Annotated in this window: 218 protein-coding genes, 4 tRNA genes, 4 pseudogenes and 1 riboswitch (1 of these 227 running past the window's edge); of the genes and pseudogenes, 109 read left to right on the forward strand and 117 right to left on the reverse strand. The window is 63.0% G+C overall.

The window, feature by feature from the left end; genetic code table 11:
* Nucleotides 1–367: 367 nt before the first annotated feature.
* Together tmaR and AB5Y64_RS18800 are read left to right on the forward strand one after the other, a co-directional pair.
* Entirely contained in the window at nt 368–685 is a 318-nt protein-coding gene (gene tmaR, locus AB5Y64_RS18795) for a PTS system regulator TmaR (RefSeq protein ID WP_010672687.1), read from the forward strand.
* A 213-nt stretch (nt 686–898) separates the two neighbouring features.
* Entirely contained in the window at nt 899–3,982 is a 3,084-nt protein-coding gene (locus tag AB5Y64_RS18800) for a transglycosylase domain-containing protein (RefSeq protein ID WP_039039814.1), read from the forward strand.
* 86 nt (nt 3,983–4,068) lie between these two features.
* On the opposite strand, the gene yjgA is transcribed toward AB5Y64_RS18800, so the two are convergent.
* Nucleotides 4,069–4,593: a ribosome biogenesis factor YjgA gene (gene yjgA, locus AB5Y64_RS18805; protein WP_010672689.1), complete on the reverse strand. Its 525-nt coding sequence runs from the start codon at nt 4,591–4,593 to the stop codon at nt 4,069–4,071.
* A gap of 114 nt (nt 4,594–4,707) precedes the next feature.
* On the opposite strand from yjgA, the gene pmbA reads away from it, so the two are divergent.
* Nucleotides 4,708–6,051, forward strand: coding sequence for a metalloprotease PmbA (gene pmbA / locus AB5Y64_RS18810; RefSeq protein WP_039039813.1), 1,344 nt, complete (start codon nt 4,708–4,710; stop codon nt 6,049–6,051).
* A gap of 74 nt (nt 6,052–6,125) precedes the next feature.
* Here the strand turns inward: pmbA and AB5Y64_RS18815 are convergent.
* The 6 genes and pseudogenes from AB5Y64_RS18815 to hemC all read right to left on the reverse strand — a co-directional run.
* Nucleotides 6,126–6,520, reverse strand: a pseudogene (locus AB5Y64_RS18815) (DDE-type integrase/transposase/recombinase); the annotation flags it as partial.
* Nucleotides 6,502–6,636, reverse strand: a complete 135-nt coding sequence (locus AB5Y64_RS18820) for a hypothetical protein (protein ID WP_010672691.1) — start codon at nt 6,634–6,636, stop codon at nt 6,502–6,504. The pseudogene AB5Y64_RS18815 and the gene AB5Y64_RS18820, both read right to left, overlap by 19 nt.
* Nucleotides 6,637–6,694: 58 nt before the next feature.
* Nucleotides 6,695–7,858 (reverse strand): heme biosynthesis HemY N-terminal domain-containing protein, encoded by a 1,164-nt coding sequence (locus tag AB5Y64_RS18825; protein WP_039039812.1) that lies wholly within the window; start codon nt 7,856–7,858, stop codon nt 6,695–6,697.
* 10 nt (nt 7,859–7,868) lie between these two features.
* Complete coding sequence (locus AB5Y64_RS18830; protein WP_039039811.1) at nt 7,869–8,945, reverse strand: uroporphyrinogen-III C-methyltransferase; 1,077 nt, start codon at nt 8,943–8,945, stop codon at nt 7,869–7,871.
* Entirely contained in the window at nt 8,942–9,676 is a 735-nt protein-coding gene (locus AB5Y64_RS18835) for a uroporphyrinogen-III synthase (protein ID WP_039039810.1), read from the reverse strand. Before AB5Y64_RS18835 ends, AB5Y64_RS18830 begins: the two co-directional genes overlap by 4 nt.
* A 46-nt stretch (nt 9,677–9,722) precedes the next feature.
* The gene (gene hemC, locus AB5Y64_RS18840; RefSeq protein ID WP_039039809.1) at nt 9,723–10,652 is read right to left on the reverse strand and encodes a hydroxymethylbilane synthase; all 930 of its coding nucleotides are present in this window, start codon (nt 10,650–10,652) and stop codon (nt 9,723–9,725) included.
* Nucleotides 10,653–10,974: 322 nt separating this feature from the next.
* Here hemC and AB5Y64_RS18845 point away from each other — a divergent pair, with 322 nt between their 5' ends.
* Nucleotides 10,975–13,494: a class I adenylate cyclase gene (locus tag AB5Y64_RS18845; protein ID WP_039039808.1), complete on the forward strand. Its 2,520-nt coding sequence runs from the start codon at nt 10,975–10,977 to the stop codon at nt 13,492–13,494.
* 187 nt (nt 13,495–13,681) lie between these two features.
* Here the strand turns inward: AB5Y64_RS18845 and AB5Y64_RS18850 are convergent, their stop codons facing one another.
* Together AB5Y64_RS18850 and cyaY are read right to left on the reverse strand one after the other, a co-directional pair.
* On the reverse strand, nt 13,682–14,335 hold the full coding sequence (locus AB5Y64_RS18850; protein ID WP_039039807.1) for an alpha/beta hydrolase: 654 nt from the start codon (nt 14,333–14,335) through the stop codon (nt 13,682–13,684).
* Nucleotides 14,332–14,646 carry an iron donor protein CyaY gene (gene cyaY / locus AB5Y64_RS18855; RefSeq protein WP_010672698.1) on the reverse strand — a complete coding sequence of 105 codons (315 nt, stop codon included), beginning with the start codon at nt 14,644–14,646 and terminating at the stop codon, nt 14,332–14,334. The genes AB5Y64_RS18850 and cyaY overlap by 4 nt, the downstream gene beginning before the upstream one ends.
* A gap of 73 nt (nt 14,647–14,719) precedes the next feature.
* Here cyaY and AB5Y64_RS18860 point away from each other — a divergent pair, with 73 nt between their 5' ends.
* From AB5Y64_RS18860 to AB5Y64_RS18890, 7 genes are all read left to right on the forward strand, one after another.
* Nucleotides 14,720–14,920, forward strand: coding sequence for a lipoprotein (locus AB5Y64_RS18860; protein ID WP_010672699.1), 201 nt, complete (start codon nt 14,720–14,722; stop codon nt 14,918–14,920).
* A 20-nt stretch (nt 14,921–14,940) separates the two neighbouring features.
* Complete coding sequence (lysA, locus tag AB5Y64_RS18865; protein WP_039039806.1) at nt 14,941–16,191, forward strand: diaminopimelate decarboxylase; 1,251 nt, start codon at nt 14,941–14,943, stop codon at nt 16,189–16,191.
* Nucleotides 16,192–16,253: 62 nt separating this feature from the next.
* A complete protein-coding gene (gene dapF, locus AB5Y64_RS18870; RefSeq protein WP_029313578.1) occupies nt 16,254–17,084 on the forward strand; it encodes a diaminopimelate epimerase in 831 nt (276 codons plus the stop codon).
* A gap of 79 nt (nt 17,085–17,163) precedes the next feature.
* Nucleotides 17,164–17,844 carry a DUF484 family protein gene (locus AB5Y64_RS18875; RefSeq protein ID WP_010672702.1) on the forward strand — a complete coding sequence of 227 codons (681 nt, stop codon included), beginning with the start codon at nt 17,164–17,166 and terminating at the stop codon, nt 17,842–17,844.
* Nucleotides 17,837–18,814, forward strand: a complete 978-nt coding sequence (gene xerC / locus AB5Y64_RS18880; protein WP_039039805.1) for a tyrosine recombinase XerC — start codon at nt 17,837–17,839, stop codon at nt 18,812–18,814. Before AB5Y64_RS18875 ends, xerC begins: the two co-directional genes overlap by 8 nt.
* Before the next feature lie 93 nt (nt 18,815–18,907).
* Nucleotides 18,908–19,618, forward strand: coding sequence for an HAD-IA family hydrolase (locus tag AB5Y64_RS18885; RefSeq protein WP_039039804.1), 711 nt, complete (start codon nt 18,908–18,910; stop codon nt 19,616–19,618).
* A gap of 143 nt (nt 19,619–19,761) precedes the next feature.
* Nucleotides 19,762–20,094: a hypothetical protein gene (locus tag AB5Y64_RS18890; protein ID WP_234704016.1), complete on the forward strand. Its 333-nt coding sequence runs from the start codon at nt 19,762–19,764 to the stop codon at nt 20,092–20,094.
* A gap of 151 nt (nt 20,095–20,245) precedes the next feature.
* Here the strand turns inward: AB5Y64_RS18890 and AB5Y64_RS18895 are convergent, their stop codons facing one another.
* The 4 genes from AB5Y64_RS18895 to AB5Y64_RS18910 all read right to left on the reverse strand — a co-directional run bounded on the left by AB5Y64_RS18895 (nt 20,246) and on the right by AB5Y64_RS18910 (nt 24,324).
* On the reverse strand, nt 20,246–21,016 hold the full coding sequence (locus AB5Y64_RS18895) for a gamma-glutamyl-gamma-aminobutyrate hydrolase family protein (protein WP_039039802.1): 771 nt from the start codon (nt 21,014–21,016) through the stop codon (nt 20,246–20,248).
* A gap of 363 nt (nt 21,017–21,379) precedes the next feature.
* Nucleotides 21,380–22,189, reverse strand: a complete 810-nt coding sequence (yidA, locus tag AB5Y64_RS18900; RefSeq protein ID WP_039039801.1) for a sugar-phosphatase — start codon at nt 22,187–22,189, stop codon at nt 21,380–21,382.
* Nucleotides 22,190–22,302: 113 nt separating this feature from the next.
* Nucleotides 22,303–23,967 carry a DUF342 domain-containing protein gene (locus AB5Y64_RS18905; protein WP_039039800.1) on the reverse strand — a complete coding sequence of 555 codons (1,665 nt, stop codon included), beginning with the start codon at nt 23,965–23,967 and terminating at the stop codon, nt 22,303–22,305.
* 117 nt (nt 23,968–24,084) lie between these two features.
* Nucleotides 24,085–24,324 (reverse strand): hypothetical protein, encoded by a 240-nt coding sequence (locus AB5Y64_RS18910; protein ID WP_039039799.1) that lies wholly within the window; start codon nt 24,322–24,324, stop codon nt 24,085–24,087.
* Nucleotides 24,325–24,361: 37 nt separating this feature from the next.
* Between AB5Y64_RS18910 and AB5Y64_RS18915 the strand changes: the two genes are divergently transcribed.
* On the forward strand, nt 24,362–24,877 hold the full coding sequence (locus AB5Y64_RS18915; RefSeq protein WP_010672710.1) for a metal-dependent hydrolase: 516 nt from the start codon (nt 24,362–24,364) through the stop codon (nt 24,875–24,877).
* Here AB5Y64_RS18915 and AB5Y64_RS18920 read toward each other — a convergent pair.
* Entirely contained in the window at nt 24,874–26,049 is a 1,176-nt protein-coding gene (locus tag AB5Y64_RS18920; RefSeq protein WP_039039798.1) for a CinA family nicotinamide mononucleotide deamidase-related protein, read from the reverse strand. The two genes, AB5Y64_RS18915 and AB5Y64_RS18920, sit on opposite strands and share 4 nt — an antisense overlap.
* A 28-nt stretch (nt 26,050–26,077) precedes the next feature.
* Nucleotides 26,078–27,322: an HD-GYP domain-containing protein gene (locus AB5Y64_RS18925; protein ID WP_029313584.1), complete on the reverse strand. Its 1,245-nt coding sequence runs from the start codon at nt 27,320–27,322 to the stop codon at nt 26,078–26,080.
* A gap of 144 nt (nt 27,323–27,466) precedes the next feature.
* On the opposite strand from AB5Y64_RS18925, the gene metA reads away from it, so the two are divergent.
* Nucleotides 27,467–28,414 (forward strand): homoserine O-succinyltransferase, encoded by a 948-nt coding sequence (gene metA, locus AB5Y64_RS18930; RefSeq protein ID WP_010672713.1) that lies wholly within the window; start codon nt 27,467–27,469, stop codon nt 28,412–28,414.
* 5 nt (nt 28,415–28,419) lie between these two features.
* On the opposite strand, the gene AB5Y64_RS18935 is transcribed toward metA, so the two are convergent.
* Nucleotides 28,420–28,938, reverse strand: coding sequence for a tyrosine-protein phosphatase (locus AB5Y64_RS18935; RefSeq protein WP_039039797.1), 519 nt, complete (start codon nt 28,936–28,938; stop codon nt 28,420–28,422).
* Nucleotides 28,939–29,087: 149 nt separating this feature from the next.
* Between AB5Y64_RS18935 and AB5Y64_RS18940 the strand changes: the two genes are divergently transcribed.
* Nucleotides 29,088–29,558 carry an Lrp/AsnC family transcriptional regulator gene (locus AB5Y64_RS18940; RefSeq protein WP_010672715.1) on the forward strand — a complete coding sequence of 157 codons (471 nt, stop codon included), beginning with the start codon at nt 29,088–29,090 and terminating at the stop codon, nt 29,556–29,558.
* Nucleotides 29,559–29,613: 55 nt separating this feature from the next.
* Here AB5Y64_RS18940 and AB5Y64_RS18945 read toward each other — a convergent pair whose 3' ends face one another.
* On the reverse strand, nt 29,614–31,578 hold the full coding sequence (locus tag AB5Y64_RS18945) for an LTA synthase family protein (RefSeq protein ID WP_039039796.1): 1,965 nt from the start codon (nt 31,576–31,578) through the stop codon (nt 29,614–29,616).
* Nucleotides 31,579–31,836: 258 nt separating this feature from the next.
* On the opposite strand from AB5Y64_RS18945, the gene AB5Y64_RS18950 reads away from it, so the two are divergent.
* Both AB5Y64_RS18950 and AB5Y64_RS18955 read left to right on the forward strand, forming a co-directional pair.
* Nucleotides 31,837–32,115 (forward strand): DUF2442 domain-containing protein, encoded by a 279-nt coding sequence (locus AB5Y64_RS18950; RefSeq protein WP_039039795.1) that lies wholly within the window; start codon nt 31,837–31,839, stop codon nt 32,113–32,115.
* A 117-nt stretch (nt 32,116–32,232) separates the two neighbouring features.
* A complete protein-coding gene (locus AB5Y64_RS18955; protein WP_039039794.1) occupies nt 32,233–33,849 on the forward strand; it encodes an alpha-amylase family protein in 1,617 nt (538 codons plus the stop codon).
* Between the two features lie 55 nt (nt 33,850–33,904).
* Here AB5Y64_RS18955 and AB5Y64_RS18960 read toward each other — a convergent pair whose 3' ends face one another.
* Both AB5Y64_RS18960 and AB5Y64_RS18965 read right to left on the reverse strand, forming a co-directional pair.
* Complete coding sequence (locus AB5Y64_RS18960) at nt 33,905–34,435, reverse strand: MgtC/SapB family protein (protein WP_039039793.1); 531 nt, start codon at nt 34,433–34,435, stop codon at nt 33,905–33,907.
* A 24-nt stretch (nt 34,436–34,459) separates the two neighbouring features.
* Nucleotides 34,460–35,902: a RimK family alpha-L-glutamate ligase gene (locus AB5Y64_RS18965; protein ID WP_010672720.1), complete on the reverse strand. Its 1,443-nt coding sequence runs from the start codon at nt 35,900–35,902 to the stop codon at nt 34,460–34,462.
* 187 nt (nt 35,903–36,089) lie between these two features.
* Between AB5Y64_RS18965 and AB5Y64_RS18970 the strand changes: the two genes are divergently transcribed.
* From AB5Y64_RS18970 to AB5Y64_RS18985, 4 genes are all read left to right on the forward strand, one after another.
* Nucleotides 36,090–36,563: a GNAT family N-acetyltransferase gene (locus AB5Y64_RS18970; protein WP_039039792.1), complete on the forward strand. Its 474-nt coding sequence runs from the start codon at nt 36,090–36,092 to the stop codon at nt 36,561–36,563.
* The gene (locus AB5Y64_RS18975; protein ID WP_039039791.1) at nt 36,560–36,796 is read left to right on the forward strand and encodes a DUF3624 domain-containing protein; all 237 of its coding nucleotides are present in this window, start codon (nt 36,560–36,562) and stop codon (nt 36,794–36,796) included. The genes AB5Y64_RS18970 and AB5Y64_RS18975 overlap by 4 nt, the downstream gene beginning before the upstream one ends.
* Nucleotides 36,797–36,838: 42 nt before the next feature.
* Nucleotides 36,839–37,585 carry an SDR family oxidoreductase gene (locus AB5Y64_RS18980; protein ID WP_039039790.1) on the forward strand — a complete coding sequence of 249 codons (747 nt, stop codon included), beginning with the start codon at nt 36,839–36,841 and terminating at the stop codon, nt 37,583–37,585.
* Between the two features lie 225 nt (nt 37,586–37,810).
* Entirely contained in the window at nt 37,811–38,236 is a 426-nt protein-coding gene (locus AB5Y64_RS18985) for a hypothetical protein (RefSeq protein ID WP_039039789.1), read from the forward strand.
* Nucleotides 38,237–38,317: 81 nt separating this feature from the next.
* On the opposite strand, the gene AB5Y64_RS18990 is transcribed toward AB5Y64_RS18985, so the two are convergent.
* On the reverse strand, nt 38,318–38,902 hold the full coding sequence (locus tag AB5Y64_RS18990) for a hypothetical protein (protein ID WP_039039788.1): 585 nt from the start codon (nt 38,900–38,902) through the stop codon (nt 38,318–38,320).
* Between the two features lie 185 nt (nt 38,903–39,087).
* On the opposite strand from AB5Y64_RS18990, the gene AB5Y64_RS18995 reads away from it, so the two are divergent.
* Nucleotides 39,088–40,263, forward strand: coding sequence for an iron-containing alcohol dehydrogenase (locus AB5Y64_RS18995; protein ID WP_080769965.1), 1,176 nt, complete (start codon nt 39,088–39,090; stop codon nt 40,261–40,263).
* Between the two features lie 124 nt (nt 40,264–40,387).
* Here the strand turns inward: AB5Y64_RS18995 and AB5Y64_RS19000 are convergent, their stop codons facing one another.
* The 3 genes from AB5Y64_RS19000 to AB5Y64_RS19010 form a co-directional block, all read right to left on the reverse strand.
* Nucleotides 40,388–41,017, reverse strand: coding sequence for a glutathione S-transferase family protein (locus AB5Y64_RS19000; RefSeq protein ID WP_039039787.1), 630 nt, complete (start codon nt 41,015–41,017; stop codon nt 40,388–40,390).
* Between the two features lie 108 nt (nt 41,018–41,125).
* Nucleotides 41,126–42,394: an O-acetylhomoserine aminocarboxypropyltransferase/cysteine synthase family protein gene (locus AB5Y64_RS19005; RefSeq protein WP_039039786.1), complete on the reverse strand. Its 1,269-nt coding sequence runs from the start codon at nt 42,392–42,394 to the stop codon at nt 41,126–41,128.
* A 139-nt stretch (nt 42,395–42,533) separates the two neighbouring features.
* Nucleotides 42,534–42,710 carry a hypothetical protein gene (locus AB5Y64_RS19010; protein WP_080769963.1) on the reverse strand — a complete coding sequence of 59 codons (177 nt, stop codon included), beginning with the start codon at nt 42,708–42,710 and terminating at the stop codon, nt 42,534–42,536.
* 100 nt (nt 42,711–42,810) lie between these two features.
* On the opposite strand from AB5Y64_RS19010, the gene sgrR reads away from it, so the two are divergent.
* Genes sgrR through AB5Y64_RS19025 form a run of 3 tightly spaced genes read left to right on the forward strand, consistent with a single transcriptional unit; the run spans nt 42,811 to nt 45,740 of the window.
* The gene (sgrR, locus tag AB5Y64_RS19015) at nt 42,811–44,565 is read left to right on the forward strand and encodes an HTH-type transcriptional regulator SgrR (protein ID WP_039039785.1); all 1,755 of its coding nucleotides are present in this window, start codon (nt 42,811–42,813) and stop codon (nt 44,563–44,565) included.
* A gap of 35 nt (nt 44,566–44,600) precedes the next feature.
* Nucleotides 44,601–44,996 (forward strand): thioesterase family protein, encoded by a 396-nt coding sequence (locus tag AB5Y64_RS19020; protein WP_010672731.1) that lies wholly within the window; start codon nt 44,601–44,603, stop codon nt 44,994–44,996.
* A gap of 30 nt (nt 44,997–45,026) precedes the next feature.
* The gene (locus tag AB5Y64_RS19025; protein WP_010672732.1) at nt 45,027–45,740 is read left to right on the forward strand and encodes a hypothetical protein; all 714 of its coding nucleotides are present in this window, start codon (nt 45,027–45,029) and stop codon (nt 45,738–45,740) included.
* 54 nt (nt 45,741–45,794) lie between these two features.
* Here AB5Y64_RS19025 and AB5Y64_RS19030 read toward each other — a convergent pair whose 3' ends face one another.
* Complete coding sequence (locus tag AB5Y64_RS19030; RefSeq protein WP_039039784.1) at nt 45,795–46,535, reverse strand: lipase secretion chaperone; 741 nt, start codon at nt 46,533–46,535, stop codon at nt 45,795–45,797.
* A complete protein-coding gene (locus AB5Y64_RS19035) occupies nt 46,532–47,443 on the reverse strand; it encodes a triacylglycerol lipase (RefSeq protein ID WP_039039783.1) in 912 nt (303 codons plus the stop codon). Before AB5Y64_RS19035 ends, AB5Y64_RS19030 begins: the two co-directional genes overlap by 4 nt.
* A gap of 293 nt (nt 47,444–47,736) precedes the next feature.
* Here AB5Y64_RS19035 and AB5Y64_RS19040 point away from each other — a divergent pair, with 293 nt between their 5' ends.
* Complete coding sequence (locus AB5Y64_RS19040) at nt 47,737–48,162, forward strand: hypothetical protein (RefSeq protein ID WP_039039822.1); 426 nt, start codon at nt 47,737–47,739, stop codon at nt 48,160–48,162.
* A 23-nt stretch (nt 48,163–48,185) separates the two neighbouring features.
* A complete protein-coding gene (locus AB5Y64_RS19045; RefSeq protein WP_039039821.1) occupies nt 48,186–48,800 on the forward strand; it encodes a superoxide dismutase in 615 nt (204 codons plus the stop codon).
* 48 nt (nt 48,801–48,848) lie between these two features.
* On the opposite strand, the gene AB5Y64_RS19050 is transcribed toward AB5Y64_RS19045, so the two are convergent.
* From AB5Y64_RS19050 to AB5Y64_RS19085, 8 genes are all read right to left on the reverse strand, one after another.
* Nucleotides 48,849–49,766, reverse strand: a complete 918-nt coding sequence (locus tag AB5Y64_RS19050; RefSeq protein WP_039039782.1) for a vancomycin high temperature exclusion protein — start codon at nt 49,764–49,766, stop codon at nt 48,849–48,851.
* Between the two features lie 156 nt (nt 49,767–49,922).
* Nucleotides 49,923–52,670 (reverse strand): collagenase, encoded by a 2,748-nt coding sequence (locus tag AB5Y64_RS19055; protein WP_368204344.1) that lies wholly within the window; start codon nt 52,668–52,670, stop codon nt 49,923–49,925.
* Between the two features lie 176 nt (nt 52,671–52,846).
* Nucleotides 52,847–54,247 (reverse strand): o-succinylbenzoate--CoA ligase, encoded by a 1,401-nt coding sequence (gene menE / locus AB5Y64_RS19060; protein ID WP_368204346.1) that lies wholly within the window; start codon nt 54,245–54,247, stop codon nt 52,847–52,849.
* 3 nt (nt 54,248–54,250) lie between these two features.
* Complete coding sequence (menC, locus tag AB5Y64_RS19065; RefSeq protein WP_104451956.1) at nt 54,251–55,180, reverse strand: o-succinylbenzoate synthase; 930 nt, start codon at nt 55,178–55,180, stop codon at nt 54,251–54,253.
* Nucleotides 55,180–56,028 carry a 1,4-dihydroxy-2-naphthoyl-CoA synthase gene (menB, locus tag AB5Y64_RS19070; protein ID WP_010672740.1) on the reverse strand — a complete coding sequence of 283 codons (849 nt, stop codon included), beginning with the start codon at nt 56,026–56,028 and terminating at the stop codon, nt 55,180–55,182. Before menB ends, menC begins: the two co-directional genes overlap by 1 nt.
* A 4-nt stretch (nt 56,029–56,032) precedes the next feature.
* A complete protein-coding gene (gene menH / locus AB5Y64_RS19075; RefSeq protein ID WP_368204348.1) occupies nt 56,033–56,797 on the reverse strand; it encodes a 2-succinyl-6-hydroxy-2,4-cyclohexadiene-1-carboxylate synthase in 765 nt (254 codons plus the stop codon).
* Nucleotides 56,787–58,532, reverse strand: a complete 1,746-nt coding sequence (gene menD / locus AB5Y64_RS19080; protein ID WP_368204349.1) for a 2-succinyl-5-enolpyruvyl-6-hydroxy-3-cyclohexene-1-carboxylic-acid synthase — start codon at nt 58,530–58,532, stop codon at nt 56,787–56,789. The genes menH and menD overlap by 11 nt, the downstream gene beginning before the upstream one ends.
* A gap of 33 nt (nt 58,533–58,565) precedes the next feature.
* Nucleotides 58,566–59,897 (reverse strand): isochorismate synthase MenF, encoded by a 1,332-nt coding sequence (locus AB5Y64_RS19085; RefSeq protein WP_043154006.1) that lies wholly within the window; start codon nt 59,895–59,897, stop codon nt 58,566–58,568.
* A gap of 210 nt (nt 59,898–60,107) precedes the next feature.
* Between AB5Y64_RS19085 and AB5Y64_RS19090 the strand changes: the two genes are divergently transcribed.
* Complete coding sequence (locus AB5Y64_RS19090; RefSeq protein WP_029313608.1) at nt 60,108–61,013, forward strand: 1,4-dihydroxy-2-naphthoate polyprenyltransferase; 906 nt, start codon at nt 60,108–60,110, stop codon at nt 61,011–61,013.
* A gap of 206 nt (nt 61,014–61,219) precedes the next feature.
* Here AB5Y64_RS19090 and AB5Y64_RS19095 read toward each other — a convergent pair whose 3' ends face one another.
* On the reverse strand, nt 61,220–62,614 hold the full coding sequence (locus AB5Y64_RS19095; protein WP_368204350.1) for a PepSY-associated TM helix domain-containing protein: 1,395 nt from the start codon (nt 62,612–62,614) through the stop codon (nt 61,220–61,222).
* 255 nt (nt 62,615–62,869) lie between these two features.
* Between AB5Y64_RS19095 and AB5Y64_RS19100 the strand changes: the two genes are divergently transcribed.
* A complete protein-coding gene (locus AB5Y64_RS19100; RefSeq protein WP_039039773.1) occupies nt 62,870–63,292 on the forward strand; it encodes a hypothetical protein in 423 nt (140 codons plus the stop codon).
* Between the two features lie 9 nt (nt 63,293–63,301).
* On the opposite strand, the gene AB5Y64_RS19105 is transcribed toward AB5Y64_RS19100, so the two are convergent.
* Nucleotides 63,302–63,592, reverse strand: a complete 291-nt coding sequence (locus AB5Y64_RS19105) for a YkgJ family cysteine cluster protein (protein ID WP_039039772.1) — start codon at nt 63,590–63,592, stop codon at nt 63,302–63,304.
* An 86-nt stretch (nt 63,593–63,678) separates the two neighbouring features.
* Nucleotides 63,679–65,058 (reverse strand): ATP-dependent RNA helicase DbpA, encoded by a 1,380-nt coding sequence (dbpA, locus tag AB5Y64_RS19110; RefSeq protein ID WP_039039771.1) that lies wholly within the window; start codon nt 65,056–65,058, stop codon nt 63,679–63,681.
* Nucleotides 65,059–65,587: 529 nt separating this feature from the next.
* Here dbpA and AB5Y64_RS19115 point away from each other — a divergent pair.
* Complete coding sequence (locus tag AB5Y64_RS19115) at nt 65,588–66,793, forward strand: NupC/NupG family nucleoside CNT transporter (protein WP_010672751.1); 1,206 nt, start codon at nt 65,588–65,590, stop codon at nt 66,791–66,793.
* A 106-nt stretch (nt 66,794–66,899) separates the two neighbouring features.
* Here AB5Y64_RS19115 and AB5Y64_RS19120 read toward each other — a convergent pair whose 3' ends face one another.
* The 3 genes from AB5Y64_RS19120 to AB5Y64_RS19130 all read right to left on the reverse strand — a co-directional run bounded on the left by AB5Y64_RS19120 (nt 66,900) and on the right by AB5Y64_RS19130 (nt 68,349).
* Nucleotides 66,900–67,457, reverse strand: a complete 558-nt coding sequence (locus tag AB5Y64_RS19120; RefSeq protein WP_039039770.1) for a cytochrome b/b6 domain-containing protein — start codon at nt 67,455–67,457, stop codon at nt 66,900–66,902.
* 48 nt (nt 67,458–67,505) lie between these two features.
* A complete protein-coding gene (locus AB5Y64_RS19125) occupies nt 67,506–67,775 on the reverse strand; it encodes a PepSY domain-containing protein (protein WP_010672753.1) in 270 nt (89 codons plus the stop codon).
* A gap of 121 nt (nt 67,776–67,896) precedes the next feature.
* Nucleotides 67,897–68,349 carry a YaiI/YqxD family protein gene (locus AB5Y64_RS19130; RefSeq protein ID WP_039039769.1) on the reverse strand — a complete coding sequence of 151 codons (453 nt, stop codon included), beginning with the start codon at nt 68,347–68,349 and terminating at the stop codon, nt 67,897–67,899.
* A gap of 131 nt (nt 68,350–68,480) precedes the next feature.
* Between AB5Y64_RS19130 and zntB the strand changes: the two genes are divergently transcribed.
* Both zntB and AB5Y64_RS19140 read left to right on the forward strand, forming a co-directional pair.
* Nucleotides 68,481–69,446: a zinc transporter ZntB gene (gene zntB / locus AB5Y64_RS19135; RefSeq protein ID WP_171865294.1), complete on the forward strand. Its 966-nt coding sequence runs from the start codon at nt 68,481–68,483 to the stop codon at nt 69,444–69,446.
* 9 nt (nt 69,447–69,455) lie between these two features.
* Nucleotides 69,456–69,974 carry a mechanosensitive ion channel domain-containing protein gene (locus AB5Y64_RS19140; protein ID WP_039039767.1) on the forward strand — a complete coding sequence of 173 codons (519 nt, stop codon included), beginning with the start codon at nt 69,456–69,458 and terminating at the stop codon, nt 69,972–69,974.
* A 36-nt stretch (nt 69,975–70,010) separates the two neighbouring features.
* On the opposite strand, the gene AB5Y64_RS19145 is transcribed toward AB5Y64_RS19140, so the two are convergent.
* The 8 genes from AB5Y64_RS19145 to AB5Y64_RS19180 all read right to left on the reverse strand — a co-directional run bounded on the left by AB5Y64_RS19145 (nt 70,011) and on the right by AB5Y64_RS19180 (nt 80,459).
* A complete protein-coding gene (locus AB5Y64_RS19145; protein ID WP_010672757.1) occupies nt 70,011–70,259 on the reverse strand; it encodes a hypothetical protein in 249 nt (82 codons plus the stop codon).
* A gap of 69 nt (nt 70,260–70,328) precedes the next feature.
* Nucleotides 70,329–72,119, reverse strand: coding sequence for a cation:proton antiporter (locus AB5Y64_RS19150; protein WP_368204351.1), 1,791 nt, complete (start codon nt 72,117–72,119; stop codon nt 70,329–70,331).
* 94 nt (nt 72,120–72,213) lie between these two features.
* Complete coding sequence (locus AB5Y64_RS19155; protein WP_010672759.1) at nt 72,214–72,735, reverse strand: MltR family transcriptional regulator; 522 nt, start codon at nt 72,733–72,735, stop codon at nt 72,214–72,216.
* 97 nt (nt 72,736–72,832) lie between these two features.
* On the reverse strand, nt 72,833–73,978 hold the full coding sequence (locus AB5Y64_RS19160; protein ID WP_039039765.1) for a mannitol-1-phosphate 5-dehydrogenase: 1,146 nt from the start codon (nt 73,976–73,978) through the stop codon (nt 72,833–72,835).
* Between the two features lie 37 nt (nt 73,979–74,015).
* Nucleotides 74,016–75,944 (reverse strand): PTS mannitol transporter subunit IICBA, encoded by a 1,929-nt coding sequence (locus tag AB5Y64_RS19165; protein ID WP_039039764.1) that lies wholly within the window; start codon nt 75,942–75,944, stop codon nt 74,016–74,018.
* 644 nt (nt 75,945–76,588) lie between these two features.
* On the reverse strand, nt 76,589–78,610 hold the full coding sequence (locus AB5Y64_RS19170; RefSeq protein ID WP_039039762.1) for an exoribonuclease II: 2,022 nt from the start codon (nt 78,608–78,610) through the stop codon (nt 76,589–76,591).
* A gap of 86 nt (nt 78,611–78,696) precedes the next feature.
* Nucleotides 78,697–79,596 carry a LysR family transcriptional regulator ArgP gene (locus tag AB5Y64_RS19175; RefSeq protein WP_010672764.1) on the reverse strand — a complete coding sequence of 300 codons (900 nt, stop codon included), beginning with the start codon at nt 79,594–79,596 and terminating at the stop codon, nt 78,697–78,699.
* A gap of 233 nt (nt 79,597–79,829) precedes the next feature.
* Nucleotides 79,830–80,459, reverse strand: coding sequence for an acyl-homoserine-lactone synthase (locus tag AB5Y64_RS19180; RefSeq protein WP_029313613.1), 630 nt, complete (start codon nt 80,457–80,459; stop codon nt 79,830–79,832).
* A gap of 64 nt (nt 80,460–80,523) precedes the next feature.
* Here AB5Y64_RS19180 and AB5Y64_RS19185 point away from each other — a divergent pair, with 64 nt between their 5' ends.
* The 3 genes from AB5Y64_RS19185 (at nt 80,524) to AB5Y64_RS19195 (ending at nt 84,296) form a co-directional block, all read left to right on the forward strand.
* Nucleotides 80,524–81,306 (forward strand): LuxR family transcriptional regulator, encoded by a 783-nt coding sequence (locus AB5Y64_RS19185; RefSeq protein ID WP_010672766.1) that lies wholly within the window; start codon nt 80,524–80,526, stop codon nt 81,304–81,306.
* Nucleotides 81,307–81,568: 262 nt separating this feature from the next.
* Nucleotides 81,569–82,189, forward strand: coding sequence for an L-lysine exporter (gene lysE, locus AB5Y64_RS19190; RefSeq protein ID WP_039039761.1), 621 nt, complete (start codon nt 81,569–81,571; stop codon nt 82,187–82,189).
* A gap of 127 nt (nt 82,190–82,316) precedes the next feature.
* Complete coding sequence (locus tag AB5Y64_RS19195; RefSeq protein ID WP_039039760.1) at nt 82,317–84,296, forward strand: bifunctional 2',3'-cyclic-nucleotide 2'-phosphodiesterase/3'-nucleotidase; 1,980 nt, start codon at nt 82,317–82,319, stop codon at nt 84,294–84,296.
* Between the two features lie 114 nt (nt 84,297–84,410).
* Here AB5Y64_RS19195 and lpxL read toward each other — a convergent pair whose 3' ends face one another.
* Nucleotides 84,411–85,334 (reverse strand): LpxL/LpxP family Kdo(2)-lipid IV(A) lauroyl/palmitoleoyl acyltransferase, encoded by a 924-nt coding sequence (gene lpxL, locus AB5Y64_RS19200; protein ID WP_010672769.1) that lies wholly within the window; start codon nt 85,332–85,334, stop codon nt 84,411–84,413.
* Nucleotides 85,335–85,582: 248 nt separating this feature from the next.
* On the opposite strand from lpxL, the gene hldE reads away from it, so the two are divergent.
* Entirely contained in the window at nt 85,583–87,010 is a 1,428-nt protein-coding gene (gene hldE, locus AB5Y64_RS19205; RefSeq protein ID WP_039039759.1) for a bifunctional D-glycero-beta-D-manno-heptose-7-phosphate kinase/D-glycero-beta-D-manno-heptose 1-phosphate adenylyltransferase HldE, read from the forward strand.
* A gap of 154 nt (nt 87,011–87,164) precedes the next feature.
* On the opposite strand, the gene tolC is transcribed toward hldE, so the two are convergent.
* Nucleotides 87,165–88,490 carry an outer membrane channel protein TolC gene (gene tolC, locus AB5Y64_RS19210; RefSeq protein ID WP_029313618.1) on the reverse strand — a complete coding sequence of 442 codons (1,326 nt, stop codon included), beginning with the start codon at nt 88,488–88,490 and terminating at the stop codon, nt 87,165–87,167.
* Nucleotides 88,491–88,796: 306 nt separating this feature from the next.
* On the opposite strand from tolC, the gene nudF reads away from it, so the two are divergent.
* The 11 genes from nudF to parC all read left to right on the forward strand — a co-directional run bounded on the left by nudF (nt 88,797) and on the right by parC (nt 100,342).
* Nucleotides 88,797–89,438: an ADP-ribose diphosphatase gene (gene nudF, locus AB5Y64_RS19215; RefSeq protein WP_010672772.1), complete on the forward strand. Its 642-nt coding sequence runs from the start codon at nt 88,797–88,799 to the stop codon at nt 89,436–89,438.
* Between the two features lie 99 nt (nt 89,439–89,537).
* A complete protein-coding gene (locus tag AB5Y64_RS19220) occupies nt 89,538–89,984 on the forward strand; it encodes a DUF1249 domain-containing protein (RefSeq protein ID WP_039039758.1) in 447 nt (148 codons plus the stop codon).
* Between the two features lie 27 nt (nt 89,985–90,011).
* Nucleotides 90,012–90,830, forward strand: coding sequence for a 3',5'-cyclic-AMP phosphodiesterase (cpdA, locus tag AB5Y64_RS19225; protein WP_039039757.1), 819 nt, complete (start codon nt 90,012–90,014; stop codon nt 90,828–90,830).
* A gap of 9 nt (nt 90,831–90,839) precedes the next feature.
* Complete coding sequence (locus AB5Y64_RS19230; RefSeq protein WP_039039756.1) at nt 90,840–91,427, forward strand: YqiA/YcfP family alpha/beta fold hydrolase; 588 nt, start codon at nt 90,840–90,842, stop codon at nt 91,425–91,427.
* 2 nt (nt 91,428–91,429) lie between these two features.
* Nucleotides 91,430–92,053 (forward strand): NUDIX hydrolase, encoded by a 624-nt coding sequence (locus AB5Y64_RS19235; RefSeq protein WP_039039755.1) that lies wholly within the window; start codon nt 91,430–91,432, stop codon nt 92,051–92,053.
* A gap of 36 nt (nt 92,054–92,089) precedes the next feature.
* Nucleotides 92,090–92,494, forward strand: coding sequence for a GFA family protein (locus AB5Y64_RS19240; protein WP_039039754.1), 405 nt, complete (start codon nt 92,090–92,092; stop codon nt 92,492–92,494).
* 170 nt (nt 92,495–92,664) lie between these two features.
* Nucleotides 92,665–92,907: a DUF1656 domain-containing protein gene (locus AB5Y64_RS19245; RefSeq protein WP_039039819.1), complete on the forward strand. Its 243-nt coding sequence runs from the start codon at nt 92,665–92,667 to the stop codon at nt 92,905–92,907.
* Entirely contained in the window at nt 92,900–93,766 is an 867-nt protein-coding gene (locus tag AB5Y64_RS19250; protein WP_039039753.1) for an HlyD family secretion protein, read from the forward strand. The genes AB5Y64_RS19245 and AB5Y64_RS19250 overlap by 8 nt, the downstream gene beginning before the upstream one ends.
* A gap of 1 nt (nt 93,767) precedes the next feature.
* Nucleotides 93,768–95,771: an FUSC family protein gene (locus AB5Y64_RS19255; protein ID WP_368204353.1), complete on the forward strand. Its 2,004-nt coding sequence runs from the start codon at nt 93,768–93,770 to the stop codon at nt 95,769–95,771.
* 113 nt (nt 95,772–95,884) lie between these two features.
* Entirely contained in the window at nt 95,885–97,795 is a 1,911-nt protein-coding gene (gene parE, locus AB5Y64_RS19260) for a DNA topoisomerase IV subunit B (RefSeq protein WP_039039751.1), read from the forward strand.
* Nucleotides 97,796–98,050: 255 nt separating this feature from the next.
* Entirely contained in the window at nt 98,051–100,342 is a 2,292-nt protein-coding gene (parC, locus tag AB5Y64_RS19265) for a DNA topoisomerase IV subunit A (protein ID WP_039039750.1), read from the forward strand.
* A 1,068-nt stretch (nt 100,343–101,410) separates the two neighbouring features.
* Here parC and AB5Y64_RS19270 read toward each other — a convergent pair.
* The 3 genes from AB5Y64_RS19270 to AB5Y64_RS19280 form a co-directional block, all read right to left on the reverse strand.
* Nucleotides 101,411–101,785: a hypothetical protein gene (locus AB5Y64_RS19270; protein WP_039039749.1), complete on the reverse strand. Its 375-nt coding sequence runs from the start codon at nt 101,783–101,785 to the stop codon at nt 101,411–101,413.
* Between the two features lie 148 nt (nt 101,786–101,933).
* Entirely contained in the window at nt 101,934–102,185 is a 252-nt protein-coding gene (locus tag AB5Y64_RS19275; protein WP_039039818.1) for a hypothetical protein, read from the reverse strand.
* A gap of 386 nt (nt 102,186–102,571) precedes the next feature.
* Nucleotides 102,572–103,477 carry a LysR family transcriptional regulator gene (locus AB5Y64_RS19280; protein WP_039039748.1) on the reverse strand — a complete coding sequence of 302 codons (906 nt, stop codon included), beginning with the start codon at nt 103,475–103,477 and terminating at the stop codon, nt 102,572–102,574.
* A gap of 116 nt (nt 103,478–103,593) precedes the next feature.
* On the opposite strand from AB5Y64_RS19280, the gene AB5Y64_RS19285 reads away from it, so the two are divergent.
* The 3 genes from AB5Y64_RS19285 to AB5Y64_RS19295 are packed head-to-tail and all read left to right on the forward strand — an operon-like array spanning nt 103,594 to nt 105,627.
* On the forward strand, nt 103,594–104,013 hold the full coding sequence (locus AB5Y64_RS19285; RefSeq protein WP_039039747.1) for an ester cyclase: 420 nt from the start codon (nt 103,594–103,596) through the stop codon (nt 104,011–104,013).
* A 3-nt stretch (nt 104,014–104,016) separates the two neighbouring features.
* Nucleotides 104,017–105,060, forward strand: coding sequence for an SDR family oxidoreductase (locus AB5Y64_RS19290; RefSeq protein WP_039039746.1), 1,044 nt, complete (start codon nt 104,017–104,019; stop codon nt 105,058–105,060).
* Between the two features lie 24 nt (nt 105,061–105,084).
* Entirely contained in the window at nt 105,085–105,627 is a 543-nt protein-coding gene (locus AB5Y64_RS19295) for a hypothetical protein (protein WP_039039745.1), read from the forward strand.
* Between the two features lie 274 nt (nt 105,628–105,901).
* On the opposite strand, the gene AB5Y64_RS19300 is transcribed toward AB5Y64_RS19295, so the two are convergent.
* Genes AB5Y64_RS19300 through AB5Y64_RS19315 form a run of 4 tightly spaced genes read right to left on the reverse strand, consistent with a single transcriptional unit; the run spans nt 105,902 to nt 108,446 of the window.
* Nucleotides 105,902–106,804, reverse strand: a complete 903-nt coding sequence (locus AB5Y64_RS19300; protein WP_039039744.1) for a hypothetical protein — start codon at nt 106,802–106,804, stop codon at nt 105,902–105,904.
* 11 nt (nt 106,805–106,815) lie between these two features.
* A complete protein-coding gene (locus AB5Y64_RS19305; protein WP_026035107.1) occupies nt 106,816–107,583 on the reverse strand; it encodes a hypothetical protein in 768 nt (255 codons plus the stop codon).
* Between the two features lie 12 nt (nt 107,584–107,595).
* Complete coding sequence (locus AB5Y64_RS19310; protein ID WP_039039743.1) at nt 107,596–108,138, reverse strand: hypothetical protein; 543 nt, start codon at nt 108,136–108,138, stop codon at nt 107,596–107,598.
* A 23-nt stretch (nt 108,139–108,161) separates the two neighbouring features.
* Nucleotides 108,162–108,446 (reverse strand): DnaJ domain-containing protein, encoded by a 285-nt coding sequence (locus AB5Y64_RS19315; protein ID WP_024943298.1) that lies wholly within the window; start codon nt 108,444–108,446, stop codon nt 108,162–108,164.
* Nucleotides 108,447–108,713: 267 nt separating this feature from the next.
* Here AB5Y64_RS19315 and AB5Y64_RS19320 point away from each other — a divergent pair, with 267 nt between their 5' ends.
* A complete protein-coding gene (locus AB5Y64_RS19320; protein ID WP_039039742.1) occupies nt 108,714–109,124 on the forward strand; it encodes an EF-hand domain-containing protein in 411 nt (136 codons plus the stop codon).
* A 76-nt stretch (nt 109,125–109,200) separates the two neighbouring features.
* On the opposite strand, the gene AB5Y64_RS19325 is transcribed toward AB5Y64_RS19320, so the two are convergent.
* Genes AB5Y64_RS19325 through AB5Y64_RS19340 form a run of 4 tightly spaced genes read right to left on the reverse strand, consistent with a single transcriptional unit; the run spans nt 109,201 to nt 112,958 of the window.
* Nucleotides 109,201–109,725, reverse strand: a complete 525-nt coding sequence (locus AB5Y64_RS19325) for a protein disulfide oxidoreductase (protein WP_039039741.1) — start codon at nt 109,723–109,725, stop codon at nt 109,201–109,203.
* A 3-nt stretch (nt 109,726–109,728) separates the two neighbouring features.
* Nucleotides 109,729–110,469, reverse strand: coding sequence for a DsbA family protein (locus AB5Y64_RS19330; protein ID WP_010672791.1), 741 nt, complete (start codon nt 110,467–110,469; stop codon nt 109,729–109,731).
* Nucleotides 110,470–110,479: 10 nt separating this feature from the next.
* On the reverse strand, nt 110,480–112,522 hold the full coding sequence (locus AB5Y64_RS19335; RefSeq protein ID WP_039039740.1) for a protein-disulfide reductase DsbD: 2,043 nt from the start codon (nt 112,520–112,522) through the stop codon (nt 110,480–110,482).
* Between the two features lie 55 nt (nt 112,523–112,577).
* Nucleotides 112,578–112,958, reverse strand: coding sequence for a hypothetical protein (locus AB5Y64_RS19340; protein WP_039039817.1), 381 nt, complete (start codon nt 112,956–112,958; stop codon nt 112,578–112,580).
* Nucleotides 112,959–113,121: 163 nt separating this feature from the next.
* On the opposite strand from AB5Y64_RS19340, the gene AB5Y64_RS19345 reads away from it, so the two are divergent.
* From AB5Y64_RS19345 to pspG, 4 genes are all read left to right on the forward strand, one after another.
* Complete coding sequence (locus AB5Y64_RS19345) at nt 113,122–113,850, forward strand: 1-acylglycerol-3-phosphate O-acyltransferase (protein ID WP_039039739.1); 729 nt, start codon at nt 113,122–113,124, stop codon at nt 113,848–113,850.
* A 206-nt stretch (nt 113,851–114,056) separates the two neighbouring features.
* Nucleotides 114,057–114,719, forward strand: a complete 663-nt coding sequence (pspA, locus tag AB5Y64_RS19350; protein ID WP_010672795.1) for a phage shock protein PspA — start codon at nt 114,057–114,059, stop codon at nt 114,717–114,719.
* Between the two features lie 2 nt (nt 114,720–114,721).
* Complete coding sequence (locus AB5Y64_RS19355) at nt 114,722–114,928, forward strand: PspC domain-containing protein (protein ID WP_039039738.1); 207 nt, start codon at nt 114,722–114,724, stop codon at nt 114,926–114,928.
* A 47-nt stretch (nt 114,929–114,975) separates the two neighbouring features.
* On the forward strand, nt 114,976–115,194 hold the full coding sequence (gene pspG, locus AB5Y64_RS19360; protein WP_010672797.1) for an envelope stress response protein PspG: 219 nt from the start codon (nt 114,976–114,978) through the stop codon (nt 115,192–115,194).
* A gap of 50 nt (nt 115,195–115,244) precedes the next feature.
* Here pspG and AB5Y64_RS19365 read toward each other — a convergent pair whose 3' ends face one another.
* Both AB5Y64_RS19365 and rarD read right to left on the reverse strand, forming a co-directional pair.
* Nucleotides 115,245–115,580, reverse strand: a complete 336-nt coding sequence (locus tag AB5Y64_RS19365) for a GIY-YIG nuclease family protein (RefSeq protein ID WP_052258822.1) — start codon at nt 115,578–115,580, stop codon at nt 115,245–115,247.
* Nucleotides 115,577–116,470, reverse strand: a complete 894-nt coding sequence (gene rarD, locus AB5Y64_RS19370) for an EamA family transporter RarD (protein ID WP_039039736.1) — start codon at nt 116,468–116,470, stop codon at nt 115,577–115,579. Before rarD ends, AB5Y64_RS19365 begins: the two co-directional genes overlap by 4 nt.
* 102 nt (nt 116,471–116,572) lie before the next feature.
* Here rarD and AB5Y64_RS19375 point away from each other — a divergent pair, with 102 nt between their 5' ends.
* Nucleotides 116,573–117,163, forward strand: coding sequence for a uracil-DNA glycosylase family protein (locus tag AB5Y64_RS19375; protein WP_039039735.1), 591 nt, complete (start codon nt 116,573–116,575; stop codon nt 117,161–117,163).
* On the opposite strand, the gene AB5Y64_RS19380 is transcribed toward AB5Y64_RS19375, so the two are convergent.
* A complete protein-coding gene (locus AB5Y64_RS19380) occupies nt 117,160–118,017 on the reverse strand; it encodes a DMT family transporter (RefSeq protein WP_010672801.1) in 858 nt (285 codons plus the stop codon). The two genes, AB5Y64_RS19375 and AB5Y64_RS19380, sit on opposite strands and share 4 nt — an antisense overlap.
* A gap of 91 nt (nt 118,018–118,108) precedes the next feature.
* Here AB5Y64_RS19380 and AB5Y64_RS19385 point away from each other — a divergent pair, with 91 nt between their 5' ends.
* A complete protein-coding gene (locus tag AB5Y64_RS19385) occupies nt 118,109–119,026 on the forward strand; it encodes a LysR substrate-binding domain-containing protein (protein WP_039039734.1) in 918 nt (305 codons plus the stop codon).
* Nucleotides 119,027–119,130: 104 nt separating this feature from the next.
* Here the strand turns inward: AB5Y64_RS19385 and znuB are convergent, their stop codons facing one another.
* Both znuB and znuC read right to left on the reverse strand, forming a co-directional pair.
* Nucleotides 119,131–119,910: a zinc ABC transporter permease subunit ZnuB gene (gene znuB, locus AB5Y64_RS19390; protein WP_010672803.1), complete on the reverse strand. Its 780-nt coding sequence runs from the start codon at nt 119,908–119,910 to the stop codon at nt 119,131–119,133.
* Nucleotides 119,911–119,919: 9 nt separating this feature from the next.
* Nucleotides 119,920–120,684 (reverse strand): zinc ABC transporter ATP-binding protein ZnuC, encoded by a 765-nt coding sequence (gene znuC / locus AB5Y64_RS19395; protein WP_039039733.1) that lies wholly within the window; start codon nt 120,682–120,684, stop codon nt 119,920–119,922.
* 97 nt (nt 120,685–120,781) lie between these two features.
* On the opposite strand from znuC, the gene znuA reads away from it, so the two are divergent.
* Both znuA and AB5Y64_RS19405 read left to right on the forward strand, forming a co-directional pair.
* Nucleotides 120,782–121,720, forward strand: a complete 939-nt coding sequence (znuA, locus tag AB5Y64_RS19400; RefSeq protein WP_039039732.1) for a zinc ABC transporter substrate-binding protein ZnuA — start codon at nt 120,782–120,784, stop codon at nt 121,718–121,720.
* A gap of 76 nt (nt 121,721–121,796) precedes the next feature.
* Nucleotides 121,797–122,471 carry a transglutaminase-like cysteine peptidase gene (locus tag AB5Y64_RS19405; protein WP_039039731.1) on the forward strand — a complete coding sequence of 225 codons (675 nt, stop codon included), beginning with the start codon at nt 121,797–121,799 and terminating at the stop codon, nt 122,469–122,471.
* On the opposite strand, the gene AB5Y64_RS19410 is transcribed toward AB5Y64_RS19405, so the two are convergent.
* Together AB5Y64_RS19410 and AB5Y64_RS19415 are read right to left on the reverse strand one after the other, a co-directional pair.
* Complete coding sequence (locus tag AB5Y64_RS19410; protein WP_039039730.1) at nt 122,466–123,407, reverse strand: TAXI family TRAP transporter solute-binding subunit; 942 nt, start codon at nt 123,405–123,407, stop codon at nt 122,466–122,468. The genes AB5Y64_RS19405 and AB5Y64_RS19410 overlap by 6 nt on opposite strands.
* Nucleotides 123,404–124,705 carry a LapD/MoxY N-terminal periplasmic domain-containing protein gene (locus AB5Y64_RS19415; protein WP_039039729.1) on the reverse strand — a complete coding sequence of 434 codons (1,302 nt, stop codon included), beginning with the start codon at nt 124,703–124,705 and terminating at the stop codon, nt 123,404–123,406. The genes AB5Y64_RS19410 and AB5Y64_RS19415 overlap by 4 nt, the downstream gene beginning before the upstream one ends.
* 270 nt (nt 124,706–124,975) lie before the next feature.
* Here AB5Y64_RS19415 and mepM point away from each other — a divergent pair, with 270 nt between their 5' ends.
* Nucleotides 124,976–126,313 carry a murein DD-endopeptidase MepM gene (gene mepM, locus AB5Y64_RS19420; protein WP_010672809.1) on the forward strand — a complete coding sequence of 446 codons (1,338 nt, stop codon included), beginning with the start codon at nt 124,976–124,978 and terminating at the stop codon, nt 126,311–126,313.
* A gap of 63 nt (nt 126,314–126,376) precedes the next feature.
* Here the strand turns inward: mepM and AB5Y64_RS19425 are convergent, their stop codons facing one another.
* Nucleotides 126,377–127,321: a D-2-hydroxyacid dehydrogenase gene (locus tag AB5Y64_RS19425; protein WP_039039728.1), complete on the reverse strand. Its 945-nt coding sequence runs from the start codon at nt 127,319–127,321 to the stop codon at nt 126,377–126,379.
* A gap of 161 nt (nt 127,322–127,482) precedes the next feature.
* Between AB5Y64_RS19425 and AB5Y64_RS19430 the strand changes: the two genes are divergently transcribed.
* The 3 genes from AB5Y64_RS19430 to AB5Y64_RS19440 all read left to right on the forward strand — a co-directional run bounded on the left by AB5Y64_RS19430 (nt 127,483) and on the right by AB5Y64_RS19440 (nt 130,469).
* Nucleotides 127,483–128,064: a YjaG family protein gene (locus AB5Y64_RS19430; protein WP_010672811.1), complete on the forward strand. Its 582-nt coding sequence runs from the start codon at nt 127,483–127,485 to the stop codon at nt 128,062–128,064.
* Nucleotides 128,065–128,289: 225 nt separating this feature from the next.
* Complete coding sequence (locus AB5Y64_RS19435) at nt 128,290–129,633, forward strand: potassium channel family protein (RefSeq protein WP_010675794.1); 1,344 nt, start codon at nt 128,290–128,292, stop codon at nt 129,631–129,633.
* 236 nt (nt 129,634–129,869) lie between these two features.
* A complete protein-coding gene (locus tag AB5Y64_RS19440; protein WP_029314835.1) occupies nt 129,870–130,469 on the forward strand; it encodes a Yip1 family protein in 600 nt (199 codons plus the stop codon).
* A 114-nt stretch (nt 130,470–130,583) separates the two neighbouring features.
* Here AB5Y64_RS19440 and AB5Y64_RS19445 read toward each other — a convergent pair whose 3' ends face one another.
* On the reverse strand, nt 130,584–130,916 hold the full coding sequence (locus tag AB5Y64_RS19445) for a hypothetical protein (protein ID WP_039039727.1): 333 nt from the start codon (nt 130,914–130,916) through the stop codon (nt 130,584–130,586).
* 383 nt (nt 130,917–131,299) lie between these two features.
* On the opposite strand from AB5Y64_RS19445, the gene AB5Y64_RS19450 reads away from it, so the two are divergent.
* Nucleotides 131,300–132,793, forward strand: a complete 1,494-nt coding sequence (locus tag AB5Y64_RS19450) for a histidine-type phosphatase (protein WP_039039726.1) — start codon at nt 131,300–131,302, stop codon at nt 132,791–132,793.
* 52 nt (nt 132,794–132,845) lie between these two features.
* Here AB5Y64_RS19450 and AB5Y64_RS19455 read toward each other — a convergent pair whose 3' ends face one another.
* Entirely contained in the window at nt 132,846–133,721 is an 876-nt protein-coding gene (locus AB5Y64_RS19455; protein ID WP_039039725.1) for a DMT family transporter, read from the reverse strand.
* A 96-nt stretch (nt 133,722–133,817) separates the two neighbouring features.
* Here AB5Y64_RS19455 and AB5Y64_RS19460 point away from each other — a divergent pair, with 96 nt between their 5' ends.
* Complete coding sequence (locus tag AB5Y64_RS19460; protein WP_039039724.1) at nt 133,818–134,276, forward strand: Lrp/AsnC family transcriptional regulator; 459 nt, start codon at nt 133,818–133,820, stop codon at nt 134,274–134,276.
* Nucleotides 134,277–134,363: 87 nt separating this feature from the next.
* Here the strand turns inward: AB5Y64_RS19460 and AB5Y64_RS19465 are convergent, their stop codons facing one another.
* The 4 genes from AB5Y64_RS19465 to treR form a co-directional block, all read right to left on the reverse strand.
* Nucleotides 134,364–134,984: a sugar O-acetyltransferase gene (locus AB5Y64_RS19465; protein ID WP_039039723.1), complete on the reverse strand. Its 621-nt coding sequence runs from the start codon at nt 134,982–134,984 to the stop codon at nt 134,364–134,366.
* A complete protein-coding gene (treC, locus tag AB5Y64_RS19470; RefSeq protein ID WP_039039722.1) occupies nt 134,984–136,648 on the reverse strand; it encodes an alpha,alpha-phosphotrehalase in 1,665 nt (554 codons plus the stop codon). Before treC ends, AB5Y64_RS19465 begins: the two co-directional genes overlap by 1 nt.
* Nucleotides 136,649–136,736: 88 nt before the next feature.
* Nucleotides 136,737–138,167, reverse strand: coding sequence for a PTS trehalose transporter subunit IIBC (gene treB / locus AB5Y64_RS19475; RefSeq protein ID WP_039039721.1), 1,431 nt, complete (start codon nt 138,165–138,167; stop codon nt 136,737–136,739).
* 186 nt (nt 138,168–138,353) lie between these two features.
* Nucleotides 138,354–139,301 carry a trehalose operon repressor TreR gene (treR, locus tag AB5Y64_RS19480; protein WP_039039720.1) on the reverse strand — a complete coding sequence of 316 codons (948 nt, stop codon included), beginning with the start codon at nt 139,299–139,301 and terminating at the stop codon, nt 138,354–138,356.
* Nucleotides 139,302–139,435: 134 nt separating this feature from the next.
* Here treR and AB5Y64_RS19485 point away from each other — a divergent pair, with 134 nt between their 5' ends.
* From AB5Y64_RS19485 to ansB, 3 genes are all read left to right on the forward strand, one after another.
* Nucleotides 139,436–140,386 (forward strand): AEC family transporter, encoded by a 951-nt coding sequence (locus AB5Y64_RS19485; RefSeq protein WP_039039719.1) that lies wholly within the window; start codon nt 139,436–139,438, stop codon nt 140,384–140,386.
* A gap of 111 nt (nt 140,387–140,497) precedes the next feature.
* Nucleotides 140,498–140,692, forward strand: a complete 195-nt coding sequence (locus AB5Y64_RS19490) for a heavy-metal-associated domain-containing protein (protein WP_039039718.1) — start codon at nt 140,498–140,500, stop codon at nt 140,690–140,692.
* A 129-nt stretch (nt 140,693–140,821) separates the two neighbouring features.
* Nucleotides 140,822–141,880 carry an L-asparaginase 2 gene (ansB, locus tag AB5Y64_RS19495; protein WP_010675782.1) on the forward strand — a complete coding sequence of 353 codons (1,059 nt, stop codon included), beginning with the start codon at nt 140,822–140,824 and terminating at the stop codon, nt 141,878–141,880.
* A gap of 94 nt (nt 141,881–141,974) precedes the next feature.
* Here ansB and AB5Y64_RS19500 read toward each other — a convergent pair whose 3' ends face one another.
* Nucleotides 141,975–142,961, reverse strand: coding sequence for a sodium:calcium antiporter (locus tag AB5Y64_RS19500; protein WP_039039717.1), 987 nt, complete (start codon nt 142,959–142,961; stop codon nt 141,975–141,977).
* Between the two features lie 89 nt (nt 142,962–143,050).
* Nucleotides 143,051–143,157, reverse strand: a riboswitch (yybP-ykoY riboswitch).
* Nucleotides 143,158–143,348: 191 nt separating this feature from the next.
* Here AB5Y64_RS19500 and AB5Y64_RS19505 point away from each other — a divergent pair.
* Complete coding sequence (locus AB5Y64_RS19505) at nt 143,349–143,936, forward strand: superinfection exclusion B family protein (RefSeq protein WP_039039716.1); 588 nt, start codon at nt 143,349–143,351, stop codon at nt 143,934–143,936.
* Nucleotides 143,937–143,999: 63 nt separating this feature from the next.
* Here AB5Y64_RS19505 and AB5Y64_RS19510 read toward each other — a convergent pair whose 3' ends face one another.
* The 3 genes from AB5Y64_RS19510 to AB5Y64_RS19520 form a co-directional block, all read right to left on the reverse strand.
* Nucleotides 144,000–144,458, reverse strand: a complete 459-nt coding sequence (locus AB5Y64_RS19510; protein ID WP_039039816.1) for a methylglyoxal synthase — start codon at nt 144,456–144,458, stop codon at nt 144,000–144,002.
* Nucleotides 144,459–144,708: 250 nt separating this feature from the next.
* Entirely contained in the window at nt 144,709–145,188 is a 480-nt protein-coding gene (gene bfr, locus AB5Y64_RS19515) for a bacterioferritin (RefSeq protein WP_010675778.1), read from the reverse strand.
* A 131-nt stretch (nt 145,189–145,319) separates the two neighbouring features.
* Nucleotides 145,320–145,526, reverse strand: a complete 207-nt coding sequence (locus tag AB5Y64_RS19520; RefSeq protein WP_039039715.1) for a bacterioferritin-associated ferredoxin — start codon at nt 145,524–145,526, stop codon at nt 145,320–145,322.
* 138 nt (nt 145,527–145,664) lie between these two features.
* On the opposite strand from AB5Y64_RS19520, the gene AB5Y64_RS19525 reads away from it, so the two are divergent.
* The 6 genes from AB5Y64_RS19525 to AB5Y64_RS19550 all read left to right on the forward strand — a co-directional run bounded on the left by AB5Y64_RS19525 (nt 145,665) and on the right by AB5Y64_RS19550 (nt 152,595).
* Nucleotides 145,665–145,979 carry an HlyU family transcriptional regulator gene (locus AB5Y64_RS19525; RefSeq protein ID WP_039039714.1) on the forward strand — a complete coding sequence of 105 codons (315 nt, stop codon included), beginning with the start codon at nt 145,665–145,667 and terminating at the stop codon, nt 145,977–145,979.
* A complete protein-coding gene (locus AB5Y64_RS19530; protein ID WP_039039713.1) occupies nt 145,976–148,048 on the forward strand; it encodes a tRNA(Met) cytidine acetyltransferase TmcA in 2,073 nt (690 codons plus the stop codon). The genes AB5Y64_RS19525 and AB5Y64_RS19530 overlap by 4 nt, the downstream gene beginning before the upstream one ends.
* Nucleotides 148,049–148,408: 360 nt before the next feature.
* Nucleotides 148,409–149,539, forward strand: a complete 1,131-nt coding sequence (coxB, locus tag AB5Y64_RS19535) for a cytochrome c oxidase subunit II (RefSeq protein ID WP_234704014.1) — start codon at nt 148,409–148,411, stop codon at nt 149,537–149,539.
* Between the two features lie 9 nt (nt 149,540–149,548).
* On the forward strand, nt 149,549–151,147 hold the full coding sequence (gene ctaD / locus AB5Y64_RS19540) for a cytochrome c oxidase subunit I (RefSeq protein ID WP_039039712.1): 1,599 nt from the start codon (nt 149,549–149,551) through the stop codon (nt 151,145–151,147).
* 9 nt (nt 151,148–151,156) lie between these two features.
* Complete coding sequence (locus AB5Y64_RS19545; RefSeq protein ID WP_039039711.1) at nt 151,157–151,711, forward strand: cytochrome c oxidase assembly protein; 555 nt, start codon at nt 151,157–151,159, stop codon at nt 151,709–151,711.
* A gap of 2 nt (nt 151,712–151,713) precedes the next feature.
* Nucleotides 151,714–152,595, forward strand: coding sequence for a cytochrome c oxidase subunit 3 (locus tag AB5Y64_RS19550; protein ID WP_039039710.1), 882 nt, complete (start codon nt 151,714–151,716; stop codon nt 152,593–152,595).
* A gap of 8 nt (nt 152,596–152,603) precedes the next feature.
* On the opposite strand, the gene AB5Y64_RS19555 is transcribed toward AB5Y64_RS19550, so the two are convergent.
* Nucleotides 152,604–152,810 (reverse strand): DUF2909 family protein, encoded by a 207-nt coding sequence (locus AB5Y64_RS19555; protein WP_039039709.1) that lies wholly within the window; start codon nt 152,808–152,810, stop codon nt 152,604–152,606.
* An 18-nt stretch (nt 152,811–152,828) separates the two neighbouring features.
* Between AB5Y64_RS19555 and AB5Y64_RS19560 the strand changes: the two genes are divergently transcribed.
* From AB5Y64_RS19560 to cyoE, 4 genes are read left to right on the forward strand one after another with little or no spacing between them, the layout of a single operon-like run.
* Complete coding sequence (locus AB5Y64_RS19560; protein ID WP_234704013.1) at nt 152,829–153,554, forward strand: SURF1 family protein; 726 nt, start codon at nt 152,829–152,831, stop codon at nt 153,552–153,554.
* A complete protein-coding gene (locus tag AB5Y64_RS19565; protein WP_039039707.1) occupies nt 153,551–154,033 on the forward strand; it encodes a hypothetical protein in 483 nt (160 codons plus the stop codon). The genes AB5Y64_RS19560 and AB5Y64_RS19565 overlap by 4 nt, the downstream gene beginning before the upstream one ends.
* Nucleotides 154,034–154,092: 59 nt before the next feature.
* Nucleotides 154,093–155,103: a heme A synthase gene (locus tag AB5Y64_RS19570; RefSeq protein WP_039039706.1), complete on the forward strand. Its 1,011-nt coding sequence runs from the start codon at nt 154,093–154,095 to the stop codon at nt 155,101–155,103.
* Nucleotides 155,100–156,005, forward strand: coding sequence for a heme o synthase (gene cyoE / locus AB5Y64_RS19575; protein ID WP_039039705.1), 906 nt, complete (start codon nt 155,100–155,102; stop codon nt 156,003–156,005). The genes AB5Y64_RS19570 and cyoE overlap by 4 nt, the downstream gene beginning before the upstream one ends.
* A 126-nt stretch (nt 156,006–156,131) precedes the next feature.
* Here the strand turns inward: cyoE and AB5Y64_RS19580 are convergent, their stop codons facing one another.
* The 7 genes from AB5Y64_RS19580 to nhaC form a co-directional block, all read right to left on the reverse strand.
* A complete protein-coding gene (locus tag AB5Y64_RS19580; RefSeq protein WP_039039704.1) occupies nt 156,132–157,562 on the reverse strand; it encodes a gamma-aminobutyraldehyde dehydrogenase in 1,431 nt (476 codons plus the stop codon).
* A 29-nt stretch (nt 157,563–157,591) separates the two neighbouring features.
* Nucleotides 157,592–158,407: an ABC transporter permease gene (locus AB5Y64_RS19585; RefSeq protein ID WP_039039703.1), complete on the reverse strand. Its 816-nt coding sequence runs from the start codon at nt 158,405–158,407 to the stop codon at nt 157,592–157,594.
* A gap of 7 nt (nt 158,408–158,414) precedes the next feature.
* Nucleotides 158,415–159,383: an ABC transporter permease gene (locus AB5Y64_RS19590; protein ID WP_039039702.1), complete on the reverse strand. Its 969-nt coding sequence runs from the start codon at nt 159,381–159,383 to the stop codon at nt 158,415–158,417.
* Nucleotides 159,380–160,393: an ABC transporter ATP-binding protein gene (locus AB5Y64_RS19595; RefSeq protein ID WP_010675762.1), complete on the reverse strand. Its 1,014-nt coding sequence runs from the start codon at nt 160,391–160,393 to the stop codon at nt 159,380–159,382. The genes AB5Y64_RS19590 and AB5Y64_RS19595 overlap by 4 nt, the downstream gene beginning before the upstream one ends.
* Before the next feature lie 72 nt (nt 160,394–160,465).
* Nucleotides 160,466–161,611: an ABC transporter substrate-binding protein gene (locus AB5Y64_RS19600; RefSeq protein ID WP_039039701.1), complete on the reverse strand. Its 1,146-nt coding sequence runs from the start codon at nt 161,609–161,611 to the stop codon at nt 160,466–160,468.
* A gap of 196 nt (nt 161,612–161,807) precedes the next feature.
* Nucleotides 161,808–162,731 (reverse strand): LysR family transcriptional regulator, encoded by a 924-nt coding sequence (locus tag AB5Y64_RS19605; RefSeq protein ID WP_039039700.1) that lies wholly within the window; start codon nt 162,729–162,731, stop codon nt 161,808–161,810.
* A gap of 105 nt (nt 162,732–162,836) precedes the next feature.
* Nucleotides 162,837–164,246, reverse strand: a complete 1,410-nt coding sequence (gene nhaC / locus AB5Y64_RS19610; protein WP_010675759.1) for a Na+/H+ antiporter NhaC — start codon at nt 164,244–164,246, stop codon at nt 162,837–162,839.
* A 299-nt stretch (nt 164,247–164,545) separates the two neighbouring features.
* Here nhaC and AB5Y64_RS19615 point away from each other — a divergent pair, with 299 nt between their 5' ends.
* Nucleotides 164,546–164,755, forward strand: coding sequence for a hypothetical protein (locus tag AB5Y64_RS19615; RefSeq protein WP_010675758.1), 210 nt, complete (start codon nt 164,546–164,548; stop codon nt 164,753–164,755).
* Here AB5Y64_RS19615 and AB5Y64_RS19620 read toward each other — a convergent pair.
* From AB5Y64_RS19620 to rsmC, 8 genes and pseudogenes are all read right to left on the reverse strand, one after another.
* Nucleotides 164,752–165,024 (reverse strand): late competence development ComFB family protein, encoded by a 273-nt coding sequence (locus AB5Y64_RS19620; protein WP_029314828.1) that lies wholly within the window; start codon nt 165,022–165,024, stop codon nt 164,752–164,754. The genes AB5Y64_RS19615 and AB5Y64_RS19620 overlap by 4 nt on opposite strands.
* A 100-nt stretch (nt 165,025–165,124) precedes the next feature.
* Nucleotides 165,125–165,210 (reverse strand) — tRNA-Leu (locus AB5Y64_RS19625).
* Between the two features lie 71 nt (nt 165,211–165,281).
* Nucleotides 165,282–165,367 (reverse strand) — tRNA-Leu (locus AB5Y64_RS19630).
* A gap of 45 nt (nt 165,368–165,412) precedes the next feature.
* Nucleotides 165,413–165,498 (reverse strand) — tRNA-Leu (locus AB5Y64_RS19635).
* Between the two features lie 55 nt (nt 165,499–165,553).
* Nucleotides 165,554–165,639 (reverse strand) — tRNA-Leu (locus tag AB5Y64_RS19640).
* Between the two features lie 116 nt (nt 165,640–165,755).
* Entirely contained in the window at nt 165,756–167,216 is a 1,461-nt protein-coding gene (gene glgA / locus AB5Y64_RS19645) for a glycogen synthase GlgA (protein ID WP_039040607.1), read from the reverse strand.
* Nucleotides 167,206–168,426: pseudogene (gene glgC / locus AB5Y64_RS19650) on the reverse strand (glucose-1-phosphate adenylyltransferase); the annotation flags it as partial. The gene glgA and the pseudogene glgC, both read right to left, overlap by 11 nt.
* A 147-nt stretch (nt 168,427–168,573) precedes the next feature.
* The gene (gene rsmC, locus AB5Y64_RS19655; protein WP_010675754.1) at nt 168,574–169,602 is read right to left on the reverse strand and encodes a 16S rRNA (guanine(1207)-N(2))-methyltransferase RsmC; all 1,029 of its coding nucleotides are present in this window, start codon (nt 169,600–169,602) and stop codon (nt 168,574–168,576) included.
* A gap of 277 nt (nt 169,603–169,879) precedes the next feature.
* Between rsmC and dapA the strand changes: the two genes are divergently transcribed.
* From dapA to AB5Y64_RS19670, 3 genes are all read left to right on the forward strand, one after another.
* The gene (gene dapA / locus AB5Y64_RS19660) at nt 169,880–170,752 is read left to right on the forward strand and encodes a 4-hydroxy-tetrahydrodipicolinate synthase (RefSeq protein ID WP_039040606.1); all 873 of its coding nucleotides are present in this window, start codon (nt 169,880–169,882) and stop codon (nt 170,750–170,752) included.
* 95 nt (nt 170,753–170,847) lie between these two features.
* Nucleotides 170,848–172,494: a diguanylate cyclase gene (locus AB5Y64_RS19665; protein ID WP_039040605.1), complete on the forward strand. Its 1,647-nt coding sequence runs from the start codon at nt 170,848–170,850 to the stop codon at nt 172,492–172,494.
* Nucleotides 172,495–172,676: 182 nt separating this feature from the next.
* Nucleotides 172,677–173,267, forward strand: coding sequence for an HAD family phosphatase (locus tag AB5Y64_RS19670; RefSeq protein ID WP_039040604.1), 591 nt, complete (start codon nt 172,677–172,679; stop codon nt 173,265–173,267).
* A gap of 136 nt (nt 173,268–173,403) precedes the next feature.
* On the opposite strand, the gene hfq is transcribed toward AB5Y64_RS19670, so the two are convergent.
* Nucleotides 173,404–173,763 carry an RNA chaperone Hfq gene (gene hfq / locus AB5Y64_RS19675; RefSeq protein WP_039040603.1) on the reverse strand — a complete coding sequence of 120 codons (360 nt, stop codon included), beginning with the start codon at nt 173,761–173,763 and terminating at the stop codon, nt 173,404–173,406.
* A 176-nt stretch (nt 173,764–173,939) separates the two neighbouring features.
* On the opposite strand from hfq, the gene AB5Y64_RS19680 reads away from it, so the two are divergent.
* Genes AB5Y64_RS19680 through AB5Y64_RS19690 form a run of 3 tightly spaced genes read left to right on the forward strand, consistent with a single transcriptional unit; the run spans nt 173,940 to nt 177,419 of the window.
* The gene (locus tag AB5Y64_RS19680) at nt 173,940–175,211 is read left to right on the forward strand and encodes a paraquat-inducible protein A (protein WP_039040602.1); all 1,272 of its coding nucleotides are present in this window, start codon (nt 173,940–173,942) and stop codon (nt 175,209–175,211) included.
* On the forward strand, nt 175,204–176,850 hold the full coding sequence (pqiB, locus tag AB5Y64_RS19685; RefSeq protein WP_039040601.1) for an intermembrane transport protein PqiB: 1,647 nt from the start codon (nt 175,204–175,206) through the stop codon (nt 176,848–176,850). The genes AB5Y64_RS19680 and pqiB overlap by 8 nt, the downstream gene beginning before the upstream one ends.
* Nucleotides 176,850–177,419: a membrane integrity-associated transporter subunit PqiC gene (locus AB5Y64_RS19690; protein ID WP_039040600.1), complete on the forward strand. Its 570-nt coding sequence runs from the start codon at nt 176,850–176,852 to the stop codon at nt 177,417–177,419. Before pqiB ends, AB5Y64_RS19690 begins: the two co-directional genes overlap by 1 nt.
* 55 nt (nt 177,420–177,474) lie before the next feature.
* Here AB5Y64_RS19690 and ompA read toward each other — a convergent pair whose 3' ends face one another.
* Nucleotides 177,475–178,506, reverse strand: coding sequence for a porin OmpA (ompA, locus tag AB5Y64_RS19695; protein ID WP_039040599.1), 1,032 nt, complete (start codon nt 178,504–178,506; stop codon nt 177,475–177,477).
* A gap of 278 nt (nt 178,507–178,784) precedes the next feature.
* Nucleotides 178,785–179,792: an SGNH/GDSL hydrolase family protein gene (locus tag AB5Y64_RS19700; RefSeq protein WP_039040616.1), complete on the reverse strand. Its 1,008-nt coding sequence runs from the start codon at nt 179,790–179,792 to the stop codon at nt 178,785–178,787.
* Nucleotides 179,793–180,026: 234 nt separating this feature from the next.
* On the opposite strand from AB5Y64_RS19700, the gene AB5Y64_RS19705 reads away from it, so the two are divergent.
* On the forward strand, nt 180,027–180,407 hold the full coding sequence (locus tag AB5Y64_RS19705; protein WP_039040598.1) for a YgiW/YdeI family stress tolerance OB fold protein: 381 nt from the start codon (nt 180,027–180,029) through the stop codon (nt 180,405–180,407).
* A 57-nt stretch (nt 180,408–180,464) separates the two neighbouring features.
* Here AB5Y64_RS19705 and mltC read toward each other — a convergent pair whose 3' ends face one another.
* The 5 genes from mltC to AB5Y64_RS19730 all read right to left on the reverse strand — a co-directional run bounded on the left by mltC (nt 180,465) and on the right by AB5Y64_RS19730 (nt 185,536).
* The gene (gene mltC, locus AB5Y64_RS19710) at nt 180,465–181,568 is read right to left on the reverse strand and encodes a membrane-bound lytic murein transglycosylase MltC (RefSeq protein ID WP_010675743.1); all 1,104 of its coding nucleotides are present in this window, start codon (nt 181,566–181,568) and stop codon (nt 180,465–180,467) included.
* A gap of 119 nt (nt 181,569–181,687) precedes the next feature.
* Nucleotides 181,688–181,960, reverse strand: coding sequence for an oxidative damage protection protein (locus AB5Y64_RS19715; RefSeq protein ID WP_010675742.1), 273 nt, complete (start codon nt 181,958–181,960; stop codon nt 181,688–181,690).
* Nucleotides 181,957–183,042: an A/G-specific adenine glycosylase gene (gene mutY, locus AB5Y64_RS19720; protein ID WP_039040597.1), complete on the reverse strand. Its 1,086-nt coding sequence runs from the start codon at nt 183,040–183,042 to the stop codon at nt 181,957–181,959. Before mutY ends, AB5Y64_RS19715 begins: the two co-directional genes overlap by 4 nt.
* 167 nt (nt 183,043–183,209) lie before the next feature.
* The gene (exeB, locus tag AB5Y64_RS19725) at nt 183,210–183,893 is read right to left on the reverse strand and encodes a GspB family T2SS assembly factor variant ExeB (protein WP_010675740.1); all 684 of its coding nucleotides are present in this window, start codon (nt 183,891–183,893) and stop codon (nt 183,210–183,212) included.
* On the reverse strand, nt 183,893–185,536 hold the full coding sequence (locus tag AB5Y64_RS19730; protein ID WP_368204358.1) for an ExeA family protein: 1,644 nt from the start codon (nt 185,534–185,536) through the stop codon (nt 183,893–183,895). The genes exeB and AB5Y64_RS19730 overlap by 1 nt, the downstream gene beginning before the upstream one ends.
* A 229-nt stretch (nt 185,537–185,765) precedes the next feature.
* On the opposite strand from AB5Y64_RS19730, the gene AB5Y64_RS19735 reads away from it, so the two are divergent.
* Complete coding sequence (locus tag AB5Y64_RS19735; protein ID WP_010675738.1) at nt 185,766–187,004, forward strand: multifunctional CCA addition/repair protein; 1,239 nt, start codon at nt 185,766–185,768, stop codon at nt 187,002–187,004.
* 101 nt (nt 187,005–187,105) lie between these two features.
* On the opposite strand, the gene AB5Y64_RS19740 is transcribed toward AB5Y64_RS19735, so the two are convergent.
* Nucleotides 187,106–188,371, reverse strand: a complete 1,266-nt coding sequence (locus AB5Y64_RS19740; RefSeq protein ID WP_039040595.1) for an inorganic phosphate transporter — start codon at nt 188,369–188,371, stop codon at nt 187,106–187,108.
* Nucleotides 188,372–188,396: 25 nt separating this feature from the next.
* Nucleotides 188,397–189,077, reverse strand: a complete 681-nt coding sequence (locus tag AB5Y64_RS19745) for a TIGR00153 family protein (RefSeq protein WP_010675736.1) — start codon at nt 189,075–189,077, stop codon at nt 188,397–188,399.
* A 169-nt stretch (nt 189,078–189,246) separates the two neighbouring features.
* Here AB5Y64_RS19745 and AB5Y64_RS19750 point away from each other — a divergent pair, with 169 nt between their 5' ends.
* On the forward strand, nt 189,247–190,200 hold the full coding sequence (locus AB5Y64_RS19750) for an inorganic triphosphatase (protein WP_039040594.1): 954 nt from the start codon (nt 189,247–189,249) through the stop codon (nt 190,198–190,200).
* Nucleotides 190,201–190,277: 77 nt separating this feature from the next.
* Here AB5Y64_RS19750 and AB5Y64_RS19755 read toward each other — a convergent pair whose 3' ends face one another.
* The 7 genes from AB5Y64_RS19755 to hslR all read right to left on the reverse strand — a co-directional run bounded on the left by AB5Y64_RS19755 (nt 190,278) and on the right by hslR (nt 197,307).
* Nucleotides 190,278–190,748: a glycine zipper 2TM domain-containing protein gene (locus tag AB5Y64_RS19755; protein WP_010675734.1), complete on the reverse strand. Its 471-nt coding sequence runs from the start codon at nt 190,746–190,748 to the stop codon at nt 190,278–190,280.
* 131 nt (nt 190,749–190,879) lie between these two features.
* Nucleotides 190,880–191,332: an N-acetyltransferase gene (locus AB5Y64_RS19760; RefSeq protein ID WP_010675733.1), complete on the reverse strand. Its 453-nt coding sequence runs from the start codon at nt 191,330–191,332 to the stop codon at nt 190,880–190,882.
* A gap of 137 nt (nt 191,333–191,469) precedes the next feature.
* Nucleotides 191,470–193,272, reverse strand: a complete 1,803-nt coding sequence (locus AB5Y64_RS19765; RefSeq protein WP_039040593.1) for an aminopeptidase P family protein — start codon at nt 193,270–193,272, stop codon at nt 191,470–191,472.
* Between the two features lie 33 nt (nt 193,273–193,305).
* Nucleotides 193,306–193,971 (reverse strand): GntR family transcriptional regulator, encoded by a 666-nt coding sequence (locus AB5Y64_RS19770; protein WP_039040592.1) that lies wholly within the window; start codon nt 193,969–193,971, stop codon nt 193,306–193,308.
* 173 nt (nt 193,972–194,144) lie between these two features.
* Nucleotides 194,145–195,770: a phosphoenolpyruvate carboxykinase (ATP) gene (gene pckA / locus AB5Y64_RS19775; RefSeq protein WP_010675730.1), complete on the reverse strand. Its 1,626-nt coding sequence runs from the start codon at nt 195,768–195,770 to the stop codon at nt 194,145–194,147.
* A gap of 149 nt (nt 195,771–195,919) precedes the next feature.
* A complete protein-coding gene (gene hslO, locus AB5Y64_RS19780; RefSeq protein ID WP_039040591.1) occupies nt 195,920–196,804 on the reverse strand; it encodes an Hsp33 family molecular chaperone HslO in 885 nt (294 codons plus the stop codon).
* 104 nt (nt 196,805–196,908) lie between these two features.
* The gene (hslR, locus tag AB5Y64_RS19785) at nt 196,909–197,307 is read right to left on the reverse strand and encodes a ribosome-associated heat shock protein Hsp15 (RefSeq protein ID WP_010675728.1); all 399 of its coding nucleotides are present in this window, start codon (nt 197,305–197,307) and stop codon (nt 196,909–196,911) included.
* Nucleotides 197,308–197,520: 213 nt separating this feature from the next.
* Between hslR and exeC the strand changes: the two genes are divergently transcribed.
* The 14 genes and pseudogenes from exeC to exeN all read left to right on the forward strand — a co-directional run bounded on the left by exeC (nt 197,521) and on the right by exeN (nt 209,188).
* Entirely contained in the window at nt 197,521–198,372 is an 852-nt protein-coding gene (gene exeC, locus AB5Y64_RS19790) for a GspC family type II secretion system variant ExeC (protein WP_272865916.1), read from the forward strand.
* A 21-nt stretch (nt 198,373–198,393) separates the two neighbouring features.
* A complete protein-coding gene (exeD, locus tag AB5Y64_RS19795) occupies nt 198,394–200,448 on the forward strand; it encodes a GspD family T2SS secretin variant ExeD (protein ID WP_010675726.1) in 2,055 nt (684 codons plus the stop codon).
* Complete coding sequence (exeE, locus tag AB5Y64_RS19800) at nt 200,448–201,953, forward strand: GspE family T2SS ATPase variant ExeE (protein ID WP_039040589.1); 1,506 nt, start codon at nt 200,448–200,450, stop codon at nt 201,951–201,953. The genes exeD and exeE overlap by 1 nt, the downstream gene beginning before the upstream one ends.
* A gap of 1 nt (nt 201,954) precedes the next feature.
* Nucleotides 201,955–203,175 (forward strand): GspF family T2SS innner membrane protein variant ExeF, encoded by a 1,221-nt coding sequence (exeF, locus tag AB5Y64_RS19805; RefSeq protein WP_039040588.1) that lies wholly within the window; start codon nt 201,955–201,957, stop codon nt 203,173–203,175.
* A gap of 116 nt (nt 203,176–203,291) precedes the next feature.
* Nucleotides 203,292–203,723 (forward strand): GspG family T2SS major pseudopilin variant ExeG, encoded by a 432-nt coding sequence (exeG, locus tag AB5Y64_RS19810; protein ID WP_010675723.1) that lies wholly within the window; start codon nt 203,292–203,294, stop codon nt 203,721–203,723.
* Between the two features lie 47 nt (nt 203,724–203,770).
* Nucleotides 203,771–204,334, forward strand: coding sequence for a GspH family T2SS minor pseudopilin variant ExeH (exeH, locus tag AB5Y64_RS19815; protein WP_368204361.1), 564 nt, complete (start codon nt 203,771–203,773; stop codon nt 204,332–204,334).
* A 65-nt stretch (nt 204,335–204,399) separates the two neighbouring features.
* On the forward strand, nt 204,400–204,753 hold the full coding sequence (exeI, locus tag AB5Y64_RS19820; protein WP_257713654.1) for a GspI family T2SS minor pseudopilin variant ExeI: 354 nt from the start codon (nt 204,400–204,402) through the stop codon (nt 204,751–204,753).
* 44 nt (nt 204,754–204,797) lie between these two features.
* Nucleotides 204,798–205,439 carry a GspJ family T2SS minor pseudopilin variant ExeJ gene (gene exeJ / locus AB5Y64_RS19825; RefSeq protein ID WP_213320064.1) on the forward strand — a complete coding sequence of 214 codons (642 nt, stop codon included), beginning with the start codon at nt 204,798–204,800 and terminating at the stop codon, nt 205,437–205,439.
* Between the two features lie 25 nt (nt 205,440–205,464).
* Nucleotides 205,465–205,539: pseudogene (locus AB5Y64_RS19830) on the forward strand (type II secretion system protein GspJ); the annotation flags it as partial.
* Nucleotides 205,540–205,564: 25 nt separating this feature from the next.
* Nucleotides 205,565–205,639, forward strand: a pseudogene (locus tag AB5Y64_RS19835) (type II secretion system protein GspJ); the annotation flags it as partial.
* Nucleotides 205,629–206,648 (forward strand): GspK family T2SS minor pseudopilin variant ExeK, encoded by a 1,020-nt coding sequence (gene exeK, locus AB5Y64_RS19840; protein WP_039040584.1) that lies wholly within the window; start codon nt 205,629–205,631, stop codon nt 206,646–206,648. The pseudogene AB5Y64_RS19835 and the gene exeK, both read left to right, overlap by 11 nt.
* 112 nt (nt 206,649–206,760) lie before the next feature.
* Nucleotides 206,761–207,945, forward strand: coding sequence for a GspL family type II secretion system protein ExeL (gene exeL, locus AB5Y64_RS19845; protein WP_103255184.1), 1,185 nt, complete (start codon nt 206,761–206,763; stop codon nt 207,943–207,945).
* Nucleotides 207,942–208,433, forward strand: a complete 492-nt coding sequence (gene exeM / locus AB5Y64_RS19850; protein ID WP_010675717.1) for a GspM family type II secretion system protein ExeM — start codon at nt 207,942–207,944, stop codon at nt 208,431–208,433. Before exeL ends, exeM begins: the two co-directional genes overlap by 4 nt.
* Nucleotides 208,430–209,188, forward strand: a complete 759-nt coding sequence (exeN, locus tag AB5Y64_RS19855) for a GspN family type II secretion system protein ExeN (protein ID WP_039040581.1) — start codon at nt 208,430–208,432, stop codon at nt 209,186–209,188. Before exeM ends, exeN begins: the two co-directional genes overlap by 4 nt.
* 48 nt (nt 209,189–209,236) lie before the next feature.
* On the opposite strand, the gene AB5Y64_RS19860 is transcribed toward exeN, so the two are convergent.
* Entirely contained in the window at nt 209,237–210,046 is an 810-nt protein-coding gene (locus AB5Y64_RS19860) for a LuxR C-terminal-related transcriptional regulator (protein WP_368204362.1), read from the reverse strand.
* A 145-nt stretch (nt 210,047–210,191) separates the two neighbouring features.
* On the opposite strand from AB5Y64_RS19860, the gene tyrS reads away from it, so the two are divergent.
* Entirely contained in the window at nt 210,192–211,457 is a 1,266-nt protein-coding gene (tyrS, locus tag AB5Y64_RS19865; protein WP_103261079.1) for a tyrosine--tRNA ligase, read from the forward strand.
* Here tyrS and AB5Y64_RS19870 read toward each other — a convergent pair.
* On the reverse strand, nt 211,452–212,357 hold the full coding sequence (locus AB5Y64_RS19870) for a LysR family transcriptional regulator (RefSeq protein WP_239054096.1): 906 nt from the start codon (nt 212,355–212,357) through the stop codon (nt 211,452–211,454). The two genes, tyrS and AB5Y64_RS19870, sit on opposite strands and share 6 nt — an antisense overlap.
* Nucleotides 212,358–212,473: 116 nt before the next feature.
* On the opposite strand from AB5Y64_RS19870, the gene AB5Y64_RS19875 reads away from it, so the two are divergent.
* Nucleotides 212,474–213,580 (forward strand): NADH:flavin oxidoreductase, encoded by a 1,107-nt coding sequence (locus AB5Y64_RS19875; protein WP_368204363.1) that lies wholly within the window; start codon nt 212,474–212,476, stop codon nt 213,578–213,580.
* Nucleotides 213,581–213,659: 79 nt separating this feature from the next.
* Here the strand turns inward: AB5Y64_RS19875 and yrfG are convergent, their stop codons facing one another.
* Nucleotides 213,660–214,328, reverse strand: a complete 669-nt coding sequence (yrfG, locus tag AB5Y64_RS19880; RefSeq protein WP_041211711.1) for a GMP/IMP nucleotidase — start codon at nt 214,326–214,328, stop codon at nt 213,660–213,662.
* A 147-nt stretch (nt 214,329–214,475) separates the two neighbouring features.
* Between yrfG and nudE the strand changes: the two genes are divergently transcribed.
* From nudE to AB5Y64_RS19895, 3 genes are all read left to right on the forward strand, one after another.
* Nucleotides 214,476–215,084, forward strand: a complete 609-nt coding sequence (gene nudE / locus AB5Y64_RS19885) for an ADP compounds hydrolase NudE (protein WP_039040577.1) — start codon at nt 214,476–214,478, stop codon at nt 215,082–215,084.
* Between the two features lie 44 nt (nt 215,085–215,128).
* Nucleotides 215,129–215,941: a 3'(2'),5'-bisphosphate nucleotidase CysQ gene (cysQ, locus tag AB5Y64_RS19890; protein ID WP_010675709.1), complete on the forward strand. Its 813-nt coding sequence runs from the start codon at nt 215,129–215,131 to the stop codon at nt 215,939–215,941.
* A 411-nt stretch (nt 215,942–216,352) separates the two neighbouring features.
* Nucleotides 216,353–217,621, forward strand: a complete 1,269-nt coding sequence (locus tag AB5Y64_RS19895; protein ID WP_029314815.1) for an aromatic amino acid transport family protein — start codon at nt 216,353–216,355, stop codon at nt 217,619–217,621.
* Nucleotides 217,622–217,703: 82 nt separating this feature from the next.
* Here the strand turns inward: AB5Y64_RS19895 and AB5Y64_RS19900 are convergent, their stop codons facing one another.
* The 3 genes from AB5Y64_RS19900 to metJ form a co-directional block, all read right to left on the reverse strand.
* A complete protein-coding gene (locus AB5Y64_RS19900) occupies nt 217,704–218,042 on the reverse strand; it encodes a tRNA-binding protein (RefSeq protein WP_010675707.1) in 339 nt (112 codons plus the stop codon).
* An 84-nt stretch (nt 218,043–218,126) separates the two neighbouring features.
* Entirely contained in the window at nt 218,127–218,885 is a 759-nt protein-coding gene (locus AB5Y64_RS19905) for an AraC family transcriptional regulator (protein WP_324029485.1), read from the reverse strand.
* 35 nt (nt 218,886–218,920) lie between these two features.
* Nucleotides 218,921–219,244, reverse strand: a complete 324-nt coding sequence (gene metJ / locus AB5Y64_RS19910) for a met regulon transcriptional regulator MetJ (protein ID WP_005327165.1) — start codon at nt 219,242–219,244, stop codon at nt 218,921–218,923.
* 223 nt (nt 219,245–219,467) lie between these two features.
* On the opposite strand from metJ, the gene metB reads away from it, so the two are divergent.
* Both metB and AB5Y64_RS19920 read left to right on the forward strand, forming a co-directional pair.
* Nucleotides 219,468–220,646, forward strand: coding sequence for a cystathionine gamma-synthase (gene metB, locus AB5Y64_RS19915; protein WP_368204365.1), 1,179 nt, complete (start codon nt 219,468–219,470; stop codon nt 220,644–220,646).
* On the forward strand, nt 220,646–222,170 hold the 5' portion of the coding sequence (locus AB5Y64_RS19920) for a bifunctional aspartate kinase/homoserine dehydrogenase II (RefSeq protein ID WP_368204367.1). Its footprint extends 929 nt past the window's final position; 1,525 of the gene's 2,454 nt are visible here — the first part of the coding sequence; the start codon lies at nt 220,646–220,648; the stop codon falls past the right edge of the window. Before metB ends, AB5Y64_RS19920 begins: the two co-directional genes overlap by 1 nt.

Genomic DNA, 222,170 nt, shown 5'->3' on the forward strand with positions numbered 1-222,170 from the left:
TGCGAGAGTAGGACACTGCCAGGCACCCAATACAAGAAACCCCGCTCACTCGAGCGGGGTTTTTTATTGCCTGAAATTCAGCCCTCACTGGAGGGCAAACGGGCACTATGGTGCTGTTCGTCGTTCACGTTCACTTGTTGCCGAACCCACATGTTGGCTCTCTCCGTTTTCATCATTTTTAGCGTAATAACCCAGTCGGAGCTGTTCTGTCTAAACCCGCCGCCCGCGCTGCGATTGGGGTTGTATCTGAATCATAACTCGGTAGAGTAAGGGGCATTCCGGGTTTGCCCGTGCCATGGTTTCGGTTTCTTTTTCTGGTATGGGACTCTCAGCCTGTTTTTATTCACCTTCACTCAGTGGTACCGATATGGAACAAGTAAACAAGTCAACCTTCAACGATGTGCTGGAATATGTGCGTATGTCCCGTCGTCAGAACAAGCTCAAGCGTGAAATCGCGGACAACGAGAAAAAGATCCGTGACAACCAGAAGCGGGTACTGTTGCTCGACAACCTGAGTGACTATATCAAGCCCGGCATGAGCATTGACGAGGTTCAGGCCATCATCGCCAACATGCGGACCGATTATGAAGAGCGCGTAGATGACCATATCATCAAAAATGCCGAGCTTTCCAAGGAGCGCAAGGAGCTGAGTACCAAGCTGAAGAGTATGAGCACCAGCAAATAATACCGCCCCGCTCTCGTCAACACCGGCCTCTGGCCGGTGTTTCATTTTCATGCCGCAGCTCGGATCTCTTGCCGCATTGCAACAATCGGCTCCCATTTTCACAATCGCCCTGTTAACATCGCTGCAAAGCGGTCAATAGATTTCAAGCCCTTGACTTGAAACGACTAAGCTTGATTGAAAGACAATAAATTGCGCAACCATGGTGGGGCTGATATGGGCGCATCAAAACAGACGGATTCAAATAAAGTGGCATCTCAGGATTCATCCGTACCTAATACGGACGGGCAACAACAGCGTAAACGCCGACCCTGGTGGCGCTGGTTGTTCTGTTTTATCTTTTTGCTTTGCCTGGCTGCCGCGATCGCCCTGGTGGGTTATGAAATGAAGACCTCCCGACTGCAGTCACAGGAGATCTCCCGCTATGCGGCCACCCTGACCTATCAGATCGAACCCGGCCCCAGCAAGCAAATTGCCTTCCCCGACGACGGCCCGTTCGACAAGCGACTCGGTTATGTGCTGATGCCCATGATCCAGGAACGTCTCGTTCAGCGTGGCTACCAGGTGAGCGAACAGGTCCGTTTTTCCGATGCGCTCTACAACTACGCCAGCCACGGTTTCTTCGTGCCTTATACCGAGAAGGTCCAGGCAGGATTGACACTCTATGACTGCCGTGCAGAACCTTTCTACCAGTACAAGTATCCGACTCATTACTATCCGGATTTCAATGCCATACCGCCCCTGGTCATCCAGTCTCTGCTGTTTATCGAGAACCGTGACCTCCTGAGCAACAAGGAACCGCTGGCCAACCCGGCCGTAGACTGGCCGCGCTTTGCCAAGGCGGCGCTGTCTCAGGTGGGCAAGGCGCTGGATATGCAGGATCAATCTGCTGGCGGTAGCACCCTGGCGACCCAGGTGGAGAAGTATCGTCATTCTCCCGATGGACTGACCGTTTCGCCGACCGAGAAGATCCGCCAGATGGTCTCGGCCAGCGTTCGTGCCTATCGGCTGGGGCCCGAGACCCTGGAGGCCCGCAAGCTGGTTGCCTGGGCCTACCTCAACTCTGTCCCGCTCTCTGCGGCGCCCGGTTATGGCGAGGTCCACGGTCTCGGTGATGGCCTCTGGGTCTGGTTTGGCGCCAATGTCGATGAGGTGAATCGACTGCTGGATCCCGCTCGCAACCAGGATTCCACCCTGGCCGAGCAGGGCCTTGCCTTGCGCCAGGTTGTCTCCCTGATGATCGCCCACCGCCGTCCTTCCTATTACCTGGCGCAGGGCAGAGAAGCACTGTCGACCCTGACAGACAGCTATCTGCGACTCTTCGTGCAGGAGGGAATGATCACGCCCCCCCTGATGGAGTCGGCTCTCAAGGCCAAGCTGGTCTTCCGCGATTTCCTGCAGGCACCTGCCATCACCAGGGTCAACAACAACAAGGGACTGCAGGTGGCTCGCACTCGTCTCAGTCGTCAGCTCGGGGTGCAGCTTTATGATCTGGATCGCATGGATCTGACGGCCAACACCACCCTCAACATGCCGCTGCAGAACGAGGTGTCACGGTATCTGCAGCAACTGGCAGACCCTGCATTCGCAGCCCAGGTGGGCCTGTTTGGTGAGCGCCTGCTCTCGCCGGAGAAGACGGGTGATGTGAAGTACAGCTTTACCCTGTTCGAGAAGACGCCGGAAGGGGTCAAGGTCAGGGTGCAGACCGACAACACGGACCAGCCGTTCGACATCAATGAGGGCAGCAAGCTTGAACTGGGATCCACCGCCAAGTTGCGGGTGCTGACCACCTATCTCGAGATTGTCACCGAGTTGCATGACAGCTACGGCAATATGCCGGTGGAGAGCCTGCGAAAGATCGAAGTGTCCGATCAGGACAACATCAGCCGCTGGGCCATCGCCTATCTGATGAGTGCCAAGGACAGAAGCCTGCCGGTGATGCTGGAGGCCGCACTGGACCGCAAGTATTCCGCAAGTCCCTATGAAGGCTTCTTTACCGGCGGTGGCATGCACACCTTCAACAACTTCCGCAAGGAAGACAACGGTCGCATCCCGCCCATTCGCGATGCGCTGCGGGAATCCATCAACCTGCCCTTCGTGCGCTTGATGCGGGACATCGTCCGCTACAGCCTCTACAAGGAGGGAAATCGTGCCCAGTTGTTGAAAGATGACAGGGATCCTCGCCGTACCGAGTACCTGGCCAAGTTTGCTGACAAAGAGGGCCAGACCTATCTGCTGAGGTTCTGGCGCAAATATCGTGGCAAGAGTGCAGAAGAGCAGCTCGATACCTTCCTCGATGGTCTCAAACCCAGCGCGGTGCGTCTCGCCGCCGTGCATCGCTATCTGATGCCGGAAGCCTCCCAGGCCGACTTTGCCGCTTTCCTGGCCAAGCGCCTGCCGCGGGAGAAATTGACCGAGAAGCGCATAGAGCAGCTCTATACCAATTACGGCCCTGGCAAATATTCTCTGCCGGATCAAGGTTATATCGCACGGGTGCATCCACTTGAGCTGTGGTTGCTTGCTTATCTCAAGGAGTTTGACAAGGCCACCTTTACCGATGCGGTAACCGCCAGCCGTGACGAGCGTCAGGAGGTCTACAGCTGGCTGTTCAAGACCCGTCATCGCAGTGCCCGGGATAGCCGGATCCGCACCATGCTGGAGGTTGAGGCCTTCCTCGACATCCATCAGCGCTGGGCTCGCCTGGGCTACCCGTTCGATCACCTGGTTCCGTCCCTGGCGACCGCACTGGGCAGCTCGGGCGATCGTCCTGCTGCGTTGGCCGAGCTGATGGGGATCATCCAGAACGGCGGCATTCGTGCGCCGACCCTGCGCATCGAGCACCTCTCCTTTGCCAAGGGGACCCCCTTCGCCACCGTCTTTGAGCCGGCGAACACCCAGGGGGAACGGGTGATGCCTGCCGAGGTGGCCAACGCCTTGCGCAATGCACTCTCCAAGGTGGTGGAAGGGGGGACGGCGCGGCGCATCGCCGGGGCCTTCGCCTTGCAGGATGGTACTGTCCTGGCCCTGGGGGGCAAGACGGGGACCGGGGACAACCGGATCGAGACGGTCGGTCGCTACGGCAATGTGACCAGTTCACTGGCTCGCAACCGGACTGCGACTTTCGTCTTCTACATCGGGGATGATCACTTCGGCACGCTGACGGCCTATGTACCTGGCAGCCAGTCCGACAAGTTCCGCTTCACGTCGGCGCTGCCTGTACAGGTGCTCAAGGGGATGGCCCCCCTGCTGGTCCCCTATCTGCAACCTGCTACTCATACCCAGTGCATGGCGGGCAGCTGAGCGGATAGCGTATGAAAAAACGGGGCCATTTCGGCCCCGTTTGATTGTGTACTGCACGCCGCCCTGAGGCGGACGTGAGTCATCACTTACAACAGATCTTCAATTTCACCGCGCAGGTACTGGTACATCTCGCGATAGGCTACCGGCGGCTTGTTCAGCTCCCGCTCCTTGTTGGCGGTGCGGATCAGCTGACGCAGCTTCTGGCGATCCAGCTCGTGGAACTGGGACATCAGCTCGTTGAGGGCGCTGTCGCCTTCGGTGATCAGCCGCTCGCGCCACTGTTCGAGGCGATGCAGGCGGGCGTTCACGGTGGAGTGACGCATCTTGATGATGGAGAGGGCCTCTTCGATGGGGGCGACATCGCGGCTACGCATCAGACGGCCGATGAACTGGAGATGGCGACGGAAGGACTCATCCTTCTTCGGCTTGAGCTTGCGACCCAGCTCGACCGCTTCGGCGAGCTCTTCATCCAGGGGGATCTTCTCCAGCTCGCTGTGACTCAGGGAGACGATCTCTTCCCCCATCTTCTGCAAGGCTTCGGCATCACGCTTGAGCTGGCTCTTGCTGGGGCCCCAGTCTTCCCACTCGTTGTCGTCTTGATATTGACTCATCGGTCTCTGTATTCCTGTCATTCACGTTTGGCGGATATGTTACCAGCTTCTCCCGCTGGGCGCAGGGGTCTGATATGCTTAGCCCCTTTCCTTCCCTTCATACAGATGTGAGTTATGGACCAGCAAGATCAAATCCGCCAGGATCAATCCCATCTCGAGGCCGTGGTCGCCGAGGCCCTTGAGATAGCGAAAGGGCTGGGCGCCGGGCTTGCCGAAGTCTCCATCAGCAAACAGACCGGCCTCTCGGTGAACACCCGGGGCTGCGAGCTGGAAAGCATCGAATTCAACAAGGATGGCGCACTCGGCATCGCCGTCTATCGCGATGGTTGCAAGGGGTCCTCCTCCACCACGGATCTGACCAAGCCGGCCATTCGCGCCGCCGTGGAAGCGGCCATGGAGATCGCCCGCCACACCTCTCCCGATGACTGCGCCGGTCTTGCGGATGCGGATCTGCTGGCCTGGGATGCCCCGGACCTGCAACTGTGCCACCAAATCGAGCTGGATCCCCAGCGTGGCATCGCGCTGGCCATCGAGTGCGAGCGGCTGGCCCTGGGACGGGATGCCCGCATCAAGCACTCTGACGGAGCCAGTTTCTCCAGCCACCTGGGCGTCAAGGTTTATGGCAACAGCCACGGCTTCGTCAAAGGCTATGCTGCATCGCGCAACTCCCTGAGCTGCGTACTGATCGGCGAGCAGGATGGCGACATGCAGCGCGACTACGGCTACTCCTCCAGCCGCTCCCTGGACGGGCTGTGGAGCCCCCAGCGCATCGCTGACGAGGCGGTGGAGCGCACTGTTTCCCGCCTGGGGGCTCGCAAGATCAGCACCCGCCATGCCCCTGTGCTGTTCCACCCCGATACCGCTGCCGGCCTGTGGGGCCATCTGGTGATGGCCATCAGCGGGGGCAACCTTTATCGCAAGTCGAGCTTCCTGCTGGATAAACTGGGCAAGCAGATCCTGCCCGAGTGGCTCACCATCCAGGAGTTCCCCCACTTGCCGGGAGGACTTGCCAGCACCCCGTTCGACGGGGAAGGGGTTCGCACCCGCGACATGGACATCGTCCGCAGCGGCGAGCTGATGAGCTGGCTGCTCACCTCCTACTCCGCCCGCAAACTGGGCCTGACCACCACGGGCCACGCCGGGGGCATCCATAACTGGCAGGTCTCCAATACCGGCCAGGACTTCCAGGGCATGCTCAAAGAGATGGGCACCGGGCTGCTGGTGACCGAGCTGATGGGGCAGGGGGTCAACATCGTCAATGGTGATTACTCCCGCGGCGCAGCCGGTTTCTGGGTTGAAAATGGCGAGATCCTCTATCCTGTGGAGGAGATCACCATTGCAGGCAATCTAGCCGACATGTTCAGCCATATCGTGGCGGTGGGCAGTGATGAGGATGAGCGTTCCAGCCTCAAGACCGGCTCCGTACTGGTCGAGCAGATGAAACTGGCGGGGCACTGATCCCCTCCGTCCGATCTGGAATATGGTGTCTAGTCCTGAGATAGGTCTACACATTTTCAGCTAGCTTTTAGCACTCAGAACCCCCGATGCGTCACATCAGGGGTTCTGTATTTCAATGCCTGATGCGGTTGCTCCAGGTTATAAGTATCCACTGCCTTTCGCACTTTTCCCCGCCTGCGCCAGCCTCTGCAGGCTTTGCAGCAGTGACTCTCTTTTCAAGATCTCAGTGCATTTTGGTGACAGTTATGAGTATCTGTCATCAAGCATTTGACCCCGTGTTGTTCATGCAATGACTGATACAACCCCGAACAATACTGCACCTGGTGGTCCGAATGATGAATAAGCTCTCCGTGGTCACGTTGTTGCTTCAGTGTTTTCTCGATCACCATCGACTCGGCATTCATCTCTTAGTTGCCACTATTTTGCGTGAGCAGGTGTCCGTCACCTAGCTCAGGTAGAGCGGCCCTGAGTGTCATAACGCGTCTGCGTCTGTTTATAGGTGAGCTTGCCTTCTTCAATCTGCTCGACCAGGGCCAGTTTAAAAATCAGAGTAATTGTGTTGTGTTCGTTTACGCCCTGTCCCATCGAGATCTCCATCTATTCGGAGGAGAAGATGCAAACCATATTCAGGCAGATGCGCCGATCAGACGTCGGCCAGCTGCAATGCCTGGCGGTAGTACTCGTTGGCCTTATTGGTCAGGCGGCGCTTGTCCATCACCTGGCCGAGGGCGTGGTAGAGGGCGGCATCAGGCGCCTTCGCCACTTCCTGCTCCAGCAGCCGCTGGGCTTCGTCCAGTTGACCGGCCAGCAGGCAGACCCGGGCCAGCGCGGCTTCGGCGCCAGGCTGATCCTGGATCTTTCTGAGCAGGGTCAGCATGGGCTGGTAGTCGTCCAGTTTGAGCTTGGGCAGGCGGGCGAACAGCTCGGGGGAGGGATCCTTGCGCAGGGCCTCCAGCCAGAGATCGGCGGCTTCGGCATCGGCCCCCAATCGGCGCAGGCGATCCCCGTAACTGGCCAGCAGCACGGGATCCTGGCGCTGTTTGCGGGGCAGACCCTGCCAGACCGTGCGCAGGGTGTCGAGGGAGTCGCTGGCGGCCTCCAGACGACCGCACCACGCCTGGTGCAGCAGGGTCTCTTCCTGCTGAGCGGTCAGCTTGCCCACCTTGCGCAGGGCAGGGGCGAGATCGATGAGGGCCGCCCAGTCTTCACGGGCCAGATACACCTGACGCAGCTGATCCAGCACCATGGGGTGGCGCGGGTTGAGGGCATAGATGGACTCGAGGCGACCGAGGGCGCTGTCGTACTGGCCCTGCTCAATCTGCAACTGGGTCTGGATCAGGGTCAGTGCCAGCTCTGCCTTGGGGTTCTCTTCCTGAGCTTTCTGCAGGTAGTGATCCCGGCGCACGTCATCGCCCCGGGCCTGGGCCACCCGGGCGGCGCTCAGGTAGTTGAGCAGCGGGGTGTCGCTGTTGTCTGCGCCCTTGATGAGGAGCTTCTCGGCCTGGTTGTAGTGCCCCTCGGCCATGGCCAGGGTGGCATTGACGGTTTGCAGGTTGGCCTTGCGGCGGCGGCGGGAACCGAACCAGCCCTGGGTCTTGCGGCGCAGGCCGAACAGGCGGGCCAGCACCCATTCCACGATGAGCAGGGCGCCGTAGAACAGCACCGCCAGGATCACCGCGCTGGTGACCGAGGATTCCACCGTGTAGTTGCCCAGCGAGATGAGCACATAGCCCTTGTTGCCGGAGGCTTCGGGCCCGAAGATGAGGCCCGCCACCATCACGGCGACTATGACGATCAGACGAATCATGGTCTCCTCCTCAGTTGCCGGCCAGGATGCGTTGCAGGCGTTCGGTCAGCACCTGTTCCAGCATGGTCTGGGTCTTGAACTGATCCGGGTAGTCAAACTGGATCTGCTCGCCTTTGAGCTTGTCGAGCTCGGACTGCATGTACTGGGTGGCGCTGTTGTCGGCATCGAAATACTGGGTCAGCCAGCGCTGGGCCTTCTCCAGGCTGTCGACATAGAGGGACTGCTGTTCACGATAGACGGCGAGCTGGGCCTGCAGCAGCTTGGTCTTGAGGTTCTCCCGCAGGAAGATCTCCTGCTGCGGGGAGAGCAGGGCTTCCACGGCGCCATCCCGGCGACGAATGGTGATGAAGTTTTCGGTGAACTTGACCCAGTTCTTCTTCAGGTTGCTCTGCCACTCGTCCGGGTTGGTGCTGACGGTCTGGTCGGGCTCGCTCTTGGCTTCCGGCATGCTGACAGTGGAGAGGGGCAGCAGCTCGATCTGGTCCGAGAGGGCGGCCAGCTTCAGGGTCAACCCTTCGCGATCGACCCGCGGCATCCCCTTGAGCTTGGCGATGTCTTCCGCCAGCGCCTTGCGAATGGGCATCAGGCTGGGGTCGTTGAGCGCCTTGATGCGCTCGTCGGCGTTGCCGAGCAATGTGATGGCGGAGACGATGTCGTGTTCGAGCCACAGCTTGCGGCCCGCCATGCGCACCAGGTATTCGGATTCGGCCAGCATCCAGTCATTCGGGCGCTTGTCGTCCAGATCCAGCACCTTGGTCTGCAAGGCGTCCAGCGCCTCCTGCAACTGCTGCTGGCTCTTGCCGAGGGCACCGATCTGTTCGGCATCCTTGCTGCTACCCTGATCAATCCTGGTCATGGCGTCGGCCAGTTGCTGCTTGAGGGCTACCAGTTCGGCCTGCTGGGCAACGGCGTTCTGGTGTCCGTGCACATAGAGACCACCGGCCAGCCCCAGGGCCAGCAGGATGGCGATGCCGCCAAGCACGGTGCCAGAGCTGCCCTTCTTGCTCCCTGTCGTTCCGGGCGCGGGCTTGTTGTTGTCGGCCACGGTGGCCGCGGCACTCGGCTGGACTTCTTGCTGTTCAGTCATTCCATCTTCCTCAGTTCCAGGGCGGCCACCAGAGCCTGGTTGGATGCACCTTGGGCAATCACGATACGGGTAAAACCAGCCCCTTCTGCCATCTCGGCCACCCGGGGACTGGGCACCACCAGCAGGCGGTCATAAAGCCAGGGGTGCTGCGGGCCGGGCACCAGGGCCAGCAACCGCTGCAACAATTCGCCACTGGTGATGAGCAGGCTGTCGAGCCCGGCTGCCTGCCAGTGGCGGGTCAATGCGTCCCCGTCAAGATCGGGGTAGTGGCGCTCGTAGGTGGCACAATAGTGCACCAGTGCGCCCCGTGAGGCCAGCGTCCGGGCGATGAGATCCCGCCCGTCGTTGCCGCGCAGGATCAGCACCCGGCGGCCACTCACCCCTTGCAGTGCCGGCAGGGCCAGCAGCCCTTCGCTGCGGGGATCGGCCGGGCACAGGGCCTGGATGCCCGCCTCGGCAAAGGCATCCGCACTCGCCTGACCGACTGCAAAGTAATCAATATGTGGCCAGGTCTGACCAGTTTGCAACAGAAAATGATGTGCAAAATGAACGGCATGCATGCTGACGGCGATAACGAGGTCCGCCTCCCGCAGCATGTCACCCAGGTGAGGGAGGTCGCATCCCGGCCGGGTTTCCAGCAGCGGACAGCAGAGCGGTGCATGACCCAGCTGGTGCAGCATCTGCACCAGCTGGTTGGCCTGGGCGGCCGGGCGCACCACCAGGGGGACCATCAGGCGGCGCTCCGGGCAGATGACCGCGAACCTGGCTGTGCTGCACTCATGCCCGGTAGACCTCGGCCAGGATAACGTCGGCACCGGCGGCCAGCAGGCGCTGGGCCAGGGTGTGGCCCAGTGCCTCGCCCTCTGCCAGGGGGCCGCGGATCTCGTCGCGAATGACGCGGGCACCGTCCGGGCTGCCCACCAGGCCGCGCAGCCATACCTCTTCTCCCTGTACCAGGGCGTAGGCCCCGATAGGCACCTGGCAGCCCCCTTGCAGGGCGCGGTTCATGGCGCGCTCGGTCAGCACCCGGATGCGGGTTTCGGCGTGCTCGAGCGGCGCCAGCAGGGCGTGCAGCTCAACATCATCCAGGCGGCATTCGATGCCGACCGCCCCCTGGCCGTTGGCGGGCAGGCTCTGTTCGGGCTCGATGAAGGCGGCGATGCGATGGGCCATCTCCAGTCGTTTCAGGCCGGCGGCGGCCAGGATGATGGCGTCATATTCACCGGCATCCAGCTTGGCGAGGCGGGTGTTGACGTTGCCCCGCAGGTCGCGGATCACGAGATCAGGGCGGGCAGCGCGCAGCTGGCACTGACGGCGCAGGCTGGAGGTGCCGACCACGGCCCCTTGAGGCAGCTCGTCTATCTGGTTGAAATGGTTGGAAACAAAGGCATCACGTGGGTCTTCGCGCTCACAGATGGTGTGCAGGCCGAGTCCGTCGGGGAACTCCACAGGTACGTCTTTCATGGAGTGGACAGCGATGTCGGCACGCCCTTCCAGCATGGCAGTCTCCAGTTCCTTGACGAACAACCCCTTGCCGCCGACCTTGGCGAGGGGGGTGTCGAGGATCTTGTCACCCTGGGTGCTCATGGGCACCAGTTCGACCTGCAGATCCGGATGGAGTGCCTCCAGCCGATCTTTCACAAAATTGGCCTGCCACAGGGCCAGTGGGCTCTTTCGAGTGGCAATTCTCAGGGTTCGGGCTGCCATATCAATCAGTTGTTTCATCTTTTGAGAGGAAAACGATCTTACCACCCTTTGCAGGGGCTTTCATGGCGCAGCCCGCAAAAGCGGGGCCAAGCTCAAAAACGGGGGCTGAAAATTATTTTCATTCAGCCAATAATTGATTTTAAGTTATTGAAAGTAAGCAACTTTATTGCTTTCCTCTGATACCGTTACGAACGGGGTCAGAAATAATCCGGTGATTGTGTGCGGGCTTGTTTACCACTGCTGTTTGCATTGTTAACATGATCACACTTTTTTGACGTCTCCCCGTTTTGGTGCGTCATTTCTCTTCCCCATAGGTAGGGCATTGCTGGTTAAACTCGACACGCTGGTGGCGCGCTACGACGAACTCAATCGTCTCAAGACGCAACGAGCGCTGGATCTCATGAGTCGCTACGGGCAGCAGGTTTTCCACTTGCTGCCTGTCATGCTGCACTTCAATCACCCCCTGTTGCCCGGTTATGTGGCAGGGGATGTGCCTCATGGTATCTGGAGTTTTGTCGCCAACGATGCCCAGCAGGCCTTCATCCAGGATCTCTGCCAGAACGCCAACTGCCAGGGCGGTCTCAGTACCCACGACAAGTCCATCCAGGGCCTCTACTCCATGGGGAGCACCTCCTCCATCGGTCAGTGCTGCCACTCGGATCTCGACATCTGGGTCTGCCACGTGGCCGGTCTGTCGAGCGAGCGCCTCGCCCTGCTGGAACAGAAGTGCCAGCACCTCTCCATGTGGGCCGAGCAGCGGGGGGTCGATCTCAACTTCTTCCTGATCCCCGAAGACAAGTTCCGTCAGCGCAACGATGCCCAGATGCAGGGGGAGAGCTGCGGCAGCGCCCAGCACCTGCTGCTGCTTGACGAGTTCTACCGCAGTGCCATGCACATCGCCGGCAAGCGGCTGCTCTGGTATCTGGTGCCGGCCGAATATGACGATCACTACGACGACTACGTCAACGGCCTGTTTGCCCACGGCAAGTTGAGCCAGGATGACTGGCTCGATCTCGGCGGCTTTGATCGCATTCCTGCCGAGGAGTATTTCGGCTCCGCCCTGTGGCAGCTCTACAAGGGGATCGACTCCCCCTACAAGGCGGTGCTCAAGTCGGTGCTGATGGAGGCCTACTCCCACGAGTATCCCAACACCCGGCTGCTGTCGGTGACCAGTCGCGACTGGTTCCAGCACAACGAGGGGATGCACTACCGCCTCGACAACTACTGTCTGATGCTGGACAAGGTGACCAACTACCTTAAGTCCATCGGCGACATGCAGCGCCTCGATCTGGTGCGTCGCTGCTTCTATCTGAAGGTGTGCGACGGGCTGAGCCATCCCAAGGAGGATCACTCCCCGGACTGGCGCCGGGAGCAGATGGCCCAGCTGGTGGCCTACTGGGGCTGGAGTCCGGAGCGCCTTTACCACCTTGATCACCGCCAGGAGTGGAAGGTGGAGGACGTCAAGGTGGCCTACGCCGAGTTGCTGGAGGCTCTGATGCAGAGCTACCGCAACCTCATCCAGTTCGCCCGGCGCAACAACATCAGCGAGTCCATCAATCCGGAAGACATCGGCATCCTGTCGCGCAAGCTCTATGCCGCATTCGAGAGCCTGCCGGGCAAGGTGCAGCGCATCAACCTCAAGATTGCGCCGGATCTCGGCGAGCCGGATCTCAGCTTGGTACAGGTACCCCACGGCCGCCTGAATCGCGCCGGCTGGTATCTCTACAAGCATTCCCTCGAACCCGCCGACATCATCGGCCGGGCGCCGCTCGAATATAACGGCTACATCAGCAAGCTGGTGGCCTGGGCCTATTTCAACGGCCTGCTGACGCCCCAGTCCCGGGTACACCTGTTCAACCAGGGCTCGGATCTGCACATCGACAACCTGCATCAGTTCTGTCGCGATCTCTCCGGCACCTTCCCGGTCAAGTATCCCCGCGCGACCAACCTGGCCCTGAGCCGGCCGTGCGAGATCCGCCAGCTCTCCATCTTCCTGAACCTGGAGACGGACCCGTCCAGCCACTGGGTGGGGCAGGTGATCGAGTTCGATGCCAACGCCGCCGATGTCTTCTCGTTCGGTCGCAACCAGGAGTGTCTGGTGGGATCCGTGGATCTCGTCTATCGCAACTCCTGGAGCGAGATCCGCACCCTGCACTTCGAGGGAGAGGAAGCCGTGGTGGACGCCCTCACCACCATCCTCGGCAAGATGCACCAGGACGCCGCGGCCCCCGAGATGATCGAGGTGTTCTGCTACAGCCAGCACTTCCGCTCCCTGGTGCGCACCCGCTTCCAGCAGCTTGTGGCTGAATGCATCGAGCTGCGCCTGGCCCGGGACAAGCAGCAGCTGGTCAAGACGCTGGCGCTCGGCAAGGAGAAGTACGGCATCTTCTTCGAGCGGCGCGGGGTGTCGGTCAAGAAGCTGGAAAACGCCATCGACTTCTACCGCCACATCTCCCACAACAAGCTGGATCACCTGCCGCTGCGCCTCGACAAGACTCACAGCCAGCACCTGCCCGGTATCGTCGACGCCTACGCCAGCGAAGGGCTGGTGCAGTTCTTCTTCGATACCCGGGATGCAGGCACCAACATCTATATCCTGGACGAGGCGAATCGGGTGGAGATCTACCAGCACTTCGCCGGCAACAAGGACGAACTGGTACAGGGGGTGAACCGGTTCTACACCTCGGGTCACGAGCGATTCAGCAATGCGGGTCAGTTCAGCAACTTCAACCTGCCCCAGTACTACGAAATCGTGCAGGTGGGTGACAAACTCGATGTGATCCCCTACCGCAGCCAGAGCCCGCAGCGGGACACCCCAGGCGCGGCGCGGGAAGTAGGATGATGCGCTGATAACAGCACCGGCAAGATGGCAAACGGCCTGCATGATGCAGGCCGTTGTCGTATCCGTGGTGCGGGAATCAGGCGTGGAGGGGGCGCAGCCAGTGGGGGGATGCCGTCGAGCATCGCCGTCAGGGATGAAAGCAAACGGCCTGCTGATGCAGGCCGTTGTCTTACCCGTGAGCCGACAATCAGGCGCCGAGGCGGGCCAGCAACCAGCTGCGAATGTCGCCCAGCTGGGGGCGGCAGATCTCGTGGCGCATGGGGTATTCGTGCCACTCGGGGCTGAGTCCCGCCGCTTCCAGCCGGTTCTTGGCGTCCCAGCCCATGGAGAGGTTCACCACGTCGTCATAGATGCCGTGCATGTAGCAGATGGGCAGGACGCGGGCCGCCTCGCTCATCTCTGCTTGCAGGGCATCGGGTACCGCCAGGTAGGTGGACATGCAGAGCAGGCCTGCCAGGGGCACCGGATGACGCAGGGCGGTGAAGGAGGCGATGACGCCCCCCTGGGAGAAGCCGGCCAGCACGATGCGCTCGGGGGGGAAACCCTCGGCCACCAACTGGTCGATCAGCGCGGCAATACGGGCCGCTGACTCCCTGACATGGGACTCCACGGCGCGATCCGCCGGATCCTCGAAGCTCTTGATGTCGTACCAGCCGCGCATCCTGTAGCCCATGTTGATGGTGATGGGGCGCTCGGGCGCATCCGGCAGCAGATGGCGGACGGGCAGGTCGGCGGGCAGGGCCAGCGCCTCCACCAGGGGGGCGAGGCCGGCGCCGGAGTCCCCCAGCCCGTGCAGCCAGATCACCGCATGGCGGGCACCTTCGGGATGCAGATCCGTCATGAGAAGACCACGGGCTCGCCGGCCTGGGTGGTGCAGGCCCGGGTCAGCAGGGCCTTGAGCTCGTCGCCGAAGCGGTTGTCGATCCAGCTGTCACCGCGCAGCTCGAAGTGGAAGCCGTTCTCCCGGGTGGCGACCCAGATCTGGTGCAGGGGCTCCTGCTTGTTGATGATGACCTTGGTCTTGTTCTCGAAGCTCAGGGTCAGCACCCCGCCGGCGCGTTCGCAGTCGATATCCGGATACCCCTCGTCGATGGTGTCTTCCACATACTGGAAAAAGGCGTCGGTCAGGGCGTGATACTCGTGATCCTTCATCGGTTTATCCTGTTGCTTTTAACAATGTGAGTGCGATTATAGAGGGCCAAAAATTTTTTCGCAGCGAACCATTATGATTACCCAGTTCACCAAGTGCCTGTTTGCCGCGTCGCTGTCGCTCGGGTTGGCCGCCTGTGGCCTGACGGGGCCGCTCTACATGCCGCCGGCCGAACAGCCCGCACCTGCAGAGCAGACACAGCCCAAGACAGAGAGTACACCGCAAGCCGCCTCGCCTGCGACCGCTACACCGGCCTCAGAGGCCGCGCCGCAATAATCTAGGAAGGAACCGCCCCCTTGGATCACTTTAACTACGACGCAGACGGTCAGCTTCAGGCCGAACAGCTTCCCCTGCAACAGCTTGCCGACCAGTACGGCACTCCGCTCTATGTCTACTCCCGCGCCACCCTGGAACGCCACTGGCATGCCTTCGACCAGGCGGCTGGCGACATTCCCCACCTGATCTGCTACGCGGTCAAGGCCAACTCCAACCTGGCCCTGCTCAATCTGCTGGCACGCCTTGGTTCGGGCTTTGACATCGTCTCCGGCGGCGAGCTGTCCCGGGTGCTGGCGGCGGGCGGTGATCCGGCCAAGGTGGTCTTCTCCGGCGTCGCCAAGAGCGAAGCCGAGATGCGCCTTGCGCTGGAAAAAGAGATCCTCTGCTTCAACCTGGAGTCCGAAGCCGAGCTGGAGCGCCTGAACCGGGTTGCAGGCAGCATGGGCAAGAAGGCGCGGGTCTCGGTGCGGGTCAACCCGGACATCGACGCAGGCACGCACCCCTATATCTCCACCGGCCTCAAGCAGAACAAGTTCGGCATCCCCATCGAACAGGCGCCCGCCATCTACCGCAAGGCAGCGGCCATGGCCCACATCGAGATCAAGGGGGTGGATTGCCACATCGGCTCGCAACTCACTGAATTGAATCCCTTTATGGAGGCGGCGGACAAGCTGCTCAAGCTCATCGACGAGCTGGCGGCGGAAGGCATCCACATCCATCACCTGGACGTGGGCGGCGGTCTGGGGGTCAACTACGGCGCCGAGCAGCCGCCGCACCCCACCGAGTATGCCGAGGCGCTCAAGCAGAAGCTGGCGGGCCGGGATCTGACCCTCTTGTTCGAACCGGGCCGCGCCATCGTCGCCAACGCCGGTGTGCTGTTGACCCGGGTCGAGTTCCTCAAACCCGGCGAGACTCGCAACTTCGCCCTGATCGACGCCGGCATGAACGATCTGCTGCGCCCCTCCCTCTACGGCGCCTGGATGAACATCATCGAGGTGGACAGCCGGGCGACCCACGAGAAGGCACTCTATGACGTGGTGGGCCCGGTGTGCGAGACCGGCGACTTCCTCGGCAAGGAGCGTACCCTGGCGATTGCCGAGGGCTCCCTGCTGGCGGTGCGTTCCGCTGGCGCCTACGGCTTTACCATGTCCTCCAACTACAACACCCGACCCCGTGCGGCCGAGGTGCTGGTGGACGGTGACCAGGCGCACCTCATCCGTGAGCGGGAGCAGTTGGCGGATCTCTGGCGTGGCGAGCACCTGCTGCCGTGATGGATGGATTTTCAGCGTTCCTCCATGTGAGAGCGTGATTAACGGTGAGACAGGAACGCGCGATGTTGATTGAGTTTTCCAAAATGCACGGCCTCGGTAACGACTTCATGGTGGTGGATGGCGTCACCCAGAAGGTGTTCTTCAGCAACGACATCATCAAGAAGCTGGCGGATCGTCACTTCGGTATCGGCTTCGACCAGCTGTTGCTGGTGGAGCCGCCCTATGACCCCGAGCTCGACTTCCACTACCGCATCTTTAATGCCGACGGCAGCGAGGTGGAACAGTGCGGCAACGGGGCCCGTTGCTTCGCCCGTTTCGTGCGTCTCAAGGGGCTGGTCAACCGGGATCGCATCGCGGTCAGTACCGCCCGGGGCCGCATCACTCTGCAGCTGGAAGGGGAGAACCAGGTCACGGTCAACATGGGGGTGCCCCAGTTCGAGCCGGGCAAGATCCCGTTCCGTGCCCAGAAGGCGGAGAAGACGTATCTGCTGCGGGCCCAGGATCACACCGTGATGTGCGGTGCCGTCTCCATGGGCAACCCTCACTGCGTCATCGAGGTGCCCTCGGTGGCCGATGCGCCGGTGGAGACCCTGGGACCCATCATGGAGCGCCACGAGCGCTTCCCCGAGCGGGTCAACGTCGGCTTCATGGAGATGGTCAACGCCAGCGAGATCAAGCTGCGGGTCTTCGAGCGCGGGGTGGGGGAGACCCTGGCCTGCGGGACCGGGGCCTGTGCGGCCGTGGTGATAGGCATCAGCCAGGGCAAGCTCAAGGAGCGGGTCACCGTCACCCTGCCGGGTGGCAAGCTGACCATCGCCTGGAAGGGACCGGGTCAGCCCGTCTACATGACGGGACCGGCCGAGCACGTCTTTGACGGCCAGATAGAGTTGTAGACAAGGAGCGGGTGATCCCGCTCCATCAACGGATCATATCGGGGCCCTTGGCCCCTTTTTCGGATGGATCAACCAAGTTATGAGCGAACTCAAACGGCAGGAATCACTGGTGGATGAAGCCACAGTGCTGGAGTACCTGGCCCGTTATCCCGAGTTTTTCCTGCGTCACGGGGCCATGCTGGACAAGATCCGCATTCCCCATGCGCAAAAGGGCACCATCTCCCTGGTGGAGCGCCAGCTGGACAGACAGCGGGAGCGCATCGAGCAGCTGGAGCAGGAGATCACCGAACTGATGGGGGTCGCCAGCGAGAACGAGCGGATCTTCCGGGTCTATGCGGATCTCTACGGGGAGATCTACGGTTGCCAGACCCTGTTCGAGCTGAGCGCCGTGATGGGCAAGGCCTTCGTCCAGCGGCTGCGACTCACCGGCCTGCGGCTCTGGCTCAATCCCAGGCATTTCCAGCTGAGCGGCCCCGAGCAGCGTTTCCTGGCGCAGGGCAAACAGCTCGAACAACTGCTGGGCCAGCGCCTGCCCGGCACGGACTACTATTTCGGTCGCCTCAACCAGAGCGAGAAGCAGGCGCTGTTTGGCAATGATGTGCTGGTCAACTCGGTGGCCCTGATGCGGCTCGGGGAGCTCGGCGTGCTGGCCTTCGCGAGCTCGGATCCCAGCCACTTCACCCCCCACAACGACACCCTGCTGCTGGGTCAGCTGGGGCGTCTGCTGCAACTGCGTCTGCCCGAGCTGGCCCGTGGCTAAGGCAACGACCCGAGCCCCTGCCAGGACGCCCCCTGCCGCCGACCCCCTGCCGGTCGCACTGGCGGGGGAGCTGGACGCCTTTATCGAATACCTGCGGGTCGAGCGCCAGCTCAGCCCCCACACCCGTAGCAACTATCAGGCCCACCTGGAAGCCATGACTGCCGAGCTGGTGAAGCTCGGGGTCGACGACTGGGCCCGGCTCGAGGCGAGCCAGGTGCGCAGTCTGGTGACCCGGATGCACAAGGGGGGGCTGGCGCCCCGCTCCCTTGCCACCAAGGTGTCGGCCCTGCGCAGCTTCTGCGACTGGCAGGTGCGCCAGGGGCGGCTCACCGCCAACCCGGCGCGGGGCATCGTCACCCCCAAGCAGGGGCGGCCCCTGCCCAAGAACCTGGACGTGGACGAGATGTATCAGCTGCTCAACATCACCGACGAGCAGGATCCGCTGGCGGTACGGGATCGCGCCATCATGGAGCTGATGTACTCCTCCGGCCTGCGCCTTGCCGAGCTGGTGGGGCTCAACCTCGCGGACGTGAAGCTCGACGAGCGCCAGCTCAGGGTGATCGGCAAGGGCTCGCGGGAACGGGTGCTGCCCATCGGGCGGATGGCGGTGGAGTGGTTGCACAAGTGGCTCAAGGTACGCCCCCTGCTGGCCGGTGACGAGGGGGAGGCATTGTTCGTCTCCAAGCGCAGGCAGCGGCTCTCGGCCCGCTCTGTACAGGAGCGGCTCGACGGCTGGGGCAACAAGCAGGCGCTCAATGCCCACGTGCATCCCCACAAGCTGCGCCACAGCTTCGCCACCCACATGCTGGAATCCTCCGGCGATCTGCGGGCGGTGCAGGAGCTGCTGGGGCATGCGGATCTCTCCACCACCCAGATCTATACCCACCTCGACTTCCAGCATCTGGCCAAGGTATATGACAGTGCCCACCCGCGAGCGAAGCGGGATCCGGAAACGCCGGAGGATGAGTGATGTGGTGTGCGATCTGCGGGGATGACAATCTCCACGTCGCCCGGGTCAGGCGGGCGCTCGCAACGCCAGAGAATGAGGAGTAAAGAAACAGCCATGCAGTTTTACCGTCGCTGGCAGCCGGTGGCCGCCATCTCGTTCGATCTGGACGACACCCTCTATGACAACGGTCCCGCCATCGCGCGGGCGGAACAGTGGATGTTGGACCATCTGCGCAGCGAATACCTGGCTACCGCCATGCTGGACAAACCGCGCTGGCTCGCGCTCAAGCGCCAGTTGCTGCTGGACCACCCGGCGCTGAGCCACGACGTCAGCCTGGCGCGGCAGCGGGGCATTCGCGAGGCCCTGGTGCAGGGGGGCATGGAGCCCGGGCTGGCGGAGCAGCAGGCCAGGGCGGTGTTCACCGGCTTCATGGCCGAGCGCTCGAAGATAGAGGTGAGCGAGGCGACTCACGCCCTGCTGGCTCGTTTGGCGGCGCGCTACCCGCTGGCGGTGATCACCAACGGCAACCTGGATCTGGAGCTGGCGGGTCTGGCTGGCTACTTCACCTTGGTCTGCAAGGCGGGAGCGGGAGCCAGAATGAAACCGGCGCCCGACATGTTCGTGCAGGTGCAAGAGGCCCTGGGGCTGACCCCCGGCCGCATCCTCCATGTGGGGGATCACCCGGTGACCGACGTGCTGGGGGCCAGGCTGCACGGCTTTCGGGCCGCCTGGCTCAACGAGAGCGGTCAGTCCTGGCAGTCGCTGTCGCTGCTGCCGGATGTGGAGCTGGGACAGCTGCAGGATCTGGCCACCCTGCTGCTCTGAGCTGGGGGTGAGGGACAGATTCCGTGATGTATATCGGGCAATAACAACAAGGGAGCAAGGGCGTGAAGGGACTGAAGGGTGTCATCTGGCTGGCGATCCCCGTGGTGCTGGCGGGATGCGATCTGGTGCAAGACCGTTACCGGATGGAGTTCAGGGACGGATCCTGGCGGGAGATCGCCATCTCCCCGTTTTCCGACGAGGCGCGCTGGCGCGAGGGGTGTGCCACCGGAGAGATCCAGGTGGACATGACCCTGCCCCTGAAACGGGGCAAGGTGGTGAATGGCCGGGAGCAACTGCTCATCGGCGGCGAGCTGTTCGAGCTGGAGGATGCCCGTCTCTATCGCGGCAACGGCATGGTGCTCGGGCAGGCCCCGGACCATATCCAGCGGGGCCTCAAGGGGCTGGATGTCTGCCGAACCCTGCGCCCTGATCGCGGAGCCCTGCCCAAGCTCAAGGGCAAGGGATTTGGCGACTAGCCCGTCTGCTGCCTGAATGGGCAGGAGGCATCGCCGAAGGCAGTGGACAGCTTGATGGCGTGGGGGGGTCACAGGCCCGCCACGTCGGATGCCTCCGGGCAGCCCCCGATGCACGGGGCCCTGCCCAGGCTCAAGGGCAAGGGGTCGGCGACTAGCCGACCTGCTGCCTGAACCGGCGGCAGGCGTCGCCAAAGGCGGTGAAGAGCTTGATGGAGTGGGGGTTCTCGCTGGCCTTCCACTCCGGGTGCCACTGCACCGCCAGCAGGAAGGGGGAGAGGGCGGGAGCGTGGATCGCCTCGATCAGCCCGTCTTCGGCATGGGCCAGGGGTGCCAGCCCCTTGGCCAGCGTCTTGATCCCCTGCCCATGGAGGGAGTTGACCGGAATCGACGGCTGCCCCATCAGCTCGGCCAGCCAGGTACCGGGCACCAGCTCGACCTGATGGCTCTCGCCATACTGCTCGTCCACCGGGTCATCCGCATCCTCCCGATGATCGTCATAACCCGGCTCGCAATAGACCTTCTGGTGAATGTCCCCCCCCAGGGCCACGTTGATCTCCTGCATGCCGCGGCAGATCCCGAGGATCGGCAGGCCACGGTCGAGGGCGGCGCGCACCAGGGGAATATCGAACAGATCCCTGTCCCTGTCCTGGGGCTTCTCCGGGGTGAGGTTCTCCTGGCCATAGAGGGCAGGATCGATGTTGGATCCGGCACCGCTCAGATAGACCCCGTCGGCGAGGTCCAGATACTGCTCCAGATCCTCGGTGCCACAGCAGGTGGGCACCAGCAGCGGCACGCAGCCGCTGATCTCCACCAGAGGCTTGATGTATTTGTGGGTCATGACCTGGTAGGCGTGGCCACTGCGGGCCTGGGCCCCCATGGTCATCAGCACGACGGGTTTGTTATGGGCACTGGGGTTGGGCATAGGTCACCTTGGCTATCCTTGGCGGTCTCATCCTGCGCCTTGGGAAGGCCCTTGCCGCCTCGGCTCGCAAGGGCATACCTCAAGGCATGGTCGTGGGATCAGGGTCGCGCCAGCGTGCCAGAATCGTCGGTCAGCCTTGGCAACGACAGCCTGGATCCTGCCTCCAGTCTGCCAAGGCCGTTCAATATGTCAAACAAAATGATGCAATTATGTTAACCGCTGATGCCGAGATAGGGCTGTGAGTCCCATTTAAAGGGGCTTGAGGGGGGATGTCTGGTGCGGCGAGAGATTTGATGGTGGATATATTAAACATCTGGCCGGGCGGCCGGATAGCAGAAGGGGCCCACAGGGCCCCTTGTCGACTCAGGCGTTCAGGATGAAACGTTCGATCACCTGAGCGACCCCGTCTTCATCGTTGCGCCCCGTGGTGTGCTGTGCCAGCGCCTTGATCTCGTCGGTGGCGTTGCCCATGGCGACCCCGAGTCCGGCGTAGGCGATCATGTGGTGATCGTTGCCCGCATCCCCCACCGCGATCACCTGGGAGGCATCCAGCCCCAGGTGCTCGGCCAGGGCGGCGACGCCGGTGCCCTTGTTGCTGCGCTTGTTCATGAACTCGAGGAAGTAGGGGGCGCTGCGCACCACGGTATAGCGCTCGTGGAGTTCGGCGGGCAGCTGGGCGATGGCACGGGAGAGCAGGGGCTCTGGGTCAATCATCATCACCTTCATGATCTGCTCGTCGTCGGGCAGGGTGGCGAAGTCCACCAGGTTGATGGGTTGACCGATGAGGCGGGATTCGTGCTCGGTGTAGGGGCTGATCCTGGGGCTGATGAGCCCCTGGCGGACGGAGAAGCCGTGGATGTTCACCCCCAGCTCACAGGCCAGGTGGGCGATGGCATGGGCATCGCTGCCGGTCAGCAACTGGCTGCGGATGATGCGTTGCTCGGACACCTGCTGCACCAGGGCGCCGTTGTAGCAGATGACGTAGTCATCCTGTCCGGTGAGGCCCAGCTCGGTCAGGGCGGCGGTCATGCCTTCCAGCGGGCGGCCGGAGGCCAGCACCACGGTCACGCCCCTGGCGCGGGCTGCCGCGATGGCGGCCTGGGTGCGGGGGGAGATTCGGCCCTCTGGGGTCAGCAGGGTGCCATCCATATCCAATGCGATCAGCTTGTACATCTTCTCACTACCTGAGTCTGGCCGGCCCGCCCGATGGGGCCATGGGGAGGCCGAGTGTAGCGAAAATCGCCGCCGGGATCACGCCGCCTGCCGACGCGGGGGCACGTTGCCCCTCAGCGCTGGCCCTGGTAGGGGGTCAGTTGCAGCTGATCTTCCCGGATGGCGAAGTGGATGGGGCCGTGCTCGATGTCGACCCTGTTGTGGTGATGGGCCATCTCCACCTCGACGCCGGGGAAGAGGCGCTGGGTGGCGATGATGTCCATGTTGGCCATGAGCGCCTGCAGCTCCCGCTGCGCCTCGGCGAGCTGCTCGTCCAGGCTCTTGCTCTCGTCGAACTGGCGGGTGCGCAGCGCCTTGATCTTCTGCAGGGTCTCGGGATTGCGCTTGTCACGAGGCAGTTGCAGCAGACGCAGGATGAGATCCTGCAGCTTGTCTATCTGCTCGGCGCAGGTCTGTTTGCGCTGGCGAAGCGCCAGCTCCTGCTCCTTCTGGCTGAAATAGCCGCCGAGGATCTGCAACCGGGTCCGGTTGGCCGCCGAGGCTCCGAGCACCGGTGCCATGATGAGCCGGTTGGCGATGTTGATACCGCCGATGAGGTGCCCCTTGCGCATGGCGCTGTCCCCCACCTTGAGATCCTGGCCGCTGCGGCAATAGCAGTGACTGAGCTGGCTCAGGATATGGATGTCGCCATCGGCCTCCAGCCTGGCGTACTGGGCATAGCTGGCGTGGATCTCCCCCCCGGCGTTGAGGTGGCAGAGGTATTCGTCGTCCGCCAGCTTGCGCCCTATGATGCCGTTACGCACCGTGATGGTGCCGCCGGATTCGATGTAGCCGCCCTCGACGAAGCCGCCGATCACCACGTCACCGCTGGTCTTGACGCGCATGCCGGGCATGACGTCCCCGGTGACCAGCAGCGATCCCTCGAACTCGACGTGGCCGTGGCGGATGTCGACCTGCTTGACGTTGAGCACCTCGTCGACCCGCATCCCGGCACGCTCCTGACAGGGGAGCCCCGGGCGTGTCGCCAGCAGCAGGTCCGGATCCTCGGGGGAGAGGCAGGTGCCGTCACCCGGCGTCATGGCGCTCTCCTTGCCGTGGCGGGCGGTCAGGGTCTGGCCCGTCACGGTGAAGCCGTCGATGCCCTGGGTGGCGGGGTGCCTGCGCATCAGCAACGCCCCCGCCTTGACGGTGAGCAGGGTGCCGAGGTCGCGCATGTCCACCTTGCCGTGATCCCGCTCCTGGGGTTTGAGGATCCGCTCGGCTGCGGTCTCCACCAGTCGCTCCAGGCGGGTATCCAGGCCGTGCCTGGCGGCCTTGCCGAGGGCGATGACGGGATTGAGCTGGGCACCGGGGGCAGCCTCACCCGCCGCCTGGATGGCGGCGGCAAGCAGTCGCTCGCTCACCCCCTGCTTGACCGTGCTGGCCGCCAGGGCCTCCTGCAACCGGGCCAGGGTCAGGGGCTGGCCACCCCAGTCCGCGGTGATCTGCGCCCTGGCGCTCATCTGGTCCTTGTCCACCTGGATGAGCAGCCTGGCATCCTGGCGCCGGGCAATGGGGACTGGCGGATGCGCGGGGGCATCCGGCTCTGCGATGAGGGCGTTGAGCAGGGTGACGGCTTCGCGGATCCCCTCGCCGAGGGGTTCGTAGCGCCGGCAGTTGGAGAGTCGCAGCAGGGCCAGGACGTCGCTTTCCTGGATGGGCTCGGTGAGGCCCGAGGTGATGCGCAGGCAGACATAGCTCATGTCGGCCGACAGCTGAAACCACGCTTTGCTTAACACCGGGCCCTCCTTCGTTGTCCCTGTCCGGTTTGCCCCATGCCGGGGCCTCTCCTTGCCGGCATCCAATGCCGCCGGGGCGGATCCAACGCGCAGTATTCGGGTATTTTTCCTTCCGGGTCAACGATCTGAATGCAAATGGGTGAGCCGGGTTGAGGAAATATCGGCTGACGGGAGAGGGGCAGAGCCGGCCATGCCATGGGCTCCATTGCAGTTTTTTAGCGCAATATGCTGACGTTTTATGCTTTCGCTATCCAGAGTGTCAACCACGTTGAAGGTGGCGATGCAAATCACCTTGCCAGGCAGGAAGAGAAGGATTTTAATCTGCCGCCGCCCCAGGGCGAGGACCCTGGTCACCATCGATCAGCCCCTTTTTCTGTCCAACCGAACGAGCCCCATGACCGCCCAAGGCCACCTGCTGTTTTCCGTCACCTGCGTCCTGCTTGCCCACAAGGTCGAACTGACTCCGGCCCTGGCCGATGCCAGCCTGTGGCACATCGTCCCCATGGCCCTGGCGAGCGCCTTGCTGCCGGATCTCGATCACCCCCGTTCCCTGCTCGGGCGGCAACTGCCCTGGATCTCGGGGCCGCTCTCCCGGCTGTTCGGCCATCGCGGTTTCACCCACAGCCTGCTGGCGGTGGGGATGGGGGTCTGGGGGCTGGCCCAGGTGGAAGCCCCCTGGTTGCTGTCGGGGGCGGTGAAGGATGCCCTCATCGTGGGCTATCTCAGCCATCTGCTGGGGGACTGGCTCACCCCCATGGGCATTCCCCTGCTCTGGCCCTGGCGTCGGCGCTTTCGCCTGCCCGGCCTGCCCCTCAAGAGCGGCGGGGGCTACGAGAGGGCCTTCTGCCTGCTGACCCTGGCGCTCGCCGGGTACTGGGTCCATGGCGGTGCAGGCTTGGCTCACTTCTAGCCCCGGGCGCCCTCCTGGCATCTGGCCGTTCGGGTCAGGGTGAGGTAATCGGCGAGCACCGGCAGCCCCAGCAGGTGGCGGCGCAGCATGTCGAGGGCGGCGAAGGCGAGGATCCGGCGACCGCTCGCGGGATCCGGGTGGCTGACCCTGAGCGTCTGGCCGTGCAGTTGCCCGTCGGCGCAGAGCAGCAGCGGCACGCCGTCCGGCCCGGCACGGCCTATGGTGAGGCTCAGGGGGGCGGCGGGCACCGCCAGTTGAGTCAGATCGTCGCTCAGGGTGTGGCTGAAGCCGGCGGTCAGGGCCGGGTGCCCGTGACACATGGTCAGCAGGGCGCCCCGGCTCTCTCCTTCTTGCAGGTGCAGCGACCGCTCCCCCAGCAGGGCCAGGATCTGGCTGGCAGGCGCCTCGTTGCCACGCCCCACCAGCCAGGGGGCGATGGCCGCAAGCAGCCTCGCCTCGGCGGCGTCCATGTCGGCGGTGCTGGCACCGTGGCCGATGAGCTTGAGCTCGATGAGAGGCATGGAGGAGCGGTAGCCCAGCTCGATGCCGGCAGGCCAGGGGGCCGCATCCAGCATGTCGCTGAGGGCGGACTCCGAGACGCCGAAGGTGTAGAAACGGCGCAGCTCGGTGTCGGTCTCTTCCCCGGCCAGCGACTTGAGGCGGGGCATGATCTGTTCGCGCACCATCTGCTTGAACTCGAACGGCACGCCCGGGGTGAAGAAGAGCCGGCTCTGGCCGTGGCTGGCCGGGTGGCAGACCACAAAGCCGCAGGCGGTGCCCACCGGGTTGTCGAGGATCTCGCAGTCCCGGGGCAGCCAGGCCTGCTTGGTGTTGCTCCGGGCCATGGTGCGGCCCCGACTGGCATAGCGTTCGGCCATGGTGGCGAGCCAGTCCGGGAACAGGGTCAGGGGCTGGTCAAACGCCTCGGCCGCGGCCTGGGCGGTGAGGTCGTCTGCCGTGGGGCCGAGCCCTCCGCACACCAGTACCACCTCGGCGCGGTTGGCGCTCTCCTGCAGTACGGCTGTCAGATCCGCGAGGTTGTCCCCCACGGTGGCGCGGCGGCGCACCTGCCAGCCCTGCTCCAGCAAGAGGGCGCTGAGCCAGGCGGCATTGGTGTCCACCACCAGGCCGGTCACTATCTCGTCGCCTGTGCTGATGATCTCGATGCGCATGGGGACTCCTTGGGTGGGGCCAGCCCTCTCAGGGCTTGCCGTGTTCGAAGTAGTAGCTGATCCGGGTGCGGGGGTTGAGGTATTCGAACACCGCCGGGGGCAGGCGTTTGGGCTGGATCACCTTGGCGATGGTCAGCCCGGCCGCGTCGAGGTCGATGATGGCCGCCTCCTGGCGCGGAATGCGGGGGTCGTATACCAGCACGGCGGGGTAGAGCAGGCGGGAGGCGTTGACCGACATCACCAGCCCCACCTGGCCGTTGGAGAGCTGCACCACGCTGCCCGGGGGATAGACCCCCATCAGCCGGATCAGCATGCCGAGGTGATCGGCGTTGAACTGGGACTTGCGCTGCTTGTAGAGGCTGCCGAGGGCCGCGTAGGGCACCTTGGCCTCCAGGTGGCAGAGGTTGTCGTACTCGTTGATGAGGGAGACGATCTGGGTGAGGGGATCGAGCTGATCCCCCTTGAGCCCCTGGGGGCCGGTGCCGTCCAGGTACTCATGGTGGTTCTGCACTATCTGCTTGGCTGCTTCCGGAAAATCGCTGACCAGCCCCAGCAGTTCCAGGCCGTAGCGGGGATGCTGGGCCATCAGGTTCTGCTCCGGCTTGGTCAGCGGCTCCGTCTTGCGCAGGATCTGGCTCGGGATCCTCAGCTTGCCGATGTCATGGAACAGGGCCCCCATGCCGACCTGGCGGATCGCCTCGGCCGGCAACTTGCACTCCCGGGCGAGCAGCATGCTGAGCACGCTGACGTTGAGGGAGTGAAACTGCAGGCTGTTGCCATCATCGCTGTCAGAGACCAGGTGCAGCACCATCTCGTCCACCGAGAGGAGCTGCTCCGTCATGGCGTTGATCAGCTCCTGGGCCTCGCTGATGGCGTTGAGGGGGCGGGACTGGATCTTGCCCATGAGGTTGCGCACCTGGGCCAGGGATTGGCGGAACTGTTTCTCGCACTGCTGCAGGTCGCGGCGATAGCGCTGCAACTGCTCGATGCGCCGCAGTTTCTCCTGCTGCATCTCCTCCTGGCGGGCGACGAGACCCTCTCCCTCAACCTCATCCGCCTGGGGCTGGGTCTGGCCGAGGGGCTTGGGCGGCGTGTCGCTCTTGTCGGGAATGATGGTCACCAGCTTGAGGCCAAGGCGACGAATGAGCTCGATCTCCTCCTCGCTCTTGAGCTTGAAGCTGGAGAACAGAAACGGGTGCTCACGCCATCCCAAAGGCAGGGAGACATAATTGCCGACTTGCAGCCGTTCTACGGAGATCTTGATTCCTGTCATGGGGTTGGGCACGAGGGACACACTGAGCCGTATGCTAGTCAAAGGGCGGGGTGAATACAAAAGGTATCTGATGACAGCGGGAGCGCTTTATTATAGGCTTCTAGATGTCCAGACATATTTACCGATGCAGTACAGGGAGTCAGCATGCCGATCAAGATCCCGGACCAGTTGCCCGCCGCCGAAGTGCTGGGGCAGGAGAACATCTTCGTGATGACGGAATCCCGGGCCGTCACCCAGAACATCCGCCCGCTGCGGGTGCTCATCCTCAATCTGATGCCCAAGAAGATAGAAACCGAGATCCAGCTGATGCGGATGCTCTCCAACTCGCCCTTGCAGGTGGACGTGGATCTGTTGCGCATCGACGATCGGGAGTCGAAAAACACGCCCCAGGCGCACCTGGAGAACTTCTATCACGACTTCGAGCAGGTGAGAGGCAACAACTACGACGGTATGATCATCACGGGGGCGCCGCTCGGGCTGGTGGAGTTCGAGGAGGTGGTCTATTGGCCCCGCATCGTCGAGATCATCGAGTGGTCCCATCAGCATGTCACCTCCACCCTCTTCCTCTGCTGGGCGGTGCAGGCGGCGCTGAAAGCCTTGTACGGCATGGAGAAGCAGACCCACGGCGAGAAGCTCTCCGGGGTCTATCGCCACCACCGCCTCGACGAGCACGAGGCGCTGCTGCGTGGCTTCGATGACGAATTCGTGGCGCCCCACTCCCGCTATGCGGCCTTCGACGGGGATCTCATCCGCGCCCACACCGATCTGCAGATCTTCGCCGAGTCGGAAGAGGCGGGCGTCTATCTGGCCGCCACCAAGGATTGTCGCCAGGTGTTCGTCACCGGCCATCCGGAATATGACGCCCTGACCCTGGATGGGGAATACCGGCGGGATCTGGCGGCCGGGCTCACCCCCGTCATTCCGGTCAACTATTACCCGAACAACGATCCAAGCCAGACCCCGCGCGCCACCTGGCGAAGCCACGGTCACCTGCTGTTTTCCAACTGGCTCAACTATTACGTCTACCAGTTGACCAGCTACAAGGTGGAAGACATCGGCAAGGTCTTTACCTACCAGCAGCCCAAGGGATAGAGCCCTCAGTCCGCCCCGGCCAGCCGCCGTCCACGGGTATCGAGCCAGTGACGGTGGCAGGCCAGGGTGAAGGCCCGTGGCCGTCTGGCCCGGATGAGGGTCATGGCCTCCTGCTGGGGCAGCCCCTGGGTCATCAGCAGCAGGGCGGCCGCCAGCCCGGTACGCCCGCTTCCGCCGTGGCAGTGAATGGCAAGGTGCCGTCCCTCGCGCAGCAGGGCGAGCAGTCGGGGTTGCACCCCGGGCCAGGCCTGTTCGAAGGCTGCATCCGGTGCCTCGTCATCCGCAATGGGCAGATGGAACCAGCTCATGCCTCTGGCCTGCACCAGCTGCCCGAGAGAGAGGGGCCCGCACAGGGCCAGCTCTTCTTCCGTCATCAGGGTAAGCACCCCGCCGGCACCGGCCAGCTGCAACTGGGCAAGGGCGTCGGCCATGGGGACCTGCTGGCTGCCGGGGCAGGGGGTGAGCAGGAGCTGGCCGTCGAGCCGTGGAATGTCCAGGCTCCAGAAGGGATGGGCACTGAGCATGGGGTTCCTCGTGGTGGCCGGGATCAACGGGATCGGCATCCCGCGGGTGCGGCACAGCATAGAGGGGCCGGAGGCGATGTCAATCTGCGTTGTGTTCGGCCCGGTTTACGGGCAGAGTCTAAAAAAATCGAGCGATGCAAGGAGTAAAGATGAGAAACCTGGATCAACTGGACTTGGACATCCTGGCCCATCTGTTTCGCGATGCGGGCATGACCAACAAGGATTTGGCGGCCCTGGTCGGGGTGGCGCCGTCCACCTGTCTGGAGCGGGTGCGCAAGCTGCAGCAGGATGGCGTGCTCAAGGGGGCGCACTGCGAGGTGGATTACCAGGCCCTGGGCGGTCACATCCAGGCCATGGTCTCCCTGCAACTGGCCCGTCACAGCCGCCAGATCATCGATGCGTTTCGCGACGCCATCCTGGCCCTGCCCGAGGTGATCAGCCTGTTCCACATGGGCGGCAAGGATGATTTCCTGGTGCACCTGTGCGTCTCCGATACCGAACACCTGCGCAATTTCGTCTTCGATCACTTCACCTCCCGGGAAGAGGTGGTGCACCTCGAGACCTCCCTGGTGTTCGAGCACAGGTTCAGCCGCTCGCTCCCCTGCTTCCCCCACCCCTGATGGGGCGAGCCGCAAGAAAAAACCGCCCGAGGGCGGTTTTTTTGTGGGCGGTTCCTCAGTTGAGAGCCAGCCGGCTGTCCTGCGCCGTCCGGTAGAGCCCCTGCTGATAGGCCAGGCTGCCCCACAGGACCAGCCCCAGGGCGGCATCCTTCATGGCGCCCGGCTGCGGCGCCGGGGTGAGCGTCTCGGTCGCATCCTCGTAGATGAAGCCTTCCGGCGCCCGCTCGGGCTGCAGGATCACCACATCCTTGCCGCGCATCAGGGCGAAGTTCTTGTCGTACTGCATGATGGCGCGTCCCGGCCAGTCGGCGGGCATGCGGGTGAGATCCTTGCCCAGCATGGGGTAGTCGGCACTTATGCCCATGAGGGAGAGCAGGGTCGGGGCCATGTCGATCTGGCTGACGATGCGGGGGTCCTTTCTCGGTGCTATGCCGTCCCCCAGGATGACCCCCGGGATGTGGAAGCGGGGGATGGGCACCAGGCTGGCTCCCCCGACCCGGCTGTCGTGATCGGCGATGACCAGGAACAGGGTGTCCTTCCAGTAGTCCGATGCCCTGGCCTTCTTGAAGAACTCGCCGACGGCGTAGTCCGCGTACTTGGCGGCGTTGTTGCGGGTCTGCTTGGGCTGCTCGTACAGGGCGATGCGGTTGTCGGGGAATTCGAAGGGATCGTGGTTGCTGGAGCTGAACACCAGGCTGAAGAAGGGTTTGCCCTCCTTGTGCAGCGCCGCGAAGGTCTCGTCGGCCTTGGCCATCAGATCTTCATCCGAGGCGCCCCAGGATCCCTCGAACACCGGGTTCTTGAAGTCCTTCTGCTCGACGATGGTGGTGAAGCCGTTGCCGAGGAAGAAGCTGCGCATGTTGTCGAAGTGGCTCTCGCCGCCATAGATGAAGCTGGTGTCATAGCCTCGCTGCTTGAGCAGGTCGGCGATGGTGAAGAAGTTGGTCTGGCTCTTGCCGAGCTTGACCACGGCCTGGGCCGGGGTCGGCGTGAAGCCGGTGAGCACCGCCTCGATGCCGCGTACCGAACGGGTACCGGTGGCGTAGAGCTGCTCGAACGCCCAACCCTCTTTCGACAAGGCATCGATGTTCGGGGTGAGCGGCAGGCCGCCGAGGGAGCCGACGAACTGGGCCCCCAGGCTTTCTTGCAGCAGGATCACCAGGTTTTTGGGCTTGCCCTGGTAGCTGGCCGTATTGAAAGTCTGGCTCGGCAGATCGGCAGAGGTGAAATCGCCGAGAGGGCGGCCGCTCTCCTCGCGGACTATGTCTAGTACCTGATGGTCAGCCATCTTGCCGTAAAACTGGCTGGCGTCCTCCTCGGCCCCCATCTGCTTGATGGCAAAGAAGAGGGAGTAGGCGGAGTTGACGGTGAGGGCGTTGACCAGGGGATCGTCGGCAAAGGCCACCATGGCCGGGTTCAGGGCGCGATGGCCGAGACTGGAGCGGGCGCCGAGGAAGCCGACGGCGAGGATCAGCAGGGCGAAGGCGGGGCGCCAGTACCAGCGGGGGAAGCTTAGGTCACGCACCAGGCGGCCGCTCAGCCACCAGCCACCGCCCAGCACGGCGCCGCTGAAGATCACGGCCAGCAGCAGCTCGCCCTTGCGGCCAGCCCACAGCATGGAGAGCACCTCTTTCGGATAGATGAGGTACTCCACATAGAGGCGGTTGGGGCGCACCCCGTATTCGGTGACGAAGGCGGGAGTGGAGATCTCGAGAAAGAGCATCAGCCAGAGCCCCAGGGTGAGCCAGATCCGGATAAGCTGCATCCAGAGCCGCCCCGGCGCGTGGGGCCCGGCCAGCAACTGGGTCAAGACGGCGGGTACGCCCCAGACCCAGCAGAGGGTGGCGACGTCGACGCGAATGCCTTGCAGCAGCATCTCCTGCCAGCCAGAGACAGCATCCACCCGTTCCAGTTGCCAGAGCCCCAGGCCAAGGCGGCTGACGGTCAGGGAGATGAGCGCGATCAATGAAAATACGGCGATGGGCCAAACCGGTCCCAGCCATTGTCTGATGGTGGTCATATTGTTCCTGCAAACCTGTTTGCGCCCAGTCCCCGGACGCATTGTTGTTATGGTGCAGGAGTATGACAGTGGCGCCTGGCAAAGGTTGCATGGGCATGGGGTATACATGGAAAAGTTGGCACGTTTTATGATTTTTTTGTGACGGGATGCAGGGTTCGAAGAGAGCATAAAACGCTGGGAAAACTGTGATCCTGCTGGCACATCGAGACAATGGTCGTGCCTATAATGGCGCCGAATTTCTCAATCGGAGCCGAAGGGATGCCGGTCTTCATCGATGTGGAATATATGCAGGGCTGGTCTCTGTTCGTGGTGCTCTCCGACGGCACCACAGGCGTGCTGGATCTCACCCCCTGGCGCGGCCAGCCGCTGTTTGCGGCCATGGAGACCGAGCGTCGCTTCGCCCGTGTCTTCATCGATGATCGCCATCAACTGGCGTGGCCCTCGGGCTTCACCCTGGCGGCCCACGAGGTCTACCACCTGATCCTGCCCATCGACGAGCGCGCCGCCTTCCCCGATCGCAACATGCATCGCTTCTGACATGCTAACTCGTTGAGTCAGGTAACGTTTTCAGTCACAGACCCGCGTCGGTCAGGTCGTTATCATGACCCCAGTGCGGCGCTTTGGGCGCCCATCCACCACAGCGGGAACATAACAATGAAACAAGGAACGTTGCGTCGTGGCGGCCTCATCGGGGCCGCCCTGTTACTGACGGCTTGCGGCAGCGGGGGAGGCGGTGGCAGCAGTGACCCCCAGCCCCCGGTGGTCAATCCGCCCCCCGCGTCGGCCAGCCGCGCCTGCTACGGCAATGATCAGCCAGCCTGCAACCTGCGCACCTACCAGGTGATGGTGGAGTCCTTCGTCGACGGCGACGGCAGCGCCAACTACGGCGTTGGCTACGGCCCCTCCCGGCACAACGGCGATCTGCAGGGGATCATCGACAGTCTCGACCACATCAAGAGCCTCAACGTCAACGCCATCTGGCTCACGCCGGTGTTTGACTCCTGCGCCGGCCAGGCCGGGGACGACCGGCTGGATGCCACCGGCTACTTCGCCTGCGACTTCTTCAACGTGGATCCCAACTTCGGCAGCAACGCCCAGCTCAAGCAACTGGTGGACGGGGCGCACCAGCGCGGGCTCTATGTCTTCCTCGACGGGGTGTTCGGCCACGTCAACAAGGTGGGGGTGAGCAAGCCTTCACCAGAGGGGCGGCTGCCTGCCCTCAAGAGCGGCGGCGCAGGCTACCCGGGCCAACTGGTGGATTACGGCCAGCCCGAGAGTCTGGCCTACTTCAAGGAGGTGGCCCGTTACTGGGTCGAGCAGTACGGCATCGACGGCTGGCGCCTCGATCAGGCTTATCAGTTGGGGCTGGATGACTGGCGCGCCATTCGCAGCGAGGTGGCCCAGGCCAGCGCGGCGCGCAAGGCCGCCGGCCAGCAGTGGGGCACCCTCGGCTACATGGTGGGGGAAGTGTGGAAGGGCGCCGACGAGATCCGCGCCCAGGCCTATGGCCCGAGCGACAACCCGGCTCTCTCTTCGGCGTTCGACTTCCCCCTGCGCTACGGCCTAGTACAGGCGCTGGCGGTGGAAGAGTCCGGCAAGGGCGGGCAGGGGGCCAGCGTGCTCGACGCCAGCTGGAACAAGGTGGAGAACTACCCGGACCACGCCATGCCCAACCTGATGCTGGGCAACCACGATCTGGTGCGCTTCGGCGATCTGCTGGAGCGGGGCAACTTCAATGGTGCGGACTACTGGCAGCGCCACAAGGCGGCCTTCAGCTTCATGGCTGCCCGCTCAGGTCCCATTACCTTCTACTATGGCGAGGAGTTTGGCGACGAGGTGCCTGGCTTTGCCACTCAGGTGGGGGGCGACTGTGCGGCCCAGGGGCTCTGCGATGATCACGTGGCCCGCAGCGATGGCAAGGTCCCCGGTGTCACCGGCTTCGTGCCGAGCAGCGAGCAGGCCGAGCTCAAGCAGTGGCTGAGCGCTCTGCTGGCCCTGCGCGCCGCCCACCCCGCCCTCTATCAGGGGGAGCGGGTCAAGCTGGTGGCCGAGGGGAGCGTCTATGGCGACATCAAGCAGACGGCGGGCGAGCAAGTAGTCTACCTGCTCAACGTCTCCACCACGCCCCAGAGCTACGCGGTGCCGGTCGGCAAGCTGCGCAGCGGCAGCGCCCTGGTGGATCTGCAGAGCGGCGAGAATCTGGCCATTGGTGGCAGCAGCGTGACGGTGGACTTGCCACCCCTCACCGGCCGCTTCCTGCTGGTGCGCTGAGGGAGGCAGGCAACAGAAAGGGCTCCATGATGGAGCCCTTTTTCATGGTGGCGGCTTACTTCTCGATGCCGCTGCCCAGATCGTCCCGGCGGGAAGAGACCGAGGGCTCGGCCCCGTGGCGCCAGTGTTCCAGCCGGTTGTGCACCCCGCGGCGCAGGCTCTTGAAGCTGGCTTCCAGATAGTCCACCCCCACCAGGATGGAGAGGGTGACGACGGTGAGCAGCAGCGCCTGATGCAGCATGTCCATGCCGATGAGGGCGCCGAGGGCGGCCAGCATCCAGATGGCGGCGGCGGAGGTCACCCCCAGCACCTGACCATCCCGGGTCATCATGACCCCGGCCCCGAGAAAGCCGACCCCGGTGATGAGCTGACCCAGCACCCGCGCCTGATCGGCGCCCTGAGGACTGACGGCGGCACCGATGGCGAGAAAACAGTAGGTGCCGAGCACGATGAGGGAAGAGGTGCGGATCCCAACCGGCTTGCCGCGAAGCTGCCGCTCCAGCCCCACCAGGGTGCCACACACCAGACAGACCAGGATGTTCTCCCAGCCAAGGGGCGCGATGTCCCACCACTGCATTGTCATCATATCCACCTCTGCTCGCGATGCTTGTTATCCTGTCGCGCTCTGCCCCCTGTTCTCCAGCCGCTGGCGGAAGGCCCGGGCGAGGCGCTCGTAGAGGTCCTTTGCCTCCCTGTCTTCAATATCGCCACGTATCCAGGGGTTGTCGATGATTTCCAGCAACACGCAGCCCTGACCCTGCTGGCGCAGATCCACCCCGAACAGGCCGTTGCCGAGCTGGTGCACGGCGCGGCGGGCGGTTTGCAGCACCCGCTCCGGCACGTCGCTGAGGGGCAGCGCCTCGATGCGGCTCATGTCGAGGGGGTGTTTGCGGCGACGGATGCGGTTGCCGGGTTCGGGTCGGTAGCGGCGGCAGGCGAACAGCGGCGAGCCGTCGAGAAAGCCGATGCGCCAGTCGAACTCGGCAGGGATCCGGCTCTGGACCAGCAGCAGGGCGGAGCGGGCCAGCCCCTCGTCCAACAGGCGGGCGAGCTGGATGTCATCGCTGGCCATGGCGAGGTCGCGCCCCTGGGCGCCGTCGGGGATCTTCACCATCAGTGGCAGACCGAGGCGCTGCACCAGTTCGTCCACATGCTGGCGGCCGCGGCGGGTCACGACGGTGGTGGGGGGCATGGGCACGCCGCTGCGCACCATCAGCTCGTAGAGATAGAGCTTGTTGCTGCAGGCGAGGATGGCACGGGAGCTGTCGATGACCGGCATCTTGAGCTGCTCGGCACGGCGGGCAAACTCGAAGGTGTAGTGGCCGACCGCGGTCTCGGCACGCAGCCAGAGGGTGTCGAACTCCGGCAACCGCTCGATGGCCGAGGGGGGCAGGATCTCGGCCTGGATCCCCTGGGCAGCGGCCGCCTTGATGAAACGCTCCAGCGCCAGGGCATCGCTGCTGGCGCGGCCGTCGTTGGGGTCGACCAGGATGGCGAGCTGGTAGCGTGGCGCCGTCTGCTCCTCGTCCCCCGTGCCCACCAGCGCCTGGGCGTGCTGCACCATCAGCGCCTTCTCGCTCGGGCTCAGCGCCAGCGGTGACAGGCTCTCCTGCTGGCGCACCGACCAGCCGTGGCGACCGCGCTTGAGGGTCAGCTCCTGCAGCGGCAACTGGCTCAGGCCGTAGTAATAGCGGGCGAGCCCCGCCAGCTCGCTCTGTTCGCACTGGCCGAAGATGGCGCGCACCCGGATCCTGTCTTCGCTCTGCTGGGCCAGCCAGCCCTGCAATTTGCGCCACAGCTTGGCGGGAGGCTGCTGGGGTTGCAGCCTGCTGATGGCCTGCAATCCCGGCAGGCAGTGGTGGCCGCGGGCCTGGGCCAGCAGGGAGCAGTAATAACCGGCCCCCAGGTGTTCCAGGCTGCGGCAGAGGTTGATGATGCGCGGACGCCCCCCTGTGGTGGGCAGACCGTGTTGCAGGTAGGTGCGGGCGGTCAGCAGATAGTCGGCATGGCAGGGCCAGTCGCCCGGCTCCTCGACGATGACATAGGTACTCATATTTTCAGGCTCCACAGAAAGGACTGCCAGAAACGGCAGGATCCCCAGTGGGCTTCGATGCACCGACAAGCACGACAATGGCGCGAGGGGAAACAAGAGGTTACAGTGCCTAATATTCTGCCTTGGTAACTTGTGATACAAGTCGCATTTCTGGTGCTGAGGATAAATAACCGAACAAGGACTCCCCGTGTTGACCGTGCGCGCCGCCCGAGCCGATGATTTGGGCGCCATCGTGAAGCTGGAACGCTACTGTTTTCCCCCCGAGGTCGCCTTCGGCCGCAGCCGCTGGCACTATCTGCTCAATCAGGCCAAGGGGCGCACCCTGCTGCTGCAAGACGAGAAGGCGCAGGTGATGGGCTATTTGAGCGTGCTGGAGCACAAAGGCTGGGATCGTCTCATCATCCAGACCCTCGCCATCCGCTGGACCGTCCGCCGTCAGGGGTGGGCACGCCGCTTGCTGGAGCAGGTGATCCGGGAAGGGCGCGAGGCCGGCTGGGGGGCGATTCGCCTCGAGGTCGCCGACGCCAACCCAGAAGCCAGGACCCTCTATCAGGGGCTGGGGTTTCGCCCCAGGGTACGGCTGCCCGATTATTACGGGCCCGGCCAGCATGCCCACCGCCTGGTGCTGGCGCTGGGGGATGAGCGGCAGGCGCCATCATGAGTTGCGAGGATTGCCTGGCCACCGCCATCAGGGCCAAGCTCGGGCGCTGCCCGGTCTGCGCCGCCCAGACCTTTCTCATCGGGGCCGTCGGCTGGCTGGTCTGGTGGTGGTGCGGCGCCGATACCTCGGTCAACGCCCTGACCGGCCTGCTGTTTGCGCTGGGGGGCTCGGGTCTCTTCCTGCTGCATCTGGCGGTGTTCGCATGGCGAAAGCTGGGCAAACGCGACATATAACGTGCTGATTTTTCAAGAAGACAAATAACAATGGAGGTTCACATGATTGCAATGGTAACGGGCGCCTCGTCCGGCTTTGGTGAGGCCATCAGCCGCCTGCTGGTGAGCGCTGGCCACCGGGTGATCGGCACCGGGCGTCGCGCCGAACGGCTGGCCGCCCTGTCCGAGGAGCTGGGCGAGCAGTTCCTGCCTCTGGTGTTCGACGTCCAGGACAAGGCTGCCACCCGCGCCGCCATCGAGGGGCTGCCGACCGAATGGCAACTGGTGGATCTTTTGGTCAACAACGCAGGCCTGGCACTGGGGCTGGAGCCTGCCCACAAGGCGGATCTGGAAGACTGGGAGCAGATGATCGCCACCAACATCAGCGGCCTGACCCTGATCACCCGGTTGCTGCTGCCGGGCATGGTGGCGCGCAACTGCGGCCACGTCATCAATATCGGCTCCATCGCAGGGACCTATCCCTATCCGGGCGGCAACGTCTACGGCGCGACCAAGGCGTTCGTGAAGCAGTTCAGCCTCAACCTGCGTGCCGATCTGGCGGGCACGGCGGTGCGTGTCACCAACGTGGAGCCCGGCCTGTGTGGCGGCACCGAGTTCTCCAACGTGCGCTTCCACGGTGACGACGCCAAGGCGGCCACCGTCTATCAGGGGGTGCAGGCCATCCTGCCGGAAGACATCGCCAATACCGTACTCTGGATCAGCGAGCAGCCCGCCCACGTCAACATCAACAGCATCGAGATCATGCCGGTGGCCCAGACCTTCGGCCCGTTCCACATCAGCCGTCGCTGATGTCATGACGAGCCGACTTCTGTCCACAAGAGGCGCCTTCGGGCGCCTTTTTTTGATGGGTCTGGTCGCACTCGTCATGGAATGCAGAAGGAGGCGTGCTGTGACCCCGTGCTGAACCGTCGAAAGAGGGGGGTACTCAAGTTGGCCTGCATTTTGCTGTCTTAGGCCCATGGCGGGGAAACCATCCCCGGAGCCGGCGAGGCCGGCAGTGAGCGTGGAGCCTTCATGGATATCAAACCCTATGGTCATCAACTCGCCCAGAGCGCGTCCCAGAACCGTGCCTTGGCGACCCTCAGCGACAGCGACGACAAGCAGAGCGGCTGGTCTCAGCAGATCAGCCTCTCCAGTCAGGTGCTGACCGGCAAGGCGCAGCAGGCGTTGACCTACGAGCATCTGGCCAGAAACGGCAAGAACACAGTCCTGACCGGTGGCGTCAAGGATGCGCGGGTGCAGCAGATGGTGGACAAGGCCCTGGGCTTTGATCGCAAAAAATTTGACGATCTCGAGCGTCAGCTCAAGGGGATAGCGGATGACAAGACGCTCTCTGCCGAGGAGCGCGAAACGCAGAGCAAGGACCTGGCCGCGCAGCGCGATGCCATGCTCAAGGAGGCCATGGATCGCCTCACCGGCAAATCCGCCTCCCAGGCATGATGTGATTCAAACGGCAATCTTTGGGCGTTAAAGGCAAGGGGTTGCCCCCTTGCCACGGGGCTGGCAGGCCGTGGTCAGGGCTCAGGGACTCTGGGGGGTGATGCCGATGGCGATGGCGGTGGTCTGCACGGCCTTGATCTGGTCCCCCTTGGCGATGAGGGCGAACTGGGCCGGATCCTGCACCTTGAGGGTCAGGGTGTGGTCGACCCCCTTGACCCGGATGGTCTGGTGCGCCTTGTCCACGTCGATGACGTCGGCATAGATGGTTACCTGCATGCCGGCGCCGGCTGCGGGTTTCTCCCCGGCGGCCGCCTTGCCCCCTTCCACTTCCACCACCCGTTTTCTCACCCCGGCGGTGCCCTTGAGCAGGGTCAGGTCCAGCAGTTGCAGATATCTCAAGGCCACGACATCTCCCACCTTGAGCTGGGGAAGGTTGGTCACCTCCTCCCCGGCGATCAGATCCAGGGTCTGCCCTTCGGCATTTTTCAGGCTGACCTTGCGGGTGGCCAGGTCGATGGCGGTGACGGTTGCCCTGGCCGTCAGTTCTTCGGCCAGGCTGGCTTGTCCGGGGGCCACGGCCACATGGGTGGTGACCTCGGCGGCATAGAGCAGGGGAGGGGCACAGAGGGTGAGGGCACCCGCAATCCAGGCGTGCTTCAGTTTCATGATAGAGACCCTGTGAGTGGGAAAGGGACCCCGGGAGGGGCTTGAGGGGGCGACGAACTCGTCTTCCCGCTATCACCATAGCAAAGCCGGGCAGGAGCGCCCGGCATCGGCAGGCTGGCATCGTATTTTTGACGACAGGCTCCCGTTTTTGACCTGATGGCACGGCAGGCGCACAATTCCCCGGCATGCAATCAACCGAGGGCTCTGCCGTGTACAACTTCCAATATGCCAATCCCACCCGCATCTGCTTTGGTGAAGGCCAGATAGCCACTCTGCCGGAGCTGATCCCGGTCGGCAGCCGTCTGCTGGTGCTCTACGGCGGCGGCAGCATCAAGCAGAACGGGGTCTATGAGCAGTTGACCCAGGCGCTGGCGGGCCGGGAGTGGCTGGAGTTTCCCGGCATCGGCGCCAACCCCCAGTACGACCAGCTGATGGAGGCGGTGGATCTGGTCAAGCGCGAGCGTATCGACTTCCTGCTGGCGGTGGGTGGCGGTTCCGTGGTGGATGGCACCAAGTTCGTGGCCGCCGCTGCCTGCTTCGAGGGGGACGATCCCTGGGAGATCCTGCGGGACAAGGCCCCCATCAAGGGGGCGCTGCCGCTCGGCTGTGTGCTGACCCTGCCGGCCACCGGTTCGGAGAGCAACCCCGCCGCCGTGGTGAGCCGGGGGGAGGCCAAGCTCTCCTTCTACAATCCGCTGGTGCAACCGGTGTTTGCGGTGCTGGATCCCGCCACCACCTACAGCCTTCCGCCGCGCCAGGTGGGCAACGGGGTGGTGGATGCCTTCGTCCACATCCTCGAGCAGTACCTCACCTTCCCGGTGGGGGGCGAGGTGCAGGATCGGCTGGCGGAAGGGCTGCTGCAGGTGCTGGTGGACAACGGTCCGCGGGCGCTGGCGGAGCCCACCAACTACCAGGTACGTGCCAACCTGATGTGGGCTGCCAGCCTGGCCCTCAACGGCCTCATCGGTCGCGGCGTGCCCCAGGACTGGTCCACCCACGCCATCGGTCACCAGCTCACCGCCCTGCACGGGCTGGATCATGCCCAGAGTCTGGCGGTGGTGCTGCCCTCCCTGCTGCGGGAGCAAGCGGCCCAGAAGCAGGAGAAGCTGGCCCAGTTTGCCGAGCGGGTGTGGCACTCCAGCCGGGAGGACAAGGCGCTGCGCATTGAGGAGGCCATCATCCGCACCGAGCAGTTCTTCCAGCAGATGGGGGTGGGTACCCGTCTCGCCGATTATGGCTTGGATGCGCGCTGCATCCCGGGGATCTGTTCCAACCTCAAGCTGTTCGGCCTGACCGCCCTCGGGGAGCAGCAGGACATCGATCCCGACAAGGTAGCCAGGATCCTCTCCCACGCGCTGTAAGTCATCCTGGCAACCATAGTGGCGCGGATCCTTTCCCTCGCCCTCTGATCACCGGCTGACCAACGGAAAAGAGAACGCCCCGATCATCGGGGCGTTTTGCAGGGTGTCACCGGGGCACCGCCGTTTATTCGGCGCTGCGGTCCAGCTCGCGCTCCAGGGCTGCCGCCTTCTGGCGAGCCGGATAGGTGTTGAGTCGCTGCCAGTAGGCCTCAAGGTGCGGGAACTGGGCCAGCTGGCCGCTCTGGGCCAGCAGATCCACCAGGAAGGAGTTCAGGATGTCGGCGCCGGTGAGGCGATCGGCCACCAGGTAACGGCGGTTTGCCAGCACCTCATCGAGATAGCCCAGCACCTTGGCGCACTCGGCTTTGGCGTAGTCCGGCAGGAAGCGCATCGGGCTGCCATCCTTGCGCACGAACATGTCGAGCAGCAGCGGCAGAATGCCGGAGCTCTCGGCGAAGTGGAGCCACTGCAGGTATTCGGGATACTCCGGGCTGTCGGCGGCCGGTGCCAGCCGGTCCGGGGCGTGGCGGGCGATCAGGTACTCTGTGATGGCACCGGATTCCGCCAGCACCCGCCCGTCAAACTCGATGACCGGCGACTTGCCGAGGGGGTGGACGGCCTTGAGCTCGGGCGGCGCCAGAAAGGTGGCGGCATCGCGCTGGTAGGCCTTGATCTGGTAGGGCAGGCCCAGCTCTTCAAGCAGCCAGATGATGCGCTGGGAGCGGGATTTGTTCAGGTGGTGCAGGACTATCATGAAAACCTCGACGCAGTGACGGAAGGCGGTGATACGTAGCGCCCCGGTAGCAGGTTCACTGATGGATGAAAAAGAGCGGGCGTGGTGCCCGCTCCTTCGTCGATTGACTCAGGCCTCCAGCGCCTGATCCAGATCCGCCAGTATGTCCTCGATGGCTTCGATCCCCACCGACAGCCGGATCATCTCAGGTTTCACTCCAGCCTTGGCCTGCTCCTCTTCGCTCAACTGGCGATGGGTGGTGGAGGCGGGGTGGCAGGCCAGGGACTTGGCGTCGCCGATGTTGACCAGCCGCTTGAAGATCTTGAGGGCATCGTAGAAGCGCACGCCCGCCTCGTAGCCCTCCTTCAGGCCGAAGGAGAGGATGGCCGAGGGGCGACCGGCCATGTACTTCTCCGCCAGCGGGTAGTGGGGGTGACCCGGCAGACCGGCGTAGCTGACCCAGGCCACCTTGGGGTGGTGCTTGAGGTGGTGGGCCACTCGCAGAGCGTTGTCCACGTGGCGCTCCATGCGCAGGCTCAGGGTTTCCAGCCCTTGCAGCAGCAGGAAGGCGTTCATCGGCGCCAGCGCTGCGCCGGTATTGCGCAGCGGCACGGTGCGCACCCGGCCGATGAAGGCCGCCGGGCCGAAGGCCTCGGTGTAGACCACCCCGTGATAAGAAGGCTCGGGTTGGGTCAGCTGGGGGAAGCGCTCGGCGTGATCCGCCCAGGGGAACTTGCCCGAGTCGACGATGACGCCCCCCAGGGAGTTGCCGTGGCCGCCGACATATTTGGTCAGGCTGTGCACCACGATGTCGGCGCCGTGTTCGATGGGTTTGCACAAGACCGGAGTGGCGACCGTGTTGTCGACGATGAGCGGCACGCCGCGGGCGTGGGCGGCCTTGGCCAGGGCGGCGATGTCGACGATGTTGCCCGCCGGGTTGCCGATGCTCTCGCAATAGACCGCCTTGGTCTTGTCATCGATGAGGGCGGCGATGGCCTCGGCGCTGTCATCCTTGGCGAAGCGCACCTCGACCCCGAAACTTGGCAGCATGTGGGCGAACAGGGTGTAGGTGCCGCCATAGAGCTGGGGGGTGGAGACGATGTTGTCACCGGCGGCGGTCAGCGCCTGGATGGCGTAGGTGATGGCGGCGGAACCCGCCGAGACCACCAGGCCGGCGATCCCCCCTTCAAGGGCGGCCATCCGCTGTTCCAGCACATCGTTGGTGGGGTTCATGATGCGGGTGTAGATGTTGCCCGGCACCGCCAGATTGAACAAGTCCGCCCCGTGCTGGGCGCTCTCGAACTCGTAGGCTACCGTCTGGTAGATGGGCACGGCAACGGCCTTGGTGGTGGGGTCGTTGGCAAAGCCGTGGTGCAGGGCCAGGGTCGCATCTTTCATCACACACTCCTTGTTGGATGTCACCATTATGGATGGATAGACGTCCAATCTATCAGGCCCAGCGCCGATGTAAACCACCTATTCCGGCAAAGCAATGCCTGGGGATGGCGGTGACCGGATGGCGTCTGTGACGGCAACCTCAGAGACGGCGGCGATACTCCCTGTCGTCTATCTGGTGCATGTCCCACTGCATCAGGCGGTTGAGCTGCGCCATGGGATCTTCGACCAGCGTCAGAGGGCGGGGCAGGATCCTCAGGAAGTAGCGACGGAGGGTTTGCTGGATCCGGTTCGGTTTGAGGGGGTTGGCATGGCTCATGATGGTGCTCCTGTGCTGTGGTTCTCACGTTCGCCAGCAGTATTGAGCTAAAATGCGGAAGTAAAAACTGATGACTTTCAGTCAAGGGATTTCCTCTTTTATGCCTACTAGCCGCCTTTATCAGCAATTTCAACGGCTCGCCCAGCAGCTTGGCTGCGACGAGCGGGAGATCAGCCTCGCCGAGGTGGCGGATCTGCTCTGTTGCACCCCCCGCAATGCCCGCCTGCTGCTGCGCCGCATGGCAGGGCAGGGCTGGCTGTGCTGGACGGCGGAGGCAGGGCGGGGGCGGCGCTCCCGCCTCACCCTGCTCGACAACCAGGAGAGCCTGACCCGGCGCCGATTGCGGGATCTGCTGAGTCAGGGCCAGCTGGCGCAGGCGGTGCGGCTGGCCGAAGATCGCCTCGATCTGCTCACTCCGCTGCTGATCGAGCAGCTCGGCCAGGCCACCCGGGAGGGGCGCCAGATCCTGAGGGTGCCCTACTACCGGCCCCTGCCCGGTCTGTTGCCCACCGCGCCCTTGCGCCGCTCCGAAATTCACCTGAGCCGCCAGATCTTCAACGGCCTGACCCGGCGAAACGAGGAAAATGGGGAAATAGAGGGGGATCTCGCCCACTACTGGGAGTGTCTGGCCCCCTGTCACTGGCGCTTCTATCTGCGCCCCGTGGTGCGCTTTCACCATGGCCGCGAACTGGTGGTGGAGGATGTGATGGAGAGCCTGCAGGCCTTGCGGGATCGCCCGCTGTTCGCCCATCTGGCACGGCTGGAGAGCCGCTGGCCGCGCACCCTGGACATCCATCTCGACAGCCCGGATCCTCTGCTGCCGCACCTGCTGGCCGAGCCGGTGGCGGCCATCCTGCCGCGGGAGCTCAAGGGGGAGGCGAATTTCGCCCTGCAGCCGGTGGGCACCGGCCCCTATCGGGTGAGCGCCAACGACCCCCTGCACCTGTGCCTCGAAGCATTTGACGACTACTTCGGGCTGCGGGCCCTGCTCGACGAGATCGACATCTGGATGCTGCCGGAGCTGGCGGAGCGGCTGGAGAGCCACGTCAGGCTGGGCAGCGACACCCCGGAGCTTGGTTCCATGCGCGGGGAGTCCGAACTGGAATCCGGCTGCTACTTCCTGCTGCAGGACGACAGATCGGTCCCCCTGCAGGACCCGGCCCTGCGCCAGTGGCTGACCCGGCTGCTCAACCCCATCGCCCTGATGGCCCGGGTGGCACCCGAACTGCAGCGGGGCTGGACCAGCGCATTGGGCCTCCTGCCCCACTGGCGCGAGAGCCTGCCTCTTCCCGAGCCCGGCCCGGTCAGCCTGCCAGCGCGGCTGGTACTGGCCTGCTTCAACCAGCACCTGGAATTCAACGAGTGCGCCAGCGCCATGAGCAGCCTGCTGGCAGAGCAGGGGATCCAGCTCGAGGTGCGTACCCTGGACTACGGGCGCTGGGTGAGCGGGGAGGATGAAGATGTGGATCTCTGGTTCGGCACCCTCAACCTGGAGCATGAGCACGCCTTCGCCCCTTACGCCTGGCTTCAGGGCACCCCCTTGCTGCGCCGGGTGTGGGGCGGCCAGCAGGCCCTGTGGCAGGGATTGACGCAGTGGCGCGCCCATGGTGAAGAGCCCGGCCCCCGTGCCCTGCTGGCCGAGGTGCAGCGCCAGAGCTGGTTCGTGCCGCTGTTTCACCACTGGCTGGAGCTGGAGAGCCGGGTCGGCGTGCACGGCGTGCGCATGACGGCCCTTGGCTGGTTCGATTTTCGCAGCGCCTGGTTAAAGCCCGAGCAGGTGGCGCAGGAGCCGGAAACCGGTGGTGGCTCTCACCCCCAGGCAGGGACGCTTGAGTCGGACGGGTTGGCGCGCTAGCCTGTGCGCGGTCCTACGACAAGGAGTCGACACCCATGCTGGAAATGCAGATCCAACCCCGTTTTCAAGAGACGGACGCCCTCGGCCACATCAACAACACGGTGCCGGCGGTCTGGTTTGAATCGGCCCGTGATCCCCTGTTTCGCCTCTTCTCGCCCGAGCTGGATGTGCATGACTGGCATCTGATCATCGCGGGCTACACGGTGCAATTCAAACGGGAGCTGTTCTATGGCCAGATGGTGTCGATCAAGACCGGCGTGCGGCGTATCGGTACCAGCTCCTTCACGCTCTGGCAGGAAGCCTGGCAGGGCGGCGAGCTGGCGGTGACCGCCGAGACGACCCTGATCCATTTTGACTACCGGACCCGGCAGTCCATCCCTTTGAGCGAGGCTCACCGGGAGGGACTGAGGGTCTGGCTGGTAGAGAGTTAATCCGGCCTTCGGGCCCACCACAGGACACTTATGCGCACAACCGCGATCGCCCTGAGCCTCGGCTTGGGACTGGGACTCTGCTCCCTGCCTTCATTCGCCGCCTCCCTGGCCGAGCAGTTCACCCTGATGGAGAAGGGGGCCGACAGCGCCCTCGATACCCGCTTGTTCAGCCACGATGGCGTTGACATCAAGGCCTGGGTCGACGGCACGCCCGTCATCATCGCCGTGCCCATCCTGAACGAGCAGGGCAAACAGGAAGGGGAGAGCCGTTACTACTTCAAGGGCGGCAAGCTGTTCGGGGTGAAGGAGCCCGCCGCCCAGTTCGCCTTCGATGACAGTGGCAAGCTGACCCAGTGGCTGGACGACAAGGGGCAGCCTGCGGAGTTTGTCAGCAAGATGAGCATGCAGCAGCGGGAAGCCTGGCTGACCAGACGGGCGGCCGAGCTGGGCGGGTTGTTTGCGCCGAGCACCGCCGAGGAGAAGGCTGACAAGGGGGGCGTCAAGCTCAAGGGGGCCGAGCTCGCCCAGTGGCTCTGCAATGGCAAGCTGATGGCGCTTGCCGGAGGTGACAAGGTGACCTTCGAGCCGGCCAAACTCAAGAGGAGTGCAGAGGGCATCAAGGGAGAAGTTTCCCTGCGCCAGGAGAAGGGGTGGCAGGATCTCTGCCTCACCTGCGAGGTGCAGGGCAACCGGGTGACTCGCCTCACCTGGCAGCCGCTGCCGGGGGCCAACAAGCCGCAGTAAGGGCGGCAGCGTCAAAGAATGGGGGCCCACTTGCGGGCCCCTTTTTCATGCCGGTTACTGCTCGCCCAGGGTGAGCCGGGTGAGGGCCTCCACCCGTCGCCACTGACCGGGCTCGAACCAGCGTGCCAGGATCTCCGGCTGCTGGCTGGCACGGGCCTCGGCAGGCAGGGGCCTGATCTCGGCCAGATAGCCGGCCAACTGCTGCTCGAACCCCTGCTGGCTCTCTGCCAGCTGGTGCAACCGGTCTGCCGCCTCCGGTCCCAACTGTTCGCGCAGTGCGGCGTCACGCCCTACTGCGGGGAGTTGCTCCAGAGCCTGCAGATCGCCGAGCAGGCGGCTGTTGGCCTCCGCCTCCCGAAACCACTGGGGCTGCTCCGCCAGCCAGAGCTCCAACTCACTCGCCAGCAGCGGCTTGTCGGCATCGCTGGCCTCCGCCAGCGCCTTGCGGCGCAGGGTCCACTGCTCCATCAGCCTGTCCTCGGCAAACAGCTGCTCCTGCTCGGCCGGGGTGAAACGCTGCCTGCGCAACTGCTCGCGCTCGTCGAACAGCTTTTGCAAGCTGGCGAGGCCCGGATCCGCCGGCACCGTCAGGTTGCCCTCGGCCGCGAGAAAGGCTTCATGGCGGGCCTGCAGCGAGCCCTTGTCCGACGGCGGTGCGGCCTGCCTGACCAGAGGGGAAGCGGGCCCGGCATGTTGCGGCGAAGGGGCGGTTGCGTCAGCGGAGGTCCAATACTGCCAGCCCCCCAGCAGCAGGGCCGCCGCCATCGGAACGGCCATCAGCCATGCCCTGTTCATAGTCCCAGCCTCTGCAGGCGGTTGGCGTGCTGGCGATAGAGGTTGACCGGGTCGGTCTCGAACAGGTGGCGAATGCCGAACGACTGGTTCACCTCGTCCAGATGGTTCATGCGGTAGTGGGTGCCGATCACCTTGCCGAGGTGGCTGCTGCACACCCCGACCAGGCCGTCACTGGGCTCCTTGAAGAAGCTGCCGGTCAGCGCCAGCGCCGGATCCACCGGATCCAGGATGTTGGTCATGGTGCCGCGTCCGCTCCAGGAGAAGTAGTAGACCCCGTTGGCGGCCTGCATAGGCCCTTCACCGCAATGCTGGCTCGGCAGCCCTTCCGGGTAGCGCTGGTTGAAGCGCTGGGCGCCGGTGCTGGTGAGGGCGTCGAGGGCGGCGAGGGGATCCTGCGGCAGCTGGCTTCCCCCGGAGAGCAGCGAGATGACCCCGGACAGGGCCGAGGCGGCGGCCACCGCCAGACCTTCGGCCGCCGAGCCCGGCGTCACCTTGGCCCGCACCAGGTCGGCGATCTCCGAGCCATGGTTGACCCCGCCCACGCTGGTGGCGGAGGCGACCAGCTCGGGGGCGACCGAAGCGACATAGCGAATGGTGGGGCCACCGTGAGAGTGGCCGATGAGGTTCACCTTCTCCGCCCCCGTGATGGCGAGCACCTGCTGCACCTGCTTGAGCAGCTGTTCACCGCGCAGCTCCGAGCTCTGGGTGGCGGAGACTTGGGCCACGTAAACCTTGGCGCCATCCCGGGTCAGGGCCTGGGGGATGCCGTAGAAGTAATCGACCCCGAGCAGCTTGTCGAAACCGAACAGACCGTGCACCAGCACTATGGGGTAGCGGGTCTGGGTATAACCGGCCCCCTGACCCAGCATGGGCAGGGCGCACAACAGCATCAATAGCCATCTTTTCATCTTCACCGTCCTTGTGAAAAAACCGGCTGCATTCTGGTCGTCACCGGGGCAGCCACCGGCCTCATGCCAGTACCGGCAGCATGGTGGCTGAACTCAGATGTATCTGTGGATGGGATCACTAAACCGGGGATTGCAGAAAAACCCTACCCATATGGGCAAAAAAGGCGGCACCAACTATTCCTTGTGTCTGCCCATCAAATAAGTTAAATAACAATTATTATCATTTGAGTGATCGAGTCATGACGGGAACCTGGGTGAAGGGATGGGTCGGTACCACCGGAGCGGACAGCAGCATGGCGCACTGGAAGGCGCAGACCCTGAGTGGCAACCGCCATTTCGATGCGGGGGAGTACGCCAGGGCGCTCGACTGCTATCAGCAGGCGCTGTGGCTTGCCCGCCAGCAGTTTGCCGACTGGCACGATGCCGACGAAGCGGTGGCGGCCCTGGTGGTGGCCCATCACAACCTGGCGGATCTGCTGGTGGCCATGACCCTGCCGGATCGGGCCGCCGACCTGCTGTGTCACATCCATGATTGCCTGCTGGCCACCAGCCAGTCCCCCACCAGTTCCGCTGCCCTGCGGGAGGCGGCTGTTAGCCACGCCCGCAGCACCCGTACCGAGCTGCTCGCCTTTCTGGGCAAACACGGTCATCACGACGGCATCCAGCGCAGCCTGGGTCAATGTCTGTGTCAGACCGGCTCTGCCCATCAACTGCATTGAGCCCAACAGGAGAGACAATGAACATGAGCCATACCCTGCCAGCCCTTCCTTACGCCTATGACGCGCTGGAACCCCATATCGATGCAAAGACCATGGAGATCCATCACAGCCGTCACCATCAGACCTATGTCACCAACCTCAATGCCGCCCTGGCCGATCTGCCGGAGCTGGCTGCCCTGCCGCTGGAGGCATTGCTTGCCCGTATCGACAGCCTGCCGGCCCAGGTTCAGGGGGCGGTGCGCAATCACGGCGGTGGTCACGCCAACCACAGCCTGTTCTGGCAGGTGATGAGCCCAGCAGGGGGTGGTGAGCCGGGCGGCGAGCTGGCCGCGGCGATCCTGCGGGATCTGGGCGGGCTGGAGGCCTTCAAGCAGGCCTTTACCCAGGCGGCATTGAGCCGTTTTGGCAGCGGCTGGGCCTGGCTGGTGGTCGATGGGCGCGGCAAGTTGCAGGTGGTGAGCAGCGCGAACCAGGACAGCCCCCTGATGGAGGGGCTCACCCCGATACTCGGGCTGGATGTGTGGGAGCATGCCTACTACCTCAAGTACCAGAACAAGCGTCCCGACTACATAGCCGCGTTTTACAACGTGATCGACTGGGGCGAGGTGGCACGGCGTTACGTGGCGGCGCTGGCCTGACGCCCCATTTCACCTGATGAAAGAGACCCGCCTGTTGGCGGGTCTCTGCTATTGAGGGGTCGGCGCGCTGCTGGCAGCCGGATTATCCACGGGTGTTGCTTCGCTCGGCACGGCTGCGCTGGTGGCTGGTGCACCGCTGGTTGCAGCCGCTGCACTGGTGGCTGTTGCAGCGCTCACGGCCGTTGCCTGCTTGGCCTTCGGCTGATGAGGGGGCGGTGCAATGGGCAGGCAGGGCTGGCTTGCCCCTATGGTGCTCAACGCCTGGCAGGGGACCGGGCCGCCGATGACGATGGGCTCGCCGAGGAACTTGGGACCCTTGTCCAGCACGTAGAGGTCGAGCAGCCCCATCAGGCGGGCGAACACCTCGCGCACCCGGGTCTTGATGCCCTGATAGGCGCTGGGATCCACGGCGTTGAAGCCGACCGCCTCGATGCCGAAATGGCGGGCGATGAAGATGGCGCGCTCGTTGTGAAAGGCCTGGGAGACCACGGTGAAGTGGGCCTGACCGAACACCTCCTTGGCACGCACGATGGAGTCCAGAGTCCGAAAGCCGGCGTAATCGCTGTAGATGGCGTTGGCCGGGATGCCGGCCTGGATCAGGGCCCGCCGCATCTGGCGCGGTTCGTTGTACTGCACGGTGGCGTTGTCGCCGGAGACCAGGATGTAGTCCACCTTGCCGTTGTTGTAGAGCTCGGCGGCGGCCTTGATCCGGTATTTGAAGTAGTGGTTCGGGCTGCCGCCAATCAGGTATTTGGAGGTGCCGAGCACCAGGGCGACCCGGTTGTAGGGCACCGCGTTGACGTCGTCGTAGGTGTAGTGACGGGCGTCCGAGACGGTCCACTCGCTGTAGCCAAGCAGGGCGGCGATGGAGGCCAGCAACAGGCAGAGGCAGGCGAGCAGGATCTTGGCAAACTTCTTCATGCGCGGTGCGGTTCGGGTCTGAAGTAAGAGAAGACAGGGGGTCATTCTATTACAAGTTGTTGTGGCGCGTCAGGTTTGATGGCGGCGCAGGGGCTCACTCGGGCAGAGGTTGTCGCAGCGCGCGCCAGGATCCCGGGCTTATCAAACGGCGCCATAAACAAGGGGCGGCCATGGCCGCCCCTTGTCATAGCCGTCTCGTCCTCAGTGGGATGAGTCGTTGGCCTTGCACTCGTCGGAGTCCTTGTTGGCTTCCCACCAGGGCAGCAGCTCGCGGCCGAGCCACTGCTGGTAGGCCTCGCTGTCATTGGCAATCAGCTGGTCCAGCTCGGCTTCGAAGGCACTCATGGCCTGCTCTCGATCCGGGCCTCGCAGGGCCCGGGCCATGGCCAGCCAGCTGGCGCCGCGACCGGTCTCGTTCAGGAAGCGGTGCACGGTGTAGGACCAGGAGTAGACCATCTCGCCGCCCTTGTCGTAATCCAGGTGCAGGATGTCGGCCAGGGCCGGACGATCGCTGGCCGGGCGGCCGGCGACGTTGTCCAGACCACGGGCGAAGCACTGACCGTGGGCGATGAACTCCGCCAGCCCTTCCGACCACCAGGTGGTGCGGTTGAGCGGGTAGTGGCCGAAGCTGCCGTACTGGTTGAAGCGGCCGTCCAGGTAGTGCACGTACTCGTGGCGCAGGTTCCACACCTGGAACGCTGGGCGCTTCCACTCCGCCTCGTAGGCGAAGAAGCGGGCCTGGTTGCCGGGGCGAGCCGGATCCCCTTCGAGGTAGATGCCGCCGTTGTCGGTGGAGACGCCACCGAACAGGGCACTGCCGTAGCGTTTCCAGTCGGCGGAGGAGTTGAAGACCACCAGTTCCAGCGCCTCGTTGTGATCGTCCGCCACCGGCTGCCAGCCGGTCTCCATCTGCTGGTGGAACTGCTGCTCTTCGGCACCCAGTTCACGGCAGATCCCTTCGGCCTGGCTCATGGTCAGGTCCTGGGCCCGCAGGCGCAGGGTCGGCGAGCAGGTGTGCTCGAACGGCAGCACGTCCTCCACCCGGACAGGGGTGCAGAGCCCGGCGAAGTCACCGCTGATGCAGGCTTCGCTGGTGCGGTCCGTGTAGGTCAGGTAATAGGTGGAGAGGGTCAGTGACATGTCTTCCAGCAGATCCTGACTCTGCTGGCCGCCGGGGATCAGGTCGTGGTGGCGAACCAGTGCGATGACGGAGTCATCCAGCAGCTTGCGGTAGTCGTCGAGCTCGTCCGGGCGGGTATAGCGAGCGACCCGGTAGAGGCGGGTGTAGGCATCCAGCACGTTGTTGAGCAGGAACAGATCGGCGCCATCCCTTCCTTGCCACAACGCGAGCTCGCTCATGCCGAGGGCGTGCAGCTGCTTGCGCAGCTCGCCATCCTGCTGGCGAAAGTCGTTGGCGAAGGGGTCGCTGTAGTCGCTGGCGAAGTCGAGGAAGTTGAGCAGATCGAACAGACCGGTCGCCCAGGCGTGCTGGCCGTTGATCTCGCTGGCATGGCGGGTGCTGTAGGCCAGCATCTGGTTGAACTCGCCGAGCAGGGTGCCAAAGCGGCTTTGCACTGCCGGGCTCTTGAACTGGCCGTGCAGGGCGATGCTCCAGGCACCCATGACGGCGCCTACTTCGTCGCTGGCCTGCTCCGGGAAGAGCAGCGGATGGGCGCCTAGCGCGGTCAATGCCTCGGCCAGCGCCTCGGCGGCGGCCGGGCCGTCTTCCTTGTGCTTGCCGTAGTTGTGGTAGTTGTGGGCACGCACGTATTCCAGCAGCAGCTTCATGGCCGGATGGGCCGGCTGATTGGCCGCCAGCAGGCTCTGGATACCGCGGGACACGGCCAGCAGCTTGGTGTCATCGTGACCATAGTTCTCCTGCCAGACCGGCGCTGGTTGGCCACTGGCATCCTGCACTATCCTGGCCGCGTCGGCGTCCAGCAGTTCGGTGCCCGGCAGATCCGGCTCGGAGCAGGCGCGGCCGTCGGCACGGCGACAGTCGAGCTGCTCTTCCTTGCTGGCCAGCACGATGGGGCGGTTGAGCACCCGGCTCTCCTGCCACTCGGTTGTTTCCGGCAGGGTCTGCCATTCGCTGCCCCCCACCGGGTATTGATAGCCGGTGTCCTTCAAGACCACCTGCACTTCGCTGCCGGCGGGCAGGGTCTGACGGCACACCCGGTAGCTGATGGTCTTGTCCCCTTCCTGACGGGTCTGGGGTTCATCGCACTCCTGCTGGGCCTTGATCTCGTCCAGCAGCCAGGTGTACTGGCGCCAGACGTGCAACTCGCTCACCTGCTTGGCGGCCTGGCTGCCCGCGATGGGCTGCAGGCGGAAGAAGATCTGCTCGAGGCGACCATCCCGTTCGTTGGGGGTCTCTTCCAGCACCTTCAATTGCTGCCAGTTTTGCGGCTGGTACTGCCATGCCTGCTCGGCGCAGCGACCTTCGGCGTTGAGCTCGCAGCGATCCAGCTCCTGCTCGCTGTGACCCAGGATGACCCGCTCAGCCAGCGGCAGACGATCCTGACGCGGCGCGGTCGGGGTGCCCGCCAGCGGCTCCCAGCGGCCCTGCTTCATGCCGTAGCCATAGTCATAGCTGCTGGCCGGGACGGCCTTGCTGGCCGGTACCACCTCTTCACAGCTGAGGTAGCGGATCTGCCAGCCCTGCTCGATCTTGAGTTGCGGCTCGCCGCACTGCTGCTCTGCCAGTGCGGCCAGGTTGGCATCACTCCAGTCGAAGCGGCGATACACCCTCAACTGCTGATAAGAGGCGTCGCCGCTGCGGGCGCTCAGTTCAAAGGTCACTTCGGTGAGACGATCCCCCAGCTGACGGCTGGATTCGCCGTTGAGTTGATACTGTTGCCAGTCGGAGGGGGAGTAGTTGGCCAGCGCCGAGGTAGCGAGCAGGCCTGGGGCTGCCAGGAGCAGTAGTCGGGGAGAGAGGTGCTTCATCATGATCCCTTTGGTGGATGGAGAGGCGTGGGGACCAGAGAGGTTATTGGGCTCCAAAGGAATATCAATTGGCCAGATGGCGCAGCGAAATGATGCATTCGGGAGCAAACAACATAAAAACAGCCCCAAAGGGGGCTGTGTTGATAGCAAGGACTCCGCCCCATATGGGGGAGGCGTCACTCCTCTTGTCGCAAGCTGCGGGCGAGCAGGGTGCGGGAGGGTTTCAGATTGCCGCCGAGATCCGGCCAGGGATGCCACTGGTCCGGCACCATGAAGCCGGGTAACGACACCCTGATCCAGGCGGCCAGCTCGGCAGATGGTGCCGGTTCGCCGTGCCAGTCGATGAAGGCGGCGGGCCTATGCCCCCACTCGTCGCTCGGCACCGGCACCACCAGGGCCTGGGCCACGGCGGGGTGATCCACCAGCCGCTGCTCTATGGTCTCGGGCTGGATGTTCTCCCCCCCCGAGATGAAGAGGTTGTCGAGCCGCCCCTCCACCACCAGATCGCCCCCCGGAGTGAGGCGGCCCTTATCCCGGGTGTGGAACCAGCCCTCTTCATCGAGGGGGCGCACCAGCTCGCCTTCCCTGAAATAGCCGGCAAACAGGGTCTCACCGCGCACGCAGATCTCCCCCTGGCGGATGCAGACCTCCCGCCCCGGCAGCGGGCGGCCCACCACGCCGGCGGCGCAGGGTTGCCCGGTGCAGACCTGGCTGCCCATCTCGGAGAGGCCATAGCTCACCTTGGGCTCCAGCCCCAGAGCGGTCAGCCGGTTGACCAGGGGCGCCGGGATGGCGGCGCCCCCGAGCAGCAGCTCTCGCACCCGGGTGCGGGATGGGTCGAACCCCTGTGCCAGCAGGCGCCAGAGCTGGGTCGGCACCAGCGAGAGGTGGGTGATGGGCTGATCCTCGAGCCGCGCCTTGAGGGGCCGGGTGCGATCGTCCAGCACCAGGGCGGCTCCCGCCAGGAAGACCCGAAACAGGATAGCGTAACCGCCGACGTGAAACAGTGGCAGGGAGAGCAGCCAGCCACAGGCTTCGTCCAGGGGGATCAGGGTGGCGGAACCCCGGGCCGAGGCGAGGTGGTTGGCGAGGCGGTGGACCACCGCCTTGGGGGTACCGCTGGATCCCGAGGTGAGGATCATGTTGTTCGGCTGGTCGGGTACCAGCGGGGACTCCCCATCTGCGGCCAGCTCGCCCGTGAAGTCGAGGCTGAGGGCTTGCCAGTCGCCCGCCGGGATCTCGCCTGCCGACCAGAATGCCCGGGCCTCGAGCTGGCTCGCCAGTTCGCTGTGTCTGGTTGCCGGAAAGGCGGGATTGAGGGGGCAGAAGACGATGCCGCTGCGCACGCAGGCCCAGGCCAGCAACACATCCTCTAGGGCGCCGCGCACCACGGCGGCGAGATGATCTCCTCGTTCCAGCCCGGCCCGGGCGAGCTGATTGCACAGGTTGTTGAGGCGCAGGTCGAGGCGCTGGTAGCTAAGAGGCTCCCCGCTGTGGATGGCAATGCGATGAGGGGCCAGTGTCGCCCAGCGTCGTACCGGGCAGGTTTCCTGCCGTGGGATCTGACGGGTCACCATGGGTCAGTCACGGTGAAACAGGGGGTCCATCCTGCCCGGATCGGGTTGCCCTTGCTTGTCCAGCAGATCCCTGGCCAGCCAGCGGCGGGTATCGAGGCCAGGGGCCTGATCCGGCGCCCACTCCCCTGCGAGGCGGGCGAGCTGGCCGAGGCCGAGACCGGACTCGAAACAGGAAGAGACGATCACCTTGAGCTTCAGTTCGCGAGCGCGGGCTACCAGGGCCTCGCTGTTGGCGAGGGCGCCGAGCAGGGTCGGCTTGAGCACCAGGGCGCGCAGTTGCGGGATGGGCTCCCAGGGTTTGCCCTGAGCCAGCAGTTCGTCCAGCGCCACCGGCATGCCGGTGTGGCTGGCGACGAAGGCGATGTCCTCGAAGTCGGCGCACAGATCTTCGAGGTATTCGATGCGATTAGGATCCAGGTGGCCGCAGAAGGCCCAGGCCTCCTCGCGGGTCCAGCCCTGGTTGGCGTCCAGGACCAGCTTGAGGTTGGGGCGCCGATCGAGCAGCAGCCGGATCAGCGCCAGCTCGTCGCGCATGGGGTAGCGGGCTACCTTCAGCTTGGCCTTGAGGGGGGTCTCGTGCAGCCACTGTTTCCAGTTCTTGAGCAGCTCCTGGGGGGAGCCCTGGATCAGCGGATAGGGCTCGGGCAGGGGGGCACCCTGCTCGGGCCAGCTACGACGGGCGCAGTCGAGCCCGAACTGCACCGAGGGCAGCTGTGGCGTCGGGGTCTGTCCCCGCGCCAGCTGCGCCAGACAGTCGAGGGCCTCGGCCTGGGCATCGGCCAGGGTCTCTTTGGAAAATCCTGGCAGGGGGGCTATCTCCCCCCAGCCATCGTCGATGCGTACCAGCAGGCCCTCGCGCGCTACCTGCAACTGACCGTGAAAGGCCAGGGGCTGGGTAAAGGGCAGTTGGTAGCGGTAGAGGGCGAGTGTCATCAGGGATTCCGCTTGTATTTGGAGAAGTCGGGACGGCGTTTCTCGTTGAATGCATTGCGCCCTTCCTGACCCTCTTCGGTCATGTAGAACAGCATGGTGGCATTGCCTGCCAGCTCCTGCAAACCGGCCTGGCCGTCGCAGTCGGCGTTGAGGGCCGCCTTCAGGCAGCGCAGGGCCATGGGGCTGTGTTGCAGCATCTCGCGGCACCAGCGCACGGTTTCACGCTCCAGCTCGGCCAGGGGCACGACGGTGTTGACCAGCCCCATGTCGAGGGCCTGTTTGGCGTCGTAGAGGCGGCAGAGGAACCAGATCTCCCGAGCCTTCTTCTGGCCGACGATGCGGGCCATGTAGGAGGCGCCCCAGCCGCCGTCGAAGGAGCCCACCTTGGGGCCGGTCTGGCCGAACTGGGCGTTGTCGGCGGCGATGGTCAGGTCGCACATCATGTGCAGCACGTGGCCGCCACCGACGGCATAGCCAGCCACCATGGCTACCACGGGTTTGGGGCAGGTACGGATATCACGCTGGAAGTCGAGCACGTTGAGGTGATGGGTGCCTTCATCATCCTTGTAGCCACCGTAGTCGCCGCGGATCTTCTGGTCGCCGCCGGCGCAGAAGGCCTTCTCGCCGAAGCCGGTGAGGATGATGGAGCCGACCTTGTCGTCGTAGCGGGCATCGGCCAGGGCTTGCAGCATCTCTTTCACGGTGCGGGGGCGGAAGGCGTTGCGCACCTGGGGACGGTTGATGGTGATCTTGGCAATGCCCTCTGGGGACTTGTGATAGAGGATGTCCTCGTAACCGGCGGAGCAGTCGTGCCACTCGACAGGGGCATAGAGCTCGGCTTCCGTCATTGCTTCAATCATGGATCTTCTCTTCTGGTTGGTGAGCCCACTCCCGCAGGAGCCGGGCAAAGGTATCGGGCTGGCTTGTGTGCAGATTGTGTCCGCCATCCAGAGCCAAGTGTTTGATATTGCAGCCTTGCTTTACCAACTGGCAAGCGAGGGCATGGAATTTGTGATCCCGGTTGCCTGAGATCCACTGCACCGGCAGCCGGGTATCCCGAAGCCAGGGGGCGAGATCCGGCTGCCGCCCCAGGGACGTGGCCCTCAGCATGGCGGCCACGGCCTTGCCGTCGTTGCCAAGGCGGCGTGCGGCCTGGCGGATGCGGGCATCGTCGTCCAGATCGGCGAAGACGCCCTGGCGGTACCAGTCGGCAAGCACCCGGGTCAGGGGCTCGCACTCGAAACGCCGGGCCCAGGCTTCATCGTGAGCGATGCGGGCCGGACGCTCACCGGCAGGCAGCCCGGGGTGGCAGTTCTCCAGCAGCAGGGCCTGCAACCCCGCCGGGGTGTGGCTGGCGTGATGAAGCGCGAGCCGACCCCCCAGCGAATACCCCACCAGCCGGTAGTGGGCGATATCCCGCGCGGCCAGCTCGTCGCAGAGCCAGCGATGGGCCTCGTCAAAGTCGCTCACCCGCAGTGCCCGGTTGCGGCCGTGGCCCGGCAGATCCAGGGCATGGCACGGGACGCCGTGCAGGGTCTGGATGACAGGTCGCCAGTCGTCGGCATCCCCCAGCAGGCCGTGCAGCAGCACCAGCGGCACGGCGGTATCAGAGACCACGGATAGCGGCTCCCAGTGCCTTGAGATCCTCGGCGACTTCACTGCTCGGTACCTTGATTTCAATCAGGGTTACCCCGTTTTTCAGGGCTGCGGCATAGTCCCGCTCAAATGCGTCGAGGGTGGTGGGGGCCCGGTAGTGCAGGCCGAACATGGCGGCGGCGTGCTCGAAGTGCAGGCCGTGGGGCAGGCAGTAGTAGGTCTCCAGCAGGGCGTCCTGGGTGGGCACAGGCAGCATGCGAAAGATGCTGCCGCCGTCGTTGTTGAGCAGGATCACCACCAGGGGGCGGCTCCCCTTGCCGAGCAGCGCCAGGCTGTTGAGATCGTGCAGGGCACTGAGATCCCCGAGCAGCAGGGTGGTGGGCTCGCGACTGTCAGGCGGGACCGACTGTGCGAAGCCGTATGCGGTGGCGATAAGGCCATCGATGCCGGAGGCGCCGCGGTTGGTCATCACCCGGCTGGGGCCCTTGCCCACCTCGCCCAGCATGTCCATCAGCCGGGCCGGCATGCTGTTGCCGACGAACAACTGACCCTGGATGAGCTGATTCAGGCGGTGGCACACTCCGAGCTCCGAGAAGCGATCACAGGCGGTGCGGATCTGCTGGCTGATGACCTGCTGGCACGCGGCCAACTGGTGCCAGGGCTGCTGGGAATGAGGGATTGGATGGGCGGCCGCAAAGGCGGCGGGGTCGCACACCAGGCGACGGCGCAGCCGATAGTCGGGGTCGAGGCGTGCCGGCTGCGGGTCCACCAGCCAGTAATCCTGCCAGGGGTGTTGTTTGATGAACTGGCCGAGGCGCTTGGAGATGAGGCGAGCGCCGAATTGCAGCAGTACCTCGGCGCGGGCCAGCTCGGCCACGAAGTCGCTGTGTTGCAGGGCGAGATCCGTGTGGACGAGATTGCGATCATCAAAGCGGATCTGGCTTTGCAGATCCGCCAGCAGGGGCCAGCCGAGGCGGTCTGCCAGCTCGGCCACCGCCTTGCCTTGCACCGGATCCTGGATGCGCCCGGCGACGATGACACCGCGCTTGCCCTTCAGCTCATCCCAGTCCGGTTGGGCGGGGCAGCCCGGCTCGCCCGCCAGCCAGGGGCTCCAGGGCTTGGCCGAGTGCAACCAGTCGCCGAGGGGCGCCAGGTAATCGGAAAAGTCCAGATAGTGGTCGCCGGGGTAGAGGGGCTCGGGGTACATGCAGTTGAAGTGCACCGGCCCCGGGGTGTGCGCCTGTCGGGCCAGGGCCTGATCCACCGAGCTCAGCACGAAGGCCGCCGGAATGGCGGGAGTGGGGCTCGGCAGATTTTGCTGGTAGACGGGGTAGCGACCGAAGATCCCCGGCTGATCGATGGCCTGGTTGGCCCCGTTGTCGATGAGCTCGGGTGGCCTGTCGGCAGAGAGAATGATGAGCGGGACCCCGGTGAGCTGGGCTTCTGCCACCGCGGGCCAGAGGTTGGCCACCGCGGTGCCCGAGGTCATGATGACCGCCACCGGGCGGCCGCTGCCCTTGGCCAGCCCCAGCGCCATGAAGCCCAGACCCCGCTCGTCGAAGTGCAAATGGCGGCGAAAGCCCGGGTGGGCTGCGGCGGCCATGGTGAGCGGCGCCGAGCGGGAGCCGGAGGCCAGAGCGATGTCGCGCACGCCGAGGCGAAAGAGCTCTTCCAGCAAGAGGGAGGACCAGACATGGTTGAAGGTGGCGTGATGGCTGGCAAAGGCGTGATGCGCGGACACGTGGCTGGCGGACATGAAGCTCTCGCAGTGAGGAGTCGGTGAGAAACGCTATCCCAGCAGGGAGAGCACGTTGGCGATCTTGTTGTCGAGTTCGGCCCACTCGGCGGCGGGCTCCGATCCCGCCACTATGCCGGCACCGGCGAACAGGCTGATGCGCGGGCCCCTGATCCGGGCGCTGCGAATGGCGACGGAGAACTCCGAGGTCTCCCGGCTCAGCATGCCGCAGGCACCGGCATACCAGCCGCGATCATGGGGCTCGCATTCACGGATGAAAGCGAGCGCCGCCTCGCGGGGGGCGCCCCCCACGGCGGGAGTGGGGTGCAGGGCAGCCAGCAGTTGCCAGTCGCAGACGCCGGGTTTGAGCTCTGCCTCGATGTCGCACTTGAGGTGTTGCAGCAGCCGCAATTTCAGAATGCGCGGCTCGGTCAGGGTGGCATCGGTCGTGAGGGGGGCCAGGCGGCTGAGAATGTCGGCGTGAACCAGCCGGTTCTCCAGCCGGTTCTTGCTGTCGGCCAGCAGCTCGGCGGCCAGGGCCGCGTCGGTCGCCTCATCCCCGGAACGGCGAATGGTGCCTGCCAGCGCCTCGGTAAAGAGGTGGCCCTTCTCCCGGCGGTAGAGGCGCTCGGGGGAGCAGGAGATGAAGCTCTGCTCGGGGGAGAATTGGAAGCCGAAGTGGAAGCATTCCTGGGCGTGGCGGGCCCACTGTGTCAGCAGGGACCAAGGGCAGAGGGGCGCATCGTGCGCCTCGCTCTGGAGCAGACTCTCCCGCGACAGCACCACCTTGGGGGTGCGGGCCTGGAAGTCGGGGGCCGTGACCTGCTCCACCAGGGTCTGCCACTGGGCAGGGCCCGGCAGGTCCTGGCGCTGCCATGGCCGCTTTTGCAGGGCGGGCAGGGGGGCCTCGGGTTGCAGGGCATCGAGCGCCGCCTCGGCGGCGCAGAGTTCGGCTTCGAATGCGTGACCCTCTTCCCGGGCGGGCAGCCAGAGATTGAGGCAGAGGCTGGTGCACTCCCCCCGGCGTACCAGTTCGATACGGGGCAGCACGAAGCGGCAGGGGCCAAAACCCTGCCAGCCGGGCAGATCCGGGTCGAACGCCAGGCCACCGTAGTAGCGAGGGCTGTCTTCACTGGCCGTGCCGGCAAGGTCGCAGACCCGCTGGATATCCTCCGGCCGCGTCAGCTCGTGGATGGCGCCAAGCGCCACGTACTCCGGGCTCTGTTGCCCTCTGGCGTGCCAATAGATGCGGGGGTAGAGCGTCTGGGCCGCCAACCAGCCGGGAAAGACGTCGACGTGAGCGGCCACGCGCAGTCGCACGAAACCGCTGACAGTGCTGTGACGCAGGGCGTCCAGTTGTTGCTTGAGGTGGGTCTGAGCCAACATGGATGTCTAGTCTGAGCCGGATAATCGCGATCGCTCCGGGGGAGGATGGCGCAGGTTGATGCCAAAGGGCGACGATTTCCTATATATTATCTGCCCATTCGTCCATGTAAATTGCCTGGGGGAGCCGACGCCCCCGCGCAGCCAAGTATACCTAAATCCGGTTCGATAACCCTTAACACGATCAATATCTGATTGTTTGGCCATCACAATATGACAAATACCTTCTCTGTTTGGTTGCTGGCGGCGCGTTTGCGAACACTGCCCCTGGCGTGCTCCTCCATCTTGCTGGGCTCGGGGCTGGCAGCCAGCCGGGGAGCGTTCGACGGCACCATCATGGGGCTCTCCCTGCTGACCGCCATCCTGCTGCAAATTCTCTCCAATCTGGCCAACGACTATGGCGATGCGGTCTCCGGTGCCGACAACGGGGAGCGGATCGGTCCCCAGCGCGCCGTGGTTTCCGGCCTCATCACCCGGCACCAGATGTGTGTGGCCATGGGGCTGACCGCCCTGGCGGCCGTGGTGAGCGGCCTCTCCCTGCTGGTCTGCGCCTTCGGGGAGGCGTGGCAGCAGATCCTGACGTTCATCCTGCTGGGGGGGGCGGCCATCGTCGCGGCCATCACCTACACGGTGGGCAAGAGCCCCTACGGCTATCGCGGCTTCGGGGACATCTCGGTATTCCTGTTCTTCGGCCTGCTGGGGGTGCTCGGTTCCTACTACCTCTTCACCCATAGCCTGGAGTGGGACCTGTTGCTACCTGCCACCGCCTGCGGCCTGCTGGCGACTGCCGTGCTCAACATCAACAACGTGCGGGACATCGAGACCGATGCCGCCAGCGGCAAGATCACCCTGGCGGTACGCCTTGGCCGCAACCGGGCCATCGCCTATCACTGGGTCTTGCTGGGGGCGGCGCTGCTGGCGACCATCGCCTTCCTGCTGACCCAGCCTGCGAGCCTCTGGCCCTGGATCTTCCTGCCCGCCATGAAGCCCCTCACCGATGCCGCCCGCACCCTGCGAGAGAGTTTCGATGGCGAGGTGCTGACCGGCGCCCTCAAGAAGACCGCCATCAGCGCATTTCTGTTCAGCCTGCTGCTCTCCGCCGGGCTGGCGCTCACCTGAGGCCGACGCGTTTGGCAATGAAAAGGGCTCCCGAACGGGAGCCCTTTTTGTTGATGTGTCGACGCGTTGTTGTTTCATCAGACCGATGTGATGAGCGCCAGGGGAGGAGCATGCCGCCAGGCGAAGGATGATGCCAGGTGATGCAGACGACGAGGGCCCCCGACAGGGAGCCCTCGTGTGCATGAGGCGGGCTTGCCCCTGACGGGTCAGCTTGCCTGGGCCACGGCCGGGCGGCGAGAGAAGAAGAGACTGTCCAGCAGCCAGATGGCAACCATGGAGGCCCCCACCAGCGGGAAGCAGATCCCGAGCACGACCAGCACCGCGATGGCACCGCCCATGGGAGGCAACTTGGCGGGCAGGGGCGGGGCGGCGAGGCGACCACTGGGACGGCGGCTCCACCAGATCCAGAGCCCGCTCACCGAGCTTGCCAGAATCATCAGGCAGATGAGCAGCATGACGAGCTGGTGCGGCCAGCCGTAGAGCTTGCCCATGTGCAGCATGACGCCGGTTTCCACCGTCTTGGCGACCGGGCCGTAATCCTGCCAGCGCACGTCGACCAGCACCTTGCCGCTGTATTGGTCGATGTGCAGGGTGGCGTCGTTGCGGGGATCATCGGCAAAGATGGCGATGGTATAGACGCCGGTTTCACCGACCGGGGGGGTGATGCTGTAACCCGGGCTGACCCCACGCTCGCTGGCGATGTCGACCACCTGTTGCAGCGGAATGCGATGGCTGGCCATGACCATGCCCTCGTGTCCGCCGCCATGGGTCATGGCGCTGTGATCATGGCTCTCTGCCGTGGGTTGGGAGCTCGGCATGGGCAGGGTCTCGGCCCCCCAGGAGACGGTCTGTTCGTGAGCCTGGTTGAGGCTGCGGGTGAGGGGGGCCGACTTGGGCACCTCGTTCCACATGGCCGCAGGGAAGCGGTTCCAGACATCGGCGAACTGGCCGCCCCAGAAACCGGTCCAGGTCATGCCCGTCAGCAGCAGCAGCAGCAGGAAACCTGCGCCCCAGAAGCCGACCACGGCGTGCAGATCACGCCACCAGAGACGGCCGCGCTGGTGCATTCTCGGCCAGAGGATGCCTCCCACACCCGGCCCCTTGCGGGGCCACCAGAGATAGAGTCCGCTGACGAGGAGCACGATTCCCCAGCCTGCGGCCAGCTCGATCAGGCGATCACCTGTTGTGCCAAGCATCAGCTCCGCATGGAGAGCGCGCGCCACCGCCTGCAGGTTCCACTTGTTGTCCATGGTGCCGAGCAGGGCGCCGTTCGCGGGATCCATGAAGAGGGTCAGCTCCTGCCCTTCACGCATCACGACTATCTGGGCGCTCGCGTCTGCTGCCACCGAGGGCAGGTATTTGCGCAGGCTGGCGTCCGGCATGGCGATGGTTGCCTTGGCCAGCAGCTGGTCGGCACTCAGGGTCTGGGTGGCGGGCGTCACCTTCATCAGCTCGGGGTAGAGCAGGTTGTCCAGCTGCGGTTTGAACAGATAGACGATGCCGGTGAGGGAGAGCAGGATCAGGAAGGGGGCGACGAAGAGACCGGCATAGAAATGCCAGCGCCAGATCCGTTGGTAATAACTTGCGTCTTGTTGCTTCATCGTTGATCCCTGGGTGAACGCCAAAAGGTTTCAGTAGGTGGAATGTTTTGAGTGGCGCGGATGATAGCAGCAACGTTTTGTTAACTGCAACAGAACATGTCGAAGAAATGTACATTCCGCCACTGGGGTAAAAACGGGGGGTGAATGGCGCTTTCCGTTCACAATGGGGGGAGCTTCATGGACTTTTCGGGGATAAATTCTTACTTTGTGGCAACACAGGGCATATCAGCCGCAGCGAAGGACTCAAGGCAGGAGGTGAACGTGCAAGCACACGGCCATTTTGAGATGCAGCGACAAGGGCAACTGCTGATCTGTCGGCCGAGCGGCCCTTTCAACCTGGCAGGCGCCATGGCCTATGAGGGCAAGTTCAGCCAGCAGATAAGCCGTTTGCAGGGAGCCCCCTGGGGCATCGTCGAGGTCGCGACCGAGTTCGAGGCCGCCGGCCCCGAGGTGCTGGCCCGTTTTCGTCGCCAGTTCAACTGGTGCGCCACCCATGGCTGCGCCTTTCTGGCGGTGGTCATGATCGGGGATTTCAAACGTTATCTGGCGGATCACGTTTTCAGCGAGCTTCCCTTTCAGGAGGTGCGCTATTTCGAGGAGGAAGCGCAGGCCATCCACTGGCTGACACAGCGCCTCGAGGGGCTGCAAGGCAAGGAGATCCACGTCAGCACGGGTTGAACACCCCGGTTACTCCAGCCTGATGAACCACTTGTCCCGCTCGTCGAGGCAGTCGGGCTCCCCCATCTCGAATTCACGGCAGATCAGCGGCCGCACCTCGTAGATGCGACACATCATGGTGTTGCGGTCGAGGGCGGCGCACCAGCCATCTTCCAGTCTGTGCATCACGGGCACTTCTCCTTCCCGTTCCTCGATATAGCGGTCCGGCACGCCGGTGTCGGTGAAGAGCATCACCTCGAGGCGGCAGCAGCAGGCTTCGCAGTTCTGGCAGCTCACATCGCTCTGGATTGCTTGGGTCATGTCACCTGTCTTGCCGCATGGCGGCGAATGATATGAAACAGGCGCCTGTCAGGCGCCTGTGGTCTGGCTGGGGCGTGTGAAATACCTTAGCCCAGTTTGCGGGCACGGTAGCTGCGCCCCTTGATCTTGCCTTCCTGCAACCGCTTGAGGGCGGCGCTCGCCACCTGGCGCTTCACCGCCACGTAGGAGTACTGCTCGGAAATCTGGATCTTGCCCACATCGGCCCCGGCAATGCCGCCTTCGCCGGTCAGGGCGCCGAGGATGTCACCGGCACGCACCTTGCTCTTGCGGCCTGCATCGATGGAGAGGGTCACCATCTGCGGCGCGATCGGCTTGATGTCGCGGCCGATCCCGGCCAGGTCGCCCTGGGGAATGGGGGCCTGCTGGTACTCCTCGATGAAGTTGACGCGCTGGGCCTCGTTCGGCTGGTAGAGGCTCAGGGCCAGGCCCTGCTGGCCAGCGCGGCCGGTACGGCCGATGCGGTGCACGTGCACCTCGGGGTCGTAGGTGAGCTCGTAGTTGATGACGGCCCCCAGCTCCTTGATGTCGAGGCCGCGGGCCGCCACGTCGGTGGCGACCAGTATGGTGGCGCTGCCGTTGGCGAAGCGCACCAGCACCTGATCCCGCTCACGCTGTTCCAGGTCACCGTTCAGCGCCAGCGCCGAGAAGCCCTTGGCGGCCAGGTGATCGGCCACGTCGTTGCAGGCGCGCTTGGTGTTGCAGAACACCACGCAGGAGCCCGGTTGGTAGTGGCTGAGCAGCCAGGTGAGGGCATCGAGGCGCTGGCCGGCCGGCACTTCATACAGCTTCTGTTCGATGGCGCTCTCTTCATGCAGGGACTCCACGCTCACCTCCACCGGATTGCGCTGCACGCCGCGGCTCATCTGGGCGATCCCTTCCGGATAGGTGGCGGAGAAGAGCAGGGTTTGCCGGTCCCGCGGGGCGTGGCTGATGACCCGGTTGATGTCTTCACCAAAGCCCATGTCCAGCATGCGATCCGCTTCGTCCAGCACCAGCGTCTTGAGATCGTCGAGCTCAAGGGTGCCCTGCTCCAGGTGCTTGAGGATCCGGCCCGGGGTGCCGACGGCGATGTGGGCGCCAAAGCCCAGGGTGGCGGATTGCGGTGCGGTCGGGGTGCCGCCGCACAGGGTCACCAGCTTGACGTTGGGCAGGGTACGGGCGAGACGGCGGATCTCGGTGGCCACCTGATCCGCCAGCTCGCGGGTCGGACAGAGCACCAGCGCCTGCACGGCCAGCCGGTTGACGTCCAGCTTGGCCAGCAGACCCAGGCCGAAGGCCGCGGTCTTGCCGCTGCCGGTTTTCGCCTTGGCGATCAAATCTTTGCCGTCGAGCACCAGGGGCAGGCTCTGGGCCTGGATCGGGGTCATCTGCAGATAGCCCAGGCTGGCGAGGTTGTCCTGCAGGGCGGAGGAGAGGTTCAGGCTGCTAAATTCGCTGTTGTTCACAAAAGGACTCTATGTCGGAAAACCAGAAATGGGGGTGCGCGGTGCGCAAGGGGGCGCATCATACCAGAATGTGCCGCCGGATGCGGTGAATATTTGAACGGTTGGCGTCATGGGTTGCCGATGGAGGCTTCTGTCTGCGTTGGCGGGCTTGCGGTATGTAAAAAGAGCACAATGGAGCAGGGGGTGGTCATGGCCAGATCATGATGAATGGCGAGAAAACGTTTTTAATTAAACATGCCCTGGTGATGATGAGTCATCGGAGGATGCCATATGGGATATGGTCGTTATTCAATCTATATACGAATGAGGAATGAAATTAACAAATGAGCATAACTTATTGTTTTTGATTTATTTTTAACCTCATCCATTAACGATTAATAATCGTGTGTCATGGCAATTAATTTAAAAACGTTTGTATTATTTCGCATGCATATTTTTACCGCGGATTGTGATGATTCTCTGATTTTTAAATATGCAGTTCTTTATGATGGCGCCGGTCAAAAATAACAATTCAATGGGTGCTACTGGTATGGAATACGTTCATTTCGTGCTCGGACTCGTGATGGTCCTGGCATTGGCGTTGCTGGCAAACCGCCGCAACTGGAAACAGATCAAGCTGCGTTACATCGGCCAGCTGCTGGTGGTCGAGCTGGCGCTCGCCTGGTTCATGCTCAACTCCGAAGTGGGTCTGGCGGTGGTGGGTGGCTTTGCCGCCGGCTTCACCAAGCTGATGGAGTTTGCCAAGCAGGGGACCGACTTCGTGTTCGGCGGTCTGGTCAACGAAGGGGCTTTCTCTTTCTTCCTGATGGTGCTGATGCCCATCGTCTTCATCTCCGTGTTGATCGGCATTTTGCAGTACATCCGTCTGCTGCCCATCGTCATTCGTGGCATCGGCACCGTGCTGGCCAAGATCAACGGCATGGGCAAGCTGGAGTCCTTCAACGCCATCAGCTCCATGATCGTCGGTCAGTCCGAGAACTTCATCGCCCTCAAGAACATACTGCCGCACTTGAACGAGAAGCAGATGTACACCCTGGCGGCGACGGCCATGTCCACCGTCTCCATGTCCATCGTCGGTGCCTATATGCAGCTGATCGAGCCGCGCTACGTGGTGGCCGCGCTGGTGCTCAACATGTTCAGCACCTTCGTGGTGCTCTCCCTCATCAACCCCTACGAGCCCGACAACACCGTGACCGATGCCAAGGCGCTGGCCGAGGGTGACGAGCACCACACGCCGAAGAAGGAGAACTTCTTCGAGATGCTGGGGGAATACATCATGGCCGGTTTCACCGTGGCGGTGATCGTCGGTGCCATGCTGGTGGGCTTCATCGCCCTGATCGCCCTCATCAACTACCTGTTCGAGGCGGCGTTCGGCGTCAACTTCCAGCACGTCATGGGCTACATCTTCTATCCCGTTGCCTGGATCCTGGGCATCCCGGGCAGTGAAGCGCTGCAGGCCGGCTCCATCATGGCGACCAAGCTGGTGACCAACGAGTTCGTGGCCATGATGGATCTGGGCAAGATTGCCGCCGAGCTCTCCCCGCGCACCGTCGGTATCCTCTCCATCTTCATGGTGTCGTTCGCCAACTTCAGCTCCATCGGCATCATTGCCGGTGCGGTGAAGGCGCTCAACGAAGAGAAGGGCAACATGGTCTCCCGCTTCGGTCTGAAGCTGGTCTATGGCTCCACTCTGGTGAGCCTGCTCTCCGCCGTTATCGCCGGTGTGATGATCTAGGTCCTCCCCCCGCGCTGCTCATGACGACCCCCTGCCTTGGCAGGGGGTCTTTTTTTGGGCAGATGAGCGGGTGAACAGAGGAGGGGACTGGTCGGCAGCCCGGCCATCAAGCGCGGGGGTCTTCCACCTTGATGTTGGCGGGGACCCGCTTTTTGCCCAGCACCATGGCGCGGACCAAATCGCTGCGGGTGAGGCGATCGGTCAGGAGTACCACGGCCGCATGGATGCCAACGGCGGCCATCAGGGTGTTGGCGATGATGCCGTGCAGCTCCTCCAGCCACTCCTCGCCCCAGAAGGCATCCCAGGTGGTGAGCCAGCCGGTGACGACGGTCCCGACCAGGGACAGCAGCAGCAACCAGATCATCAGGGAGCCGACCGGATTGTGGCCGAGGTAGTAGGGGTGGCGCCCCTGGGCGAGCTGACGCAGGTAGTAGCGGACCCGGGCAGGGGTTGGCCACCACTGGCCGAAGCGGGCGTAATAGGGGCCGACCAGTCCCCACAGCAGGCGGATGATGAGCAGGATGCCCACCGCGTAGCCAGCATATCTGTGGGGTTTGCTACCCTCTTCCAGCACGAAGAAGTTGAGCAGGCAGAGAGTGACGGTCGCCCAGTGAAACACCCGGATGAGGGGATCCCAGACTTTCACTTCAGAGGCAGGTGTCATGGCAAGGCTCCATGGTGGGGGCCGGGGGAAGACCGGCCCAGGGCGGCGTTACTCGTCGATCTCTTCTTTCACCTTTTTCAGGTCGGTCGGGTCGAAGTAGATCTCGACCTTGCGCTTCTCCTTGTCCCAGCCGTAGATCTCGTAGCAGCCGGTCTTGGTGGCCTTGAACTTCTTGATGTCGTATCCCATCGCCTTGATCTGCTGCTGGGCGTCGGCTTCGCTCATCCACTTGCTCTTGTCGGCCTGGGTGCATTGGGGGTCGGCCAGGGCTGCGCCGCTCAACAGGGGGATCAGTAACAACAGGGGGGTCAGTTTCATTGCTTGCTCCTTGCGGGTGGTTGGGTCAACAGTCGCAAGGCTAATCAAGGCGCATTAAGGAAGAATTAAGGGAAAAGGGAAATGAATGGCTCTCCCCGGCGGTGGGCCGGGGAGAGGGTGATCAGCTTAGCTTGCCCCTGACCAGCCACTTGTCCAGCGCATTGGCGAAGCGCTGCTTGTCGGCGGCGTTGAAGGGCGCAGGGCCACCGGTCTGGACGCCGGCAGAGCGCAGCTCCTCCATGAAGTTGCGCATCCCGAGCCGTGCCTGGATGGTCTCCCGGGTGTAGATCTCGCCCCGGGGATTGAGCGCCTCGCCCCCGGCGTCGATGACCCAGGAGGCGAGGGGAATGTCGCCGGTGATCACCAGGTCGCCGGGCTTGACCTGCTGGGCGATGACATGATCTGCCACATCGAAGCCCTTCTCCACCTGCTGGGTCTTGATGAAGGGGGAGGGGGGGACTCTGAGCCCCTGGTTGGCCACTAGCGTGGTCACCACCTGGGCGCGGTGGGCGGCGCGGTAGAGGATCTCCTTGACCGGGATGGGGCAGGCATCGGCATCAACCCAGATGGGCATGGCATGGCTTCCTGTGTCTGGAACGGGTGGCGCATCTTAGCATGGCTGGCGCGGGGCGGCTGCCCCGGGGCTGAGTCGTCCCCGCCTTTGGTGTAAGCTGGGGCCTGCACATGAAACGAGAAGGAGACGAGATGGATCGGGTGCCCGGTGACGTGATTTATGGCCTGACCCTGGACGGCAAGGGGGGCATGACCCCGCTGGCTGAAGGTAGCGAGATCCCCGGTGCCCAGCCCGGCTGGCTGCATCTGGACTATGGCAACCCGGAGTCGGCGCGCTGGCTGCTGCAGACGCCGCTGCTGGGGGAGGCGGCCCGGGAGGCCCTGCTCGGCCAGAGCAATCGTCCCAAGCTGGTGCGGATGGGGGAGACGGTGCTGCTGATCCTGCGCGGCATCAACCACAACAAGGATCACAGGCCTGAAGAGATGGTTGCCCTGCGGATCTTCATCACGCCGGATCTCATCATCAGTAGCCGACGTCGTCCGCTGCTCTCCGAGAAAGATGTGTTCGAGCAACTGTCGCTGGGGGGCGGTGCCGACACACCCGCCGACTGGCTGGTGGAGATCTGCGACGCCCTGACCGACCGGGCCGGGGAGTTCGTCGAGGAGCTGCACGACCAGATCCTGGATCTGGAGGAGATGGTGCTGATGCGCGACCTGCCCGCCAACGGTCGGCTTGCGCGCATCCGCAAGCAGCTCATCATGATCCGTCGCTACCTCTCCCCCCAGCGGGATCTGGTGGCGCGCCTGGCCAACGAGAAGATCAGCTGGCTGGACGAAGATGACAGGCGACGCCTGCTCGACATCGCCGACCGCTTGCGGCGCTGGCTCGACGATCTGGATGCCGGGGTGGCGCGCACCGCCGTGCTGGCGGACGAGATCAACAACCTGATGGCGGAGGCGACCAATCGCCGCGCCTACCAGATGTCGGTGATGGCGCTGCTGTTCCTGCCCGCCAGCTTCCTGACCGGCCTGTTCGGCATCAACCTGGGGGGGATCCCCGGGGCCGAGAGTCCGACCGCCTTCTGGGTGTTTTGTGGCTTCCTGCTGGTGCTGGCGACCGGACTGGCGGTCTGGCTCAAGCACAGGCGCTGGTGGTAAGGAGTGAACATGACGACATGGGAATCTTTTGGCGTGACCCTGCTGCTGTTGCTGGGGCACACCCTGGTGCGCGGCCTCATTCACAAGAGCCTGATGGCCCTTGGCCAGAGCCGGCAGGTGAGCGAGAACCGGGTACTCTACGTGGAGCACGTATTCCACTTCCTGCTGGGCTGCGCCACCCTGCTGATCCTGGCCGGGGTCTGGGGGCTCGACTTCTCCCGGCTGGTGGTGCTCGCCTCCTCCTTCTTCGCGGTACTGGGGGTCGCCATGGTGGCTCAGTGGTCGATCCTCTCCAACATCACCGCCAGCATTACCATCTTCTTCGCCTTCCCCTACAAGATTGGCGATCGCATCCGCATCCTCGACAAGGATGACTCCGTCACCGGCATCATCACCGAGATCGGTCTCTTCTACGTGCGGGTGCGGGATGACAACGGCGATCTGGTCACCTATCCGGCGAACCTTATTCTGCAAAAGCCGGTGAGGCGGCTGGAGGGAAAGGAGGCTGAGTCCACGCAGCCGGAATGAGAAAAGGCTCCCTCGGGAGCCTTTTTCGATGGGTGTTCAGCGTTCAAAGAAGCGGTAGAGGTGCTCGACCTGGACGGGGCAGTCGGCCACCAGGTGGATGTGGTCCCGTGCCTCCTCGGTGGACGAGAAGCTCATGGGGCACCCCAGGGTGTCCGTCATCACGTAGAGGTGGCCGTCCTGCCCCCTGAACTCCACGATCCAGCCGGGGGAGACGATGTCGTGCATGATCTCGGCCTCCTTGAACCTGTGCTGCTGGTGAAGCGCGCGCAATTCACTGACTGTCATGACATCCTCCTATGACTCATGGCGCCACCCTCAAGTCTAGTTCTCCTTCCCGGTGGCGCCGTCATCGGATCAGGGCGCCGTCGCCCCCTCCCGGGGTGGTTGCAGGGCGATCAGCAGCTCCCCGGGCAGCGGCGTGACAGGGCCGGTGACCACCCAGGGTCTGGCCCTGGCATCCAGCACGAACAGAGGAATGGCGCCGGGATTGGCCTCCTGATACTGGTCCCAGTCGAAGGTGTCGCTCAGGCGGGTCGCCTTGATCTGCCCGCCCCGGCTCAGCAGGCCGCTCAGCCTGGCGAAGTTGATGTCGGCACCGAACAGGTTCTGGCGGGCACGGAAGGTGGCGCTCTCCCGGTTGGCCTTGCCGTGCTGTTCGCTGGAACGCAGGGAGTGGACCTTCTCCTCCCCGTAGAGGTGGGCGAAGTGCAGCACCCCGAGGGCCTTGTTGTGGCGGCTGGGAGAGAGCGCCAGCACGGTGCTGATGCTGGTGAGGGGCAGGTGCCGCTCGGCGTGCTCCGACTGGGGGTTGCCGAAGTAGCAGGGCAGGCCGCTCATGCGGGCCAGCTTGCAGTGCTCCCAGGCAGGATCGGAGAGCTGCACCGGGATCCCCTGATCCGCCAGCGCCTTGCCGATGGCCCGGGCCACCGAGTTGGCGCCGATGAGCAGCCAGACATTGGGGGCGCTCTGGCGCATGTCGAGCAATCTGGCCAATGGCGTGGCCGTCAGGCTCTGCAGCACCACGGTGAAGATGATGACCGCAAACACCAGGGGCACCAGCTTGTCGGCATCCTGGATGCCGGCCTCGTGCATGCTGATGGCGAAGGAGGCGCTGACCGCCGCCGCCACTATGCCCCGGGGGGCTATCCAGGCGAGCAGGGCGCGGGCGCGCCAGGGCAGGTCCGACCCCCGGGTCGAGACCAGGATGCAGAGCGGGCGGGCCACGAACTGCACCACGCACAGCAGGGCCAGCACCATGGGGCCGAGCTGCCAGAGCTGGGCCAGATCGAGGCGGGCCGCCAGCAGGATGAAGAGGGAGGAGATGAGAATGACGGCGAGATCCTCCTTGAAGGCCAGCACCTCCTCCAGATCCAGCCCCTCCTGGTTGGCGAGCCAAATGCCGAACACGGTCACCGCCAGCAGGCCGGATTCGTGACTGAGCCAGTCAGACAGGGTGAAGGTCACCAGCACCAGCGCCAGTACCCCGAACTTGTGCAGGCTGACCGGCAGCCAGTCCTTGCGGATGAGCAGGGTGGTGAGCCAGCCGGCACCGACCCCGATGAGCGACCCCACTCCCACCGTCTTGGCCAGGGCCAGCAGGGTATGACCGACCAGATCTCCCTGGCTGCCGAGGCGCACCGCCTCGAACACCAGTACCGCGAACAGGGCGCCGATGGGGTCGATGACGATCCCCTCCCAGCGGAGGATCTTGTCCACCTCCCGGACCGGGCGGATCACGTTGAGCATGGGGGCGATCACCGTGGGGCCGGTCACTACCAGCACGGCGCCGAGCACCATGGCGACCCGCCAGTCCAGCCCAAGCAGGAAGTAGCTGGCGGCGCCGATGACGGCAAAGCTGGTCACCATGCCGGTGGAGCAGAGGTTGCGTACCACCTTGCCGATCCCCTTGAGTTCGGTCAGGTGCAGGGTCAGCGCCCCTTCAAACAGGATGATGGCGACCGAGAGGGAGACCAGGGGAAACAGCAGATCCCCCAGCAACTGATCGGGATCGAGCAGACCGGTCACCGGGCCGAGCAAGAGGCCGCTCAGCAGCAGGAACAAAATGGCGGGAACGCGCACGGACCAGGCAAGCCATTGGGCGAGCAGGGAGATGAGGGCTATTCCGGCGAGGGAGAGAGCAATCATGCCAACCTCGTACAGGTGATGGGGTTGGACCTAGTGTAGCGGGGAAGGGGGGCAAGATGACACCCGCCAGGCGTGCAGGGGAGAGCCGCTCAGATCAGATGGGGCTCTCTTTGTGGAGTTCGGTGACGCAATCGGTCACCGCCAGCACCAGGGCGGAGCGCACCATCTGATCGAGCCGGTTGAGCTGCATCTGGTAGAGGGGCCAGTCCTCCTCGTTGGCCGGGGGATCCTGCGGCATCATGCTGCCCTGCTGGATGGCATTCAGGCGCTCGAGCAGATCGCGGACCGGCTTGTCGCTGAAGCGGTAATCCTTGGGGTCGCGTACCAGAAAGTCGCGGATCTTCAGGTATGCCTCGAGATCCTGATAGCGCTCGAGGGAGATGAGGCCGAGGGCGAAGATGAGCTTGAGGCGCACCTCCAGCTGGCCGAGGGGGCCGCTCTGGTTGAGCAGGGGTTCGATGGCGTATTTGACGGCATACTCCTCCTGACGAAAGGCTCGCCGCATCAGGGAGTCGACCGCCTCTTCCAGGATGGTCACGACCTCGAGAAAGAAGCCGCGGGGGCCATCCTGCTCGTTCAGTCGCTCCAGTACTTCATCTTCCTGGTGTGTGGTCATAAGTGCTTCGGGTCCGGCTGACAGGGGGAGAGCAGGCCCTCCCCCGGTTTGTATCGTATGGGGTCCGTCACGGGCGGTGTGACGCCACCCCATCAGGTCACTTCAAGTTGTTGTAACGGGCGACGATGGTGCGTACCACATCGCTGTGCTCATCCAGGCCGGTGACGCGGGCCAGGGTCCGTGCCGGACCAAGTTCCGCCAGCATGGCCTGCAGCTCCACCGCCTGGGGATCGTCCTCATTGCGGTAATGCAGTGCGGCGGCGATGCCCTCCTGCAGGTGATCGCTGGGCAGGCCGTACTCCAGGGTGCCGAGCAGCGGCTTCACCAGCCTGTCCCCCGCCGCCAGCTTGCGCAGCGGCTGGCGACCGACCCGGTCAATCTCGTCCACCAGATAGGGGTTGGCGAAGCGGGAGAGGATCTTCTCGATGTAGGCGGCGTGCAGGCGCGGGTCGAAGCCGTAGCGTTTCACCAGCACGGCCCCGCTCTCCTCCATGGCGCGGCGCACCTTGCTGCGGATCAGCGGATCCTCGATCGCCTCGCGCACGGTGTGATAGCCCCTGAGCTTGCCGAGGTAGGCGGTGACGATGTGGCCGGTGTTGAGGGTGAACAGCTTGCGCTCGACGAAGGCCATCAGGTTGTCGGTGGGCTCCATGCCCGCTACCTGGGGCATCTCCCCCTTGAACTGGGTCCGATCGACGATCCACTCGCTGAAGCTCTCCACCGTCACCTCCAGGGGATCGTCGTTCGCCGCGGCGGGCGGAACGATGCGATCCACCGCCGAGTCGACGAAGCCGACGCACTGCTCGAGGGTGGCATGATACGCGACCGGCAGGTACTTGAGTACCTCCTCCTTGAGGTGGCTGGTGCCGCGCACCATGTTCTCGCAGGCGATGACGTTGAGGGGAGTCAGGTTGCCGGCATCGAAGCGGGCCTGCAGCCCCTTGGCCAGGGTGCTGGCAATCTTGTCCAGGATGTTGGGGCCGACCGCCGTGGTGACCAGATCGGCGGTGATGATACGGGCGATCACCTCGTGTCCGGCCGAGCTGACGGCGGCAACGTTGCGCACCACGTCCAGCTTCTGATCCGTGCCCACCACGTGCACCTTGTACTCCTGGCGGTGGTTGAGCTGGTCGATCAGGGTCTCGTTGACGTCGGCGAAGGTGACCTGATGGCTGGCGTCAGCCAGCAGTTTGCCGATGAAGCCCCGACCGATGTTGCCGGCACCAAAATGCAATGTTTTCATGATATTAACCTCTACAACCAAAGACGATGACGGATGATTACGCGGCCTGCTCGGCCCCCAGCAGATCCAGGAACTCCTGGGGATCCTGGGTGCTGGCCAGACGGTCGACGAGACCGGGCTCATCCAGTGCATTGGTCAGGCGGGTTATGACCTGTATGTGTTCATCGTTGCGGGCGGCAATGCCGATTACCAGGCGCGCCACTTCATCGGCGCCCTCGCCGAAGGCGACCCCGGCAGGGTATTGGCAGATGACGATGCCGGTACGCTTCACGTGCTCCTTGGCGGCGATGGTGCCGTGGGGCACGGCGATGGATTCGCCGAGGTAGGTGGAGACCAGCTGTTCGCGCTCCAGCATGGCGTCGACGTAGTCCGGTGCCACATAGCCTCGCTCGGCCAGCAGCTTGCCGGCGGTCACGATGGCCGCTTCCTTGCTCTCGGCCTTGAGGCCCAGGTGCACGTCTTGCAGGCTCAGGGTGAAGACTTCCGGCTCCTGCGGCTCGTAGCTGTCGTCGTTGGCCGCCACCAGCAGTTGCGGGTTGGCGACGTCATCGTTGGCCGCGTTGGCCAGGCTGAGGTTCTGTACCAGCTCCTGATAGAGGGCGTTGTCGAGGAAGTTGGTCAGCGAAATATGCTGTGCATGCGGCGCATGGCGACGGGCACGGTCGGTGAGATCCTTGTGGGTGATGACCAGATCCACCTGATCATCCAGGTTGTTGATGGCACGGTTGGTGACGCTGATGTCGAGACCGGCGGCCTGCACCCGCTTGCGCAGCATGCCGGCGCCCATGGCGCTGGAGCCCATGCCCGCATCGCAGGCGACGACGATGTTGCGCACTGCGGTCAGCTCGGTTTCCGGCTTCTTGGCGGCGGTGGTCTCGGGCTTGGTACCCTTCATGGCCTTCATCTTGCGGGTGGCTTCACCCAGGGCATCGGCCTCGTCGGCTTCCGGCTGCTGGGCACGGACGAACACGGCGGCGACCAGGAAGGAGACGGTGGCGGAGGCGACGATGGAGAGCAGCACCCCGATGAGGGAGGCTTTCGGCGTCATCAGCAGCACGGCGAAGATGGAGCCCGGGGAGGCGGGGGAGACCAGACCGGCGTTGAACAGGGTCAGGGTGAAGACCCCGGTCATGCCGCCTGCGATCACCGCCAGGATGAGGCGCGGGTTCATCAGCACGTACGGGAAGTAGATTTCGTGGATGCCGCCGAAGAAGTGGATGATGGACGCACCGGCTGCGGACTGCTTGGCGGCGCCACGGCCGAACACCATGTAGGCCAGCAACACGCCCATGCCCGGACCCGGGTTCGCTTCGATCAGGAAGAAGATGGAGCGGCCCTGTTCGGTGGCTTGCTGGATCCCGAGCGGCGAGAAGATGCCGTGGTTGATGGCGTTGTTCAGGAACAGGATCTTGGCCGGCTCGACGAAGATGGAGGTGAGGGGCAGCATGTGGTTGTCCACCAGGAAGCCGACACCGCTCGCCAGCACGCCGGAGAGCACCTTGACGAAGGGACCGATGACGAAGAAGGCGAGAATGGCGAGCAACATGCCGATGATGCCGGCGGAGAAGTTGTTCACCAGCATCTCGAAGCCGCTCTTGACGCGACCTTCCATCGCCTTGTCGAAGCGCTTGATGGCCCAGCCACCCAGCGGGCCGACCATCATGGCGCCCATGAACATGGGGATGTCGGTCCCCACGATGACGCCCATGGTGGTGATGGCACCGACCACGGCACCCCGGTCACCCCCGATCAGCTTGCCGCCGGTATAGCCGATGAGCAGCGGCAGCAGGTAGGTGATCATGGGACCAACCAGCTTGGCCAAGGTTTCATTGGGCAGCCAGCCAGTGGGGATGAAGAGGGCGGTGATGAAGCCCCAGGCGATGAAGGCGCCTATGTTGGGCATGACCATATTGGACAGGAAGCGTCCAAAATTCTGTATCTTGACTTTGGTATCCGGTGATAACATGTCGGGACCCCGTTTTAAGCCTGTGTGATTAAAAGTGGTAGTCGGGATGACGAGTTTTGCCGAACTCCCATCCCAGTCGTCTAAGCAACTTCAATCTACCAGCTTGTGATCAAATTAGGCTGAAAACGGGGTGTCTTGTGACCTGGATCTCAAATACCCCGACCTCCCCCCTCCCGGCATAGTGATGACGATCACAGTCAGTCGCTGTATTTCGGCAACATTTCGATCTTCTCGCCTCTGGGTGTCAATTTTTTGTGATTGATGTCTCGTTTTGTGGTTTGCGCAAACACGGTGTCAACGTGACTGTCGTCACAAAACCAAATTTTGCACTCAAATGAGTCATGATTTGTCGCCTCGTATTCGCAAGTAATGACGATGGATATGCCGTAGTTCATCGTTAATCACCAATGAATCATTTATTTTGTAACCCACTTTCAGTTTTTCCCCCGAGAGGATCGGTTCCGACAAGGCCTCTTGTGACGCCCGGGTGGCGGATCCTGATCCGCTCCCGTCTCGATCCTCCCTGCCGGTCGCGACGCAGGCAGGGGCCTGCGAGCGGGTCTCCCATCCCGTCTGCCCGCGGAGCGCAGCCATAAAAAAAGCCCGCAGGATGCGGGCTTTTGCAGAGCAGACAAGCAGGGGGATCACTGCGCCTTGGGGGCCTCGTCGGCAGGCGCGGCATCGGCCTCGCTGGCAGGGGCCACCGGCGCCGGACCCGGCACCAGATCCACCGCCGGCTTGGCGATGAGGGAGCGGGTCTCTTCCACCGCCTCGGTCAGCTTCACCTCGATGATCTGGCCGAGCTCGTAGACCACCTCGGTCTTGTCCAGATAGACGCGACCGTTGTCCCAGTTGCACTCCAGCCGATCCTTGTTGTCCAGGATATGGCGGGCGGGCATGAAGACCACGGCGCCGTTCTCCTGCAGGCGCAGCTTGAGGCCGGCGCGCATCACGTCGATGATCTCGGCGTTGAACACCTTGTCGGTGCCCGCATCGGCCTTGAGGTAGCGCACATAGAGCCAGTCGCCGATGTCGCGCTCCACCATGCGGTGCAGGCGGCGGCAGGCGGTCAGGTGCTCGGTCAGCTCCAGGCTGGGGCGCTCACCCGGGGTCTTGCCGGCGATGACCGCCTTGAGCAGGCGATGGTTGACCATGTCGCCGTATTTGCGGATGGGGGAGGTCCAAGTGGCATAGGCATCCAGCCCCAGGCCGTAGTGGGCACCCGGTTCGGCGGACATCAGGGCATAGCTCTGGAAGCGGCGGATCTTGCCGTCCAGCCAGCGGGTGTCCAGGTTGTCGATCCAGCGGCGCAGGGCGCAGAAGCCGGAGAGGCTGGCGATCTCTTCCTTCTCGAACGGGGCCTCGGCGGTCTTGAGCAGCTCGATGGCGCCGTCCAGGGACTCCTCGTCAAAGCCGGTGTGGACGTTGAAGATGCCGTAGCCGACCTCTTTGCCCAGCACGCGGCCGGCACAGATGTTGGCGGCGATCATCGACTCTTCCACCATGCGGTTGGCGATGCGGCGCGGCTCGACGTGAATGGCCAGCACTTCGCCGTCTTCACCCAGCTCGAAGTCGTAGTCGGGACGATCCGGGAATACCAGGGCGTGCTCGGTACGCCACTTGATGCGCGCTTCGGTCATCGCCTTCATCAGCGGCAGCTGGGCCAGCACACCGGCGTCGATGGCCAGCTCTTTGCCATGCTCAGCCCAGTCGGAGACGTCGTCATAGCTGAGACGGGCATGGGAGACGATGCGGGCGGCGAAGAACTCGGTCTCCTCCAGCAGCAGGCCGTCCTCGGCGATGAGCAGACGGGCGCACAGGGTGTTGCGCTCCTCGCCCTCTTTCAGGGAGCAGAGCTCGTCGGAGAGGGTGCGCGGGATCATGGGTACGTTGCGCCCCGGCATGTAGACGGTGAAGGCGCGCTGGGCGGCTTCCTTGTCCAGCTCGCTCCCCTCGGCCACATAGGCGGTCGGGTCGGCGATGGCCACCAGCAGCTCCCAGCCGTTCTCCAGCTTGGTGATGGCCAGGGCATCGTCCATGTCCTTGGTCTTGGCACCGTCGATGGTGAAGAAGGGAACCTGGGTCAGATCCCGGCGGGGCAGCTCTTCCTCTTCGATCACCTTCCACTCCGGCAGGTCCGCCGGCTCAATCTGGGCCAGGTTGTGGCGTGCCAGCACCACCCACCAGGGCACGTTGTGATCTTCCTGGGTGGCGATGAGCTGGGTGATCTCGGCGGAGAAGTTGCCGTCCACCAGGGCATGGCGCTTGAGGGTCGCGACCACCCAGTCCCCTTCCTTGAAGGATTTCTCGTCCAGACCCTTCTTGGCGCGGGCCTTGATGGCGTCCTTGATGAGGGGGTGGTCGGGCACCACGTTGAGGCGGTCGCGGAACATCTTGACGCGGCCGACGAAGCGGGTGACGGCCTGCTCCAGCAGGGCATCCGGCTCGGCCACCTCTTTCTCTTTTTCAGTGCGGATCAGGGCGCTCACCCGGTCACCGTGCATCACCTTCTTCATGTAGGGAGGCGGCACGAAATAGCTGGTCTTCTCATCGACCTCCAGGAAGCCGAAGCCCCGATCGGAGGCGCGGATCACACCCTCTTTCTTGGGGATGTTTTCGCGGATTTGTTGCTTGAGCTGGGCCAGCAGCGGATTGTCTTGGAACATAAATGGGGAACCTGAGTGGAGACCTGATGGTTAATCGCCCAGCACTATACGTTTTTACCCCCCCAAAGCCAAGGTGAATGGCCCCCTCAACGGGGTTGCAGTGCCCGTCGCCCCTGCTGGATCAGGCGCTGGGATATCTGCTTGTGCAGCCCCCGCTCCAGCACCCAGCGGTGCCAGTAGAGCTGCTCGACCAGGTGGTGATCCGGGTTGAGATCGAGCAGGCGCCCCTCTTCCAGTTGCTGGCGGATCTGCAATTCCGGGATGAGGCAGCAGGCCAGCCCCTGCTCCGCCATGGCGACGAAGGCCTCGGAGGATCGCACCGTGTGGCAGGGGTAGCCACCGGGGGGGAGGGCGAAATGACGGGCCATGTAGCTGATGTGCATGTCGTCGCGCTGATCGAAGGCCACCGCCGGCGCCTTGGCCAGGGCCGCCGCCGTGAGGCCGTTCGGGAAGTGGCGGGCGACGAAGGCGGGGCTGGCGGTGAGCAGATAGCGCATCTCGCCGAGTTCGTCGACGCAGCAGCCCGCCAGCGGCTGGGGTTGCAGGCTGACGGCGCCGAACGCCTGCCCCTCGCGCACCCGGTCCAGGGTGCGGCTCTCGTCATCCACCAGCAGGTTCAGCTCGATGGGGTATTGCTCCAGCAGTGGCGCCAGGGCGGGCAGGAACCAGGTGGCCAGGCTGTCGGCATTGACGGCGATGCTGACCCGGATGGGGGCCCTGGGCTCGTCGGGGGAGAGCTCGCCGGCCAGCTCCAGCTCCAGCTGGCGCACCTGGCGATAGTGGGCCAGCAGCTTCTGGCCGAGCCCCGTGGCCTGCAGCGGCTGGCTGCGGATGATGAGCGGCTCCGCAAACTGCTGCTCCAGCTGCTTGATGCGCTGGGAGATGGCGGACTGGGTGATGTGCAGGCGCTGGGCGGCACGCTCGAAGTTTTGCTCCCGGATCACCGCGTCCAGGGCCAGCAGCAGCTTGTAGTCCAGCGTCTTCATCAGCATTCCTTATGAAAAAAGGGAGTTCAGCAAGAATGCTACTCAAGGGCGCGCCAGAGGACAACCTGACCGCCCCCATGGAGGGGGCCCGTGCCCGGGGCCGCCCCTGTGAGATGTGACAGTAGCCCTGACATGAGATTCATAAGATACTCACCCGGTCCGTTTTTGCATGGGGTGGAAACGGACCATAGCGAGCGTCTTGAATCCCGGGCCGGTCCCGGGACTTTTTTTGCTCAGATGACTGCGAGCAGAGCATCCCCCGCCGGCCGGTAATGGCCCTGCAGGGGGCGATGGACGGCGCGGTCGAAACGCTCGTCCAGGTGGAAGCGGATACCGACCCCGCGCACGGCCCCCAGATCCACCGCCTGGCGATGGCCGAGGCGTTCGATGGGCAGGCCGAGGCGACGGAAGATGCGCTCCACCGGCAGGCTGACCACGGCCACCAGCTCGCGGATCCCCTGCTCCCTGGCGAAGGCCAGCACCTCGCGGAAGATGACGCAGGTGAGTTCGCTGATGCCGTTTTCCAGGCGAGGGGCCCGGTCGGCGTCGATGGCGAGGCGGGTCAGCTCCCACACGTCGTTGCCGCGCGGCGGGGCTTCGCCAGCGAGGGCGGTGGGGAAGATGCTGGGCAGCATGTAATCCTGGGCGCAGCTGAGCAGGCGGATGCATCCGCACAGCCCCTGCTTGTCTTCAATCAGCACCCAGTGGGTGTCGGGCTTGTCGAAGTTGTCCCGCTCCAGGCCACGGCGGGATTCCACGTCCCAACCGAGTCGATCGGAGAAGACGCGGTTGCGAAATCGGTAGAGCTCGTTTTCGACCTCCCATCTGGGGTGTTCTTTCAATTTTCCTTTGAAAACAAGCATTCATGTCTCTCCATTTCATGGTTAGGCGCTATAATCCAAGGCCTTGGCCAGGGGAGGCTTGCCTATGACACGCGACCAACTGCTTGAGTACCTGGAACATTTCACGCTGGTGACCGATGGCAACCGGTTGTCCGAGCTCATCGGCCGCTTCACCCTGGGAATGGGCTACGACTACTACCGCTTTGCCCTCATCCTGCCCATGTCGATGCAAAGGCCCAAGGTGGTGCTGTTCAACCAGTGCCCCGACTCCTGGGTACAGGCCTACACCCTGAACAACATGCTGGCCTGCGATCCCATCATCCAGCTCGCCCGCAGGCAGACCCTGCCCATCTACTGGAACCGGCTGGACGAGAAGGCGCGCTTCCTGCAAGAGGGGAGCATGGATGTGATGGGGCTGGCGGCGGAATTCGGGTTGCGCAACGGCATCTCGTTCCCGCTGCACGGGGCGGCGGGGGAGAACGGCATACTCTCTTTCATCACCCGGGAGCGGGCGTCGAGCGATCTGATGCTGGAGTCCTCGCCCATCCTCTCCTGGATGTCCAACTACATCTTCGAGGCGGCGATCCGGATCGTGCGCCAGAGCATGAGGGAGGACGATCCCCAGGAACCCCTGACGGAGCGGGAGACCGAGTGCCTGTTCTGGGCCAGCGAAGGGAAGACATCGGGGGAGATCGCCTGCATCCTCGGCATCACGGAGCGCACCGTGAACTACCACCTCAATCAGGTCACCCGCAAGACGGGATCGATGAACCGCTACCAGGCCATCGCCAAGGGGGTGAGCAGCGGCATCCTGCTGCCGAACCTGGAGCAGGTGGTGGTCACCAACTTCCCCTCCCTGCTGCAGTGAATACAGGCCCGGCGGCACCGGCTCGTCGCCTGGCATCCCCTCTGTCGCCATCACCGCTGTCCTGCGCCGTCCCATCCTGCCGCCGATTCTCGGGGCGGGGCTGTGACCCCACAATTGTCAGATCCTGCAATTGACAACCTTCTTTGTGTGGTTTCGGCCCGGTTTTCATCAGTTTTATGAATGCATCAGAAAATGAATGAATTTCTCTGATTACCCGCGCCCCCTTATAGTGCGTTTCTCTCTTTCACAGGAACGCATCTCCATGTTCGCCACCACCCTGCAAGGCTTTACCCTCGGCCTTGCCATGATCATCCCCATCGGGGCCCAGAATGCCTTCGTGCTGAGCCGGGGCATTCACCGCAACCACCACCTGCTGACGGCGACCCTCTGCTGCCTGTGCGATCTCGTGCTGATCGGCATCGGGGTGTTCGGCGGGGCCAACCTGCTGGCAGCCAGCCCGATCGGCCTGGCCCTGCTGACCTGGGGCGGCGTGCTCTTCCTCGGTTGGTTCGGGGTGCGCTCCCTGCGCAGCGCCTGGCGCGGCCAGGAGGCGGCCCTGGCGGACTCGCCCCGGTTGATGGGGGTCAAGAGCGTGCTGGCCATGACCCTCGGAGTCACTCTGCTCAATCCCCACGTCTACTTGGATACCCTGATGTTGCTTGGCTCCTTCGGCAGCCAGTTTGCCGAGGAGCTCAGACCCGCCTTCGCGGCGGGGGCCATGCTGGCTTCTCTGGTCTGGTTCTACGGACTGGCGTTCGGGGCGGCGGCACTCTCCCCCTGGCTTGCCCGGGGCCGGGTGCAGCAAGCCATTGATCTTGTTGTAGGTCTCATCATGCTGGTGCTGGCGGCCAAGCTGGCGTTGGGTGCCATACCGGCCTCATGAGGCTATTTTTGTGCCGGGCTTCATAAAAATGAGTCCCGGTGCCATCTGCTGACATATTCGTCTGTTAAATTCCCGGCGCTGGTAAAGCGTTACTCATAATAAAAGGGAAAAAACAGTGAATAACACCATGAAGCTGGGGGCTATTGCCGCCATCGTGCTGCTGTCTGCCTGCAGCAACGAGAATGACAGCAAGGCGCAGCCGGGGACCGTCTCCCTGCGCCTGATCCAGACCTCCGACATCCACTCCAACGTGCTGGGGTACGACTACTACCAGAACAAGGAGGATCGCAAGTTCGGCCTCTCCCGCACCGCCCTGCTGATCCGCGCCGCCCGCGCCGAGAACCCCAACAACCTGCTGCTCGACAACGGTGACCTCATTCAGGGCACGCCGCTGGCGGACTACATCTTCGAGCAGTCCGGTGCCGGCTACCTCGAGAAGCAGGCGCACCCGGTGTTCAAGGCGATGAACGAGCTGGGCTACGATGCGGGCAACCTGGGCAACCACGAGTTCAACTACGGCCTGGACTACCTTGGCAAGGTGCTGGCGGGAGCCGACTTCCCCTATGTGAACGCCAACGTGTTCGAGGCGGGGGCCTTCAAGCGCGATGCCAAGGGACAGATTGACTGGAGCGGCAACAAGTTCACCCCCTATCTGCTGCTGGAGCGCGAGGTGACCGATGACAAGGGCCAGCGCCAGCGCGTCAAGGTGGGCATCCTGGGTCTGACCCCGCCCCAGGTGCTGCAGTGGGACAAGCGTCATCTGGAGGGCAAGGTGGTGGTGGCCGACATGGTCGAGACCGCCAATCACTATGTGCCCGAGCTGCGCGCCAAGGGCGCCGATATCGTGGTGGTGGTGGCCCACACCGGCATCAATGCCAGCAGCTACGAGGCCATGATGGAGAACTCCGCCTGGCATCTGGCCAAGGTGAAGGGGGTGGACGCCCTGATGCTGGGCCACGCCCACAAGAACTTCCCCGGGGACTTCCCGGATCTGCCGGAGGTGGACAACCAGGCCGGTACCCTGAGCGGCATCCCCACCGTGATGCCCGGTTACTGGGGCAACCACCTCGGCATCATCGACCTCAAGCTGGAGCAGGTGGACGGCAAGTGGCAGGTGAAGCAGAGCCAGGCCAGCCTGCGCAAGATAGACGCCAGCGAGGGCAGTGCGGTGGATCAGCGGGTGGTGGACCTGGTGCAGGCGGATCACGACGCCACCAACCAGTGGCTGGACGAGCCGCTCGGCAAGATCACCTCCCCCATCCACAGCTTCTTCGCCCTGGTACAGGACGACCCCTCGGTGCAGCTGGTGAGCGATGCCCAGCGCCGCCACGCGGAGCAGTTGCAACAAGACGGCCTGCTCAAGGAGTCCTACCCCATCCTCTCGGTGGCGGCCCCCTTCCGTGGTGGTCGCAACGGCATCAACGACTTCACCTACGTGGCTCAGGGTGACATCTCCCTGCGCAACGTCTCCGACCTTTACATCTATCCGAACACCCTGCAGGTGGTCGAGGTGAGCGGGGCCACCGTCAAGGAGTGGCTGGAGATGAGCGCCGGCCAGTTCAACCAGATCGACACCGGCAAGACAGAGGTGCAGTGGCTGGTGAACGAGAGCTTCCCCACCTACAACTTCGATGTGATTGACGGGGTCAACTACGAGGTGGACATCACCCAGCCGGCCCGCTACAGCAAGGACGGGGTCAAGGTGAGCGACGGCCAGCGCATCAGCGGCCTCACCTTCAACGGCCAGCCCGTGGACCCGGCCCAGAAGTTCTACGTGGTGACCAACAACTACCGCGCCAGCGGCGGTGGCCACTTCCCGGGCATCGACGGCAGCAACATCGTCCATGAAGATCCCTTCGAGACGCGGGAGATCATCGCCCAGTACCTGAAGGCCCAGTCTGCGGACAACCCGGCCGGCTTCAGCCCGGCGGCCAACAACAACTGGCACATGAAGGCCCTGCCCGCCAACGTGGACGTGCGCCTCTACTCCTCGCCGACCGACGAGGCCAAGGCCCTGGCGGGGGCGGATCTGTCGTACCAGTCCACCCTGCCGATGGATGACGCCAAGCACCCCGGCTACGCCATCTACCGCCTGATCCGCCAGTAAGGCAGACGCTGGCAGCCAACAAAAAAGCCCTCGCAGTGCGAGGGCTTTTTCATGGGGCGCGGTGCCATCCTGTCCTGTCGTCTGGACTTGCCCGGTCGACGGGGCGGGAGGGCATCAGTAGTAGCCGGGATCGTCCGGATTGGGGCGGGTCTTGAAGCGGCGGTGCAGCCACATGTACTGCTCTGGCGCCTTGCGCACGGCGGCTTCAATCTCGCGGTTGGCGCGGCTGGCATCCGCCATGTCGTCACCGCTCGGGTAGTCCGCGAGCGGGGCCCCGATATGCAGGGTGTAGCCCTCCCGGGTGCGGATGTTGTAGCAGGGCAGGGTGACTGTGTTCTTCACCCGGGCCAGGGTGGCGGTCCCCGTGATGGTAGCGGCCTGCTCCACCGCGAAGTAGGGCACGAAGACGCTGGCATGGCTGCCGTAGTCGTGATCCGGTGCATACCAGAGGGCGTCGCCGTTGCGCAGCGCCTTGATCATCCCCTTCACGTCCATCCGGTCCACCAGGTATTTGTTGGAGGCGCAGCGACCGTGGTACTGGGCGTACTCCAGCACCGGATTGGTGTTGGGGCGATAGACACCGACCCCGGGGCGCACCAGGCCGAAGCAGCGGGCATTGAGCTCCAGCGTCAGGAAGTGGCAGGAGAGCAGCAGCATCCCCTGGCCCTTCTCCATGGCGTTGATGACGTGCTCTTCCCCTTCCACCTTCATCAGGCGGCGCATCCGCCAGTCTGGCCAGAACCAGGCCATGCCCACCTCGAAGATGGCGCAGCCCACGCTCTCGAAGTTCTGCACCAGGAGGGCTTCGCGCTCATCCCGGCTGAGCTCGGGCATCGCCAGCTCCAGGTTGCGGCGGGCAATCTTGACGCGGGATTTCAGCAGCTTGCGGGCCAGGGTGCCGAGCTGGCGGCCCAGCCACATCTGGCTGCGCCAGGGCAGCAACACCAGCAGCCAGAGCAGGGAGAGGCCCAGCCAGCTCCCCCAGTAACGGGGATGGAACAGACGGGGTTCGAGGCGGGGAGCGTGTTCTTGGGCCATGAAGAGTCTCTTGTTCGCAAAGGCAAAGGGGGGAGTCCGACCGAACCGGGGGGCCTGTGTGGGGTGGCCCGGCGCGGATGCGGTCACTCGCATGTCGAGGATTCTATCCGAAAAGCGGGGGCGGGCGCGAATCGCCGTCATCTGGTCAGAGGGGGCGTCAGGGGGCAGGGCCGTGCTTTTTTCACGCCCCGGAAAAGAGTGTGATAAAATCGGCCGCTGAATTTTTCAGGTTTTGAGAGCCGATACAGATGAAAATCACCCTGCCCGAGTTTGAAAAAGCCCGCATCCTGGTCGTTGGCGATGTCATGTTGGATCGCTACTGGCATGGCCCTACCGGCCGGATCTCCCCTGAGGCGCCGGTCCCCGTGGTCAAGGTCGAGCACATCGAGGAGCGTCCGGGCGGCGCCGCCAACGTAGCGCTCAACTCCGCCGCCCTCGGCGCCCAGGCCGTGCTGCTGGGCCTGACCGGTCAGGATGAAGCCGCCGATGCCCTCGCCAGCCAGATGGCCGGGGTCAAGGTGGCCTGTGATTTCGTGCGCCTGACCGACTATCCGACCATCACCAAGCTGCGGGTGCTGTCCCGCAACCAGCAGCTGCTGCGTCTGGACTTTGAAGAGGCCTTCCACGACGTGGATGCCAGCCTGCTGATGGGCAAGGTGGAGCAGGCGCTGCCCCAGGCGGACGTGATGATCCTCTCCGACTACGGCAAGGGCGCCCTCAACGATGTGCCCGGCATGATCCGGCGTGCCCGCGCCGCCGGCATTCCCGTGCTGGTCGACCCCAAGGGGACCGATTTCGAGAAGTACCGTGGTGCCACCCTGCTGACCCCCAACATGTCCGAGTTCGAGGCCGTGGTGGGCAAGGTGAAGGGGGAAGAAGATCTGGTCGCCAGGGGGCTGGAGCTGGTCAAGCGCTTCGAGCTGGACGCCCTGCTGGTCACCCGTTCCGAGAACGGCATGACCCTGATCCGCGAAGGGCAGCCCGAGCTGCACCTGCCGGCCCAGGCCCACGAGGTCTATGACGTCACCGGTGCCGGTGACACCGTCATCTCCACCCTGGCGACTTCCCTTGCCGCAGGCAAGAGTCTGGATGAGGCCTGCGCCCTGGCCAACACCGCCGCCGGCATCGTGGTCGGCAAGCTGGGGACCTCCACCGTGAGCCCGGTGGAACTGGCCAACGCCCTCTACACCGAGCAGGAGACCGGTTTTGGCGTCATGTCCGAGGCCCAGCTCAAGGTGGCCGTCCAGGCCGCCCGTCTGCGCGGCGAGAAGGTGGTGATGACCAACGGCTGCTTCGACATTCTGCACGCGGGTCATGTCTCCTATCTGGCCAATGCGGGCAAGCTGGGGGACCGCCTGATCGTGGCGGTGAACACCGACGAGTCCGTGCGTCGCCTCAAGGGGCCGGGTCGCCCGGTCAACCCGACCGAGCGCCGTATGACTGTGCTGGCGGCCCTGGGTGCCGTGGACTGGGTGGTCCCCTTCAGCGAAGACACTCCCCAGCGTCTGATCGCCGAGATCCTGCCAGACCTCCTGGTCAAGGGGGGCGACTACAAGCCCGAAGAGATCGCCGGTTACGCCGAGGTGACCGCCAATGGCGGCGAGGTGCGGGTGCTGAACTTCGAGGACGGCTGCTCCACCACCGACATCATCAAGACAATCCGCGAGCGCGGATAAGCGTAAAACCCGGCCAAGGCCGGGTTTTTTGATGGGGCTGCCGGGTCGGTGACATGGACGCTGCCTGGCAGGCCCCGGCCAACGCACTTCCAGCGGCGAACAGAGATGAAAAAGGCGACCCCGGGGTCGCCTTTTCTCATGGTGTGCGCCTGGCTCAGGACTTCTTGGTGACCTGGGCGGCGGGCATCAGACCCTGGTTCACCTCTTCCAGATCCTTCTGCTCCAGGATGCCGGCGGCCTGCTTGAGGGAGAGGATGCTGAGGATGTAGTTGTAGCGGGCTTCGGAGAGCTTCTGCTTGGCCTGATACAGCTTGCGGGTGGAGTCCAGCACGTCGACTATGGTGCGGGTGCCCACCTCGTAACCGGCCTCGGTCGCCTTCAGGGCGCTGTCGGCGGAGATGACGGACTGGCTGTAGGCGCGGACCGAGCCGATGCTGGCGTTCACGTTGTTGTAGGAGGAGCGGACCGTGCTCTGCACCGAGCGGAAGCTGCGTTCGAGCTGTTCGCTGGCAGCCACGTAGTTGAACTGTGCTTGCTTGACCTGGGAGGTGGTGGCCCCGCCGGTGTAGATGGGCAGCTTGAAGTTCAGGCCGATGTTGCCCTGATTGCTGTTGCTCTCGGGGTTGCGGATCTCGTCCTTGTAATCGTTGTAACCGGCGTTCAGGCCGGCGCCCAGATCCAGGGTCGGTTCATGACCGGTCTTGGCCAGATCGATCTGCTCCTTGGCGATGTCCTTGCCGATGCGGGCGCTGTGCAGCTCCAGGTTCTTGTCCAGGGCCAGTTCCAGCCACTTGTCGGAGTTGAACGCGGTCTTCTGCGGGCTGAAGCGATCGGTGTTGAGCACGTCCAGTTGACGGTGGTCGATACCGGTCAGCTCGCGCAGGCTCTCGTAGCTGTTGTCCAGGGTGTTCTCGGCATTGATCTCGTCCGCCAGCGCCTGATCGCGCTCGGCCTCGGCCTCGTGCACGTCGGTGATGGCGGTCAGGCCCACTTCGAAGCGCTGCTGGGTCTGTTCAAGCTGACGCTCGACCGCGGTCTTGTTGGCACGCACGAATTCCAGGGTATCCATGGCCTTGAGCACGTCGAAGTAGGCCTGGGCGGTACGCAGCATCAGGTTCTGGTACTCGAGGTTGTAGGCCACGTCGGACTGGGTGGCGCTCTTCTCGGTCAGATCCAGGTTGACCCAGTTGCTGCGACGGTAGATGGATTGATCCAGGGTCACGGAGCCGGTAGCGCCCGTGTTGGTCATGGTGTCGTTCTTGTTTTGCAGGTAGTTCAGGCCGGCGCCCAGGTTGATCTGGGGCAGCAGGGCTGCACGGGATTCGTTGATCTTCTCGAAGGCCTGGTCCCGCTTGGCCTTGGATTCCAGCAGCTGGGTGTCCTTGATCTGGGCCTGTTGGTAAATATCGAGCAGGTTTTCGGCATGAGCGGCGCCGCTCACACCCAGCATCACCATGACTGACAAGAGTGTTCTTTTCATATGATAGTTTTAACCTTTTGTATCAACCCAAAGCTGTCCGCTGGATGAAGGGGGGATTGTCACCGACCAAGCTTGATTTCAGCTTAACCACTCTACTATAAGCAGATTTCATTGCGAACTGTCTCTTTTCCAGCTGCGGAAACGTCAAGGTCCGGGGCGAGTTTTCTCGGCAACGCGCCTAGCCAAATGCCCTGTGGCTGCTAAAATCCTTCCCTCATCGTCGGCGAGAGCGAGTGAATGAATGTTCATTCATGCCCCCGAATATTATGGTCAAACCAAGCCAAGTCAAGCTGGCAGGAGTCTCGAATGTCACAGCAAGCCTTGCCTCAAACCTGCCACTACTCCAGCGATGATGTGAAAATCATTGAAAAATCAGCTGGATATAATGGCTTCTTCAAGGTGAATGTCTACCGCCTGCAACACAGGCTGTTTGCCGGTGGCTGGAACGCCCCCATCGTCCGGGAACTGTTCGAACGTGGCCATGCCGCCGCCCTGCTGCCTTATGATCCGGTGCGGGACGAGATCGTGCTGGTGGAGCAGTTTCGCATCGGCGCCATGGAGACCAGCGCCACCCCCTGGCTGCTGGAGCTGGTGGCCGGCATCATCGATGAAGGGGAGACCGCCGAGGCTGTGGTGCGGCGCGAGGCGGTGGAAGAGGCAGGGATCGAGGTGGGACGCTGCGAACATGCCATCAGCTATCTGGTGAGCCCGGGTGGCAGCACCGAGCGCATCGAGGTGTTCGTGGGCGAGGTGGATGCCAGTCAGGCCAAGGGGATCCACGGTCTGGCGGAAGAGGGGGAAGACATCCGGGTCCACGTGGTGAGCCGCGAGCAGGCCTATGCCTGGCTCAAAGAGGGGCGCATCGACAATGCCGCCTCCGTCATCGCCCTGCAGTGGCTGGCTCTGAACCACGGCGAGCTGCGGGCACGCTGGCTGGCGGGGCGCTGAGGTGACGCTCGTTCAGACCCGGGTCAGGTGCCCTGTGTCCGACTGGAACACTGTGCAGTGGGTCCACCCTTCATGGATCCTGATTGAGGGAGCCGCGACATGTCATTAGTCCAGAGCCCGATGAAGCGCTATGTGCCTGATTTGATGTCCTTGCAGCGTACCTGCGAGGTCAATTACATGGCGCTGATGAAACTGTTGCCGCCCGGTGGCAGCGTGGGTGCTGAGCGCCGCTATCAGGTCGGCAACGGCCTGCAGTTCCAGCTCACGGTGACAGAGGAGAGCCGCTTCACCAGCCAGGTGATCCTGGCCCAGCACAACCCCGAATTGCCGAGCTACTTGCAAGCCCGGATAGAGATTCGTTTGTATCATGATGTGCGAATGGCGGAAGTGTGTGCGGCGCAACAGATTTCAATGTTGCAACCACGTTATGATTATCCCAATCAAAAAATGCATCACAGGGATGAAAAGGAGCAGGTAAATCTATTCTTGGCCGATTGGTTGAGATTTTGTCTCAAACACGGCACCAGCCTGATTAACATCCTCTAGTCGAACCCATAAAAAAGAAGCGTGATTTTGGAAACAGAGCTACCTCAGGCGCCGGACGGCAGTGTGCGCCTGTTACAGATTACCGATACCCATCTCTTCGCCAGTGCCGAGGGGCGGCTGTTGGCCGTGCCCACGGCGCAGAGTCTGGCCGCCGTGCTGGAGCGAGTGCAGGCCAACGAGCACCCGTTCGATCTCATCCTCGCCACCGGGGATCTCTCCCAGGATCACAGCCCGGAGTCGTACCAGCGCTTCGCCTCCATGATGGCGCCCCTGGCTCGCCCCATCTACTGGTTGCCCGGCAACCACGACGACGGCCCCCTGATGACCGAATACCTCCATGCGGCCGGCATCAGCGAGGCCAAGCAACTGGTGGGGGATCACTGGCAGGTGATCCTGCTGGATACCCAGGTGCGCGGCAAACCTCACGGGGTGCTGGGGGATCACCAGCTGGCGGCCCTGGATCAGGCCCTGCGCCAGCATCCCGAGCGCCATGCCCTGATCGCCCTGCACCATCAGGCGGTGCCGGTGGGCTGCGCCTGGCTGGATCAGCACAACCTCAAGAATGCCGACGACCTGTTCGCCGTGCTGGCCCGCCACCCGCAGCAGAAGACCATCCTGTTCGGCCACGTCCATCAGGAGTTTGACGAGGTGCACCACGGAGTGCGGCTCATCGCCAGCCCCTCTACCTGCATCCAGTTCAAGCCGCTCTCCGACGGTTTCGCACTGGACGAATCCGGCCCGGGCTGGCGCTATCTCACCCTGCACCCGGATGGCCGGGTGGCGAGTCAGGTGTGGCGCCTGCCGCTGGGGCAGTTCGTGCCCGACCCCAATGCCACCGGTTACTGAGGCGTTGCCATGAAGCCCGTCCTGCTCTATCTGCACGGTTTCAATTCATCCCCCGGCTCGGCCAAGGCGCAGCAGATGGCGGCCTGGGTGGCAGAGAACAGGCCCGATATCGAGGTGGTGATCCCGGCCCAGCCCAACACCCCGGCGGCGGCCTGGGTGGCCATCGAGCAGACCATTGCCGATCTGCAGAGCCGTTATGGCAACGAATTCAAGCTTGGCACCGTGGGCAGCTCCCTCGGTGGCTTCATGGCCACGCGAGTGAGCGAGATGTACGGTTGCCGCGCCGCCCTCATCAACCCGGCGGTGCGCCCCCACGAGCTGCTCTGCGACTACCTCGGCCCCCAGACCAACCCCTACAGCGGCGAACGCTATGAACTGTTGCCTGGGCACATGGACGAGCTGAGAGCGCTGGCGGTGCCGGTGACTGCTCCCGAGCGGCTCTGGGTGCTGCAACAGCAGGAGGACGAGGTGCTCGACTATCGCAAGGCGCTGGACGAATACCGCTTTGCCCGTCTCTCCCTGGAGTGCGGCGGCGATCACGCCTTCACAGGCTTCGAGCGCTACCCCGCCCAGATCGTCCGTTTCCTCGGGCTCTAGCCATGCAACCGCCGTTGGCCGCCTTCCTCGAACAGGTGCTGGCCACGGCCCAGGCGGGGCTCACCTACTCCCGGGATCCCTTCGACATCGCCCGCTTCGAGGCGCTGCGAGCGGCCACGGTGACGCTCATCGCCAGCCAGAGCGAGCTGGCTCCCGATGCCATCGGCGACTGGATTGCCCTCGACAGCGGCTATCCCACCCCCAAGCTCGATGTGCGGGCCTTCATTCAGAACGACGCGGGCCATATCCTGCTGGTGCAGGAGCGCAGTGACGGTTGCTGGACCCTGCCGGGGGGCTGGTGCGACATCGGCGATTCGCCTGCGGACGCCGTGGTGCGGGAAGTGAGCGAGGAGACCGGCCTCGCCTGTCGGGCGGTGCAACTGCTGGCCCTGTTCGACAAGCTCAAGCATCCCCATCCCCCGCAGTTGCCCCACGCCCACAAGGCCTTCTTCCTGTGCGAGGTGACGGGCGGCGCTCTGCTTACCGACACCGATGAAACCAAAGGGGCGGGGTACTTCCCCATCGACGCCTTGCCCGAACTCTCCCGCCACCGGGTGGTGGCGTCCCAGTTGCGCACCCTCCATGACCATCTGTCGCAGGGGCGGGGGGATACCCTGTTCGATTAACCGGTTCGCAGCCTGACACTGCGGCAAGGAGGCAGCATGATCACACGCATCGGCAATACCCCCATCCAGAAGAAACACAAGGCGAGCTGCCACTGCGGCGCCGTGGTGCTGGAGCTGACCCTGCCGGATGGCGTGGTGGATCCGCGCCGCTGCGACTGCTCCTTCTGTCGGCGGCGAGGGGCCATCGTCGCCTCGGTGCCGCTCTCCGGCATCCGCATCCTGCAAGGGGAGGCGGCGCTTCGCTGCTACCAGTTCAACACCCGCACCGCGAAACACTACTTTTGCAGCGTCTGCGGCATCTACACCCATCACCAGCGCCGATCCAATCCGGCGGAATATGGCTACAACCTCGCCTGTCTGGAGGGTGTCAACCCGTTCGATCTGGGAGAGGTGCCGACCCGCGACGGGGTGCATCACCCGGCAGATACCGTAGCCGATTGAACGCGAGGTGAGTGCCCGACGGGTGGCGGGGAGGACGGGCGAGGCGTTGCCGCGTCACTCCCGTGACGACATCTCAGGGGGTCATCTGCTTGTGTAGCCTCCGCCATGGCTGTGTTAACCTTGCCCTGTCCGTCTCCCGGCGGACCCCGGCCTCTCTCTTCATTCCATCTCTGCCAACAGGGGGCACACCCGTGACGACTGCTTCAGCGCTGCCGGATCTGATCCTCGGGGCCTCGCTCTACTTTCCGCCCCTGTTCAAGGCCGTGCTGCTCGGCCTGCTGGGCTGGCTGCCGCTGCACCATCTGCTGCGGGACTGGCTCTACGGCGGCGAGGTCTGGCACCCCCTGCTGATGGATCTCTCCCTCTTCATCCTCGCCGTCAGCGGCGCCCTATGGATATTGCTACATGGCTAAATCACCCCTTGCGACCCTCAAATACTTCTCCACCCTGCTGGTCTTTGCCCTGGCGCTGGTGTCGCTCTGGTGGCTGTGGAACGACTACATGCAGGGCCCCTGGACCCGGGATGGCAAGGTGCGGGCCGAGCTGGTCAGCATCACGCCCCAGGTGTCTGGCAAGATCGTCAGGATAGGGGTCAAGGACAACCAGCTGGTGAAGGCGGGGGACCTGCTCTTTACTCTGGATCCCGAGCCCTATCGCATCGCGCTGGACAACGCCAGCGCGGCCCTGGCCAAGGCCAGGTCGGATCTCGACAAGGCGGAGCACGAGGCGAACCGTCGCCAGAGCCTCTCCCGCACCGTCATCTCCGCCGAGGCGGTGGATGAGTCCAGGCTCAATGCCCAGGCGATGAAGGCGGCCTATGAGGTGGCCCAAGCCAATCTGGAGCAGGCCAGATGGTCCCTTGCCCGGACCGAGGTCCACGCCGCGAGCGACGGCTACATCACCAATCTGCAGGCCAGGGTCGGCAACTACGCCACTGCCGGGGTGCCCCTGGTGGCCCTGATAGACACCCACTCCTTCTATGTGCAGGGCTATTTCGAAGAGACCAAGCTCAGACACATCGCCCCCGGCAAACCGGCCGAGGTGGTGCTCTACAGCGGGGATCGGGTACTCAGGGGGGAGGTGGAAAGCATAGGGCGCGCCATTCACGATCAGAGCCTGGAAGGCAGCGAGGGGCTGCTGCTCGACGTCAAGCCGAATGTGCCCTGGGTGCGCCTGGCCCAGCGGGTGCCGGTGCGGATCAGGCTGCTGGCGATTCCCCCGGATCTGGTCTTGATCGCGGGCACGACCTGTACCATCACCATAGGGGACTAGAGTGATCCCCTCGCTCTGGCGCCAGACCCCCTGGGGCAAGGCCAACGGCGGCCAGTGGCGCTACGCCCTGCGCAATGCCCTGGCCATGTGCCTGTCGCTCTGGCTGGCGTTCGTGCTGCAACTCGACTCTCCCTACTGGGCCATGACCTCCGCCGCCGTGGTGAGCTTTCCCACCGTGGGGGGCGTCATCAGCAAGAGCCTGGGGCGAGTGGTGGGCAGCCTCATCGGCGCCATGGCGGCGGTGATGATCACCGGCCTTGGCATCGGTGATCCCTGGCTCTTCAGCCTGCTTATCGCCCTCTGGCTGGGGGGTTGCACCTACATCTCCAACCACCATCAGAACAACGTCTCCTACGGTTTCGCCCTGGCGGGCTATACCGCCGCCATCATCGCCTTCTCCTGCGTCAACCTGACCGACCCGCAACATATCTTCGACATCGCCCAGGCCAGGGTGAGCGAGGTGATCGTCGGCATCCTCTGCGGCGGACTGATGATGATGATCCTGCCGAGTTTCTCCGATGGCGAGACCCTGCTGGACTCCCTTGGCAAGAGCCAGACCCGGCTGCTGGAACATGCCCAGCGGCTCTGGCTCGGGGAGACGGGCGCCGATGTGCGCACCGCCCACGAGGGGGTGATCGGTCAGATCCTCACCCTGAACGTGCTGCGCATCCAGGCAGTCTGGAGCCACCACCGCCTGCGTCGCCACAACCAGTTGCTGAACTATCTGCTCCATCGCCAGCTGAGGATGGTCAGCCTCATCTCGGGGCTGCGCCGCATGCTGCAACACTGGCCAGAGGACGCAGTCGACCCGGCCCCCATGCTGGCCGCCGTGCTGCGGGAGCTGGGACAGGGGGGCTGCGACAAGCTGCGCATCGCCCGCCTGATGGCGCCCTTCGTGGCCTGTTCGGGGGACGATTATCGCTGTCAGGCCTTCTGGCTGCGGCTGCGCCACTTCTGCTGGAGCTACCTGGAGTGTCAGCGCTGGCTGGAAAGGCTGGCCCGCCACGATGGTCAGGAGTGGCCGGCGCCGCCGCGCCACAGCTCTCTGACCAGCCACACCGACGGCCTGGAGGCGGCCTACAACGGGGGGCGTACCTTCCTCTGCGTGATGCTGGGCTGCACCTTCTGGATCCACGGCCAGTGGGATGCGGGCGCTGCGGCCCTGACCCTGCTCGCCATCTGCTGCGTGCTCTATTCCGCCACCCCGGCCCCGGCGAAGGGGGCCCAGACCATGCTCAAAGCCATCGTGCTGCTCAGCTTTATCTGCTTCGGGGTCAAGTTCGGGCTGATGATCCGCATCGACGACTTCTGGATCTTCTGCGCCCTGCTGTTCCCCGCCCTCATCACCCTGCAACTGCTGAAATTGCAGCGCCCCCAGGGGGCGGCGCTCTGGGGCCAGCTCATCGTGCTGCTCGGCTCCTTCCTCGCCATCACCAATCCGCCGAGCTACGACTACCTCGCCTTCGTCAACAGCAGCCTCGCGCAGGCATTGGGGGTGATGAGTGCCGGACTGGCGTTCCAGCTCCTGAGGCCCAGCTCGGATCGGCGCAAGAGCCGCCGCCTGATGCACCGTCTGCGGCGGGATTTCGTGGACCAGCTGGCCCCGGCCCCGCAGCAGAGCGAGGGGGAGTTTGAATCCCGGGTCTATCACGCGGTGAGCCAGCTCAGCCAGAGTCAGGATCAGGGGGCCCGGCTCTGGGTGCTGCGCTGGGGCGTGGTGCTGCTCAATTGCAGCCATATCGTCTGGCAGCTCAGGCTCTGGCGCAGCCGGGATCCGGCCCTCTATCTGGTGCGGGACGGCTGTCTGCGCTGCCTGAAAGGCATTCTGACCGAAGGGGGCGTGCAGCACGAGACCCTGGGGCGCACCCTGGCGGAGCTGGACCGCATCTGCCAGGGGCTGGGGGAACATGCAGACCCGGCGGCCCGGGCTCTGGCGGGGCTGGTGTGGCGACTCCACTGCTCCCTCTCCCAGCTTGTGCAGGCCCTGCCCGGGGAACCCGCCTGATCCCGGGCGGGGAGGCCGGAGCCCCTCTGGATCACCCTTTGCGAGCGCCCCATTTGTCCCGGGCCCTCCCAGCGAGTAAGATTCCCCCCAAACGTCAATTCGCAAGGCCCTCCATGTCCACTCAATACAATGCGGATGCCATTGAGGTCCTCAATGGCCTTGAACCGGTGCGTCGCCGCCCCGGCATGTACACCGACACCACCCGGCCCAATCACCTCGGCCAGGAGGTCATCGACAACAGCGTCGACGAGGCGCTGGCGGGTCACGCCCGCAATCTGGAGGTGATCCTGCACGAGGATCAGTCCCTCGAGGTGATCGACGACGGTCGCGGCATGCCGGTGGACATCCACCCGGAGGAAGGGGTTTCCGGTGTGGAGCTGATCCTCTGCAAGCTGCACGCGGGGGGCAAGTTCTCCAACAAGAACTATCAGTTCTCCGGCGGCTTGCACGGGGTAGGGATCTCCGTGGTGAACGCCCTCTCCGATCGGGTCGAGGTGACGGTGCGCCGGGACGGCCAGGTCTATGACATCGCCTTCGAGCGGGGCGAGAAAGTGCAGGAGCTGACCATCACCGGCACCTGCGGACGCCGCAACACCGGCACCCGGGTGCGCTTCTGGCCAGAGGCGCGCTACTTCGATTCGCCGCGCTTCTCGGTCTCCAAGCTCGAGCACCTGCTCAAAGCCAAGGCCGTGCTCTGCCCGGGCCTCACCATCAAGTTCCTCGACAAGAACACCGGCATCAAGCTTGAGTGGTGCTACGAAGACGGCCTCAAGGATTACCTCATCGATGCGGTCAAGCAGTTCACCTGCCTGCCGGAGCAGCCCTTCGTCGGCTCTTTCAGCTCCGAGCAGTCGGCGGTGGACTGGGCCCTGTGCTGGTTGCCGGAAGGGGGCGAATGCCTCGCCGAATCCTATGTGAACCTTATTCCCACCGCGCTCGGTGGCACCCATGTCAACGGCCTGCGCCAGGGGCTGCTCGACGCCATGCGCGAGTTCTGCGAGTTCCGCAACCTCTTGCCTCGCGGGGTCAAGCTGACCCCGGAAGACATCTGGGATCGCTGCGCCTACATCCTCTCCATCAAGATGCAGGACCCGCAGTTTGCAGGGCAGACCAAGGAGCGACTTTCATCCCGCCAGAGCTCGGCCTTCGTGTCGGGCGTGGTGAAGGATGCCTTCAGCCTTTACTTGAACAGCAACACCGAGCTGGCCGAACAGCTGGCGGAGCTCTGTATCTCCAGCGCCCAGCGCCGGATGCGCGCCGCCAAGACGGTAGTGCGCAAGAAGATAACGCAAGGCCCGGCCCTGCCCGGCAAACTGACCGACTGCGGCTGCGCGGATCCCATGCAGGGGGAGCTCTTCCTGGTGGAGGGTGACTCCGCGGGCGGCAGTGCCAAGCAGGCGCGCGACCGCGAATTCCAGGCCATCATGCCGCTTCGCGGCAAGATCCTGAACACCTGGGAGGTGGAGGCCGGTCAGGTGCTCGCCTCGCAAGAAGTACACGACATCTCGGTGGCGATCGGGCTCGACCCCGATTCCGACGACCTCAGTGGCCTGCGCTACGGCAAGGTGTGCATCCTGGCGGATGCGGACTCGGACGGTCTGCACATCGCCACCCTGCTCTGCGCCCTCTTTGTGAAGCACTTCCGCGCCCTGGTGGAAAAGGGCCATGTCTATGTGGCCATGCCGCCCCTCTATCGTATCGACATCGGCAAGGAGGTCTTCTACGCCCTCGACGAGGACGAGAAGAACGGCGTGCTGCAACGGGTCGAGGCCGAGAAGAAGAAGGGCAAGGTGATGGTGACGCGATTCAAGGGGCTGGGTGAGATGAACCCCAAGCAGTTGCGGGAAACCACCATGGATCCCAACACCCGCCGCCTGGTGCAGCTCACCATGGGCGCGGAAGGGGGGGCAGAAGGGGAAGATGGGGACGAGACCCTGCAACTGATGGACATGCTGCTGGCCAAGAAGCGCGCCGGTGATCGCCGCGAATGGCTGGAAGAGAAGGGCAACCTCGCCATCATCTAAAGCGAGTCGCAAGTACCCCACCCTGGCCCTCCCCTTCGCAAGGGAAGGGGGCCAAGCCTCTCCTCCCCCTCATGGAGGGGGAGGTTGGGAGGGGGTCTTGTGATTCACCGTCGGCCCCCTGCCGACCCGCATTTCCGGCGTGCCCTCTGAGGGCGTGCCATAGCAAGAGAACAACCTTATGAGTGATGCTATCGAGCTCAGTCTGTTGGATGAAGTAGAGCGCCAACCAGCTCCCGAACCGAAAGAGATAATCACATGAGTGATGCCATCGAGCTCAGTCTGGACGGGGTAGAGCGCCAGCCAATGCGCACCTTTACCGAACAGGCTTACTTGAACTACTCCATGTACGTCATCATGGATCGGGCCCTGCCGCACATCGGCGACGGCCTCAAGCCCGTGCAGCGGCGCATCATCTACGCCATGAGCGAGCTGGGTCTGTCGGCGCTGTCCAAGCACAAGAAATCCGCCCGTACCGTGGGTGACGTGCTGGGTAAATATCACCCCCACGGCGACAGCGCCTGTTACGAAGCCATGGTGCTGATGGCCCAGCCCTTCTCCTACCGCTACCCGCTGGTGGACGGTCAGGGCAACTGGGGTGCGCCGGACGATCCCAAATCCTTTGCCGCCATGCGTTATACCGAGGCGCGGCTGTCGCGCTTCTCCGAGCTGCTGCTCTCCGAGCTCGGCCAGGGCACGGTGGAGTGGACGCCGAACTTTGACGGCACCATGAAAGAGCCTGTGGTGCTGCCCGCCCGCCTGCCCCACATCCTGCTCAACGGGGTGACCGGCATCGCGGTGGGGATGGCGACCGATATCCCACCCCACAACGCGCGGGAAGTGGCCCACGCCTGTGTGGAACTGCTGGATAACCCCAATGCCGGCCTGGATGCCCTGATGGCCCATGTGCAGGGGCCGGATTACCCGACCAGTGCCGAGATCATCACGCCCCGCGACGACATCCGCAAAATCTACGAGACCGGCAAGGGCTCCATCAAGCAGCGAGCGGTGTGGAGCGAAGAGGATGGCGATATCGTCATCACCGCGCTGCCCCATCAGGCCTCAGGCGCCAAGATCATGGAGCAGATCGCCGCCCAGATGGTGGCCAAGAAGCTGCCCATGGTGACCGATCTGCGGGATGAATCGGACCACGAGAACCCGACCCGTCTGGTGATCGTGCCGCGCTCCAACCGGGTGGACGTGGAGGGGCTGATGGCCCACCTGTTCGCCACCACGGATCTGGAGAAGAACTACCGGGTCAACCTCAACATCCTGGGTCTGGACAACCGGCCCCAGGTGAAAGACCTCAAGACCATCCTCACCGAGTGGTTGAGTTTTCGCCGTGAGACAGTGCGCCGCCGCCTGCAATATCGCCTCGACAAGGTGCTGGCTCGCCTGCACATCCTCGAAGGCTTGCTGATCGCCTATCTCAACATCGACGAGGTGATCGAGATCATCCGTACCGAGGAGGAGCCGGGCCGGGTGATGATGGAGCGCTTCAACATCAGCGAGACCCAGGCCGAGGCGATCCTCGAGCTCAAACTGCGCCACCTGGCCAAGCTCGAAGAGTTCAAGCTGCGCGCCGAGCAGAATGAACTGGCGGAAGAGCGCGACAAGCTGGAACTGATCCTGGGTTCCGAGCGCCGTCTCAGCACATTGCTCAAGAAAGAGATCCTGGCGGACGCCGAGAAGTACGGCGACGATCGCCGCACCCCGCTGGTGGAGCGCGCCACCGCCGTGGCCCTGACCGAGAAGGAGCTCACCCCGAGTGAGCCGGTCACCGTGATCCTCTCCGACAAGGGCTGGGTGCGCGCCGCCAAGGGCCACGACGTGGACGTGGAAGGCCTCTCCTACAAGGCGGGGGATAACTACCTCGCCCATGCCCATGGCCGCAGCAACCAGCAGGCGGTGTTCCTCTCCACCCTGGGACGTACCTACTCCCTGGAGGCGCACACTCTGCCCTCCGCCCGCAGTCAGGGCGAGCCGCTCACCGGCCGCTTCGCGCTGGGGGCAGGGGAAGAGGTGCGCCATCTGGTGATGGGCAACGAAGGCGAGCCGTACCTCATCTGTTCTGACGCCGGTTACGGCTTCGTCTGCAAGTACGATGACCTGATCGGTAAGAACAAGAACGGTAAGGCGCTGCTGACCGTGCCGGAAGGGGGCATCGTCATGGCGCCCCAGAAGATAGGCGCGCCGGACACCGATCTCTGCATGGCCATCTCCAACGAGGGTCGCATGCTGCTGTTCCCGCTCAATACCCTGCCGGTACTCGGCAAGGGCAAGGGCAACAAGCTCATCAGCATCCCGTCGGCGCGCGTGAAGGCGCGGGAGGAGTTTGTGGTGATGGCTGCCGTCATCCCCCAGGGCCAGTCGGTCACTCTGTTTGCCGGCAAGCGCAAGCTGACCCTCAAGCCGTCTGACCTTGACTACTACCGCGGCGAGCGCGGCCGACGTGGCGCCAAGCTGCCCCGCGGGTTGCAGCGGGTGGATCGCATCGAGATTGAAACTGTCGCCGGCGAGACGGTGGCGGGGGACAATCAGGAAGCGTAATGGATAAGAAGGGCGCGAAAGCGCCCTTCTATTTATCACAATGTGAACGTGGTTGTTAATTATTAATTACGCATCACTGAACGTTTATTGATTTTTTACGTAGGTTTATATGTCTCAAGAGGCGCTTGAACAACTTAAGTGGATTTACTCTGGTCTTGCTGGGATTTGCTTGGCTGTCATATTAACCACATTGACTCTAGATGGCGGAGTTATTGAGGGAAGCACTCCGTTAATATTATCAATTTCATTGTTTACGATTTTATTTGTGATGTACACAAGTTTTACCATAGTACATGTGGCTATATCTGAGGACGGTGGCAATCGTGCTGATGTCCATAAAGAACTATCAAAAAAATGGGTTCGTTCGTTAACGTACCTGTCATTTGGTATCTTGTACTTTGCTTTCTTTTTCCTGTTATGCCACATAGGTATCTGGTTTGGAATAGTGTATGCACTATCATCTCTTTTTTTATTTCCCTTAACAACATACTTTTTGGGTTTGATTGGTATCAAGATAGGTGTTTAAATTTAGTTAGAGCATGACTTAGGGCTGATTATTATTGGTTTTGTTTTATGGCTGACACGAGAATATGGTGGGTCCCAATTAACTTGTGAAATATAAATAACTTGGCCGATAATATTTTCCTTCCAGCCAGCTCAATGCCATGCAGGGCCGTAGGTGTGATTAGCGAAGCGTAATCAGACGTTCGTAAAAACCGGTTGCCGCTGTTCTGTTGGCCACCCCTCTTCTCTCTCTTTTGCCTATAGCTACGGAACAAATGGCGTGGACGATTACGCTTCGCTAATCGACCCTACTTGCCCTGCTTGATTCAACGCTCTGCTGCTTGTCGATGGCTTCAGTTGGGATGGTATGTTCCCCCTCATCCCCGACCCTTCTCCCCTTATCTATGGCAAAGAGTGGGAGAAGGGAGCCCAGATCGCAGCAATTTTGGAATGTGTGACAGCTACACCGGTTGGCTGGCGGGATACGATCCCCTCTCCTCTTGGGAGAGGGTGAGGGGAGGCGCCGCTGGGTACAACAAGCCAGGGGAATGGCAACGCCGCCAATCAGTTGTCGAAGTTCCACTCGATGGGCAGCTCAAGATCGAAGACGAGCTGATCCCCGTTGAGGGTAAAATCCACGCTGGTCTGGTGCTGGTCGTATTCGTCGATAAGGCGGCAGCTCTCGGAAAAGTTGGATTCGTAGCCGAGGCGAGCAGTGCCGCCGGTGCGAGCCTCGTCGAGTTCCACCCCCAGCACCCGCAGGGGATCCTTCTGGCTGAGCTTGACCCGGCTGTCGCCCACATCCACCAGCCGCTCCAGCAGGGGGAAGAAGTCCTGCTTGTTGGCCTCGATGGCCCGGGCGATGGCTTGCTCCAGCTCGGTGGCGCTGGCAAGGGCGGGATCCAGCGTGTAGCGGGTCTGGATGCTTTCCTGAGTCATATTGTGCTCCTTGGGGCAATGAACCTGCGTCGGCCATCAGCACGATAGGCGGTGAGCAAGGCATGCCTAGCCATTAAATAAGGTGGTGATTCATTCTGGTGGATAAAACCATCACAAAAAACCGATGAAGGCAGCATATTGCTTCTCATCAGGCGGGGATGCGGCCATTGCGCACCAGGGCCCGGCGGATATTTTTGCACATCTTGCCGAAGCGGTTGAGCTCGTCGAAGCTGGGCGGGATGCCGCGATCGATCTGATATTGCCAGTAGCAGAGGTCCGTATCCACCAGCTCCATCAGCTTCTTGGGGCAGCCGATGCAGGTGTTGTCCGGCCCGCATTTGAAGGTATCCGGTTGATAGAGCGGAAATTCCGCCTTCACGGCGTCGATGATCTGCTGCATGGCGGTCATGCGGTCCGGCTTTCTGCTCACGCCTGGCTCCTGCTGCCTGTAGGAAGGATGCATTATATCCCTGCCAAAAACGGGGCCAATTAGGCTAACGAGGTAGTCCGACCAGGATGTCCGCCGGCCAGACACCGCAACACCCGGCGGGCCGGGCGTTGTGATGCGACAGGATGGCGGCGAACACGCGCCCTAGAAGTCGTGGTAGAGGGGCCAGCCGAGCAATGTGCTCGAGTACGGCGGGACCCAGAAGTTAGTCATTAGCATTGATAATGGTCATAGGCTTCGCGCGTGTTGATTTTGTGTGGCGATAAACGAGATCACAAACGAAGTGTTTTTATATCTATTTCAATTGGTTGAATCTGAAGGTCCTGTATATGACGCACTCATTTCGGCGCGTCTCCCAAGAGGTGATCTTCGACACTGCTCATGGACAGGGCTTCAATAAGAACCTTCTCCAGGATGACAAAAAAACATTTTATGTGAGCCTGTTTCAATACCTGCGGCCGGGTCACCAGATAGACCTCCATATCTGGAAGCTGGAGTTCCGGGAACAATCCGATCAGACCCTTCGCCAGAATACGGGGCAGCACCGCCACGCCCATACCTCGCCTCACCGATTCGAGTTGAACAGCGAACGAGTTCACGCTGATCGGCGTGTGGTCCAGACCTGCGGCCTTTGCCGCACGCATTTGAGGCAACATGTCCAGCGGAGGAAGCAGGCCAATATTGACCGCAGTGGCTGGAGTCAGCCCCGGAAACTGCTTCAGATAAGCTGCATCGGCGAAGACACCATAAGCGAGCCTGTCTATGAAGCGATAAATAAGCGAAGGTTCGCCCAGATGAGTCGTGCGTACAGCAATGTCTGCGGCGCCGCGGACGATCTTGTGAAAATCGGCTGTGACCAGCAACTCCACCGAGCATCGCGGATGCAGAGTGGTGAAGCGACTCGCGGCCTCCAGCACGCAAGACGAGAACCCCTCTCCTGCACTGACCACGATATTGCCAGATAGCACGGTGTGCGGTTCGGACATGCCCGTCACGGTTTGACGTCTCAAGCCTGCTTCTGCAGCCAGGGCAACGTCCACGAGGGATTGGCCTCGCGGGGTCAATCTGCATCCTTCAACTCCCCGCTCGACGAGTGGCTCGCCCAGTGCGCCTTCAAGCTGAGTCAGCCGTCGCGCCACAGTAGAGGCTGCGATCCCCAGCAATTGGCCAGCCTGAAGAAAGCTGCCACGTCGCGAGACTGCCAACAACAGGCGAAGATCGTCCCAGTTTGCTTGCAAAGCCATGCTCCATATCTTGCCTGATCTGCAAATTTGCAAAGCCATTATGCAGTAGTCGCTGTTTTTAGATAGCGGCGTCAACGGTATATCTACACTCCCTCGAAAAGCATGGAATGGACTGTATGACAACTGGTTCCAATGGCTATGCGGCATGCGCCGCCAGCGCCTTTAATCGCCGAGACCTGGAGGCGATGTTTGCACTGGTTTCCGAAGACGTTATCTACTTCGATGGCATAGGGATACAAACAGGTCGTGAGGCCATGCAGAAGCGAGAGCTGGCGCTACTCGAAGCATTCCCTGATGCCCAAGTGATCTTGAGCCCATTTGTTGTCACTGACGATCGTTTGGCACTGATCGTCTTCCTGACCGGCACCTTCACTGCACCATTAGTGCTGTCGGACCGGGTGATTCCACCTCATGGGCGCCACATTACCTTGTATTACGCCGCACACCTGACCTTCAGAGACGGCTTGGTCATACGTGAAGAAGTTTTCTTCGACAGTGTGGTATTGATGCCGTTAGCCGACCAGATTGAGGGGTGATGCATGCATAACACATTTGTCACTGGCGCGACCGGCTTGCTGGGCAACAACCTGGTGCGTGAATTGGTCGCTCGTGGTCACGCAGTCAAAGCCCTGGTTCGTTCAAGAGCCAAAGGTGAACAACAGTTCAAGGATTTGCCGGGTGTGGAACTGGTGGTGGGTGACATGGCTGATGTCGATGCGTTCGCTGCGTCGCTACAAGGCTGTGATACGGTGTTCCACACTGCAGCGTACTTTCGCGACTGCTACAAGGGCGGCAGTCACTGGGAGGAGCTCGACAAGATTAATGTGTCAGGTACACGGAACCTGCTTGGCCAGGCCTACAGCGCTGGCATAAGACGGTTTATCCATACGTCTTCCATTGCCGTGCTCGACGGCGCACCCGGCACGTCAATTGATGAAAGCTGTCTGCGGGCCGACGCTGACGCGGATGACTATTACCGCAGCAAGATCCTCGCCGACCGTGTCGTCCTGTCGTTCCTGGAAGCCCATCCCGAGATGCATGCCTGCATGGTCCTGCCTGGCTGGATGTGGGGTCCTGCCGACATTGGCCCGACCTCCTCGGGACAGTTGGTCAACGATGTCGTACGCGGCAAATTGCCCGGACTTATCCCCGGTAGCTTCTCCGTTGTCGATGCTCGCGATGTGGTATTGGCGTTGATCGCTGCAGCCAAGTATGGGCGCCGGGGTGAGCGCTATCTCGCTGCGGGCCGGCATATGACAATGCGTGAGCTGATACCTGTTCTTGGGCGCATCGCTGGCGTCAAGACACCCGTTCGACAACTGCCGCTGCCCTTTTTATACGCCTTGGCGGCGGTGCAGGAGGTCTACGCGCGTATTACTGGCAAGCCCATTCTGCTGAGCATGGCTACGTTGCGCCTGTTGATACGAGAAAAGGACCGCACCTGTTTCAATCACGGCAAAAGTGAGCGAGAACTTGATCTGCGTTTCCGGGCGTTGGAGCAAACCATCACCGACACAGTGGTGTGGTACCGTGATCACGGTTGGTTTGGAACATATCAGGACAAGGGCGTAAACGGACAGTGAGACAGTGAGCAGAAAATAATCCTGATGCGTCACGGCCAGCCAAAGCTGGCCGGAACCGACAAAATGTCAGCGCTCGAGATGAAAGATTGGATCGAGCAGTACGACAGTTCCGACATTACCAAGTACCCCGTCCCGGATGCCAGCAGGCAACTCGCCGCCACCGCCAAGGTAATAGTCTCGAGCAACTTGCCTCGCGCGCTGACCTCAGTCCAGGCTCTCGGCCTGAAGCCCGCCCTCATCGACGGGCTATTTTGTGAAGCGCAACTGCCTTATGGCCACTGGATACTGCCACGGCTATCGCCGTTTGCCTGGGCGTTTATCCTGCGAATTTTATGGTTGTGGGGTTACTCACACAGAGTCGAATCTGTCGGCACTGCGAAGATGCGCGCCAGCACGACAGCTCAACGACTTCAATCCCTTGCCAGCGAAGGACCGGTGCTGCTGCTCGGTCATGGCTTTATGAATCGAATGATCGCCAGACAACTGGAGGCAGATGGATGGACTCGCCAAACAGGTAACGGCAGCCAATATTGGAGTGCGACTGTGTATCAAAATGACAGCATTTAAGAGGTGAGCGCTTCTGTTATACAGAGATCGGCGACCCCCCTTCGAAATTGACTGGGCCGATACGGGTATGGTTGCAATGACCTGCGAGCGTTCCGAGAGGAGCGCTCGACGCCTTACAATTGGGTTGGTTGTACGTTGGTGCTTATATAGGGGCGTGTTCTATTGGCAGTGCTTGTTCGGCGGCGGCTACTGCCAGGCAGATAGCACAACGCCCGGCAAGCCGGGCGTTGTGGGGAGGAGCGGCGGGGGCCGTCCTGCAAGGGGGTATGGCCCCTTAGAAGTCGTGGTAGAGGGGCCAGCCGAGCAATGGATGCTTGAGACCGGCGCGCATCTCCATGTTGTCGAGCTTCTCCGGCGAGGCGTCCTCTTTTTGCAACTGCTGGTACTGACGCACAAACCCCAGGGTATGCAGCAGGTTGGGCACAAAGCCCGGGCTCAGCTCCTGACGCAGGGCGGTGGCCATGTCGGCGGGCAACGCGCTCAGCATCAGGGTGAGCTGGGCGGCGAGGTAGTCGGTGTCGTACCAGCCCTCGTCGAGCTCAATCTCCCGCGCCAGTTTGCGCTTGAGATCCTGCTTCACCCTGAGGGGGGCGGCGCCACTGCCCTTGCCGCAGAGGATGCGGTAGAGCAGCGCCTCGGCCAGCTTGTCCTCCATGGTGGGGTGGTCGCTCTCGCAGGCGAAGAAGTGCTGGTCGATGAGCGCCATCAGGCGGCTCTTGTTGTGCTCGGTCAGCGCCTTCTCGTACTCCTGCCACCCTTGCCACTCCTCCACATCGGGGGGGCTGGAGATCTTGTCCAGCAGGCGCGCATCCACGTCACCGTAGAGGCTGTTGCCAGCCTGCTTGGGGCTGACGGTGATGAGCATCGACCAGCCCTTCTGGAACGGCTTGATGGGGCCTTCCGGCGCCTGCAGCAGGGCCAGGGCCTTGGCCGGGTCCCGTTGGGAGAGCTCCTGCAGACCGAGGCTCACCACGCCGATGACGTCGTGGGCGGCCTGCTCCAGCAGGTGCATCTTGTACTTGTTGTAGTACTTGTCGGCGAATTTGAGGCTCATCAGCACCGCCTTGCCCTTGATGGCGGCGAGCTGCTGCTGACTCAAGAGTTCGTTGTCGCGGCCAAAGCGCAGCACCTGGGTCAGAAAGGGGCCCTGGTTGGCATCGCGAATGACTAACTGCATGAATGGGCTCCTTAATCCAGAAAGCTGAACATGTCGTCGACGTCACCGTACTCGTCTTCCTCGACCTTGTTCTTCTCTTTGGCCTGCATCACCAGCTCGGCGGCAAACTTGTTGATGATGCCGTCCCAGGTGGAGTGCTCGTTGCGCAGCAGCGACTTGATGGATTTTTCCACCTCGGGGGCCAGCTCGCGAATGAGCATCAAGAGGCTGCGCGGGTCGTCCAGCGCATAGTCGTGGCTGTCTTCGGCCTGCTGGCGCTCGCTGTAGCGCAGGGACTCTTCGAGATCTTCCTCTTCGGCGTGCAGCACGTCGCGATAGCCTTCGTCCTCTTCATAGCGATCGCCGCGATAGAACTCGATAAAGGGGATGGCGAGGTAGAAGAGACCGGCCGGATCTTCGGCCACGCACTCGAGGATCTCCCGCTGCTTGGCCTCGCTATCCTGGGTGCGGATCAGGTAGTTGAGGAAGTCGAAGGTGTGCTGTTGCAGCTCGTCGGCGTTGTTCTTGATCGCCTCTTCCCAGTAGAGGGGCTGCTGGCAGACGATGTCGCGGATCCGCTCCGGGGTCATCAGCTCGGAGATGATGGAAGGGAAGGAGATGTCGTGCTGGCCGTTGATCTGGGTCAGGGTAACGATATCAATGTTTTCAATCACTTCTGCCAACTGGTCGTCAGACATGGTCTTGGCGATCAGCTCGAACTTCTCGCTGGCCTGCTTCGGCTCGATGACGGCCAGCTCTTTGATCTCGATGGCGGTAATTTCTATCAGACTGTTGCTCATGCCTTGCCCCAATTAGAAACGGACTTCGTCGTACATATCCTGATCGCCATCGTCATCACCATAGCGGTCACTGCCGCCGTGGTAGTCGGCGTCGGCATCTTCCCCGTCTTCCTCTTCTTCGTCCCGCAGCTCATAGTCGTCATCAGCGCGGTGGCTGCCGCGCGGCAGCGGGTTGTCGAGCAGGAACAGCACGGCGCAGGCTTCCATCAGCTGATCTTCGCTCTGTGCCCGCACCGCCTTGACCAGGGGCAGGATGGCGTTGTTGAAGCCGACGCTCACCTTGAACTCGTCCCAGGAGGGCTGCTCGCCGCTGGCGAGCCACTTGTTCCACTGCGACTTGGCCTTGGCCGGGAACTGCACCCGGCCATAGAGGGCGAGCGGCAGGTATTCGGGCATGAACTCCAGCATGCTCATGTCGGCCAGCAGCAGGGCCTTCATCTGGTCGGTGAACTGCTCGAGCCCCTTGGGGTCATCCTGATCCCGGTAGGATTCGATGTTCTCGCTGGCATCGCTTTGCAGGGCCTTGAGCCGTGCCTGGTCCCATTTTTTTTGCATAGTCGCTCTTCTTGCCTGGTGGCTCAGGGGTAGAACTGGTCCCACATCTCCTGCATGGCAGCAGCGGGATCGGTCACGATGACGTTGTTGAAATCCTTGATAAAGGCGGCCCGCTGTTTCGGATCGGACAGCACTTCATAGGCCTGCTTTACCTGGTGCAGCCGGGCGGCTGCCTGCTCTTTCTCTTCTTCGCTCGCCCCGTGCAGCTTGTCGGGGTGGTACTGGTTCGACAGCCGTCGATAGGCTTTTTTGATGTCGTTTTCACTGGCATTGGACTTGACGCCCAACACCCGGAAGTAGTTGTTCATGACGGATCCTGCCTCACTGGCATGGTGGAATTCATCCTGTGTCGACCTGGTGGCGCAACGTCGGCAAACCAGGCTCGGCAAAAACCGGAGATTTTAACGGAAAGCCGGCGCCTCTGCCATGAAAGTGCGGTCTTTCTGTACGAAAAGAGCGGGCGGTGCGAGATGGCGGTGGGGCTACACTGGCAGAGGGGGGCGGCAGGCCCCGGCGTTGCCCGGCCCCCTCTTGTCCGAACCATCCGGATTCTGCCGTCACAAGGAGTCATCGCCATGGTCAAGTCCGCGTTTTTCGTGCTCGCGCTGGCAGGCAGTGCCGCCTCTGCCAGCGACATATTGCCCGTCTCGCCGCTGATGGGGGATGTCACCAGGGCCCAGTTCATGGAGCGCGCCGCCCAGCGCTTTGCCCTGCAAGACAAAAACGGTGACGGCGTGCTGTCGGTTGCCGAGAAAGAGGCCAACCTGGCAAAGCTGGCTGGCGTGATGCAACAGGCTGGCAAGCCGGTCCCGGAGCGGATGAGCCAGCTCAAGCCGTCGCGGGAGACCACCAGGGCCCAGTTCATGGCGCGGCAGGAGGCGCTCTTCACTCGCCTGGACAAGAACGGTGACGGAGTGATCGGGGAGTCTGAGCGTCTCGACATCAAGGCCAATCTGGAGAAGCGGGCGATGGAGGCCGCCCAATAGGACGGGTTGTCAGCCCTCTGATGAAAAAGAGCCCGGTAGCGATACCGGGCTCTTTGCATCTCTGGCATGAAGGGGGCTACCAGCTTGCCCAGAGCAGCCGCAACCTGAGCCCCCAGGCGCTGCTCCAGCCGGTGGTGCTGCTCACCAGAGCCCCATCCTTGATGACGAGGAAGGTCGGCGTCACCCCCACCTGCCAGCGGGCGGCCAGATCCCCGGACTCGTCGTTGTGGGTGGGGAAGGTCAGCCCCTTCTTCGCCATCCCGGCGCGCAATTGCTCATCGCTGCCGGAGCGCAGGGCCACCGTCAGCACATTTTCACCCTCCTGCCAGAGCTGCTCCACCGTGGGAGTGGTGAAGCGGCACACCCCGCACCAGCTGGCCCAGTAGTAGACCAGCAGGGGCTTGCCGCGGCTCTGCGCGGCCAGAGTGGTGGTGGTGCCGTCCTGCAGGGTGAAGGGGGTCTCCATGGCCCCCGCCGGCAGGGTGGGGCTGCGCCACAGATCCACCAGGGTGGTGATGACGAGCGCCATCAGCAGCAGCCAGAGCGCCTCCTTGCCCCAGCGGCGCCAGCGGGGGGCCTTTATGCCTGTATCCTCGGCCATGGCTTAGCTCCGCTTGGCCAGCTCGGCTTTGACCAGCTGCTCCAGCTCGTCATAGGGAATGGCACCCGGCACCAGCTGGTTGCCGATAAGGGTCGCCGGGGTGCCTTGCACGCCCAGCAGGGTGCCGATGCGCAGGCTGTTGCGCAGCTCTTCGGTGGCCTTGCCTGCGGGCTTGAGGGTCAGGTTGTCGGTGGCGGCCAGCGCCTTGTTGATGTCCGTCTCGGTCAGCATCCCCTGCTTGCTCATGAGCTTGTCGTGCAGGGGGAGGAAGCGGGCAGGATCCTGTTGCCACAGGGTCAGGCTGTACTGGGCTGCCTTGGCGGAGGTCTGTCCCTTGAACGGCAGCAGCTTGATCACCAGCCCCAGATCGTCCGGATAGGCCGCGAGCAGCTTGGCGACCGCCGGGTCGAACTGCTTGCAGTAGGGGCAGTTGTAGTCGGTGAACAGCACCAGGGTCAGCTTGGGATGCTTGGCGCCGAGGCGCGGGCTGGTGGGGCTGTTGAACAGCACGTCCTGGTTGCCCTTGATGAAGTCACCCATCTGGGCTTGCTGGGTCGCGGCGTTCTGTTTCTCCCAGGATTCGGCTGCCTCGTCGAGGATCCCGGGGTTGGCGATCAGGGTCTCGCGAATGAGCTCCTTGATGCGGGCCTCCTGCTCCGGGGTGAAGGGGGCGGCGTGCAGCGTGGGGGTGCCCAGGGTGGCGGCGACCAGGGCGGTGCAGAGGGTCAGGGTTCGCAGTCTCATGGCATTCTCCTTAGAAATGGGTGGCATCGGCCTGAACGAGGCCGGCCTTGTGCAAGCTGTCGAGCAAGTCGGCCTTGTCCAGCAGGGGAGAGAGGACCTCTCCTTCCGGCAGGCCGGGCCCGTAGATCTGGTTGAAGGGAACGGCGGCGGCGCCACGCTGGCGCAGGAAGACGGAGATGGCATCGCTCGGCCGGCTCCAGTCGCCGCGAAGGGCTACCACGTCCGGGGCCGACAGGGCGCGCTGCACCTCGTCACGCAGCAGCACGTTGTATTTGTTGGCCTTGCAGGTGACGCACCAGTCGGCGGTGACATCCACGAAGACCCGCTTGTTCTGGGCCAGGGCGTCGGCGATGGCCTGTTCGGAGAGCGGCTGCCAGGCGATGCGATCGACGCTGCCACCCCCTTTCACCGTGAGGGCGCCCCCCAGCAGCAGGGCGCCGCCGATGAGTGCCGAGAGGGAGAGGGCCAGCGTGAAGCCGCGCAGGCCATAGCGCCAGAGGATGCCCATCAGCAGCGCCAGCACCATGGCGGCCATCAGCCAGCCGGTGGCCGTGGTGCCCAGATGGTTGCCGAGCAGGCTCGCCAGCCAGAGGCTGGAGCCCAGCATCATCAGCCCGAGCAGGATGCGCAGTCGCTCCATCCAGCGCCCCGGTTTGGGCAGCCAGAGGGCAAGGCGCGGCAGGGCCGCCACCAGCAGCCAGGGCAGGCTCATGCCAAGGCCGAGGGCCGTGAAGATGAGCCAGAGCTGGCCGAGGGGCGCCGCCAGTGCAAAGGCCACCGCGGTGCCGAGGAAGGGGGCCGAGCAGGGGGTCGCGAGCAGGGTGGCGAAACTCCCTTGCAGGAAGTGACCGCCGAGCCCCTCGCCGCCGCGGGTGGCGAGGCGAGTGTTGAGGTTGCTGGGCAACCTTATCTCGAACAGCCCCAGCAGGTTGGCGCAAAACAGCAGGGTGACCAGCACCATGAAGCCGATGAAACCAGCGCTCTGGAACTGGATCCCCCAACCTACGGCCCCTTGTGTGGCGCGCAGCAGGCTGCTCATGGCTGCCAGCACCCAGAAGGAGGTGATTATCCCGGCGCTGGCGGCGAGGAACTGCTTGCGCACGCCTCCTTGTTCGCGCTCCTGCTGCTGCAGCACGGTGCCAAGTTTCAGAGCCAGCACCGGCAGCACGCAGGGCATCAGGTTGAGGATGAGACCGCCGAGCAGCGCTGCCCCCAGCAGCCAGAGGAGTGGCTGCCCCGGGGCCGGCAGGGCGAGGGGATCGGCGATGGTGGCGCGGGTCTGCCAGGCCTGCTCGCCGCTGGTGAGCAGCAGGCCGAGGGATTGGCCACGCAAGTCAGGGGCATCCCCCTGCCAGCCATCGCTGACCGGCACCCGGGCAATCAGGGTGGTGCCGCTTACCTCGAGCGCGGGCTTGCCGAACTCGGCCCCCTCCAGCGCATCGATGAAGAGCGCAGGTTCCTGCCAGCCTTCTGCCCGCTCGGCCCGCAGTTGCAGCTGGTTATGCTGGTAGCCGAGCTCGACCCGGGTGTCGGCGGGCAGCGTCTGTGGCAGGGTGCTCATGGCCCGGGCCCAGGCGAAGTCAAAGCCGGCCGGCGCTTGCTCATCCGCCGCCAGGGTGAAGGGGTAGTCGGTCAGGATGCAGACATTGCTGCAGGTGGAGAGGCGCAAGGTGCCCTTGAGCGGCTGTCCGGCCGGGTAGCCCAGGCTCAGGGGGAAGCGTACCTGCTCCTGATAGCCCTGGGTGCTGAGCCCGGCGACCTCGAAGGGGCGCGGAGTGGGCCAGTGCCACTGGAAGTCGCCGACCGGCTCATCCCACAGGATCTGGGGCGCTATGCCCCCTTCACCCGGGCTGTGCCAGTAGGTCTTCCAGCCTGACTCCAGCTGGACATCGAGCAGGATGCGGGTCTGATCCGGGACGCTGCGGTCGGCTTGCAGCCTGACCTTGGCGTGACTGTTCTGGGGGCGGGTGAGCCACCCCGTATCGCTGGCCAATCCGCTGGATTGCCACAGCAGGCTGCCCAGTAGCAGGGCCGCCTTGAAGAGATTCGACATGTGTTGGGTCTCGCAAAAAAATGAGTGACAGCAGGCTGAAAAAGCGCGGCTGAACTCATTCCCGCCAGACGCAGAGGGTGAGGTGCAGTCGCCGCTCCGGCGGCGAGACATTGATGGGGGGAGGCAGTGCCGGCGCGCGCCGTGACAGGGGCACCAGCAGGGCAATCACGAAGGCGATGGCGAAGAAGAGTTGCTCCACGCACAGCAGACTGGCGGCGCTCAGCCACTTGCCGTTGAGCTGGCAGCTGTTGGGCTGCACACTGGCGGGCGTGCCCTTGTCGGCCTGGTCGTCGGCTGAGGCAAACTGGGGCAGGGTCTGGCAACTCACTGCGTGATCGAGCAGGGCGAGGCGGGCCAGCGGCTGGGCCGCGCAATTGAGCACCAGCAGGCAGACCAGCAGCAGGAGTCGTGTCGCCGCGCGTTGTTGCAAAATCATGCTCGCCCCGTTCATCAAGATGGCCACATCCTAGCGGGCAATGGCGGGTGGGGCAAGCCGGGGTGACCGGTGACGTCCGGGGCTGGTCGGTTCTGTCTGGCGAACGCTTGTTCGCTAAAAGGGGGACCAGTATACTGCGCCGAGTCAAATTCCGAGGTGTTCGATGCTCAAACTTGCCCGTGTGCTGCTGCTGGCACTGCTGCTCGTCTTCTGGTTCCTGTTCGGCCTGTTGCTTTGTCTGGTGCGCCCGCGCCACCCGAACAACGTCTATGTCTTCGCCCGCATGTATCATGCGGTCTGCCCGCTGATCGGCCTCAAGGTCCGGGTGACGGTGGCCGACGAGGTCAAATCGGTGGGACCGGCGGTCTACGTCTGCAATCACCAGAGCAACTACGACATCTTCACCGTGACCGGCGCCGTGCAGCCCGGCGTGGTGGCGGTGGGCAAGAAGAGCTTGCTGTGGCTCCCCTTCTTCGGCCTCATCTTCTGGCTTTCCGGCAACGTGCTGATCGACCGCTCCAACCGCTCCCGCGCCATCGGCACCATCGGCCAGGTGGTGGATCGCATCAAGCATCGCGGCACCTCCATCTGGATGTTCCCGGAGGGGACCCGCTCCCAGGGGCGCGGTCTGCTGCCGTTCAAGGCGGGGGCCTTCCACACTGCCGTCCAGGCCGAGGTGCCCGTGGTGCCCATCGTCTGCTCCAGCTACTTCGGTCAGGTCGATCTCAACCGCTGGGACAACGGCGAGGTGCTGCTGGAGGTGATGGCCCCGGTGTGCAGCAAGGAGCACGGCGCCGCTGGCATTCGCGAGCTCTCCGACACCTGCCGGGAGAAGATGGAAGCCAAGCTGGCGGAGCTGGATGGCAAGCTCGGCCATCGACCGGCGGCCTGAGCCCGGTTGCAGAGAAGAGAGGGAGCCGCTGGCTCCCTTTTTTATTGGTGAAAATCACCATCTTGTTGGTTTTTTTCACCACGTTGTATCCGGTGAACATCCATCGTTAACTTTCATCTAATTGTAAATAAAGGCAAAAACATTCTGGCACGGCTCTTGTAATGTCATGGGAAGAGAGTGACACCCCATCAACAAGGAGCCAGACCATGAGCGTATTCAGCCGCCTGACCGACGTGATCAATGCCAACCTGCACAGCCTGCTCGACAAGAGCGAAGAGCCGGAGAAGATGCTGCGCCTGATGATCGAGGAGATGGAGCAGGTCCAGGTCGAGATGAGAACCCAGGCCGCCCGCGTCATCGCCGAACAGAAACAGCTGGAGCGCCATCAGCAGGCGCTGCGCAACCAGATCCAGGAGTGGGCAGCCAAGGCCGAACTCGCCATCCAGAAGGGCCGCGAAGATCTGGCCCGTGCCGCCCTCACCGAGAAGCTGGCGGAGATGAAGCAGTGCGAGCGGCTGGAAGAGGACAAGGCGCGGGTGGCCGAAGTGCTGGCCCAGCTCACCGCCGACAGCGAGCGACTGGCGGCCAAGCTGACCGAGGCGCGGGAGAAGCAGAAGATGCTGACCCTGCGCGAGCAGACCGCCCACAGCCGCATCCGCGCCCGTGCCCAGGTGGACAACCAGCGCATGCACGAGCTGGTGGCCCGCTTCGACGGCTTCCAGAACCGGGTCGATCAGCTGGAGGCCCAGCTGGAGGCGGCGACCCTGGGGCAGAATCCGTCCCTCGAGGCCCAGTTCCGCGAACTGGAGCTGAACGACGAGATTGAGCGGGAACTGGCCCGGCTCAAGGGTCAGAAGGTGGAGGCATAACCATGACACCCTGGCCCAAGGATCTCGCCCATCGCAAGCTGACCGGGGTCTGCGCCGGTCTTGCCAGAGGGCTGGGGGTGTCCGGAGTGACGGTGCGGGTGGTGGCCCTGCTCGCCCTGATCCTGATGCCGCCGCTGGCCCTGGCGCTCTATCTGGTGGGGGTGCTCGTCATGCCTCCCCGCCGTGAACTTCAACGCTGGCTGGGGTGATCTCCGGATCGCCCCGTCGGCAAGTGCAAGCCCGTGAGGAGCACAACATGCTGGAATTTATCGTCTTGATCCTGGTGCTGATCGGCATGGCGCTGACCGGATTCACCGTGCTGGCCATGCTGCTGGTGAGCGGGGTCTTCGTGCTGTTTGGCGCCCTGGCCGGCATGTTTGCCCTCATCATCAAGCTGGCGCCCTGGTTGCTGGTGGTGCTGGTGGTGTGCTGGCTCCTCAGCAACAGGCGCAAGCAGTCGAACACCTACCGTTAAGCCTCCCTGATTTCGTATCCTTCCTTGGCCACTGCTTGCAGTGGCCCTTTTTATGGGGGCGACACAGGGTCGGTGTGCGGGGTGGCAAGCCAGGAAAGGCGCCAGCCGTGCCACAACGCCGGCTCGTGTACCAGGCGCTCCTTGAACGCCTTGCTCTGCTGCTTGAGGCGGTACTCGAGGCGCAGCGCCTCGCGTTTGCCGGGGACCTCCTGCTGCCATACCAGGGAGAGGGGGCCCTTGCCGCGCAGGGCTCTGGCACCCTTGCCGCTCTGGTGCTGACGCAGTCGCCGCTCGGGATCCGTGCTGATCCCCGCATAGAGTGCCCCGGTGCCGGTGCGCACCAGATAGACAAACCAGCGGGAGGGAGTGGGGGTGGCGAGGGTCACGAGGTGCGCCACCTGGCCCGCTGGCGCCCAAGCCGGTGCAGGGGCAGCAGGCTCACCAGCAGGCCGGCCCAGACGAAGGCAAAGCCCACGGATTTCACCGGATCCGGGATCTCGCCAAACCAGAAGAGGGCGAGCAGGAAGGCGAGGCTCGGCTCTATGTATTGCAGCAGCCCCACCGTGCTCATGGGCGTGCGCGCCACCGCATAGCAGAACAGCCCCACCGGCAGCAGGGTGGCGGGGGCACTGCCCATCAGCAGCAGGCGCTCGGTCCAGTCACCGGCCATAAACTGGCTGGTGCCCTGCAAGGTCAGCCAGCCGATGATGAGAAGGGCGACGGGCAACTGCACCAGGGACTCCAGATAGAGACTGGTACCTGCGTCCAGTCTCACCTTCTTCTTGATGAGGCCGTAGAGGGCGAAGTTGGCCCCCATCACGAGGGAGAACCAGGGCAGCTGGCCGTAGGAGAAGAGCATGTAGGCGAGCCCCGCCAGGGCGAGCGCCACCGCCAGGTGTTTTTGCGGGGTGAGCTTCTCTTTGAGGAAGAGCACCGCAAAGGCGATGTTGAAGAGCGGGGTCATGAAGAAGGCGAGGCTGGTGGCCAGCACCTGGCCCGTGGTCAGGCACCAGGTGAACATGCACCAGCTGATGGACATCACGGGGCCTGCCAGCAGCACGAGGCCGAGCTGCCGGGGATCACCGCGCAGGGCCCCCCAGGGCACCCGCTGGCCGAGGAGCAGAAGCAGGCCTCCCAGCAGCAGCACGGACCAGAGCACCCGGTGGGAGAGCAGTTCCCACATGTTGATCTCGGGCATGAACTGGTAATAGAGGGGCAGCATGCCCCACAGCACGAATGAGAGGGCCGCGCTGCCGGTGCCCATCCAGTTCTTCATCTCTCTCCGTTTATTAAACTAAACAATGGCGGCTGCATGATAAGTATCCGCCGCCCCTTTCACAAGCGGGAGCGGGGAGAAAACTCTGGTACTATCGGGCCCATGAACCGACTCGATCCCCTGTTTGAACAGATCCGGGCCTGCCGCCTGTGCGAGGCCCACCTGCCGCTCGGCCCAAGGCCGGTGATCCGCGGCAACGAGCGCGCCCGTCTGCTCATCATCGGCCAGGCCCCCGGCACCCGGGTACACGCCAGCGGCATCCCCTGGGACGATCCCTCCGGCGATCGGCTGCGCCAGTGGCTCGGGGTGGACAAGGCCACCTTTTACGATGAATCCCGCATCGCCATCATGCCCATGGGGCTCTGTTACCCCGGCAGGGGCAAGTCGGGGGACCTGCCGCCGCGCCCGGAATGTGCCCCCACCTGGCACGACAAAGTACTGATGCTGCTGCCCAACATCGAGCTGACCCTGCTCATCGGCCAGTATGCGCAGGCTTACTACCTGAGGGCGGCGGCGAAAGGATCGCTCACCGAGACGGTGCGACACTGGGCGGACTATGGCCCGGCCTGGTTGCCGCTGCCGCACCCGTCCCCGCGCAACACCCTCTGGCTCAGGAAGAACCCCTGGTTCGAGCAGGCAGTGATCCCCCATCTGCAGCAGAGGGTCGCCCCCCTGCTTGACCCGGCAGGCTAGAGCGCCGGCTCGGCCTGGGGCTTGGGCTTGCTGCGGGCCATGGCGACCAGCGGCAGTATGATGCACAGGCACCCCAGCAGCAGCGGCAGCCCTGGCTGTTCGTCAAACAGCCAGACCCCGATGGCGACCGCCATCAGCAGCCCGGTGTACTCCGCCGAGGCGATCTTGCTCGCCTCCGCCTTGCGATAGGCCATCACGCACAGCCCCGCGTAGACCATGATGAGCGCCGAGGAGCCGAAGGCGGGCCACCACATCTGCCATTGCCACTCGCCCCCTTCCCACCAGGCCAGCGCCAGGATGAAGGGCATGCTCAGCACATTGGTGAAAAACAGGGTCTGGGCGATGGGCTGCTGGAGCGGGATGCGCTTGATCAGCAGGTTGTTGACCGCCAGGGAGAGCGCCACCCCGAGCGCCGCCAGGGCGGCCCAGTTTACTTCGGTCGGGCGCAGCACGATGAGTACTCCGACGAAGCCGAGCAGCGCCGTCAGCACCTTCTGGCGCGAGAGTGCCTCCCCCGCCAGCCAGACCGCGAGCGGCACCATCAGCAGCGGGGCGGCATAGAAGAGGGCGTTGGCGGTGGCGAGTGGCAGCCGGGTGAGGGCGACCACCATCAGGCAGACGCCGACGGCCCAGATGTGGGCCCGCAGCAGGTGCCACTTGAGGGCTACCGGCGGGTTGCGCCGCCAGGACCAGAGCAGCCAGGGGGCGAGCAGCAGGGCCGCGGAGAGCTGGCGGAAAAAGACAAACTGGAAAATGGGCTGGTCCGGCTCCAGCACCTTGACCAGGGCATCGGAGAAGACCGCCACCATGTTGCCGAGCACCAGATAGAGGATGCCTATCCCGACTGCATTCATACCACCTCCAGATTCAGATGAGGGGAGGGTAGCCCGCGGTCTGTTATCCAGTAAAATGATAAAAAATCATCACACATGAGAAATTTGGATAATGAAGCTGCCCCCCCTGCGCGCCGTTCAATATTTCGAGGTGGTTGCCCGCCTGCTGAGTTTTTCCCGCGCCGCCCTGGAGCTCAATGTCAGCCAGAGTGCTGTCAGTCACCAGATCCGTCTGCTGGAGGATTTTCTGGGGGAGCGGCTGCTGCTGCGCCAGGGGCGGCTGCTCTCCCTGACGCCCCAGGGGGAGATCTATTTCGAGGGGATCGCCGCCGGGCTGGTCCAGATTGCCCAGAGTAGCGAGCAGTTGCGCGGTGGAGGCGAGATGCGGGTGCGGCTCGCGGTCTACAGCTCCTTTGCGGTGAAGTGGCTGATCCCTCGCTTGGCCGGGCTGCGCCAGCTCTATCCCGAGCTGGATCTCAGCCTGGAGATGGTGGCGGAAGATCCCGAGCTCTCCGACAGGGTGGCGGACGGTTTCATCACCGTCTCCCCCGAAGGGCCGGGCTACATGCACGATCTGCTCTATCGGGAGCGGCTGATGCCGGTATGCAGTCGCCGGATGTGGCAGCAGGTGGAAGGGGATTGGCCCGCCACCCTGTGGCAGCTGCCGCTGCTCTCCATCCAGGCTATCTACCGCGAGAAGGGGGAAGATTGGCGGCGCTGGGCCGAAATGGGGGGGCTGACCATTCCCCCCGAGGCGAGGGTGCACCATTTCAGCCATATCCTGCTCGCGCTGGAGGCGGCGAACTGGGACCAGGGAATGGCGCTCATCAACGACTACATGTTGCAGCCGGAGGATCCGCGTCTGGTGCGGCTGCCCCTGCACGCCCTCGAGACCGGCGACAACTTCTATTTCGTCTTCAAGCGCTCGCGCGCCCATGAACCCGCCATCAGCCGATTGCGTCAGTGGCTGTGGCAGGAGTCGCAGGCGAGCCTGAGACCCGGGGAAAACGAGCCTCTCAGGCGTGTCTGAACGGGCTGGGTGCCCTATGCAGAATGGACGGCGCAGCCCACGACGCAGGAGTCTGATTCGGGAGGCCTGATGGCACTGGCGAGACCAGGGCCATCAGGAGCGGGTCAGGTGCGCTTGAACTGGCTCAGTACAAAGAGGGTGGTGGCGCAGACTACGACCGAGGGACCGGCCGGGGTGTCCTGATACCAGGAGAGGGCAAGGCCCCCCAGCACGGCGAGACAGCCTGTCAGGGCGGCAAAGCCGGCCATCTGCTCCGGGGTCTGGCTGAAGCGGCGGGCGGTGGCGGCGGGAATGATCAGCAAGGAGGTGATGATGAGCGCCCCGACGAACTTCATGGCCACGGCGATGACCAGGCCTATCAGCAACATCAGCACGCAGCGCAGCACATCTACCCGCACCCCTTCCACCCGGGCCAGCTCTTCCGAGATGGTCATGGAGAGCAGGGGATCCCAGAGCCGCCACAGGGTGAGCAGCACCAGGGCGCCGCCGCCGTAGATCCAGAGCAGGTCCATGGGCTGCACCGAGAGCAGGTCGCCAAACAGGTAAGCCATCAGATCCACCCGCACGTTGTCCATGAAGCTCAGGGTGACCAGACCCAGCGACAGGGCGCTGTGGGCCAGAATGCCGAGCAGGGTGTCGGTGGCCACCTGCTGGTTGCGGCTCATGATGACCAGCAGCATCGCCATGGCGAGGCAGCAGACCACGACCGCCAGGGTGAGGTCCACCTGCAGCAGGATGCCGAGGGCGATGCCGAAGAGGCAGGCATGGGAGAGGGTGTCGCCAAAATAGGCCATCTTGCGCCACACCACGAAGCTGCCAAGCGGCCCGGCCAGCAGGGCGATGCCGAGTCCGGCCGCGAGGGCGTATAACAGAAAGCTGTCCACGTGAAGATCCTAGTTGTTGCGAGAGGGCAGGCGGATGACGGGAGCCTGCGGTTCATGATGATGGTGTTCGCCATCGCAGTGGTGATGGTGGGTATAGACCGCCAGCACCTCCCGCTCCGGTCGCCCGAACAGGCGGGCAAATTCCGGGTGGCGGGCCACGCTCTGTGGCTCGCCGTGGCAGCAGACGTGGCGATTGAGGCAGATCACCTCGTGAGTGCTGGCCATCACCAGGTGCAGATCGTGGGAGACCATCAGCACGGCGCAGTGGAACTCGGCGGCCAGCTGGCTGATGAGGGCATAGAGCTCGATCTGGCCCGTGATATCTACCCCTTGCACCGGTTCGTCCAGCACCAGCAGCTCGGGTTTGACCAGCAGGGCGCGGGCCAGCAGTACCCGCTGCATCTCGCCACCGGAGAGCTTTTGCATCCGGTTATCCAGCAGATCCTGGGCGCCGACCCGATTGAGCGCCTCCTCGATGGAGAGGCGGCTGTTCTTGCCAAGTTGCAGGAAGCGGCGCACCGTCAGGGGGAGGGTGGGGTCCAGATAGAGGCGCTGGGGTACATAGCCGACCCGCAGATCGCGGCGGCGGACGATGTCCCCCGAATCTGGGCTGAGCAAACCCAGCACCAGCTTGCTCAGGGTGCTCTTGCCCGCCCCGTTGGGGCCGACCAGGGTGGTGATTTTGCCTTTGTTCAGGGTAAAGGAGACCTTGTCGAGCACGAGTCGTCCGTCAAATGAGAGACAGACCTCTTTCAGCTCCACCAGTTGGGTCATGACAGCTCCGGGGTTTACAGCCTGTGAGAGTTATAATATAACAACGACGACGTTGGTTTGTTATATTATCACACACACACTCCCTGACGAGACCTCTATGCGAATTCTTGCTCTGATCACTGCCCTGATGGCGGTGAGTCTGCCTGTCCGTGCCCTCGAGGTGCTGACCACCATCAAACCCCTGGGCTTCATCGCGGCGGCGATCACCGATGGCGTGAGCGAGCCCGGGGTGCTGCTGCCCACCGGCGCGTCGCCCCACGATTTTTCCCTGCGCCCTTCCGATATTCGCAGCATCAACGAGGCCGATCTGGTGGTGTGGGTCGGTCCGGAACTGGAAGGCTTCATGGCCAAACCCCTTGCCCGGCATCCTCATGTATTGACCCTGACCCAGGTTCCCGGCATGCCGCTGTACAACTATGCGACCCAGGGGGAGCATGACGATCATCACCATGATGACAAGGATCATGACCATGCCGCCCACGACCACGGCTCGCACGACGAGGGCCATGAAGGGCACCACCACGAAGGGGTGGATCCCCACATCTGGCTGGGTCCAACCCAGGCCAAGGTGATTGCCAAGGCGATTGCAACCGAACTGGGCAAGCTGGATCCTGCCAACCAGGCGCGCTATGCCGCCAATCTCGCGGCCTTCGAGGGCAAGGTTGACGCCCTGGACAAGGTGATCGCCGTGCAGATGGAGGCGGTGGATCAGAAGGGCTACTTCGTGTTCCACGAAGCCTATGGATACTGGGAGCGTCACTACGGCATGAGCTCCAAGGGACACTTCACCGTGAGCCCGGAGCGTCGCCCGGGAGCCAAGACGCTGATTGACATCCGCAAGGCGCTGGAAGAGAAAAAGGCGAGCTGCATCTACGCCGAGCCGCAGTTCTCCCCGGCGGTGATCGAGTCGGTTGCCCGCAATACCGGGGCCAAGGTGCTGCTGCTGGACGAAGTCGGCGAGCAGGTGCCGCTCGGTCCGGACGGTTATCCGCAATTCATGCAGCAGTTGGCGGATGCCTTCGCCCAGTGCCGCTAGGCCTTGCCCGACATTGACGATAGAGGCGGCGCGGCCAACTATACTGACCTCCAGCATCTGATATGGAGTGTCAGTCATGAAATGGTTGCTCGTCTCTGCCTGCACGCTGACCCTGCTGGGATCCGGCATACAGGCATCCGGTCTTTCCGAACACATCGCCAGCCCGGAACTCAGGGCAAAAATGCAGGCGGTCTATGGCGCCAGAGCGATCCAGCGGTCCGAGGCCTTCTCTCGTCTGCTGACGCCAAGGGCCGGAACGACGGACCAGCAGAAGCTGGAGCTGGTGAACAACTACTTCAACAACCTGACCTACAGCGAGGATCCCAGACTGTGGGGGGATGATGATTATTGGGCCAATCCGCTGGAGTTCATCGGGGCGAGAGGCGGGGATTGCGAGGACTACAGCATCGCCAAGTACTACACCCTGATGGAGCTGGGGGTCGACGAGAAGAAACTGCGGCTGGCCTATGTGAAGGCACTCCGTTACAACCAGTTCCACATGGTGACGTTGTACTTCTCGACCATCAAGTCAGATCCCCTGGTGCTGGACAACATCAATGGCCGCATCCTGCCGGGGAGCAAGCGCAATGATCTGCAGCCGGTTTACAGTTTCGATGCCAAAAGCATCTGGATCATGAAATCTCGTCGCGAGGGAACCCTGGCGGGGAGCGCCGATCGCCTGGCCCAGTGGACCTCGATGCAGAGCCGCTTCTCCAGCGAGCATTTGCGCTCCCCCCGTCGCCAGCTATAACTTGCCCGCCGCCTTCAACTCCTCGAAATATTTTGCCGCGCCCGGATGCTGTTCGACACTCAGCACCGGGCCAATCTTGTTGCGCGCCTTGTGAAACAGGTTCGCATAGCCATAGGTCTGTTCGTTGAAACTGGTTTGCTGGCTCAGCATGGCCCGGGTAAGCCGATAGACCTCGTCATCCGGTGTGGCGGCATGGGTCACCAGGGTGGCGGCGATGGCGAAGGTCGGGGTTGCCTTGAGGTTGCCCGGGTAGATGCGTGCCGGCACCTGGCTGCGCTGATAATACCTGACCCCCTTGAGCAGCTGGTCCCTGACGGGCCCCTCGATCGCCAGGAAGCGCACGTCGCAGCGCTTGGCGGTGTCGAGCACGATACGGTTGGGATGACCCATGACGAGGCCATAGGCATCGATCTGTTTACTGCACAGTGCTTCGGAGAGATTGGCGACGCTCTTCAAATCAAGATCCTGCTCCTTTGCACCCAAAACATTGAACAGGGCCAATGCCGTTTGCCGAGTCCCTGAACTCTTCAGGCCCATGTCGATGGGGGCCAGCTTGAGCTGCTCCAGGGTGGTGATATCCCCATCGGCTCGCACCACTATGGTGAAAGGTTCGGCGTGGGTGGCAAAGAGAGCCCTCAGCTCGCGTTGTGGTTGGGCAACGAAAGGCCCCGTGCCCTGGCTGGCCTGATAGAGCCAGTCTGACTGGACGAGGGCATAGGGGACCTCTCCCGCTTTCAGCTGGCGGAGATTTTCGATGGACCCGGAGCTGGCCTGTAGTTTGCAGGGCATCGTGGGGTCACTTTTTTTGGCCAGTCTGCAGAACTCCTTGATGACCTGGTAATAGATGCCTTGCTCCCCCCCGGTGCCTATGGTCATGGTGGTCGCGTGCAGGGTCGGTTGCCACAGCAGGGCGAGCAGCAGCAGCGGGATCCTCATGATGCATTCTCCTGAGTGGCATAACCATCGATGCCCCAACTGCGCAGCATGTCCACATCGCTCACGTCGCCGGCTTCCGCCAGCAAGGTGTAGCCGGAAGCATGGAGGCATTGGGAGAGCAGGTTCCAATAAAGGGGGGACTGGGTGAGCTGGCAACTGATGAAGACGGGTCTGATGGGGTCGAGTCTGGCCAGATTGTCGTTGTTCATCGGGATGTTGCTGAACGCCAGCTCAATCCCCTGAGACTGGAGTGCAGTCAGTCGCTCCTCGGCCAGGGGGGGGAAGATAGCCAGATCCCAGCGCCAGTCCAGCGTCTTGCCACGAGCGCTGGCCAGCACGGGGGCAAACTGCGCCCAGTCTGGATGGCCGAGCAGGCTGAGAGGCAGTTGGAGCCCTTCCGCCTTCTGGGTCAGCCAGTCGTTGAGCAGCGCCCGAATTTCATCCGGCGAGCTGTCCGTGGTGGGGGGGTGCTTGGGTAACAGGCGGCTGTAGAGCCTGATACTCCCCTGAGTGGAGAAGAAATGCTGCTGATAGGTGTTGCCATCGGTGTCGACCAGACCAACGAGCTTCTGGTGGGTCAGGAGGGCGTCGTGCTTGCCAAGCTGGGTGATCTTCAGCCGTTGTTGCAGCAGGTCCCGTTTGCGTTCGGAGACCAGCTGGTTGATGGAGACGACGACTTCCTGCAATTCGCGAAGCCACGGGGTTGGCAGGTTGCCGCTGAACTGGCGTTTGCGGATCCGGGTCAGCTGCAGACTGATCTGTTCGAGGGGGCGTAGCAGGCGGCGGCACACCCAGGTGATCACCAGACTGAACACCAGCAGGCCGGCGAGCAGCGCAAGTCCGGTACGACTGATGGCGTTCCACAGATGCTGGTAGGCGTAACCCTTGTGTCCCTCGAGCGTGAGGGTACCGAGAATGCGCCAGCCGTCGGTCAACTCCTGCTCAATCTTGACCGGTGGCATGTCGATAACTGAGGGGAGCCAGCCTGGAATATTTTGCTGTGCGGTGTGGAACACCTTCTGGAACAGCACCTGGCCATCCGGATCCAGCAGGACGACGGAGTTGACGAAACCTCCGTCGAACATGGCGTTCACTATGGTCTCGGCAAGGACCTTGTCATCGTTGAGCAAGGTACCCTGCAGCACCAGCCCCAGCGCGGTGATGGCGGTTTCAAGGTTGGCTGACATCTGGTCGAGAATAGACTGTCGTACTGTGGTGATCTCCAGCACGAGCAGCAGCGCGGCGCCGATGGTGAAGAGGATCAGAATGATTACATTTAACAATTTTGCCAATGACATACCCACTCCATGGAGATGTTTTTGCAACATTTTCTGGGCCGGAGAGCACCACAACCGGACTTGGTTCTTAAAAATAGAAAAAAATGGCTGAAAATGACGATCATTTCTGCCCATGCTGGAAGGTTATGCATAAAATGTGAGTTTCGTGCATGGAGCTATGAACTTTTTGTAAGTATTTAGGTCTAAAAGCCAGATATTCGGTTTTCATAATAAAAACTCATAAAAACAGACCCACAACCACCACCCTTAGATCTAATAACAGGATAGCGGATGAAACGTCTCCGTCCCTTGGTAGCTCAGGCTGCCAATTGGGAACCCCCGGTTCCCCGCAAGCATTTCTATGCCATGCTATTGCTCACGGCCATGACGCTGTCAGCGGTAGCCGTATTGCCAGCTCCCGGTGACATCCTGGAGCGGCCACTTCGTCTGGAGTTGCCGATCGCCACCACGGGCACCGCAACCAACGAAGACAACACCGACTTCAACGACATTCCGGATCACGAGCTGGTCGAGTCAGCTGCTCCCGAAGACGACATCCCGGCGGATGCCACGCCTCAATGGCAGGATTACCGGGTACGCAACGGCGAGAACCTGACCACCATCTTCAACAACCTGGGGCTGTCCACCACCACCCTCTACAAGGTGTTGGATGCGGATGCCAAGAACAACCTGGCGCGTCTTAAACCCGGTCAGACCATCGAGTTGCTGATCGATCAGGACAACATTCTGCAGCAGTTGAAGATCCGCCTGAACATCAAGCAGACCCTGGTGCTGGAGCGTACCGACGACACCTATAGCGCCAACATGCTCAATGAAGAGGTGGAGTGGCAACAGAAGAGCTATGACGGTGTCATCAACGGCAGCTTCTACGTCAGCGCCCGCAATGCCGGGATCCCGGCCAACCACATCCAGAAGATTGCCAACCTGTTCCAGTGGCGCCTCAACTTCGCCAAGGATTTGAAAAAAGGTGACAAGTTCAAGGTGCTGGTCCGTCAGGAGACGGTCGAGGGCAAGAGTACGGGCAATACCCAGTTGCTGGGGGTCGAGGTGTTCAGCCAGGGCAAGGCCGTGTCAGCCTGGTTGTCGGAAGATGGCAACTATTATGACGGTCAGGCAAACAGCCTGGAGCGCGGCTTCCGCCGTTATCCGACTCACAGCCGTTACCGGGTCAGCTCCAGTTTCAACCCGAATCGCCGTCATCCCATTACCGGGCAGGTCCGGCCCCATGAGGGGACCGACTTTGCCCTGCCAGTAGGCACGCCCATCATGGCGACCGGTGACGGTGTGGTCCTCAAGGCAACCAGCCACCCGCTGGCAGGCACCTATGTCGTGATCAAGCACGGTCGTACCCTGATGACCCGTTACCTGCACCTGAGCAAGCTGCTGGTGAAACCCGGGCAGAAGGTGAAAATGGGCGACAAGATAGCCCTCTCCGGCAACACGGGCCGTTCCACCGGTGCTCACCTGCACTACGAAGTACGCATCAACAACCGGCCGGTGGATCCCATGAAGATCAAGCTGCCGATGGCGGAGCCGCTCTCCGGCAAGGACAAGCGTCAGTTCCTCGCCAAGGTGAAGAGCTACCGCAAAGAGATGGAGGCGGGCTGAACGGCGCCCTCCTGACGAAAAAGGCCCCGCCAACTGGCGGGGCCTTTTCATTGCAGAACGGCTTCAATAACCCTTGTCAAAGTCGATCCGGCCGTCCAGCTGCTGACCATCAATGAAGCGGATGTAGTTGCGGATGAAGATCTGGGCTACATCTTCCGGGAAGCTGTAGGCGCTGTTGTGGGGCGTCACGATGAGATTGGGCTGGTGCCAGAGCGGGCTGTCAGCGGGCAGGGGTTCCTGCTCGAACACATCTAGCACCGCCATGGCGGGCTTGCCGGCTTGCAGTGCCGCCAGCAGATCTCCTTCATGGACGGCATTGCCCCTGCCGACGTTGAAGAAGATGGCGCCCGGTTTGCAGTGGCTGAAGCGTTCGGCGGTGAAGAGATGGCGTGTCTCGCGGGTGGCGGGCAGCACGCTGACGATGACATCGGCTTGGGCCAGCATCTTGTTGAGTGCCGGCAACTGGTACACCTGATCGAACCCGGCACGCTCACGGCCACTGTGACTGATGCCGAGCACCCTCATGCCAAAATGCTTGCCGGTGTGGGCGATATGCTGCCCGATGCTGCCGGTGCCGAGCAGCAGCAGCGTCTTTCCCTTCAAGCCCTGGTAGGGATGGCTCTGCCAGACGCCCTGTTGCTGCTGCTCGCGATAGAGTGGCAACTGGCGGGTCAGGCTGAGCAGATGGCCGAACACATACTCGCTCATCAAGGGGCCGAAGATGCCGCGGACATTGGTGAGCAGGTAGTCGCGGCGGCAACTGGCGTCCAGCAGCACATCGACCCCGGCATAAGTCGACTGGAGCCAGCTGAGCTTGCCGGCCTTGGCCAGCAGCGGCTTGGCCCGGGCAGGCTCGGCCATCAGGATATGAGCGTCACCGATAAGCTGTTCGGCCTCGGCCTGATTGTCGGCCCGAAGAATGTGCAGATGGGGAAGATGGGCCGCCTTGAGCAGGCGTTCATAGTGGCTGTTGTCCTGACTCAACAGCAGCAGGGTACGTTGGCTCATACTCTTGTTCCTTATCGTGTTTATGGCAAGGCGAGAGGGATGCTGTCTCCATCTTACCCCAGTTGATCGAGCAAGATAGTCGAGCAGGGCGCATTTTCATTTTTAGACGGGGCCCTCGTGGGCTACAATCTGCCCCACATTTTGCAAAGGATCCGACTCCAGTGTTTGGTGACAAGTTTTATAAGCGACTGGCCGAGCTGCAGCCCTGGCAGCAAACCGTCTATACCCTGGCGCTGGCAGAGCGCATGTACCCCAACTATGTGCTCTTTACCCAGGCCTCCGGTTTCGGGGATGCGAGGGCATTCCGTCACGCGCTGGATCAGATGTGGAACTACCTGACGGTCAAGGGATCCCGCGTCAATCTTGGTGCCATTCTGGAAGCGTTTGAAGTCTACATTCCCGATCCCCGCAAGTTTGAATCCTACGGCGCCTATCCGGCACTGGACGCCTGCGTGGCGCTGGGTTGTGCCTACAACTCGGTGATCTGCCGGGTGGGGGAAGAGGCCAACGACGCCAGCCATGCGTCTGTCGGCACGGTCGCCGGCTTCATCGAGATGCTGGAAGAGCGGGATCTCAGCGATGATGAGCTCTATGAGCACGAGTACATGGAGGCGGAGCTGGAGTTCCAGGTCGAACTGCTCAAACGGGTGGCCCATGAACGGGACAGCGACCGCATCCTTGCCATCCGCGCCTTCGCGGCCCAGGACGGCGTCTCCAACATCGGCATCAGCCTGGAGGCGTAACGCCATCGCGTACTGCCCATAGAAAAAGCTCCCGGTCGGGAGTTTTTTTTATCTCTGAGCGTTCATTTTTTGGTGTGTGAGAAAGCATTTATGCATTTTTTTCAAATGGTTAACTTTTTTTCTCCTGATTCTTAGGGGCCATTCGTTGCTGTTGTAAGCTCGCTTCTATTGGTTGCACTTGACAGAGAATCACCGACGAGAACATCTCCATTACTGAGGTCATCTATGAATGCAACAGAGCTTTGGCAGCTTTCCCCCGAGCAATTCAACGAGTGGCGGCGTGAGAACGATTATCCCCGTATCTGGGCGCTGCTGGTGGCGTCGCTGCCCCATTTCGACGACTGGATGGCGGAGCAGAAGATAGAAAAAAGCGTGATCTTCCAGATCGGCATCGCCCGCTTCATCAGCTCCCGCTGCGTGCTGAGCCTTTGTGTCTACATGAGCGACGACAAGGTCCGTCTGTATGAGAGCGCCTCGAGTGCACTGGAATCCCTGCGCAAGAGCGGCCTCATCCGCTCGGAGACCCGTTTCGAGCCTTACAGCATGTGGCTGGCGGGAAAACATGGCAATGACGAGGTGAAACGGGTGCAAAGCCTGCTCTCGGTCTCGGAGAACAACAAGGGGGAAGCCCAGGTGCTGGGCAAGCATCGTCTGCTCAACATCGGCGGTGTTGCCCTCAAAAGCCCCATCATCTCCGGCCGGTTGCTCGATTTTACCTGTCTCGACGAGCTCTCTCTCGATGGGGCCGTCAACAACTCCAAGGTTTATCTGTGGCACTGCTCGGCCAAGGGGGTCAGGGTCAATGGCGGGGTGATCGGGCTCGATCTGTTCGACTCCCTGCTGTGGGACCACAGGGCCTGGGCCAAGAAGCGGGAGCTGGCGCTGGAGGACGGGGTCTTTCAGGACTTCACCATAGAGTGCGAGGAGATCCGCTTCCACTCCTCCCGGGCGGTGCTGAAAAACTTCAGCGTCAGCGCCAAGAACTTCGATGCCACCATGGAGCACACCAACCTGGACAAGGTGGAGGTGGTCTACAACGACAATGGGCGGATCGACCACAACGAGGCGAGCAAACTCTATCGCAATGCCAAGCGTCTCTTCTCCAGCGTGGGTGACACCGTCGACGCCGGCGAGTGTTACTACAAGGAGAAGCTGCACGAGATGAAGTCCCTGGCGAGCCCGCGGGAGCTGTTCCGGGAGCGCTGGTTGCGCAGCGGTCCGATGACGAAGTGCTGGCTCTCCCTGTTGTGCTATCTCAAGTGCGCGGGCAAGTTCATCAGCTTCATCACCTGGGGGTTTGGGGAGCGTCCCATCAGGAGCCTGCTGATGTCGATGGGGGTGATCCTGCTGGCGACCCTGACCTATTTCCTGGCGCCGGAGTCTGCAACCCACGGCCATCTGGGGCGCTCCCTCTATTTCAGCATCGTCACCTTCGTGACCCTGGGTTATGGGGACATCTCCCAGACCTCCTCGCCGCTGCAACTGCTGTCGGCCATCGAAGCCTTCTGCGGCATGTTCCTGACCGGTCTCTTCCTCGCGGGTTTTGCCTCTAAAACCAAGCAGTATTGACGGGAGCGCCGACGGCGGGTGCCATCAGTGCCCGCCTCCGTGCCCTCCTGCTGTCTTCCCATCCCTCCCGGCTGGCCCGGCGACCTTGCTTGACGCAGCGGCGGTGGAGCGACTTTATTTAAAGTCATCGCATGCCATGGCAAGCGATGGCGCCACCAGCGCCCGGACATGAGGCAATCAGAGGAGAAAGCCCGGTATCGATCCGCCAACCACCGACGTAGAGAAGGAATAACGCTATGATATTGAATCACTTATGGGGATTGTATGCCCATCCCCACACCGAATGGCATACCATAGACGAGCGGCACGACAGCTTCAGAAACAGTCTGACCCACATCCTGCTCGTGGCCCTTATCCCTCCCATCTGCGCCTATTATTCCGCCGTTCACATCGGCTGGAGCATCGGGGTCGGCGATCCCATCACCCTGACCGCCAACAGCGCATTCAAGCTGTCGGTCGCCATGTACGTGACCCTTATCATCGGCGTGCTGGCACTCTCCTATCTGGTGCACTGGATGGGGCATACCTTCGGCTCGGATCCCAGCTACACGACCTCGCTGGAGCTGGCGGCCTACACCTCCACGCCACTCTTCATGGTGGGCTTCTCCGCTTTCTTCCCACATCTCTGGTTCGTGATGCTCATCGGTTTGGTCGGGCTGACCTATTCCGTCTACCTGCTCTATATCGGCGTGCCCATCTTGATGCACATCACCAAGGAGCAGGGATTCATCTACGCCAGCTCAGTGGTGACGGTCGGCCTGGTGCTGCTGGTCTGCGTGCTGGCTGCCACGGCCATCCTGTGGGGATCCGGCTTCGGTCCCGTCTTCACCCAGTAGCCGTGCGTGCCGACGGCAACGACGACAAGGGCGCCTTGATGGCGCCCTTGTCGTTGATCTCTCGCCTGGTCGGCGTGTCTTTGCCAGACCCGGGAGGGAAGTCGTCTGCGTTGATCAGCGGGGATTGCCGCTGCCGATACCGAACGGGATGCGGTAATCGCTGCTCTGATCGCCGAGGCTGACGGTCAGGTTGCCCTGGGCGCGGCTCGGGATCTGTACCTGTTGGGTACCCATCAGGTTGGCGTGGACGGAGGCCACCAGATCACCGGATTCATCGCGCACCTCCAGCATGGGGTTGGCCTTGCCGGCCATGGCGGCGCTGGCATGCCAGTTCACGAACAGCACACCCGGGGTGGCGTTGAAGTCGGCGGGGACGGAAGCCTGGGCAACACCGGCACTCATCAGGCCTGCAACGGCCAGCATCTTGATCACGTTTTTCATGTTCATTCACTCTCTTGGTTTTTATGTCATTGGCAAGGCCTGACAGGCCTGCATCAATGCATCCTTGCAAGAGGTCATTCAAATGGTGTGTTGTTTTGTCACGGATGTTTGTCACCCATGTGTATGGGGGACTGCCATGAACGACCAGTTGTTTTGCGGCTTGGCGCTCCTGCCTAAGCGATGTGTGAATATTAAGCGCCTCACCCGGTCATTGTTAGCGAGATAAACTGGCCTACACGTTCAAAAAATGTGAATGATGTTTTGTGGGGAGGAAGCAGGCAGGTTGGAGGGGAGTCACCCTTCCGGAGAGAGGTGCATGTCCCAGACCTGACACGGGATTGTCACATCCGGTGCGTACTGTGCGGCTTCATTTTCACACTGGTTCAAGGATGACTATGTTTCGCGTCTCTTCCCTTGCCGCCTGCGTGGCGGCCACCCTGCTGAGCGGCTGCCATTCGGGCAACGACTCCTCCTCGCCTGCCGTCGGCGACTATCAATACAGCACCAAGGCGGTCTATGCCGCCCGTCAGGCAATGAACAGCTATGAGGTTGCCCCTGAAGGCTTTAGTCCCGTCTTCACCGAACTGGTGGCACGCCATGGCTCCCGCTCGCTGTCCAGCCCCAAATACGATGTGCTGACCAAGCTGGTGTGGGAGGAGGCTGCGAGACAGGGGGCCTTGACCGAGCTGGGCCAACGGCTCGGCGCCAAGGTGGACGCCGTCACGGCCGCCAACCAGACCCTCGGCTATGGCCTGCTGAGTGCGCTCGGTAAGGAGGAGCACGCCAACCTGGCGACCCGGCTCGCCGAACGGCTGCCCACCCTGCTGACCACTGAATCGACTCCCCTCTGCCTCAAGGTCGAGACATCGGGCAAGGATCGCGCCAACGAAAGCGCCTACTTCTTCATGCAGAGCCTGGCCAAACGGGTCTCTCTGGTGACGGACAGCCCCGACTGTTACGTCAGCCAGGAGAACCCTTCCGAGATCGACAAGGGGCTGCGCAACAAGTTCGAGCTCTACTTCCACAAGACCGAGCCGCAGGGGGAGTACACCCGGTATCTGCCCACCTTCCAGGCCTATCAGGCCTTTGTCGGGGACGAAGAGAACGGGGTGGCTCCTGCTCCCGAACTGACCGAGGCCCTCGATGCGCTCAAGGCCCTGCCCAGGACCCGGGTGATGGCCCGCGAGATGCTCGAGCGTCTCTACAGCAAGGCCTTCGTCGACGAGCTGGCCGCCGGGGTGGATTATGTGGCGGTGAATCCGGAGGATGGTGGCAAGACCCATGTGCGCGACGAGGTGGACGCCGCCCTCATGCTCTACAACCTCTTCATCATCGGCCCGGGGATGATCCGGGAGGCGCAGGCACAAGGCGGATCCTGGGATCTCGAGCAGTTCATCACGCCAGAGGAGTCTGCCTGGTTCTCCTACCTCTCCGATGCCGAGGACTTCTACGAGAAGGGGCCGAGTCTTGCCAGCCAGAGCGCCACCTACGCCGTGGCCCAGCCCCTGCTTGACGGCCTCTTCAACGAGGTACAGACCCAGGTGGTGGAAGAGGCGGGTGAGCATGTCGCCAAGCTGCGCTTCGCCCATGCGGAGACCCTGATCCCGCTGGCGGCCCTGATGGAGCTGGAAGGGAGCCGCCAGAGCGCCCAGCTTGGCGTGCTGATGAGCCAGGAAAACAACGAATGGCGTGGCGGCTGGGTCTCTCCCTATGCGGCCAACATCCAGTGGGATGTCTACCGCAACGAGGCCGGCCGGGTGCTGGTGAAGATGCTTTACAACGAGAAGGAGCTCGCCTTCAAGGCAGGTTGCGCCCCCATTGCGGTGGGTAGCTTCTTCTATGACTTCGGCGAGCTCAAACGCTGTTACGACTACTCGTCCTGACGCGCTCGTGCCATCCCCGGGGCCGGTCATCGCCGGCCCCGATTTTTTTGGTTCAGGCGGAGCCCGCTTGTCGACGACCCGCCTGCCAGGTGGTGCCCATGGAGGCGGCGATGATGGCGGCTATCCCGAGCCACTGGGACGGGGGCAACTGCTCACCCAGCCATACCAGTCCCATCAAGGCTCCCATGGCCGGTTCACCGCTGGTGAGAATGCCGTAGCTCTTGAGGGGAAGGCGGCGCAGGGCAAACATCTCGAGAGAGTAGGGGATGGCGCTCGAGAGCAGCCCCACCCCGATGATGGTGAGGATCACGGGGACGGTGAATGACGCCTCGATCGCACCCTCCAGCCCGAAGGGCAATACCAGCAGGGTGCCCACCCACATGCCCAGCGCCGGAGCCTGTGCGCCCAGCAAGGCTCCTGCCCGCTTTCCGGTGAGCATATAGAGCCCCCAGAAGAGGCCAGCCCCGAGAGCCAGTGCGGCCCCCAGGGGATCGATGGCCTGCTGTGTTGCCCGCAGGGGCAAGAGCAGCAGCAGCCCGGCGATGGCCAGTATCAGCCAGATGAAGTCTGCCCGGTGGCGTGAGGAGAGCAGGGCCACCGTCAGGGGGCCGATGAACTCGATGGCCAGGGCTACGCCGAGGGGAATGCGTGCGATGGCCAGATAGAAGAGCAGGTTCATGGCCCCAAGCGACAGGCCGTAGGGGATGGCGCCCAGCAGGGTGCGTCGGTCGAGGGGGGCACGCCAGATGCGAAACACCAGGGAGAGGAGGAGGGCGGCGCACCCCAGCCGGAACAGGGTCGTGCCTGCGGCTCCGAGCAGGGGAAACAGGGATTTGGCCAGGGAGGCGCCGAGGGTGATCGACAGCATGGCGAGCAGGACGGCCAGAAGAGAGGAGAGGGCATTGGGATTGGGTTGCATGGTATTCATACCGGGCAGGACGATGAGCAGTAAAATATATCTGGAGACTTGGGTAAAACCGGTCTAATACTGGCCTTGTGCGATAATTTTTATCTAATGAACCCCATGACCGACAAATTTGATCTGCTCATCCTCGCCGAGCTGCAACAGGATGCCCGTCTGCCCACGCCGGAGCTGGCCCACAGGGTCGGTCTTTCCGCCCCTGCCTGCTACCGCCGCGTCCGCGCCTTGCGGGAGTCCGGTCTCATCGAGCGGGAAGTGGCGCTGGTGGCACCGTCCACCATGGGCTGGCCCATCACCATGCTGGTGCTGGTGACCCTGGAGCGGGATCATGGCCGCATCGTCGATGAGATGATCGCCAGCCTGCAGCGGGAACCCGAGGTGATGGATCTCTGGTATGTGACGGGGGAGCAGGACTTCGTGCTGCAAGTGGCCGCCAGGGACATGCAAAGTTACGAGCAGTTCACCCGTCGGGTGCTCCATGCCAGGGACCAGGTGCGCAGTTTCAAGACTCTGGTGGTCATGGGACAGCACAAGCGTTGCGGCGCCTTGCTGCCCGGGTAAAGAGGGGGCTGCGCCGAAGCCTTGCCGGCATTGCGGGAGCGCCGTCAGGGAAACGAACAGGGGCAGGTACGGCCTGCCCCTTCTGTGTCAGCCAGGTGCCCCGGGCGCCAGCTCCTCTGCCGTCATGGGGCGCAAGACCCGGCAGGGATTGCCGACCGCCACCACGCCTGCCGGAATGTCTCTGGTGACAACGGACCCCGCCCCGATGACGCTGTTGTCCCCTATGGTGACGCCCGGGCAGATGACGACGCTGCCCCCAATCCAGACGTTGTTGCCGATGCGCACCGGCTTGCCGAACTCCACCCCCTTGATGCGAGGCGCTACCGCCACCGGGTGGGTAGCGGTGTAGATCTGCACTCCGGGGGCCAGCAGCACGTTGTCGCCTATGTGTACCTCGCACACATCCAGGATGGTGCAGTTGAAATTGGCGTAGAAATTCTCGCCGACAAAGATGTTGGTGCCATAGTCGCAGAAGAAGGGGGGCGTGATGAAACAGCGTTCTGCGCGGCCACCCAGCAGGCGGGTGAGTCGCTCATCCCAGCCAGGGGCATCGGTTCGCTCTCGGTTCAGTTCTCCCAGCAGGGCGCGGCACTGCTCCCGCGCAGCCCGCAGTTCGGGGTCCCCTGCATCATAGGGCGCTCCCGCCACCATCTTCTGCCACTCGGGGCCACGCACGGCGGGCCGCTGCACTGTTGTTGCGTCAGTCATCATTGCTCCATCAGCCAGATCAGGGATTCGTAAGGGCGCAGCTTGCAGGATTGCGGGCGGGCCGGGCTATCCGGGTAGTTGCCAAGCAGCAGTCGCCCCTCCCCGCTTTGCAGCTCGGCAGGCAGGGTAAACTCCACCGGCTCGCCGTAGAAGTTGCTCACCACCAGCAGGGTCTGACCGTTGGCGCGGCGGACATAGGCCCAGATCTGCGGGTGCCCTGCCAGCAGCTCCTGATAATCCCCCTGGGTGAAGATGGGATGGCTCTTGCGCAGGGCGATGAGATCCCGGTAGTGCCAGAACACCGAGTGCTGGTCGGCGAGCGCCGTCTCGGCGTTGATCTCGGAATAGTTGGCGGCAGGCTTGAGCCAGGGCGTCCCGCTGGTGAAACCGGCGTTGGAGGCGGCGCTCCACTGCATCGGGGTGCGCGAGTTGTCGCGGGACTTGGCGCCGAGAATGGCGAGGATCTCGGCCTCGCTCATCCCTTCCGCCTGCTTGATGGCGAAGATGTTGCGACTCTCCACATCCTGATAGTCATCGATGCGCTGATAGCCGGGGTTGGTCATGCCGATCTCCTCCCCCTGATAGATGTAGGGGGTGCCTTGCAGGCCGTGCAGCGTGCTGGCCAGCATCTTGGCGGCCACTACCCGATGCTCGCCCTCATCGCCGAAACGGGAGACGATGCGTGGCTGATCGTGGTTGCACCAGAACAGCGCCGACCACCCCTTGCCATGCATACCGCTCTGCCAGTGGTTGAAGATGCGCTTGAGTTCGAGGAAATCGAACGGGGCCTTGGTCCATTTGTCGCCGCCCGGGTAATCCACCTTGAGGTGATGGAAGTTGAACACCATGGAGAGCTCGGAGCCATCGAGGGCGCCATAGCGCTGGCAGTGCTCCAGCGAAGTAGAGGACATCTCCCCCACCGTCATGGCGCCGACAGGAGCAAACACGTCGCGGCTCACGTCCTGCAAAAATTCGTGGATGCGCGGCCCGTCGGTATAGAAGCGGCGGCCATCGCCAATCTCGTCATTCGGGAACGCCTGATCCTTGGAGATAAGGTTGATAACGTCGAGGCGGAACCCATCCACTCCTTTCTTGGCCCAGAAGTGGATGATGTTTTTCACCTCGGCGCGCACGGCCGGGTTTTCCCAGTTGAGATCCGCCTGCTCGCGGGCAAACAGGTGCAGGTAGTACTGACCGGTGGATGAGTCCAGCTCCCAGGCGCTGCCGCCAAACTTGGATTGCCAGTTGTTGGGCACGCCGCCATCCACCGGATCGCGCCAGATGTAGTAGTCGCGGTAGGGGCTGTTCTTGTCTCCCAGCGCCGACTTGAACCAGGCGTGCTCGGTGGAGGTGTGGTTGACCACGATATCCATCACGATGCGGATGCCGCGCGCATGGGCGGCGCCCAGCAGGGCCTCGAAATCGCTCATGGTGCCGTAGGCGGGATCTATGTTGAGGTAATCGGCGATGTCGTAGCCGTTGTCCACCTGGGGGGAGACATAGACCGGGGTCAGCCAGAGGGCATCGACGCCGAGGGTCTTGAGGTAGTCGAGGCGGGCCATGATCCCCTTGAGATCACCGGTGCCACGGGCGCCGGAATCCTGAAAGCTCTTGGGGTAGATCTGGTAAATCACGGCGCTTTGCCACCAGGGTGTCTGTGTCATGGTTGGTTCGCTCATTGGTTGAAACCGGATTAGTTGGAACAGGGCAACGATAAAGGGCGGAGCCAGCGCTCCGCCGAGGTTGTGTGGATCAGGCCGTGGCCAGATCCAGCTTGCCGGCAGCCTGCTGGCGCTTGTAGACCAGCAGGGTCAGCAGGGCGGGGACCACGATGGCCACCAGCATGGCGATGGCGTAGATGCCCCAGTATTGCGGCTGGATGGAGAGGATGCCCGGCAGGCCGCCCACCCCGATGCCGTTGGCCATCACACCGGCGAAGCCGCAGATGAGAGCCGCACAGCTTGAGCCCACCATGGCGCACAGCATGGGGAACTTGTACTTGAGGTTGATGCCGTACATGGCCGGCTCGGTCACCCCGAGATAGGCGGAGATGGCGGCCGGGACCGAGATCTCCCGCTCGTTCTCCTTGCGGCTGATCAGGATGATGCCGACGACCGCAGACGCCTGGGCGATGTTGGAGAGGGCGATCAGCGGCCAGATGGGGGTGCCGCCCATGCTCTGCATCAGTTGCAGGTCCACCGCGTTGGTGGTGTGGTGGATGCCGGTGATGACCAGGGGCGCATAGAGGAAGCCGAACAGGGCGGCGCCGATGGGGGCAAACGAACCCGTCATGGCCGCCTTGGCGGCAAAGCCGACGCCGTCACCAATCCAGCGGCCGAACGGACCGATCAGGGCGTGGGCCACGATCACCGCCAGCAGCAGGGAGATGAAGGGCACAATCACCAGGTAGAGATAGGCCGGGATGATGCGCTTGAGGCTGGTCTCCACCCAGGCGAGGAAGACACCCGCCAGCAGGGCCGGAATGACCTGGGCCTGATACCCCACCTTCTGGATGACGAAGAGGCCGAAGTCCCACACTTCCGGGGTCTGCTGGCCGATGCCATAGGCGTTCATCAGTTGCGGCGACACCAGCGTGATACCCAGCACGATGCCGAGGATCTCGGAGCCGCCCATCTTTTTCACCGCAGACCAGCAGACACCCACCGGCAGGAAGTGGAAGATGGCTTCACCCAGCAGCCAGAGGAAGGCGTGCACCTGGGCCCAGAACTGGCTGATCTCGGTGAGGGTGTGGGTGCCGTCGTCGAACATCTTGATGTCGCCGATGACGTTGCGAAAGCCCAGGATCAGACCACCGGTGATGATGGCGGGCAGCAGGGGGACGAAGATCTCCGCCAGGTGGGAGATGCCGCGCTCCAACGGGTTCATGTTGTGGCGGGCGGCCTGTTTGGCGGCCTCCTTGCTGCCGCCGCTCACGCCGATCTCCTGGGTGAGCGCCTTGTACCATTGATCCACCTCGTTGCCGATCACCACCTGGAACTGGCCGCCCTGGGTGAAGCTCCCCTTCACTGAAGGGATGGTCTCGATGGCCTTGGGATCGGCCTTGGCCGGATCGGCCAGCACGAACCTGAGCCGGGTCAGGCAGTGGCTGACAGTGGTGATGTTCTCTTTGCCGCCGATCCGCTCGATCAGCTGCGCCAGATGCTGTGTGTTGACTTTTGACATGAGCCTTCCCTCTGTGACTCCATGAATAATGGTCGTGTCTTTACCGGCTGGCCAAGGACCGCCCGTTTATTGGTATCGTTCCCAATCAGCATGAAGCCAGTGGCTGGCATCGGCAATGGGAACGTTCCCAATTCGTGGCGCTGGTCACAAAAAGCGCAAAACGCCGGGAATGGAGGAAAAGATAGACTACAGGGGCTGACAGGGGGCGATGGTCGCTCTGGGGGGCTGCCCCTCTTCAATCTGGTCGAGCAGCTGTCTGGCGGCCAGGATGCCGGCGTCCTTGTAGCCGAAATCCAGGCTGAGGGTGTTGGCAAAGAGGAACGTCAGCATGGGATTGCTGCCAAGGCCGCTCACCAGGATGTCGGTGCGACCCTGCTCCTGCAGGTATTTGGCGGCGCCGATGGCCAGGGTGTCGCTGGCACAGACCATGGCCTGGGTGGTGGGGCTGAGGAGTTCGGCCGCGAGCCGATAGCCGCTTTGCAGACCGAGATCCCCGAGGGCGCTGCGGGGCGTGCGCCCCTGTTCCCGACAGTAGTCGAGGTAAGCCTGATGCCGACGCAGCCCGGTGGTGAGATCGCTGCGTTCCACCCCGAGATAGGCGACCTCGGTCAGGCCACGCTCCCCGAGGTGGGCGAGCACGGCGCGCACCGCCCCGTCATCGTCGAAGCAGACCGACGAGAAGCCGGGGCGCTCGCGGGCCATCAGCACCAGTTTCTCCCTGAGCGGCGCCATGGCGGCATAGTCCAGATCGTTGAAGGCAAACAGTATGATGCCGTCCACCCCGCGCCGCTCCAGCACCGCCAGGTGCTCGCTCACCTTGGCGGGGGAGAACTTGCTCTCCATCAGCACGGCGTCGTAGCCACGCTGGTAGAGGGTCTCCAGCATGCCGCGCACCGCCTGGTTCTCGGAGCTGGAGTCGAGGCGCGACACCACGATGCCGACCACCTGCTGGCTCTGGCTGCGCATGGCCCGCGCCGATTTGCTCGGGACGAAACCGTGCTGGGCGATCACCGATTCAACCCTGGCCCTGGTCTGGGCATTGACCTTGGGATCTTGATTGAGCACCCGGGAGACGGTCGACTTGCCGACCCCGCTGAGGCGAGCGATATCGAGGATGGTCAGTTTCTTTTCCATGGGGGATCCGTGACAGGGGAGGGCGACAACCGGGATGCAGACATTGTTGTGATTAACTCCTGTGAATACAAGCCCATGGCGTTAGAATGCCCTTTCCCAGGCGACTTTCTTCGCCGTTGCACAGGACGCGCATCATGGATCTGTTGGCAAGTCTGCACTTCTCTCTCTCCATCACGGGCCCCATCTGTCTGGTGCTGGTACTCGGCATCTGGCTCAAGCGGCTGGGTCTCTTGCCCGACAGTTTCGTCGAGTCCGCCTCCCGTCTGGTGTTCCAGGTCACCCTGCCAGCTCTCTTGTTTCTAAGCATGGTGCGCACCGATTTTTCCACCATGCCGAGCCCCTGGCTCATCCTCTACGGCCTGCTCGGCACCCTCGCCGGTTTCCTGGTGCTGGAGGTGCTGGCGGCCCGTTTCATCAGCGAGCAGAAATTGCGGGGCATCTTCGTGCAGGGCAGCTTTCGCGGCAACATGGGGATCATGGGGCTGGCCTATGTGCAAAACGCCTACGGCCCGGAGGGGATAGGGGCCGCCGCCCTGCTGGTGGGCTCCATTACAGTGCTCTACAACGTGCTCGCGGTGATCACCCTGACCCGCAGCCTGGGGGGCGGAAAGGGGCTCGCCCCCATACTCAAGGGGATCGTCAAAAACCCCCTCATCATCGCCATTCTGGCGGCCCTGCCCTTCGGTCTGCTCGGCATCGAACTGCCCCAACTGGTCATTACCACGGGCAACTATTTCGCCAACATGACCCTGCCGCTGGCCCTGTTGTGCACCGGTGCCAGCCTCAACCTCAAGGCCTTGCGCGGCGGCGCCATGCTGACCGGCTGGGCCACGGTCAACCGGCTGTGCTGCATCCCCGTGCTGCTGGTGCTGGGGGCCTGGGCCCTCGGCTTCAACCCGCAGGCCCTCGGCATCCTGTTTCTCATCAGCTCTACCCCCACCGCCGCCGCCAGCTATGTGATGACCCGTGCCATGGGGGGTGACAGTGCCCTCGCGGCCAACATCATCGCCACCACCACCCTGGGCTCGCTCGTCACCACCAGCCTGGGGGCCGCCCTGATGAACTACCTGGGACTGATGGGGTGATGGGGTGCCGCCATGATGCACGACCCGGGGTTGACGGGATCGGCATTCGCCCTTGACCTTGCCGGAGGCGGCAGCTTTAGGCTGATGTCACATCGACAGAGGAGAGAGCCCATGACCATCGAACTCACCGTTACCGGCATGTCTTGCGGCGGCTGCGCTGCCAGCCTGCAAAAGGCCTTGCTGGCCCAGCCAGCAGTCCGCACCGCCACGGTCGACTTTGCCAGCCGCCAGGCCGTCATCGAGAGCGAGCTGAGCAAAGCCGAGTTGATCTCCCTGATCGAGGCGAGAGGCTTTCAGGTAGAGTGAATTATCACTTAATTGGTATAAATTAGACTAATATTCTGTTTACTTCTTTTTATTGGTGAGAGTGATCACTTAAATTCCGTTTAAAAAGAATAAAAATGCTGCAATTCCCTCATCCAAAAGGATTGCAGCATGACCCTTCCCATTCGCAAGACCCTGATCGCCGCCGTGCTCGGCCTGACCCTCTCCCCTATGGCCATGGCGCTGCCCAGCGTGCACATTCTGGCCACCGGTGGCACCATCGCCGGGGCGGGCCAGTCCGCCACCCAGTCCAACTACGAGGCAGGCAAGGTGGCCATCGAGACGCTGATCGCCGCCGTGCCCGAGATGAAAAACGTGGCCGACGTGCAGGGTGAGCAGGTGGTCAAGATCGGCTCCCAGGACATGAACGACGAGGTGTGGCTCACGCTGGCCAAGCGGGTCAACGCGCTGCTGGCCAGGGATGACGTGGACGGCATCGTCATCACCCACGGCACCGACACCATGGAGGAGACCGCCTACTTCCTCAATCTGACCGTCAAGAGCGACAAGCCGGTGGTGCTGGTGGGCGCCATGCGCCCCTCCACCGCCATGAGCGCCGACGGCCCCATGAACCTCTACAACGCCGTGGTGACCGCCTCCGACCCCGCCTCAAAGGGACGTGGCGTCATGGTAGCGATGAACGACACCGTGTTGGATGCCCGCGACGTCACCAAGACCAACACCACAGGAGTGCAGACCTTCGCCTCCCCCAACTTCGGCCCGCTCGGCTACATCCACAACGGCAAGATCGACTACCAGCGCAGCCCGGCCCGTCTGCACACCAGCAAGACCCCGTTTGACGTGAGCAAGCTCGACAAGCTGCCCCAGGTCGGCATCGTCTACAGCTACGCCAACGCCTCGGACCTGCCGGCTAAGGCCCTGGTGGATGCCAAGTTTGACGGTATCGTTAGCGCCGGGGTGGGCAACGGCAACCTCTACCACACCCTGTTCGACACCCTGGCCAAGGCGAGCAAGGACGGCATTCGCGTGGTGCGTTCCGCCCGCGTGCCGACCGGTTCCACCACCCTGGATGCGGAGATCGACGACGCCAAGTACGGCTTCGTCGCCGCCGAGACCCTCAACCCGCAGAAGGCGCGGGTGCTGCTGATGCTCGCCCTGACCCAGAGCAAGGATCCGGCCCAGATCCAGCGCTGGTTCCAGCAGTTCTGAGACCTCGGCTCGGCCTGATTGAGACTACTTTGTGAGATGAAGGGCAGGATGGGATCCTGCCCTTTCTTGTTGCGCCAGAGGCAGATGCCGGCCCTCAGCTCATCATCAGCCAGCCGCAGAAACTCAGGTAAACCAGTCCCACCAGGGCGAGCCTGCCCGCCGTCATCCGCTCCCGACTGAACCCCCTCCACAGCAGCGCGACCGCCAGCAGCGTCACCAGGGAGGAGGCCATCATGGTGCTATCCAGCAGCCAGGGGGTGAACAGCAGGCAGAACGCCTTGGGAATGGTGCCCTGGATCATCATGGCCCCCGAGATATTGGCCAGTGCCAGCCGGTGTTTGCCCTGCCGCACCCAGATGAGCACGTTCATCAGCTCGGGCATTTCGGTGGCCACCGGGCTCAGCAGCAGGGCCGCCAGCACCGGCGAGAGGCCGAACAGCTCGCCCATGTTCTCCAGCTGGTGAACGAACAGCTGGGCCGCCAGCGCCACCACACCGAGCGCCACCAGGGTTTGCAGCAGCACCTTGCCGAGCGCCGGGATCCTGGCGTGTGGATCCAGCTTGAGGGGGGAGGGCAATTCGGCATCGTGGCTGTCGGTCTGTTTCAGCTCACGTCGCACATAGAGGAGGTACATCAGCACGAACAGGGGGGCCAGCCAGGTTTTATCGGTGAAGGCCACCATGCCAAGCAGCACGGCCAGCAGGAAGATGCCGGCAAACCAGGCCTGATCGCGGCCTATCTCGCGCTGCACCTCGCCATTGATGGCTCTGTGCTCCCGGCTCATGCACAGCAGCAGGGTCACGCCGACGGCAGCATAGCCTATGGTAGCCAGCACCAGCGGGCCGCCGAGGGCCGCACCTATGCCTATCTGCTGCTGGGCGGGGGCATCCCCCATCAGCAGGGCGGTCAGGGTGACGATGCATTCGGGCAGGGCCGTGCCGAGGGCGGCCAGCAGAGAACCGGTGGCACTTTGGGACAGTTTGAAATGATGGCCGGTCCATTCGATGCCGTTGACGAAGTATTCGCAGGCCAGATAGATGCTGACGGCAGAGATCAGAAATAACAGCAGGGTGATCAGCATGATGAGTAACCGCCAGGCGAGCAGAACAACCGATGGACCCGATACGGCTCGCCCGGCTGGCGTGCATATCGGGGCCAAAGGTCTTGCAGGACGATAGGTGCTATCGCCGCCCATGCCATGGATCTGCGGATCCAAGAGTGTTGACATGGGCCCTGCCCGGATTTCGGGCGGGTTGCTACTCCCCAGTGACAGTGCGGGCTTTTTACCAAGTGGCTCGGTGAGGCGCAAGGCCAACAGGAGATGATCCGCGCGACAAGTTGTAAAAGGATGTGACAACCCCCTCGACTCTCCCGTCCGGGATCCTGATCTTTTTACGGGGATCCTTGTGCTGGCACAGCGATTGCTATGAGTTGGCTACTGTCCACATTGACTTGGGAAGGGTGAACGATGAAACGGTGGATCCAACATTTTTACCAGCTTAATCGCCTCAACTGGCTGATGGTCTGGCTGCTGCTCTGCTGCAGCATCATCCTGCTGTTTCCGGCCGGATTGATGAAAGGTGCCGTGAGCCAGTGGGCCACGACTCATGCGGCCTGGCTTGGGGTCGGCATGTTGATCGCCATCTCCTATTTCTGCAGTCAGGGCTTCCTGATCGCCTGGGAGTGGGCCTGTGACGAGTGGCAGTCCCGCCGCCAGCAGGATCAACTGGCCCAGATGATTGGCTTCCTCGACTTCAACGAGAAGGCGGTGCTGCGGGAGTTCGTACTGCAACGGAAAAGCGTCATAAACCTGCCGATCACCGAACCCGCCGTCAAAAACCTGATGGATGCCGGCGTGCTCACCTACGCCTACGGCAAGCCGGCGCGAGAGAAGGAGGACGAGAACCAGATCCGCGCCCTGATGATCGCCCTGCCGGCGCGCCCTCTGCTGACCTACAAGGTTCTGGGGCTGTCGCGGGGCAAGATGAGCGACGAGCAGGTGGAGCAGATCATGAATGCCAGGCCCAAATTCGCGCAGAAAAGCCTCCAGCGCTGACCTTTCCCCCCATGAAAGAAAAGAGCCGGACATCTGTTCCGGCTCTTTGCTGTCTGGCGTTGTTTATTCGGTTCTGGACTTGAGGTAGCCGGCGTAGTCGGGTACCTGGACGCTGAATGCCTGCTGCATGTGCGGGCTGTCCATGATGAAGTCCGCCGTCGCCTCGTTGGTGGCGACCGGGATGTTCCAGACAGCCGCGAGGCGCAGCAGGGCCTTGACGTCAGGATCGTGGGCGGCGGGATTGAGGGGATCCCAGAAGAAGATCATCACGTCTATCTTCCCTTCGGCGATGAGGGCGCCGAGCTGCTGATCCCCTCCCATGGGGCCGGAGAAGAGGCAGGTAATGGGCAGCTGCGCCTTCTTGCCGAGCAGGGTGCCCGTGGTGCCGGTCGCATAGAGATGGTGGAGCTTGAGCTCCTCCTTGCGGCGCAGCACCCAGCTCAGCAGAGGGGCTTTCATGTTGTCGTGAGCCACCAGGGCAACCCGTTTGTGGGGCGCCATCTCGCGTGCAATCAGTTCCATGGAGGTCATCCGTAGCAAAATGATGGGAATGGGGTCGTATCCTAATCGAAAGCGGCGCCTGCCGCTGCCCCATGCATCGTAACTGTGATCCCGGAGGCGGTTCAATCCGGCGCCTGCCATCCTGACAGCCTCTGGCCTGCCTTGTCAGCAGCCAGGTTGGCCACCGTATCGTTCGGCAAGATCTCTGCCGCTGGCGCCATGAAAAAACCCGCCTGGGCGGGTTGGGATTGTCTCTTGATGTCATCGCGATTCAGGATGACTCGGCGTGGAGCTGGGATTGCTGGTAGTTTTCCAGACCGATACGGGCGATGAGATCGAGCTGGGTTTCCAGCCAGTCCACATGCTCCTCTTCATCTTCCAGGATCTCCTGGAACAGGTCGCGGCTGACGTAGTCCTGCACGGACTCGGCATAGGTGATGGCGACTTTCAGGTCGGGGATGGCGTCCATCTCCAGAGACAAGTCACAGCGCAGCATCTCTTCCACCGTCTCACCGATGCGCAGCTTGCCCAGATCCTGCAAGTTGGGCAGCCCTTCCAGAAACAGCACCCGCTTGACCAGCTCGTCGGCATGTTTCATCTCATCGATGGATTCGTGATACTCCTTGTGCCCCAGCCCCTTGAGGCCCCAGTCATCATAGATGCGGGCATGCAGGAAGTATTGGTTGATGGCAACCAGCTCATTGGCCAGCACCTTGTTGAGGTGGGCAATGATTTTGGGATCTCCTTTCATCGACATTACTCCTCGTGTTCGAGCCTAGGCAACGATCACTAGAGCTTAGTCCAGAAACATGACCATAACGTGATGGGGAAAGTCGTCCCCTGGAGGGCAGAAGGAGAGATGAAGACGAGAAGTCGGCGGTTTTACGCCACTTCGTAATAGAGCGGTGCCTGCTCTGACTCCATCTTGTCGATTTCGGTAGCGATGATCTCCATCGCCATGCGCACACATTTACCACATTGAGTACCGACTTCCAGCGACTGTTTCAACTGTCGGAATTCAGTCTTGCCTGCCTGTACCGCCTTGCGGATCTGGTTATCTGTGATGCCGCGGCACAAACACACGTACATAATCTGGACCTCATGCTGGAATGAGATGAAATCTAAATGAGAATGGTTCGTAGTGCAAAGAACGAATGGTAATAAGATCCCGAGCTTGCCAGTGATTCCACCCTTGGGGAGAATGCCTTCATCAGAGAGGATGCGAACATGTTCAAAAGACTATTCAATGCCCTGTTCAAGGGAGAGATCGCCCAGAGCCCCGAGGTTGAGCCCATCGAATGCATGGGCTATCTCATCTATCCCGAGCCCATGGCGGAAGGGGGGCAATACAGGCTGGCAGGTCGCATCACCAGGGAGATCGACGGGCAATTACAGACCCATCGCTTCATCCGCTCCGATCTCTTTGCCAACCCGGCGGATGCCGAGCGCTTCATGGTGCAAAAGGCCCATACCTTCATCGACCAGATGGGGGAGCGCATGTTTGAACCCCGTGTTAAGCCAGACGCCAGCCCAGCTCCATGATGTCAGCCGAGCTGCTCGCCTTGCGCCACGCTATCGCTCATGCCGGCGAGCGGCGTCTGATCTGGCTGGAAGGGGAGGAGGATGACTGCATCGTTCGCGCCGAATCCTTGCTGTGGGGAGAGGTGTTCTGGCTGGGGCAGGGTCCTGAGCATCATGCTCCGCAGCCTGCCGCCAAGGCGCTTCAACGGCTCGGTCAGGAGTGCGACACCCTGGTATTCAATGCCTTCAGCGGTTTTCACCCCGATGCATTCGGTGCCTTGGCGGGGACATTGAGGGCTGGGGGGCTCTTGCTTCTGCTGACCCCGCCGCGGGAGGCATGGCCGACCTACCCAGACCCTGATCGTCAGAGGCTGGTCGCCCAGCCAGAGGAGGTCGATCGTGCCGGGCAGGGGTTCATCTCCCGTCTGGTACGGTTGCTGGAAGAAGATCCGGCGCGAGATCTGACGCCTGCCTCTTGTGATATTACCTGGCAGCCTCTCGACGGGGACCGGCCGCTGAGCGCGGATCAGGCCCGTGCGCTGCCCGCCATCCACAACGTGTTGCACGGCCATCGCCGTCGCCCCCTGGTGCTGAGCGCCGATCGCGGTCGTGGCAAGAGCGCCGTGCTGGGGCTGGCGAGCGCCGACTTGCTGAGTCGGGATCCGGCCTTGACGATAGCGGTGACTGCCCCTTCCCACGCTACAGTGGCGACACTTTTTGCCCATGCAGAGCGCGCGCTGGCAGAGATGCCTGAGCGGCTGGCCGGTCTGAGCTATGTGTCCCCTGATCGGGTGGCTCAAGGAGACGTGCTGGCGGATCTGTTGCTGGTGGATGAGGCCGCAGCCATCCCGACCCCACTGCTGGAGGCCATGCTGGCCCGTCACAGTCGCATTGTCTTCGCTACAACGGAGCATGGCTATGAGGGGACGGGGCGTGGCTTTCATCTGCGCTTCAAGAGGGTACTCGATGAGCAAACCCCGGATTGGCAGGAGCTGCGCCTGGTGGAGCCCATTCGCTGGAGCCTGAGCGATCCGCTGGAGCCTCTGATCTTCCGGCTCCTTGGTCTGAATGCCGACATATCGGCACCTCATCCCCCGACATCACCGACCTGGCGCCTGGTCGGACAAGATGAGCTGGCCCGTGATGACGCGCTGCTCAATCGGGTGTTCGGCCTGCTCGTGTTGGCTCACTACCAGACCAGCCCCAGTGATCTGCGGTATTTGCTGGAGGGGCCGGATCTCGACATTCATCTGATGGAGCAGGGACAGGAGTTGCTCGGGGTGGCGCTGGTCGCGCGGGAGGGCAATATCCCCCCTGATCTGGCGCACGCGATCTGGGCCGGACGACGGCGCCCTCGTGGACATCTGCTGCCCCAGTCGCTGCTGGCCCACGCCGGTTTCGTGACGGCGGGGGAGCGCTCTTATGCCAGGGTGATGCGCATCGCCATCCATCCTGCCCTTCATCGTCTCGGGCTGGGGTCTTGGTTGCTGGACAAGCTGGTATCACATTATCGGGCATTAGGGGTTGATTATCTGGGATCTGCCTTCTCCGCCAGTCCAGATCTGCTGCCATTCTGGCTCAAGGCGGGATTGAAGGTGCTGCGTCTTGGTCTGCAGCGCGATGCGGCCAGCGGCAGTCATGCAGCTTTGCTGCTGATGCCGCTGCAATCGGAATATCACGCCGAGCTGGCGCAATGGCGACAGCGTTTCATGAGCCAGTTGCCGGCCCTGCTGGCGGGTGAACTCAAGAGGCTGGATACCGAACTGGTCTGGCTATCCCTCAGAGGCGGACCTGTCACTCATGTGCCGGATCTGGATGAATTCGAGCATCGGGAACTCGATTGCTTTGCCCACCATCACAAGCCATTCGAATTGTGCCAGGCGACACTGCAACGCTGGCTGCTCCGGCAAGTGATGATGCTGGATGCGTTGAGTCAGGATGAACGACGGTTGCTGATCGCCACCATCTGGCAATATGCGCCCTGGTCCGAGCTGGCTGCCCGACAGGGCGTCGTGGGCAAACCCGCCCTGATAAAAGCATTGCGCTCCCTGCTGGTCAGACTGCTGGCTCAGCAAGCACCAGCGGGCTGACCCCCGCCTCTGGCACGGCAGAAAACCACGGAGCCCGGGAGGGCCCCTCCCGGGTTCTGCACATCGATTCGACTCACCATGGCTGAAGCTCTCCCCGTTCAAGACGTGGCCACCCCGGGACCCGTTTCTCCCTCTTCCCTGCTCGCGTTTTGCCTATTGCCACTGCTCTGATGAGCCTGGTCAGGGCTGTCTGCATTTTGGTTTTTTCTGAATATGGACTAATACTTGAATGTGAAATGAGTTTTAATAAATGCATTATTTTCAGATGGTTAGCGTTAGGTGTATTGAATGCAGGCCATCTTCTCCAACGTGCACAGGGAGTGCAATGTGAGAAACGATGCAGCTCAGGCAGGTGCCGGAATGATGATGTGGTTCATCAGCAGCAGCGCCTTTGCCAATGAGATCCGGTTCAACATGACGCGCGGGGCGACCGCCATCAGTCAGCAGGTCTATGACCTGCACATGACGATTTTCTATATCTGTTGCGTCATCGGTCTGCTCGTCTTCGGCATCATGTTCTGGTCCATCGTGCACCATCGAAAATCGCGCGGTGCCAAAGCCGCCCAGTTTCACGAAAGCACTCGCATCGAGTTGCTGTGGACTGCCATCCCCGTGTTGATACTGATCGCGATGGCGGCACCGGCAACCTCGACCCTGTTGAAGATGGAGGATACCTCCAAGGCCGATCTCACCGTCCTCGTCACGGGCTCGCAATGGAAATGGCATTACAAATACCTCGAGTATCCGGTGGCGTTTTATTCCCTGCTGGCGACCAGCAAACAGCAGATCTCCGGTGATGCCCCCAAGGGCGGCAATTATCTGCTGGAGGTGGATAACCCTCTGGTATTGCCGGTCGGCAAGAAGATCCGTTTCCTGATGACCTCGGACGATGTCATCCACTCCTGGTGGGTTCCCGCCTTCGCCGTGAAAAAAGATGCCAATCCTGGCTACATCAACGAATCCTGGACGCGGATCGACAAGCCGGGCACCTATCGTGGGCAGTGCGCCGAGCTGTGCGGCAAGGATCACGGTTTCATGCCCGTGGTTGTGGTGGCCAAATCCGCAGAGGAGTTCGAGGCGTGGATTGCCAGGAAGGGAGACGAGCAGGCAACCGCCAAGGCACAGCAACAGGTGCAGGCAGCGGAGACCATGACGTTGCCACAAGCCATGGCGCTGGGGGAGAAAGTCTATCTGGGCCACTGTGCGGCCTGTCATCAGCCCGCGGGTACCGGATTGCCCGGCATCTTCCCGGCGCTCAATGGCAGCAAGGTGACCACACAGGCGGAGCATCGTGCCCAGCATCTGGATACGGTGTTGCATGGCCGGAGTGGTACGGCGATGCAACCTTTTGGCAAACAGTTGACGGCACAGGAACTCGCCGCCGTCATCACCTATGAACGCAATGCCTGGGATAACAAGACCGGTGACCTTGTGCAGCCAGCCGAGGTGCAGTCCCTTCTCAACCCGGTCAATCCGGACAAGGACAAGTGAGGCGTCGGCATGAGTGATGGAATCACGGATACCCCGCACAGCGAACATGTCCACCAGCCAGCGGCCGGTCTGAGGCGCTGGCTCTACACCACCAATCACAAGGACATCGGTACCCTCTATCTGTGCTTTGCCCTCACCATGTTCTTTACCGGTGGCGCCATGGCCATGGTGATCCGGGCAGAACTGTTCCAGCCCGGACTGCAACTGGTGGAACCCCTGTTTTTCAACCAGATGACCACGGTACACGGCCTCATCATGGTCTTTGGTGCCGTCATGCCTGCCTTCACCGGCCTCGCCAACTGGCTGATCCCCATCATGATTGGTGCCCCTGACATGGCGCTGCCCCGCATGAACAACTGGAGCTTTTGGATCCTGCCGTTTGCTTTCCTCATCCTCCTGTCGAGCCTGTTTATGGAGGGAGGCGGCCCCAGTTCTGGCTGGACCTTCTATGCCCCCCTGTCCACCCAGTACAGCGGCAACAGCACGGCCCTGTTTGTCTTTGCCATTCACATCATGGGGATCTCCTCCATCATGGGGGCCATCAACGTCATCGTGACCATCTTCAACCTGCGGGCGCCGGGCATGGGCTGGATGGAGATGCCGCTGTTTGTCTGGACCTGGCTCATCACGGCGTTTCTGCTCATCGCTGTCATGCCGGTGCTGGCGGCTGCGGTGACCATGGTGCTGACGGACAAGTATTTCGGGACCAGTTTCTTCGATGCGGCCGGTGGGGGGGATCCTGTCCTGTTTCAGCACATTTTCTGGTTCTTCGGGCACCCGGAAGTCTACATCATGATATTGCCGGCTTTCGGCATCGTCTCCAGCATCATTCCGACCTTCTCCCGCAAGAAGCTGTTCGGTTATCGCTCCATGGTCTATGCCACCAGCAGCATCGCCTTGCTCTCCTTCATGGTCTGGGCTCACCACATGTTCACCACCGGATTGCCCGTGGTGGCGGAGCTGTTCTTCATGTACACCACCATGCTGATCGCGGTGCCGACAGGGGTAAAGGTGTTCAACTGGCTTGCCACCATGTGGCGTGGTTCTCTGACATTCGAGACCCCCATGCTGTTTGCCATCGCCTTCATCACTCTGTTCACCATTGGCGGTTTCTCCGGGCTGATGCTGGCCATGACACCGGCTGATTTTCAGTATCACGACACCTATTTCGTAGTGGCCCATTTCCACTATGTGCTGGTGACCGGTGCCGTCTTCTCGATCCTGGCCGCTGCCTACTACTGGTTGCCGAAATGGACGGGGCACATGTATGACGAGCGGCTCGGCCAATGGCATTTCTGGTGTTCGCTCGTCTCGGTCAATGTGCTGTTTTTCCCCATGCATTTTGTCGGGCTGGCGGGCATGCCTCGCCGCATTCCCGATTACGCCCTGCAATTTGCCGACTTCAACATGCTGATCAGCCTGGGGGGTTTTGCCTTCGGCCTGTCCCAACTGCTGTTTGTCTGGGGCGTGATCAAATGCATCAGAGGCGGAGCCAAGGCGAGCGATCGGGTATGGGAGGGGGCCGAGGGGCTGGAATGGACGCTCTCTTCTCCCCCTCCCTATCACAGTTTCCAGACTCCGCCGGATATCCGGTTGGAAGAGCGTTAGGGAGGTCATATGACCCAGGTCAGTCATGCCCCCTTGCTCAGAAAACTGGCTCTGGTCGTGCTCGTCATGTTTGGTTTTGCCTTTGCGCTGGTGCCGCTTTATGACGTCTTCTGCCGGATCACCGGCCTCAATGGCAAGACGTCTGATCAAGCGGCCAGTACGGAGCGGGCGGTGATCGACAGCAAGCGGAGCATCCAGATCGAGTTTCTTGCTCATGCGGATACCCGGATGCCGTGGGAGTTCAGCGGTGAGACGACTCGGCTGTCGGTGCGGCCGGGGGAGGTGAAGATGGTCAACTTTCGGGTGTTCAATCCCACGGAGCGGACCATGGTGGGTCAGGCGGTCCCGTCGGTCTCTCCCGGTCCCGCCGCAGCCTATCTGAAGAAAGTGGAGTGTTTCTGTTTCAATCGCCAGGAGCTGAGGGCAGGGCAGAGCAAGCTGATGCCGCTCAAGTTCTATATCGATCCGGCACTACCGGACAGCATCAATACCATCACGCTTTCTTACTCGCTCTATGACATCACGGAGTCCGTACCTGCACCGGCACTCGCACAGAGGAAATGACCATGGCCAAGGTGAACCAGACCTATTATGTCCCGGACCAGAGTCGCTGGCCCATCATTGGTGCCATTGCACTGTTTTTCCTGGCGTTGGGGGCGGGGCATCTGGTCAATGAAGTGGCGAGTGGGCAGACCGGTTTCGGCCGGTATCTGATGATGGCCGGTGTCGCCCTGCTGGCATTCATGTTGTTTGGCTGGTTCCGTCACATCATCCGGGAGTCCATGACCGGGCTCTACAGCGCCCAGATGGACAGATCCTTCAGGCAGGGCATGGTCTGGTTCATCTTCTCCGAAGTGATGTTCTTTCTGGCTTTTTTCGGAGTGCTGTTCTATGCACGCCAGCTTGCGGTGCCCTGGCTGGATGGTGCGGGCCACAGGGTGATGACGGGCCAGCTGCTGTGGCCGGATTTCACCGCTCACTGGCCCCTGCTCAAGACGCCCGGCGGGGCCACGACCCAGGCCATGCCCTGGCAGGGGATCCCCCTCATCAATACCTTGATCCTGCTCGGCTCCTCCGTGACCCTACTGTTTGCACACATGAGTCTGGAAAACGGCAGACGCATGCGGCTCAAGGGGATGTTGCTGGTAACCGTGGTGCTCGGGCTGACATTCCTGTGGTTTCAAGGCTATGAGTATCTGCATGCCTATCGGGATCTCGGACTGCGGCTGGATTCCGGCATCTATGGCAATACCTTCTTCATTCTGACCGGGTTCCATGGACTGCACGTGCTGCTGGGCACCCTTTTCCTGACCATCATCTGGCTGCGCATCATGCTGAGGGATCATTTCACCCCACAGCGTCATTTCGCTTTCCAGGCTGCGGCCTGGTACTGGCACTTCGTCGATGTGGTCTGGCTCTGTCTGTTCGTCTTTGTCTACCTGCTTTGATGCCGTGCTCAGTAGGGGCGCGGGTTGGGTTCCAGCCAGCCCATCGCAAGAGAGAGCAGCAGTATGATGACCACCAGCAGGGAGAAGAAGACGCGCCGGCCCAGAGGTACCGACATCTTTTGCGTATTGCCTGCACTGAGCATCAGCCAGAGGGCGTGAAACAGCTGGCCGATGATGAGCAGCAGCATGAGTACCAGAACGACCTTGATCAACATCTTGGGATCCTCCTCGATATGCGCGATTCGGCTGCACGAGACAAGCGACGACCATGGCATCACAGACGCTGGTTCGTCTTGTTGTTCACTCTGGTGGTGACGGCCGGTTTGTGCAAGCTGGCGTTCTGGCAGTGGCAGCGCGGAATGGAAAAAACGGCCTGGCTGGCGCAGATGGCAAAGATGCAGCAGGCCGGGCCAAGGACATTGGCCCAGATCGACTGGCAACACCCGGAGTCACTGGATGGCCAGCCTCTGCAAGGGAAAGCCGAGTGGATCAGCCCTTATGTCTGGTTGCTGGACAACCAGATCGTCAACGGGGAGGTTGGCTATGACGTGCTCATCCCGGTACGCACAGAGGGGGGATCCTCACAGTTGCTGGTCAACCTGGGATGGGTGCCCGCGCCATCCGACAGGTCGCAATTGCCCAATCCCGCCATTCCCGCCGCAATGACCCTTGAAGGTGTTCTGCGCATGGCTCCCGGCGGCTTCCTGTTGGGACAGAACATAGAACCAGGCCCCTACCCGAACCGGCTGCAATCCATCAGGGTCGAGACCCTGCGACAGGCAATCGGAGCCCCGCTTGCAGACGCCGTGTTGTATCAAAGACGAACCCCATTCCTCTATCACTACCAGCACAATGTCATGCCGCCCGAAAAACACCGGGCCTATGCGGTGCAATGGCTCGGCTTGGCGCTGGTGGTTCTGTCAGGGGGGGTCATGCTGACAAGGAGGTGCTCCCCATGAGCGGATGGCGACGCTGGCGGGTGCCCGCGCTCTTTGCCGCGGTGATCCTGCTGCCTGTGGTGCTGGCGGCTCTGACGCTTCATCAGGGCTGGTATGAACCCGGCACGCGCAGCAAGGGGCACTGGCTGCACCAGGAGATCTACCTGTTGCAACCGCTTCCTGCCCATCAGCACCAATGGCGACTGGTCTATCTGGTGGCCCCTCGCTGCGAGGGCCAATGCCGGCAGGTCCCCGCGCTGATGGCACGTATCCAGGCCGCACTTGGCCGTAATCTGGACAAGCTGGAGCTGGTCCAGTTGACACCACCTCACGAGGCAAACACTGAAATGAGGGAGGGGGATATACTGCTGGTGGACGCCCGCGGGCTGGCCATCTTGCGTTACGAGGTACCCGGCAGCACGACGACCTGGCCGTTGCTTGGCAAGGCGGTACTGTCGGATCTGCAGCAACTGCTCAAATATCAGCGTGGGGTGCAGTGACGATGCCGTCGGCATGGAACTCGCATCTTCTGGTTACTGCACGGTCAACGAGGCGGCATATGAAGATGCACAAGAGGCTGGCCTCCGTGGCCATTGCGCTGGCAGTACTGGTCATCGCGCTCGGTGCTTATACCCGGTTGACGGATGCCGGGCTGGCTTGCCCCGATTGGCCAGGTTGCTATGGTTCCCTGGCCATTCCCCGCGCTGAGCATGCGGAACTGGCGGCACAACGTTATCCGGCCAGCCCGCTTGTTCCTCACAAAGCGCGCAGCGAGATGGTGCATCGCTACTGCGCCGGGGTGCTGGGAGGCGTGATTGTGCTCCTATCCGGCTTGGGCTGGCGTACAGGTGGCCGACTGCGTCACCTCTCGCTCATCTTGCTGGTGCTGGTTGCAGGTCAGGCGGCGCTGGGTATGTGGACGGTGACCCTGGCCCTGCATCCTCTGGTGGTGACCACTCATCTGCTGGGCGGCTTCGCCATCCTGACCGTGCTTTGGCTCTATCGGGCCGAATTGGCAGGCTTCACTGTATCCCCGCCCGTACACCAGGGTGTGTCCTGGCTTGGCAGCATGGCCTGCGGCGTGCTGCTGCTGCAGATCGCGCTGGGGGGCTGGACGTCGGCGAACTATGCGGCCATGGCGTGTGTGGAGTTTCCCTTGTGCCAGGGCAACTGGCAGGCAGAGCTGAATTGGGCGCAAGCCTTTCATCTCCCCCTGGGTCACGCCAGTTATGAGTTCGGCGTGCTGGACAAGGAGGCGCGCCAGACCATTCACATCGCCCATCGCCTGGGAGCGCTGACCACGGCCTTGCTGGTGGGTGCTTTCGCCCTCGCGCTGCTCTGCCAGCGGCCCCCCTTGAGAGGGTTTGGCTGGTTGTTGCTGGGTCTGCTGACCGTGCAGATTGCCTTGGGATTGGCGAACGTCCATCTGGCCCTGCCGCTGGCCAACGCCCTTGCACACAATCTGGTGGCCGCCCACCTGCTGGCCTGTTGTGTGCTGGCGCGCGGGAGCCTCTCTTTGCATCATCACGACCCCTTGCCATCCCCTGGGATGGTCAGGAGCCGGACATGAATGGGAGAGGGCGGGTACAGCGCTTCGCCCTCCGCCGGGTGCACGATTATTGTCAGTTGACCAAACCAAAGGTGGTCGCCCTGCTGCTCCTGACCGCCTGGGTGGGCATGCTGCTGGCCGAGCCGACACGCGCCTCTCTGGACGAGATGATACTGGGCCTGGCGGGGATTGGACTGCTCGCTGCCGGGGCGGCGGCCATGAACCATTCTCTGGATAGCGGCATCGATGCCCGGATGCGCAGAACGCGCTGGCGCCCGGTCGCCATGGGACGGATCACGCCGGGGCAGGCGATGAGTTTTGCGATCTGTCTGGCACTGTCGGGGTTTGTTCTGCTTCATTGGGGCGTGAATCCCCTGACTGCCTGGCTGACTTTGGCCAGCCTGTTCGGCTATGCGGTCGTCTATACCCTGCTGCTGAAGCGGGCCACGCCGCAGAATATCGTCATCGGCGGATTGGCGGGAGCCATGCCACCGCTCTTGGGCTGGACCAGCATCACGGGGCAGCTTTCGGCCGAGCCCTGGCTGCTGGTGATGATCATCTTTACCTGGACGCCGCCCCATTTCTGGTCTTTGGCCATCCACCGGCGCGATGACTATGCCGGTGCCGACATTCCCATGCTGCCCGTCACCCACGGCACCGATTTCACCAAGACAGCCATCCTGCTCTATCTGCTGATCCTGACGCTCGTCTGCCTGCTGCCCTATCTGATCGGTATGTCGGGGCTTGTCTACCTGGTCGGCAGCCTTGGGTTGAACCTTGGATTCTGCTGGCATGGCTGGTTGTTGAAATATGAGGAGCGCCCCGGCCAGGCGATGCGCACCTTCCGTTTCTCCATCTATCACCTGATGCTGCTGTTTGGTCTGCTGATTCTGGATCACCACTGGTTGTGGCGGTTGTCATGACGTTGATGCGGGTCGAGGTCGGGTGAATGGTGACGCTGCGTCGGTGCACAGCAGGGATGCACAGACCTGATGCAAAACAAGATGGCCCCAAGGGGCCATCTTGTTTTCAGGGGGACGGAGTGGAGCCTAGAGCTTGACCATGATATGGCGCGGCACCGTGTAGTCCTCCAGCGCGTAGAGGGAGAGATCCTTGCCGTAACCGGACATCTTCATGCCGCCGTGGGGCATCTCGGAGGTGAGCATGAAGTGGGTGTTGATCCAGGTGCAGCCGTACTGCAGGTGGCTGGCCACCTTGCTGGCAAGGCCGAGATCCCGGGTCCAGACCGAGCTGGCGAGGCCGTAATCCGAGTCGTTGGCCCACTGCACCACCTGTTCGGCGTCGGTGAAGCGGGTCACCGACACCACGGGGCCGAACACCTCTCGGCGCACGATTTCATCCTCCTGACGGGCGTGGGCGATCAGGGTCGGCTCGAAGAAGAAGCCGTTGCCGGGGCGGATCTTGCCCCCCGCCGTCACCTCCACGTGACCGCTGCTCTGGGCCCGTTCCACGAAGCTGGCCACCCGGTTGCGCTGCCGATCCGAAATGAGCGGCCCCATCTCCACCCCCTCCTCGTGCGGACCGCCCACCTTGATGGAGGCGACCGCATCCGTCATGGCGGCGACGAACTTGTCATAAATTTTGCCCTGGGCGTAGATGCGGCAGGCGGCGGTACAATCCTGGCCGGCGTTGTAGAAGCCGAAGGTACGAATACCGGCCACCACGGCCTCCAGATCCGCATCGTCGAAGATGATGACCGGCGCCTTGCCCCCCAGCTCCAGGTGGGTGCGCTTCATGGTGCGGGCGGCGCTCTGCAGGATCTTCTGGCCGGTGGCGATGTCACCGGTGAGGGACACCATGCGTACCAGCGGGTGCTCCACCAGCGGTGCCCCCACGCTCTCGCCCCGGCCGCAGACGATGTTGATGACGCCGCGCGGGAAGAGCTCGCTGGCGAGCTCCGCCAGGCGCAGGGCGGTGAGCGGGGTCTGCTCGGAGGGTTTTAGCACCACCGTATTGCCGGCGGCGAGCACGGGGGCCATCTTCCAAGCCGCCATCATCAGCGGATAGTTCCAGGGGGCGATACTGCCCACCACACCGATGGGGTCGCGGCGGATCATGCTGGTGTGCCCCTCGATGTACTCCCCCGCCAGCGGCCCCTGCAGGCAGCGGGCGGCGCCGGCGAAGAAGCGGAAGCAGTCCACTACCGCGGGCAGCTCGTCATTGAGCACCGCCAGATAGGGCTTGCCGCAGTTGAGGGATTCGAGCGCCGCAAACTCCTCGGCGTGGCGCTCGATGGCATCGGCCAGGCGCAGCAGCAGGGTACTGCGCTGGGCTGGCGTGGTGCGGCTCCACTGGGCGAAGGCGCGTTGGGCGCCGTTCACCGCCCGGTTCACCTGCTCGAACGAGGCTTCGGGCACCGAGGCGATCAGCTCGCCGGTGGCCGGGTTGAGGATGGGCTCGGCCTGGCCGTCACCGGTGACGAACTGACCGTCGATCAAGAGTTGGGTAGAGAGTTTCATGGTTGCATCCTTGCGCACGCGTTGAGTCGTTATTTGCCACTGCCGGTGACGTCCTGGCCGTCGCGGGTGAGGTAGTAGGCAAGCAGAATAGGAATGGTGGTGAAGGCCACTATGATGAGCGCCACCACGTTGGTGACCGGCCTGTCCCGTGGCCGGATCAGCTCCTGATACATCCAGATCGGCAGCGTGGTCTGCTGGCCGGCGGTGAAGGTGGTGACGATCACCTCGTCAAAGCTCAGCGCAAACGCCAGCATGCCCCCCGCCAGCAGCGCGGTGGCGAGGTTGGGCAGGATCACGTAGCGCAGAGTCTGGAAGCCGTCGGCGCCGAGATCCATCGATGCCTCGATGAGGCTCTGGTTGGTGCGGCGAAAGCGCGCCAGGGCATTGTTGTAGACTACCACCACGCAGAAGGTGGCGTGACCGATGACGATGGTCCAGAAGCTGAAGGGGATCTCCATCACCCCGTAGGCTGAGCGCAGCGCGATGCCGGTGACGATGCCGGGCAGGGCGATGGGCAGCACCAGCAAGAGTGACACCACCTCCTGGCCGAAGAAGCGGCTGCGGGCGATGGCTCCCGCCGCCAGGGTGCCGAGCACCATGGCCACCAGGGTGGCGAGCCCGGCCACCTCCAGCGACAGCTGGATGGCGCGCCACACGTCTGGGCGGTTGAGGGTCACCTCGAACCACTTGAGGGTGAGCCCGGGGGGCGGGAACTGGTAGCTCTTGCTCTCGCTGGTGAAGGCGTAGAGGAAGATGAACAGGATCGGAAAGTGCAGGAACAGGAGGCCGCCGATGGCCGCGTACTTGAGCAGGCCGGAAGGCTGGTTGCCATGGTCCCGTTTCATGGAGGTATTAGAGCGCATCGAAAGCCCCCAAGCGTTTCGCGATGGTGAGGTAGATGGCGATGATGAGGATCGGCACCAGCGAGAAGGCGGCGGCGAAGGGCAGGTTGCCCGCCGTGCCCTGCTGCATGTAGACCACCTGACCTATGTACATGGTGGAGTTGCCTATGATGCCGGGGATGATGTAGTCCCCCAGCGTCAGGGAGAAGGTGAAGATGGAGCCCGCCACCACGCCGGGCAGGGCCAGCGGCAGGATCAGGGTGCGAAAGGTCTGGGCCGGGGTGGCGCCGAGATCGCCGCTCGCCTCCAGCAAAGAGCGCGGGATCCGCTCCACCGCCGCCTGGATGGGCAGGATCATGAAGGGCAGCCAGACGTAGACGAACACGATGAAGGTGCCGATGCGCGAGAACGACAGCGACGGGCCACCTATCACCGGCAGCGAGAGGATGGCGTCCAGCAGCCAGTCCACTCCCAGAGTATCTGCCAGCCAGCTGATGACCCCCTCCTTGGCCAGGATCAGCTTCCAGGCGTAGACGCGTACCAGATAGCTGGACCAGAGCGGCAGCATGATGCCGACGTAGAACAGGGCCCGGGTCTTGCCGCTGGTGTAGCGCGCCATATAGTAGGCCACCGGAAAGCCGAGCAGGGCGCAGGCCAGGGTCACCAGCAGCGACATGCCGACGGTGCGCAGGATCACGTCCAGGTTCTCCGCCCGCAGCAGGGCGACGAAGTTCTGTAGGCCCAGTTCGTGGCGGATCTGGCCGCTGAACTCGTCCAGCCCGAAGAAGGCGTTGGAGAGCAGCATCAGCAGGGAGCCGACATAGATGATGCCGAGCCACAGCAGGGGCGGCCCGAGCAGGATGGCCAACAGCAGACCCGGCCGCCCGTAGAGCAGGGTGGAGAGGCGCCGCAGCGGCCGATAGGAGAGGGGGGCAGTGGGTTGGCTCATGGCAAGGCTCGCACTGTGGGGGGCGCTCATGGTTGAGCTCCCTGAGGGGCGGTGTGCAGGCGATGGATCGCCTGCTCCGGCCAGCTGAGGCTGACTCGGGCGCCACGGGGCAGGCGGGCCTGGCCCTCGTTGGGGTGGTTGACGATAAGCTCGAGCTGCTCGCCGAGATCGACCCGGTAGCGTACGAAGGGACCGAGGTACTCCACTTCGCGCACCTCCCCTGACCAGCCCGGTGTGCCGGCCTCGGCGAGCCGGATCCGCTCAGGGCGGACCATCATCTGCTGAGCATCGCCGCACAGCCGGCGGGCCTGCTCCCCCTCGAACAGGTTGACGGTGCCGACGAAGCGGGCGACGAAGGGGGTGGCGGGGGCGTCGTAGATGGTATCCGGTGCGGCTATCTGCTCGATCTTGCCCTGATTGAAGATGCAGATCCGGTCGCTCATGGAGAGCGCCTCCTGCTGATCGTGGGTGACGAAGATGAAGGTGATGCCGAGCTGGCGCTGCAAGGCTTTCAGTTCGAGCTGCATCTGCTCGCGCAGCTTGAGGTCGAGCGCCCCGAGCGGTTCGTCCAGCAGCAGGATGCGCGGCTGGTTGATCAGTGCCCGGGCGATGGCGATGCGTTGGCGCTGGCCGCCGGAGAGCTGGCCCGGCTTGCGGTTGCCGACGCCGGGCAGACGCACCAGCTCCAGCATCTCGTCCACCTTGCGGTAACGCTCCGCCTTGGCGACGCCCTTGAGCATCAGGCCATAGCCGATGTTGTCGCGCACATCCATGTTGGGAAACAGGGCGTAGTCCTGAAACACGGTATTGAGGTTGCGATCGTAGGGGGGCACGGTGGAGCAGGGCTCGCCGAACAGCCGGATCTCCCCCTCGCTCGGGTATTCGAAGCCCGCGATCATCCGCAGGCAGGTGGTCTTGCCGGAACCGCTCGGCCCCAGCAGGGTGAAAAATTCTCCGGACGGGATCTGGAAGGAGATGTCGTCGACCGCCTTCACCTCGCCATAGTGGCGGCTGACCCGGTCAAATTGTACGGCATTCATGGGGCGTCCTTGTCTGTGTGGGAAGCGGGCCGGACTCCTGTCCGGCCCCATATCGGCATTTACTGAGGCACCTCAGCGACCACCCAGGATGGCGATATAGTCCGAGACCCAGCGGTAGTAGGGCACGCAGGTTCCCTGGCTCTTGCACTGGGAGACAGGGGTACGCCAGAAGTGAACCCGATCGAAGTTGTCGATGCCGTTGGTCTTGCACCCCTCTTTTCCGAGCAGGGCATTGCCTTCGCAGGCGGCCGGCACCACCGGCACGGAGCCGAACCAGGAGGCGAGATCCCCCTGCAGCTTGTTGTTGAGGGAGTGCTCCAGCCATTTGTAGGCACAGGTGAGGTTCTTGGCCTCGCTGTGCACCATGCTGGTGTCGGCCCAGCCGGTGACCCCTTCCTTGGGCACGGTAGTGGCGATGGGCTGCTTGTCGGCGATCAGGGTATTGGCCTGGAACGGCCAGGAGCCGGAGGCCACCACCCCCTCGTTCTTGAAGTCATCGATCTGGACGAAGGCGTCGTGCCAGTAGCGTCCCACCAGCTTGCGCTGCTGGCGCAGGAGGTCGAGGGCGGCCTTGTACTGATCCTCGTTCAGCTCGTAGGGATCCTTGATGCCGAGCGCCGGCTGATGGCTCATCAGATAGAGGGCGGCATCGGCGATGTGGATCGGGCCGTCAAATGCCTGCACCCGACCCTTGTTGGACTTGCCGTCCGGCAGGGTCTGCTCCTCGAACACCACGTTCCAGGAGTCGGGCGCCTTGGGGAACACCTTGGTGTTGTACATCAAGATGTTGCCGCCCCACTGGTAGGGCACGCCATAGTGCTTGCCGTCCACCGTGTGCCAGGGGGCATTCTGCAGGCGGGGGTCTATCTTGCCGTAGCTCGGGATGAGCGCCAGGTTCAGTGCCTGCACCTTGCCGCCGGCGATGAGGCGCAGGCTGGCGTCGCCGGAGGCGGTCACCAGATCGAAGCCCCCCTCGTTCATCAGCGCCACCATCTCGTCCGAGGTGGCGGCCGTCTTGACGTTGACCTTGCAGCCGGTCTCTTTCTCGAAGCCGGTGACCCAGTCGTAGTTCTTGTCGGTCTCGCCGCGCTCCACGTAGCCGGCCCAGGCCACGATGTTGAGCTGGCCTTCACCCTTGCCGAGAGTGGTGGGGGCAGCCTGGACCTGGCTTGCCAGCAGCGCCGGGATCAGGGCCAGGGTCAGAGGGGTCAATTTCATCTTGCTCTCCTTGCATGATTGGCAACCGTGGCGGCGCCACAGTAGGCATTAACATCCTGTTAACCAGTCATGAGCGTAGGAGAAGCCGGGAGCAATGAGAATTTCAATTTTTAACGGCTTGGGTATCTGTAAAATCGATATCGAGTGCGGATGAATCTGATTTTTTTGCCGGAGTCACGGCTGTTCAGGCTCAGTCCTAGCGGGGGAGGTGCTGGCGGGCCCGTAGCCGGCTCTGATCTCTGGCGATGTCGATGAACTCGCGTGCGGCCCAGTCAAGGCGCGAGCCGCGCCGCCACACCAGACCGATGTCGATGGCGGGGATGGGCTCCTTGATGGCGCGGGCCTCGACCCGCTCCTGCTCCAGCGACCAGGGGCGGTAGGCAAAGTCCGGCAGCAGGGCGAGCCCGAGCTGGCTCGCCACCAGGCTGCGCACCGCTTCCACCGAGGCGGTACGCAGCACGATGCGCGGCGCGATACCGTAGCGGCGTAGGCCGCCGCCGATGATCTGGTCCAGCTGGTCGGCGGTCAGCGAGATCATGGGCTCCTCGCCGAGCGCCTTGAGGGAGAGGGTCGACTCGGCGCAGAGGGGGTGGTTGGCGGCGAGCCAGACCCGCAGCGGCGAGCGGGTCAGCAGCTCGGCATCGAACGCCTCCTGGCGGATGGTGCGGTTGGTCATCAGGATCCCCACATCCACCTCACCGTTGACGATCTGGTGCTCGAGATAGGGCTGCTCATCCTCCTTCACCTCGATCTGCACCGCCGGGAAGGCGCGGCGAAAGCGGCCGAGGGCCTCCGACAGATAGTAGCCTGCCACCAGGGTCGTTACGCCGATAGTGAGCCGCCCCTGATCCTGCTGGGCTACCGCTTTGAGAGAGTGGCTGGCTTCGGTCATGGCGCCGAGGATGCGACGGGCGTGCAGCAGAAACTGGTGGCCCTGGGTGGTGAGGCTGACCCCGCGCGGATTGCGCTCGAACAGGGCGGCGCCGAGCTCGGTCTCCAGCTCGCGGATGGCGCTGGTGACCGCCGACTGGGAGATGTGCAGCTCGGCGGCTGCGCGGCTGACCGAGAAGCTGTCGGCTACCGCCACGAAATAGCGGATCTGGCGAAAGGTGAAGTTCATCTGGGCGTCCTGCCACGTGCGATCAAGGTGAGTGCCAGCTTAACCTCGAATCGCGCCCAGACAAAAGGCGCCGTGATGGCGCCTTTGTCGTTGTTTTTACGGAAATTAGCGGGCTGTCACTGCCTCTGTGACCGGTACACGGTTCACTCCCTTGCCCAGATAGGCGAGGGTGATGGTCACTATGATGCAGGTGAAGCTGAGCCACATGTAGGGCAGGTAGTCGAGGGTCGCCACCCCGAGGACACCAGCCATGAAGATGCCGTTGTCGCTCCAGGGCACCATGCCGCAGGTGAGGGTGCCGCCAAACTCGGCGTTGCGGGAGAGGTTCTTGCGCGCAAGCCCCAGTCTGTCGTAGTTCTTGGCCATGATCTTGGGGGTCAGGATCAGGGACACATACATGGCGGAACCGAACACGTTGGCCAGGAAGGCGGTGCCGATGGTGTGGCTGGTCAGGCTGCCGGCGCTGTTGATGCGCTTCTCGAAGGCGCTGGCGATCACTTCCAGGATGCCGACCTTCTCCAGCAGACCGCCGAAGCCCAAGCCGAAGATGATGACGGCCACGGAACCCAGCATGGACTCCATACCGCCGCGGCCCAGGATGTTGTCGATGAAGTCGACGCCGGAGGTGATGGCAAACGGGCTGTAGGCGGAGTGCATTGCCTTCACCGGATCCATGTCCTGGAAGACGATGGCCCAGACAAGACCCAGCAAGGCGCCGAAGCTTATCACCGGGAAGGCGGGCTTGCGGTTGGCCAACAGGCCCAGCACCAGCACCACGGGCACTATGGCCATGGGGGTGATGTTGAACTGCTTGTCGAGGGCGTCCATCACCAGATTGACCTGCTCCAGGCTGACGTTGCCGGAGTACTGCATGCCGACCACGGTGAACAGGGCGGCGGTGATGACGTAGGAGAACAGACTGATGGGCAGCATCCCCTTGATGTGTTCCATCACGTCGACGTTGGACATGGTAGAGGCCAGCACCACGGAGTCGGAGAGCGGGGAGAGCTTGTCACCGAAGTAGACTCCGGAGAGCACGGCACCGGCTACCAGCGGCGCGGGTACCCCCAGGCTGTGGCCTATGCCCATCATGGCGATGCCGGCGGTGGCCGCCGAGCCCCAGGAGGTGCCGGTGGCCAGCGAGGTGAGAGAGCAGATGATCAGGGTCGCCAGCAGGAAGATGGAGGGGTGTATCACCTTGAGGCCGAAGTAGATGATGCTGGGGACGATGCCGCCGGCAATCCAGGTGCCCACCAGGGCACCGACGGAGATCAGTATCAGGATGGCCCCCATCCCCTTGGCGACGCCGTCGACTGCCGCCTGCTCCAGGGATTTGTAATCGTGGCCGAGCTTGATGCCGAGTCCCATGATGACGAACCAGGCGATGAACAGTGCCAGCTGGATTGGCAGATCCAGCACGCTGGTGAAGGAGAAGGCCAGGGCCAGGAAAATGGCCAGGCAGGCAAATACTTGCGACATGCCCGGCAATCGGATGTGGTGTTGTTGGTTTTGCATAGACGCTCCCTAAACTCTTGCTCGCCAAGGTCAGCCCCTCTCGTCCTGCGGATGCGTCGATCCCGAGAGGCTTACCAAAAGAGGGCGCAATCTACCATAAAGCGGAGGTGTAAAATCCCTGCTCATTCGGCAAAACAGCTTTAAAATTTTAAAATCCCACAAAATAGTTGATCTGATCGGCATTTTTCACTGTTCAATCGACACCGTTTGATAGCCGGAGATCCATAGGTAAGTTCGATTGCAGATGACAACACCAAGGATGATAATAGTTATCATTAATCTTTTTCGGACCAATGCCAATGAACTGGATAGCACGCGCTCTGCTCTTGGCCGCCCTTCTGGCGGTGCTGGTCTGGGGTCAGGAGAAGGAATACGGGTTCTGGAGCCTGGGATTCTTGCTGGCTGCCTGGGTCATGCTGGAACCCAGGCTGAGACCGGTGTTGATCCTGCTGCCGGTTGCGGGAATGACAGGGGTCGTCACTCTGCTCTGGCAGCAGGGCTGGCATTAAGCCTGGCGAGTGGGGACGGCCTGGATCTTGTCGTAGGCCTGGCGCAGGGAGGCGATGACCTTCTTCTCCATCTCGCTGCGTTCGGCGTCTGTCGTGAAGTAGATCATGTCGACATCGTGACGGATGTAGTGGGAAGGAAGCTGGTTGAGTGTCAGGCAGCAGAGGTCTGCCAGCTGATAGGGGGTCAATGTTCGAGCCAACCCCTGTTTTTCTATCTCCTTGAGCACCAGATGCTCATAGAAGTTGTGAATATCGGTATCCAGGATCATGGGAAAACCCCCGTGGTGGCGCAGCATCTTCAACAGCATAGCCATGGGGCATGAAAACACAAAAGGCCCGTTACTCTCGTAACGGGCCTTTGCAGAATGATGGTGCGAAGAGAGGGACTCGAACCCTCACATCCGTGGGACACTAACACCTGAAGCTAGCGCGTCTACCAATTCCGCCACCTTCGCACACTGATTTTCTCCAGCTGGTTTTTAAATGCGGTTGGAGCGCATTTTCTGTGTTTTACATGCCAGAAGCATGGTGCGAAGAGAGGGACTCGAACCCTCACACCCGGGGGGCACTAACACCTGAAGCTAGCGCGTCTACCAATTCCGCCACCTTCGCACATCGGGTTATCAGTCTGGATTTACATGCTGTCTGATAAAAGCATGGTGCGAAGAGAGGGACTCGAACCCTCACACCCGGGGGGCACTAACACCTGAAGCTAGCGCGTCTACCAATTCCGCCACCTTCGCACATCGGGTTATCAGTCTGAATTTACATGCCGTCTGATAAGAGCATGTTGCAGTATGGTGCGAAGAGAGGGACTCGAACCCTCACATCCGTGGGACACTAACACCTGAAGCTAGCGCGTCTACCAATTCCGCCACCTTCGCATCACTGCGGTGGGGGATTCTATAGAGTTTTGGGGGGGCGTCAACAGCCAAAGGGGACTTTTTTCGCTGTTGACGGATAAAGGCGTGCCAAGGGCACAAAACTTCAGCAATCGGCGTCAGACGGTGGCCAGCGCATCCTGATACATCTGTTCGTACAGGATGACGGAGTCTGCCCAGTCGAAGCGGGTGTTCATGGCGTGGTGCTGCACACGGGCAAAACGTGCCGGCTCCTGCAGATAATGGAGCAGGCTGCGGCGCATGGCATCGAGCAAGGTGCTGGCAGTGGGATCGTTGAAGCAGAAACCGGTCGCGTGCGTCGGGTCGGCATCCCAGTCCACGACGGTATCTTTCAATCCGCCGACAGCCCTCACCAGGGGCAGGGTGCCATAGGCCAGACTGTACATCTGGTTGAGCCCGCATGGCTCGAACAGAGAAGGCATCAGGAAGAAGTCGGCGCCAGCCTCCACCAGGTGGGCCAGACGGTCGTCATAGGCATTGATGAAGGCAAACTTGTCGGGATGCTGCTGGGCAATGCTTTGCAACTGGGCGGCGAGAGAGGGATCACCGGAGCCCACGATCACTACCTGGACCTGATGCTGCAAGAACTTGTCCAGCGCCGGGATGAGCAGGTGTACTCCTTTCTGCTCGGTCAGTCGACACACCATGCCATAGATGGGGAGGTTGCCGACGGGGAGCCCCGTCTCCTGCTGCAGGATGCGCTTGCAGGTGTGTTTGCCATCCAGGTTGTCGGCATCATAGGTGGCGGGCAACAGGGGATCGAAGGCGGGATCCCAGTCCTGATAGTCACAGCCGTTGAGGATGCCACGCAGGTCAGCTGCCCGCTGCTGGAATACGCTGGCCATGCCGTGAGCGCCCAGGTGTGTCAGCAGCTCGCTGGCGTAGTTGGGGCTGACTGCATTGATCTTGTCTGCGTAGAGCACACCGCACTTGAGCAGATTGATGTGACCATAGTCGTAGTTGATGCGCTGCTCGTAGTCGTGGATTTCCGGCACGGCCCAGAACTGCTGGCGATCGAACACGCCCTGAAAGGCCGCGTTGTGAATGCTGATGACCGACCGGGTGCGCTGGAAGAAGGGGTTGTGGGCATGACGGGTTTTCAGCAGCAGCGGCAGCAGACCGGTGTGCCAGTCGTTGCAGTGGGCGATGTCGGGAGCGAAACCCAGCTGTTCGCACGCATGCAGGGCCGCCGCGGCCAGAAAGGCAAAGCGTTCACCGTTGTCGGGATAGGCCTGGTTGTTCTCGGCATAGAGCTGGGGGCGGTCGAAATAGTGCGGGCAATCGAGCAGATAGACGCAGATCCCGTCCAGTTCCAGCTGATGGATGCGATAGCTGATATCACTGCGATCCTGGGGGGTGGGGAGCCAGCGCGAGGCGAGGAGGGTGGCCTCGTCCCGGCGCTTGATGGTCTTGTAGAAGGGCATAATGATGCGCACATCGTGCCCCTGACGGGCGAGATGCTGCGGCAGGGCCTTGGCCACATCCGCCAGGCCCCCGGTCTTCACTAGCCCCTCAACCTCCGAGGCTACAAACAGGATTTTCAGTGGGTTAATAGCCAACTCTTGCTCCCTTAGGTACCACGACGATACCGCCTTCGGATACGGTAAACCGCTCTCTGTCATGGTCCAGATTCTCACCGATCACGGTGCCGGGTGCAATTTCAACGTTTTTGTCGATGATGGCGCGGCGAATGGAGCAACCTTCACCGATTTTCACATCCCCCAGCAGCACGGATTCACTGATGTGGCTGCAGGGGCCTATGTTGCAGCGAAATCCCAGTATGGATCGCTGGATCTGGCTGCCCTGAATGAAGCAGCCACCGGAGATCAGGGAGTTGGCGATCTTGACCTTGCAGTCGTCGGTATCGATGAAGGTGGCGGGGGGCAGGGGCGGGTAATGGGTGTGCAGCGGCCACTTGCGATTGTAGAGAGAGAAGGGGGCATCGTCGGCCACCAGATCCATGTGTGCCTGCCAGTAAGAGTCGAGCGTCCCCACATCGCGCCAGTAGACGTTGGGCTTCTCGCCCGGGATCACGTTGGTGCTGTAGTCGTAGACATAGACGGGGGCACGGGGGAACAGGCTGGGAATGATGTCCTTGCCGAAATCGTGACTGGAGTTCTCCTCGGCGGCATCCCGCTTGAGCTCCCGATAGAGGGCCTCGGTCTCGAAGATGTAGTTGCCCATGGAGACCAGGGCCTGGGTGGGGTCGCCGGGGATGTGTTTCGGGTGACGGGGCTTTTCTTCAAAGCCAATCATGCGCCCTTCCTGATCCACCTCGATCACCCCGAAGGCGCTTGCTTCCTCGATGGGCATGCGCAGTGCAGCGACGGTCAGGGCGGCCGCTTTCTGCTTGTGGAAGCTCACCATCTGGCTCACGTCCATCTTGTAGATGTGATCGGAGCCGAAGATGCAGACGTGCTCGGGGTCGGAGATCTCGATGAAGCGCAGGTTCTGGTAAATGGCGTCTGCGGTGCCGTCATACCAGCGTTTGCCCATTCGCATCTGGGCCGGAATGGGGTCGATGAAGCGATCCGTGATGCCGACGATGTTCCAGCCCTTCTTCATGTGCAGGTAAAGGGACTGGGACTTGAACTGGGTGAGTACATAGATGCGCAGGAAGTCGGCGTTGACGAAGTTGTTGAGCACGAAGTCGATCAACCGGTAACTGCCGCCAAAGGGCACGGAGGGTTTGCTGCGGGTGGTGGTCAGCGGTTGCAGTCGGGTACCTTCACCGCCTGCCAGTATCATGGTGAGTATGCCTGCCATCGTCGTTCTCTCCCTGAGATCATGATGTTGAAAAGGTTTTCATGTCGCTGCGAAAAAAACACCCCTAAAGGGGTGGTAAACGTTTTCTTGGTACCTTAACAGATCCCGTCTGGCACTCTCTACTTGTTTTATTACAACCGTTGCACTTCTTTAAGCTTTGCTCAGATACACCTTGAATTTGGCATCACCCGCGATCACCTCGGTCTGTTTGAAGTGCGCATCCAGTATAGGCTGGTATCGCAGGAAGGCATTGGCGACTATGGTCAGGGCGCCATTTGCGGTCAGGTACTCAGGTGCCTTTGCCAGGAAGGTTTCGGTGGCGGCGTAGAAGGTCTTGAGCCCGGCATGGAAGGGGGGATTCGAGACAATCTGTTGGAATGTTTCGGCAATGTCGGAATAGACATCGGAGGCATGAACACGTCCGCTCAGACCGTTGACCGCCAGGGTTCGGCGGCTGGACTCCAGTGCCAGGGCATTGATATCCACCATGGTGACGGCCAGGGCCGGGTTGCGCTTGGCCAGCACGGAACCGATGACGCCGGCGCCGCAGCCAAAGTCGAGCAGCTTGCCCGTTACGGGGGGGAGGCTCGCCAGCAGCATCTGGGTGCCGAGATCCAGGCCGTCAGCACTGAAGACCCCGGGAAGGGCCATGACGGTCAGGGTGGTGTCGCCCGCCTGGCACTCATAGCGACTGAACCAGGCGTCCAGCTCGAAGGGGACGACCGGTTTGTCGAGCGTGCCGTGGTAGAGAGAGCAGCGGCGCGCAGAGTCGCGCTTGATCGGTTTCTCGCCATAAGGTGCCAGCAGCTTGTCTGCCCCGTTGATGCCGCCCCGGTTCTCGCCGGCGAGGAACAGGTCGGCCCCGCTTTCGAGCAGCGGCGTCATCATGGCCAGCAGGTATTGCGCCTCGGCCTTGGCCTTGGGCATCAGCAGTAGCAGGGCATCGAATCGGGGGGCGCCACCCAGCTGGTGATCGAACAGGATGGCATCTCCCAGAACGGCCTGCTGGGTGCGGTAATAGCAGTAATCCGTGGTGAAGACGGTCAGGCTTTGTGCCAGCTCGGCCAGTTGACGAGGATAATCATCCTCCAGGGCACCGCACACCAACAGCCGCTTGCCGACAAAGAGGGCTTGGTTACGTTCCAGCATCTGACTGACGGCACTGACAGGACGGCTCATTGGGTCTCTCCACGCATTTTTGGGCGGCCATTATACATGGCCGCTTTCGCCTTGACATTTATGCCGTGTTCCCGAAATATGCCCAGACGCCTATTTACCCAGAGATGATGCAATGCGGTCATGCGTATCGAAACGAAAGCATAAACATAGCCTGACAATCGGGCCTGCTGGCGTGCGCGCGTAACCTCTCATCCCTGAGACGATTCAAGCCCCGGTAGCGACTCCCGTACCGGGGCTTTTTATTGACCAATCCATCTGTTTAGGAGAAGGAAATCCCATGTTTCAAGGTTCGATAGTTGCCCTGATCACCCCATTTCGACAGGGCCAGCTGGACGAGGCCGCACTGGCTCGCCTGGTGGAGTGGCACATAGAGCAGGGAACCCATGGCATCGTGCCGGTCGGCACGACCGGGGAGAGCCCGACCCTGACCCACGATGAGCATTGCCGCGTGGTGGAGCTGGTGGTCAAGCTGGTGGCCGGGCGCATTCCCGTGATCGCAGGTGCAGGCTCCAACAACCCGGTTGAAGCCATTGAATACACCCGCTATGCCGAGCAGATGGGGGCGGATGCCACCCTGCATGTGGCCGGTTACTACAACCGCCCCAATCAGGAAGGGCTCTACCACCACTTCAAGGCGGTGCACGACGCCACCACCAAACCCATCATCGTCTACAACATTCCGCCCCGCGCTATCGTTGACGTGCAGCCGGCGACCCTGGCCCGTCTGGCCGAGTTGCCGCGCATTGCCGGCGTGAAGGATGCCACCGGTGATCTGGCCCGCCCCTGGGTTGAACGCCAGCTCATCAAGAAGCCGTTTGCCTGGCTCTCCGGTGAAGATGCCACCGCCGTGGCCTACAACATCGGTGGTGGCCAGGGTTGCATCTCGGTGACGGCCAACGTGGCCCCCAAGCTGGTGGCCGAGGTGCAGAACCTGGCGCTGGCCGGTGAGTGGCAAGCTGCCCGCGAATTGCAGGACAAGCTCATTCCGCTGCACCAGGCCATGTTCGCCGAGCCGAGCCCCGCAGGGGCCAAGTATGCGGTCTCTCTGCTGGGTCTGTGCAGCGAAGAGTGCCGTCTGCCGGTGATGCCGCTCTCCGAGGCCACCCGCGAGCGCATCCGCAGTGCCATGCAGGCATTGAATCTGTTGTAAAAACTGGGCTCTGGATCTCGCTTTTGATTGCCCGGTCAATTAATGGCCGGGCTTTGCCGATATACTCGCTTGGATACAACCAAGGATGATTTGGCATGGAAGAATGGGATCCGGAGCACTTCACCAGTTTTGAACATCTCTGTGAAGTGACCTTGTCTGCGGTCAGGGAAAAAACAGAGGCTGAACAGATCTATCTGTGGCTGCGTGCTCCGACGCCCCAGCTCTATCACTATCGCCCGGAACAGGGTCTGCTCTGCCTGAGCGCTGACGTCCTCTCTTCCCTCGAGTTGCCCATCCTCTTCATCGAACGTTCCCTTGCGCTCGGCCAGTTGCTGGTGGAGCCCATCGCGCCGACCCGAGCCATCTGGGAGCGGGAGAGCGTCGAACCCGAGATCCCGCGCCTGCGCGCCAGCTTCCCCCTCAAGCGTCACAAGGGGCTGGAGGCTGTGGTCTATCTGGAAACCCGCCGTCGTCTCGATCGCCTGCCAAGACGCCAACAGCAGAGCATCCAGCTGCTCATGCATTATCTCGCCGCCGAGCTCGAGAGTCGGCGACTCGCGGGACAGGTGGATCTGGAGCGGGATCAGCGGCTCCACACCCAGGCAGACCTCGTGCGCAGCCAGGCCCTGCAGGACTCCTTCCTCAGCATGCTGCAGGCGCTGCATCAGGTGGGGGTCAAGCTCTCCCGCTGCGAGAGCGAGGATCGTCTGCTGCACGACGCGGTGGCACTGGCCCGCCAGGAGTTGCAGTTCGATCGCATCGCCATCTTCCTGACTGACAGTGAATTCAAGACCATGCACGGTACCTGGGGTACCAACGAGGCGGGTGAGCTCATCGACGAGCGCCATTTCATCAGCCCCATTCCGGATCACCCCACAGTGCAGGAGGCGCTGCGTCGCAAGGACTATGTCCTGGTGCTGGAGGACACGCCTCTCTATTACGAGAAGCAGGAGGTGGGTCGCGGCTGGAACGCCATGGTGTCGCTCTGGGACGGGAGTACCCCCATCGGCTGGATCGCCGCCGACAACCTGCTCTGGCGGCGCCCCCTCAAGACGTATCAGAGCGAGATCTTCAAGCAGTATGCCGCCGTGCTCTCCCAGTTGCTGATCCGCCAGCGCACCCAGGAGAAGCTTGAGCGCTTCAATCGGGAGCTGGAGCTGAGGGTGCAGGAGCGGACCCGGCAACTGGCCGATACCAACCGGGCGCTGGAGGAGGCCAACCGGCGCCTCTCTCTGCTGTCTCTGGAAGATCCCCTGACTGGCATCGCCAACCGCCGCCAATGGGACATCACCATGGAACGGGAGTGGGAGCGGGCTCGCCGCCATCAGGGCGTGCTGGCGGTGCTGATGATCGATGTGGACGAGTTCAAGTCCTACAACGATCACTTCGGCCACGGCAAGGGGGATCAGTGCCTGCAGCGGGTGGCGGCACTGCTGCAGGACACCGAGCGGCGGCGTACCAACCTGGTGGCCCGCTATGGGGGGGAGGAGTTTGTCATCCTGCTGTGTTCACCGCAGCCGGGAGAGGCGGAGCGGCTGGCGGAGCAGATCCACCACGGCCTTGACGCCTTGCAAATTCCCCATCCGGCCTCCCGGGTGGCGGCGACACTCACCGTCAGCATCGGGTTCAGCTATCTGGTCCCGTCATCGGACAAGGAGTGGCAAACCCTGACCGAGCAGGCGGATCAGGCACTCTATCACGCCAAATCCCAAGGGCGGGCCTGTACCCTGGCCTATCGCTGACACCTGCGTGGGGGCTGCCTGCCCGGCATCAGATCCATGCTGATCTGTATACGTGTGTGCTTTCAGATCCACGCAGCTCTGTATAAATGAGGTGGCAAGCGTTTCTCGCCATCTGGCGCATGGCGATGCGCCCGCGCTCTGGCTAGAATGGGGGCCCATTTTTCACAGACAGATCCTGCACCATGACCCTATCCGGATTTCAAGGCCTGGTTTTCGACCTCGACGGCACTCTGGTGGACTCCATGCCCTTGCACCTGGCCGCCTGGGAGCACACCGCCAGCGAGTTTGGCTTTCGGTTCGACGCCGACTGGTTTTATGAGCTGGGAGGCATGCCCAGCCGCAAGATAGCCCTGCTGGTGGCCGAAGTGCAGCAGATCGCGCTGGATCCCCTGGTGGTGACACGCTGCAAGACCGAACACTATGTCGCCAACCTGCACAAGGCCACCCCCTTCCCGGCCATGCTGGATCTGGTGGAACGCTATCACGGCCGGATCCCCATGGGCATCGGGACAGGCTCCCCCCGTATCAATGCCGAAGCGGTGCTGCGCAACACAGGGCTGGATCGGTACTTCCCCGTGGTGGTCACCGCCGACGACGTGGAGCTGCACAAACCCCATCCAGACACCTTCCTGCTGGTGGCGCGACGCCTGGGGGTCGAGCCCGATCAATGTCTGGTGTTCGAGGACACGGGCATAGGCGCACAGGCCGGTGAAGCGGCCGGTATGCAGGTCTGCATGGTCAGAGAGGGAAAACCGGTCGGGTTGACCTACTGAGTAACGAAGACGAGCGGGTCAACAACCGGCTCGGGAGAGAAGCCCCACTCTCATACGGGACAGGCGAAACATGAGAGTGGGGAGCAGATGTCACTGGCTGACGCAGCGACACCGTCAGGATGGGCAGTGGCGAGATTTACTGCTCGCTGCCACCACCCTGGTTGTCGTCATAACGGCTGGGGGCGCCATGGGGGCGCGGCGCCATGGAAACCCGTGGCTTGCGGGCCCGCTGGATACTGACGGCAGGACGGCCGGAGTGCATGGCAATGGTGGAAATCTTGGCCTTGTAGACCAGTTGCTGATTGCCATGGGCATCGGTCAACAGCACGCTGTACTGGTCAAAACCGCTGATGGTCCCCTCCAGCTTGATGCCGCTCACCAGGAAGATGGCGACTTGGCTACGGTTTTTGCGCAACCAGTTGAGGGCAGAATCTTGCCCGTTCCCGAGGGAGAAGGCCTGCTCGATAGTGGAGTAGCTTGGGGATTCAGTTGTCATAAATTATTGTCCCGCGGAAAAAAAGTGGCGTTTGATTGTGCTAAATGGGCACTGCCTTGTCAAAGTCATTCTCACACCCGGGCAGGATGGACAACGACAGGGCTGGTCGGCAGGGGCCGCTGCTGCAATAATTGGCGGCTCTGGCCCCGTGGCGGGCCTCATGCTGGGGTCTTATCTTGCATCCGGTTTCACACCAACATCCACCCACCTATACCCATGACGCGACCGCCTGCGAAGAGTGTGATCTGCTGGTGCCGGCCACCGAGCTGGCCGTGGGGGAGACGAGCAGTTGTCCGCGCTGCGGCCATACCCTGACTCGTCATCTGCCTGAGCAGGAGCGCAGGCCTATCGCCTATGGCTTTGCGGCCATCATCATGTTCGTGCTCTCCAACGCCTTTACCTTCATGTCGTTCTCGGCCAAGGGGGTGGGGCAGGAGATGACCTTCCTGCAGTGCATCACCACCCTGGTGGATCAAGGCTACCTGTTCCTCGGGGCCGTGCTGAGCATTACCCTGATCGGGTTGCCGCTGGTCTATATCGGCTCCATCATGCTGGTGCTGTGGCGCCTGGACAAGGATCTGCACAGCAAGGCCCTGCGCTCCCTTGGCCGCCTGCTGTGCCGGATCAAGCCCTGGCTGATGGTGGACGTCTTCCTCATCGGCGTGCTCATCTCTCTGGTGAAGCTGATGGGGATGGCCGACATCAAGATGGGGCTGTCGTTCTGGGCCTTCGTTGGCTACACCCTGCTGCTCATCAAGATGATCTCCTCCCTGGATCGGATGTGGCTGTGGCAGCGGCTGTTCGGCCCGACGGCGGCGAGGGAGCTGGATCCCGAAGAGAGCGCCCTGGCGTGCGGTCTGGTGGGCTGCCACATCTGCGGCGCCCTGAACGAGCAGGATGCCCATAGTTGCGTTCGCTGCGGGGATCACCTGCACAGCCGCAAGCCGGGTGGTCTGAACCGCACCTGGGCCCTGCTGATCACCTCGGTGATCCTCTATGTCCCAGCCAACCTGTATCCCATCATGGACACCGTGTTCCTGGGGGATGACAGCCCCTCGACCATCATGGGCGGGGTGGTGCTGCTGTGGGCAATGGGCTCCTACCCCATTGCCGCCGTCATCTTCTTCGCAAGCGTGGTGGTGCCGCTGGTGAAGATCCTGGCGCTGCTGTGGCTCTGCTACGTGGTGCAGCGCGGCCAGGGGGCATCTCCCCTCGGCAAGCTCAAACTCTATCGCATGACCGAATTTGTGGGGCGCTGGTCGATGATCGACGTCTTTGTGGTGGCCATCCTGGCCGGTCTCATCCGGCTCGACAATCTGATGACCATCTACCCTGGCCCTGCGGCCGTCGCCTTTGCCGGGGTCGTACTGGTCACCATGGTGGCTGCCATGAGTTTCGATTCCCGCCTGATCTGGGATTTACAACAAGGAGAACGCGAACGTGAGTGAGCGTAAGACAAGGTGGAAACCGGGCTCTGATTTCATGAGTTCGGCTGCCGCTATCTGGATGGTGCCCTTGCTGGCGCTCTTCATCGGCGCCTGGATGCTGTTCCAGCACTGGTATTCACAAGGGCCGAGCTTCACCCTGACGGTGGCGACCGCCGAGGGCATAGTGGCGGGCAAGACGGTGATCCGTTCTCGTGAAGTGGAGGTGGGCCGTATCGAGACGGTGGAGCTCAGCGAGGACTACAGCCATGCCGTGCTCAAGGCTCGCCTGACCAATGCCGCCGCCGGCATGCTCAAGAAAGACAGCCAGTTCTGGGTGGTCAAGCCCAGGGTCGGGCGTGAGGGCGTTTCCGGTCTTGGCACCTTGCTCTCCGGTGCCTATATCGAGCTTTCTCCCGGCAAGAAGGGCAGGGCGCGAAGCGAATACGCCATGTTGGACAGGCCACCCCTGGCATCCCTGGATGCTAGGGGATTGCGGCTCTCCCTGTCCAGCCGGGATGCCAACGCGCTGGGTGCGGGCTCCCCCATCAGCTATCAGGGATTCACCATCGGCCAGGTCGAAGAGGCCAAGTTCCTGCCCGAGAAGAGCGAGATGCAGTACCAGCTCTTCATCAACGCGCCTTATGACGTCCTGGTGAGCAGCAACTCCCGGTTCTGGCTGACGCCCGGCTTCGAGGTCTCCATGAGCAGCGAGGGGATGAAGGTGAAGATGGACTCGCTGGAGAGCCTGATCAACGGCGGCATCACCATGGGGCTGCCTCCCGGCTGGTTGCCGGGGGAGCCGGTGAAACAGAACGACGAGTTCGTGCTGTTCAAGGACGAGGAGAGCGTGCTGGCCGGTAGCCTGGATCAGTTCATCGACTATGTCTTCCTGTTCGACAATGACGTGGGCGGGCTGCATCCCGGCGCGGCGGTACAGTATCGCGGCATCCGGGTCGGTACCGTCATCTCGGCTCCCTATCTCATCGACGACAAGGGCGTCCAGCTGTTCAAGAGCCGGCAGATCCCGGTGCTGGCGCGCATCGAGGTGCAGCGTCTCTCCCACCGTTATGCCAATGCGGAGAAGGAGCAGTGGCGGGCCCTGTTCAACAAGCAGTTCAAGGAAGGGCTGAGGGCCAGCCTCAAGACCGCCAGCCTGCTGACGGGGGGCAAGGTGATCGATCTGAACTTCTATCCGGATGCGCCTGTCTATCAGCCGCTCAAGATGGCGGGCTATCAGGTCTTCCCGACTGCCCAGGCCGGGCTGGATCAGATCGAACGCAAGGTGAACCTCATCCTCGACAAGTTCGTCGACATGGACATGGCCACCACCCTTACTCAGGTCAACAGCACCCTGATGACACTGGACAAGACGCTCAAGCATGTCAGTGCCGTGAGTGCGAATCTGGAGCAGTTTACCGGTCAGCAGTCGACCCAGCAGTTGCCGGCCTCCCTCAACCAGAGCCTCAAGCAGTTGCAGGAGACGTTGCAGACCTATGATGCCGGTTCCCAGACCAATCAGGAGCTGCGCCAGTCGGTGCAATCCCTCAACCAGCTGATGAGCGAGTTGCAACCTCTGGTCCATTCACTGAACGAGCAGCCGAGTTCGCTGATCTTTGACCGCGCTCGTCCGCGGGATCCCGAGCCCAAGCGAGGAAAATGATGAAAAAACGGATGATGACGTTGGCCTTGCTGGGCCTGCTGGCGGGATGTGGCAGTGCGCCGACCACGCTGCATTACTATTCGCTGGATGCCGACACGGCGCCGTCGAGTGTCACCACGGCGCAGCCGCAGCACCAGTTGGTGCTGCGGCCCGTCGCCCTGTCCGGTCAGCTTGACCGGATGAGCCTGGTCTATCAGCTGGAGGGAAAGGAGCTGCACTTTGCCGAGTACCATCGCTGGGCAGGTTCCCTCGATGCCCAGTTGAACCAGTTGACCCTCAATGGCCTCTCCAGCCGCTTGCCTGGCTGGGTGGTGCGTCAGGACGGGGCCCGCAAGGGGCCTGTGCTGAGCATCTCGGTCGAGCGTTTCCAGGGGCGGCACGACGGCCGCGCCCTGCTCAGCGGTCGCTGGCGCCTGCTGACGGAGGAGGGGGTCGTGTTGAGAGATGTTCCCTTCCAGCAGGAGCGGGTGCTGCCTGCCGATGGGTATGGCGCCCTGGTGAACGAGCTGGGGCAGGGCTGGCAACTGTTGCTCGATCAGATTGCGGCGGATGTGCGCACGCGCATCTGAGGAAGCATAAAAAAAGACGGGAGGCCATGGCCTCCCGTTTTGTTTGGGGTCGTCGTTATTGCTGTACTTCCGAGACGCCCTGTACCTTGACCTCTACCCGGCGATCCGGGGCCAGGCAGACGATCAGCTCACGCTTGGATTTGCTGGTGCAGCTGTCGCCGGTGACGGGAGACTGCTTGCCACGCCCTTCCACATTGACCTTGTCGGCCGGCAGGCCCTTGCCAATCAGGTAATCGGCCACGGTCCGGGCACGCTGCTCGGACAACTTCTGGTTGTAGGCCTCGGAGCCGATGCGGTCGGTATAGCCGATGACGGTGGCCGAACCGTCTTTGGGCCTTTCCTCTTCAATCTGGCTGTAGAGGGTATCCAGGGCCTGCCCGGCCTGGGGCTTGAGGGTGGCCTTGTTGAAGTCAAACAGCACGTCCGAGCTCAGGGTGAACTGCTTGTCGACCATCACGGGCTCGGGCGCGGGGGCGGGAGCTGCGACCGGCAGAGCCGGTGCAACCTGACCGAAGCGGTAGACGGCGGCCAGGGAGAGCAGGCCGTTGTCCATGCGCAGGCCGGTATCGTCACGGCTGCCATACGGGGTGCTGTACTGGTATTCGAGGCGGGCTGCCCAATCCAGGCTCAGGGCATACTCCGCACCGAGCGCGCCGACGAAGGTGAAGCGGCTGTCGTTTTCCAGCTGATCGCTGTCGGTCCAGCCATAGCCGCCCCCGACACGGCCGTAAAGGTCCAGATTGTCCGCAACCGGGAAGCCCAGTTTCAGCGTGAGCTGGGCCAGCTGGGCTTGCACGGAGTCATTGAAGGCCGCGCCATTGCGGGTGCCGCTGTACTTGAGCTTGCCAAGGTAGTCATAACCGAGTTCGACACCCAGATTCTGGTTGATCTGGTAACCGGCGAAGGCACCGGCGCCGACTTCATCGTCGTCTTTGTCGGTGATGGCGATGGAATTGCTTTCATCGACACCGTAGAAGTTGGACCAACCCAGTTTGGCACCGCCATACCAGGTGTTGTCTTGTCCGGCTGCCTGGGCGTTGGCCGCAAGCAAGCCTGAAACCAGCAAGGTAATCAGTGTTTTGTTCATAGATGCCTCTGCAATCTTGTGTGTGGGGAGCGCGAATTCATGTCGCCTCGCCTCGTGGGTTGGGCCTGTGTTCGACCACAACACGTTTAAACGTAGCTCGCTTTTCTCGATCTACAAGCAACTGATATAAAACATATTGTGATATCCATCTGCATCATAGTGGAGACAGAAGACCGCCGGGGAACCGTGACTCGAATCTGTGATGGGTGTCATATGGATTGCTTATCCTTGTCGGCAAGAGGGCCGGCGAGGCGCCGGCCCTGGCAGGATGGCCTCCGTTATCGAGGGAGGAATTCGTACTCCTGTTCGATGAAGGCGGCAGCCCGCTCGCTCAGGGCAGCGTGTACCACTGTGGTGGGGTGGACCTGGTCCCAGAACATCTTGCCTTCACAGTTCAGCTCGCCCGCACTGCGGCGCGCCATGGGAGTTGCGACGGCCTGAGACAGCAGGGGGTTGCCGGCGATGGCAAGGCGCTCCTCGGGATTGAAGGGGGCCAGTCGACTGTCGGTGGCGGCGCTGCGGGAGGCAAACGGCTTCCACACATAGCCGCCGCCATAGCAGGCGTGTTCGGTGTCGCTCAGGCCGAAGTTCTGCGGCTCGCGCAGCATCTCGGCGAACTGCTTGTCGATCTCGAACAATTTCACCATGCCGGTGGGGGCCAGCTGGCGTGCCAGGTTCAGCAGCAGCTGGTTGTGGTAGGCGGAGACATGGCTGGCCGCCTCGACCACTTTCTGGCTGCGGGCCGAGGGGTTCTGGCCCAGATCCGGCAGGTTGAACAGCAGAATCTGCTTGGCGCCGTTCAATACCATGCGGTTGGCCGCATCGCTGATGGCATCGCGCACCCGCTTGGCATCCTGCTCGGTGTTCCAACCATAGGCCAGGTAATCGTTGGCACCGACCCAGAGGATCACCAGATCGTCGGGCTTGAAGCCATCCTTTTGCAGGAACTGGGTCACCTCGTAGTCCAGGTTGTTGATGACCTGATACTTGGGGTTCCAGGAGATCTTGTTGTAGGCCACGGCAGTGGCGCCCCCTTCCGCCTCGTTGGCGATGGCGAGGCCCGGGAAGTGCTGGGTGAGCTGCTCCAGCCAGACCGGGCCGTTGGAGAAGCGGCCCTGATGGTAAGGCGGGCTGGAGGGGAGGTAACCGCGCATCTTGTCGTACATCTTGCCGGTATCGGAGAGGCTGTCGCCGAACATCACGATGCGGGAGAAGGGGGGACGCGTCTCGGCGGCATGGGCCGTGAGGGCGAAGAGACCCAATAAACACAAAAGCCATTTGTTCATGTAGCTGTTCTCATGGATGGGGCAGGGCGGGCCTGCGGGCTGTTCCTCGATGGCGGCGGGCTGGGAACCCGCATGGCCAGGTGAAAAGGTATCCACTCGAATACATTTTTGCAGCATGCCGTGGCCATTTAATCGCTTGCGATCACATCACTCCTCCCTGAATGGGGAGGCTTCACGTTTGTTTCACGCGCCCCCGGGCAAGATGCCCTCATACCGCAAAGACAGGAGCATGAAATGAACAACGCAAAAGCAATCGCCCTGGTGGCCCTGATGTCCGTCTCTTCCTTCGCCATGGCGGCCTACACCGGCCCCAAGGAGCAGAACAAGGTATCGGTCGCCCAGTTGAAAGACGTGGCCGATGATCAGTGGGTGACCCTGGAAGGCAAACTGGTCAAACACCTGGGTGGCGAAAACTACCTGTTCCGTGACGACAGCGGCGAGGTGGAAGTGGAGGTGGACGGTGACGTGTGGCGCGGTACCGAGGTAGGCCCTGACGATCTGATCCGCGTGCGCGGCGAGGTGGACCACAGCTGGAACAAGACCGAAGTCGAGGTGGAACACCTGGAGAAGGTGGGGGCTGCGCCCCTGAGCAAGGGTGGCTTCATCGCCAAGTAAGCTTTCTGGCCACAGTAAATGAGAAGGGCGCTCCAGGAGCGCCCTTCTTGCATGCCATCAGCCAGCCCGGCTTGCGACGGTTCGCTTGAACCCCTTCTCGGCCTGATTGACCTTGTAGAGATAGCGGCGAGCCTCTGCCTTGGGATGTTGTTCGGTCAGTACCTGATAGACGGCCTCGGGGGAGAGGCGGTTGATCATGCCGGGGGCCGCCTTGCGATCGTTGGAGAAGGTGTTGAGCACCCCTCCCGCACCACCGTTGTAGGCGGAGATCACCGCATAGCGGCGGGACTGGGGATCCTGGATATCCGCCAGATAGACGGTCTGCAGCAGGTGCAGGTAGGCGGTCCCCACATCGATGTTGTAGGCCGGATTGAACAGATCTTCCCTGGTCGGCTGGCCATCCTTGCCCTTGACCCTCACATAGACATCCCGCCCAGCGGTAGCCGGGATCACCTGCATCAGGCCATAGGCGTTGGCGTGGCTGACCGCATAGGGGTTGAAGCTGCTCTCGGTCTTGATCACCGCGTAGATGAGACTCTCGGCGACCCCGTACTTGCGGGAGGCATCGCGGATGATGCTGGCGTATTTGTAGCCGCGCCTGTCTTCGTGGTTGGCCACCATGGGAATGTCGATGAAGAAGATGTTGCGGATCCCGAGGGTGCGCTTCTTCATCGCGTTGGCGATCAGATAGTCGGCATAACGCTCTGCACGCCAGCTGGAGCGGATCGCTTGTCCCTGGTTGTCCAGCACCTGGCCATAGAGGAAGGGCTCGCCACCTGGCATGATCTCACGGTCGGAATAGAGGTCGACCTCTGCCGGATCGTCCGGGGTCAGCAGGGTTTCGATGATGGCGCGGCGCAGGTGGGCGCGGGGATCCAGACCCGAGACGGTCTCCACCATGATGTGACCGCTGGAGAAATCGATGTGGGCGCGGCTCTTGTACTGATCCGTGTATTTGACGTAGTCAAACTTGCCCGCGAACAGCGCCTCGCGCCCCCATATCTCGTTCACGTTATGGGAGAGCGCACTGATCATGTGTTCAAAACCGCGCACGTCTTTGCCGTTGACCAGATCATCATCGCCACTCCCGCTGGTCTGGGGGGTGGATGAACAGGCAGAGAGAAACAGCAGGGCGCACAGCAGCCCAAAAAAACGACCCATAAGATCCTCAAACCGGGCGGTGGGGCCGCCCGTCACTGACTGGCCTGAGCCAGGATTGGTGTCACCCTGCGGCATATTGACGACTCAGGGGGACGCTGGCCCTTTGACTCGATTCCCGCTCACTGGCTGGGAGGGGTGTAACCGTCGATCTGGACTTCACCCGCGTCGAACAGATAGCTGACCATCTCTTTTTCCAGCAACTGGCGGTGCTCGAGATTCATCATGTTCAGCTTCTTCTCGTTGATCAGCATGACCTGCTTCTTCTGCCACTCGGTCCAGGCTTCCTTGCTGATGTTGTCGAAGATCCGCTTGCCGAGTTCACCGGGGTAGAGTTGGAAATCGAGACCCGGCGCTTCTTTCTTCAGGCGCAGGCAAAATACGGTACGGCTCATGTTGACCTCTGTGGTTGCAAGTCTGGTTGTAAGTCCGGGTAGGCGAGCAGACGGGCCGTGGCCGCCGCCAATCCCACCTCGGCAGGATGGCGTAAGTTATACCAGAGTCGGGTATCCGCTTCCATGAGCAGGGGGGCGGGCGGAACAGCCATTTCGATCAGCAAAGGGCGAATGTCGAGGTGGAAGTGACTGAAAGTGTGACGAAATCCAGCGAGCTCCTGATAGGCGGCATCCTCCAGCCCCAACTCCCGCAGTCGCCCGGTCACCTCTGTGAGGGATTCCACCTGCGGGAAGCAGTAGAGCCCGCCCCAGATCCCTTGCGGCGGACGCTTCTCCAGCAGCAGCTGATCGCCGTGGCGGATGATCAGCATAATGCCGTTGCGTGCCGGAATGCTCTTCTTCGGCTTGCTGTGAGGGTAGGCGGTGGGGTTGCCCTGCGACAGCCCCTGGCAATCGGCCTGCACCGGGCAGCGCTCGCAGGCGGGCTTGCTGCGGGTGCAGACGGTGGCCCCCATGTCCATCATGGCCTGGTTGTACTGGGCCACCCCGACGCGCGGGGTGAGGCGGGTCGCCAGCTCCCAGAGATCGTGCTCGACCTGCTTCTGGCCCGGCCAGCCCGCCAGCGCCAGCCAGCGGGTGAGTACCCGCTTCACGTTGCCATCCAGGATGGCGTGGGGCTGGCCCAGAGAGAGGGAGAGCACGGCCCCGGCGGTGGAGCGACCGATGCCGGGCAGGGCCATCACCTCTTCCAGTTGTTCCGGAAAGAGGCCGCCGTGCAGATCGCGGATCTGCTGGGCAGCCTTGTGCAGGTTGCGGGCGCGCGCGTAGTAGCCAAGCCCGGTCCAGTGATGCAGCACCTCGTCGATGGGGGCGTTGGCCAGGGTCAGCACGTCGGGGAAGCGGGCCATGAACCGCTCGTAATAGGGGATGACAGTGGCAACCTGGGTCTGTTGCAGCATGATCTCGGAGACCCAGACCCGGTAGGGGGTCTTGTCCTGCTGCCAGGGCAGGGTCTTGCGGCCGTGGATCTGGTACCAGTCCAGAATGCGGGTGGCGAAGGTGGTGTTGTCTGAGTGGCTCACAGTGTGCTCATGTTCTGATGATAAGTCCGCCCGCCATCAGGAGGGCGATCCCCGACCCGGCGCATGGCAAAGGTCGAGTGTAGGTTATTGATTAAAAAGGGGAGCTCTCGGGCTCCCTCAGAATGGGCGCTGACCCTCCCGGGGGAGGGCCACTGGATGCCGGCAGATCAGCCGCGCCAGTCTTGCAGCGCCTTGAGGCTGGCATACTGGCCGCCGACCTGCAGGACGATGTAGTCCTGGGCGATGGCTGCCAGGATGACACCGGGGGCGATCTCATTGCCCTCGCGCCACTCCCGTCCATTGAGCACCACGGCCCGCTTGGCCGGGTCGGAGGAGTAGTTGTGGGCACCATAGGTCAGGGACGGCACCTGCTGTTTCAAGGCCGGAGCCAGGGCGCCGAGGGGGATGGCACTGGTCTGGACCTGAGCCTGTGGCGCACTCTCTTCCACCAGCGGCGTGTTGTTGAGGGCGGCCATCAGCCGTTCTGCCAGACTCTGTCCCCCCTGGTTTGCGGTAGTCGCAGCCGGGGTTGCGGCAGGTCTTGGAGCGACCACTGGCTCCGGCAGGGGGGGCGGCAGCGGCCGGGTGATCATGGGCCTGGGTTCGACCCGCACGAAGGGAGGAGTCACCACTTCCTTCACTTCGACCTGCTGTTCCACGGGTTTGAGGTGATAGAGGTGCCAGCCATAGTTGGCGGCGGCGCCCATCACCAGGGCCAGGGGCACCAGGGCCCACCAGATCCAGCGGCGGTTGGGCTCCTCTTCCTGGCTCACGGGCAGACCCATGAGCGGCATATGGGGGGTGAACTGGGGCTGGTCGGCCCGGCGCAGGGCCTTGAGCAGGGTGGACATCAGGAGGCCTCCTCGACCATGGGATCCGTCTCATCATCCGCCACGCTGTCGAGATCGACCGGCGTGCTGGCTCGCAGGGATTCATCCTCCAGCCTGGGCATGGGTTCGCCGGAGGCCACATTCAGCCGCAGCAGGGTGTTGCTGCCGGCGATGCCGTCCGGGGTCAGTCCCTGCTCGCGCTGGAACTGTTGCAGCTTGTTCTTGAGGGTGACATCAAAGCGGCTCACCTTGCGATCGGGTTGCTGCATGGCGCGGCTAAGGGCGTTGTCCAGCCACTGCACCTGGGCAGCCCCGGCATTGCTCGCTATCAGGGGCACGTTGCCCCTGGGCATGCGCCAGAGCAGGGTGTAGCTGCCGCCCCAGGCGTCGGAGAGCCACTGCCTGTCCACCTGCCAGCTCTGGTTGCCGATGAGCAGGGAAGCCTTGTCCGCCCCCAGGCTGACCAGGGTGGCGTAATAGAGGCCGCCGGTCTCGTCGGTGAGACTGATGAGGGCCGGGTATTGCAGCGCCTGCAATTGCGCCAGGGAGGCTTCTCCCTCCTGGCAGCGCAGGCCCGCACGGGGGGCATTGTCGCAGGTTGCCTCCTCCAGCTCGGCCTGGTAGCCCCATACCTTGTAGAGATTCTGCATGGCGACGTCCGGCTCCAGCGCCTGATTGATGGCGCGGGTCAGCTGGGCCTGCTGCTCCGGCGTGTCATCCACCTTGACCGGTACCTCGACCTTGACCAGGGGGCGGGCTGGGAAGAATCCGAAGAATTGCCAGCCCCACCAGCCGGTGGCGACCAGCAGGGCGCCCACCAGGGCGACCGTGAGGCCGGATTGCCAGCTTCCCTCGTCGCGAATGCCGCTCACCTCATACGCGGACTGGCTGATGTCCCCGTGCACTATCTTGTGGCTGCCACGGGCGAAGGCGGCGATGAGGGCGCGGTCGCAGATGAGGTTGATGAGACGGGGAATGCCTCCGGAGAGGCGATGCAGGGTCTGGATGGCCCTGGGGGTGAAGATGGGCTGGACGCAGCCTGCCACCTGCAACCGGAAGCGGACATAGGCATCCACATCCTGGCGCGACAGCGGCAGCAGGTGATAGCGGGCGGTGATCCGTTGGGCCAGCTGGCGCAGCAGGGGCTGGCGCAGCATCTGTTGCAGCTCGGGCTGGCCGATGAGCACCACCTGCAGCAGTTTCTTCTCGTCTGTCTCCAGATTGGTGAGCAGTCGCAACTGCTCCAGCACGCCGGGCAGCAGGTGCTGGGCTTCATCCACCAGCACCACGCTGCGCTTGCCTGCCGCCAGATTCGCCAGCAGATGATCCCGGATAAGGTCGAACAATTGCTTGAGGCTGGCCTCTTCGCCGTAGGGCAACTGGAATTCGTCGCAGATGGCGGCCAGCAGATCCCGCTCGGTCAGAGAGGGATTGAGGATGTAGGCGATCTCGGTGTCGGCGGGCAATTGCTGCAGCAGGCAGCGGGAGACGGTGGTCTTTCCCGTACCCACTTCCCCGGTCAGCAGCACGAAGCCGCCACCGTCCTGCAACCCGTAGTTGAGGTGGGCGAGGGCCTCCCCGTGACGCTCGCTCATATAGAGGTATTTGGGGTTGGGCGAGATGGAGAACGGGGGCTCCGACAGACCGAAGAACTGTGTGTACATAAGGATCCATTCCATTGTTATGGGCGGCAGGTTAAAGCCTCCCAAAAGGGATGTCAAAGACCCGGATACCATAAGGGGAGCTGGCTCGAACCACGGGCTGAGTCGCCCGGGACGATGGCGGGAAGCAGCCGCCCGGCCGAGTGATGGAGAGCCCGGTGCGACGGGTGCACATCGTCTCTCTTGGCCAAAAGCGGTATCATCGGGGCAAGTTTATCGAGGGAGAGTGCGCGTGCAGATTTATCTGGTCGGAGGGGCGGTACGGGATCGCCTGTTGGGATTGCCCCAGGGTGACAGGGATCACCTGGTGGTCGGCGCCACGGTGGAGCAGATGCTGGGTCTCGGATTCACCCAGGTGGGCCGAGACTTTCCGGTCTTTCTTCACCCCAAAACCCAGCAGGAGTACGCCCTGGCGCGCACCGAGCGCAAGCAGGGGCAGGGTTACACCGGCTTCGTCTGCCATGCCGCCCCCGAGGTGACGCTGGAGCAGGATCTGCTGCGCCGGGATCTCACCATCAACGCCATCGCCGAAGATGAGGATGGGCAACTGCACGATCCCTACGGCGGCGTGCAGGATCTAGAGGCGCGGTTGCTGCGCCATGTCTCGCCGGCCTTTGCCGAGGATCCTCTGCGCATCCTGCGGGTGGCGCGCTTCGCCGCCCGTTTCCATGCCCAGGGGTTCGTGGTGGCCCCCGAGACGCTGGGGTTGATGCGCGAGATGACGGAGGCTGGAGAGCTGGCCCATCTGACCCCGGAGCGGGTCTGGAAGGAGCTGGAAAAAGTGCTGCTGGGGTCGACACCCCAGATCTTCTTCGAGGTGCTGCGCGAATGCGGCGCACTCAAGGCGCTCTTCCCCGAGCTCGATGCCCTGTTCGGTGTGCCGGCCCCTGCCAGATGGCACCCGGAGATCGACACCGGCATCCATACCATGATGGTGCTGGCGCAGGCATGTCGTCTCTCCCCCGAATTGACCGTGCGCTTCGCGTCCCTCTGCCACGACTTTGGCAAAGGGCTCACTCCGCCCGCCTTCTGGCCGAGCCATCACGGCCATGGTCAGAAGGGGTTGCCGCTCATTCGGGATTTTTGCGAGCGCTTCCGGGTGCCGAACGAGTGTCGCGATCTGGCGCTGCTGGTGAGCGACCTGCACACCCATATCCACATTGCCTTCGAGCTCAAGCCCGCGACCCTGCTCAAGGTATTCGACAAGGCCGATGCCTGGCGCAGACCGGAGCGCTTTGCCCAGCTGCTCGATGCCTGTCGCGCCGACTTCCACGGTCGTACCGGCTTCGAAGAGAAGGTCTACAGTCAGCCGGACTATGTCGCCGAGGCCCTGGAGGCGGCGCAGGCTGTGCCGGTCAAGGAGATAGTGGCGGCCGGCTTCAAAGGGGAGGCAATCCGCGAGCAGCTTGCCAAGCGGCGGCTTGATGCCATCAGCCGGGTGCGCGACGAGTGGACCTTCATCGAGGAGTAAGCGCCGCAGCCGATCGACGCTCAATCGACGGCGTAATATGGGCGAAGCATAAAAAAGCCCGGGTCAATGACCCGGGCTTTTTGTCGTGCGGCGTGGGCTGCTCAGGAGAAGCAGGCCTGCAGCACGTAGAAGATGGCGATGGCCAGGATGGCGCCCGCGGGCAGGGTGATGACCCAGGAGACCACGATGTTGCGCAGCACGCCCAGGTTCAGGGCCGCGATGCCCCGTGCCAGACCGACACCCATGACGGCACCCACCAGGGTCTGGGTGGTGGAGATGGGCAGACCGGTGCCGGAGGCGATCACCACGGTGGCGGCGGTGGCCAGCTGGGCGGCGAAGCCACGGCTCGGGGTCAGGTGGGTGATGCCGGTGCCGACGGTCGCCATCACCTTCTCGCCCATGGTGGCCAGACCGATGACGATGCCGATGCCGCCAAGGGGCAGGATCCACCAGGCGATGTGGGAGCTGCCGCCGATCTCGCCGCCGGCCGCCACGATGGAGGCGACTGCAGAGAGCGGGCCGATGGCGTTGGCCACGTCGTTGGAGCCATGGGCGAAGGCCATGGCGCAGGCGGTGATGATCATCAGGATGCCGAACACCTTCTCCACGTTGGCGAAGTGCATCTTGCTGTCATCTTTCGGGTTGTACTGCTGGCCGCGGATATAGATCCAGCCGGCAAACGCCACCGCGATGGAGATGGCGACGGAGAGCAGCGCGCCTTCGCCATTGCTCAGGTGCAGACCGACGTGGGTCAGCCCCTTCTTGATTGTGACCAGGCAGATGACCAGGGACGTCAGGAACATGTAGAAGGGGACATAGCGCTTGGCGTTGTCCAGGGGGTTGTCCGTGTTGAAGATGAGCTTCTGCACGCTGATGAACATGAAGTAGGCGATGATGCCCGAGATGGCCGGCGTGACTACCCAGGAGCCGACGATGCCGCCAAACTTGTTCCACTGTACCGCTTCCGGACCGATGCTCACCACGGCGAAGCCCACGATGGCGCCGATGATGGAGTGGGTGGTGGAGACGGGCCAGCCGAAATAGGAGGCCAGGATCAGCCACAGACCCGCAGCCAGCAGGGAGGCGATCATGCCGAGCACCAGCAGATCCGGCGTGTCGGCAAAGGCGTTGCTGTCGATGATGCCGCTGCGGATGGTGGCCGTCACTTCGCCACCGGCCAGATAGGCACCGGCAAATTCAAAGATCATGGCGATGATGATCGCCTGACGGATGGTCAGGGACTTGGTGCCGACCGATGTGCCCATGGCGTTGGCGACGTCGTTCGCACCAATGCCCCAGGCCATCAAAAAGCCGAACAAGGCCGCCACGAGCACCAGGGTGGTGCCGTAATTTGCGATAATGTCCATTAGTAGTGTTTACCCAGTCAGTCGATTACGAACGAGCCAGCATCAATTCCAGACGGGCGCCAACGCGCTCTGCCTGATCAGCCAGGTCACCTACCCATTCGAGGATCTTGTAGAGGAACATAACGTCGATCGGATTGTATTTGTGCTCAACGGCTTGCAGCTGTTGGCGCAGTCCGATCTGCATGGTGTCAGTATCGTCCTCGATGAGATCCAGCTGGTGGATCATCTCGGCAACCATTTCAACTTCACGTCCTTTAAAGCCGGTTTCGAGCAGCTCATCGAGTTCTCCGATGGCTTTTTCGGCTTGGGCGGTCGCATCGATACAGCGTTTGAGATAGGCCATGAAATCGGCGCGCATCTCGGTGGGGAATTCCATCTTGCGGCCAAGCATGCGGCCGGAAATATCCTTGGCACGGTTGGCAATCTTGTCCTGCTGGGTCAAGAGCTCCAACAGATCGGTACGAGCGACCGGCAGGAACAGGCCGCGGGGGAGTTTCAAGCGGATTTCGCGCTTGAGGATGTCCGCTTCTTTTTCCAGCTGGGCGATCTGTTGCCGGATCTTCTCGGCATCTTCCCAGCGGTCTTCGGCAACGGCATCAAAGAAGGGAATGAGCTGTTCGCAGCACACGTGAACCTTGACGATATGCTTCTGCAGCGGCTTGATGGGGGACTTGGCAAAAAGACCCAAAATAGTATTTACTGGCATGGCCAAACCTGTGTCGGTGAAAAAACACTCGATACGATTTTATGAGGGGCGCATGGTAACCGAACTGTGCCATCAATAAAACCGTGAATTAATCGTGAACTGTCGCTGGCATTATATCCTCGCGACCCCGAACATGCCCCCCAAAGTTGCCCGCCAGCCCGGAATGACTATGCAAACTGAGATCGAGATAAAGTTTTTCGTCACCAGCAATATTCAAGAATCCATCTCCAACCTTCTGAATTCACTAGAGATTATCTCTTCCAATCAAGCCGCTCTTGGCAACGTCTATTTCGACACGCCCGACCTGGGTTTGCGTGGGCTCGAGATGGGGTTGCGCATTCGTCGCAGCGATGATTTTTCCGAGCAGACCATCAAGTGCCGGGGGCAGGTCGTGGGCGGATTGCACGCCAGACCCGAGTACAACACCCCGGTGGAGGGAACCATTCCGACCCTGTCTGCCTTTCCTGCCGATATCTGGCCGAGTCTGGTGGTGCGCGATGAACTCCAGAGCCGTCTGGTGGCCCAGTTCAGCACCGATTTCCTGCGCCGCCACTGGCTGATCGCATTCGGAGATGCCGAGATCGAGCTGGCCTGGGATCAGGGGGAGATTGTCGGTGCCCTGGGGCGTATCGGGATCGACGAGCTGGAGCTGGAGCTGAAATCCGGCGATGCCCGCGCCCTGTTCACCCTGGCGAGCAAGCTGGCGGCGCTGGGAGGATTGCGGCTGGGTGCCCAGTCCAAGGCGCAGCGCGGATACAGGCTGGCTGGGCTTGGCAAGCCACTGGCCGTGCAGCCCCTGCAAAGGATTGTGGGCAAAGATCAGAAGGTCAGCATTACCCTGGGTCTGCAGCACTGGCAGCATCATGAGCAGCTCTGGCTCGAGAGTGGCGATGCTGGCGAACAACAACGGGCGCTGCATGCCCTGCTCGAGGGGGTATCCCTGGTTGCCGAGGCAGCAGGCACGCTGACGGTGCCCCCCTCCTGGCTGGCCGACCTGCAGGCGCAACAGCGTCTGATGGTGCAGGTGGCCGGGGATCGTGCATCACTGCATGCCCTGTTCCACCATGCCGACCTGGTGGGCCTGCAGCTGTCCATCGCGGCCTGGCTGCATCTGGGGGAGTGAATCTTAAGTGGTGCAGAGCGCAAAAAGGTGAGCCCGGGCTCACCTTTTTTATGGCAGTTGCACCTTGAACGGCGCTATCAGTTCACCACGGCCACGTTGATGGTGCCGTTGCCCTGGGTCATGCGGACCCGGGCGCCAGGCACAAAGGTGGGGCTGGCCTTTTGTACCACCACGATGGATTCGCCGTTCTCTTTCTTGATCTCGAGCTCGACCCCGTCAACCTGGTTGAGTTTGTCCCCTGCCGCCTTGCCGGCCGCCGCACCCGCGATGGCGCCACCGGCCGCCGCGATGTCACTGCCACGACCGCCGCCTATGGTGCTGCCGAGCAGGCCGCCGACCACGGCACCGCCAATGGTGCCGATCAGCGAGTTTTCATCGGCCTGGATCTTGACGGGGCGGGTGGAGAGGATGGTGCCATAGCTGACGGTCTGTACCTGCTTGGCGCGATCCTTGGTGTAGACATCGCCGGAGTAGACGTCGCTGTTGGCACAGCCGGTGATGGCGGTGGTGGCCGCCAGCAGGGTGACGAGAGCAATACGTTTGAACATGATGGGCCTCCTGGGCGGGCATCGGATTAATCTGGTGATGAATTGCACTTTACGTCAACCAGATTGCGCATTAAACCCGCAAAGTGTAACCAATTATGTGGCCGGAAGGCTCCCGTGCCGGTGGTGGATGGTCAGGTCAGGGCTTTTTCCAGCAGCAGGCGATCCTCGCCTGGCCCGAAGTAGCCTCTCTCTTCTGCCAACTGCTGATAACCCAGCCTGAAGTAGAGGCGCTGGGCCGGATTGGCGGGATCAACGGTCAGTCTGACCCGCTCAACTTCCAGTTTCAGCAGTCCCTGCTCCACCTGCAACATCATTTGCTCGGCCAGGCCGAAGCCGCGCGCTTCGGGGCGCACCGCGAGGGAGAGCAGCCAGCCCTGCGACCGATCCTGACCAAGCCCGCCCAGGGCATAGCCCAGCAGCCGGCCTTCCCGCTCCGCGACAACCAGCAGTTCGGGCCACAGATCCATGGCCTGGCGAAAGAAGAAACCGGGGTAGACATCCTCGCCGAAGACATCGGCATCTATCTGCCAGATGGCGTGCATGTCGGTGTGGGTGGCAAGGCGCAATACGGGGGACGAGTGCATCGGGGCTCCTCTCATCGGGTCTCTGCTGCGGGGCAGCCAAAAAGGAGGCACAGGGTAGAAGGGGCGGGGAGTCGATGCAAGGGGGGCATTTGTGGCATGCCGCGGATAAAGAAACAGGGCCCGCAGGCCCTGTGTCATCAGAGGAGGCTGGTCGCCTGCTCCAGCCAGGCGAGATCCTCGCCCTCCAGCAGCGGGCTCAGACGGCGGTAGACCTCCGCATGGTATTCGTTGATCCAGCGGAACTCCGCCGGGCTCAGCAGGCTGCGATCGATGAGGCGGATGTCGAACGGCACATAGGTCAGTCGCTCGAAGCCCAGCATCGTCAGCTCGCCACGGGCCTCCTGTTCGGTCACCACCACCAGGTTTTCACAGCGGATGCCGAAGGCATCTTCCCGGTAGTAGCCCGGCTCGTTGGAGAGCACCATGCCCGGCTGCAGGGCCACCAGGCTGCCCTTGGGGGCGATGCGCTGCGGGCCTTCGTGCACGCTGAGGAAGTGGCCGACCCCGTGGCCGGTGCCATGGTCGTAGTTGTAGCCGGCTTGCCACAGGGGCATGCGGGCCAGCACGTCGAGCTGGATGCCGGCAGTGCCGCGGGGGAAGCGGGCCTGATCCAGGGCAATATGACCTTGCAGCACCCGGGTAAACATGGCCCTGTGCTCGTCGGTCACCTCACCCACCTTGACGGTGCGGGTGATGTCGGTGGTGCCGTCCAGGTACTGGGCGCCGGAGTCCACCAGATAGATGCTGTCCTGGCCGAAGGCCCGCGGGGTACCGTTGGTGTGGCGGTAGTGGCACATGGCTGCGTTGGGGCCGAGTGCCGAGATGGTGTCGAAGCTCGGCTCCACATAGTGCTCCTGCTCGTGGCGGAAGGCTTCCAGCTGGTCGGCCAGGGTGCCTTCGTCCACACCGTCGAACTCGCCGCTGGCGATCAGGCGATCCAGCCAGGCCAGGAAGCGGGTGACGGCAACGCCGTCGCGCAGGTGGGCGGCACGCATGCCGGCCAGCTCCACGGGGTTCTTGCACGCCTTGGGCAGCATGGTGGGATCCTGGCCGGCCACCAGAATGGCGCCTGCCTCTTCCATCACGAGCTGGGTCCAGGCGTTGGCGGTGTTGGGGTCGGCCAGCACCTTCTGCTGATCCTCGCCGATGCGCTGCAACACGTCACCCAGCTTGTCGATGGGGTAGACGGAGACATCCTGCCCCACGTGCTGGCTGAAGGCGAAGCAGTCGATCTTGTCGGTATCGACGAAGAAATCCATGGTGGTGTTGGCGTAGAGTACCGCAAAGCCCAGCACCACCGGCAGGCGTTCCACGTCGCGACCACGCAGGTTGAGCAGCCAGTTGATGGGCTCGGCCTGGGTCAGCAGCACCGCATCCAGCCCGCGCTTGCGCAGATCGCTGGCCAGCATTTCGCGCTTGGCCTGGCTGGACTGGCCCGCCAGCTCCTCGCTGTAGAGGATGACAGGGCTCTTGGTCGGGGCGGGACGATCGCTCCAGTGCAGATCGATGGGGTTCTCGTCGATGCGCACCAGCTCGATGCCGTGATCGGCCAGTACGGCGTTGGCGTTCTGATACCAGGCCAGGCTGTGCAGGCGGGCATCGAAACCGACCCGGGAGCCTGAGGGCAACTGCTCCGCCAGCCACTGCACGTGGGGGTCTTCATTGAGGTGGAGAAACTCGAACAGCTCGGCCGGCGCCTGCATGCGCGCCTGCACGGTATAACGACCGTCGATGAACAGGGCCGCCCGATGCGCCATGATGATGGCGAGCCCGGCGGAGCCGTTGAAACCCGTGATCCAGTCCAGCCGCTCGGCATAGGCGGGAATGTACTCCCCCAGATGCTCGTCGTCGTGGGGAACGATGAAGGCGTCCAGCTCCAGCGTGGCCAGTGTGGCCCTGACCTGGGCGACGCGGGTTTCAATAATCTCGAAATGGTTCATGTCGTTATTGCCAGCTTGTGGTGATGTGAGTGTTCATTGATGGTGGCCGCCTGCCAGGATCTGTCTGATCGACTGGCCTGCCGCCTCGATGTGTTGCTTGAGCAGTACCACTGCTTCGTGCTTGCGCCGGGCGCGGCACAGTTCAAGGAGTCGGGCGTGCTCCCGCTCGGCCTTGTCCACGCCGCCCTGGGCGAACAGCAGTTCGAAACGCACATAGCGGTCGCAGCTCAGATTGATCTGGGCGATCAGTTCCAGTGCCTGGGGGCGATTGGCTGCCTGGTAGAGGGTGGCGTGAAAGCGGTGATTCAACTCGGCCCAGTGTTCGATCTGGGTGCCAGACTCCAGCGCCAGATCAAACTGGGCGAGGATGGCTTGCGCCTGGGCGAAGGTCTCCTCCGTCATCAGGTCGACGGCGTGGAACAGGGTATCGGCTTCGAGCAGTGCCCGCAAATAAAAGAGCTCCTCGATGGCCGAGGCATCCAGCATGGTCACCACGGCGCCGCGATGGGCCTCGAACTTCACCAGCCCCTGGGCTTCCAGTTGCATCAGGGCTTCTCGCACCGGGATGCGGCTCACCGCCAGCTCCTTGGCGATGGCGTCCTGGCGCAGGGGGGCGCCCGCTGCAAACTCGCCACGCAATATCCGGCCACGGAGGTTCTCCATCACCATCTGGGTTCGGGTCTTGTAAGGTGGGGTCATGCTGGGGTCACGGGCAGGTTGCAAAATTGTATATTGTATAAAGTTTGGCTGAATCTAACGCGCAAGGGCCGTCAAGGCAAGGCTTGGCGGGAGCCATATGCCGCGCATCGGCCAAAAAAATACCGGCCAGCAGGGCTGACCGGTACGGGATTGTGAGACGCGAGGCGCGTTTCTTACAACTGCGGGCCCGCCGCGACCAGGCGTTTGCCTTCGTCGTTGTCGGTGAAGCGCTCGAAGTTCTTGATGAAGCGCCCGGCCAGATCGGCCGCCTTGGCATCCCACTCGGCCTGGTCGGCGTAAGTGTCTCGCGGATCTAGGATGGCGGGGTTGACGCCCGGCAGCTCGGTCGGCACTTCCAGGTTGAACACCGGCAGTACCTTGGTCGGCGCCTTCTCGATGGAACCATCCAGGATGGCGTCGATGATGCCACGGGTATCCTTGATGGAGATCCGCTTGCCGGTGCCGTTCCAGCCGGTGTTGACCAGATAGGCTTCAGCCCCTGCCGCTTCCATCCGTTTCACCAGCTCCTGGCCGTACTTGGTCGGGTGCAGGCTGAGGAAAGCCGCGCCGAAGCAGGAGGAGAAGGTCGGGGTCGGCTCTGTGATGCCGCGCTCGGTACCGGCCAGCTTGGCGGTAAAGCCGGACAGGAAGTGGTACTTGGTCTGCTCCTTGGTCAGCTTAGCGACCGGGGGCAGCACACCGAAGGCGTCTGCGGTCAGGAAGATCACCTTGGTGGCGTGACCCGCCTTGGAGACCGGCTTGACGATGTTGTCGATGTGATAGATGGGGTAGGAGACCCGGGTATTCTCGGTGCGGGAACCGTCGTCGAAGTCGATGGTGCCATCGGCGGCCACGGTCACGTTCTCCAGCAGCGCATCGCGGCGGATGGCGTGGTAGATGTCCGGCTCGGCCTCTTCGGAGAGCTTGATGGTCTTGGCGTAGCAGCCCCCTTCGAAGTTGAACACGCCGTGATCATCCCAGCCGTGCTCGTCATCGCCGATCAGCTGACGCTTGGGATCGGTGGAGAGGGTGGTTTTGCCGGTGCCGGAGAGGCCGAAGAAGATGGCCACGTCCCCATCCTTGCCCACGTTGGCGGAGCAGTGCATGGAGGCGATGCCGCGCAGGGGAAGGAAGTAGTTCATCATGGAGAACATGCCCTTCTTCATCTCGCCACCGTACCAGGTGCCGCCGATGAGTTGCATCTTCTCGGTCATGTTGAAGGCGACGAAGTTCTCGGAGTTGAGACCTTGCTCCTTCCAGTTCGGGTTGGTGCACTTGGCACCGTTCATCACCACGAAGTCCGGTTTGAAGGTCTTCAGCTCCTCTTCGCTCGGGCGGATGAACATGTTCTTCACGAAGTGCGCCTGCCAGGCCACCTCGGTGATGATGCGCACCGCCAGGCGGGTGTCCGGGTTGGCGCCGCAGAAGCCGTCCACCACGAACAGACGCTTGCCGGACAGCTGTTTGGTGACCAGCCCTTTCAGATGTGACCACACTTCCGGGGTAATCGCCTTGTTATCGTTTTTACCCTGGTCAGACCACCACACAGTATCCTGGGTAGTGGCATCTTTGACGATATATTTATCTTTAGGGGAGCGGCCGGTGAAGATGCCGGTGTTGACGTTGACGGCGCCAAGCTCGGTGACGACGCCACGTTCGAAGCCCTCAAGGTCTGAGCGGGTCTCTTCAGCGAAAAGCTGCTCATAGGAGGGGTTGCGAACGATTTCCTGGCTGTTTTTGATACCGTATTGGTCCAGCTTCAGTTGTTGGGCCAGGGTGGGTTCTACCACGATTGTCATTGTATTCTCCTGGGTTCAGAGGTGTGTAGGGTTCTATCTGACGTTCATGCTACCACCTAGGTGGTAGTTTTTAGCGATCGCCATCAAACTTTATAAAATAGGGTATTTTTTTGTTATTTAAGTTAAAGGCGGGTTTTGCCCGCCTTTGATTAGTGTAACTGGTTTGCATCATTACCGGGAGCCCTGCTGAACAGGGTTTCGATGTCTATCCCGTCGAATTCGTAGTGGGCGCCGCAGTAATCGCAGTGCATGTCGATCTTGCCGAGCTCCTGCACCATGGATACCGCTTCCTCCTTGTCTATCTGCAGCAAGGCCCCTTCGCAACGGGCGCGGGAGCAGGTGCAGCGGAACTCGATGGCCTGGGGATCGAACACCCGTACCTTGTCCTGGTGGTAGAGGCGGTAGAGGATCTCTTCCGCGTCCAGACCGAACAGCTCCACGTCCTTGATGGTGGTGGTGAGCTGGACCAGGTGGTCGAAATCTTCGCTGTGATCCTCGCTCTGGGCCGGCAGCTCCTGCAGCAAGATGCCCGCCGCACGGGGCTCGCCCTCGTGGTGGCCGGTGCGGATCCAGAGGCGGGTGGCCAGTTGTTCGGACTGGGCGAAGTAGTGCTCCAGACAGGCCGCCAGGGTGTCGGCCTCCAGGGCGATGATGCCCTGATAGCGCTCTCCCTGATCCGGAGTGATGGTGATGACCAGATGGCCGTTGCCGATCAGGCTTTGCAGCTTGCCGTCCGTCGGCAATTCCCCTTCATAGCGTGCCACGCCGCGCAATTGCTGGTTGTTGTCGCCGTTGATGACGGCCAGACGCACCGGACCGTCCCCCTGCAGCTGCACCGTGATGGAGCCTTCGAACTTGAGGGTGGCGGTCAGCAGGCTGGTGGCAACCAGCAGCTCGCCCAGCAGGTGCTGCACCTGTACCGGGTAGTTCTGGGCGTCGATGATGTGGCGGTAGGTACGATCCAGCTGGACCAGCTCCCCACGCACTTCGTACTCTTCGAACAGATAGCGATACAGGAGGTCTTGGTTACTCATCATGGTTTCCTAGGATGTTCTTGGGGAAAAATAAACACATTGTTAAACAGGTGGTTAGGAACTAATTCCTCCACCTGTCGTCATAACGGGGCCACAGACGCGGATTAGGATTGCTTGACCCGGATAAGCTGGCGTCGCTCCTGCTTGTCGGGTCGGCGCTCCGGGCTTGGGGCAAACTGGCTGTTGAAGCGGCGGGCTTCGCTGTTTTCGGCCCGTTTCTTCAGGCTGGCCTCTGTCTCTTCATAGAGTTGCTGGGCCAGCGGGGCGGATTTGCGCTGCTCGCTCACCTCGAGCACCCGCACCTCCCGCTCGTCCTGGCCTTGCCAGAATCGCACCAGGGCGCCGACCTCGACCGCCTTGCCCGGCTTGGTGCGCTGGCCGTTGTAGTGCACCTTGCCGCCGTCGATCTGATCCCGCGCCAGACTGCGGGTCTTGTAAAAGCGGGCGGCCCACAGCCACTTGTCGAGACGGACCTGAGTGCTGCTTTGTGCTGGATTCGACATGGATCGGCTCCGGGATGGCTGAAAAGGTGCCTGATTATACCAGAGGCGGGCCCCGGGATAGAAACAGGGGGCATCCGGGTGTGACGGAAACTGAATTTTCACCCCTTGGTCCCATCCGGTCGGTTGTCTCTGGGTCCATTGCCGTACACAATAGCCAACCGACTTGGATGCCAGACAATTTTGAGAAAGATGACGCTACCGTTCAGGGATGATTTGTTGACTTCCCTTCTGGCTCGCTGCAAGGCCATGCCACTCTCCCGTTTCAGCCAGCCCCTGTTCTGGCTTCTGCTGCTGTTGCTGGCCCAGCAGTGTGCCGTGCTCACCTGGCGCCTGTACGAACTGGCCCAGCCCGCTCCCCTGACCCCCTGGCAACCCTCGGTCACCTCGGTGCAGGGGAGTGGCGGCGATCGCCTCGATCTTGGCAACCTCAGCCGCCTCTCTCTCTTTGGCAAGGCGCTGCAACCCCAGGCGGACAAGGCGGCAGAGACGGTGGCGGCGGATGCCCCGAAAACCCAGCTCAACGCCCAGCTCAACGGGGTGCTGGCAAGCTCGGATCCCGCCAAGTCCATCGCCATCATCGCCCACAACGGGACACAGAACTCTTACGGCATCGGAGACTACATCGACGGTACCCAGGCCAGGATACGCCAGGTGTTTGCCGATCGGGTCATCATCGCCCGGGACGGCCGTGACGAGACCCTGATGCTGGACGGGGAAGAGTATGGCAAGCCCCTGCCCAAACCGGCCCGCCAGGAGGGACTCTCCTCCGTGCGCAGCGAACTGCTGGGCAACCCGGGCAAGATCACCGATTACCTCAATATTTCTCCGGTCCGGGTGGACGGTCGCATGACCGGCTATCGCCTCAACCCGGGTCGCAATCCGGAACTGTTCAATCAACTCGGACTGGTCGCCAACGATCTGGCGGTCAGCATCAACGGCCTGGATCTGCGTGACAACGCCCAGGCCATGCAGGCGATGCAGCAGGTGGCGGGCGCCACGGAAATGACCGTCACCGTCGAGCGGCAAGGACAGCTCTACGACGTCTATGTCGGCTTGTCAGAATAATGAATTGGAGTAGCACCAAGAATGACAAATAAAGGGAAGGGCTGGCGTCTGGCCACCATGGCGGCAGCCTTGATGATGGCCGGTTCTGCCTGGGCCACCGAGTATTCCGCCAGTTTCAAGAACGCCGACATCGAGGAGTTCATCAACACGGTCGGCAAGAACCTGAACAAAACCATCATCATAGAGCCATCGGTACGCGGCAAGATCAACGTGCGCAGCTATGACCTGCTCAACGAGGATCAGTACTACCAGTTCTTCCTGAGCGTGCTCGACGTTTACGGCTTTGCCGTGGTGCCCATGAACAACGGCGTGCTCAAGGTAGTGCGCTCCAAGGATGCCAAGACCTCGGCCATCCCCGTGGTGGATGACACCAACCCCGGCGTGGGTGACGAGATGGTGACCCGGGTGGTACCGGTGCGCAATGTCTCGGTCCGTGAACTGGCCCCCCTGCTGCGTCAGCTCAACGACAACGCCGGCGGCGGCAACGTGGTCCACTACGAGCCCTCCAACGTGCTGCTCATCACCGGCCGCGCCGCCGTGGTCAACCGCCTGGTGGAGGTGGTTCGCCGGGTGGACAAGGCGGGGGATCAGGACATGGACGTCATCAAGCTCAAGTTCGCCTCCGCCGGCGAGATGGTGCGGCTGGTGACCAACCTCAACAAGGATGGCAGCAATCAGGGGGCCAACGCCTCGCTGCTGCTCTCCCCCAAGGTGGTGGCCGACGAGCGCACCAACTCCGTGGTCATCAGCGGCGAGCCCAAGGCCCGTGCCCGCATCATCCAGATGGTGCGCCAGCTCGACCGGGATCTGCAGAGCCAGGGCAACACCCGGGTCTTCTACCTGAAATATGGCAAGGCCAAGGATCTGGTGGACGTCCTCAAGGGGGTCAGCTCCAGCATCGCCGCCGACAAGAAGGGCGGGGCGGCTGCCACGGCCACGGGCGGTGCCAGCATCGGCGGCGGCCAGCTCGCCATCTCCGCCGACGAGACCACCAATGCCCTGGTGATCACCGCCCAGCCGGACGTGATGGCCGAGCTGGAGCAGGTCATCGCCAAGCTCGACATTCGTCGTGCCCAGGTGCTGGTGGAGGCCATCATCGTCGAGATATCGGATGGTGACGGCATGAACCTCGGGGTGCAGTGGGCCAACACCAATGGCGGCGGCACCCAGTTCACCGACACCGGTCTGCCCATCGGCTCCCTGGCCATCGCCGCCAAGGATTACAAAGACAACGGCAACACCGACGGCCTGTCATCCCTGGCGGGCAGCTTCAGCGGCATGGCGGCAGGCTTCTATCACGGAGACTGGGCGGCGCTGGTGACGGCGCTCTCCACCAACAGCAAGAACGACATCCTCTCCACCCCGAGCATCGTCACCATGGACAACAAGGAGGCCTCCTTCAACGTCGGTCAGGAAGTGCCGGTGCAGAGCGGCTCCCAGAGCTCCACCACCAGCGATCAGGTGTTCAACACCATAGAGCGCAAGACGGTGGGGACCAAGCTGGTGGTGACGCCCCAGATCAACGAAGGAGATTCCGTGCTGCTCAACATCGAGCAGGAAGTCTCCAGCGTGGCACAGAAGCAGGCGACCGGGACCGCCAACCTGGGCCCCACCTTCGATACCCGTACCGTGAAGAACGCCGTGCTGGTCAAGAGCGGCGAGACAGTGGTGCTGGGCGGCCTGATGGACGAACAGACCCAGGAGCAGATCTCCAAGGTGCCCCTGCTCGGGGACATTCCGGTGCTGGGCTACCTGTTCCGTTCCTCCAAGACCTCCACCGCCAAGCGCAACCTGATGGTCTTCATCCGCCCGACCATATTGCGTGACGCCAATGTCTACTCCGGGGTCTCCAGCAACAAGTACACCTTGTTCAGGGCCGAACAGCTGAGCCGGGCTGCGGAAGAGGGCTATGCCACCTCGCCGGCTCGCCAGGTGCTGCCCGCCTATGGCCAGGACGTGATGATGTCCCCCGAGGTGCAGCAGCAGATCCAGAGAATGCAGGCCCAGCAGCAGGCGACTGCCACCGGCGTGCGCGCCCAGGTGCAGGAGCAGCCCTTCGTGCAGAGCAAGCCCTGATGGCCGCCTACCAGCTCGATGGCAGCGAGCTGCCGGCTCCCCTGCCGGAACTGCCGTTCGCGTTTGCCCGCAACTTCGGGGCCATCCTGACCGAGCGCCAGGGTGCCCCGGTGCTGCTCTGTCGTCAGGGGATCGCCCCCCAGACCCTGCTGGAGGTGCGACGGGTGGCGGGCTGTGCCTTCGCGGTGGAGCAGCTTGGCAACGACGAGTTCGAAACGCTCCTGATGGCCCACTATCAGCGTGACTCCTCCGAGGCGCGTCAGTTGATGGAGGATCTCGGCAACGAGATGGACTTCTTTGCCCTGGCCGAAGAGCTGCCCCAGAGCGAGGATCTGCTGGACGCCGACGACGACGCCCCCATCATTCGCCTCATCAATGCCATGTTGAGCGAGGCGATAAAAGAAGAGGCGTCCGATATCCACATCGAGACCTTCGAGCGGGCCCTGGTGATCCGTTTTCGCATCGATGGGGTGCTGCGGGAGATCCTGCGCCCCCATCGCAAACTCGCCTCCCTGCTGGTGTCGCGCATCAAGGTCATGTCGCGCATGGACATCGCCGAGAAGCGGGTGCCCCAGGATGGCCGCATCTCACTGCGCATCGGCGGCCGCGCCGTCGACGTGCGGGTCTCCACCATGCCCTCCAGCTACGGCGAACGGGTGGTATTGCGACTGCTCGACAAGAACAACGTGCGCCTCGAGCTCAAGCAGCTCGGCATGACGCTGGCCAACCGCAACATCATCAGCGAACTCATTCGCAAGCCCCACGGCATCATTCTGGTGACGGGCCCGACCGGCTCGGGCAAGTCCACCACCCTTTATGCGGCCCTCTCGGAGATCAACTCCCGGGATCGCAACATCCTGACCGTCGAAGACCCCATCGAATATGACCTCGAAGGGGTGGGCCAGACCCAGGTCAACAGCAAGGTGGACATGACCTTCGCCCGGGGCCTGCGCGCCATTCTGCGCCAGGATCCGGACGTGGTGATGGTGGGGGAAATCCGTGACCTCGAGACCGCCCAGATCGCGGTGCAGGCATCCCTCACCGGTCACCTGGTGATGTCGACCCTGCACACCAATACCGCCATCGGCGCCATCACCCGGATGCGGGACATGGGGATCGAGCCCTTCCTGCTCTCCTCGTCGCTCCTGGCGGTACTGGCCCAGCGGCTGGTGCGCACCCTCTGCCCGGATTGCCGCGCACCGCACCCTGTCACCGAGCAGGAGCGTCTGGCCATGGGCATCGAGCTTGCGCCGGATCAGCAGATCTGGCGTCCGGTGGGCTGCGAGCAGTGCAACCACACCGGCTATCGCGGCCGGACCGGCATCCACGAGCTGGTGGTGGTGGACGAGGCGGTGCGCGAGGCGATCCACAGCGCCAGCGGCGAGCTCGCCATTGAGCGGCTGATCCGGGGTCACACCCCCAGCATCCGCCGCGACGGCATCGACAAGGTGCTCAAGGGGCAGACCAGCCTCGAAGAGGTGCTGCGCGTGACCCGGGAAGACTGAAATGGCGGCATTTGAATACAAGGCTCTCGACGGCAAGGGGCGCAACAAGAGCGGCGTGCTGGAAGGGGATTCCGCCCGCCAGGTGCGCCAGCTGCTGCGCGAGCAGGGGCTGACCCCCCTCGAGGTGAATGAGACCACCGAGAAGGCCAAGCGGGAGGCGAACCGCTTCGTGCTGTTTCGCCGTGGTGCCTCCACCGCAGAACTGGCCCTCATCACCCGCCAGCTGGCGACCCTGGTGGGGGCCGGTCTCACCATCGAAGAGGCCCTCAAGGCGGTCGCCGAACAGTGCGAGAAGGCCCACCTGCGCAGCCTGGTGGCGACGGTGCGCAGCAAGGTGGTGGAGGGGTATTCCCTGGCCGATTCGCTGGGGGCCTTCCCCCATGTGTTCGACCAGCTGTTCCGCTCCATGGTGGCGGCCGGCGAAAAGTCTGGTCACCTGGAGAAGGTGCTCAACCGTCTCGCCGATTACACCGAGCAGCGCCAGCACATGCGCACCAAGCTGCTGCAGGCGATGATCTATCCCATCGTCCTCACTCTGGTGGCGGTGGGGGTCATCTCCATACTGCTCACCGCCGTGGTGCCCAAGGTGGTGGCCCAGTTCGAACACATGGGCCAGCAACTGCCGGGCACCACCCGTTTCCTCATCGGCACCAGCGAGCTGTTGCAGCACTACGGCCTCTGGTTCCTGCTGCTGCTTGGCATTGGCGGCCTGATCTGGCGCTGGTGGCTGACCGACGACAAGCGTCGTCGTCGCTGGCACCAGGTGATACTGCGCCTGCCGGTGATCGGTCGGGTCAGCCGCGGTCTCAACACCGCCCGCTTTGCCCGCACCCTGAGCATCCTCAACGCCAGCGCCGTGCCCCTGCTGGAGGGAATGAAGATCGCCGGCGAAGTGCTCTCCAACGACTATGCCCGCATGCGCATCGGTGAGGCCACCGAGCGGGTGCGGGAGGGGACCAGCCTGCGCAAGTCGCTGGATGAAACTCGAATTTTTCCGCCCATGATGCTGCACATGATCGCCTCGGGCGAGCAGAGCGGCGAGCTCGACAGCATGCTGGAGCGGGCGGCGGACAACCAGGACAGGGAGTTCGAAACCCAGGTGAACATCGCCCTCGGGGTGTTCGAGCCCATGCTGGTGGTCTCCATGGCCGGGGTGGTGCTGTTTATCGTGATGTCGATCCTGCAGCCGATCCTGGAGCTCAACAACATGGTGAATCTGTGAGGGTCGGGTGCCCGAATAGGCTTCGCCATTCGAACCTGCAAATTCAATCGAACGATCGTGGTTTAACAGTTAATCGTTGATGGCTCATGCCATCTCATTTCGTTAGGGAGTCAGTCATGCAAAAGCGTCGTCAATCGGGTTTTACCCTGCTGGAAGTGATGGTGGTCATCGTGATCCTGGGGATCCTGGCCAGCCTGGTGGTGCCCAACCTGATGGGCAACAAGGAGAAGGCGGATCAGCAAAAAGCGGTCTCCGACATAGTGGCGCTGGAAAACGCCCTCGACATGTACAAGCTGGACAACAACCGCTACCCCACTACCGAGCAGGGGCTGGACGCCCTGGTCAACAAGCCGACCGCATCCCCTGAGCCGCGCAGCTACCGTGAAGGGGGCTACATCAAGCGCCTGCCGCAGGATCCCTGGGGCAACCAGTACCAGCTGCTGAGCCCGGGCCAGTTCGGCAAGATCGACATCTTCTCCATGGGGATGGACGGCGAAGCCGGGACCGATGACGACATCGGCAACTGGAACCTGAAGGACTTCCAATAAGTGATTCCGCCGCGTCGTGCTCACCGGGCCACCCCGGGGCTGCCTGAATGAAGGTGGCCTCTTCGGCCCGTCACCAGGCCGGTTTTACCCTGCTGGAGGTGTTGCTGGTCGCCATGGTGATGGGACTGGTGGCGACCGCCGTCACCCTCAGCATGGGGGGGGCCAGGGGGGATCGGGAGCTCGACAAGCAGGCGCGCCGCTTCATGGCGACCCTGCAGCAGGCCCAGGAGTATTCGGTGATGGATGGCAGGCTGCTGGGGCTGCGGGTCGAGGAGAACGGCTGGCAGTTTATGTCCCGGGATCCCAAGGATCGCAAGTGGCGCGCCCTGACCGGTGACAAGTTGCTGGGGCCGGTGACGTTGCCGGAGGGGATGACCCTGGCGGTGGAGCTGGAAGGTTTCAACTGGCGTACTGCGTCGGACGAACGCCAGGAGCAGGGTCGGGACGAGCGCGAGCGGACACCCCAGATCCTGGTCTTTCCGGGGGGAGAGCTCTCTCCCTTCGTGCTGACCCTGAGCCAGCAGGACGAGGATCTGCACTACCTGCGCACCGTCAGGGGGGACGAGTTCGGTCGTCTCTCCCTGTTGCAGGATGAAGAGGAAGAAGAGTGAGGAGCGCCAGGCCCGCAGGGGGCGCTCTAGCGCGTCGCACCGCTCTGTCGGGCGGCCCCGCCCGGGTGCGCGGCATGACGCTGCTGGAGGTCATGGTGGCCCTGGCGGTGTTTGCCATCGCCGGGCTGGCGGTGATGAAGACCGCGAGCGAACACCTGGCCGGCCTCAATTATCTGGAGCAGAAGACCCTGGCGACCTGGGTGGTGGAGAATCAGCTGGTGCAGCAGAAGCTCGAAGGCAAGTGGCCGGGAGACAGCTGGGTGGAAGGGGACGAGGAGATGGCCGGGCAGACCTGGTACTGGCGCTATCGCGGCGTCGCCACGGCGGACAGCAACTTCAGGGCGCTGGACATGGAAGTGCGCACCGCGCCCAAGGCCGACAGCCCGGTGGCCATGATCCGGACCTATCTCAGCCGATGAACATTCATCAACGTGCGTCCATGATCCGGAGCCGGTGTCAGCCGATGATCCTGAGCAACACCCACCCATCGCACCACCGCGGCTTTACCCTGCTTGAGATGCTGGTGGCCATCGCCATCTTCGCCACCCTGAGCCTGGGGGCCTATCAGGTGCTGCAAGGGGTGCTGACCAGCGACGAGGTGGCCAAGCGCAAGGAGGCCCGTCTCTCGGAACTGCAGCTCGCCTTCAGCCTGCTGGAGCGGGACGTCACCCAGATGGTGCCGCGCAGCGGTCGCATCGACGGCGAGAACAACAAGGTGCTGCTGGCGGCGTCTCGCTTCGGCCAGCAAAGCGACGACTGGGGCATGGCCTTCATTCGCGGCGGCTGGCTTAATCCGGACGGCATACTGCCGCGCTCCGGCCTGCAACGAGTGGGTTGGCGTCTCAAGGGGCAGACCCTGGAGCGGTTGAGCTACCTCTATCCGGATCCGGCCATTGGCACCGAGCCGCGCATTCAGCCCGTGCTGACCGGCGTGACGGCGCTGCGCCTCTATTTCTACGACAAGGGACAGTGGAAGGAGGAGTGGACCCAGCGCGACCTGCTGCCCTATGGGCTGGCGGTGGAGCTGGAGCTTGAAGACTACGGCACCATCCGTCGCCAGTTCCTGATCGGAGCCGGTGGTCAGAGGGCTGAGAATGGTAACTGATCGTCGTTTTCCCCTGTCCGTCACGAAGGATGACGGCACTATTCGACGTCGCCAGTTCCTGATCGGAACCGGTGGTCAGAGGGCTGAGAATGGTAACTGATCGTCGTTTTCCCCTGTCCGTCACGGAGGATGACGGCACTATTCGACGTCGCCAGTTCCTGAACGGCGCTGGTGGCCAGAGGGCGGACAATGGCAATTAAGCGCTCCCGCCCTCCTTCGGCCCCCGGCAGACAGCGGGGCATGGCCCTGCTGGTGGTGCTGCTCATCCTCGCGGTGATGGTGATCGTCGCCAGCAACATGAGCGGCCGCCTGCAACTTGAGCTGCGCCGCACCGCCAACCTCACCCTGGGCAAGCAGGCCTGGTGGTATGCCATGTCGGCGGAGGCCCTGGTGATCAAGGTGCTGAACCAGGACTTCAAGGATGACCCGGATCGGGTGAGTCTGGGACAGAACTGGGCGCGGGAGGACGGGGTCTTCCCGGTGGAGGATGGCACTCTCTCGGGCCGGGTGCGGGATCTGCAATCCTGCTTCAACCTCAACAGCCTGAGCGTGCCCCTCAAGGAGGGGGAGAACGGCGACGATCTCGACGCCCAGCCTTACCAGTTCAAGGTGTTCCGGGCCCTGCTCGCCCAGCTCGAGGTGGATGATTACGAAGCGGTGCAGCTGACGGACGCCATCCGCGACTGGACCGACAAGGATACCCAGCTGGTCTCGAGCAACGGGGCCGAGGATGCCTACTACGAGGGACTCAATCCCCCCTACCTGGTGGCTAACCAGCGGATGCTGGGCACCGACGAATTGCGGGCAGTGCGCGGGGTGAGCGCCAGCCTGTACGCCCGGTTGGCCCCCTATGTGTGCTCCCTGCCCAATGACAAGCTGGTGGTGAACATCAACACCATCCGGCCGGAGCAGGCGGCCCTGCTGGTGGGGCTCTACCAGGGGAAGATCGGGCTGGACGATGCCAAGCGGGTGCTGACCAGCCGCCCCAAGAAGGGGTGGAAGAACAAGCAGGAGATGACGGAGCAGTTGCAGGTTCAGCCGGGTGCCATCACCGGGCTGGATGGCGCCCTGGACATCAAGAGCAGCTTCTTCGAGGCCCGCCTGCTGGCGGAGGTGGGGGAGACCCGCGCCAGGCTTGAGACCGTCTTCCAGCGTGGCAAGGACAACAAGCTGGTGATGCTGCGTCGCCTGAGCGGCGGCGCCGAATAACAAGGGGGCGTGGGGCGGTTTCGCTACCCTGCGCATCCCCCGATTGGACTGCAACCCATGGCTGTGCGCCCGCCCCCCTGAGGGAGGATCGGGCATGGCAGGAGAGACATTAGTGAGCGAGAGTCTGGTCATCCGTCTGGGGACCAATGCGCAGCAGCCAGTGCACTGGCTGGTCTGGTCGGCGCAGGAGCAGGAGATCATCGCCTCCGGCATCCTGGCCTCGGCGCACGCCCTCGGCGAGCTGCAGGAGCGTGCCGGTGGTCGCCCCGTGGTGACCCTGGTGCCCGGCAGCGATCTTATCTTCCGGCGGGTCAATCTGCCGGGCAAATACAGCCGCCAGAGTGCGGCGGCCCTGCCCTATCTGCTGGAGGAGCAGATCGCCTCAGACGTGGACGATCTGCACCTGGTGGTGCTCGGCCATCAGGGCCGCGAGGTGGATCTGATGGCGGTGGACAAGGGGAAGATGCACTCCTGGCTCGGCTGGCTGGAGCAGGCAGGGCTCAAGACCCTGCACCTGCTGCCCGACGTGCTGGCGCTGCCGCTCGCCGCCGATGGCTGGTCAGCCCTGCAACTGGGGGAGGAGTGGCTGGTCCGCCAGGGCCCCCGTCAGGGCATAGTGGCAGAGGAATCCCTGCTGGCCATGCTGCTGGCAGCGCAGACCGACCCCGTCACCCTTCACTGCCATACTCCCATCCCTGCCATGGCGGCGGGCAACTGGCAGGGGGCTGACCCGGAACTGCCCATGCTGTTGCTGGCGAAAGGGGCGCTGACCTGCCAGGCCAACCTGTTGCAGGGGCCCTATCGTCCCCAGACCGAATACGCCCGCTACTGGTTGCAGTGGCGCAAGGTGGCGGTGCTGGCAGGCGTATTGTTGCTGGTGGCCCTGGTGCAGCGCGGTGTGCATCTGCACCAGCTGGCGGAACAGGACAAGGCCCTCAAGGCGGAGATCCGGCAGGTCTACACCCGGATCTTCCCGGGGGAGACGCGTATCGTCAACGTGCGCAGCCAGATGACCCAGCACCTCCAGCAGTTGGGGCAGGCTCCCCAGGATGGCGTCCTGTTGCTCCTGACCGAGCTGGCCCCGGTGTTTGCCGAGGTGCCCGGCCTCAAGCCCGAGGTGCTGCGCTTCGATGCAGCCCGGGGCGAGCTGAGGTTGCAGGTGACGGCCCCCGGCTTCACCGAGATCGAACGTTTCCGCGAGCTGGCGGGCAAGCGCTTCGAGGTGCAGCAGGGTGAGGTGCGAAGTACCGAAGGCAAGGTCGAAGGGGCGCTGGTGCTCAAGGGGAGGTCGTCATGATGGACAAACTGCAGAGCTGGTGGCGCGGCATCAGTGCCCGCGAGCAGCGGCTGGTGGCGGTGGGGGGCAGCGTGCTGCTCATCGGGCTCTTCTACTGGGCGATCTGGCAGCCGGTGGCAAATCGCATTGCCGAGCGCGAGCGGCAGGTGGTGAACCAGCAGCAGACCCTGGCCTGGCTCAAGGAGAAGGGACAGGAGGTGCTGGCGATGCAGGGGGGACAGGGGCGCCAGATCGATACCGGCGGTACCCTGGACGGTGTGGTGAACCGCACCGCCTTCAACCAGAAGATCAAGATTGCCCGCTTGCAGCCCCAGGGTCAGGAGCTGCAGGTATGGATAGACACAGTGCCGTTCGATGATCTGCTGATCTGGCTTGCGACCCTCTCGGATCAATACGGCGTCCAGGTGCAGATCATCGAGCTGGCCCGCGAGGGGTTGGCCCCCGGGCTGGTCAAGGTCAGACGTTTGCAGTTGAGTCGTTCCCAATGAAGCGAAAAATAGTGATCGCCAGTCTCTTCCTGCTGGCCTATCTCGGTTTCCTGCTGGCCCAGTTGCCTGCATCCCTGGTGGTGCGCCATCTGCCGCTGCCCCCCAATCTGGTGCGGCTGGAGGGGGTGAGCGGCACCCTCTGGAGCGGTCAGGCCGCCCGGGTGCAATATGCCAGCGAGTCCCTCACCCAGTTGCGCTGGGATCTCGATGGCTGGTCTCTGCTGCGGCTGGCGCCCGAGGTGTCGGTGCGCTTTGGCGAGCGCAGCGGACTCAACGGGCAGGGGATCCTGGGTTGGAACGGTGCCGCTTTCGGGCGCGACATCACCCTGAATGCGCCGGCCCCCTGGGTGCTGGAGCGGGTGCCGATGAGACCCCCCTTCCCGTTGACGGCGACGGGTCAGTTGCAGCTCAAGATCGACCAGTTTGCCCAGGGCACTCCCTGGTGCGACAACCTTTACGGGGATCTTCACTGGTATGACGCACAGGCGGACACCCCGGCGGGCAAGCTGGCCCTGGGGGATCCCGAGATCACGCTCACCTGTCTCGACTCCCGGCTGGTGGCCGAGATCAAGCAGGGCTCGGAGGCGGTGCAGGTGCTGGGCAAGCTGGAGTTGCAGGCCAATCGCCAGTACCTGTTCCAGGGCACCCTGAAACCGGGTCCCGAGCTGCCGGACCAGATGAAACAGGGGCTCCCCTTCCTCGGCCAGCCCGATGGGCAGGGGCGCTTCCCGCTGCGTTATCAGGGCCGCATCTGACGGCGTTGCCCATGGTTTGAACCACCCCGCCCCGGCGGGGTGGTGTCGTTATGGGGGCGCGCCGGCTGGCGCCGTGATGAGGTGATTGAGGAAGAAGCTGAACAACTCGGCCCGGGAGTGCAGGTTCAACTTGGCGTAGAGGTGCTTGCGGTGATTCTTCACCGTGCCGCTGCCGATGCCGAGCGCACCGGCAATGGCCTCGGTATCCAGCCCCTGCAACAGCAATCCCGCCACCTGGCGCTCGCGACGGGTGAGGCTTGCCCCCCCTACGCTGGCGATGGCCTGCTCCACGGTCGCCTTGAGGTCGGTGCCACCCGGTAGCGCCGGGCTCTGGGCCAGCAGGGCGGCCTCCTCCCGCCAGTGCTGGCGGCACAGCGAATGCACCAGCGGAAACAGCGCCTCCAGCCGGGCCAGCTCGTCACGGCTGAGGGAGCTGCGCTTGTCGAGGCGGCCGAGAAACAGCATCAGGGTGAGGCCGCCGCGCACCGGCAGGATCAGCCCCACCTCCTCCTGCCAGCCGGTGGCCTGATAGAAGTGGTGGCGATACTCGGGGTCGAGCCGCCCCCGCGACACCTGCGCCAGGGTCCAGACCCCGGCACCCATCCCCTGTTCCAGCGCCTGCATGAAGGGATCCTGACTGAAGTGGCGGGTGAGGTAGCGGTCGAACAATAGGGCCCGCTGATGATGCAGGTTGTCGTAGAGGTAGACGGGGCGCAGCCCCACCCCGAGCAGCAGGGCACAGTCGAATGCCACCTGTTGCTGGATGAGGCGCACCAGGGCTGCCGGGAAGCCGCTGCCGTGCAGGGCATCGACGGCGGCGGTCAGGCTCAGGGTATCCGTGGCAGGAGACGGGGGCATGGCGATGGGCTCCGGGTCAGGGAATGGCTTCCCCACGATGGCAGGATGCTAGCACGGGAGTGGCAAAACTGTCCCCTGGGGGACATATCTGCCAGCACTGCAAACGGCGAGGATGGCCCTCTTTCTCTTGCTGTTGGAGCCCTCCATGACAAATCCTCACTTGCTCGATGAGCTGACCCAGCGCGGCCTGGTGGCCCAGAATTCCGACCCGGTGGCGCTGGCCGACCATCTTGCCACCCCGCGCACCGTCTACTGCGGCTTCGATCCTACCGCTGGCAGCCTGCACATCGGCCACCTGGTGCCACTGCTGATGCTGCGCCGCTTCCAACTGGCGGGCCACACCCCGGTGGCCCTGGTGGGCGGGGCCACCGGCCTTATCGGCGATCCCAGCTTCAAGGCAAGCGAGCGCACCCTCAACAGCGCCGAGACGGTGCAGGGCTGGGTCGCCAGCCTGTCGGCCCAGATAAGCGCCCTGCTGCCAGCGAGCGACGGGCTGGCGGCGCCGCTGCTGGTCAACAACGCCGACTGGATGGGGCAGATGTCCGCCCTCGATTTTCTGCGGGACATCGGCAAGCACTTCTCGGTCAACGCCATGCTGGCCCGCGAATCGGTGCGCCAGCGCCTGGCCCGTCCGGATCAGGGGATCTCGTTCACCGAGTTCTCCTACGCCCTGCTGCAATCCCAGGACTTCGCCGTGCTCAACCAGCGCCTCGGCTGCACCCTGCAGATCGGCGGCAACGACCAGTGGGGCAACATCACCAGCGGCATGGATCTCACTAGGCGGCTGCATCAGACTCAGGTCCACGGCATGACGCTGCCGCTCATCACCAAGGCCGATGGCACCAAGTTCGGCAAGACCGAGGGGGGCGCTATCTGGCTCGACCCGGCGCTCACCTCCCCTTACGCCTTCTACCAGTTCTGGCTCGGTACCGCAGACGAGGATGTCTACCGCTTCCTGCGCTACTACAGCTTTATGCCGCTGGCCGAGATTGAGACGCTGGAAGCGGAGGATGCGAAGCGGCAGGGGCGCAAGCTGGCCCAGCAGGTGCTGGCGGACGAGCTGACCGAACTGGTACACGGCAAGGGGGCGCTGGCGGCGGCGCAGCGCATCAGCGAATTGTTGTTCAGTGGCGAGGTAGCGCGCCTTGGGGAGAGCGATCTGGCCCAGCTGGCGCAAGATGGCATGCCAAGCAGCCCCATCAAGGGGGAAACGGATCTGGTGACCCTGCTGGTGGAGTGCGGCCTGGCCAACTCGAAGCGGATCGCCCGCGAGCTGCTGGCGGCGGGGGCCGTCAGCGTCAACGGTGCGATCCGCCGGGATGAGCCGCTCACCGCCGACGATCGGCTGTTCGGCCGCTACCTGCTGCTGCGCCGGGGCAAGAAGCAGTACCACCTGGTGATCTGCTCATGAAGGGGTGAGCGCCTCGATGACGTAGTCGAGGAAGTGGCCGACCAGGGCCGACTCGGCCCGGCGCTGGGTATAGAGGGCGTAGAAATGGGCCCCCTTGGGGCGATAGTCCGGCAGCACTTCGCGCACCACCCCCTCGGCCAGCTCGGCCGCCACCAGGTAGCGCGGCAGGCGGGCTATCCCCAGTCCCTGGCGCATCCCCTGGTGAATCGCCTTCTTGCTGCTGAAGGCCAGCTCGCCCGCTACCTCGAGAGGGATCTCGCGCCCCTGGGCAAGCAGGGGCCAGCGCTCGTGGCGGCCGTACTCCTGGCTGCGGGTGATGAGGCTGTGCTGGTGCAGATCCTGCGGTGTGGTGAGGGGCGGGTGGCGGTCCAGGTAGTCGGCGCTGGCGCAGAGCACCAGATCGTCCACCGCGATGGGGCGCGCCAGGTAGGGCTGGGTGCCGAGCTCAGTGCTGCGAAACGCCACGTGCAGGTTGTCGCGCAGCAGGTCGGCCGGGGTATTGCTGAAGTCGGCGATGATCCGCACCTCCGGGTGGTCGGCGCGAAAGCGCAGCAGCACCGGAGTCAGCACCACTTCTCCCCAGAGATCCGGCGCCGTGATGCGCAGCTCCCCGCACAGTGCCGAGCGGCGGCGCTGCAGCCCGTCCAGCAACTGCTCGTGCAGGGCGATCATCTGGTCAGCCTGGCGGTAGGCGAGCTCTCCTGCGTCGGTCAGTTGCACCCGGCGGGTGGTGCGGCTCAGGAGCACGCTGCCGAGGCTCTGCTCCAGGTGGCGCAGATCTTTTGACGCCTTGCTCGGGGTGATGCCCAGGCGGGCCGCCGCCGCGGCGAAGGATCCACAGCGGACGATGGCGACCAGCAGGCGCATCAGGTAGAGAGTGTCGAGCTTGTGGTGACGCATGAGGGGTGGCCTATTGTGTCTTGCTGGGAATGAATGTCTTGCTTGTACGCCTGATTATATCCTGTTGGCCCGGGTTTATAGTGGCCGCCATGCCATTGCGATCCCGGGAGAGGACGATGAACAAGACACTGGGCGACAGCTTCCACTTCGAGCGAGCCGGATTGCGGCTCAAGAACCGGGCCGTGCTGGCCCCTTTGACCCACAACATGAGCGGCGCAGGCGGTGATCCCGGCCAGGCCGAGCTCGACTGGCTGGCGCGCTGCGCCCGTGGCGGCTTCGGCCTGCTCATTGCCGCCGCCACCCAGGTGCGGCCCGGCGGACGCTGCTGGGCGGGGCAGCCTGCCCTGATGACGGACGCCCAGCAGCAGGCCTTCACGGCCCTGGCCGACAGTGCGCGGCAGGCCGGGGCGCTGGCGGTGGTGCAACTGCATCACGGCGGGATGCGGGCTCTGCCAGAGCTGAACGACGGGGCGCCAGTCGGCCCGTGCGCGCTGGCGCCGGGCGGGCGTTACCCCCTCGGGGTCAAGGGGCTGAGCGAGGAGGAGATTCTGACGCTCATTGACGCCTTTGTGAGCGCTGCGGAGCGGGCCCATGGCGCCGGCCTGCACGGGGTCGAGCTGCACGCAGCCCACCACTTCCTGCTCTGCAACTTCCTCAACCCCCTGCACAACCGGCGCACCGACCGCTGGGGTTGCAGCCTCGCCAACCGGGGGCGGATCCTGGTGGAGATAGTGCGCGGCATTCGCGCCCGTCTACCCCGGGGCTTCCTGGTCGGGGTGCGTCTCTCCCCCGAGAGCTATGCCCATATCCAGGGCATCGAACTGGCCCATCAGCTGGCGGTGGCGCGCCTGCTGGCGGACGAGGGGATCGACTACCTGCACTTCTCCATGGGGGACAGCTTCAAGGCGGTGGCGGGGGATCCCGACGGCGGCGCCCTGCTGGAGGCGGTAAGGGTCGGGTTGGCCGGGCGGGTGCCGCTCATGGTGGCGGGCAAGATTAGCGACGCAGATTCGGCGGAGCGGGCTCTGGCCGGCGGCGCCGATCTGGTGGCGGTGGGCACGGCGGCCCTTGGCAATCCGGACTGGATGGAACGGGTGAGCCGCGGCCTGCCTCTGCATGCAGCCCCTTTCACGGCGGCGCACCTCACGGAGGTCGGCTTCACCCCAAGCGCCCTCGACTACCTGGCCAGCATGGGGGTGCTGGCCCCGCGCGATGCGGCCTGAGGGCTTTCATGAACGGTATGCGCTCGGCAGGCTGTTGAGCTGATGTGACAAGGCCCTCATGAAGAGGGCCTTGTGCGTGTCAGGCGCCGAGAGGGAGCAGGTCGGCGTAGTCGTCGAGCGCCGGGAAGTGCTGGAAGGTGAGCGGCGGCATCTGGCTGTCGGGGTGACGGATGCCGAGCTGGTGGGCGATGCCGAACTCGGCCGAGGCGGCCAGGATCCGCTCGCTGTCATCCACGAAGAGGGTGCGGGCCGGGTCGAAGGCCAGCCGCTCGGCCAGTGCCTGCCAGCAGTGCTGGCTCTCCTTCGACCACCCCAGCTCATGGGTACTCACCATCAGATCGAGGTGCTGGGCGAGGCCGAGGCGTGCATCCTTCACTGACAGGCTGGCGGGATGGGCATTGGTGAAGAGCACCACCTGCTTGCCGGCGGCCTTGAGTGCGGCCAGGAAGGGAATGACGTTGGGGCGCCACTGGATCTTCTCCAGGATCTCCTGTTTGAGGGCGCGGATGTCGAGCCCGAGCGTCCGGGTCCAGTAATCCACGCAGTACCAGTCGAGGGTGCCGTTGACCGCATGATAGTGAGTGTCTATCTGCGCCTTCGCCTCGGCCAGCGGCAGGCCGAGTCGCTCGGCGTAGCGCGCCGGCACCAGGGTTTGCCACAGATGGCTGTCAAAATGGAGATCGATCAGGGTGCCATCCATGTCGAGCAACACGGTATCAATCTGGTGCCAGGGCAGGGGAGTCGACATGGGGCCTCGCGATGTCTGTGGTGATGGGAAAAACGGGGCGCATTATAACGGATTTTTCAGACATCTTTCCCCTCTTTGCCCCGTGGTGTTCGGCAGGGGAGTCGTTTACTCTTGAAACACGATTTTTTAACGAGCAGTCAGCCCCCGATGAGCGATCCCCACAAGCGCAATCCCGTCCACCTCAGTGTCGAGACCATGGCCCATGACAAGAGCAAGCCGGAGATCCTCAAGGCCGAGATCGTGGCCGAGAGCCGGCTGTTCAAGGTGGAGTCCCTTCACCTGAAATTCTCCAACGGCGAGGAGCGGGTCTACGAGCGGATGCGCGGCGGCAACCGGGGTGCCGTCATGGTGGTGCCCCTGTTCGATGCCCACACCCTGCTGCTGGTGCGCGAGTACGCGGCGGGCACCCACTCCTACGAGCTGGGTTTCCCCAAGGGATTGATAGACCCCGGTGAAAATGCCTTCGAGGCGGGCAACCGGGAGCTGATGGAGGAGGCGGGCTTCGGGGCGAGCAGCCTGACCCTGCTCAAGCAGGTGTCGCTGGCGCCGGGGTATTTCTCCAGCCGGATGGACATCTTGCTGGCGCGGGATCTCTACCCCGAGCAGCGGGTCGGTGACGAGCCCGAGCCTCTCGAGGTGATCCCCTGGCCCCTCAACCGGATCGACGAGTTGCTGGCACGACCGGACTTCACCGAGTCGCGCAGCATCAGTGCCCTGCTGCTGGCCAGCAAATGGCTGGCGGAGCAGGGAAATTAGCCCGCAGAGGGTCTGTTTGGCAATCAGAGGCAGAGGTAAGCACCATGCAGGAGTTGTTGGCCTGGATACCCGAGGTCAAGGAGATCGCCCGTGAGGCGGGCAGGATCCTTCACGAGATCTATCGCGGCGGTCAGTTCGAACGCCAGTTGAAGGAGGATGCGACCCCGGTCACCAGTGCCGATCTTGCCGCCGATGCCTACCTCAAACAGGCGCTGGCAGCGCTCACTCCCCATGTCCCCGTGCTGACCGAAGAGGCGGCCGACATCCCCTTCAGCCAGCGTGCGAACTGGCGTCAGTACTGGCTGGTGGACCCGCTGGACGGCACTGGTGAGTTCATCGCAGGCAGCGGCGACTTCGCTACCCTGATCGCCCTGGTGCGGGACAATGTCCCGGTGCTCGGGGTCATCTATGCCCCCGAATCCGATCTGCTCTACTGGGCGGTGCGTGGTCACGGCGCCTTCAAGGAGGCGAACGGCGAGAGCCGTCCCATCAGCGCCATCCATCATGAACACGATCAGCCAGACTCCCTGGTGGTGGCCATCAGCCGCCGCCAGAAACTGGAGAACCTGACCCGTCGCCTCAACCCGGCCATCCACTACGAGCTGATCCCGCTCGGCTCCAGCTCCCTCAAGTCCTGCCTGGTGGCGGAAGGCGTGGCGGATTGCTACGTGCGCCTGGGCCCCACCGGGGAGTGGGATACCGCTGCCGCCCAGTGCATCGTGGAGGCGGCAGGGGGGCGCATCCTCAGCCTGGCGCTGCAACCGCTGAGCTACAACGAGACGGAGTCGCTGGAGAACCCGGACTTCATCGTGATGGGGGACCCGGATCTCGCCTGGGGTCGCATTCTGGCCCACTGACGGGTCGACCAGCTCGCAGGGAATGCAATCAGGCGACCACAGGGTCGCCTGATTGCATTGGTGTGATCCACTGGCTGGTTACGGGGATTTCAGGGAGATTCGCTAGTGATGGCGATAACGGCAGTGGATCATCACATCCAATCTGGCTGCACTGGTATAAATTTCAGTTAATTCTGAAAACATGCATTTCATCGAAACAAAAAATCGACGTCGGTTTTAATTTTGGTTTTATATTCCTAACTTTTGGTTAATGTCAGGATTAATTGAATAATTCGGGGTGAAATTTCCTCCCAATCTCACTGGTGGAACAGGGCTTTGCCAGTGAGATCTGCCAGTCTCCATTTTTGAGAATTAAATGCTAAAGGAGCACAATGTTTTTAGATTTTAATACTACGTAAAAGTGATTTATCGATGAGTTTATCTGCAGACGTCTCACGGGAGCTGTCCGGTTCCCCCTCCACCATGGCCAGCACCGGCTGGCGTCGCCACGACACCCACTGGGTCATCAGCCTGTTCGGCACCGCCGTCGGCGCCGGCATTCTGTTCCTGCCCATCAACCTGGGTCTGGGGGGGATCTGGCCCCTCATCATCGTCGCCGTGCTGGCCGGTCCCATGACCTTCCTGGCCCACCGCGGGTTGGCGCGTTTCGTGCTATCGTCGTCGCGCCCCCAGGCCGATTTCACCGAGGTGGCCGAGGAGCACTTCGGCAAGATGGCCGGGCGCCTCATCTCGGCGCTCTATTTCCTCTCCATCTTCCCGATCCTGCTCATCTACGGCGTCGGGCTGACCAACACGGTGGAGAGCTTCATGGTCAACCAGCTCGGCCTGGCCTCCCCGGATCGGGTGATGCTCTCCGGCGTGCTGGTGTTCGCCATGATCGCCGTGATGCTGGCCGGCGAGAAGGCGATGCTGCGGGCCTTCGCCGTCATGGTCTACCCGCTGGCTGCGATCCTGCTGGCCCTCTCCTGCTACCTCATTCCCCAGTGGCAGTGGCCGGAAGTGACCGCCTTTGAAGGCACGAGCTTCCTCAACACCGTCTGGCTGGCGCTGCCGGTCACCGTGTTCGCCTTCAGCCACGCCGCCGCCATCTCGGGCTTTGCCAACGTGCAGCGCCGGGAATACGGGGAGCAGGCCGAAACCAAGAGCGGCCTGATCCTGCGCAACACCACCGTCATGCTGGTGGGCTTCGTGCTCTTCTTCGTCTTCTCCTGCGTGCTGAGCCTCTCCCCGGCTCAGTTGGCCGAGGCCAAGGCCCAGAACGTCTCCGTGCTCTCCTATCTCGCCAACATCACCGACAACCCGGTGATCGTGACCCTGGGGCCGCTCATCGCCTTTATCGCCATCAGCTCCTCCTTCCTCGGCCACTTCCTCGGTGCCCGCGAAAGCCTGAAAAGCCTGATCGCCAAGCCCACCGGCCTGCCGCTGGCGAAGGCGGACAAGCTCGGCATCGCCCTGATGTTCTTCGCCATCTGGGGCGCCGCCATCATCAACCCGGGCATTCTGGGGTTGATGGAGACCCTCTCCGGCCCCGTCATCGCCATGATCCTCTTCATCATGCCGGTGGTGGCCATCTACAAGGTGGAGGCGCTGGCCCGTTTCCGTCACCGTTGGGTCAACGGCTTCATCCTGCTGACCGGTGCCCTGGCGGTCTCGGCCCTGCTGTTCAGCCTGCTGAAATAAGCCAGGCCGTCTGCATCAAACAAGAGAGGCGACCCCGGGGGTCGCCTCTCTTGTTTCTGCTCTCTGGTTGCCTTGCCGTGTCTCACCCCAGCTTGGCGCCGTTCTCCACCGCCTGCTCGGGGATGGCGATCACCACGGCGCCATCCGGGCGATAGAAGCCGGTCAGCAGAAACTCCGACTGGATGGGGCCTATCTGCTTGGGAGGAAAGTTCACCACGGCGACGATCTGGCGGCCCACCAGATCCTCCGGTCGATAGAGGTCGGTGATCTGGGCGCTGCTCTTGCGCACCCCGAGCTCGGGGCCGAAATCCGCCCACACCTTGTAGGCGGGGCGGCGCGCCTCGGGGAAGGGCTCGACCCGCACCAGGGTGCCCACCCTGAGCTCCACCATCTCGAAATCCTGCCAGCTTATGGTCTGCATCTTGGCTCCTCGTTGCTCATACCTTGCATGAGCCTCAGCATGCCTCGAATGCCCGGGGATTGTCTTCGGCAAAGAGCCGACCGATTACGGCAGGCAGCCGTTTTGCCGGCGCCAGAGGGAAGGGGTCAGTCCGGTCTCGGCCAGGAAGCGCTCGGCAAAGGCTCCCTGGTTCTGGTAGCCGCAGCGGCTGGCCACCTCGCCTATGGGCAGGGCGGTCTGGGCCAGCAGGGTGCGGGCCAGCGCCATGCGCCGCATCCTGAGGTAGTGGGAGACGCTCGTGCCCACCTGCTGGCGAAAGGCGTGTTTGAACTGGCTCAGGCCGAGGCAGGCGATGGCGGCGAGTTCCTCGTTGGTGAGGGGGTCTGCGAGGTGGGCTTCCATATGACGCTGCACCTTGGCGATACGAGGGGCTATGCGGGGAGCGACGGCGGGGCCCATGCCGCGTCCCTCGGTCAGCAGCCCGAGCCACACCTGATCCATGCCGGCCACGTGGCGCCCCTCGGCCACCATGCGGTGCAGGAAGGCGAGGTAGTGGCGCTGAGCCTCATCCAGCTCGACGAAGGGGTGGTCCCCCAGGGCTGCCGGCAGCCAGTGGCTCTCCTGCACCAGAAACACGTGCGCCGGGTCGGCGGCGTAGTCGTGGCGAAGGCCAGGGGCGATGATGCAGGCAAAACCGGGGGCGAGGCGACATCCCCGACCCTGCACCTCGATCTCGAGGGGGCCGACGAGTGGGATCACCAGCTGGGCGTGGTCATGACTGTGGCTCTGCATGTCGCTCTGGTAGTGACGCAGGCTGAAGGGGGAGGTGGCAGATAAGCATGACGCGGCACCGGGCCGCGTCATTGAAAGGGATGCATCGTTTGCCATGGGCAGCCGCATTACTCGGCGTCGAAGTCTTCGATCTCTTTGCCAAGGGCTTCCATGATGGCGCGGGCCTCGGCGGGGACGCTGTCCGGATGATCCTTGCGCAGGTCGTCGTCACAGGGCAGCGGCTGGCCGGTGAAGGCGTGCAGGAAGGCTTCGCAGAGCAGCTCGCTGTTGGTCGCATGACGCAGGTTGTTCACCTGGCGACGGGTGCGCTCATCGGTCAACACCTTCAGCACCTTGAGCGGGATCGAGACGGTTATCTTCTTGACCTGTTCGCTCTTCTTGCCGTGCTCTGCATAGGGGCTGACGTAGTCGCCGTTCCACTCTGTACCCATGTTCCACCTGTAGTCGTTTGGCCGTGAGCGCGGATTTTAACCCTTAAGGAATTCAATGGCAATCCAACAGCAAAGCCATTTAGACGTCTAGAAGTGTTGACGGCTTTTTTAAGGTGGCGTAGTGTGGTGCACCATGGGCCGGCAGTCCGGCCAGCGAAAATGAGAGCGGGGCTGGACGACCCACGAGGCGGACCGGCTCCGGCAACCCATCAAGGAGAGTGACATGACCCACAAGGCCACCCTGGCGGTACGGACCGGGATTGAGACAGACACGCAGCACGGTGCCGTGGTGCCCCCCATCTATCTCTCCAGCAACTACACCTTTGCCGACTTTGGCGAGCCCCGTCAATACGACTATGCCCGCTCCGGCAACCCGACCCGCACCAATCTGGCAGACGCCCTGGCGGCCCTGGAAGGGGGGGCCGGCGCCGTGGTGACCGGCACCGGCATGGGGGCCGTTCACCTGGTGACCACGGCTCTGCTCAAGGCGGGGGATCTGCTGATCGCCCCCCACGACTGCTACGGCGGTACCTGGCGCCTGTTCGAGTATCTGGCGGCCAAGGGCCACTACCAGGTGCAGTTCGTGGATCAGGGAGACGAGGGGGCGCTGGCCGCCGCGCTGGCCCAGAAACCCGCACTGGTGTGGGTGGAGACCCCCTCCAACCCGCTGCTGCGGGTGGTGGACATCGCCGCCATCGCCGAGGCCTCCCACGGGGTGGGGGCCCAGGTGGTGGTGGACAACACCTTCCTCTCCCCCTTGCTGCAACAGCCCCTGGCCCTTGGTGCCGACGTGGTGGTCCACTCCACCACCAAGTACATCAACGGCCACTCCGACGTGGTAGGGGGTGTGGCGATCGCCAAGGATCAGGCTCTGGCCGACTCCCTGGTGTGGTGGGCCAACTGCCTGGGGCTCACTTCCGGTGCCTTTGACTCCTACCTCACCCTGCGGGGCCTGCGCACCCTGGCTCCGCGCCTGCGCACCCATCAGGAGAACACGGATCGCATCCTCGCCTTCTTGCAGCAGCAGCCGCTGGTCAAGCGGATCTATCATCCCAGCCTGCCGAGCCATCCAGGCCACGACATTGCGCGCCGTCAACAGTCCGGCTTTGGCACCATGCTAAGTTTTGAGCTCGATTGCAACGAGACGGGGCTGCGCGCCTTCCTCGCGGGGCTGCGCCTCTTCTCGGTGGCGGAGTCCCTCGGCGGGGTGGAGAGTCTGGTGGCCCATCCGGCCAGCATGACCCACAGGGCCATGACCCCTGCGGCCCAGCAGGCGGCGGGTATCAGTGCCCAGTTGCTGCGCCTGTCGGTGGGGATCGAACACGGTGAGGATCTGGTGGCCGATCTGGCCCAGGGGTTTGAACAGGCGCAGTTGGCACAACAGGCAGAGCAGGTGAAGTAATGGAACAACAACAAGGAGAGTGTGTGGTGGCAACAGAGGCAGTCTTCAAGCGGCGCCATGTACACAAGTTCGGCGGCAGCAGCCTGGCGGATCCGGTCTGTTATCGCCGGGTCGCCAGCATCGTCGAGCAACAGGTGGGGGGCAACGAGCTGGTGGTGGTCTCCGCCGCGGGCAAGACCACCAACCGGCTGATCCAGCTGGTGGAGCTGGCCGAGGCGGGGGACGAAGCCGCCGGGGAAGCCATCACCGCCCTGCACGCCTATCAGCAGAGCCTGATCGACGGCCTGCTGGAAGGGGAGCTTCACCTCGATCTGAGCAAGCAACTGACGGACGACATGCAGCTGATCGCCAAGACTCTGGAGGGGCAGTTTGACCGCTTCGAGCGCAACGGCCTGCTCGCCTTTGGCGAGGTGTGGTCCGCCCGCCTGCTGGCTGCCCTGCTCACCAGCCGGGGTGAGGTGGCCGCCTGGCTCGATGCTCGCAGCTTCCTGCGCGCAGAAGACGGCGCCCTTATCAAGGTGGATACCGCCCTCTCCAGCGAGCTGCTCAAGGCCCGCCTGGCCGAGCACGCCGGTCGCATCGTGGTGACCGGCTTCATCGCCGCCGACATGGAGGGGCGTTCCCTGCTGTTGGGACGCAACGGCTCCGACTACAGTGCCAGCCTCCTGGCGGCGCTGGCGGACGGGGAGTCCACCACCATCTGGAGCGACGTGGCCGGGGTCTACAGTGCCGACCCGCGCCGGGTGAAAGAGGCGCGTCTGCTGGAGCGCCTGAGCCTGGCCGAGGCCAACGAGCTGGCGCGCCTGGGCTCCTCGGTGCTGCATTCGCGTACCCTGCAGCCGGTGGCCGACAGCCGTCAGCGCCTCACTCTGCGCTGCAGCTACAATCCGGACGAAGGCTGCACCCACATCCTGCGCCGTGCGCCCCGCTCCGGCGGTGCCCGCATCGTCTCCTCGGTGGATCAGATAGCCCTCATCGAGCTCAAGGTGCTGCCGCAGACTGACTTTGAGCAGACAGTAGCGGCCATCGAGGCCCATCTGGCCCGCCATCGCCTCCATCCGCTCACCCTGCAGCGCCAGCCGGATCGGCGGGTCCTGCGTCTGGCCTACACCCTGGAGGTGGCACAAGGGGCCTTCGAGGTGCTCCGTGACTTCCAGTTGCAGGGCAACTTTACCGGCCTCATCCAGAAGGAGGGGTTCAGCCTGGTCGCCCTAGTGGGGGCCGGCGTCACCGACAATGCCGAGCAGTGCCACCGCTTCTACCAGCTGCTGGCGGATCAGCCTCTGGAGTTCGTGCAGGTGGCCAAAGACGGCCTGAGCCTGGTGGCCGTGCTGCGCCAGATCGTGCTGGAGCCGCTGCTCATCGCTCTGCACAGTGCCCTGTTCAGCCGCCCGACCCGGGTCGGGCTGGTGGTGTTCGGCAAAGGCAATATCGGCGGTCACTGGCTGGGGCTCTATGCCCGCGAGAAGGCGCGCCTCGAGCATGAGCTCAATCTGGCGCTCACCCTCTACGGGGTCTTCGACT

It is taken from the genome of Aeromonas sp. R5-1, from assembly GCF_040908265.1.
GTDB lineage: Bacteria > Pseudomonadota > Gammaproteobacteria > Enterobacterales > Aeromonadaceae > Aeromonas > Aeromonas caviae.

Coding starts and splice junctions, on each gene's coding strand:
- tmaR (WP_010672687.1), top strand. CDS start 368: ATGGAACAAGTAAACAAGTCAACCTTCAACGATGTGCTGGAATATGTG.
- AB5Y64_RS18800 (WP_039039814.1), top strand. CDS start 899: ATGGGCGCATCAAAACAGACGGATTCAAATAAAGTGGCATCTCAGGAT.
- yjgA (WP_010672689.1), bottom strand. CDS start 4,593: ATGAGTCAATATCAAGACGACAACGAGTGGGAAGACTGGGGCCCCAGC.
- pmbA (WP_039039813.1), top strand. CDS start 4,708: ATGGACCAGCAAGATCAAATCCGCCAGGATCAATCCCATCTCGAGGCC.
- AB5Y64_RS18820 (WP_010672691.1), bottom strand. CDS start 6,636: ATGGGACAGGGCGTAAACGAACACAACACAATTACTCTGATTTTTAAA.
- AB5Y64_RS18825 (WP_039039812.1), bottom strand. CDS start 7,858: ATGATTCGTCTGATCGTCATAGTCGCCGTGATGGTGGCGGGCCTCATC.
- AB5Y64_RS18830 (WP_039039811.1), bottom strand. CDS start 8,945: ATGACTGAACAGCAAGAAGTCCAGCCGAGTGCCGCGGCCACCGTGGCC.
- AB5Y64_RS18835 (WP_039039810.1), bottom strand. CDS start 9,676: ATGGTCCCCCTGGTGGTGCGCCCGGCCGCCCAGGCCAACCAGCTGGTG.
- hemC (WP_039039809.1), bottom strand. CDS start 10,652: ATGGCAGCCCGAACCCTGAGAATTGCCACTCGAAAGAGCCCACTGGCC.
- AB5Y64_RS18850 (WP_039039807.1), bottom strand. CDS start 14,335: ATGACGGATCTGCATCCCGAAGGTGCCCGCCATGCGGTGATCTGGCTG.
- cyaY (WP_010672698.1), bottom strand. CDS start 14,646: ATGAAGGATCACGAGTATCACGCCCTGACCGACGCCTTTTTCCAGTAT.
- AB5Y64_RS18860 (WP_010672699.1), top strand. CDS start 14,720: ATGATTACCCAGTTCACCAAGTGCCTGTTTGCCGCGTCGCTGTCGCTC.
- dapF (WP_029313578.1), top strand. CDS start 16,254: ATGTTGATTGAGTTTTCCAAAATGCACGGCCTCGGTAACGACTTCATG.
- AB5Y64_RS18875 (WP_010672702.1), top strand. CDS start 17,164: ATGAGCGAACTCAAACGGCAGGAATCACTGGTGGATGAAGCCACAGTG.
- AB5Y64_RS18885 (WP_039039804.1), top strand. CDS start 18,908: ATGCAGTTTTACCGTCGCTGGCAGCCGGTGGCCGCCATCTCGTTCGAT.
- AB5Y64_RS18890 (WP_234704016.1), top strand. CDS start 19,762: ATGGAGTTCAGGGACGGATCCTGGCGGGAGATCGCCATCTCCCCGTTT.
- AB5Y64_RS18895 (WP_039039802.1), bottom strand. CDS start 21,016: ATGCCCAACCCCAGTGCCCATAACAAACCCGTCGTGCTGATGACCATG.
- yidA (WP_039039801.1), bottom strand. CDS start 22,189: ATGTACAAGCTGATCGCATTGGATATGGATGGCACCCTGCTGACCCCA.
- AB5Y64_RS18910 (WP_039039799.1), bottom strand. CDS start 24,324: ATGGTGACCAGGGTCCTCGCCCTGGGGCGGCGGCAGATTAAAATCCTT.
- AB5Y64_RS18915 (WP_010672710.1), top strand. CDS start 24,362: ATGACCGCCCAAGGCCACCTGCTGTTTTCCGTCACCTGCGTCCTGCTT.
- AB5Y64_RS18920 (WP_039039798.1), bottom strand. CDS start 26,049: ATGCGCATCGAGATCATCAGCACAGGCGACGAGATAGTGACCGGCCTG.
- AB5Y64_RS18925 (WP_029313584.1), bottom strand. CDS start 27,322: ATGACAGGAATCAAGATCTCCGTAGAACGGCTGCAAGTCGGCAATTAT.
- metA (WP_010672713.1), top strand. CDS start 27,467: ATGCCGATCAAGATCCCGGACCAGTTGCCCGCCGCCGAAGTGCTGGGG.
- AB5Y64_RS18935 (WP_039039797.1), bottom strand. CDS start 28,938: ATGCTCAGTGCCCATCCCTTCTGGAGCCTGGACATTCCACGGCTCGAC.
- AB5Y64_RS18940 (WP_010672715.1), top strand. CDS start 29,088: ATGAGAAACCTGGATCAACTGGACTTGGACATCCTGGCCCATCTGTTT.
- AB5Y64_RS18945 (WP_039039796.1), bottom strand. CDS start 31,578: ATGACCACCATCAGACAATGGCTGGGACCGGTTTGGCCCATCGCCGTA.
- AB5Y64_RS18950 (WP_039039795.1), top strand. CDS start 31,837: ATGCCGGTCTTCATCGATGTGGAATATATGCAGGGCTGGTCTCTGTTC.
- AB5Y64_RS18955 (WP_039039794.1), top strand. CDS start 32,233: ATGAAACAAGGAACGTTGCGTCGTGGCGGCCTCATCGGGGCCGCCCTG.
- AB5Y64_RS18960 (WP_039039793.1), bottom strand. CDS start 34,435: ATGATGACAATGCAGTGGTGGGACATCGCGCCCCTTGGCTGGGAGAAC.
- AB5Y64_RS18965 (WP_010672720.1), bottom strand. CDS start 35,902: ATGAGTACCTATGTCATCGTCGAGGAGCCGGGCGACTGGCCCTGCCAT.
- AB5Y64_RS18975 (WP_039039791.1), top strand. CDS start 36,560: ATGAGTTGCGAGGATTGCCTGGCCACCGCCATCAGGGCCAAGCTCGGG.
- AB5Y64_RS18980 (WP_039039790.1), top strand. CDS start 36,839: ATGATTGCAATGGTAACGGGCGCCTCGTCCGGCTTTGGTGAGGCCATC.
- AB5Y64_RS18985 (WP_039039789.1), top strand. CDS start 37,811: ATGGATATCAAACCCTATGGTCATCAACTCGCCCAGAGCGCGTCCCAG.
- AB5Y64_RS18990 (WP_039039788.1), bottom strand. CDS start 38,902: ATGAAACTGAAGCACGCCTGGATTGCGGGTGCCCTCACCCTCTGTGCC.
- AB5Y64_RS18995 (WP_080769965.1), top strand. CDS start 39,088: ATGCAATCAACCGAGGGCTCTGCCGTGTACAACTTCCAATATGCCAAT.
- AB5Y64_RS19000 (WP_039039787.1), bottom strand. CDS start 41,017: ATGATAGTCCTGCACCACCTGAACAAATCCCGCTCCCAGCGCATCATC.
- AB5Y64_RS19005 (WP_039039786.1), bottom strand. CDS start 42,394: ATGAAAGATGCGACCCTGGCCCTGCACCACGGCTTTGCCAACGACCCC.
- AB5Y64_RS19010 (WP_080769963.1), bottom strand. CDS start 42,710: ATGAGCCATGCCAACCCCCTCAAACCGAACCGGATCCAGCAAACCCTC.
- sgrR (WP_039039785.1), top strand. CDS start 42,811: ATGCCTACTAGCCGCCTTTATCAGCAATTTCAACGGCTCGCCCAGCAG.
- AB5Y64_RS19020 (WP_010672731.1), top strand. CDS start 44,601: ATGCTGGAAATGCAGATCCAACCCCGTTTTCAAGAGACGGACGCCCTC.
- AB5Y64_RS19025 (WP_010672732.1), top strand. CDS start 45,027: ATGCGCACAACCGCGATCGCCCTGAGCCTCGGCTTGGGACTGGGACTC.
- AB5Y64_RS19030 (WP_039039784.1), bottom strand. CDS start 46,535: ATGAACAGGGCATGGCTGATGGCCGTTCCGATGGCGGCGGCCCTGCTG.
- AB5Y64_RS19035 (WP_039039783.1), bottom strand. CDS start 47,443: ATGAAAAGATGGCTATTGATGCTGTTGTGCGCCCTGCCCATGCTGGGT.
- AB5Y64_RS19040 (WP_039039822.1), top strand. CDS start 47,737: ATGGCGCACTGGAAGGCGCAGACCCTGAGTGGCAACCGCCATTTCGAT.
- AB5Y64_RS19045 (WP_039039821.1), top strand. CDS start 48,186: ATGAGCCATACCCTGCCAGCCCTTCCTTACGCCTATGACGCGCTGGAA.
- AB5Y64_RS19050 (WP_039039782.1), bottom strand. CDS start 49,766: ATGACCCCCTGTCTTCTCTTACTTCAGACCCGAACCGCACCGCGCATG.
- AB5Y64_RS19055 (WP_368204344.1), bottom strand. CDS start 52,670: ATGAAGCACCTCTCTCCCCGACTACTGCTCCTGGCAGCCCCAGGCCTG.
- menE (WP_368204346.1), bottom strand. CDS start 54,247: ATGGTGACCCGTCAGATCCCACGGCAGGAAACCTGCCCGGTACGACGC.
- menC (WP_104451956.1), bottom strand. CDS start 55,180: ATGACACTCGCCCTCTACCGCTACCAACTGCCCTTTACCCAGCCCCTG.
- menB (WP_010672740.1), bottom strand. CDS start 56,028: ATGACGGAAGCCGAGCTCTATGCCCCTGTCGAGTGGCACGACTGCTCC.
- menD (WP_368204349.1), bottom strand. CDS start 58,532: ATGTCCGCCAGCCACGTGTCCGCGCATCACGCCTTTGCCAGCCATCAC.
- AB5Y64_RS19085 (WP_043154006.1), bottom strand. CDS start 59,897: ATGTTGGCTCAGACCCACCTCAAGCAACAACTGGACGCCCTGCGTCAC.
- AB5Y64_RS19090 (WP_029313608.1), top strand. CDS start 60,108: ATGACAAATACCTTCTCTGTTTGGTTGCTGGCGGCGCGTTTGCGAACA.
- AB5Y64_RS19095 (WP_368204350.1), bottom strand. CDS start 62,614: ATGAAGCAACAAGACGCAAGTTATTACCAACGGATCTGGCGCTGGCAT.
- AB5Y64_RS19105 (WP_039039772.1), bottom strand. CDS start 63,592: ATGACCCAAGCAATCCAGAGCGATGTGAGCTGCCAGAACTGCGAAGCC.
- AB5Y64_RS19115 (WP_010672751.1), top strand. CDS start 65,588: ATGGAATACGTTCATTTCGTGCTCGGACTCGTGATGGTCCTGGCATTG.
- AB5Y64_RS19120 (WP_039039770.1), bottom strand. CDS start 67,457: ATGACACCTGCCTCTGAAGTGAAAGTCTGGGATCCCCTCATCCGGGTG.
- AB5Y64_RS19125 (WP_010672753.1), bottom strand. CDS start 67,775: ATGAAACTGACCCCCCTGTTGTTACTGATCCCCCTGTTGAGCGGCGCA.
- AB5Y64_RS19130 (WP_039039769.1), bottom strand. CDS start 68,349: ATGCCCATCTGGGTTGATGCCGATGCCTGCCCCATCCCGGTCAAGGAG.
- zntB (WP_171865294.1), top strand. CDS start 68,481: ATGGATCGGGTGCCCGGTGACGTGATTTATGGCCTGACCCTGGACGGC.
- AB5Y64_RS19140 (WP_039039767.1), top strand. CDS start 69,456: ATGACGACATGGGAATCTTTTGGCGTGACCCTGCTGCTGTTGCTGGGG.
- AB5Y64_RS19145 (WP_010672757.1), bottom strand. CDS start 70,259: ATGACAGTCAGTGAATTGCGCGCGCTTCACCAGCAGCACAGGTTCAAG.
- AB5Y64_RS19150 (WP_368204351.1), bottom strand. CDS start 72,119: ATGATTGCTCTCTCCCTCGCCGGAATAGCCCTCATCTCCCTGCTCGCC.
- AB5Y64_RS19155 (WP_010672759.1), bottom strand. CDS start 72,735: ATGACCACACACCAGGAAGATGAAGTACTGGAGCGACTGAACGAGCAG.
- AB5Y64_RS19160 (WP_039039765.1), bottom strand. CDS start 73,978: ATGAAAACATTGCATTTTGGTGCCGGCAACATCGGTCGGGGCTTCATC.
- AB5Y64_RS19165 (WP_039039764.1), bottom strand. CDS start 75,944: ATGTTATCACCGGATACCAAAGTCAAGATACAGAATTTTGGACGCTTC.
- AB5Y64_RS19170 (WP_039039762.1), bottom strand. CDS start 78,610: ATGTTCCAAGACAATCCGCTGCTGGCCCAGCTCAAGCAACAAATCCGC.
- AB5Y64_RS19175 (WP_010672764.1), bottom strand. CDS start 79,596: ATGAAGACGCTGGACTACAAGCTGCTGCTGGCCCTGGACGCGGTGATC.
- AB5Y64_RS19180 (WP_029313613.1), bottom strand. CDS start 80,459: ATGCTTGTTTTCAAAGGAAAATTGAAAGAACACCCCAGATGGGAGGTC.
- AB5Y64_RS19185 (WP_010672766.1), top strand. CDS start 80,524: ATGACACGCGACCAACTGCTTGAGTACCTGGAACATTTCACGCTGGTG.
- lysE (WP_039039761.1), top strand. CDS start 81,569: ATGTTCGCCACCACCCTGCAAGGCTTTACCCTCGGCCTTGCCATGATC.
- AB5Y64_RS19195 (WP_039039760.1), top strand. CDS start 82,317: ATGAAGCTGGGGGCTATTGCCGCCATCGTGCTGCTGTCTGCCTGCAGC.
- lpxL (WP_010672769.1), bottom strand. CDS start 85,334: ATGGCCCAAGAACACGCTCCCCGCCTCGAACCCCGTCTGTTCCATCCC.
- hldE (WP_039039759.1), top strand. CDS start 85,583: ATGAAAATCACCCTGCCCGAGTTTGAAAAAGCCCGCATCCTGGTCGTT.
- tolC (WP_029313618.1), bottom strand. CDS start 88,490: ATGAAAAGAACACTCTTGTCAGTCATGGTGATGCTGGGTGTGAGCGGC.
- nudF (WP_010672772.1), top strand. CDS start 88,797: ATGTCACAGCAAGCCTTGCCTCAAACCTGCCACTACTCCAGCGATGAT.
- AB5Y64_RS19220 (WP_039039758.1), top strand. CDS start 89,538: ATGTCATTAGTCCAGAGCCCGATGAAGCGCTATGTGCCTGATTTGATG.
- AB5Y64_RS19230 (WP_039039756.1), top strand. CDS start 90,840: ATGAAGCCCGTCCTGCTCTATCTGCACGGTTTCAATTCATCCCCCGGC.
- AB5Y64_RS19235 (WP_039039755.1), top strand. CDS start 91,430: ATGCAACCGCCGTTGGCCGCCTTCCTCGAACAGGTGCTGGCCACGGCC.
- AB5Y64_RS19240 (WP_039039754.1), top strand. CDS start 92,090: ATGATCACACGCATCGGCAATACCCCCATCCAGAAGAAACACAAGGCG.
- AB5Y64_RS19250 (WP_039039753.1), top strand. CDS start 92,900: ATGGCTAAATCACCCCTTGCGACCCTCAAATACTTCTCCACCCTGCTG.
- parE (WP_039039751.1), top strand. CDS start 95,885: ATGTCCACTCAATACAATGCGGATGCCATTGAGGTCCTCAATGGCCTT.
- parC (WP_039039750.1), top strand. CDS start 98,051: ATGAGTGATGCCATCGAGCTCAGTCTGGACGGGGTAGAGCGCCAGCCA.
- AB5Y64_RS19270 (WP_039039749.1), bottom strand. CDS start 101,785: ATGACTCAGGAAAGCATCCAGACCCGCTACACGCTGGATCCCGCCCTT.
- AB5Y64_RS19275 (WP_039039818.1), bottom strand. CDS start 102,185: ATGCAGCAGATCATCGACGCCGTGAAGGCGGAATTTCCGCTCTATCAA.
- AB5Y64_RS19280 (WP_039039748.1), bottom strand. CDS start 103,477: ATGGCTTTGCAAGCAAACTGGGACGATCTTCGCCTGTTGTTGGCAGTC.
- AB5Y64_RS19285 (WP_039039747.1), top strand. CDS start 103,594: ATGACAACTGGTTCCAATGGCTATGCGGCATGCGCCGCCAGCGCCTTT.
- AB5Y64_RS19290 (WP_039039746.1), top strand. CDS start 104,017: ATGCATAACACATTTGTCACTGGCGCGACCGGCTTGCTGGGCAACAAC.
- AB5Y64_RS19295 (WP_039039745.1), top strand. CDS start 105,085: ATGCGTCACGGCCAGCCAAAGCTGGCCGGAACCGACAAAATGTCAGCG.
- AB5Y64_RS19300 (WP_039039744.1), bottom strand. CDS start 106,804: ATGCAGTTAGTCATTCGCGATGCCAACCAGGGCCCCTTTCTGACCCAG.
- AB5Y64_RS19305 (WP_026035107.1), bottom strand. CDS start 107,583: ATGAGCAACAGTCTGATAGAAATTACCGCCATCGAGATCAAAGAGCTG.
- AB5Y64_RS19310 (WP_039039743.1), bottom strand. CDS start 108,138: ATGCAAAAAAAATGGGACCAGGCACGGCTCAAGGCCCTGCAAAGCGAT.
- AB5Y64_RS19315 (WP_024943298.1), bottom strand. CDS start 108,446: ATGAACAACTACTTCCGGGTGTTGGGCGTCAAGTCCAATGCCAGTGAA.
- AB5Y64_RS19320 (WP_039039742.1), top strand. CDS start 108,714: ATGGTCAAGTCCGCGTTTTTCGTGCTCGCGCTGGCAGGCAGTGCCGCC.
- AB5Y64_RS19325 (WP_039039741.1), bottom strand. CDS start 109,725: ATGGCCGAGGATACAGGCATAAAGGCCCCCCGCTGGCGCCGCTGGGGC.
- AB5Y64_RS19330 (WP_010672791.1), bottom strand. CDS start 110,469: ATGAGACTGCGAACCCTGACCCTCTGCACCGCCCTGGTCGCCGCCACC.
- AB5Y64_RS19335 (WP_039039740.1), bottom strand. CDS start 112,522: ATGTCGAATCTCTTCAAGGCGGCCCTGCTACTGGGCAGCCTGCTGTGG.
- AB5Y64_RS19340 (WP_039039817.1), bottom strand. CDS start 112,958: ATGATTTTGCAACAACGCGCGGCGACACGACTCCTGCTGCTGGTCTGC.
- AB5Y64_RS19345 (WP_039039739.1), top strand. CDS start 113,122: ATGCTCAAACTTGCCCGTGTGCTGCTGCTGGCACTGCTGCTCGTCTTC.
- pspA (WP_010672795.1), top strand. CDS start 114,057: ATGAGCGTATTCAGCCGCCTGACCGACGTGATCAATGCCAACCTGCAC.
- AB5Y64_RS19355 (WP_039039738.1), top strand. CDS start 114,722: ATGACACCCTGGCCCAAGGATCTCGCCCATCGCAAGCTGACCGGGGTC.
- pspG (WP_010672797.1), top strand. CDS start 114,976: ATGCTGGAATTTATCGTCTTGATCCTGGTGCTGATCGGCATGGCGCTG.
- rarD (WP_039039736.1), bottom strand. CDS start 116,470: ATGAAGAACTGGATGGGCACCGGCAGCGCGGCCCTCTCATTCGTGCTG.
- AB5Y64_RS19375 (WP_039039735.1), top strand. CDS start 116,573: ATGAACCGACTCGATCCCCTGTTTGAACAGATCCGGGCCTGCCGCCTG.
- AB5Y64_RS19380 (WP_010672801.1), bottom strand. CDS start 118,017: ATGAATGCAGTCGGGATAGGCATCCTCTATCTGGTGCTCGGCAACATG.
- AB5Y64_RS19385 (WP_039039734.1), top strand. CDS start 118,109: ATGAAGCTGCCCCCCCTGCGCGCCGTTCAATATTTCGAGGTGGTTGCC.
- znuC (WP_039039733.1), bottom strand. CDS start 120,684: ATGACCCAACTGGTGGAGCTGAAAGAGGTCTGTCTCTCATTTGACGGA.
- znuA (WP_039039732.1), top strand. CDS start 120,782: ATGCGAATTCTTGCTCTGATCACTGCCCTGATGGCGGTGAGTCTGCCT.
- AB5Y64_RS19405 (WP_039039731.1), top strand. CDS start 121,797: ATGAAATGGTTGCTCGTCTCTGCCTGCACGCTGACCCTGCTGGGATCC.
- AB5Y64_RS19410 (WP_039039730.1), bottom strand. CDS start 123,407: ATGAGGATCCCGCTGCTGCTGCTCGCCCTGCTGTGGCAACCGACCCTG.
- AB5Y64_RS19415 (WP_039039729.1), bottom strand. CDS start 124,705: ATGTCATTGGCAAAATTGTTAAATGTAATCATTCTGATCCTCTTCACC.
- mepM (WP_010672809.1), top strand. CDS start 124,976: ATGAAACGTCTCCGTCCCTTGGTAGCTCAGGCTGCCAATTGGGAACCC.
- AB5Y64_RS19425 (WP_039039728.1), bottom strand. CDS start 127,321: ATGAGCCAACGTACCCTGCTGCTGTTGAGTCAGGACAACAGCCACTAT.
- AB5Y64_RS19435 (WP_010675794.1), top strand. CDS start 128,290: ATGAATGCAACAGAGCTTTGGCAGCTTTCCCCCGAGCAATTCAACGAG.
- AB5Y64_RS19440 (WP_029314835.1), top strand. CDS start 129,870: ATGATATTGAATCACTTATGGGGATTGTATGCCCATCCCCACACCGAA.
- AB5Y64_RS19445 (WP_039039727.1), bottom strand. CDS start 130,916: ATGAACATGAAAAACGTGATCAAGATGCTGGCCGTTGCAGGCCTGATG.
- AB5Y64_RS19450 (WP_039039726.1), top strand. CDS start 131,300: ATGACTATGTTTCGCGTCTCTTCCCTTGCCGCCTGCGTGGCGGCCACC.
- AB5Y64_RS19455 (WP_039039725.1), bottom strand. CDS start 133,721: ATGAATACCATGCAACCCAATCCCAATGCCCTCTCCTCTCTTCTGGCC.
- AB5Y64_RS19460 (WP_039039724.1), top strand. CDS start 133,818: ATGACCGACAAATTTGATCTGCTCATCCTCGCCGAGCTGCAACAGGAT.
- AB5Y64_RS19465 (WP_039039723.1), bottom strand. CDS start 134,984: ATGACTGACGCAACAACAGTGCAGCGGCCCGCCGTGCGTGGCCCCGAG.
- treC (WP_039039722.1), bottom strand. CDS start 136,648: ATGACACAGACACCCTGGTGGCAAAGCGCCGTGATTTACCAGATCTAC.
- treB (WP_039039721.1), bottom strand. CDS start 138,167: ATGTCAAAAGTCAACACACAGCATCTGGCGCAGCTGATCGAGCGGATC.
- treR (WP_039039720.1), bottom strand. CDS start 139,301: ATGGAAAAGAAACTGACCATCCTCGATATCGCTCGCCTCAGCGGGGTC.
- AB5Y64_RS19485 (WP_039039719.1), top strand. CDS start 139,436: ATGGATCTGTTGGCAAGTCTGCACTTCTCTCTCTCCATCACGGGCCCC.
- AB5Y64_RS19490 (WP_039039718.1), top strand. CDS start 140,498: ATGACCATCGAACTCACCGTTACCGGCATGTCTTGCGGCGGCTGCGCT.
- ansB (WP_010675782.1), top strand. CDS start 140,822: ATGACCCTTCCCATTCGCAAGACCCTGATCGCCGCCGTGCTCGGCCTG.
- AB5Y64_RS19500 (WP_039039717.1), bottom strand. CDS start 142,961: ATGCTGATCACCCTGCTGTTATTTCTGATCTCTGCCGTCAGCATCTAT.
- AB5Y64_RS19505 (WP_039039716.1), top strand. CDS start 143,349: ATGAAACGGTGGATCCAACATTTTTACCAGCTTAATCGCCTCAACTGG.
- AB5Y64_RS19510 (WP_039039816.1), bottom strand. CDS start 144,458: ATGGAACTGATTGCACGCGAGATGGCGCCCCACAAACGGGTTGCCCTG.
- bfr (WP_010675778.1), bottom strand. CDS start 145,188: ATGAAAGGAGATCCCAAAATCATTGCCCACCTCAACAAGGTGCTGGCC.
- AB5Y64_RS19520 (WP_039039715.1), bottom strand. CDS start 145,526: ATGTACGTGTGTTTGTGCCGCGGCATCACAGATAACCAGATCCGCAAG.
- AB5Y64_RS19525 (WP_039039714.1), top strand. CDS start 145,665: ATGTTCAAAAGACTATTCAATGCCCTGTTCAAGGGAGAGATCGCCCAG.
- AB5Y64_RS19530 (WP_039039713.1), top strand. CDS start 145,976: ATGATGTCAGCCGAGCTGCTCGCCTTGCGCCACGCTATCGCTCATGCC.
- coxB (WP_234704014.1), top strand. CDS start 148,409: ATGATGATGTGGTTCATCAGCAGCAGCGCCTTTGCCAATGAGATCCGG.
- ctaD (WP_039039712.1), top strand. CDS start 149,549: ATGAGTGATGGAATCACGGATACCCCGCACAGCGAACATGTCCACCAG.
- AB5Y64_RS19545 (WP_039039711.1), top strand. CDS start 151,157: ATGACCCAGGTCAGTCATGCCCCCTTGCTCAGAAAACTGGCTCTGGTC.
- AB5Y64_RS19550 (WP_039039710.1), top strand. CDS start 151,714: ATGGCCAAGGTGAACCAGACCTATTATGTCCCGGACCAGAGTCGCTGG.
- AB5Y64_RS19555 (WP_039039709.1), bottom strand. CDS start 152,810: ATGTTGATCAAGGTCGTTCTGGTACTCATGCTGCTGCTCATCATCGGC.
- AB5Y64_RS19560 (WP_234704013.1), top strand. CDS start 152,829: ATGCGCGATTCGGCTGCACGAGACAAGCGACGACCATGGCATCACAGA.
- AB5Y64_RS19565 (WP_039039707.1), top strand. CDS start 153,551: ATGAGCGGATGGCGACGCTGGCGGGTGCCCGCGCTCTTTGCCGCGGTG.
- AB5Y64_RS19570 (WP_039039706.1), top strand. CDS start 154,093: ATGAAGATGCACAAGAGGCTGGCCTCCGTGGCCATTGCGCTGGCAGTA.
- cyoE (WP_039039705.1), top strand. CDS start 155,100: ATGAATGGGAGAGGGCGGGTACAGCGCTTCGCCCTCCGCCGGGTGCAC.
- AB5Y64_RS19580 (WP_039039704.1), bottom strand. CDS start 157,562: ATGAAACTCTCTACCCAACTCTTGATCGACGGTCAGTTCGTCACCGGT.
- AB5Y64_RS19585 (WP_039039703.1), bottom strand. CDS start 158,407: ATGAAACGGGACCATGGCAACCAGCCTTCCGGCCTGCTCAAGTACGCG.
- AB5Y64_RS19590 (WP_039039702.1), bottom strand. CDS start 159,383: ATGAGCGCCCCCCACAGTGCGAGCCTTGCCATGAGCCAACCCACTGCC.
- AB5Y64_RS19595 (WP_010675762.1), bottom strand. CDS start 160,393: ATGAATGCCGTACAATTTGACCGGGTCAGCCGCCACTATGGCGAGGTG.
- AB5Y64_RS19600 (WP_039039701.1), bottom strand. CDS start 161,611: ATGAAATTGACCCCTCTGACCCTGGCCCTGATCCCGGCGCTGCTGGCA.
- AB5Y64_RS19605 (WP_039039700.1), bottom strand. CDS start 162,731: ATGAACTTCACCTTTCGCCAGATCCGCTATTTCGTGGCGGTAGCCGAC.
- nhaC (WP_010675759.1), bottom strand. CDS start 164,246: ATGCAAAACCAACAACACCACATCCGATTGCCGGGCATGTCGCAAGTA.
- AB5Y64_RS19615 (WP_010675758.1), top strand. CDS start 164,546: ATGAACTGGATAGCACGCGCTCTGCTCTTGGCCGCCCTTCTGGCGGTG.
- AB5Y64_RS19620 (WP_029314828.1), bottom strand. CDS start 165,024: ATGATCCTGGATACCGATATTCACAACTTCTATGAGCATCTGGTGCTC.
- rsmC (WP_010675754.1), bottom strand. CDS start 169,602: ATGAGCCGTCCTGTCAGTGCCGTCAGTCAGATGCTGGAACGTAACCAA.
- dapA (WP_039040606.1), top strand. CDS start 169,880: ATGTTTCAAGGTTCGATAGTTGCCCTGATCACCCCATTTCGACAGGGC.
- AB5Y64_RS19665 (WP_039040605.1), top strand. CDS start 170,848: ATGGAAGAATGGGATCCGGAGCACTTCACCAGTTTTGAACATCTCTGT.
- AB5Y64_RS19670 (WP_039040604.1), top strand. CDS start 172,677: ATGACCCTATCCGGATTTCAAGGCCTGGTTTTCGACCTCGACGGCACT.
- hfq (WP_039040603.1), bottom strand. CDS start 173,763: ATGACAACTGAATCCCCAAGCTACTCCACTATCGAGCAGGCCTTCTCC.
- AB5Y64_RS19690 (WP_039040600.1), top strand. CDS start 176,850: ATGAAAAAACGGATGATGACGTTGGCCTTGCTGGGCCTGCTGGCGGGA.
- ompA (WP_039040599.1), bottom strand. CDS start 178,506: ATGAACAAAACACTGATTACCTTGCTGGTTTCAGGCTTGCTTGCGGCC.
- AB5Y64_RS19700 (WP_039040616.1), bottom strand. CDS start 179,792: ATGAACAAATGGCTTTTGTGTTTATTGGGTCTCTTCGCCCTCACGGCC.
- AB5Y64_RS19705 (WP_039040598.1), top strand. CDS start 180,027: ATGAACAACGCAAAAGCAATCGCCCTGGTGGCCCTGATGTCCGTCTCT.
- mltC (WP_010675743.1), bottom strand. CDS start 181,568: ATGGGTCGTTTTTTTGGGCTGCTGTGCGCCCTGCTGTTTCTCTCTGCC.
- AB5Y64_RS19715 (WP_010675742.1), bottom strand. CDS start 181,960: ATGAGCCGTACCGTATTTTGCCTGCGCCTGAAGAAAGAAGCGCCGGGT.
- exeB (WP_010675740.1), bottom strand. CDS start 183,893: ATGTCCACCCTGCTCAAGGCCCTGCGCCGGGCCGACCAGCCCCAGTTC.
- AB5Y64_RS19730 (WP_368204358.1), bottom strand. CDS start 185,536: ATGTACACACAGTTCTTCGGTCTGTCGGAGCCCCCGTTCTCCATCTCG.
- AB5Y64_RS19740 (WP_039040595.1), bottom strand. CDS start 188,371: ATGGACATTATCGCAAATTACGGCACCACCCTGGTGCTCGTGGCGGCC.
- AB5Y64_RS19745 (WP_010675736.1), bottom strand. CDS start 189,077: ATGCCAGTAAATACTATTTTGGGTCTTTTTGCCAAGTCCCCCATCAAG.
- AB5Y64_RS19750 (WP_039040594.1), top strand. CDS start 189,247: ATGCAAACTGAGATCGAGATAAAGTTTTTCGTCACCAGCAATATTCAA.
- AB5Y64_RS19755 (WP_010675734.1), bottom strand. CDS start 190,748: ATGTTCAAACGTATTGCTCTCGTCACCCTGCTGGCGGCCACCACCGCC.
- AB5Y64_RS19760 (WP_010675733.1), bottom strand. CDS start 191,332: ATGCACTCGTCCCCCGTATTGCGCCTTGCCACCCACACCGACATGCAC.
- AB5Y64_RS19765 (WP_039040593.1), bottom strand. CDS start 193,272: ATGAACCATTTCGAGATTATTGAAACCCGCGTCGCCCAGGTCAGGGCC.
- AB5Y64_RS19770 (WP_039040592.1), bottom strand. CDS start 193,971: ATGACCCCACCTTACAAGACCCGAACCCAGATGGTGATGGAGAACCTC.
- pckA (WP_010675730.1), bottom strand. CDS start 195,770: ATGACAATCGTGGTAGAACCCACCCTGGCCCAACAACTGAAGCTGGAC.
- hslO (WP_039040591.1), bottom strand. CDS start 196,804: ATGAGTAACCAAGACCTCCTGTATCGCTATCTGTTCGAAGAGTACGAA.
- hslR (WP_010675728.1), bottom strand. CDS start 197,307: ATGTCGAATCCAGCACAAAGCAGCACTCAGGTCCGTCTCGACAAGTGG.
- exeD (WP_010675726.1), top strand. CDS start 198,394: ATGACAAATAAAGGGAAGGGCTGGCGTCTGGCCACCATGGCGGCAGCC.
- exeE (WP_039040589.1), top strand. CDS start 200,448: ATGGCCGCCTACCAGCTCGATGGCAGCGAGCTGCCGGCTCCCCTGCCG.
- exeF (WP_039040588.1), top strand. CDS start 201,955: ATGGCGGCATTTGAATACAAGGCTCTCGACGGCAAGGGGCGCAACAAG.
- exeG (WP_010675723.1), top strand. CDS start 203,292: ATGCAAAAGCGTCGTCAATCGGGTTTTACCCTGCTGGAAGTGATGGTG.
- exeH (WP_368204361.1), top strand. CDS start 203,771: ATGAAGGTGGCCTCTTCGGCCCGTCACCAGGCCGGTTTTACCCTGCTG.
- exeJ (WP_213320064.1), top strand. CDS start 204,798: ATGATCCTGAGCAACACCCACCCATCGCACCACCGCGGCTTTACCCTG.
- exeK (WP_039040584.1), top strand. CDS start 205,629: ATGGCAATTAAGCGCTCCCGCCCTCCTTCGGCCCCCGGCAGACAGCGG.
- exeM (WP_010675717.1), top strand. CDS start 207,942: ATGATGGACAAACTGCAGAGCTGGTGGCGCGGCATCAGTGCCCGCGAG.
- exeN (WP_039040581.1), top strand. CDS start 208,430: ATGAAGCGAAAAATAGTGATCGCCAGTCTCTTCCTGCTGGCCTATCTC.
- AB5Y64_RS19860 (WP_368204362.1), bottom strand. CDS start 210,046: ATGCCCCCGTCTCCTGCCACGGATACCCTGAGCCTGACCGCCGCCGTC.
- tyrS (WP_103261079.1), top strand. CDS start 210,192: ATGACAAATCCTCACTTGCTCGATGAGCTGACCCAGCGCGGCCTGGTG.
- AB5Y64_RS19870 (WP_239054096.1), bottom strand. CDS start 212,357: ATGCGTCACCACAAGCTCGACACTCTCTACCTGATGCGCCTGCTGGTC.
- AB5Y64_RS19875 (WP_368204363.1), top strand. CDS start 212,474: ATGAACAAGACACTGGGCGACAGCTTCCACTTCGAGCGAGCCGGATTG.
- yrfG (WP_041211711.1), bottom strand. CDS start 214,328: ATGTCGACTCCCCTGCCCTGGCACCAGATTGATACCGTGTTGCTCGAC.
- nudE (WP_039040577.1), top strand. CDS start 214,476: ATGAGCGATCCCCACAAGCGCAATCCCGTCCACCTCAGTGTCGAGACC.
- cysQ (WP_010675709.1), top strand. CDS start 215,129: ATGCAGGAGTTGTTGGCCTGGATACCCGAGGTCAAGGAGATCGCCCGT.
- AB5Y64_RS19895 (WP_029314815.1), top strand. CDS start 216,353: ATGAGTTTATCTGCAGACGTCTCACGGGAGCTGTCCGGTTCCCCCTCC.
- AB5Y64_RS19900 (WP_010675707.1), bottom strand. CDS start 218,042: ATGCAGACCATAAGCTGGCAGGATTTCGAGATGGTGGAGCTCAGGGTG.
- AB5Y64_RS19905 (WP_324029485.1), bottom strand. CDS start 218,885: ATGACGCGGCCCGGTGCCGCGTCATGCTTATCTGCCACCTCCCCCTTC.
- metJ (WP_005327165.1), bottom strand. CDS start 219,244: ATGGGTACAGAGTGGAACGGCGACTACGTCAGCCCCTATGCAGAGCAC.
- metB (WP_368204365.1), top strand. CDS start 219,468: ATGACCCACAAGGCCACCCTGGCGGTACGGACCGGGATTGAGACAGAC.